Source organism: Deinococcus aquaticus, assembly GCF_028622095.1.
Classification (GTDB): Bacteria; Deinococcota; Deinococci; order Deinococcales; family Deinococcaceae; genus Deinococcus; species Deinococcus aquaticus.
Genome location: NZ_CP115165.1, coordinates 223,318 through 445,091 on the forward strand (window position 1 = coordinate 223,318; position 221,774 = coordinate 445,091).

Annotated in this window: 221 protein-coding genes, 4 tRNA genes, 1 pseudogene and 1 riboswitch (1 of these 227 running past the window's edge); of the genes and pseudogenes, 87 read left to right on the forward strand and 139 right to left on the reverse strand. The window is 68.4% G+C overall.

What is annotated here, in order from left to right; all coding sequences use genetic code 11:
- Nucleotides 1-289: 289 nt before the first annotated feature.
- The 3 genes from M8445_RS01095 to M8445_RS01105 are packed head-to-tail and all read right to left on the reverse strand — an operon-like array spanning nt 290 to nt 1,593.
- Nucleotides 290-541, reverse strand: a complete 252-nt coding sequence (locus M8445_RS01095; RefSeq protein WP_273989076.1) for a hypothetical protein — start codon at nt 539-541, stop codon at nt 290-292.
- On the reverse strand, nt 478-948 hold the full coding sequence (locus tag M8445_RS01100) for a hypothetical protein (protein ID WP_273989078.1): 471 nt from the start codon (nt 946-948) through the stop codon (nt 478-480). The genes M8445_RS01095 and M8445_RS01100 overlap by 64 nt, the downstream gene beginning before the upstream one ends.
- A gap of 54 nt (nt 949-1,002) precedes the next feature.
- Nucleotides 1,003-1,593, reverse strand: coding sequence for a flavin reductase family protein (locus M8445_RS01105; RefSeq protein WP_273989079.1), 591 nt, complete (start codon nt 1,591-1,593; stop codon nt 1,003-1,005).
- Nucleotides 1,594-1,684: 91 nt separating this feature from the next.
- Here M8445_RS01105 and gltX point away from each other — a divergent pair, with 91 nt between their 5' ends.
- Together gltX and M8445_RS01115 are read left to right on the forward strand one after the other, a co-directional pair.
- On the forward strand, nt 1,685-3,106 hold the full coding sequence (gene gltX / locus M8445_RS01110) for a glutamate--tRNA ligase (RefSeq protein WP_273989080.1): 1,422 nt from the start codon (nt 1,685-1,687) through the stop codon (nt 3,104-3,106).
- Complete coding sequence (locus M8445_RS01115) at nt 3,103-3,456, forward strand: DUF1304 domain-containing protein (protein ID WP_273989081.1); 354 nt, start codon at nt 3,103-3,105, stop codon at nt 3,454-3,456. Before gltX ends, M8445_RS01115 begins: the two co-directional genes overlap by 4 nt.
- Nucleotides 3,457-3,527: 71 nt before the next feature.
- On the opposite strand, the gene M8445_RS01120 is transcribed toward M8445_RS01115, so the two are convergent.
- Nucleotides 3,528-4,763, reverse strand: coding sequence for an META domain-containing protein (locus M8445_RS01120; RefSeq protein WP_273989082.1), 1,236 nt, complete (start codon nt 4,761-4,763; stop codon nt 3,528-3,530).
- A gap of 213 nt (nt 4,764-4,976) precedes the next feature.
- Here M8445_RS01120 and M8445_RS01125 point away from each other — a divergent pair, with 213 nt between their 5' ends.
- The gene (locus M8445_RS01125) at nt 4,977-5,402 is read left to right on the forward strand and encodes a cobalamin B12-binding domain-containing protein (protein ID WP_078300392.1); all 426 of its coding nucleotides are present in this window, start codon (nt 4,977-4,979) and stop codon (nt 5,400-5,402) included.
- A 48-nt stretch (nt 5,403-5,450) separates the two neighbouring features.
- Nucleotides 5,451-6,632, forward strand: a complete 1,182-nt coding sequence (locus tag M8445_RS01130; RefSeq protein ID WP_273989083.1) for an MFS transporter — start codon at nt 5,451-5,453, stop codon at nt 6,630-6,632.
- Between the two features lie 98 nt (nt 6,633-6,730).
- On the opposite strand, the gene M8445_RS01135 is transcribed toward M8445_RS01130, so the two are convergent.
- From M8445_RS01135 to M8445_RS01145, 3 genes are all read right to left on the reverse strand, one after another.
- Nucleotides 6,731-8,032, reverse strand: coding sequence for a hypothetical protein (locus M8445_RS01135; protein WP_273989085.1), 1,302 nt, complete (start codon nt 8,030-8,032; stop codon nt 6,731-6,733).
- A gap of 204 nt (nt 8,033-8,236) precedes the next feature.
- On the reverse strand, nt 8,237-9,076 hold the full coding sequence (locus tag M8445_RS01140) for an IS5 family transposase (protein ID WP_273989086.1): 840 nt from the start codon (nt 9,074-9,076) through the stop codon (nt 8,237-8,239).
- A gap of 106 nt (nt 9,077-9,182) precedes the next feature.
- A tRNA-Ser gene (locus M8445_RS01145) sits at nt 9,183-9,272 on the reverse strand.
- 171 nt (nt 9,273-9,443) lie between these two features.
- Here M8445_RS01145 and M8445_RS01150 point away from each other — a divergent pair.
- Nucleotides 9,444-10,328, forward strand: coding sequence for a tyrosine-type recombinase/integrase (locus M8445_RS01150; RefSeq protein WP_273989088.1), 885 nt, complete (start codon nt 9,444-9,446; stop codon nt 10,326-10,328).
- Between the two features lie 361 nt (nt 10,329-10,689).
- Here M8445_RS01150 and M8445_RS01155 read toward each other — a convergent pair whose 3' ends face one another.
- On the reverse strand, nt 10,690-12,177 hold the full coding sequence (locus M8445_RS01155) for a hypothetical protein (RefSeq protein WP_273989090.1): 1,488 nt from the start codon (nt 12,175-12,177) through the stop codon (nt 10,690-10,692).
- Between the two features lie 497 nt (nt 12,178-12,674).
- Complete coding sequence (locus M8445_RS01160) at nt 12,675-13,373, reverse strand: recombinase family protein (protein ID WP_273989091.1); 699 nt, start codon at nt 13,371-13,373, stop codon at nt 12,675-12,677.
- An 89-nt stretch (nt 13,374-13,462) separates the two neighbouring features.
- Here M8445_RS01160 and M8445_RS01165 point away from each other — a divergent pair, with 89 nt between their 5' ends.
- The 5 genes from M8445_RS01165 to M8445_RS01185 all read left to right on the forward strand — a co-directional run bounded on the left by M8445_RS01165 (nt 13,463) and on the right by M8445_RS01185 (nt 18,737).
- Nucleotides 13,463-15,265, forward strand: coding sequence for an AAA family ATPase (locus M8445_RS01165; RefSeq protein WP_273989092.1), 1,803 nt, complete (start codon nt 13,463-13,465; stop codon nt 15,263-15,265).
- Between the two features lie 492 nt (nt 15,266-15,757).
- Nucleotides 15,758-16,357 carry a glycerol-3-phosphate 1-O-acyltransferase PlsY gene (gene plsY, locus M8445_RS01170; protein WP_273989095.1) on the forward strand — a complete coding sequence of 200 codons (600 nt, stop codon included), beginning with the start codon at nt 15,758-15,760 and terminating at the stop codon, nt 16,355-16,357.
- Nucleotides 16,358-16,669: 312 nt separating this feature from the next.
- Complete coding sequence (locus tag M8445_RS01175) at nt 16,670-16,969, forward strand: hypothetical protein (protein WP_273989096.1); 300 nt, start codon at nt 16,670-16,672, stop codon at nt 16,967-16,969.
- Between the two features lie 36 nt (nt 16,970-17,005).
- On the forward strand, nt 17,006-17,530 hold the full coding sequence (locus M8445_RS01180; protein ID WP_273989098.1) for a hypothetical protein: 525 nt from the start codon (nt 17,006-17,008) through the stop codon (nt 17,528-17,530).
- Nucleotides 17,531-17,717: 187 nt separating this feature from the next.
- Nucleotides 17,718-18,737: an aspartate-semialdehyde dehydrogenase gene (locus M8445_RS01185; protein WP_273989099.1), complete on the forward strand. Its 1,020-nt coding sequence runs from the start codon at nt 17,718-17,720 to the stop codon at nt 18,735-18,737.
- A gap of 130 nt (nt 18,738-18,867) precedes the next feature.
- Here the strand turns inward: M8445_RS01185 and M8445_RS01190 are convergent, their stop codons facing one another.
- A complete protein-coding gene (locus tag M8445_RS01190) occupies nt 18,868-19,848 on the reverse strand; it encodes an aldo/keto reductase (RefSeq protein WP_273989100.1) in 981 nt (326 codons plus the stop codon).
- Between the two features lie 95 nt (nt 19,849-19,943).
- On the opposite strand from M8445_RS01190, the gene M8445_RS01195 reads away from it, so the two are divergent.
- A complete protein-coding gene (locus tag M8445_RS01195) occupies nt 19,944-20,579 on the forward strand; it encodes a rhomboid family intramembrane serine protease (RefSeq protein ID WP_273989102.1) in 636 nt (211 codons plus the stop codon).
- Here the strand turns inward: M8445_RS01195 and M8445_RS01200 are convergent.
- The 6 genes from M8445_RS01200 to M8445_RS01225 form a co-directional block, all read right to left on the reverse strand.
- Nucleotides 20,555-21,076 (reverse strand): NUDIX domain-containing protein, encoded by a 522-nt coding sequence (locus M8445_RS01200; RefSeq protein ID WP_273989104.1) that lies wholly within the window; start codon nt 21,074-21,076, stop codon nt 20,555-20,557. The genes M8445_RS01195 and M8445_RS01200 overlap by 25 nt on opposite strands.
- On the reverse strand, nt 21,073-21,708 hold the full coding sequence (locus M8445_RS01205) for a VOC family protein (protein ID WP_273989105.1): 636 nt from the start codon (nt 21,706-21,708) through the stop codon (nt 21,073-21,075). The genes M8445_RS01200 and M8445_RS01205 overlap by 4 nt, the downstream gene beginning before the upstream one ends.
- On the reverse strand, nt 21,705-22,967 hold the full coding sequence (locus tag M8445_RS01210; RefSeq protein WP_273989107.1) for an NAD(P)/FAD-dependent oxidoreductase: 1,263 nt from the start codon (nt 22,965-22,967) through the stop codon (nt 21,705-21,707). Before M8445_RS01210 ends, M8445_RS01205 begins: the two co-directional genes overlap by 4 nt.
- Before the next feature lie 51 nt (nt 22,968-23,018).
- A complete protein-coding gene (locus M8445_RS01215; RefSeq protein WP_273989108.1) occupies nt 23,019-23,915 on the reverse strand; it encodes a cytochrome c oxidase assembly protein in 897 nt (298 codons plus the stop codon).
- On the reverse strand, nt 23,912-24,595 hold the full coding sequence (locus tag M8445_RS01220; protein ID WP_273989109.1) for an SCO family protein: 684 nt from the start codon (nt 24,593-24,595) through the stop codon (nt 23,912-23,914). The genes M8445_RS01215 and M8445_RS01220 overlap by 4 nt, the downstream gene beginning before the upstream one ends.
- Nucleotides 24,596-24,762: 167 nt before the next feature.
- Nucleotides 24,763-25,419: a copper chaperone PCu(A)C gene (locus M8445_RS01225; protein WP_273989110.1), complete on the reverse strand. Its 657-nt coding sequence runs from the start codon at nt 25,417-25,419 to the stop codon at nt 24,763-24,765.
- A gap of 182 nt (nt 25,420-25,601) precedes the next feature.
- On the opposite strand from M8445_RS01225, the gene M8445_RS01230 reads away from it, so the two are divergent.
- Complete coding sequence (locus M8445_RS01230; RefSeq protein WP_273989111.1) at nt 25,602-26,603, forward strand: LacI family DNA-binding transcriptional regulator; 1,002 nt, start codon at nt 25,602-25,604, stop codon at nt 26,601-26,603.
- 67 nt (nt 26,604-26,670) lie between these two features.
- Here the strand turns inward: M8445_RS01230 and M8445_RS01235 are convergent, their stop codons facing one another.
- Nucleotides 26,671-27,045: an FUN14 domain-containing protein gene (locus M8445_RS01235; protein WP_273989112.1), complete on the reverse strand. Its 375-nt coding sequence runs from the start codon at nt 27,043-27,045 to the stop codon at nt 26,671-26,673.
- Between the two features lie 150 nt (nt 27,046-27,195).
- On the opposite strand from M8445_RS01235, the gene M8445_RS01240 reads away from it, so the two are divergent.
- Nucleotides 27,196-27,801 carry an RNA polymerase sigma factor gene (locus M8445_RS01240; protein ID WP_273989113.1) on the forward strand — a complete coding sequence of 202 codons (606 nt, stop codon included), beginning with the start codon at nt 27,196-27,198 and terminating at the stop codon, nt 27,799-27,801.
- Between the two features lie 55 nt (nt 27,802-27,856).
- Here the strand turns inward: M8445_RS01240 and M8445_RS01245 are convergent, their stop codons facing one another.
- From M8445_RS01245 to M8445_RS01255, 3 genes are read right to left on the reverse strand one after another with little or no spacing between them, the layout of a single operon-like run.
- Nucleotides 27,857-28,897 carry a CAP domain-containing protein gene (locus M8445_RS01245; protein WP_273989114.1) on the reverse strand — a complete coding sequence of 347 codons (1,041 nt, stop codon included), beginning with the start codon at nt 28,895-28,897 and terminating at the stop codon, nt 27,857-27,859.
- A 55-nt stretch (nt 28,898-28,952) separates the two neighbouring features.
- Nucleotides 28,953-30,278 (reverse strand): sensor histidine kinase, encoded by a 1,326-nt coding sequence (locus M8445_RS01250; RefSeq protein WP_273989115.1) that lies wholly within the window; start codon nt 30,276-30,278, stop codon nt 28,953-28,955.
- Nucleotides 30,279-30,327: 49 nt separating this feature from the next.
- Entirely contained in the window at nt 30,328-30,912 is a 585-nt protein-coding gene (locus M8445_RS01255) for a putative pterin-binding protein (protein WP_273989117.1), read from the reverse strand.
- A gap of 218 nt (nt 30,913-31,130) precedes the next feature.
- On the opposite strand from M8445_RS01255, the gene M8445_RS01260 reads away from it, so the two are divergent.
- From M8445_RS01260 to M8445_RS01280, 5 genes are all read left to right on the forward strand, one after another.
- Nucleotides 31,131-32,009 (forward strand): DUF4384 domain-containing protein, encoded by an 879-nt coding sequence (locus tag M8445_RS01260; protein ID WP_273989119.1) that lies wholly within the window; start codon nt 31,131-31,133, stop codon nt 32,007-32,009.
- Between the two features lie 190 nt (nt 32,010-32,199).
- Entirely contained in the window at nt 32,200-34,200 is a 2,001-nt protein-coding gene (locus M8445_RS01265) for an alpha-amylase family glycosyl hydrolase (RefSeq protein WP_273989120.1), read from the forward strand.
- Between the two features lie 517 nt (nt 34,201-34,717).
- Nucleotides 34,718-35,788: a pyruvate dehydrogenase (acetyl-transferring) E1 component subunit alpha gene (gene pdhA / locus M8445_RS01270; protein WP_380091537.1), complete on the forward strand. Its 1,071-nt coding sequence runs from the start codon at nt 34,718-34,720 to the stop codon at nt 35,786-35,788.
- Nucleotides 35,785-36,804: an alpha-ketoacid dehydrogenase subunit beta gene (locus tag M8445_RS01275; protein WP_273989122.1), complete on the forward strand. Its 1,020-nt coding sequence runs from the start codon at nt 35,785-35,787 to the stop codon at nt 36,802-36,804. The genes pdhA and M8445_RS01275 overlap by 4 nt, the downstream gene beginning before the upstream one ends.
- A gap of 374 nt (nt 36,805-37,178) precedes the next feature.
- Nucleotides 37,179-38,435 (forward strand): C39 family peptidase, encoded by a 1,257-nt coding sequence (locus tag M8445_RS01280; protein ID WP_273989124.1) that lies wholly within the window; start codon nt 37,179-37,181, stop codon nt 38,433-38,435.
- A gap of 66 nt (nt 38,436-38,501) precedes the next feature.
- Here the strand turns inward: M8445_RS01280 and yidC are convergent, their stop codons facing one another.
- From yidC to rpmH, 4 genes and pseudogenes are all read right to left on the reverse strand, one after another.
- Nucleotides 38,502-40,136, reverse strand: a complete 1,635-nt coding sequence (gene yidC, locus M8445_RS01285) for a membrane protein insertase YidC (protein ID WP_273989126.1) — start codon at nt 40,134-40,136, stop codon at nt 38,502-38,504.
- A complete protein-coding gene (gene yidD, locus M8445_RS01290) occupies nt 40,133-40,414 on the reverse strand; it encodes a membrane protein insertion efficiency factor YidD (RefSeq protein WP_273989127.1) in 282 nt (93 codons plus the stop codon). Before yidD ends, yidC begins: the two co-directional genes overlap by 4 nt.
- A gap of 191 nt (nt 40,415-40,605) precedes the next feature.
- Nucleotides 40,606-40,977: pseudogene (rnpA, locus tag M8445_RS01295) on the reverse strand (ribonuclease P protein component); the annotation flags it as partial.
- 91 nt (nt 40,978-41,068) lie between these two features.
- A complete protein-coding gene (gene rpmH, locus M8445_RS01300; RefSeq protein ID WP_273989128.1) occupies nt 41,069-41,212 on the reverse strand; it encodes a 50S ribosomal protein L34 in 144 nt (47 codons plus the stop codon).
- A gap of 201 nt (nt 41,213-41,413) precedes the next feature.
- On the opposite strand from rpmH, the gene M8445_RS01305 reads away from it, so the two are divergent.
- Together M8445_RS01305 and M8445_RS01310 are read left to right on the forward strand one after the other, a co-directional pair.
- Entirely contained in the window at nt 41,414-41,809 is a 396-nt protein-coding gene (locus M8445_RS01305) for a ComEA family DNA-binding protein (protein ID WP_273989130.1), read from the forward strand.
- A 220-nt stretch (nt 41,810-42,029) separates the two neighbouring features.
- Nucleotides 42,030-44,255 (forward strand): DNA internalization-related competence protein ComEC/Rec2, encoded by a 2,226-nt coding sequence (locus M8445_RS01310; protein WP_273990959.1) that lies wholly within the window; start codon nt 42,030-42,032, stop codon nt 44,253-44,255.
- Nucleotides 44,256-44,316: 61 nt separating this feature from the next.
- Here M8445_RS01310 and M8445_RS01315 read toward each other — a convergent pair whose 3' ends face one another.
- From M8445_RS01315 to M8445_RS01330, 4 genes are all read right to left on the reverse strand, one after another.
- Nucleotides 44,317-45,966 carry an MDR family MFS transporter gene (locus M8445_RS01315; protein WP_273989131.1) on the reverse strand — a complete coding sequence of 550 codons (1,650 nt, stop codon included), beginning with the start codon at nt 45,964-45,966 and terminating at the stop codon, nt 44,317-44,319.
- Nucleotides 45,963-46,463 carry a MarR family winged helix-turn-helix transcriptional regulator gene (locus M8445_RS01320; RefSeq protein ID WP_273989133.1) on the reverse strand — a complete coding sequence of 167 codons (501 nt, stop codon included), beginning with the start codon at nt 46,461-46,463 and terminating at the stop codon, nt 45,963-45,965. Before M8445_RS01320 ends, M8445_RS01315 begins: the two co-directional genes overlap by 4 nt.
- 85 nt (nt 46,464-46,548) lie before the next feature.
- Entirely contained in the window at nt 46,549-47,022 is a 474-nt protein-coding gene (locus M8445_RS01325) for an NUDIX domain-containing protein (RefSeq protein ID WP_273989134.1), read from the reverse strand.
- The gene (locus M8445_RS01330; protein ID WP_273989135.1) at nt 47,019-47,465 is read right to left on the reverse strand and encodes an NUDIX domain-containing protein; all 447 of its coding nucleotides are present in this window, start codon (nt 47,463-47,465) and stop codon (nt 47,019-47,021) included. Before M8445_RS01330 ends, M8445_RS01325 begins: the two co-directional genes overlap by 4 nt.
- A gap of 86 nt (nt 47,466-47,551) precedes the next feature.
- Nucleotides 47,552-47,651: riboswitch (TPP riboswitch) on the forward strand.
- A gap of 56 nt (nt 47,652-47,707) precedes the next feature.
- Here M8445_RS01330 and M8445_RS01335 point away from each other — a divergent pair.
- The 4 genes from M8445_RS01335 (at nt 47,708) to M8445_RS01350 (ending at nt 52,512) form a co-directional block, all read left to right on the forward strand.
- Nucleotides 47,708-48,742, forward strand: a complete 1,035-nt coding sequence (locus M8445_RS01335) for a thiamine ABC transporter substrate-binding protein (protein ID WP_273989136.1) — start codon at nt 47,708-47,710, stop codon at nt 48,740-48,742.
- Between the two features lie 468 nt (nt 48,743-49,210).
- Nucleotides 49,211-50,758 carry an ABC transporter permease gene (locus M8445_RS01340; RefSeq protein WP_273989137.1) on the forward strand — a complete coding sequence of 516 codons (1,548 nt, stop codon included), beginning with the start codon at nt 49,211-49,213 and terminating at the stop codon, nt 50,756-50,758.
- A 105-nt stretch (nt 50,759-50,863) separates the two neighbouring features.
- The gene (locus M8445_RS01345) at nt 50,864-51,841 is read left to right on the forward strand and encodes an ABC transporter ATP-binding protein (RefSeq protein WP_420704098.1); all 978 of its coding nucleotides are present in this window, start codon (nt 50,864-50,866) and stop codon (nt 51,839-51,841) included.
- Nucleotides 51,838-52,512, forward strand: coding sequence for a thiamine diphosphokinase (locus tag M8445_RS01350; RefSeq protein ID WP_273989141.1), 675 nt, complete (start codon nt 51,838-51,840; stop codon nt 52,510-52,512). Before M8445_RS01345 ends, M8445_RS01350 begins: the two co-directional genes overlap by 4 nt.
- A 106-nt stretch (nt 52,513-52,618) precedes the next feature.
- Here M8445_RS01350 and M8445_RS01355 read toward each other — a convergent pair whose 3' ends face one another.
- Nucleotides 52,619-53,995 carry an alpha/beta hydrolase gene (locus M8445_RS01355; protein ID WP_273989142.1) on the reverse strand — a complete coding sequence of 459 codons (1,377 nt, stop codon included), beginning with the start codon at nt 53,993-53,995 and terminating at the stop codon, nt 52,619-52,621.
- A 282-nt stretch (nt 53,996-54,277) separates the two neighbouring features.
- Here M8445_RS01355 and M8445_RS01360 point away from each other — a divergent pair, with 282 nt between their 5' ends.
- The 5 genes from M8445_RS01360 to M8445_RS01380 all read left to right on the forward strand — a co-directional run bounded on the left by M8445_RS01360 (nt 54,278) and on the right by M8445_RS01380 (nt 58,631).
- Complete coding sequence (locus M8445_RS01360; RefSeq protein ID WP_273989144.1) at nt 54,278-54,955, forward strand: hypothetical protein; 678 nt, start codon at nt 54,278-54,280, stop codon at nt 54,953-54,955.
- A gap of 197 nt (nt 54,956-55,152) precedes the next feature.
- A complete protein-coding gene (gene hemL / locus M8445_RS01365) occupies nt 55,153-56,535 on the forward strand; it encodes a glutamate-1-semialdehyde 2,1-aminomutase (protein WP_273989145.1) in 1,383 nt (460 codons plus the stop codon).
- Nucleotides 56,532-56,960, forward strand: a complete 429-nt coding sequence (locus M8445_RS01370; protein WP_273989146.1) for a CoA-binding protein — start codon at nt 56,532-56,534, stop codon at nt 56,958-56,960. The genes hemL and M8445_RS01370 overlap by 4 nt, the downstream gene beginning before the upstream one ends.
- Nucleotides 56,957-58,021, forward strand: a complete 1,065-nt coding sequence (locus M8445_RS01375) for an NAD(P)/FAD-dependent oxidoreductase (RefSeq protein WP_273989147.1) — start codon at nt 56,957-56,959, stop codon at nt 58,019-58,021. The genes M8445_RS01370 and M8445_RS01375 overlap by 4 nt, the downstream gene beginning before the upstream one ends.
- Before the next feature lie 163 nt (nt 58,022-58,184).
- The gene (locus tag M8445_RS01380; protein WP_273989148.1) at nt 58,185-58,631 is read left to right on the forward strand and encodes a tellurite resistance TerB family protein; all 447 of its coding nucleotides are present in this window, start codon (nt 58,185-58,187) and stop codon (nt 58,629-58,631) included.
- 58 nt (nt 58,632-58,689) lie between these two features.
- Here M8445_RS01380 and recJ read toward each other — a convergent pair whose 3' ends face one another.
- From recJ to M8445_RS01395, 3 genes are all read right to left on the reverse strand, one after another.
- On the reverse strand, nt 58,690-60,723 hold the full coding sequence (gene recJ / locus M8445_RS01385; protein WP_273990797.1) for a single-stranded-DNA-specific exonuclease RecJ: 2,034 nt from the start codon (nt 60,721-60,723) through the stop codon (nt 58,690-58,692).
- 71 nt (nt 60,724-60,794) lie between these two features.
- A complete protein-coding gene (locus tag M8445_RS01390) occupies nt 60,795-61,202 on the reverse strand; it encodes a hypothetical protein (protein WP_273989149.1) in 408 nt (135 codons plus the stop codon).
- A 204-nt stretch (nt 61,203-61,406) separates the two neighbouring features.
- Nucleotides 61,407-62,594: an S-layer homology domain-containing protein gene (locus M8445_RS01395; protein WP_273989151.1), complete on the reverse strand. Its 1,188-nt coding sequence runs from the start codon at nt 62,592-62,594 to the stop codon at nt 61,407-61,409.
- Between the two features lie 347 nt (nt 62,595-62,941).
- Here M8445_RS01395 and M8445_RS01400 point away from each other — a divergent pair, with 347 nt between their 5' ends.
- From M8445_RS01400 to M8445_RS01410, 3 genes are all read left to right on the forward strand, one after another.
- A complete protein-coding gene (locus M8445_RS01400; protein ID WP_273989152.1) occupies nt 62,942-63,667 on the forward strand; it encodes a phosphorylase family protein in 726 nt (241 codons plus the stop codon).
- A 247-nt stretch (nt 63,668-63,914) separates the two neighbouring features.
- On the forward strand, nt 63,915-64,712 hold the full coding sequence (locus M8445_RS01405; RefSeq protein WP_273989154.1) for an enoyl-CoA hydratase/isomerase family protein: 798 nt from the start codon (nt 63,915-63,917) through the stop codon (nt 64,710-64,712).
- Nucleotides 64,705-65,799, forward strand: coding sequence for a phosphohydrolase (locus tag M8445_RS01410; RefSeq protein WP_273989155.1), 1,095 nt, complete (start codon nt 64,705-64,707; stop codon nt 65,797-65,799). Before M8445_RS01405 ends, M8445_RS01410 begins: the two co-directional genes overlap by 8 nt.
- Before the next feature lie 62 nt (nt 65,800-65,861).
- On the opposite strand, the gene M8445_RS01415 is transcribed toward M8445_RS01410, so the two are convergent.
- Nucleotides 65,862-66,188, reverse strand: a complete 327-nt coding sequence (locus M8445_RS01415) for a hypothetical protein (protein WP_273989156.1) — start codon at nt 66,186-66,188, stop codon at nt 65,862-65,864.
- Nucleotides 66,189-66,393: 205 nt separating this feature from the next.
- Here M8445_RS01415 and greA point away from each other — a divergent pair, with 205 nt between their 5' ends.
- A complete protein-coding gene (gene greA, locus M8445_RS01420) occupies nt 66,394-66,864 on the forward strand; it encodes a transcription elongation factor GreA (protein WP_273989157.1) in 471 nt (156 codons plus the stop codon).
- Between the two features lie 131 nt (nt 66,865-66,995).
- Here greA and M8445_RS01425 read toward each other — a convergent pair whose 3' ends face one another.
- Together M8445_RS01425 and prfA are read right to left on the reverse strand one after the other, a co-directional pair.
- A complete protein-coding gene (locus tag M8445_RS01425) occupies nt 66,996-67,490 on the reverse strand; it encodes an NUDIX hydrolase (protein ID WP_273989158.1) in 495 nt (164 codons plus the stop codon).
- Complete coding sequence (gene prfA, locus M8445_RS01430) at nt 67,477-68,595, reverse strand: peptide chain release factor 1 (protein WP_273989159.1); 1,119 nt, start codon at nt 68,593-68,595, stop codon at nt 67,477-67,479. The genes M8445_RS01425 and prfA overlap by 14 nt, the downstream gene beginning before the upstream one ends.
- Nucleotides 68,596-68,855: 260 nt before the next feature.
- Between prfA and M8445_RS01435 the strand changes: the two genes are divergently transcribed.
- Nucleotides 68,856-69,818, forward strand: coding sequence for a homoserine dehydrogenase (locus M8445_RS01435; protein ID WP_273989161.1), 963 nt, complete (start codon nt 68,856-68,858; stop codon nt 69,816-69,818).
- An 89-nt stretch (nt 69,819-69,907) separates the two neighbouring features.
- On the opposite strand, the gene M8445_RS01440 is transcribed toward M8445_RS01435, so the two are convergent.
- Both M8445_RS01440 and M8445_RS01445 read right to left on the reverse strand, forming a co-directional pair.
- Nucleotides 69,908-70,909 carry an SIS domain-containing protein gene (locus M8445_RS01440; RefSeq protein WP_273989162.1) on the reverse strand — a complete coding sequence of 334 codons (1,002 nt, stop codon included), beginning with the start codon at nt 70,907-70,909 and terminating at the stop codon, nt 69,908-69,910.
- Between the two features lie 248 nt (nt 70,910-71,157).
- Nucleotides 71,158-71,234, reverse strand: a tRNA-Arg gene (locus tag M8445_RS01445).
- Nucleotides 71,235-71,274: 40 nt separating this feature from the next.
- Between M8445_RS01445 and M8445_RS01450 the strand changes: the two genes are divergently transcribed.
- The 3 genes from M8445_RS01450 (at nt 71,275) to M8445_RS01460 (ending at nt 75,241) form a co-directional block, all read left to right on the forward strand.
- Entirely contained in the window at nt 71,275-73,176 is a 1,902-nt protein-coding gene (locus tag M8445_RS01450) for a peptidylprolyl isomerase (protein ID WP_273989163.1), read from the forward strand.
- Between the two features lie 248 nt (nt 73,177-73,424).
- On the forward strand, nt 73,425-74,423 hold the full coding sequence (gene trpS, locus M8445_RS01455) for a tryptophan--tRNA ligase (RefSeq protein ID WP_273989165.1): 999 nt from the start codon (nt 73,425-73,427) through the stop codon (nt 74,421-74,423).
- A gap of 59 nt (nt 74,424-74,482) precedes the next feature.
- Entirely contained in the window at nt 74,483-75,241 is a 759-nt protein-coding gene (locus M8445_RS01460) for a segregation and condensation protein A (RefSeq protein ID WP_273990798.1), read from the forward strand.
- Nucleotides 75,242-75,262: 21 nt separating this feature from the next.
- Here M8445_RS01460 and M8445_RS01465 read toward each other — a convergent pair whose 3' ends face one another.
- The 7 genes from M8445_RS01465 to M8445_RS01495 form a co-directional block, all read right to left on the reverse strand.
- Complete coding sequence (locus tag M8445_RS01465) at nt 75,263-75,814, reverse strand: hypothetical protein (RefSeq protein WP_273989166.1); 552 nt, start codon at nt 75,812-75,814, stop codon at nt 75,263-75,265.
- A gap of 118 nt (nt 75,815-75,932) precedes the next feature.
- On the reverse strand, nt 75,933-76,769 hold the full coding sequence (locus M8445_RS01470; RefSeq protein WP_273989168.1) for a shikimate 5-dehydrogenase: 837 nt from the start codon (nt 76,767-76,769) through the stop codon (nt 75,933-75,935).
- A 1-nt stretch (nt 76,770) separates the two neighbouring features.
- Nucleotides 76,771-77,694: an N-acetyl-gamma-glutamyl-phosphate reductase gene (gene argC, locus M8445_RS01475; protein WP_273989169.1), complete on the reverse strand. Its 924-nt coding sequence runs from the start codon at nt 77,692-77,694 to the stop codon at nt 76,771-76,773.
- A 103-nt stretch (nt 77,695-77,797) separates the two neighbouring features.
- The gene (locus tag M8445_RS01480) at nt 77,798-78,319 is read right to left on the reverse strand and encodes an NUDIX hydrolase (RefSeq protein ID WP_273989170.1); all 522 of its coding nucleotides are present in this window, start codon (nt 78,317-78,319) and stop codon (nt 77,798-77,800) included.
- Nucleotides 78,316-78,834, reverse strand: coding sequence for a GNAT family N-acetyltransferase (locus tag M8445_RS01485; protein ID WP_273989172.1), 519 nt, complete (start codon nt 78,832-78,834; stop codon nt 78,316-78,318). Before M8445_RS01485 ends, M8445_RS01480 begins: the two co-directional genes overlap by 4 nt.
- A complete protein-coding gene (gene argF / locus M8445_RS01490; protein ID WP_273990799.1) occupies nt 78,834-79,757 on the reverse strand; it encodes an ornithine carbamoyltransferase in 924 nt (307 codons plus the stop codon). Before argF ends, M8445_RS01485 begins: the two co-directional genes overlap by 1 nt.
- Nucleotides 79,758-80,215: 458 nt before the next feature.
- Entirely contained in the window at nt 80,216-82,231 is a 2,016-nt protein-coding gene (locus M8445_RS01495; RefSeq protein ID WP_273989173.1) for a M14 family zinc carboxypeptidase, read from the reverse strand.
- Between the two features lie 261 nt (nt 82,232-82,492).
- On the opposite strand from M8445_RS01495, the gene M8445_RS01500 reads away from it, so the two are divergent.
- The 3 genes from M8445_RS01500 to M8445_RS01510 all read left to right on the forward strand — a co-directional run bounded on the left by M8445_RS01500 (nt 82,493) and on the right by M8445_RS01510 (nt 85,253).
- Nucleotides 82,493-83,383: an EamA family transporter gene (locus M8445_RS01500; protein WP_417323645.1), complete on the forward strand. Its 891-nt coding sequence runs from the start codon at nt 82,493-82,495 to the stop codon at nt 83,381-83,383.
- A 63-nt stretch (nt 83,384-83,446) separates the two neighbouring features.
- On the forward strand, nt 83,447-84,436 hold the full coding sequence (locus M8445_RS01505) for an MBL fold metallo-hydrolase (RefSeq protein ID WP_273989175.1): 990 nt from the start codon (nt 83,447-83,449) through the stop codon (nt 84,434-84,436).
- Nucleotides 84,437-84,467: 31 nt separating this feature from the next.
- Nucleotides 84,468-85,253 (forward strand): histidinol-phosphatase, encoded by a 786-nt coding sequence (locus M8445_RS01510; RefSeq protein ID WP_273989177.1) that lies wholly within the window; start codon nt 84,468-84,470, stop codon nt 85,251-85,253.
- A 77-nt stretch (nt 85,254-85,330) separates the two neighbouring features.
- On the opposite strand, the gene M8445_RS01515 is transcribed toward M8445_RS01510, so the two are convergent.
- Nucleotides 85,331-88,693: a type ISP restriction/modification enzyme gene (locus M8445_RS01515; RefSeq protein WP_273989178.1), complete on the reverse strand. Its 3,363-nt coding sequence runs from the start codon at nt 88,691-88,693 to the stop codon at nt 85,331-85,333.
- Nucleotides 88,694-88,888: 195 nt separating this feature from the next.
- On the opposite strand from M8445_RS01515, the gene M8445_RS01520 reads away from it, so the two are divergent.
- Nucleotides 88,889-90,592: a helix-hairpin-helix domain-containing protein gene (locus tag M8445_RS01520; RefSeq protein WP_273989179.1), complete on the forward strand. Its 1,704-nt coding sequence runs from the start codon at nt 88,889-88,891 to the stop codon at nt 90,590-90,592.
- Between the two features lie 188 nt (nt 90,593-90,780).
- On the opposite strand, the gene M8445_RS01525 is transcribed toward M8445_RS01520, so the two are convergent.
- Nucleotides 90,781-91,761, reverse strand: coding sequence for a FadR/GntR family transcriptional regulator (locus M8445_RS01525; protein ID WP_273989180.1), 981 nt, complete (start codon nt 91,759-91,761; stop codon nt 90,781-90,783).
- On the reverse strand, nt 91,758-92,708 hold the full coding sequence (locus M8445_RS01530; RefSeq protein WP_273989181.1) for a hypothetical protein: 951 nt from the start codon (nt 92,706-92,708) through the stop codon (nt 91,758-91,760). The genes M8445_RS01525 and M8445_RS01530 overlap by 4 nt, the downstream gene beginning before the upstream one ends.
- Nucleotides 92,709-93,019: 311 nt before the next feature.
- Between M8445_RS01530 and M8445_RS01535 the strand changes: the two genes are divergently transcribed.
- The 5 genes from M8445_RS01535 (at nt 93,020) to M8445_RS01555 (ending at nt 97,850) form a co-directional block, all read left to right on the forward strand.
- Nucleotides 93,020-94,219, forward strand: a complete 1,200-nt coding sequence (locus M8445_RS01535) for an ABC transporter substrate-binding protein (protein WP_273989182.1) — start codon at nt 93,020-93,022, stop codon at nt 94,217-94,219.
- 99 nt (nt 94,220-94,318) lie between these two features.
- Nucleotides 94,319-95,293: a branched-chain amino acid ABC transporter permease gene (locus M8445_RS01540; protein WP_273989183.1), complete on the forward strand. Its 975-nt coding sequence runs from the start codon at nt 94,319-94,321 to the stop codon at nt 95,291-95,293.
- 2 nt (nt 95,294-95,295) lie between these two features.
- Complete coding sequence (locus M8445_RS01545) at nt 95,296-96,225, forward strand: branched-chain amino acid ABC transporter permease (RefSeq protein ID WP_273989185.1); 930 nt, start codon at nt 95,296-95,298, stop codon at nt 96,223-96,225.
- Nucleotides 96,222-97,001: an ABC transporter ATP-binding protein gene (locus M8445_RS01550; RefSeq protein ID WP_273989186.1), complete on the forward strand. Its 780-nt coding sequence runs from the start codon at nt 96,222-96,224 to the stop codon at nt 96,999-97,001. The genes M8445_RS01545 and M8445_RS01550 overlap by 4 nt, the downstream gene beginning before the upstream one ends.
- 141 nt (nt 97,002-97,142) lie before the next feature.
- Nucleotides 97,143-97,850, forward strand: a complete 708-nt coding sequence (locus M8445_RS01555; protein WP_273989188.1) for an ABC transporter ATP-binding protein — start codon at nt 97,143-97,145, stop codon at nt 97,848-97,850.
- A gap of 55 nt (nt 97,851-97,905) precedes the next feature.
- Here M8445_RS01555 and M8445_RS01560 read toward each other — a convergent pair whose 3' ends face one another.
- The 3 genes from M8445_RS01560 to M8445_RS01570 all read right to left on the reverse strand — a co-directional run bounded on the left by M8445_RS01560 (nt 97,906) and on the right by M8445_RS01570 (nt 100,040).
- Nucleotides 97,906-98,667, reverse strand: coding sequence for a DUF4388 domain-containing protein (locus tag M8445_RS01560; protein ID WP_273989190.1), 762 nt, complete (start codon nt 98,665-98,667; stop codon nt 97,906-97,908).
- Nucleotides 98,668-98,859: 192 nt separating this feature from the next.
- Entirely contained in the window at nt 98,860-99,414 is a 555-nt protein-coding gene (scpB, locus tag M8445_RS01565) for an SMC-Scp complex subunit ScpB (RefSeq protein ID WP_273989191.1), read from the reverse strand.
- Entirely contained in the window at nt 99,411-100,040 is a 630-nt protein-coding gene (locus M8445_RS01570; protein ID WP_273989192.1) for an L-threonylcarbamoyladenylate synthase, read from the reverse strand. The genes scpB and M8445_RS01570 overlap by 4 nt, the downstream gene beginning before the upstream one ends.
- 105 nt (nt 100,041-100,145) lie before the next feature.
- Between M8445_RS01570 and pilC the strand changes: the two genes are divergently transcribed.
- Nucleotides 100,146-101,366: a type IV pilus assembly protein PilC gene (gene pilC / locus M8445_RS01575; protein WP_273989193.1), complete on the forward strand. Its 1,221-nt coding sequence runs from the start codon at nt 100,146-100,148 to the stop codon at nt 101,364-101,366.
- A gap of 58 nt (nt 101,367-101,424) precedes the next feature.
- Here the strand turns inward: pilC and M8445_RS01580 are convergent, their stop codons facing one another.
- A complete protein-coding gene (locus M8445_RS01580) occupies nt 101,425-102,639 on the reverse strand; it encodes a S8 family serine peptidase (RefSeq protein ID WP_273989194.1) in 1,215 nt (404 codons plus the stop codon).
- A 299-nt stretch (nt 102,640-102,938) separates the two neighbouring features.
- Complete coding sequence (locus M8445_RS01585; protein WP_291431046.1) at nt 102,939-103,178, reverse strand: HNH endonuclease; 240 nt, start codon at nt 103,176-103,178, stop codon at nt 102,939-102,941.
- A 293-nt stretch (nt 103,179-103,471) separates the two neighbouring features.
- Here M8445_RS01585 and M8445_RS01590 point away from each other — a divergent pair.
- Nucleotides 103,472-103,595, forward strand: a tRNA-OTHER gene (locus tag M8445_RS01590).
- Between the two features lie 108 nt (nt 103,596-103,703).
- Here M8445_RS01590 and acnA read toward each other — a convergent pair.
- The gene (gene acnA / locus M8445_RS01595; protein ID WP_273989196.1) at nt 103,704-106,415 is read right to left on the reverse strand and encodes an aconitate hydratase AcnA; all 2,712 of its coding nucleotides are present in this window, start codon (nt 106,413-106,415) and stop codon (nt 103,704-103,706) included.
- Nucleotides 106,416-106,614: 199 nt separating this feature from the next.
- On the opposite strand from acnA, the gene M8445_RS01600 reads away from it, so the two are divergent.
- From M8445_RS01600 to M8445_RS01615, 4 genes are all read left to right on the forward strand, one after another.
- Nucleotides 106,615-107,469, forward strand: coding sequence for a hypothetical protein (locus M8445_RS01600; RefSeq protein ID WP_273989197.1), 855 nt, complete (start codon nt 106,615-106,617; stop codon nt 107,467-107,469).
- 434 nt (nt 107,470-107,903) lie between these two features.
- Complete coding sequence (locus tag M8445_RS01605) at nt 107,904-109,835, forward strand: heavy metal translocating P-type ATPase (RefSeq protein WP_273989198.1); 1,932 nt, start codon at nt 107,904-107,906, stop codon at nt 109,833-109,835.
- 180 nt (nt 109,836-110,015) lie between these two features.
- On the forward strand, nt 110,016-110,510 hold the full coding sequence (locus M8445_RS01610) for a heme-binding domain-containing protein (protein ID WP_273989200.1): 495 nt from the start codon (nt 110,016-110,018) through the stop codon (nt 110,508-110,510).
- 153 nt (nt 110,511-110,663) lie between these two features.
- Nucleotides 110,664-110,993, forward strand: coding sequence for a hypothetical protein (locus M8445_RS01615; protein ID WP_273989202.1), 330 nt, complete (start codon nt 110,664-110,666; stop codon nt 110,991-110,993).
- A 75-nt stretch (nt 110,994-111,068) separates the two neighbouring features.
- Here M8445_RS01615 and M8445_RS01620 read toward each other — a convergent pair whose 3' ends face one another.
- From M8445_RS01620 to M8445_RS01635, 4 genes are all read right to left on the reverse strand, one after another.
- Nucleotides 111,069-112,133 (reverse strand): type III polyketide synthase, encoded by a 1,065-nt coding sequence (locus M8445_RS01620; RefSeq protein WP_273989203.1) that lies wholly within the window; start codon nt 112,131-112,133, stop codon nt 111,069-111,071.
- Nucleotides 112,134-112,318: 185 nt separating this feature from the next.
- On the reverse strand, nt 112,319-113,215 hold the full coding sequence (locus M8445_RS01625; protein WP_273989205.1) for an aldo/keto reductase: 897 nt from the start codon (nt 113,213-113,215) through the stop codon (nt 112,319-112,321).
- Nucleotides 113,216-113,296: 81 nt separating this feature from the next.
- Nucleotides 113,297-114,100: a nitroreductase family protein gene (locus M8445_RS01630; RefSeq protein ID WP_273990800.1), complete on the reverse strand. Its 804-nt coding sequence runs from the start codon at nt 114,098-114,100 to the stop codon at nt 113,297-113,299.
- A 125-nt stretch (nt 114,101-114,225) separates the two neighbouring features.
- Nucleotides 114,226-114,558 (reverse strand): hypothetical protein, encoded by a 333-nt coding sequence (locus M8445_RS01635; protein WP_273989206.1) that lies wholly within the window; start codon nt 114,556-114,558, stop codon nt 114,226-114,228.
- 77 nt (nt 114,559-114,635) lie between these two features.
- Here M8445_RS01635 and M8445_RS01640 point away from each other — a divergent pair, with 77 nt between their 5' ends.
- Complete coding sequence (locus M8445_RS01640; protein ID WP_273989207.1) at nt 114,636-115,181, forward strand: hypothetical protein; 546 nt, start codon at nt 114,636-114,638, stop codon at nt 115,179-115,181.
- A gap of 25 nt (nt 115,182-115,206) precedes the next feature.
- Here M8445_RS01640 and M8445_RS01645 read toward each other — a convergent pair whose 3' ends face one another.
- Both M8445_RS01645 and ndk read right to left on the reverse strand, forming a co-directional pair.
- Nucleotides 115,207-116,277: a GGDEF domain-containing protein gene (locus M8445_RS01645; RefSeq protein WP_273989208.1), complete on the reverse strand. Its 1,071-nt coding sequence runs from the start codon at nt 116,275-116,277 to the stop codon at nt 115,207-115,209.
- Nucleotides 116,278-116,480: 203 nt separating this feature from the next.
- Nucleotides 116,481-116,897, reverse strand: coding sequence for a nucleoside-diphosphate kinase (gene ndk, locus M8445_RS01650; RefSeq protein WP_273989209.1), 417 nt, complete (start codon nt 116,895-116,897; stop codon nt 116,481-116,483).
- A 227-nt stretch (nt 116,898-117,124) separates the two neighbouring features.
- Here ndk and M8445_RS01655 point away from each other — a divergent pair, with 227 nt between their 5' ends.
- From M8445_RS01655 to M8445_RS01670, 4 genes are all read left to right on the forward strand, one after another.
- Entirely contained in the window at nt 117,125-119,104 is a 1,980-nt protein-coding gene (locus M8445_RS01655; RefSeq protein WP_273989210.1) for an ABC transporter permease, read from the forward strand.
- Nucleotides 119,104-120,018: an ABC transporter permease gene (locus M8445_RS01660; protein WP_273989212.1), complete on the forward strand. Its 915-nt coding sequence runs from the start codon at nt 119,104-119,106 to the stop codon at nt 120,016-120,018. Before M8445_RS01655 ends, M8445_RS01660 begins: the two co-directional genes overlap by 1 nt.
- Nucleotides 120,019-120,072: 54 nt before the next feature.
- Nucleotides 120,073-121,176, forward strand: a complete 1,104-nt coding sequence (locus tag M8445_RS01665) for a helix-turn-helix domain-containing protein (protein ID WP_273989213.1) — start codon at nt 120,073-120,075, stop codon at nt 121,174-121,176.
- 167 nt (nt 121,177-121,343) lie between these two features.
- Nucleotides 121,344-122,480 (forward strand): AI-2E family transporter, encoded by a 1,137-nt coding sequence (locus M8445_RS01670; protein ID WP_273989214.1) that lies wholly within the window; start codon nt 121,344-121,346, stop codon nt 122,478-122,480.
- Between the two features lie 315 nt (nt 122,481-122,795).
- On the opposite strand, the gene rplQ is transcribed toward M8445_RS01670, so the two are convergent.
- The 8 genes from rplQ to M8445_RS01710 all read right to left on the reverse strand — a co-directional run bounded on the left by rplQ (nt 122,796) and on the right by M8445_RS01710 (nt 126,934).
- Complete coding sequence (rplQ, locus tag M8445_RS01675) at nt 122,796-123,146, reverse strand: 50S ribosomal protein L17 (RefSeq protein WP_273989215.1); 351 nt, start codon at nt 123,144-123,146, stop codon at nt 122,796-122,798.
- Nucleotides 123,147-123,173: 27 nt separating this feature from the next.
- The gene (locus M8445_RS01680) at nt 123,174-124,175 is read right to left on the reverse strand and encodes a DNA-directed RNA polymerase subunit alpha (protein WP_273989216.1); all 1,002 of its coding nucleotides are present in this window, start codon (nt 124,173-124,175) and stop codon (nt 123,174-123,176) included.
- Between the two features lie 14 nt (nt 124,176-124,189).
- Nucleotides 124,190-124,810 carry a 30S ribosomal protein S4 gene (rpsD, locus tag M8445_RS01685; RefSeq protein WP_273989217.1) on the reverse strand — a complete coding sequence of 207 codons (621 nt, stop codon included), beginning with the start codon at nt 124,808-124,810 and terminating at the stop codon, nt 124,190-124,192.
- 144 nt (nt 124,811-124,954) lie between these two features.
- The gene (gene rpsK, locus M8445_RS01690) at nt 124,955-125,350 is read right to left on the reverse strand and encodes a 30S ribosomal protein S11 (RefSeq protein WP_046843186.1); all 396 of its coding nucleotides are present in this window, start codon (nt 125,348-125,350) and stop codon (nt 124,955-124,957) included.
- A 3-nt stretch (nt 125,351-125,353) separates the two neighbouring features.
- The gene (gene rpsM / locus M8445_RS01695) at nt 125,354-125,734 is read right to left on the reverse strand and encodes a 30S ribosomal protein S13 (protein ID WP_189065911.1); all 381 of its coding nucleotides are present in this window, start codon (nt 125,732-125,734) and stop codon (nt 125,354-125,356) included.
- A gap of 2 nt (nt 125,735-125,736) precedes the next feature.
- Entirely contained in the window at nt 125,737-125,850 is a 114-nt protein-coding gene (gene rpmJ, locus M8445_RS01700) for a 50S ribosomal protein L36 (RefSeq protein WP_273989220.1), read from the reverse strand.
- Nucleotides 125,851-125,962: 112 nt separating this feature from the next.
- Nucleotides 125,963-126,205, reverse strand: a complete 243-nt coding sequence (gene infA / locus M8445_RS01705) for a translation initiation factor IF-1 (RefSeq protein ID WP_019012076.1) — start codon at nt 126,203-126,205, stop codon at nt 125,963-125,965.
- 129 nt (nt 126,206-126,334) lie between these two features.
- On the reverse strand, nt 126,335-126,934 hold the full coding sequence (locus M8445_RS01710) for a PadR family transcriptional regulator (protein ID WP_273989221.1): 600 nt from the start codon (nt 126,932-126,934) through the stop codon (nt 126,335-126,337).
- Between the two features lie 69 nt (nt 126,935-127,003).
- On the opposite strand from M8445_RS01710, the gene M8445_RS01715 reads away from it, so the two are divergent.
- Complete coding sequence (locus M8445_RS01715) at nt 127,004-127,492, forward strand: DUF4188 domain-containing protein (RefSeq protein WP_273989223.1); 489 nt, start codon at nt 127,004-127,006, stop codon at nt 127,490-127,492.
- A gap of 70 nt (nt 127,493-127,562) precedes the next feature.
- Nucleotides 127,563-128,765, forward strand: a complete 1,203-nt coding sequence (locus tag M8445_RS01720; RefSeq protein WP_273989224.1) for a hypothetical protein — start codon at nt 127,563-127,565, stop codon at nt 128,763-128,765.
- Nucleotides 128,766-128,908: 143 nt separating this feature from the next.
- Here M8445_RS01720 and M8445_RS01725 read toward each other — a convergent pair whose 3' ends face one another.
- From M8445_RS01725 to rpsL, 36 genes are all read right to left on the reverse strand, one after another.
- Nucleotides 128,909-129,901, reverse strand: coding sequence for an epimerase (locus tag M8445_RS01725; RefSeq protein ID WP_273989225.1), 993 nt, complete (start codon nt 129,899-129,901; stop codon nt 128,909-128,911).
- A gap of 4 nt (nt 129,902-129,905) precedes the next feature.
- The gene (locus tag M8445_RS01730) at nt 129,906-131,093 is read right to left on the reverse strand and encodes a VWA domain-containing protein (RefSeq protein WP_273989226.1); all 1,188 of its coding nucleotides are present in this window, start codon (nt 131,091-131,093) and stop codon (nt 129,906-129,908) included.
- Complete coding sequence (locus M8445_RS01735) at nt 131,090-133,282, reverse strand: DUF5682 family protein (RefSeq protein ID WP_273989228.1); 2,193 nt, start codon at nt 133,280-133,282, stop codon at nt 131,090-131,092. Before M8445_RS01735 ends, M8445_RS01730 begins: the two co-directional genes overlap by 4 nt.
- On the reverse strand, nt 133,283-134,188 hold the full coding sequence (locus M8445_RS01740) for an AlbA family DNA-binding domain-containing protein (RefSeq protein WP_273989229.1): 906 nt from the start codon (nt 134,186-134,188) through the stop codon (nt 133,283-133,285).
- A gap of 2 nt (nt 134,189-134,190) precedes the next feature.
- Nucleotides 134,191-135,282, reverse strand: coding sequence for an ATP-binding protein (locus M8445_RS01745; RefSeq protein WP_273989231.1), 1,092 nt, complete (start codon nt 135,280-135,282; stop codon nt 134,191-134,193).
- A complete protein-coding gene (locus tag M8445_RS01750; protein ID WP_273989232.1) occupies nt 135,269-135,928 on the reverse strand; it encodes a hypothetical protein in 660 nt (219 codons plus the stop codon). The genes M8445_RS01745 and M8445_RS01750 overlap by 14 nt, the downstream gene beginning before the upstream one ends.
- Nucleotides 135,925-137,409: a DUF5691 domain-containing protein gene (locus tag M8445_RS01755; protein WP_273989235.1), complete on the reverse strand. Its 1,485-nt coding sequence runs from the start codon at nt 137,407-137,409 to the stop codon at nt 135,925-135,927. The genes M8445_RS01750 and M8445_RS01755 overlap by 4 nt, the downstream gene beginning before the upstream one ends.
- A complete protein-coding gene (locus M8445_RS01760; RefSeq protein WP_273989236.1) occupies nt 137,406-138,743 on the reverse strand; it encodes an SWIM zinc finger family protein in 1,338 nt (445 codons plus the stop codon). Before M8445_RS01760 ends, M8445_RS01755 begins: the two co-directional genes overlap by 4 nt.
- A 221-nt stretch (nt 138,744-138,964) precedes the next feature.
- Nucleotides 138,965-139,558: an adenylate kinase gene (locus M8445_RS01765; RefSeq protein ID WP_273989237.1), complete on the reverse strand. Its 594-nt coding sequence runs from the start codon at nt 139,556-139,558 to the stop codon at nt 138,965-138,967.
- Between the two features lie 194 nt (nt 139,559-139,752).
- A complete protein-coding gene (gene secY / locus M8445_RS01770; protein WP_273989239.1) occupies nt 139,753-141,072 on the reverse strand; it encodes a preprotein translocase subunit SecY in 1,320 nt (439 codons plus the stop codon).
- The gene (rplO, locus tag M8445_RS01775) at nt 141,073-141,537 is read right to left on the reverse strand and encodes a 50S ribosomal protein L15 (protein WP_273989240.1); all 465 of its coding nucleotides are present in this window, start codon (nt 141,535-141,537) and stop codon (nt 141,073-141,075) included.
- Nucleotides 141,534-141,701 carry a 50S ribosomal protein L30 gene (gene rpmD, locus M8445_RS01780; protein ID WP_273989241.1) on the reverse strand — a complete coding sequence of 56 codons (168 nt, stop codon included), beginning with the start codon at nt 141,699-141,701 and terminating at the stop codon, nt 141,534-141,536. Before rpmD ends, rplO begins: the two co-directional genes overlap by 4 nt.
- Nucleotides 141,698-142,222 carry a 30S ribosomal protein S5 gene (gene rpsE, locus M8445_RS01785; RefSeq protein WP_273989242.1) on the reverse strand — a complete coding sequence of 175 codons (525 nt, stop codon included), beginning with the start codon at nt 142,220-142,222 and terminating at the stop codon, nt 141,698-141,700. Before rpsE ends, rpmD begins: the two co-directional genes overlap by 4 nt.
- On the reverse strand, nt 142,212-142,550 hold the full coding sequence (gene rplR / locus M8445_RS01790) for a 50S ribosomal protein L18 (RefSeq protein WP_273989243.1): 339 nt from the start codon (nt 142,548-142,550) through the stop codon (nt 142,212-142,214). The genes rpsE and rplR overlap by 11 nt, the downstream gene beginning before the upstream one ends.
- Complete coding sequence (rplF, locus tag M8445_RS01795) at nt 142,550-143,107, reverse strand: 50S ribosomal protein L6 (protein WP_273989245.1); 558 nt, start codon at nt 143,105-143,107, stop codon at nt 142,550-142,552. Before rplF ends, rplR begins: the two co-directional genes overlap by 1 nt.
- A gap of 95 nt (nt 143,108-143,202) precedes the next feature.
- Nucleotides 143,203-143,604, reverse strand: coding sequence for a 30S ribosomal protein S8 (gene rpsH, locus M8445_RS01800; protein WP_273989246.1), 402 nt, complete (start codon nt 143,602-143,604; stop codon nt 143,203-143,205).
- A 343-nt stretch (nt 143,605-143,947) separates the two neighbouring features.
- Nucleotides 143,948-144,133, reverse strand: a complete 186-nt coding sequence (locus tag M8445_RS01805) for a type Z 30S ribosomal protein S14 (protein WP_012693992.1) — start codon at nt 144,131-144,133, stop codon at nt 143,948-143,950.
- A 9-nt stretch (nt 144,134-144,142) separates the two neighbouring features.
- The gene (gene rplE, locus M8445_RS01810) at nt 144,143-144,682 is read right to left on the reverse strand and encodes a 50S ribosomal protein L5 (RefSeq protein ID WP_273989247.1); all 540 of its coding nucleotides are present in this window, start codon (nt 144,680-144,682) and stop codon (nt 144,143-144,145) included.
- A gap of 58 nt (nt 144,683-144,740) precedes the next feature.
- Nucleotides 144,741-145,088 (reverse strand): 50S ribosomal protein L24, encoded by a 348-nt coding sequence (gene rplX, locus M8445_RS01815; RefSeq protein WP_345385053.1) that lies wholly within the window; start codon nt 145,086-145,088, stop codon nt 144,741-144,743.
- On the reverse strand, nt 145,088-145,492 hold the full coding sequence (gene rplN, locus M8445_RS01820; protein ID WP_022800312.1) for a 50S ribosomal protein L14: 405 nt from the start codon (nt 145,490-145,492) through the stop codon (nt 145,088-145,090). Before rplN ends, rplX begins: the two co-directional genes overlap by 1 nt.
- Nucleotides 145,489-145,773: a 30S ribosomal protein S17 gene (rpsQ, locus tag M8445_RS01825; RefSeq protein ID WP_012693996.1), complete on the reverse strand. Its 285-nt coding sequence runs from the start codon at nt 145,771-145,773 to the stop codon at nt 145,489-145,491. The genes rplN and rpsQ overlap by 4 nt, the downstream gene beginning before the upstream one ends.
- The gene (gene rpmC / locus M8445_RS01830) at nt 145,770-145,973 is read right to left on the reverse strand and encodes a 50S ribosomal protein L29 (protein WP_273989249.1); all 204 of its coding nucleotides are present in this window, start codon (nt 145,971-145,973) and stop codon (nt 145,770-145,772) included. Before rpmC ends, rpsQ begins: the two co-directional genes overlap by 4 nt.
- Entirely contained in the window at nt 145,960-146,385 is a 426-nt protein-coding gene (rplP, locus tag M8445_RS01835) for a 50S ribosomal protein L16 (RefSeq protein WP_273989250.1), read from the reverse strand. The genes rpmC and rplP overlap by 14 nt, the downstream gene beginning before the upstream one ends.
- On the reverse strand, nt 146,385-147,128 hold the full coding sequence (gene rpsC / locus M8445_RS01840; protein ID WP_055362775.1) for a 30S ribosomal protein S3: 744 nt from the start codon (nt 147,126-147,128) through the stop codon (nt 146,385-146,387). The genes rplP and rpsC overlap by 1 nt, the downstream gene beginning before the upstream one ends.
- Entirely contained in the window at nt 147,128-147,532 is a 405-nt protein-coding gene (gene rplV / locus M8445_RS01845; RefSeq protein WP_273989252.1) for a 50S ribosomal protein L22, read from the reverse strand. Before rplV ends, rpsC begins: the two co-directional genes overlap by 1 nt.
- The gene (gene rpsS, locus M8445_RS01850; protein WP_273989254.1) at nt 147,529-147,816 is read right to left on the reverse strand and encodes a 30S ribosomal protein S19; all 288 of its coding nucleotides are present in this window, start codon (nt 147,814-147,816) and stop codon (nt 147,529-147,531) included. Before rpsS ends, rplV begins: the two co-directional genes overlap by 4 nt.
- A 12-nt stretch (nt 147,817-147,828) precedes the next feature.
- Nucleotides 147,829-148,662, reverse strand: coding sequence for a 50S ribosomal protein L2 (gene rplB, locus M8445_RS01855; RefSeq protein ID WP_273989255.1), 834 nt, complete (start codon nt 148,660-148,662; stop codon nt 147,829-147,831).
- Between the two features lie 13 nt (nt 148,663-148,675).
- The gene (locus M8445_RS01860; RefSeq protein ID WP_055362773.1) at nt 148,676-148,963 is read right to left on the reverse strand and encodes a 50S ribosomal protein L23; all 288 of its coding nucleotides are present in this window, start codon (nt 148,961-148,963) and stop codon (nt 148,676-148,678) included.
- Nucleotides 148,960-149,565 carry a 50S ribosomal protein L4 gene (gene rplD / locus M8445_RS01865; RefSeq protein ID WP_273989257.1) on the reverse strand — a complete coding sequence of 202 codons (606 nt, stop codon included), beginning with the start codon at nt 149,563-149,565 and terminating at the stop codon, nt 148,960-148,962. The genes M8445_RS01860 and rplD overlap by 4 nt, the downstream gene beginning before the upstream one ends.
- Nucleotides 149,566-149,568: 3 nt before the next feature.
- Nucleotides 149,569-150,189 (reverse strand): 50S ribosomal protein L3, encoded by a 621-nt coding sequence (rplC, locus tag M8445_RS01870; protein WP_273989259.1) that lies wholly within the window; start codon nt 150,187-150,189, stop codon nt 149,569-149,571.
- Complete coding sequence (gene rpsJ, locus M8445_RS01875; protein WP_014685998.1) at nt 150,186-150,509, reverse strand: 30S ribosomal protein S10; 324 nt, start codon at nt 150,507-150,509, stop codon at nt 150,186-150,188. The genes rplC and rpsJ overlap by 4 nt, the downstream gene beginning before the upstream one ends.
- Before the next feature lie 5 nt (nt 150,510-150,514).
- Nucleotides 150,515-151,732: an elongation factor Tu gene (tuf, locus tag M8445_RS01880; RefSeq protein ID WP_273987408.1), complete on the reverse strand. Its 1,218-nt coding sequence runs from the start codon at nt 151,730-151,732 to the stop codon at nt 150,515-150,517.
- A 513-nt stretch (nt 151,733-152,245) separates the two neighbouring features.
- The gene (locus tag M8445_RS01885) at nt 152,246-152,686 is read right to left on the reverse strand and encodes a hypothetical protein (RefSeq protein WP_273989263.1); all 441 of its coding nucleotides are present in this window, start codon (nt 152,684-152,686) and stop codon (nt 152,246-152,248) included.
- Between the two features lie 172 nt (nt 152,687-152,858).
- Nucleotides 152,859-154,952, reverse strand: a complete 2,094-nt coding sequence (fusA, locus tag M8445_RS01890) for an elongation factor G (RefSeq protein WP_273989264.1) — start codon at nt 154,950-154,952, stop codon at nt 152,859-152,861.
- Between the two features lie 167 nt (nt 154,953-155,119).
- Nucleotides 155,120-155,590 (reverse strand): 30S ribosomal protein S7, encoded by a 471-nt coding sequence (rpsG, locus tag M8445_RS01895; protein WP_055363464.1) that lies wholly within the window; start codon nt 155,588-155,590, stop codon nt 155,120-155,122.
- 170 nt (nt 155,591-155,760) lie between these two features.
- Complete coding sequence (gene rpsL / locus M8445_RS01900; RefSeq protein ID WP_055363465.1) at nt 155,761-156,165, reverse strand: 30S ribosomal protein S12; 405 nt, start codon at nt 156,163-156,165, stop codon at nt 155,761-155,763.
- Between the two features lie 379 nt (nt 156,166-156,544).
- On the opposite strand from rpsL, the gene M8445_RS01905 reads away from it, so the two are divergent.
- Nucleotides 156,545-156,634 (forward strand) — tRNA-Ser (locus M8445_RS01905).
- A 47-nt stretch (nt 156,635-156,681) separates the two neighbouring features.
- Here M8445_RS01905 and M8445_RS01910 read toward each other — a convergent pair.
- Complete coding sequence (locus M8445_RS01910) at nt 156,682-157,146, reverse strand: hypothetical protein (RefSeq protein WP_273989268.1); 465 nt, start codon at nt 157,144-157,146, stop codon at nt 156,682-156,684.
- A 278-nt stretch (nt 157,147-157,424) separates the two neighbouring features.
- On the opposite strand from M8445_RS01910, the gene hflX reads away from it, so the two are divergent.
- Together hflX and M8445_RS01920 are read left to right on the forward strand one after the other, a co-directional pair.
- On the forward strand, nt 157,425-159,146 hold the full coding sequence (gene hflX / locus M8445_RS01915) for a GTPase HflX (RefSeq protein WP_273990805.1): 1,722 nt from the start codon (nt 157,425-157,427) through the stop codon (nt 159,144-159,146).
- 122 nt (nt 159,147-159,268) lie between these two features.
- Entirely contained in the window at nt 159,269-160,207 is a 939-nt protein-coding gene (locus tag M8445_RS01920) for an endonuclease/exonuclease/phosphatase family protein (RefSeq protein WP_273989270.1), read from the forward strand.
- 6 nt (nt 160,208-160,213) lie between these two features.
- Here the strand turns inward: M8445_RS01920 and M8445_RS01925 are convergent, their stop codons facing one another.
- Nucleotides 160,214-160,741 carry a P-loop NTPase family protein gene (locus tag M8445_RS01925; protein ID WP_273989273.1) on the reverse strand — a complete coding sequence of 176 codons (528 nt, stop codon included), beginning with the start codon at nt 160,739-160,741 and terminating at the stop codon, nt 160,214-160,216.
- 30 nt (nt 160,742-160,771) lie between these two features.
- Nucleotides 160,772-161,908 carry a PQQ-dependent sugar dehydrogenase gene (locus M8445_RS01930; RefSeq protein ID WP_273989275.1) on the reverse strand — a complete coding sequence of 379 codons (1,137 nt, stop codon included), beginning with the start codon at nt 161,906-161,908 and terminating at the stop codon, nt 160,772-160,774.
- A gap of 125 nt (nt 161,909-162,033) precedes the next feature.
- On the opposite strand from M8445_RS01930, the gene M8445_RS01935 reads away from it, so the two are divergent.
- A complete protein-coding gene (locus M8445_RS01935; protein ID WP_273989277.1) occupies nt 162,034-162,246 on the forward strand; it encodes a hypothetical protein in 213 nt (70 codons plus the stop codon).
- Nucleotides 162,247-162,307: 61 nt separating this feature from the next.
- Here the strand turns inward: M8445_RS01935 and M8445_RS01940 are convergent, their stop codons facing one another.
- The 6 genes from M8445_RS01940 to M8445_RS01965 all read right to left on the reverse strand — a co-directional run bounded on the left by M8445_RS01940 (nt 162,308) and on the right by M8445_RS01965 (nt 169,210).
- Complete coding sequence (locus tag M8445_RS01940) at nt 162,308-163,000, reverse strand: M48 family metallopeptidase (protein WP_273989278.1); 693 nt, start codon at nt 162,998-163,000, stop codon at nt 162,308-162,310.
- 88 nt (nt 163,001-163,088) lie between these two features.
- A complete protein-coding gene (gene ypfJ, locus M8445_RS01945) occupies nt 163,089-163,955 on the reverse strand; it encodes a KPN_02809 family neutral zinc metallopeptidase (protein WP_273989279.1) in 867 nt (288 codons plus the stop codon).
- A 178-nt stretch (nt 163,956-164,133) separates the two neighbouring features.
- On the reverse strand, nt 164,134-165,231 hold the full coding sequence (locus M8445_RS01950) for an ABC transporter ATP-binding protein (RefSeq protein WP_273989280.1): 1,098 nt from the start codon (nt 165,229-165,231) through the stop codon (nt 164,134-164,136).
- Nucleotides 165,228-166,883 (reverse strand): ABC transporter permease, encoded by a 1,656-nt coding sequence (locus M8445_RS01955; RefSeq protein WP_273989282.1) that lies wholly within the window; start codon nt 166,881-166,883, stop codon nt 165,228-165,230. The genes M8445_RS01950 and M8445_RS01955 overlap by 4 nt, the downstream gene beginning before the upstream one ends.
- A gap of 218 nt (nt 166,884-167,101) precedes the next feature.
- The gene (locus tag M8445_RS01960; RefSeq protein ID WP_273989283.1) at nt 167,102-168,097 is read right to left on the reverse strand and encodes an extracellular solute-binding protein; all 996 of its coding nucleotides are present in this window, start codon (nt 168,095-168,097) and stop codon (nt 167,102-167,104) included.
- Between the two features lie 93 nt (nt 168,098-168,190).
- Complete coding sequence (locus tag M8445_RS01965) at nt 168,191-169,210, reverse strand: D-alanine--D-alanine ligase family protein (protein WP_273989284.1); 1,020 nt, start codon at nt 169,208-169,210, stop codon at nt 168,191-168,193.
- A 267-nt stretch (nt 169,211-169,477) separates the two neighbouring features.
- Between M8445_RS01965 and M8445_RS01970 the strand changes: the two genes are divergently transcribed.
- The 3 genes from M8445_RS01970 to M8445_RS01980 all read left to right on the forward strand — a co-directional run bounded on the left by M8445_RS01970 (nt 169,478) and on the right by M8445_RS01980 (nt 173,576).
- Nucleotides 169,478-171,199 carry an ABC transporter substrate-binding protein gene (locus M8445_RS01970; RefSeq protein ID WP_273989285.1) on the forward strand — a complete coding sequence of 574 codons (1,722 nt, stop codon included), beginning with the start codon at nt 169,478-169,480 and terminating at the stop codon, nt 171,197-171,199.
- 288 nt (nt 171,200-171,487) lie between these two features.
- Nucleotides 171,488-172,510, forward strand: a complete 1,023-nt coding sequence (locus M8445_RS01975) for an ABC transporter permease (protein ID WP_273989287.1) — start codon at nt 171,488-171,490, stop codon at nt 172,508-172,510.
- Nucleotides 172,511-172,556: 46 nt separating this feature from the next.
- Nucleotides 172,557-173,576: an ABC transporter permease gene (locus M8445_RS01980; RefSeq protein ID WP_273989288.1), complete on the forward strand. Its 1,020-nt coding sequence runs from the start codon at nt 172,557-172,559 to the stop codon at nt 173,574-173,576.
- An 85-nt stretch (nt 173,577-173,661) separates the two neighbouring features.
- Here M8445_RS01980 and M8445_RS01985 read toward each other — a convergent pair whose 3' ends face one another.
- The 6 genes from M8445_RS01985 to M8445_RS02010 all read right to left on the reverse strand — a co-directional run bounded on the left by M8445_RS01985 (nt 173,662) and on the right by M8445_RS02010 (nt 178,799).
- The gene (locus tag M8445_RS01985; protein ID WP_273989289.1) at nt 173,662-174,108 is read right to left on the reverse strand and encodes a hypothetical protein; all 447 of its coding nucleotides are present in this window, start codon (nt 174,106-174,108) and stop codon (nt 173,662-173,664) included.
- 6 nt (nt 174,109-174,114) lie between these two features.
- The gene (gene ygfZ / locus M8445_RS01990; RefSeq protein ID WP_273989291.1) at nt 174,115-174,990 is read right to left on the reverse strand and encodes a CAF17-like 4Fe-4S cluster assembly/insertion protein YgfZ; all 876 of its coding nucleotides are present in this window, start codon (nt 174,988-174,990) and stop codon (nt 174,115-174,117) included.
- 158 nt (nt 174,991-175,148) lie between these two features.
- The gene (gene hemA, locus M8445_RS01995; protein ID WP_273989292.1) at nt 175,149-176,246 is read right to left on the reverse strand and encodes a glutamyl-tRNA reductase; all 1,098 of its coding nucleotides are present in this window, start codon (nt 176,244-176,246) and stop codon (nt 175,149-175,151) included.
- Nucleotides 176,243-176,803 carry a precorrin-2 dehydrogenase/sirohydrochlorin ferrochelatase family protein gene (locus M8445_RS02000; protein WP_273989294.1) on the reverse strand — a complete coding sequence of 187 codons (561 nt, stop codon included), beginning with the start codon at nt 176,801-176,803 and terminating at the stop codon, nt 176,243-176,245. The genes hemA and M8445_RS02000 overlap by 4 nt, the downstream gene beginning before the upstream one ends.
- Before the next feature lie 85 nt (nt 176,804-176,888).
- A complete protein-coding gene (cobA, locus tag M8445_RS02005) occupies nt 176,889-178,403 on the reverse strand; it encodes a uroporphyrinogen-III C-methyltransferase (protein WP_273989295.1) in 1,515 nt (504 codons plus the stop codon).
- Nucleotides 178,404-178,496: 93 nt separating this feature from the next.
- A complete protein-coding gene (locus M8445_RS02010; RefSeq protein ID WP_273989296.1) occupies nt 178,497-178,799 on the reverse strand; it encodes a hypothetical protein in 303 nt (100 codons plus the stop codon).
- Nucleotides 178,800-178,864: 65 nt separating this feature from the next.
- On the opposite strand from M8445_RS02010, the gene M8445_RS02015 reads away from it, so the two are divergent.
- Both M8445_RS02015 and M8445_RS02020 read left to right on the forward strand, forming a co-directional pair.
- On the forward strand, nt 178,865-179,689 hold the full coding sequence (locus M8445_RS02015) for a GNAT family N-acetyltransferase (RefSeq protein ID WP_273989297.1): 825 nt from the start codon (nt 178,865-178,867) through the stop codon (nt 179,687-179,689).
- Nucleotides 179,690-179,720: 31 nt separating this feature from the next.
- Complete coding sequence (locus M8445_RS02020; protein ID WP_273989298.1) at nt 179,721-180,443, forward strand: dienelactone hydrolase family protein; 723 nt, start codon at nt 179,721-179,723, stop codon at nt 180,441-180,443.
- Between the two features lie 36 nt (nt 180,444-180,479).
- Here the strand turns inward: M8445_RS02020 and M8445_RS02025 are convergent, their stop codons facing one another.
- The 4 genes from M8445_RS02025 to M8445_RS02040 all read right to left on the reverse strand — a co-directional run bounded on the left by M8445_RS02025 (nt 180,480) and on the right by M8445_RS02040 (nt 184,070).
- Nucleotides 180,480-181,376 (reverse strand): P1 family peptidase, encoded by an 897-nt coding sequence (locus M8445_RS02025; RefSeq protein ID WP_273989299.1) that lies wholly within the window; start codon nt 181,374-181,376, stop codon nt 180,480-180,482.
- A gap of 120 nt (nt 181,377-181,496) precedes the next feature.
- Complete coding sequence (locus M8445_RS02030) at nt 181,497-182,513, reverse strand: TerC family protein (RefSeq protein ID WP_273989300.1); 1,017 nt, start codon at nt 182,511-182,513, stop codon at nt 181,497-181,499.
- Between the two features lie 349 nt (nt 182,514-182,862).
- Complete coding sequence (locus M8445_RS02035) at nt 182,863-183,531, reverse strand: response regulator transcription factor (protein ID WP_055363171.1); 669 nt, start codon at nt 183,529-183,531, stop codon at nt 182,863-182,865.
- A 260-nt stretch (nt 183,532-183,791) separates the two neighbouring features.
- Nucleotides 183,792-184,070, reverse strand: a complete 279-nt coding sequence (locus M8445_RS02040; protein WP_273989301.1) for a hypothetical protein — start codon at nt 184,068-184,070, stop codon at nt 183,792-183,794.
- 268 nt (nt 184,071-184,338) lie between these two features.
- Here M8445_RS02040 and M8445_RS02045 point away from each other — a divergent pair, with 268 nt between their 5' ends.
- The 4 genes from M8445_RS02045 (at nt 184,339) to M8445_RS02060 (ending at nt 187,505) form a co-directional block, all read left to right on the forward strand.
- Complete coding sequence (locus tag M8445_RS02045; RefSeq protein ID WP_273990806.1) at nt 184,339-185,184, forward strand: alpha/beta fold hydrolase; 846 nt, start codon at nt 184,339-184,341, stop codon at nt 185,182-185,184.
- Nucleotides 185,185-185,271: 87 nt separating this feature from the next.
- The gene (locus M8445_RS02050; RefSeq protein WP_273989302.1) at nt 185,272-186,309 is read left to right on the forward strand and encodes a sugar phosphate nucleotidyltransferase; all 1,038 of its coding nucleotides are present in this window, start codon (nt 185,272-185,274) and stop codon (nt 186,307-186,309) included.
- Nucleotides 186,310-186,440: 131 nt separating this feature from the next.
- The gene (locus tag M8445_RS02055; RefSeq protein ID WP_273989303.1) at nt 186,441-186,653 is read left to right on the forward strand and encodes a hypothetical protein; all 213 of its coding nucleotides are present in this window, start codon (nt 186,441-186,443) and stop codon (nt 186,651-186,653) included.
- Nucleotides 186,654-186,773: 120 nt separating this feature from the next.
- The gene (locus M8445_RS02060) at nt 186,774-187,505 is read left to right on the forward strand and encodes a YebC/PmpR family DNA-binding transcriptional regulator (protein WP_273989305.1); all 732 of its coding nucleotides are present in this window, start codon (nt 186,774-186,776) and stop codon (nt 187,503-187,505) included.
- 74 nt (nt 187,506-187,579) lie between these two features.
- Here the strand turns inward: M8445_RS02060 and M8445_RS02065 are convergent, their stop codons facing one another.
- A complete protein-coding gene (locus M8445_RS02065; RefSeq protein WP_273989306.1) occupies nt 187,580-189,079 on the reverse strand; it encodes an amidohydrolase in 1,500 nt (499 codons plus the stop codon).
- Between the two features lie 153 nt (nt 189,080-189,232).
- On the opposite strand from M8445_RS02065, the gene M8445_RS02070 reads away from it, so the two are divergent.
- From M8445_RS02070 to M8445_RS02090, 5 genes are all read left to right on the forward strand, one after another.
- Nucleotides 189,233-190,267 carry an AfsR/SARP family transcriptional regulator gene (locus M8445_RS02070; RefSeq protein ID WP_273989307.1) on the forward strand — a complete coding sequence of 345 codons (1,035 nt, stop codon included), beginning with the start codon at nt 189,233-189,235 and terminating at the stop codon, nt 190,265-190,267.
- A 104-nt stretch (nt 190,268-190,371) separates the two neighbouring features.
- Nucleotides 190,372-192,219 carry a CHAP domain-containing protein gene (locus M8445_RS02075; RefSeq protein ID WP_273989308.1) on the forward strand — a complete coding sequence of 616 codons (1,848 nt, stop codon included), beginning with the start codon at nt 190,372-190,374 and terminating at the stop codon, nt 192,217-192,219.
- A gap of 182 nt (nt 192,220-192,401) precedes the next feature.
- On the forward strand, nt 192,402-192,734 hold the full coding sequence (locus M8445_RS02080; protein WP_273989311.1) for a hypothetical protein: 333 nt from the start codon (nt 192,402-192,404) through the stop codon (nt 192,732-192,734).
- Between the two features lie 177 nt (nt 192,735-192,911).
- Nucleotides 192,912-195,602 (forward strand): alanine--tRNA ligase, encoded by a 2,691-nt coding sequence (alaS, locus tag M8445_RS02085; RefSeq protein WP_273989312.1) that lies wholly within the window; start codon nt 192,912-192,914, stop codon nt 195,600-195,602.
- 257 nt (nt 195,603-195,859) lie between these two features.
- Nucleotides 195,860-197,254, forward strand: a complete 1,395-nt coding sequence (locus M8445_RS02090; RefSeq protein ID WP_273989313.1) for a serine hydrolase domain-containing protein — start codon at nt 195,860-195,862, stop codon at nt 197,252-197,254.
- Nucleotides 197,255-197,269: 15 nt separating this feature from the next.
- Here M8445_RS02090 and M8445_RS02095 read toward each other — a convergent pair whose 3' ends face one another.
- From M8445_RS02095 to M8445_RS02110, 4 genes are read right to left on the reverse strand one after another with little or no spacing between them, the layout of a single operon-like run.
- The gene (locus tag M8445_RS02095) at nt 197,270-197,842 is read right to left on the reverse strand and encodes a hypothetical protein (RefSeq protein ID WP_273989314.1); all 573 of its coding nucleotides are present in this window, start codon (nt 197,840-197,842) and stop codon (nt 197,270-197,272) included.
- Nucleotides 197,839-198,405 carry a class I SAM-dependent methyltransferase gene (locus M8445_RS02100; protein WP_273989316.1) on the reverse strand — a complete coding sequence of 189 codons (567 nt, stop codon included), beginning with the start codon at nt 198,403-198,405 and terminating at the stop codon, nt 197,839-197,841. Before M8445_RS02100 ends, M8445_RS02095 begins: the two co-directional genes overlap by 4 nt.
- Nucleotides 198,402-198,767, reverse strand: coding sequence for an MmcQ/YjbR family DNA-binding protein (locus tag M8445_RS02105; protein ID WP_273989317.1), 366 nt, complete (start codon nt 198,765-198,767; stop codon nt 198,402-198,404). Before M8445_RS02105 ends, M8445_RS02100 begins: the two co-directional genes overlap by 4 nt.
- Before the next feature lie 16 nt (nt 198,768-198,783).
- Nucleotides 198,784-199,038 (reverse strand): hypothetical protein, encoded by a 255-nt coding sequence (locus M8445_RS02110; protein ID WP_273989318.1) that lies wholly within the window; start codon nt 199,036-199,038, stop codon nt 198,784-198,786.
- 71 nt (nt 199,039-199,109) lie between these two features.
- Between M8445_RS02110 and M8445_RS02115 the strand changes: the two genes are divergently transcribed.
- A complete protein-coding gene (locus M8445_RS02115) occupies nt 199,110-200,123 on the forward strand; it encodes a metallophosphoesterase family protein (protein ID WP_273989320.1) in 1,014 nt (337 codons plus the stop codon).
- Nucleotides 200,124-200,185: 62 nt separating this feature from the next.
- On the opposite strand, the gene M8445_RS02120 is transcribed toward M8445_RS02115, so the two are convergent.
- Both M8445_RS02120 and M8445_RS02125 read right to left on the reverse strand, forming a co-directional pair.
- Nucleotides 200,186-201,556 carry an alpha/beta hydrolase family protein gene (locus tag M8445_RS02120; protein ID WP_273989321.1) on the reverse strand — a complete coding sequence of 457 codons (1,371 nt, stop codon included), beginning with the start codon at nt 201,554-201,556 and terminating at the stop codon, nt 200,186-200,188.
- A 212-nt stretch (nt 201,557-201,768) separates the two neighbouring features.
- Nucleotides 201,769-202,629: a sulfurtransferase gene (locus M8445_RS02125; protein WP_273989322.1), complete on the reverse strand. Its 861-nt coding sequence runs from the start codon at nt 202,627-202,629 to the stop codon at nt 201,769-201,771.
- Between the two features lie 161 nt (nt 202,630-202,790).
- Between M8445_RS02125 and M8445_RS02130 the strand changes: the two genes are divergently transcribed.
- Nucleotides 202,791-203,240, forward strand: a complete 450-nt coding sequence (locus tag M8445_RS02130; protein ID WP_273989323.1) for a SufE family protein — start codon at nt 202,791-202,793, stop codon at nt 203,238-203,240.
- Between the two features lie 213 nt (nt 203,241-203,453).
- Here M8445_RS02130 and M8445_RS02135 read toward each other — a convergent pair whose 3' ends face one another.
- The 8 genes from M8445_RS02135 to M8445_RS02170 all read right to left on the reverse strand — a co-directional run bounded on the left by M8445_RS02135 (nt 203,454) and on the right by M8445_RS02170 (nt 210,488).
- Nucleotides 203,454-204,020, reverse strand: a complete 567-nt coding sequence (locus M8445_RS02135) for a hypothetical protein (protein WP_273989326.1) — start codon at nt 204,018-204,020, stop codon at nt 203,454-203,456.
- Between the two features lie 96 nt (nt 204,021-204,116).
- Nucleotides 204,117-204,716: an RdgB/HAM1 family non-canonical purine NTP pyrophosphatase gene (gene rdgB / locus M8445_RS02140; RefSeq protein WP_380091527.1), complete on the reverse strand. Its 600-nt coding sequence runs from the start codon at nt 204,714-204,716 to the stop codon at nt 204,117-204,119.
- A gap of 85 nt (nt 204,717-204,801) precedes the next feature.
- Nucleotides 204,802-206,241, reverse strand: a complete 1,440-nt coding sequence (locus tag M8445_RS02145) for a D-alanyl-D-alanine carboxypeptidase/D-alanyl-D-alanine-endopeptidase (protein WP_273989330.1) — start codon at nt 206,239-206,241, stop codon at nt 204,802-204,804.
- 76 nt (nt 206,242-206,317) lie between these two features.
- Entirely contained in the window at nt 206,318-207,331 is a 1,014-nt protein-coding gene (locus M8445_RS02150) for a 4Fe-4S binding protein (RefSeq protein ID WP_273989332.1), read from the reverse strand.
- A gap of 9 nt (nt 207,332-207,340) precedes the next feature.
- On the reverse strand, nt 207,341-208,306 hold the full coding sequence (locus M8445_RS02155) for an alpha/beta fold hydrolase (protein WP_273989333.1): 966 nt from the start codon (nt 208,304-208,306) through the stop codon (nt 207,341-207,343).
- Nucleotides 208,303-208,692 (reverse strand): YbaN family protein, encoded by a 390-nt coding sequence (locus M8445_RS02160; protein ID WP_273989335.1) that lies wholly within the window; start codon nt 208,690-208,692, stop codon nt 208,303-208,305. Before M8445_RS02160 ends, M8445_RS02155 begins: the two co-directional genes overlap by 4 nt.
- Before the next feature lie 41 nt (nt 208,693-208,733).
- Nucleotides 208,734-209,255 carry a ribonuclease E activity regulator RraA gene (rraA, locus tag M8445_RS02165; protein WP_273989336.1) on the reverse strand — a complete coding sequence of 174 codons (522 nt, stop codon included), beginning with the start codon at nt 209,253-209,255 and terminating at the stop codon, nt 208,734-208,736.
- 93 nt (nt 209,256-209,348) lie between these two features.
- A complete protein-coding gene (locus M8445_RS02170) occupies nt 209,349-210,488 on the reverse strand; it encodes an XdhC family protein (RefSeq protein WP_273989337.1) in 1,140 nt (379 codons plus the stop codon).
- Nucleotides 210,489-210,617: 129 nt separating this feature from the next.
- Here M8445_RS02170 and M8445_RS02175 point away from each other — a divergent pair, with 129 nt between their 5' ends.
- Nucleotides 210,618-211,235, forward strand: coding sequence for a hypothetical protein (locus M8445_RS02175; RefSeq protein WP_273989338.1), 618 nt, complete (start codon nt 210,618-210,620; stop codon nt 211,233-211,235).
- Between the two features lie 69 nt (nt 211,236-211,304).
- Here the strand turns inward: M8445_RS02175 and M8445_RS02180 are convergent, their stop codons facing one another.
- Entirely contained in the window at nt 211,305-212,093 is a 789-nt protein-coding gene (locus tag M8445_RS02180; protein WP_273989339.1) for an enoyl-CoA hydratase-related protein, read from the reverse strand.
- Between the two features lie 46 nt (nt 212,094-212,139).
- Between M8445_RS02180 and ruvX the strand changes: the two genes are divergently transcribed.
- From ruvX to M8445_RS02215, 7 genes are all read left to right on the forward strand, one after another.
- Complete coding sequence (ruvX, locus tag M8445_RS02185) at nt 212,140-212,577, forward strand: Holliday junction resolvase RuvX (protein WP_380091148.1); 438 nt, start codon at nt 212,140-212,142, stop codon at nt 212,575-212,577.
- 161 nt (nt 212,578-212,738) lie between these two features.
- Complete coding sequence (locus tag M8445_RS02190; RefSeq protein ID WP_273989341.1) at nt 212,739-214,442, forward strand: long-chain fatty acid--CoA ligase; 1,704 nt, start codon at nt 212,739-212,741, stop codon at nt 214,440-214,442.
- Between the two features lie 148 nt (nt 214,443-214,590).
- Nucleotides 214,591-215,598 carry an alpha/beta hydrolase gene (locus tag M8445_RS02195; protein ID WP_273989342.1) on the forward strand — a complete coding sequence of 336 codons (1,008 nt, stop codon included), beginning with the start codon at nt 214,591-214,593 and terminating at the stop codon, nt 215,596-215,598.
- A 151-nt stretch (nt 215,599-215,749) separates the two neighbouring features.
- Nucleotides 215,750-216,763 carry a peptidase C39 family protein gene (locus M8445_RS02200; protein ID WP_273990810.1) on the forward strand — a complete coding sequence of 338 codons (1,014 nt, stop codon included), beginning with the start codon at nt 215,750-215,752 and terminating at the stop codon, nt 216,761-216,763.
- Between the two features lie 220 nt (nt 216,764-216,983).
- Nucleotides 216,984-217,844, forward strand: coding sequence for a hypothetical protein (locus M8445_RS02205; RefSeq protein ID WP_273989344.1), 861 nt, complete (start codon nt 216,984-216,986; stop codon nt 217,842-217,844).
- 52 nt (nt 217,845-217,896) lie between these two features.
- Complete coding sequence (locus tag M8445_RS02210; RefSeq protein ID WP_273989346.1) at nt 217,897-219,573, forward strand: adenine deaminase; 1,677 nt, start codon at nt 217,897-217,899, stop codon at nt 219,571-219,573.
- A gap of 256 nt (nt 219,574-219,829) precedes the next feature.
- Nucleotides 219,830-221,392 (forward strand): sensor domain-containing diguanylate cyclase, encoded by a 1,563-nt coding sequence (locus tag M8445_RS02215; RefSeq protein ID WP_273989348.1) that lies wholly within the window; start codon nt 219,830-219,832, stop codon nt 221,390-221,392.
- Nucleotides 221,393-221,496: 104 nt separating this feature from the next.
- Here M8445_RS02215 and xpt read toward each other — a convergent pair whose 3' ends face one another.
- Nucleotides 221,497-221,774, reverse strand: partial view of a xanthine phosphoribosyltransferase gene (gene xpt, locus M8445_RS02220; protein WP_273989349.1) — the end only. It continues 304 nt past the right edge of the window; the window shows 278 of its 582 coding nt (coding positions 305-582); its start codon lies beyond the right edge, outside the window — the gene reads right to left on this strand; it ends in the stop codon at nt 221,497-221,499.

The window sequence follows — 221,774 nt, forward strand, 5'->3', positions numbered from 1 at the left end:
ATGAATAAAATGATTGTACGCCCCGTCGCCCCACTTCTGAACGTTCACGGATCACCCGCTCTGTTTCGTGGCGGTCCGGCGGCGTCTCATACGGACTCCGATTGAGTGGTTTTCGAAAACCATTCAATCGGAGCGAGTGGGAGCAAAACGGATTTCGGGCGTGGAGTTGGCAACCGGGTGCATTGGCGGGTTGTTAACGAGACAGACGGAATCCGTCTCAGTTCAGTCGAGGTCGTCTCGGTTCAGGCTGACCTCGGGCGCATCACGGCAGCATCCCCGAACGCTGCTGTCAGCGGTTGAAGGCGTTGCGCTGTCCGCTGAACAGGGCCGGGAAGGTCTGGCGGGCGGCGGTGCTCAGGACCGGCTGCACCCAGTACGGCAGGTTGCGGCGGGCGTTGCGGATCTCGAAGCGGCCGTCGGCGCTCTCGGTGGTCACGCCGGTCCAGCCGCTGCGGAGCGTCAGGTCGTAGTGGGTGTTCAGGCCCGCGCAGCGGCCGCGCAGCGGCCGCGCAGGGTGACGGTGCGGTCGCTGTAGATCCACTGGCCGCGCTCGGCGGGGTCGGTGGGCGCGTCGGCCTGCACGAGCGTGGCGACCGTGTTCGTGGCGGCGTTGAAGACCAGCAGGGTCTCGGCGGTGTACGTACGCGCTCCGGCGGGCGTGACGCGCACGCCGGGGCAGACGTCCAGGGGCTGCACGGGCGGCCGGAAGGTGCCGGGCACCACGACGTTGAAGCGCGTGCCGGTCAGGGGGCCCATGCCCAGCAGCCAGCCGCCGCTCAGGTTGGTCATCAGGACCCGCAGGTCGCCACTGCCCAGGGGGCGGGTCGCGGTGGGGTTGCGGATCTCGCCGCCCACGCTGAACGAGGTGGCGTGCGCGGCGCCGGTCAGCAGCAGTGTCAGCAGGGCGCGGCGTAGGGTGGTGGTACGTGGGACAGCAGAGCGGTTCACGCCCCCGACCATCGGGGAGGCGCGTCAGGGCGGTGTCGGCGGGTGTGAGGTTCGTTACAGCCCGTCTGGGCGGGCGTCCAGCCGGTCAGCGCCCAGGGTGGCATACACGCTGCGGCCCAGGTACAGGGCGGGCGGGGCCGCGAGCAGGCCACGCGCGTCGAAGGCGTCCGGGTCGAAGTGGATCTGCTGCACGTGCCCGACGATCAGGTCGTGGTCCCCGACCGGGATGACCTGCGTGACGCGGCAGGTGTAGTGCAGGTACGCGCCGCTCAGGGCCAGCGGCTGCTCGCTCAGGGTGGGCAGGTTCAGCAGGGCGTGCTTGTCGGTGCCGTCGTGGGCGCTGTGCAGGCCGCTGCCGTGAATGGCGCCCGCGCGGTCCAGCGGCAGGAAGTTCACGCCGAACGTGCCGGACGCCCGGATCAGCGGGTACGTGGCGCGCTCGCGGCCCAGCGAGACGCCGTACAGGGGCGGCGTCTCGCTCAGGGCGGTGTGCCAGCCGGCGGCCATGACGTTGCGCGTGCCGGCGTGCGCGGCCGTGACCAGCGCGACCGTGCCGGGGTAGTACCCGAAGAGGCGGGTGGTGGTCTGCGTCAGCCGCGTGGCGGGGGCCGTGGGGTGAGGGGACTGGTCGGGGTGCAGGGACATGCCCTGGCAGCATAGGGCAGGGCGTGCCGCGCGGGTATCGCGGGACGGGCGGGAAGGCAGGAAGGCCCCGGAGGCTCGTATGCTGTGCGGCATGTCTGTCGTGACCCGCATTGCTCCGAGTCCCACGGGTGATCCCCATGTGGGCACCGCGTACATTGGCCTGTTCAACCACACCCTGGCCCGTCAGGGGGGCGGGAAGTTCATCCTGCGCGTCGAGGATACGGACCGCAACCGCTACGTGCCGGACAGCGAGAAGCGCATCTTCCAGATGATGGCGTGGCTGGGCCTGACGCCCGACGAGTCGCCGCTTCAGGGCGGCCCGAACGGCCCTTACCGTCAGAGTGAGCGCTTCGACCTGTACGGCGATTACGCGCGTGGGCTGGTTGCCAGCGGGCACGCTTATTACGCCTTCGAGACGTCCGATGAACTCACGGCGCTGCGCGAGGCGGCGCAGGCGGCCGGGCACGTGATTGCCGTGCCCAGCCGTGACCTGGACCTGGCGGCGGCGCAGGCGCGGGTGGACGCGGGCGAGGCGGCCGTGATCCGCCTGCGCGTGCCGGCGGAGGGCGAGACGGTCGTGAACGACCTGCTGCGCGACCCGATTCACTTCCAGAACCGCGAGATCGACGACAAGGTGCTCCTGAAGGCCGACGGGTTCCCCACGTACCACCTGGCGAACGTCGTGGACGATCACCTGATGGGCGTCACGCACGTCGTCCGGGCCGAGGAGTGGATCACCAGCACGCCCATTCACGTGCTGCTGTACCGCGCCTTCGGCTGGAATGAGCCGGTGTTCGCGCACATGCCTCTGCTGCGCAACGCGGATAAATCGAAGATCAGCAAGCGCAAGAACCCCACGAGCGTCGAGTGGTACCAGCAGCAGGGCTTCCTGCCCGAGGCGATGCTGAACTTCCTGGCGACGATGGGCTGGACGCACCCGGACGGCCTGGAGGTGTTCGACCTGGAGGAATTCGGGCGGGTGTTCCGCCTTCAGGACGTGACGCTGGGCGGCCCGGTGTTTGATCAGGCGAAGCTGCGCTGGTACAACGGCAAGTACCTGCGCGAGGTACTGGGCGCAGACGAGGTGGCCCGCCGCCTGCACGCCTTCCTGGCCGGGCAGAAGACCGAGTTGCCGCACGACGATTACTTCCGGGCGGTGGTACGCCTGATGACGCCCCGCATCGAGGTGTTCAGCGAGTTCCTGGAGAAAACCCCGTACTTCTGGTCCGAGGAGTACCCGGTGACCGAGAAGGCGCAGGCCGCGATTGACGGCGCGCGCGAGCTGCTGCCGGAACTGGCCGCCACCCTGAAGAACGTGCCGACCTTCGACGCGGCAGGCATCAAGGCGGCCTTCGCGGCGTTTGCCGAGGAGAGGGGGCTGAAGCTCGGGAAGGTCATGCCGCCCGTGCGCGCAGCGGTAGCAGGCACCATGGAGAGCCCGGACCTGCCGGACCTGCTGGCCACCCTGGGCCGTGACCGTGTGGTGTCCCGCATTGTTAAGATGAGTTCATGAACCTGATCGCCGCGATTCTGGTGGGCCTGATCGCCCTGCTGCACGTGTACATTCTGGTGCTGGAGATGTTCCTGTGGACCACCCCGCGCGCCATGAAGGCCTTCGGCACCACCCCGGAATTCGCGGCGCAGACGCGGGCGCTGGCAGCCAACCAGGGCCTGTACAACGGCTTCCTGGCGGCCGGGCTGATCTGGGGCCTGATCACGGGTTCGGCGGCCATTCAGCTGTTCTTCCTGGCGTGCGTGGGCGTGGCCGGCCTGTACGGCGCGGCCACCGCGAACCGCCGCATCCTGTTCATTCAGACGGTCCCAGCCGTGCTGGCGGCGCTGTCGGTCCTGCTGGCCCGCTGAACGCCGCACAACCTGAAGGGCGGCGCTTCCAGATGTGGAGTGCCGCCCTTCCGTCTGCGTCAGGCTTGCCTTCAGCGGGCCTGGAATTCCCAGCGTTCGGCGGGAGCGTCGGCCGTGGCGGGCACCGTCAGGGTCAGGGTCTGTCCCCGCCCTGCGGCGCCCTGCACGATCATGGTGGGCGCGCGGTCCAGCAGGCCGATCAGGTTCACGCCGGCTTCCGGGCAGGCCATGCGGGTCGTGAAGGCCGGGCCGGTCAGGCTCAGCACGGCACCGTCCGACACAGTGCCGCGCAGGGCGTAGGGCGCGCCGACGTTGTTGCAGCCGTCCACGCCGCCCACCCGGCCGTCCTGGAAGGTCAGGCTGACGGGCCGGGTGGTGGCCGGGGCCGGCGCGCCGTTCACGCGGGTCAGGGTGTACGTGGCGGCCAGGTCCGGAGCGGTGGGCGTGGGAGTCGGGGTCGCGGCGGGCTGGGGGCCGCGCGTCAGGGTCAGGGTGCCGGCCGCGCCGCTCAGGGTCAGGGTGCTGCCCGCCTGCGTGACGGTCAGGGGTGCGCGCAGCAGGCTGAGCAGGGCCGTTTCCGCCTTCGCCTGGGCGGGCGGGCAGGCCATGCGGGTCGAACTGACCGGCCCGAAGGTCACGCGGGCCGGGCTGCCCAGCAGCGCGCCGGTACCGCGCAGGGCGTTGCAGCCGACCGATCCACCCAGCGTGACCTTCGGGCCGTCGAAGGTCACGCTCATCAGGCCGCTGGTGGGCACGTCGCGGCCCGCGGCACTCAGGCGCAGGGCGGTCCAGGCGCCGTTCAGGCTGGTGTTCATGCTCGCTCCGGTGTTCATGGGTGCCGGGGCGCTGGCTCCCGGTGCGCGGAAGGTCAGGCGGCCCTTGCCGGCGATCAGGGTCAGGGTGTCGCCGCTCAGGTCGTAGCGGGTGGTGGCGCGCAGCAGCGTCAGGTAATCCTCGCGCAGGCTCAGGGCCGCGTCCGGGCAGTTCTGGCTGCTGCCGCCCTGCACGCCGCGCAGCAGCAGCGTGGCCGTCTTCAGCGGGCCGGTGGTGCCCAGGCGGGCCGCGCCGCTTAGGGGGCTGCAGCCAGTGCTGCCGCCCAGCGTCAGGTCCGCGCCGCTACCGGTCAGGGTCAGGGTGGGGCGCGTCAGGCGCGCGCCGGGCGTGATGGGCGCGCTCCCGGCAGGCTGCACGGTCTGGAGGGTCCAGGTGGTGCCGCCCAGGGTGGGGGTGGCCAGTGCAGGGGCGGCCGGGGTGGGGGCGGGCAGGGAGGTCAGCGCGGCCAGGGTCAGGGTCAGCAGGGCACTCATGAGAAGGGTTGTACACCGCGTTCCTGATGGGCGCGTGACGGCCACTCACGATGGGCGGTCAGGACGGCAGGGCGGGACAGTTGGGCGCGGCGGTGCGTAGAATAGCAACCAAACGCCCGTTAGGGTCCGGGAGGTGCGGCGCGAACCGCCCTCCGGCCCCTCTGAATTCAAGTGTGCGCCGCCCGGTCAGCCGGGACGGGCAGGAGGAACGACATGACACAGGACCGCCGAATTAGAGTACTGATCGCCAAACCCGGCATGGACGGCCACGACCGTGGCGCGAAGGTCGTGGCGCGCGCGCTGCGTGACGCGGGCATGGAGGTCATCTACACCGGCCTGCGCCAGACCGCCGAGATGATCGTGAACGCCGCCGTGCAGGAGGACGTGGACGCCATCGGCCTGAGCGTCCTGTCCGGCGCGCACATGCACTACTTCCGGGAGGTCATGACCCTGCTGCGCGAACAGGACGCGCAGGACATCATCGTGTTCGGGGGCGGCATCATCCCGGATCAGGACCTGCCCACCCTGGCGGAACTGGGCGTGGGGCGCGTGTTCACGCCCGGTGCCAGTACCGAGGACGCCGCCACGTACCTGCGCGGCGCGGTGCAGGCCCGCTGGCAGGCGCAGGGCGAGGCGTGATCCCACCGGAGCGAGGCGTCTGCGGCGCGGGGCTGTCATCATGCCGGCATGAGTGACGCCGCGCTGCCCCGCCCCGCCCTGAACGTGGGGCAGTTGGCCCCGCTGTACTCCGCGCAGGCACTGGCGACCGGCGCGACCACCGTCAGCACCGTGCTGGCCAGCCTGATCATGAGCGGCCTGCACTTCGAGACGCTGGTGGGCCTGCCCAGCACCCTGATCAGCACGTCGGCGGCGCTGTCCGCCGGGGCGTTCGGGGCGCTGATGCTCCGCCGGGGCCGCCGCACCGGCCTGAGCGCCGCGTTCACGCTGGGCGCACTCGGGGCCGGCGTGGGCTTCGTGGGCGCCCGCTTTGCGCTGCTGCCGGTATTCCTGCTGGGCGCGTGCCTGATGGGCGCGGCGCAGGGCGGCTACCAGCAGGCCCGCTACGCCGCCGCCGAGAGCGTCCCCGACGACCGGCGCGGCACGGCGCTGGGCGCACTGATGCTCATGAGCGTGCTCGGGTCGTTCCTGATGACCGGCGCGTCCCGGCCCATCGAGACCCTCGGCGCGGCGCTGGGCAGCACCCCGGAAGTCGCCGGATGGCTGGTCGGCGGCGTGCTGCTGGGCGCGGCGGCCCTGCTGATCCGCCTGTGGCGCCCCGCCGCACCGGCCGCGCTACCCGCCCAGACCACGGCCGCACCCGCGAAACTGACGGTCCGGGAGGCCTTCGCCATTCCCGGCGTGCGCAGCACCGCGCTGGCCCTGGCAACCGCGCAGGGCCTGATGGTCACCCTGATGAGCCTCACGCCGCTGCGGGCGCACCACATGGGCATGGATCACGGCGCAGTCGCCGCGCTGATCAGCGGGCACATCCTGGGCATGTTCGGCTTCGGCTGGCTGACCGGACCCCTGATCGACCGGCTGGGCCTGCGTTTCGGGTACGTCAGCGGCGCGCTGCTGCTGGCCGCCGCCGCCCTGAGCGCCCCCCTGAGCGGCGCGGCGTGGCTGGCCGTCAGCATGTTCCTGCTGGGCCTCAGCTGGAACCTCGCGTTCGTGGCGGGCAGCAAGTCCCTGACCCGCTTCCCGGCCGCACAGGGCGTCACGGACGGCCTGGGGTACGTCGCGGCGGGCGTGGGCACCGCGCTGGGCGGCGTGATCATCGCCCGCGCCGGCTTCCCCGTGCTGGCCGGGGCCTGCGCCGTCCTGGCGCTGCTGCCGCTGATCAGCGCGTGGCGGGTCCGGGCTGCCTGACCCGTGCCCGGCCCCCTCACCCGCCCCTTCGGGGCACCCTCTCCCGCAGGGGGCGAGGGTCAACTCCCTCTTCCCCACTGGTCACGTTTCTGGAGTGGTCAGGGGTTGGGGGCGCTGACGAAGGTATCGTCGCCGGGTGTGGCGCTGCTCTTGCCACTGCTCTGATCGTAGCGGACACCGCTGTTCATGCGGGTCACGGCGACCGACTGGGTGTTCGCGGCGCTGACGGCCCCGTTCGCGGCGAACGAGCGGCTCCAGAGGTACCAGCGGGGCGCGACGCCGTGCTTGCGGGCCAGTCCGCTGGCGGGGTTCAGGTCGAACACGTAGTCCGGGAAGACCTCGGTGCGGCTGACGGACTTCGCCATGTTCAGGTTGTTGTCGCCGCCCAGATCGAGCAGGCGGCTGGATTTGATCCACTCGACGGCCACGCCGCTGCTTTTCAGCGCCTGCGCGATACGGGCGCTGCGGGCGGCGGGGTTCGTGTCGGGGCTCAGGAACGCGTACGAGTGACCATAGTCGGCGGTGGCGGGCGACCAGAACGGGTCGGCCAGGATCACGCGCCTGGGGCGTTTCGCGGCGCTCAGGCCAGCGTCGGCGTAGGCTTTCTCAGTCATAGCGAGGGCCATCTGCGCGCCCAGCGAGTGCCCCATGACGCGCACGCCCTCGGCGCCGCTGTACGTCCACTGGCTCAGGGCACTGCGGTAGGCGTTGTAGAACAGCTGCCCGGCACTGACGGTGGGGGCGCCCGTCACCGAGTACGCGCCGGTCGGGGTGCGGTAGCGCATGCCGATGTTCTGCGTGCGGCCCAGCGTGTCGCGGTACGAGTACCCGGCCGTCCAGATCTTCGCCTGCGAGTGGTACGGGACGCTCACGGTGCCCTCGTCGTCCGCCAGTTGCGTCCAGTGGAACAGCGCCACATTCCACCCGGCGTTAATCCAGGCGTCCGCGACGTTCAGTTTGCCGTCACTGAAGTAGAAGTTGTCGCGCACGCCCGCCACCGTGCTGCCGTCCTGCCAGCCGTGCACGAACAGCATCACGGGCTTTGCCGGGTCGTAGTAGCCGCTGATCGCCGCGCCGTCCGCGCGGGCCTTGCAGCCCACCCCGCCGGGGCTGCCGCTCTCGCCCCTGGCGTACCAGTACACGCCGGTATCCAGGCCGCTCTGACCGAACGGCAGGGCCAGCGCCGTGGGGCACGCGGCCGCCTGGGCGCTCAGGGCACCGCCCCGGCCGCTTCCCTCGGCCAGCAGGGCCGTCTGCGCCTCACTGAACCCCGCCGGGAGGCCAGCGGTGGCCGCTCCCTGCGGCTGCGGGGCAGACGAACAGGCACTCAGCACAGCGCTCAGGACGATGGCGGCGGACAGGGCCACACGACGGGTGGACGACAGGAACGATCTGGGCATACGGGACTTCCTCCGGGCAGAGCGGGACGCGGCGGGCAGGGCCGGGCAACGGCGCGCCGGCCGGAAACTGAAGTTGTAGGTGCAAGCGGCACCATACGTCACCCCGCTGGCCTGAAAACAGTCCTCGCAGTTCAACAATTCCGGCGAATGAAAAACCCCCCAGCGTGGGGGGCAGCAGTGCAGGCAATAGACCTCCTGCGAAAGTCACGCCACACCGGCAACGCTGCGGTTGCACACCGCTGCAATGAGATTGACGCGTAAAGAGAAGCGCCGCCTCCGGTGACGGTAAATGTCCTTCAGCACGCGGAAAATCTTCAGACACCGGATGACATGCTCGACCCGCAGGCGGGTCGACGCCAGTTCCCGGTTCTGTTGACGCTGTTCAGGGGTCAGCGGCGCTTTCTTTGTCGCTTTGTGCGGTGTCACCGAGTGACCGTGATGCTGCCGAATGCCCTGGTAGCCGGCATCCCCGATCAGCGCCGTTTCTGGATGGATCTGGACGCCTGACTGCCGAAACAGGGTGAGGTCATGCATGGACCCGAAGGCGGTGGCAACGCACAGGATCATGCGTGTGGACACGTCGATCACGACCTGCGTTTTGAGGGTGTGCCGTTTCTTCTTGCCGCTGTACCAGCGGCGTTGTTGGCTGGTCGGTCGTTCACACGGGGTTTCAGCGGCATCTACGGCGATGATCTGGAAGACGTTCTCTTCCTGTTTGAGGCTCTTGCGGCCAGGAAGTCGGAACTCTCCGCTCTGGATCAGGGCGGTTTCGACGCGCTCCACCGTGCGCTGCACGGTGGTTTCGTGAATGTTCCAGTCATGGCCGAGGTGAGCGAAAGTGCGGTATTCACGCCAGAATTCAAGGGTGAGGAGGAGCTGTTCACTCGCGTTGAGGGCGGGAGGTCGACCGGACTTTTTCTTGGAGCGTTCTCGCTGGTCCAGGACGATTTCCATCTCGGCGAAGGTTTCGGGGTAGATCCCGGTGTGCCGTTTGAAGCGTGTGCGGTTTAGCTGTCGGAGGCGTTCCAGACGGTCGTGGCTCACTCACGCAGCGTAGCTGGGGACTTTCGCAGGAGGTCTAATGCAAGGAGAGTTCAATGAAAAGAGCGCCGAGCAGGCCTGGGGCCGACTGCGACGCTCTGTTTCTGGCTGGCGGAACGGGAGAGATTCGAACTCTCGGTACGGTTGCCCGTACACACGCTTTCCAGGCGTGCTCCTTCAACCACTCGGACACCGTTCCAGCGCACAGCAGAGTAGCGGAGGATTACAGGAAATGCAACTGGAAAGCAGCGATATGGACGGCAAAATCGCAGGAGAGCCGACTGAGTCGCATTTTCTCACCTGATGCACCCCGACTCATCAAATTCAAATAATCGATGTAGTCGTGTTTACGGGGCGTGCCGGGAGTTCCATGTCCATCTCACTTGAGACCATCACACAGGAGTATGAGTTCGACTGCACCGCCAGGGGTCATGCCATCAATACGCTCAAGGCTTACCGGACAGCGCTGCGTCAGTTCATCGCGTTTGTGAATCAACACGATGTCAACACCGTGGATGACCTTCGCACCCCCATCGTGAGGGCGTTCGCGGCTCACTGTATGCGAGAACTTTCGCCAGGGGGCGCTCACGCTCGCCTGCGTGTTGTGCGTTCATTCCTTCGCTGGGCTACGCAGGAGGGTTACTTCGCGCAGTCTCCTATGGACCGTGTGCCTATGCCCCGGCTATCACAAAAAATTCTGGATGCCGTTCCACCGCAGGACATGCGCAAGATGATGAATGCAGCCCATGCCAGCGACACTCCGCTTAAGTATCAAGCACTTTTGGCAGTTCTTTACGATACGGGCATACGAGTTTCAGAACTACACAAACTTCAGCTTAAAGACCTTCTCCCTAGCCAGTGCCTTTTCATCAGAGAGGCTAAAGGCGGAAAAGATAGAGTTGTACCAATTTCCAGACCAACTTTTAAACTTTTGAATAACTATATCCGAAACGAGCGTCCAGATAGCGCTCTTCCAGAAATTTTCCTAGTTGACGAAATAAGTCAGTATTCCAACATCAGTATTTACAAACTGCTTGAGAGACTTTGCCGAAGAGCAGGCACAAAGCGATATAGCCCACATACCTTTAGAAGAGGCTTTGCCGTCAATTATCTGCGTAATGGCGGGGATGTTTTTACTCTACAGAGGATTATGGGACATTCTACGCTAACCATGACCAACCGCTACGCAGCTATGGGAACTGACGATATTCAGGACGTTCACCGCCGCGCAAGTCCCATGCAAGCACTGCGGTAGTCAAGAGACTCGAACAATAGCCCTCTACGCCTCTGAGAACCCCGTAGACCCCCCTCCTAACCCAATTACGCCTCTTCCCCCAGCCTGCTTATCGCAGGCTGTTTCACGGGGCTTACAGGAAATAGTAATTCAAATCACTCCGCCATGCGGAGTATTAACATCATTTCTATATATTATCTTCTATGGGCCGATTATACATCAACCCTCCGCGCCGTCTGAGACAACAGAAAATGCCTGTTTAGTGCGCTCCGATTTTGGAAAATTTTTTCCTCTTTTTTGGAAAATTTTTTCCCAGTTTGCCAAATTTCGCCATCCTAGACAGCATTTTTTGCGCTTGGCGATTTGGCTTTCAAAATCAACATTATGCATCTAATGTATAACAAGCCGGATTACTACCTTTATCCTCCCATTCCAATCTTGATTCGACACCCAATTCATCCGCCGCAGCGTTGACTTCGGCAATGATTTTTCGTTCCCATCTCTCCATTTGACTCCTATCGGAATACCGAATAGTGACTCCATCATGAAGCCACAATACACACTGAGCCTTCTTATTGCCGTCCAGCACGCGAATAATCGATGACATGATTTTAAACTCATAGGAAGATATTTCACGCGAGAGCAGAGTGCGAATGCTCTTCTCAACATGATTCGGGTCTACATAATATTTTCGTCCATAGGCATCTTCCACATACCCCAGCTCTCGCTTTTGATTCATTCGATAGTCGCGGGATGTAAGCAAGGTCTGACCGAACTCGCTTTCCATAAATCTTTCAGTGACATCCCGGCCTAAGCTCCGAGTGATGAGCCCTTTCAATGACGATTCAGGCATCCCATACACTGTTGCGTATATCACTCGTTTCAGTGCTGGCTTCTGCTGCTCGTTGAGCTCCAACAGGTTAAGGAGGTACGGCCAGATGGTCTTCTGCTCTTTCAGCAGGCGACGGAGGTCGTGCAAGCCCCAGAGCGTAGCTGTGATGGCAAGGTGAGCGTTGCTGAGGTCGTAGGTTCGGCACCCCTGAAAAATCAACTTCCGAACCGGGGACGAGAGCTGGCTTACAGAAGCTCCGACGGTGTAGAGCCGTTCGGTGTTCTCAACCTGTTGATAATGGGGGTGGAAGAACGTATTCAGATGGCGAAGAATTCTCAACTGCTGTTCTTGTTTAGGTCCACTGTACTCGTTAATGACGTATACCCGAGCAGTTTTTATGTTCCTCTGGAATTGGCGATACACATTTGACTTAATAGAGTTTAGGTAATCCAGTACGCCAATATTTACCCTACTCCGGTCAGGGTTTTTAGCCCTTGCCGCTGCTAAAGCAAGCTTTTTGTCATGCTGCTTTTGTCTAATGGAACATGGTTTACCCGAAACGAGATAGATTTCTTGTTTATCGCACTCTAATTCTTGTTGATATTGCTGCTGCAATTCGGCATCAAGTTCAAGTCGGGCCTGCGTGGCTCTGCCATGGGAATGCTTATAGGGAACTACATTCAGCCTAATGCTCGTAAATTCTTGAAAATCATCGAGTATCTTTGCAACTCTGAATTTTCCCTGTTGAACCAGCTTAAACTCGTCTCTTAGAGAGGCAAGAACTTCACGCGATACGATGGGATAATGAGTGTCAGCATCAAGAAAAGACGTAAATAGTAGGTATGCAAAAAGACGAAGATGCTGTTGATTTTGACAGAGATTTGGATATTTTACAGAAATTATATTACGAAACGAACGAGAAACACCTATATCAAAGCTTCTTAAGCTAGATTGGAAGCTATAAAGATAATTGCTTTCATCAAGGGGGAGTACATATGGATATTCAGATAATTCATTCAGGTTCATAGGAGTATTCATCCCATAGGTGAGTATAGGGAAGAATATTATAGTGAGCCATGAGCAGTCAGTCAAGTTTATTGATATTTACAGTGTATCAAAATCCCTCGCCGCTAGATTGAAAAATCAACTGAATATTCACTGCTTTTGCATTACTTATCTGCTCTTTTGGGATATGCCCTCGCATGAAAATCAACAGCAGAACCGCAAGCATCATCGACATAAACTGAAACAGCTTTATAGTGTGTTGATTTCATCTTTCAATATAATGCTTATAGCATATTTTAAATCAAAGGGGGGTTGCGCTTAAAGAAAAATAGGAGTATCATCCCATCGAGGTGCAGAGATGGGAAGATTAAAGGATATAATTATTGGATTGCATGAAGAGGAAAGCAAAGGCAGTGTCGTTGACTGGAAAACCTACACGGTGATTGCTTCACCCTCCGAAGCCCACCTTTACCCCGGATATCCGAATTATCAACAGTCACTTGAGGAAGATTCGCTCGCAGACAAGAACACTAGTGATAGTGAATAGTGGCATTCACTTCTGGCAACGTAGCGTGTGCGCGGCTTAAGACACGCGACACCTGAACGGCATTCCATTCTTTGCCTGTTCTGGTCTTAAACCCACTCTCCGTCAGCTTCCGGGCAATGGCCCGGAGGCTCATTTCTTTGTCGCGCATCAGGGCGATGTAATCCGACACATTGGTGTACGCGTCACGAGCGGCTTCCTGCTGCGTCGCTCGTCCCAAGGCGCGAACCTCTTCCGTCATCGGCTGAGGGCTGCCCAGACGCACCCCTCTCCGCTTGGCAGCGGCCAACGCCTCTTTCGTCCGGGCGCTGGTCGCTCTGGCTTCGTGCTCCGCAAGAACCGCCATCAGTTGGATGGTGAGCCTGTTCGCTTCTGGAATATCTACGGCGATGAAGTCAACCTGCGATTCCAGGAGCCCGGTGACGAAGTGCAGGTTGCGGCTCAGACGGTCGAGCTTGGCAATGAGGAGCACGGCACCCTCCGCTTTAGCCTGAGCGATGGCGCGGTAAATCTCCGTGCGGCGACGCTTCCCAGTTCCAGACTCAAGCTCGGTGTATCTCGCCACGATGTCGAGTCCACGGCTCTGAGCGTATTGGGTAACCGAGTGCTCCTGAGCTTCCAGGCCAAGCCCGGAGTAACCCTGCTTCTGCGTCGAGACTCGGAAGTACGCCACGGCTTTTTCCATGCCTCACTGTAACAGCTTAGAAATGCTCCTATTTCAGCTGTTATGGAAAATAGCCGTACGTCCAGCATCACCCAGGATATATTGACAACATGCCAATAGAATTTTATCTAGATTCACCAGAAGGATATTTAAAACAATTTACTATTAAACTTGATGCTGACTTGATTTTCTTAACAGGATTAAACGGCTCAGGAAAAAGCCAAATTATTGATGGTATTGCCAGCGGAAAAATAAGATGCACTCTAGATAACAAAATTATACCACCCAGTCGGATATTGAAATTCGAAACCCAAGCATTTATGGCATATCAGCCCTATTCGATTCACCAATCACATCACCATGAATATAAAGATTACACCCCTATTAATAATCCCGCTTTTCAAGATATGATTTTGAATTATCGATTCAATAAAGAGAATGTTGATGAAATATTGCTCAGTACAGTGGGGCTGCGGTCCGAAGAATTTAGCGATGATATTACAACAGCACTAGAAAGAGGAGACTTGTCGCAGTTCTATCAATTGATTAGCAACATAAAAGTAAAAAAATACAATAACTCGATATCCAAGGCTCTTAAAAACTATTACGAGGCAAAAGCAAATGCGGAAATTACTGCCATGGTACGCGATAGAGGCCATTCGGCAAATCCACCTGAATCAATATTTAACGTAGAGGAACTCATAAACTCAATACTTTATCTTCTAAAATTAGATTATCGAGTTTATGGTGGCCAAGATTATACAAATTATATTTTTAACAATAAGATGAGGTCGCTGGGGGCGTCGATTCCCATCACGCCAGACGAACAAAGGTATAGTCCAGAATCATTTAATATTAGATTCATCAATACAAACAATAACAATATCGTCGGAGCTGAGTTTCTAAGTTCTGGCGAGAAAACTCTATTGAATATTGGCTCCATTATCGCCAATGATACGCAATATAGTCCCTCCGACATACAACCGTTAATATTGATGTTTGATGAGCCTGACGCACACCTACATCCAGAGTATTCACAAGTATTACTTCAACTGCTAAACAATGAATTTATAAATAAGCACAAATTCAAAATACTAATTTCAACCCATTCACCAATCACAATTTCACTTTCAAACTCAAAAGAGGCGATTCTAGTAAAAAATGGAATGCCGGAAGTTGTTAGCAAATCCGTCGCACTATCCAATTTGATGTCAGGGATTGTGCATATTGACGTTCTGAGCAGAGATAATGCATATGTGTTTGTAGAAAGCCACAACGATGTTAACATTTATAGCCATTTATACAACATAGTATCAAAAGATACTGCATATCTTTATAAGCCAATATTTATTCCCTCATCTCATGGAGAAGGAGGCAACTGCCATTTAGTACAGCATTTATTAAATAATTTACCAGACGAAAAAATATTTCATGGAATAATTGATTGGGACACAGAAAATGTCTCCAACGGAAGACTTCATGTGCTAGCAGAAGGAAGTCGATACTCTATCGAGAACATCCTGTTCGACCCGCTGATTATGGTCGCATTCTGTATAATAAACGGCATTTCTCCTACTTTTATCGATACGGCAATATCGGACGTATCACTATCAGAGTTTATCAGTAGTGATGAATTAAAGCATAAATACACATCGCAATGGACTAAAGGCATATTAGGCTCACCCGCGCTAGGCAACACCGAATACAAATATAGAGATGGGACGGTTTTAGATATTGATTCAAGATATATGCTCCAACAGGGACATGATTTAGAGGGGAAAATACGAAAATCCGTTCCGCAAATAGGAGGATACAATCAAAGATTACATGCTAGCATATTACGACTTTTAAGAGACTATCCAGGCTTAATTCCAGTGGAAGTTATGCAATTATTCCGAGATGTTTTGTCATAGTGTGGTATTCAAGACAAAAAGACGAATCATAAGCTATCTTATTCCCTATCTTTGCAATTGTGTACCCACAAGCTTTCCAAATCTCGGTCAGAATCTATTGATAACGGCATAAGTCCGCATCAGCGTAAGGTCACGCTTGGTCATTCGGTAGTCCTCTGCCGCACGGCCAATAGTCACTTCACCGACTCGTGCTTACGCCGTTTTCAATAAGATATATCAATGTTAAGAATTGATTAACACGATGGCCTAATAGAATAAATGCACGCCCTGTTAGGCGTGCATACGGGTAATCAGAAAATTGTGTCCTGGCGCGAACCCTCGATAAGCTTGCACCTATACCTGCTTTCCAGGCGTGCCCCTTCAACCACTCGGGCACCGTTCCAGCGCACAGCAGATTAGCGGGTCAGGGCTGGAAAATCAAATCTGGGGGCCGACCCGTGTGCTGTCCGGTCCGGACGGATGCGCGGCGCGCGGATGCCCTAGAATGCAACTGTGACCTTTCTTGCCGTGCTGGCGGTGCTGATTTCTTATGTGGTCGGAGCGATTCCGGCGGCGGCCTGGGTGGCCCGCACGCGGGGCGTGGACATCCTGAAGGTCGGAAGTGGCAACAGCGGTTCCACGAACGTCCTGCGCACCCTGGGCAAGGGACCGGCGACGGTCGTGGCGATCTTCGACATCCTGAAGGGCGCGCTGGCAATCTGGCTGGCGCGCGCCCTGGGCCTGGACGCCCCGATGCAGGCGGCGTGCGGCGTGGCGGCCGTGATCGGGCATAACTTCAGTCCGTTCCTGAACTTCAAGGGTGGCAAGGGCGTGGCGACCACCTTCGGAACGATCTGCGCGCTGCTGCCCGTGGCGGGCCTGGGCTTCTTCCTGATGGGCATCACGACCGTGTGGCTCACGCGCTTTGTGTCGGCGGGCAGCATCCTGGGCGCGCTGACGGGCGCGTTCACGGCGTACCTGCTGGGCGCGCCGCTGTGGCTGTCGCTGACCGTGACCGCCCTGGTCGCCCTGATCGTGTGGCAGCACCGCGAGAACATCCGCAAACTGCACGCCGGGAACGAACGCCGCTTCGGCGAGAAGGTGCAGACCTGAGACAGCCTCTGGTTGAATGGCCTGTAACGCCGTTCAATCCGGGCGGCTGCCAGTAGAAGCAGAGGCAGGTTCCGGGAGTGGAGTTGGCCACACGGCCCCCTGCGAGTTGTGAACGAACCGGACGGCGGCCCGGATGAAGCCCGCCCCCCACCCGCCTCACCCACTACCGGTCCATTCCTGGGTGGGGGGCGGCTGCGCTATGCTGGGGGCCAGTCACGACAATTGACGCACGGCCCCGTGGTCGGCAGAACGAGCATCGGGGCCGTGCATTGAAACAGGATGTTGGGACAGGGCATTTTCAGCGGGGTGTGCATGTCGGCCAGGATTCGCGTTTACGGTAAGGAAGCGGTGTTCGCGCAGGGCGCGTGGCAGTGCGACGATGAGAGCCTCCAGGCGATGCTGCAGGCGCTGGCCGACCCACGCGCCATGACCGCCGAGCAGGAGCGGACGCACGCGCTGTACGCCGCCGGGCGGTTCGGGGGCCTGATCGCCACCGAGTACGGCTGGGAGGCCGCGCCGCACCCGGAAGCGGAGATCAAGATGGAGGACTTCGCCCCGGCCCGGCAACCCGAACGCGCCGGGTGGCTGAGTTTCCTGCGCCGCCGCAAGTAGGGCAACTCCGGTCCGTCCTGCCGCGTACCGTGAGGTATGCTCCGCCATCTGCTTCTGGCTGCCCTGCTAACTCTCACTGCCGCCGAGGCGCAGACCGTTCCCGCCCCGAGTAGTGCCGCGCCGACCACGCTGGCGCAGATTGCCGTGACCGGCACGGTGATCCGGAAGACCGGACACGACGGCTTCATCCTGCGCAGCCTGACCGAACCGGACTTCCTCTTCGCGTTCACCACGAGCGCCGCGCCGAAACAGCCCATCCGCGACCTGAAGATCATGGTGCCCAGGCACGCCCTCAGCGGGACGCAACTGAGTCTGATGCAGGAGTTCCTGGGCCGCGCCGGACGCACCTGCCTGAACCTGAGCGGCCCCCAGGTCCGCGACCTGACGGGCTGGCTCGCCACCCAGAGCCTCGAACCCCGGACGTTCGGCACGCTGACCGTCCGGCGGAACGGGGCGCTCGACATGAACTCGTTCACCTATCAGACGACCATCACCCTGACCGTCCCCACCGCCGGGTCCTGCATCCACCAGGGAGTGGGCGACGCCCCTGGGCGCGTCTGATCCCCCTTACGTCTATTCCCCACAGTCCCTTCACGCTAGGCAGGCAGCCTTGACCCCCGGAGGGGCAGCGCCTACGCTGGGAGGCATGAACGCCGTCATGACCACCATTACCCCGTGAGGGCGGTGTCTTGATGGCAGCCGCCCCGCGAGACACGCCGGGCGGTTTTTTTGTGGGAAGGAGACGAGCATGCGCGTAGCGATTGTCGGGGCGACCGGAGCGGTGGGGCACGAACTTCTCAAGGTGCTGGAGGGCAGCAGCCTGCAATTCGACGAGTTGCTGCTGTTTGCCAGTCCGCGCAGCGCGGGCACGCAACTGACCTTCAAGGGCCAATCCCTGACGGTGCAGGTCACGCCGGAAGGAGCGATCGACGCGGACGTGATCCTGGCGTCGGCGGGCGGCAGCATCAGCAAGGCGCTGGCGCCCAGGTGGGTGGAGGGCGGCGCGGTCGTGATCGACAACTCCAGCGCCTTCCGCTACGACGTTGACGTGCCGCTGGTCGTGCCCGAGGTGAACGGGGACGCGGCCCTGGGCCACAAGGGCATCATCGCCAACCCGAACTGCACGACTGCCATCGCCGTGGTCGCCGTGGCGCCCATTCACCGCGCGTACGGTGTGAAACGCATGATCGTCAGCACGTATCAGGCCACCAGCGGCGCCGGGGCCAAGGGCATGGAGGAACTGCTGGAGCAGACTCGCGCCGAACTGAACGGTGTTTCTGCGCAGGCCAGCGTGTTCGCGCACCCGATCCCCTTCAACGTGATTCCGCACATCGATTCCTTCCAGGACAACGGGTACACCAAGGAAGAGATGAAGGTGGCCTGGGAGACCCGCAAGATCATCGGGGACGACAGCCTGAAGATCAGTTGCACCGCCGTGCGCATCCCCACCCTGCGCACCCACAGCGAGGCCATCACGCTGGAACTCGAACGCCCCGCCACGCCTGAGGCCGTGCGCGAACTCCTGGCCGGGGCCGCCGGGGTCGAGGTGCGCGACAACCCGGAAGGCAAGCTGTACCCCATGCCCCTGACCGCCAGCGGCAAGTACGACGTCGAGGTGGGCCGCATCCGCGAATCGCTGGTGTTCGACGGCGGCATCGACCTGTTCGTGGCGGGCGACCAGCTCCTGAAAGGCGCGGCCCTGAACGCCGTACAGATCGCCGAGTACCTTCAGCAGAAAGGCGCGCTGAAAGCCAAGCAGCGGGCGTAAGGGGGCACTGGGGCCAGGTTGCTCCTCGACCCAGGCCCAGAAAAGCCGGAGCGTCATGCCCCGGCTTTTCTGCTGGCGTCCAGTCAACGCAGGCTCAGCTCTCCCCCACCCATGTCCTACTCCCTACTGCCTAGCCGCGCGTGATGCGGTCCACCTCGGCCCGTTCGTCGGCGCTCAGGGTCCAGGTGGCAGCGGCGACGTTAGCGTCGATCTGTTCGGGTCTGGTCGCTCCGGCGATGACGCTGCTGGTTTCGGGGAAGGACAGCAGCCAGCTGAACGCCAGTTCCAGCAGGGTGTGCCCCTGGGCCTGCGCGAAGGCCCGGAGGTTCTCGACGACCGTCCAGTTCTGCGGGGTCAGGTAGCGGTCCTGCGCGCCCTGGCTGCCCGTGATGCGCGCGCCGTCCGGGAGGGGTTGCCCGGCGTGGTACTTGCCGGTCAGGAGGCCGCTGGCGAGCGGGAAGTACGGCAGCAGGCCCAGGTTCAGATCGTGGGCGGCGGGGATCAGGTCGGTTTCGATGTCGCGGACCAGCAGGCTGTGCTCGTCCTGGCAGGACGTGAAGCGCGACCAGCCGTGCTGGCGGGCCAGGGCGTCGGCGGCGCGCACGTCGGCGGCGGGCATGTTGCTCACGCCGATGGCCCGCACGAGCCCCTGCTGCACGAGGTCGTTCAGGGTCCCCAGGGTGTCCTCAATGGGCGTCTGCGGGTCCGGGCGGTGCAACTGGTACAGGTCCAGGTGGTCGGTGCCCAGGCGGCGCAGGCTGGCCTCCAGCGCCCGGCGAATGTACTCAGGGCGTGCGCCCTGGTGGCCGTCTCCCATGTCCAGACCGAACTTGCTGGCCAGGATGATGTTCTGGCGTTCCGGGCCGAGGGCGCGGCCCAGCATCTCCTCGCTGCCGCCCCGGTTGCCGTAGATGTCGGCCGTGTCGAACAGGGTGATGCCCGCATCGAGTGCGCGGCGCACGACGGCGGTGGTGGCGGTCTGGTCGAGGCGACCGCCGAAGTTGTTGCAGCCCAGCCCGACCGCCGAGACGCTCAGTCCGCTGTGCCCGAGGGTCCTGTGTGCGGGGGTGCTGCTGCCTGCCGCGTGGGTGCCTGCTTCCGGGTTGTTCATGCGGGCAGGGTAACGCACCCGCCTGCGCCGATCGTGAACGTCCCTGCACCCTCCGGTGGACGCCACGCCCGGCCCACATGCGGCACACTGAACACATGAGCCGACCGGACCGTTTCCGCCCTGCGCGCCCTCCTTCCCGCGTGGGTCAGCTGGGACCGGCGGCGGGCCTCACGGCGGCGCTCGTGGCGGGCATCTGGGGGCAGGAGGTGGCCGATCAGCTGCTGTTCGGCGGGTCGCTGGACCGCTACGGCATCCTCCCGCGCGATGGGGGGTCGTTCTGGAACATCCTGAGCGCACCGTTCCTGCACGCGGGCTTCGGGCACCTGATGGCGAACACGGTACCGCTGGCGGTGCTGGCGTTCATGGGAGCCGTGCGCGGCGCGGGGCGCTTCGTGGCGGCCACGCTGATCATCGTGCTGGTGGGGGGCGCGCTGGTGTGGCTGTTCGGGCGGGGCGGCAGCGTGCACCTGGGGGCCAGCGAACTGGTGTTCGGGTTCCTGGCGTACCTGCTGGGCGTGGGCTGGTGGGAGCGCACGCCGGTCGCCATCGGCGTGGCGGTCGCGGCGTTCGCGCTGTACGGGGGCATCCTGTGGGGCGTGCTGCCCGGCAACCCCTACGTGTCGTGGGAGGCGCACCTGTTCGGGTTCCTGGCGGGCCTGCTGGCGGCGGCGCTGCTGCACGGGCGGCGGCCCCGCCGGGCGGCAGGTCAGAACGGCGTGCCGTTCCGTTGAAGCTGGCGGGCCACCTGCCGCAGTAACCGCGTCTGCTCGGGCCAGAACAGGTCCGGCACCTGCCCGCTGCGGCCCGACAGGGGGTGCCATTCCAGCCGGTAGCCCGGCTCCAGCGGGGGCAGAGCCTCCTGCTGTGTGGTGGTGCCCAGGTAGTAGCGGGTGACCTGCCACTTCGTGCGGGCGTAGTTCAGGCGTTCCAGGGTCGCCAGCTCGCGGAGGATCTGCACGCCCTCCAGGCCGGTTTCCTCGCGCAGTTCGCGGTGCAGGGCGTCCCGGTGGGTTTCGCCGGCTTCCAGGCCACCCTTGGGCAGTTGCGGGTAGGGGCCGGGTTCCACGACGACCGCGACCTGCCAGCCGTCGGACGTGCCTGCCAGCGTGGCGGTATCCAGCGCGACGGGGCGCAGGATGACCCCGCCCACGCTGGGGCGCGGTAGCACGCCATCCGGGCGGGTGTAGTGGTTGGCGTCCGGGGGCGGCAGTGGCCCTTGAGGGCTCACAATTCGACCGGGCCGCCGGGGGTGGTCAGGACCGCGCGCAGTTCGGGCTGCGGGGCCTCTTGAACCTCGACCTCGCCCATAAAGTTCAGGGTGTTCAGCGCGGCCCGCAGCGGGTCAGGGTCGGGCGTACCCAGGTGCAGGGTGCCCAGGCGCACGCCCCGGTCGGGCAGGCGGGTGGGGGGCGGCGGGGTTTCCCAGCAGATCAGGGACGGGTGGGGGCCGCCGCCGGGCAGGTGGCCGTCAGCGGGGACGGTCAGGGTCCAGCGGTTCGCGCCGCGTGACAGGGCCAGCACGCCGGGACCGGCCGGCAGGTGCGGCACGCCCGCCACCCAGTGGATCAGGGCCGGGCCGTGCGACAGCCGCCGCTGCATGTCCGGGGTGTCCAGGCCGAACCAGCGGGGGCGCCCTGGGGCGGGTGCCTGCGGGTTCACGGCGATCACTTCCAGGTAGGCGTCGGGGCCCAGGGACAGCAGGGCGTTGTGCGTGCCGAACAGCTCGTGCTCCCCGCCCGGTTCCAGCGGGCAGTGCAGGCGGCCTTCGAGCCACGCGCGGCCTTCCTCCAGGGTGCGGGCGGCGATGACCAGATGATCCAGGCGGGCACCCGGTCGGGGCGGGGCGGGGCGGGCGGTCATGCGCCCCTGGGGCGGCTCATGCCGGCCGGGTCGTTCAGGACGATGGCGGCGGCCTTCTCGCCGCTTTCCATGGCGCCCTGAATGCCGCTCATGGAGGTCGCCTCGCCCGCCAGGATCACGCCGGGCAGGGGCGTGGCGTGACCGGCCAGGGTGGCGGCGTACCCGGCGGGCTGCGGGTACTGCGCGTGCCGGATGCGTTCGACCAGCAGGGTCCGTAGCGCGGCGGCCTGCGGGCCGTACCAGCGGTCCAGTTCGCCGCGCACGCGGGCGTCCAGCGCGTCGTCGTCGAGGTCTGGGAGGCCCAGGACGGTCACGGTCAGCAGCGACTGGCCCTGCGGGGCGCGCTGCGGGATCACGTTCGACAGCCAGTGCGCGTTGTTGATGAAGCCCGCCTCGGCATTCAGCAGCAGCCTCGTTTCGCGGTCCAGGCCGTGCGGCGCGGCGTAGTGCAGGTACGTGCTGCCCAGGCTGCCGCGCCCGGTCGGCTGGCCGGTCAGGGCAGCGGCGCCGTCCGGGTCGGTCGCGACGATCACCTGCCGCGCGTCCAGTTCCCCGGCGCTGGTGGTCACGGTCACGTGCGCCGCGTGGGATTTCAGGTGCGTGGCGCGCACGCCAGTCACCACGTCCAGCCCACGTGCCAGTTGCGCCGGGATCTCGCTCATGCCCGCGCGGGGCAGGGCCGCGCCGCCGTCCATCAACATGCGGAAGTAGTAGCGGAACAGGCGGGCGCTGGTGTCCAGTTCGCGCCGCAGGAAGATCCCGCCGAAAAAAGGCCGGAAGAAGCGGTCCAGCGCGCCCTCACTGAACCCGAACTCCCGCAGGAACGCCTCGGTGGACTGGTCCTCGCCACGCAGCAGCGTGTGCGGCGCCGGGGCGCGCAGCTTCAGGGCCAGCGCCGCCACGCGCGCCTTGTCGGGCACGCTCAGCACGCCGCTCAGCAGGGTTGAGGGCAGCGCCGCCGGATCGCTCAGGGGACTGCCCAGCGTGTCGGTCCGCGCGCCGCGCCGCACGACCGCCGCCGACGGCACGGGCACGAGGTCCAGCGCGCCCAGGTCCAGCTGCCGCCGCACAGCCGGGTACGCCGGGAACAGCACCTGATACCCAGCGTCCAGCGTGAAGCCGTCCACGGCGCGCGAGTGCACGCGGCCCCCCACGAACGGCGCGGCCTCCAGCACCCGCACCCGCTGCCCGGCGCGCTCCAGAACCCGCGCCGCCGTGAGTCCTGCCAGCCCACTGCCGATCACCACTGCGTCATGCATGCGTGCAGGCTAGCGCAGAGGGCGTGAGGGTTGCAGGCCGTGAGAATGGAATCAGGGACGGGCCGGGGGCTGTGTTGGCGGCTGGGTGGGAGGTTGGGGCGGCATCCCCTGCCCCTCGGAGAGTTTGACCAGCCACGCGAACAGCTGGATGAACGCCAGGGCCAGGGCGGGCAGTCCGGCGAGCATCATGATCCAGCCGCTCAGCTGCTGGTTCTGCATGGGCGTGTAGTTCCACAGGCACAGGGCGCTCACGTACGGCGTGTACAGCACGTTCGGGGAGTACAGCCAGACGCTGGCGACGGCCATCATGGGCAGCGCGCTGATCAGCCCGAACCAGCCGCGCGAGCCGATCCCGGCGGGTTGCACGCTGGGCAGTGGTCGCAGGATGACGCTCCAGACCATCAGGCTGCTCAGCAGGTACAGCGCGGGCAGCAGCGCCCCGGCGGTGTTCGAGACGACGCTGGCGTTGAACCCGGCGGGGACGTTCCAGAACACGATCACGGCTGTCCAGACGGCCAGTGCCACCCAGGGGTCCAGGATGACGTTCAGGGCGCGGCCCAGGCCCTGGCGGGCGTTCAGATGCAGGCTGCGTGGCAGGCCCAGCACCAGCAGTGGGGGCACCAGTTCCGCCAGGATCATCAGGCGGCCCATGTACAGCGCCATGCTGCTCTGCGTCAGGGTCGCGGCGCGGCTCTGGGTGGTGATCAGCAGCAGCAGGATGCCCAGCGCGAACAGTGCGGCCCGCCAGACTGGCCAGCCCGCCCGGCCTGAGTGCGTGCCGCGTGAGGCGCTGAACCGCCACAGGTACACTCCGGCAGCCAGCAGGGTGGGAATCAGCAGCCACAGGTCCGGGGCGGGGGCCAGCAGGTCCGCCAGGGTGGGGTTCAGGTTCCCGGCGGTGTTCACGGCAGCGGTGACGGGGGCTGTCAGGGGGGCCGGGGCGCTCACGAGGCCTCCAGAACGTGTTCCAGGTCGGCCTGCACGCGCCGCACGTCGGTCAGCTGGGTGTAATCCCAGACCAGGACCAGGTCGCCGCTCGCACTGATCAGGTACGTGGCGGTCGTGTGGTTGATCTGGTAGTCGTCAGGGCCTTTCACGTCGGCTTTCTGGTAGCCCACGCCGTAATCGCGGGCCACGGCGGCCAGCGCCGGTTCGGGAATGCGCACGCCCGTGCTGCCTTTCCCGAAGAACGACACGTACTCGTTCAGGCGCTCCGGGGTGTCGCGGTCGGGGTCCACGCTGACCAGCACGATCTGGAAACGGGCCTGCTGTTCGGGGGTCAGGGCGCCGCGCACCCTGTTCAGGTACGTCAGGCTCAGCGGGCAGATGTTCGGGCAGTGCGTGAACCCGAAGAACACCGCCGTGACCTGCCCGGCGTCGGCGCCCGCGCCGGGCGTGAACGTGAACGGCTGGCCGCGCTGATCGGTGCCGCTGAAGGGCCGGGCGGCCGTCCCGGCCGGGTAACTGGTGCCGTAGTACGGGTAGGGGCTGCGCAGGCGGGCGTAGCCCCAGGCGGCCAGCAGCAGCAGCGTCACGGCCGCCACGGCCAGCAGCGCCGAGGCGTACCAGGGGCGCGCGGCCGGGCTGGAGTCAGCTGGGGTGGATTCAGGTGGGGTGGGTGCGGTCACGGTGACCTCCGGCAGTGGGTGATACGGACTCCGATTGAATGGGCTGCAAAGACCGTTCAATCCGAGCGGATGCGAGCAGGAGAGAAATGGGTTCCGGACGTGGAGCTGGCAATCCGGTGAAATTCCGGATTGTCGGCGAAACAAACGGAATCCGTATGAGGGGGCCGTCAGGGTTTACGGACGGGCACGGTCAGGGTCAGGCTGCGGCCCTGCGTGTCGGTCAGGGTGACCGGCAGTGTCCCGCCGTCCCGGATGGGCGCGGTCAGGCCCGTCAGCATCACGTGATCGCCGGTGTCACTGAGGGTCAGGCGGCCCCCGGCGGGTACGGTCAGGGTGCCGGTCATGCTCATGCCGGTCAGGCCCTGCGCGTCGGTGTGCGTGACCATCAGCATGCCGCTCCGGGCGCCGCTGCTGCCCGCGCCGTTCAGGATCACGTCCTCGGTGCCGGTGTTGTCCAGCACCCCGAACACGCTGGTTTCCCGGATGCCGGGCGGTACCGCGACCACGTACGCGTCCCGGACGGTCAGGGGGAGCGTGCCGCCACCATCGGCCGGTGAGGCGGCCTGCACGCCCGCCGCGCCGCTGGCTGCGCTGCCTACCGTACTGCCGGGGGTGTGGCCGGACATGGTGGTGTGGTCCATGTCGCTGCTCATGATCTGACTGTCAGGCTGGGCAGGTGCAGGTTGCCCGGTCGTGGGCGGCCCGGGCATGGTCCGGGGGTCCGGCGCGGGACTCAGGTACAGGTAGGTACCCAGCAGGATCAGCGCGCCCAGGACGGCCATCAGGACGGTCCGCATCCGGCGCGGGTTGGAGGTTGAAGTCATGACGCTCCTTTCAGGTCTCTCGGGTGGGGGCCGTGAGGCGGGACCGGTGGGTCCGGCGGTGTTCACCGGCAGTCTAGGCCGCGCGGGGGGCCGCATTGTCCCCGCCGGGCGCACGGGAGCGGACGCCAGGAAACGCGTCTGTGGAACCCGTTCCAAAAACAGGGTATGGTGGAGCAGAGACCATGCGTAAACCCACCATTCAGGATGTTGCCCGGCACGCCGGGGTCGGCGTCGGCACCGTATCCCGCGTGCTGAACAATCACGTGGCCGTGAAGGGCGCCACCCGCGAAACCGTCCTCAAGGCGATCGCCGACCTCGAGTACACGCCGAATCCGCACGCGCGCCGTATCGCCGGCGGCAAGAGCTACACCATCAGCGTGCTGCTGCCCGTCCTGACCACCGAATTCTACGTGCGCCTCCTTGACGGCCTGGAAAGCGCGTTCCAGGAAGCGCGGTACGACGTGGCGATCTTCCCGCTGCTGGACCGCTCGCGGCTGGAACGGTACCTGGGGTCGCACACCCTGGCGTACCAGGCGGACGGACTGGTCATGGCCACGTACAACCTCACGCAGATGTTCCACGAGCGCCGCCTGCGCACCCAGCAGCCCACGGTGCTGGTCGACGCGTACTCGGACGCCGTGGATTCCTCGTTCATGGATAACGTCAGCGGCGGCCGCCTGGCCGGAGAGTACGCCGTGAGCCTGCCGGGGCAGCTGTACGCCGTGTGGGTCGAGACGGAACTGGATCACCTGTTCACCACCCGTGTGTTCGAGGACCGCCGCAGCGGCTTCCTGACGGCCGTGCAGAGCGCCGGCCGGACCGTGCACCGCGAGTTCACGTCCAGTTTCGATTCCCTGGCCGCCCGCAATACCGCCGCGACCCTGCTGGACGACGCGCAGGCCGCCGGGCTGCCCTGCACGGTCTTCGCGTCCGCCGACATGCTGGCCGGCGCGCTGCTGGACGAGGTGCGCCTGCGTAGCCTGAAGATCGGGCAGGACGTCCGCGTGATCGGCTTCGACGATCAACCCTGGGCCGCCGAGCGCGAACTGACCACCCTGCACCAGCCGGTCGAGAGCATGGGCTACGAGGCCGCGCAACTGCTGCTGTCGCGCCTGAACGGGTACAAGGGCCCGCCCCGCGCCCGCCGCTTCGAGCCGCGCCTGATCGTCCGGGGCAGCGCCTGAAGCGGTGATGGTTGAAAGTTGATGGCTGATGGAAGTACTCCTCTATCAACCATCAACTGTTCACTGTCTACACCCGGATGCGCAGGCCCAGCAGCAGTCCGGCGGTGAACGCCCCGGCGAAGGGCAGGTTGGCGGTCAGGAGGCGGGTCAGCCACGCGCCGCCCTGCTCGGTGCCCTGCCGTAGCCACGGTTCGGTGATCGCCTGAACGCGCAGCCAGTTCACGCTGATCAGCTCGAAGTACGCCAGCAGTTGCAACGTGATGAACAGCACGCCCAGCCCGATCAGGGCCACTCGTCCCACGTAGCGGATCGCCACGCCGGTCGCGAATCCCAGCAGGGCGCCCACGCTCAGGTCCGGCAGCAGGGCGGACAGGGCGTCGCCCAGCGGATGGCCGGCGGGGTCCAGGGGCGGGGGGTCGGGAACGGGGGTGGGGGTGATCATCAGGTCCGGGGGACGGGCGGCCCGCAGGCGCTCTGGGCGCGCGGGCGTGGTCGGGTGCGCGCATGGTAGCGCAGTTGCGGGGGCCGTGCGGGCCGCCTGACGCGGAAGAGAGCGGCGGGGTAGGCCGGGGGGCGCTATGGTAGGAGCACCGTGGACCTTCCGACCGAGCCTGCCTCTCCTGAACCCGTTCCCGCTGATCTGGTCTCGCCGGAACTGCTGACGCGCCTCGTGGCGGGCGAGGAGGCCGCTTGGTTCGAGTTCGTGCAGGAGTACGAGGGCCGCATGTACGGGTACCTGTACCGCCTGGAGGGGAACAGTGAGGACGCCCTGGACCTGACGCAGGAGGTGTTCTACCGCGCGTGGCGCAGCATCCGCACGTTCCGGCCCGGCGAGCGGGTGCTGCCGTGGCTGTATCAGGTGGCGCGCAACACGCAGATCGAATCTCACCGCCGCAAGCAGTTGCAGCGGTTCTCGCTGGAGCAGGCGCGTGAGGACGTGGGATTCGAGGTCACCAGCGAGAAACGCTCGCCAGTGCAGGCGGCCGAGAGTGCGGACGCTCAGGACCGCGTGCAGCGCGCCCTGCTGCGCCTGCCGACCGAGTACCGCGAGGCGGTCGTGCTGCGCTTTGTAGAGGACCTCAGTTACGACGAGATCGCGCAGATTCAGGGCGTGGCCCTCGGCACCGCCAAGAGCCGCGTGTTCCGCGCCAAGGAGCAACTGGCCGAACTGCTGGCCGGCGTTTCAGACGTGAACTGAGCGTGGGGTATCGGTCGCGGATTGCAGGAATGGCCTACACCCCACAGCCCTCCGTTCAGGGCCGCGCGAACACCTGGGTCCAGTAGCGGCCGTAGGGACTGCCGGGGCGGTTCACGTACGACAGGCCGATCAGGGTGAAGTTCCCCATGATGCTGCGGCAGTGGCCGGGGCTGCGCAGCCAGCCGTTCACGACCTCGGCGGGTGTTTCCTGTCCGGCGGCGATGTTCTCGGCGGAACTGGTGGGGGTCATGCCGGCGGCTTTCAGGCGGCGGGCGGGCATGCTCCCGTCCAGGGCGCTGGTGTGATCGAAGTACCCGTACACGGCCATGGCGACCGACTGGGCCTGCGCGGCGAGGTCCAGGGTGGGGTGCTGTTTCAGGGGCGGCAGGGCAGGGCCGCCCGCGCGCAGGGTGGCGCAGTTCCAGCCCTGCGCGCGGGCCTGATTGGTCAGGCGCAGTACCTCGCTGTCGAACGGCAGGCTGGTCTGCCACGGCTGGGCGGGCACCGTGAAGGTCACGCGGCGGTCCACGGTCTGCCCGCCGCTGCTGCTGGCCTGCGTGACGGCCGTGTGCAGGCCGGGCGTGACGGGCACCGGGCCGCTGCCGATCTCGCGGCCGTCCAGGAACACGCGGGGCGTGGCGGGCGTGTACAGCACGCTGTCGGCGGCGCTGATGCGCACGCTGCCGGGCGTGAGCAGGACGGTCAGTTCCGTGCGTTCCGGGCCGCCGCTGAGCACCTGGATCTGCGCCTCGGCCCGCCCGACCTCGCGGCCCCGGTCGTCCAGGAAAGCGGCGCTCAGGGCGTACGTGCCGGGACGGTAGTAGGTGTGCGTGACCTGCGCGCCGCGCGCCGATCCGCCGTCCCCGAACGCCCACTGCGCCGAGTACCCGGCGGGGTAGGTGGCCGTGAAGGTGACCTCGTAGGGCGCGCGGCGCTGCGAGTCCCCGCTGTACCCGATGCGGAAGGAGCCGCCCGGCCCCTGCGCGCTGGCGGGGGCGCTCAGGGCCGTCAGGGTCAGGGCCGTCAGGGTCAGGAGGGAGGCGGCCCACAGGCGGCGCAGGTGGGAACGCAGGGGCAGGCGGGTGCGGGCGGTCACGTTCCCCAGGGTAGGGCGCGGCGGGGCGCGGCGCTGTACGAATCCGAACCGCGCGTCAGCTGGTGGGCTGCGCGGCGGGCCGGGCGGGGCTGGACAGGTGCGTTTCGGGCTCGCCGAAGGTGATGGTCATGATCAGGCCGCCGTCCGGGGCGTGGCTCACGCTCACGTCACCGCCGTGCGCGCGGGCGTAGCGGCGGACCAGCGGCAGCCCCAGCCCCTGCCCTCCGACCAGACTGGCGGGGCCGCGCTCGTAGGGCAGGAACACGCGGGCCTGCAATTCGGCGCTCAGGCCGGGACCGAAGTCACGGACCTGCACCTGCGGGCGGCCCCGCACGGAGGACAGCGTCACCTCGACCAGTCCGTCCGTGTACTTCAGGGCGTTCTCGGTCAGGTTCTCGATCATCTGCCGGGCGCGGTCGGGATCGGCGGGCCACAGCAGCGGGCCGGGCGGCGTGATGACGTGCACCCGCCCGGACGAGAAGCGCCGCAGCAGGGCGCTGAGGTCGGTGCGCTGCACGTTCAGCGTGACGTCCAGGTACAGGTCGTTCAGGCGGGTCAGGTCGGCGCGGCTGGAGATCTGCGCGGCGCTGTCCTCGATCATGGACAGCAGGCGGTGGCGCTGGTCGGGATCGTCGGCCTGACGCAGCAGGTCACTGGCCAGCAGCAGCGTCTGGAGGGGACGGCGCATCTCGTGACTGGCGAGGTTCAGGGCTTCAAGCTGGCGTTTCTCGCGGCGCAGGGCGCGCTGCGTCTCGCCGCGCCACATCAGCAGGGCGCGCACGATCAGCAGGGCGCTGAGCGTTCCGAGCAGCAGGGCGCTGCCGATCAGCGTGAACCGTAGCCGTTTCAGTTCGGTCTGGTAGCGGATGCCCAGGTTCTTGGCGTACTCGGTGGCCTGGGAGTTCAGGCCCAGCACCTCCTGAGCGGCGCGGGCGACCGAGAGGTCGGTATCCTGGCGCAGGTTGCGTTCCACGACGGACAGTCGCCGCTCGCCAATCCGTTCCACGTCGTCCAGCAGCCCGAACTGCCCGCGGTTGAGGGCACTGGACAGGGCCCTGTCCCGCGAGTCGCGCCGCTCGTCGGCGCTGAGGCCGGGTTGCAGGCGGGCCACCTGGTACTGCAGCACGTCCTGAGCCAGCCCCTGGTAGGCGTAGGGGGTCCAGCCGGTCCCTGTGTTTTTCAGGGCGTTGTAGGCCGGCAGGGTCCCCAGCAGCAGCAGCAGGGCCGTCAGCAGGGCGGGCAGGGCGGCCAGCGCGATCTCCCGGAACAGCAGCAGCAGGCGCGCCCCGGGCCAGTTCCGTCTGCCTTCCCGCAGGTCAGGCCCGGCATGGACGGGGCCGTCACCGGCTGCCGGGCCGGGCAGCGGCGAGGGCCGGCTCATTCCGGCACGCTCCGGCGCAGGGCAGGGGGAACGGGCGGCGCGTGGGCGGTCATTTCACGGGGGCGATGCGTTCCACGAACCACACCCAGGCGCTGGAGTAATCCGCAGTATGAAAACGGTCGGGGGTCTGCGGGAGCACGACGGTCAGCGGCCCTTTTTGCAGGACGGGAATGGGGGCGCCGTCGGCCTGGTACGCCAGCATGACCGGCCAGTTCATGTAATCGTCGGCACGGATGGTGCTGGCAAACCCGTTGGCGGCGGAGAGGCGCAGGTCCTTGCCGGCGAAGCCGCCGCGCGCAGCGAGGTCGCGGAGCGTGACGCCCTCGTACGTGATGGTTTTTTTGAGTTGCATGTGTGCCGTGGTGTAGCGCACGGCGGGCATGGCGCGCAGCTGCGAGAGCGTGAGGTTCAGTTCGGCCCGGCCGGTGCTGATGGTCAGTGCGGTTCTCTCGCCAGGGCGGGCGCGGGGGGTGGGCTGCGCGGCGCGCACGTACTGGAACGCAGGGGAGCGCGGCTTGAACTGCAGTGGGGCGGGCGTGGCCTGCGCGCCGACCAGTGCGGCGCCGAGCAGGGCAGCCACGATCAGGCGCAGCCAGCTGTTGCGGCGGTCGTGGTGTGGGTTGCGGGGGGACACGCAGAGCAGTTTAGCGGTAACATGAATCAATCTCAATGTTCTTATGAACAAAATGAACACTGCCGGGTGTAGAGAACTGGCCGTAGTTGCGCACTTCCCTGGCCGCCGCCGCATGCCCGAGCCTGTGGCCCCTGCGTGAGGGTCCGCTGAGCCAGGGGTAGGCAGTTGATGACGGCGCAGGTCAGGCGGGCGTCACACGCGGGGCGCACACTCGGGGCATGAAAAGCCTCGTGAACCTCAGCACCATGACCCTGACCGCCGCCCTGGCCGCCGTGACGGCCCTGAGCGCCGCGCACGCCGCGCCCACCATCAGCGCGCAGAGCATCATCGTGAATCCCGTGCAGGCCAGCCTGGACGTGAAGGTCTGGACGGACCGTGACAGCAGCGGCACCGGCACGCCGGCCTACGCCCCGGGCGAGAAGATCCGCCTGTACACCAGCGTGACGCAGGACGCCTACGTGTACCTGTTCAACGTGGACCCGCAGGGGCAGGTGGACCTGATTCTGCCCAACCGCTACCAGGGCGGCGCGAACTTCCTGAAGGCGAACGCCGTGAAGGTCTTCCCGGCGGCCGGCGACCCCTTCAGCTTCGACATTGCCGCGCCGTACGGCGTGAACAAGGTGCTGGCCGTGGCCAGCCGCACGCCCCTTAACCTCGATCAGATCGCCACGTTCAAGTCCGGGCAGAACAGCTTCGCGAGTGTGAAGGTCACGGGGCAGCAGGGGCTGGCGCAGGCGCTGAGCATCGTGGTGACGCCGTTGCCGCAGAACACCTGGGTGACGGCCACCGCGTTCTACAACGTGGCGGGCCGGGCGGTCAGCATGCCGCGCCCCGTGACGCCGGCCCCCGCGCCGGTCGTGGTGAACCCCTGGGGCACGCAGCGCGAGTGGCGGATCACCATCGACAACCGCTCGGACCTGCGCGCCCAGCATGACGCGTACGCCGCGAAACTGCGCAGCGAGGGGTACGTTCTGGTGGGGACCAGCGTGAAGAACAACGAGATTCAGAGTGAATTCCGCCGCGCGGACGGCAGCAAGGCCGAACTGAAGGTCAAGCGCAAGGGGAACCGCACCGAGATCACGGTCGAACGCCGCTGATACGGGGATTGGCGGGCGCTGGCGAGCGAATCTGAGCATCATCTAACCAAGTTGTCTAGAGGGGTCAGTCTGTTTGGACTGGCCCCTCCCCTTGCGTGGTGACGGGGTCAGCCGATTATGATGAGCGCGCGCCAAAATTCAATCTGATCGGTTCCACGCTGTTGTGGAGCGCTGTTCTGGAGGTTTCATCATGAAACGTTCTACCCTGCCTGCTGTCCGTACCGGAATCTGGGGTGCGCTGTCGGCGGCCCTGCTGCTGTCCGCCTGCTCTCAGACGCCCGGCCCGACCCAGTTTTCGTCCGCCCAGCCTGGAACCGTTTCCAAAGTGGGTGCGGTGCAGCCGCAGGCCATCAGCGGCACGAACATCGACGCCTGGAGGCAGCAGGTGATCTACCTCGTCATGCCAGACCGTTTCTCGAATGGAAACACTTCCAACGACGGGCTGGGGCAACCGAACTGCCTCGACACCGCCAACCCCACCAAGTTCCACGGCGGCGACCTCCAGGGCCTGCGCAACAAACTCGGGTACATCCGCGACCTGGGCGCCACGGCCGTCTGGACCACCCCCGTCTACAAACAGGTCGGGATCGTGAACGGCACCCAGTGCGGCTACCACGGCTACTGGCCCGACTACACCAACCCCAACGACACCGCCATCGAACCCAGGTTCGGCACCTCCGCCGACCTGACCGGCCTGATCAGCGACCTGAAGGCCGGCGGGCAGAAGTACATGATGGACATGGTCGTCAACCACGCCGGGTACGGCGCGCGCATCGTCAGCCAGAACCCCTCCTGGTTCCACAGCAACTGCACCGGCGACGACATCGTCTGCCCCCTGGCCGGCCTGCCCGACTTCCGGCAGGAGGACAGCGCCGTCGCCACGTACCTGACCAACCTCAGCAAGACCTGGGTCACGAACTACGCCATCGACGCCATCCGCATGGACACCGTCAAACACGCCCCGAACTCCTACTGGCAGAACTCCTGGGTGCCCGGCGTGCTCGCCGCGCGGCCGGGCACCTTCCTGCTGGGCGAGGCCTTCCTGAGCGGCAGCGCCTCGCAACTCAAGCCGTTCCTAGACGCCGGCTTCGACTCGACGTTCAACTTCCCGCTGCGGCAGGCGCTGGTGGACTCGGTCGGGAAGGGCGGCAGCCTCGACCGCGTGGCCGGCAGCATGCAGGACACGGTCGGCACCCTGGGCCTGGACCGCACGCTGCTGCAGGTGAACCTGCTCGACAACCACGACGTACCGCGCTTCGTGAATGAGCCCGGCAGCGGCGTCGCCGAGACCGAGATCCGCGCCCGCTACGGCAACGCCCTGGGCCTGCTGATGACCCTGCCCGGCATCCCGCAGCTGTACTACGGCAACGAACTGGGCATGTACGGCGCGAACGACCCCGACAACCGCCGCGACATGCCCGCCTGGGCCTGGACCGACACCGGACGCGGCGCGGCGCAGGCGAACTTCATGGCGGGCGGCGGCACCCCCAAGAACACCTACGACCTGACCCGCAAACTCACGGGCATCCGCAAGGCGAACGCGGCCCTGTGGAAAGGCAACTACGCCGAACTGTGGCGGCCCAACGGCGGGCAGAACGTGTACGCCTTCTACCGTGGCAGCGGCACCAACCGCGTCGTGGTGGTCGTGAACACCTCGGCCAGCGCCGCGACCGTGAACCTGGACCTTCAGGGGAACACCGGCATCAGCGCCGCCGACAGGAGCGCCCTGAGTAACGGCACGGTCTTCAACGACCTGCTGGCCGAGGGCGCACCCGCCAGCGCGACCGTCACGGCCGGGAAACTCCCGGTGACCATCGGGGCCGGCAGGATGGGCATCTACCGGGCCGGCGCGACCGGTACCGGCGGCACGGGCGGCACGGCCGTCAGCGTGACGTTCCAGGTGTCGGCCAGCACCTTCTTCGGGCAGGACGTGTACCTCGTCGGGGACCGCCCGGAACTGGGCGCGTGGAACACGGCCTCGGCGCTGGCCATGACGCCGGGCGGCTGCGTGGGCAGCACCTGCACCTGGAAGACCACCGTGAGCCTGCCACCCAGCGTGGCCGCGCAGTTCAAGTTCATCAAGAAACCCGGCGACAGCGGGACCAGCCTGACCTGGGAAGGCGGCAGCAACCGCGCCTACACCGCGCCCGCCTCGGGCAGCGCCACTTACAACGGCGGCAACTGGCAGTAATACGGATCCCGGACGTGGACTTGACGGATCGGTGTCGTTCCGATCCGTCAACGAAACAAACGGAATCTGCATAAGGCTCGGCCGGCTGTCCGGCCCAGCCGCGCAGACCGTGAGTTAAAAACGAACGCCCGTTTGGAACAGGTGCCTCCCGGCTGCTACGCTGGGAGGCACTTCAACATGTCCGGAAGCGCCCCTTCCCCTCTCCTGCCGATGTCCGATGCCCCTCCCTGTCCCGCTTCCGGCCTGCCCCTGCGCAGCGCCCGGCTGCTGAACCAGCGCCGCGCCCCCTGAAGCGGGCCTGACCAGCAGACCTGCCCGGCGGCCCCGGCCCCCCGGCCACCTCGCGCCCGTTCCCTCTCCCGGCCCCTCAGGAGTCCCCATGAGTCCCGACACCACCCCGCAAGACCCCCGTCCCGAATCCAGCCACCGCCCCGAATCCAGCCCCCGTCCTGAGTCCAGCGAGGTCGCCTACGCCGCTGCCGAGGCCGCCTACGACGCCGGCCAGCAGTCCGGCACCATGCTTCAGGTCATCGCGCCGGACGGCGCGGTCATCCGCCCGGACCTGCTGCCCGACCCCGCCACGCGCCTGCACCTGTACCGCCAGATGCGCCGCGCCCGCCACTTCGACGAGCGCGGCTGGGTCCTGTACCGCCAGGGCCGCCTGGGCGTGTTCCCGCCGTTCGGGGGCATGGAGGCCAGTCAGGTCGGCACGGCCGCCGCGCTGACCAAGGACGACTGGCTGTTCCCCACGTACCGCGATACCGGCGCGGCCCTCACGCTGGGCCTGCCCATCGCGCGGACCCTGGCGTACTGGCGGACCAGTCCGCACGGGTGGCACATGCCGGCCGACCTGAAGGTCCTGCCGTTCTACATTCCGATTGCCACGCAGTACCCGCAGGCGGTGGGCGCGGCCCTGGCCGAGCAGCGCCGGGGTACACGGAACGTCGCCATGGCCTTCATCGGGGACGGCGGCAGCAGCGAGGGGGACTTTCACGAGGCCCTGAATTTCGCCGGGGCCCTGAACGCCCCGTGCGTGTTCATCCTCCAGAACAACGGCTGGGCGATCAGCGTGCCCACCCGCCACCAGACCAGGGCCACGGACCTGAGCCGCCGCGCCGACGGGTACGGCATTCCTGGCGTACGCGTGGACGGCAACGACGCCCTGGCCACCTACCACGTGACCCGCGAGGCCGTGGAACGCGCCCGCAGCGGCGGCGGCCCTACCCTGATCGAGACCGTCACGTACCGCATCAAGCCGCACACCGTCGCGGACGACCCCACCCGCTACCGCACGGACGCCGACAACGCCGGCTGGGACGCCAAGGACCCCGTCACGCGCCTGCGCGTCCACCTGCTGGCCGAAGGGCTGATGACCGAGGCGAGCGAGGCGGACCTGCTGGCCGACATTGCCGCCGAGTTCGAGGCGGCGCTGGCCGAGGCCGACAGTTACCCCGAGCCCACCCCCGCCGAGATTCTGGATCACGTGTTCGCGGAACCCACCCCGCAACTGAAAAAGCAGCGCGAGGAGATCCTCGCCGAGCACGTCGCACAGACGCAAGCCGCACAAGGCCACAAGGAGCAGGCATGAGCGCCCCCACCACCCCCGCCCCGCACCCCACCACCCACCGCACCATGACGATGGTCGCCGCCATCAACGACGCGCTGGACGTCGCGCTGGGCGCAGACAACACCGTGCATATCTTCGGGGAGGACGTGGGCGTGATGGGCGGCGTGTTCCGCGCCACCGACGGCCTCCAGGCCAAGTACGGCGAGGCGCGCGTGTTCGACACGCCGCTGGCCGAGGCGGGCATCGTGGGCATGGGCATCGGCATGGGACTGGCCGGCCTGAAACCCATCGCGGAAATTCAGTTCGCGGGGTTCCTGTACCCGGCCCTGGATCAGATCCTCTCGCACCTGGGCCGCTTCCGGCACCGCACCCGCAGCCGTTACCACCTGCCCATGGTGATCCGCGCGCCGTACGGCGGGGGCGTCCACACGCCCGAACAGCACGCCGACAGCCCCGAGGCGATCCTGGCACACACGCCCGGCGTGAAAGTCGTGATTCCCAGCACCCCCACCGACGCCAAGGGCCTGCTGCTCTCGGCCATCAACGACCCGGACCCCGTGTTCTTCTTCGAACCGATCAAACTGTACCGCTCGACCAAAGAAGACGTCCCAGTCGGGGATTACCGCATCCCCATCGGCAAAGCCCGCCTAGTCACCCAGGGCGACGACGTGACCGTCATCTGCTACGGCGGCATGGTCGAAGTCGCGCAGAAAGCCGCCGCCGCCGCGCAGGCCGCCGGAATCGGCGTGGAAGTCATCGACCTGCGCACCCTCGTCCCCATGGACACCGACACCGTGCTGGCCAGCGTCGCAAAGACCGGCCGCGCCGTGATCGTCACGGAAGCGCCCCGCACCGCCGGATTCCACAGCGAAATTGCCGCCGTGATCGCCGAGGAAGCCATCGAGCACCTGCGCGCGCCCATCGTGCGCGTCACCGGCTACGACGCGCCCTACCCGCCATTCACCGCCGTCGAGGACGTGTACCGCCCCAACCCCGTGCGTGTCGCGAAAGCGATCCGGCAGGTTATGAACTACTGAATCTGGTTGGGGGGCGCCTGCGGCGGGCTTCCCCACCCCCCAGCCCCCTACCCCAGGGGGGCAGGGGGAGCAGCGTTGCACTGGGCAGGTATTTCTCTGGCGTTGTTGGTGGTTGTCGGCGGGTTCGGCCACTGATGGGGCTGCCTGCCTCCGGTGTCGCTGCTTGCGCCCCGCGCGCTCCGCGCACGACGGGCCGCGTTGCCACGACGACTGTGCGGCCAGACAACTGGGTGCGTGCCGGAAGGTCCTACTTTTTCTCGCTTCAGCAGCAGCGTGGTTCTCTCAACTGTCGCGGAGCAATCGCACCAACAGCGTGACCTGAGCGACCTTCTTGCCTCAGGGGCAGATCATGAAGGGCAGGGACGATGGAGGGAATGCGCTCCCCTGCCCTGCTGCTGACGGCTGCCCTGCTGGTGGGGGCCGCTGCGTTCGGTGTCACTCGCCTCCAGTCGGGCGCGAACGCCCAGACGGCCGCCGTCCAGCAGGTGGCGGTGCCCGCGCTGCCGCCTGCCGCCGAGCCTGCGCCCAGCACGCCAGGGCCAGTCGAGTCGGAGCCTGCCCCCGAGCCATCTCCCGAACCTGAACCGGTGGCGCCCACCCCAGTGCCGGTGCCGCCCACACCGGAGGTCACGCCTGCGCCTCCTCCGACTGCGCCTACCAGGGTGCTGCCCGCGCGGGCCAGCGTTCCCGGCGTGCGGCACGAGTACCAGCGGCTGAACAACTGCGGGCCGGTCACGATCGGCATGGCCCTGAGCCGCTGGGGCGGCAGCCTGAATCAGTACGACATAGCCCCGAAGCTCAAGCCGTCGGGGGGGGACGTGAACGTCTCGCCGGACGAACTCGCGGCGTTCGCGCGGGCGCAGGGGATGGACGTGCACCTCGCGCGTGGCGGGGACCGGACGCTGCTGCGCTCGCTGCTGGCCTCGGGCTTCCCGGTGATCGTGGAAACGTGGTTCGTCACGCCGGACTCGGGCGGCATGGGCCACTACCGCCTGCTGACCGGGTACGACGACGCCGCCGGGCAGTTCAGCGCGCTGGACTCGTACCTGGGGCCGCTGCGCATGGAGTACGCGAAGTTCGACGAACTGTGGCGGTCGTTCGGGCGGACGTTCCTGATCGTCACGCCGCCCTCCAAACGCGCTGCCCTGGCGGCCGTGCTGGACTGGCGGGCCGACCGCACGCAGGAGCAGGCCGGGGTGCTGCGGGTTGCCGAGCGCGAGGCGGCGCGCAGGAACGACGCAGTGGGATTCCTGACGCTGGGGCAGGCGCAACTGGACGCCGGGGACGCCCGCGCCGCCGCCCGCACCTTCGACCGGGCGTTCGCCGCTGCCCCCGACCGCACCCTGGACCCCACCCGGCCCGCGTGGGTGCAGGGCGGCCTGCCGTGGCGCGCCCTGTGGTACTCGTTCGGGCCGCTGGAAGCGTACACCCGCACCGGACAGTACGCGCGGGTGCTGACGCTGACCGGCGCGGTCTTACGCTCGGTGCCCACACATGAGGAAGCGCACTACTGGCGTGCCCGCGCCCTGACTGGCCTGGGCCGCACTGCCGAAGCGCAGGCCGCGTACCGCGAGGCGCTGCGGCTGCGCCCCGGCTTCGAGGAAGCCCGCACGCGACTCTCAGCGCTGTAACCCTCCGCGCCAGACGAGGCAGGCCCCGACGATTGAACGTCGGGGCCTGCCTCGTCTGGCGCGCGCTTACTTCTTGGGCGCGTCGATGGTCTTGCTGGGCTTGCTCTTGCCGGCAGGTCGGGTGGGGGCCTTCTCGACCTTCTGGCCGATGGTGGCGGTTTCCTTCTCGACCTGCTTGTTGATCAGGATCTGCTGCCCGATGCCGATCAGGGTGGACAGGATGATGTAGATGGTCACGCCTGCCGGGAAGGTCAGCGCGAAGTACAGGAAGATCAGGTAGATGAACGCCTGCTGACGGAACATGTCCGGGTTCTTGCGGGTCATGACGTACAGCTGCCCGATGTTCACGATCAGGTACACGACGGCCAGCAGGTACAGCGGGTCGGGAATGGCGAGGTCCGGCAGCCACAGGAAGCCGCTGTCGAACTCGAAGTTCCGGATGGTGGACCACAGCGCGATCAGCACCGGGAACGGAATGAACGTGGAGAAGCACCCGGCCGGGTTGAAGTTGTAATCGCGGTACAGCTGGGCCATCTCGGCCTGCATGGCCTTCTGCGAGTCGGCGTCCTTGCGGTCCTTGTACTTGTCCTGCAGTTCCTTGATCTTGGGCTGCATGACCTGCATGCGGGCGGTGGTGCGGCCCTGCGCCTGCATCAGGGGCCACATGACGGCGCGCAGCAGCACGGTCAGGACCATCAGCACCAGTCCCCAGTTCCCGATGACCTTGTACAGGGCTTCCATCAGTTTCACGATGTACAGGCTGATCTGACCGAAGAAGTTCGGCTGGAACAGGCCGGGCAGCGTGGTGTAGCCGCTCTGGTACAGGTGGATCAGTTCGTTCTTGCCGCCGTAGATTTCCAGGTTGCTGCTGGCAGGGACGGACGCGCTGATCAGGCCCTGCGCGCCGCCGGTCAGGGTGGCGTTCACGGGCGCGGCGGGTTCATTGCCGGGCGCGGCCGCGTTGGCGCTGGCGGTCGTCTGCGGCTGGATGATCAGGGCGTGCGCGACCTGACTGGGGTTTTCCTGCAGCGCGGCGTAGCGGATGTTCTTGACGTTCAGCGAGCCGTTGCCCTGCACGGCGGCCGGTTGCGGCGCGCCCTGCGAGAGGCCCTGCACGCGGGGGTTGTCGGCCTTGCCGAGGCCGGGGAACAGGATGTTCACGCGCTCGGGGCCGCCCGTGACCTCGGTCTTCAGGTCGATCTTGAAGTTGCGGGGGTGCAGGGTGACGGTCTTGGTGACGGTCACGCCGCCCTGCTCGTAGCGGAACACGGCATCCTGGCGGTTGGCGGTCACGTCGGTGGTCAGGCCGGTGGGGGCGGTCACCTGGGCGTCGGCGGCCGGGTCGAGCGTGCCTGCGGCCTGAACGGCCAGCGCCTTGCGCTCCCCGACCATGTTCACGATGCCCTTCTGATCTTTCAGGGCGCTGAAGTCACGGGTGCCGTCGGCGCGCTGCTTGATGTACGGCGTGCCGGCGTAGCTCTTGATGTACCAGCCGATGATCTCGCCGCGCGCGTTGAACACCACGTCCTGCAGGTTGCTGGTCGCGATGAACTCGTCGCCGGGCCGACCGTCGAAGTCGGCGGTGATCCATTCGGACGTGATGGCCTTACCGAAGGTGGGGAGGGGGCCGGTCTGACTGCAGCTGCTCAGGAGCAGCGCGCCGCCGATGGCCACGAGGGGAAGCAGGTGTCTTGTCTTCATGGGGTGTGGGGTCGCCTTTTGGGGAAGTGCTCGGGCACCGGGTCGAACCCGCCCGGCACCAGGGGATTGCAGCGCAACACGCGCCAGGAGGCCAGCCACGCGCCACGCGCCGCGCCGTGCCGTTCGATGGCCTGCGCCGCGTACTCCGAGCAGGTGGGGGTAAAGCGGCAGGTGGGCACGGGCTTGCGCGGGGACAGCGCCGATTGATAGTACCGGACGGCGCGCAGCAGACCGCGGGCCGCGAGCCCCCCGGCGGGACGCGGATCCGGACCCGTCACGCCCCACCGTCCGGGGTGGGTGTCACGTCGGCCACGGTGGGGACAGAGACGGAGGAAGGCACGGAAGCAGATACGTCCCGCGCCGGACGGACGTTCCCGCCGGTCCGGTCCTGCGCCGGGGTGCCCGGCCCCTGGCTGCTCTGGCCGGCCCTGTCCTGACCCGCACTGTTCTGGGTGCCATTGTTCTGGCCGGCCTTGTTCTGGCCGCCGCCCGGCCCGCCGCGTTTCACGCGTCCCGGCGCGCGGGAGAGCGCGCGGACCAGGGCGGCCTGCAACTCCGGGAACGGCACGGTCAGCACCGCCGGGTTGGGCAGCAGAATCGCGCGGCAGGGGGGCAGGCCGCCGGGCAGCGTGCGCAGCGCCTCGCGCATGCGGCGGCGGGCGCGGTTGCGGTCCACGGCGCGCTTGAGGGTCTTCTTGCTGACCACGATGCCCACGATCGCGCGGGGCCGCCACGTCTCGCCGTGCCGGGGGCGGTACTCGGTGACGCGCAGCGTGAACAGCGGGTCGCGCACGGGCACGCCGTGACTGCGGACCTTACGGAATTCCCGGTCACCACGCAACGAATCCAGCGCCACCGGACGGCGGGGCCGTTCCTGCGTGGCGCTGGACTGAACTGCACGGGCGATAGGAGTCGCTCCTGAAGGCAGGGGCTTACTCGTCGGCGACGGTGAGCTGCTGACGGCCCTTCGCACGGCGACGCGCGAGGATGTTACGGCCGGACTTGGTCTTCATGCGGGCGCGGAAGCCGTGGGTCTTGGCGCGCTTGCGGACGTTGGGTTGGTAGGTACGCTTCATGGTGCTCTCCTTGCTCGCGCCGTGGCCCTGCACCCTGGGGGCCGGGCCAGCCTGACGCGATAGCGCCCCCCTACGGAGGGCAAACTCCGGGAGTGTATCACGGAAGGCGGACACCATCCAAGAGGCCCGCGCCGGTCGCCGGTCGGTGCGGGCAGGTCAACTTCGCATGACAGCCGGCGACCCGCCGCTTAAGCTGACCGCATGATCAGCACTGACCGGGGCTGGACGGCCCTGCTGGCGGCGGGCACGCTGCTGTGCGCCGCGCTGAGCCTGGGGCCGGCGCTGCTGCCGCGCCCGCAGGTGCCGGTGGTGACGCGCGTGCCGCTCCCACCTCCCTCGCCCACGGCGGCCCCGTCCGGGAGCGGGCAGGAGCCGCCGGTCTACCCGGCGACAGCCAGCGTGCAGCCGCTGATCTCGGGCCGCGTGAACCTGAACACCGCCACGCCAGAGCAACTGGAGGCCCTGCCGAAGGTGGGTCCGTCGCTGGCGGCGAAGCTGATCGCGGGCCGTCCGTACCGCTCGCTGGCCGACCTGGACCGCGTGAAGGGCGTGGGGCCGTCGACCCTGAAGACCCTGTCGCCGCTGGTGTCGTTCTGAAACGGATTCCGTTTGTTTCGCTGACAATCCGGAACTTCACCGGATTGCCAGCTCCACGTCCGGAACCCGTTTCTCTCCCACTCGCATCCGCTCGGATTGAATGGTCTTTGCAGCCCATTCAATCGGAGTCCGTATGAGCGGACGGCACGCGCCGGGGGTGGGATCAACGCCGCCCCGCACGGCGCCGGGTGCCGTGACCGCTGCCATGCCAGTCGCGGTGATGGGGGCCGCGCCGGTTGGAGTGGCGGCGCGCACGGCGTGGTCGGTTCCGGGGGCGCTGGGGGTGATCGCCGGCATCCTGCTGGCGCTGGGAGTCACGCTGGGCTTCGGCGGGAACGGCGCGCTGTCCCTGGCGGGGCTGGGCGCGCTGCTGGGGGCACTGACGTGGCGTGAACCCCGGCGGGCGCTGCTGCTGGGGCTGGCCGTGGCGGGTGTGGGGGCGGGGTTCCTGTCGGCCCGCACGGTCCTGGCCCGCCCGGACCCCATGACGCCGTGGCTGGGCGCGCAGGTGACGCTGCGGGGCGAGTGGGACGGACAGTTCCTGACGCTGGCCGAGCCGCGCGCGCGGGTGGTGGTCGCGCCGAAACCCACGCAGGGACCGGGGGCGCTGGTGGTGGCGGGCCGGCTGGTCCCGCCGGAAGGACGGCGCACGCCCGGCGGCTTCGATCAGGCAGGGTGGCTGCGCTCGCAGGGCGGGCTGTTCGTACCGGCCCCCGGCGCGGTGCTGGTCGCGGCGCAGGTCCGGGCGCACGAGCCGGAGCGTGGGCTGCGCGGCTGGTTCCGGCGGGGCCTGAGTGCCGGGCTGGACGAACGGCGCGCGGCGCTGATGCAGGCCATCGAACTCGGGGACCGCAGCGACATCACCCGTGAAGAGTTCGCCGCAGGGTACTCGGTGCGGGACGCCTTCACCCGCGCCGGACTGGCGCACCTGATGGCGCTGTCCGGGCAGAACGTCGCGCTGATCACGGGCGTGCTGGTGTGGCTAATGATCCGCGCCGGGGCCTCGCCCGCCTGGCGGTTCGGGGTCCCGGCCGCGCTGCTGCTGCCTTACCTGCTGATGCTGGTGCAGCCCTCGCCGAGTATCACGCGGGCGGTGATCATGGGCGGCGTGGTGCTGGTCGCGCTGGCAGTGGGGCGCGGGCGGCCCGACCCGCTGGGCCTGATCGCGCTGGCGGCGCTGCTGTGCCTGCTGCTGTTCCCACTGTGGCTGCTGGACCTGGGTTTCGGGCTGTCGTTCCTGGCGGTGCTGGCCCTGACCGGCTCGGCGCGGCTGGCCGGGCGGCTGCCCGCGCGCTGGCCACACACCCTGCGGCTGGCGGTCGCGGCGACCGTGCTGGCGGAACTGGGCACCCTGCCGGTCATCGCGGGGACGTTCGGGCAGGTGCCGCTGGTGGGCCTGCCCGCCAACCTCGTGGCGGGCGTGATCATGGCGGCGCTGGTGCCGCTGGGGTTCCTGGCGGGACTGCTGGGACCAGTGGCCGCGCCGCTGAACCTGATCAACGGGCCGCTGGCGTCGGCGCTGCTGCTGGTCGCGCAGACCTTCGGGCAGGCACCGGTCCTGACCTGGGGCGTGATCGGGCCGGGCGGGACGCTGGCCTTCGTCACGGCAGCCGGGGCGGGCTGGCTGTGGCTGATGGGGCGCGTGCCGGGCCGGGCAGTGCTGGGGGCGGTGCTGGCCGGCACGCTGCTCACGGCGCTGCCCGGCTGGGTGCGGCCCGCGCAGGACATCGTGTTCCTGGACGTGGGCCAGGGCGACTGCACGCTGCTGCGGCTGCCGGGCCTGACCGTTCTGATCGACGCGGGCGGCTCGGTCGGCAGTGACTACGACGTGGGCGGGCGCACGGTCGTCCCGGCCCTGCGGGCGCTGGGCGTGCGGAAACTGGACGTGGTGATCGCCACGCACGCCGACACGGACCACATCGAGGGAGTCAGCGGCGTGCTGCGGGCCCTACCGGTCGGGGAACTGTGGATCGGGCAACGAAAGACGGACGATCCGGTCCTGACGGCCGTGTTGAACGAGGCGCAGGTGCGCGGCGTCCCGGTGCGCGAGGTGCGGCGCGGCGACCGCGTGCAGGCGGGCCGCGCGGCCCTGACGGTCCTGTGGCCCCCCGGCAACGTGTGGAGTACCGAGGACAACGACAACAGCGTCGCCGTTCGACTGGACGTGGGTGGCTGGCACGCCGCGTTCCTGGGCGACCTGCCCGCCCCCGCCGAGGCCGCGCTGAACACCGGCCCGCTGAACCTGCTGAAAGCCGCGCACCACGGCAGCCGTTACAGTACCGGCGAGGCCCTACTGGCGCAGGCGCGCCCCACCGACGCCGTGATCAGCGTGGGCCGCAACACCTACGGCCACCCCCACCCGGACGTGCTGGGCAGGCTGGCCGCATCGAACACCCGGACGTGGCGCACCGATCAGAACGGCACGATCACCTGGCCGCTGCCATAAGTGATGTGGGCTGTGGGAACCTCCTCCCTACATCCCACACCCCACGTCCCACAACCCCGCTTCAGTCGGTGGCGCTGGCTTTCAGGTCCTCGGCTCTGGGGGCCAGTCCGGCGCGGCCGGTCAGGGGGCGTTCCGGGAGGATCAGGGTGGCGAGGAACGCGAGGCCCACCAGGACGGCAGACACCAGGAACACCTGGTCGATGGCACCGGCCATCACGCCGCGCAGGGCGTCCAGGATGGGCTGGAGCAGGTTGCCGTCTCCGAGCTTGCTGAGGCCCGCGCCGAGTTGCGCGGTGGCCTGCGGGCTGGTCAGCAGGTTGGGGTTGGCAATGGCGTCCTGCACGGGGGTGGGCAGGTCGCGGGCCTGGGCAGGGAGGCTGGCGGCGAGGTGGCTGTTCAGGTGGGTGTTCACAAGTGCGCCGAACAGGCTGACGGCCAGCGTGCCGCCGATCTGGCGGAAGAACTGGTTGCCGCCGGTGGCGCTGCCGAGTTGCTCGCGCGGCGCGGCATTCTGCACGGCCAGGGTCAACTGGCTGTTCACGGGGCCCAGGCCCAGGCCCAGCAGGACCATGATGCCGACGGCCAGCAGCAGCGGGGTGTCGGTGCCGAGGGTGGTGGCCAGCAGCAGCGCGGCGGTGGCGATCAGGCCGCCCATCAGGATCAGGTTCTTGTAACGGCCGGTGCGGCTGACGACCTGGCCGGACAGGGTGCTGGTGAGGATCATGCCGAACATCAGAGGGGCCAGGGCCAGGCCGCTGCCGCTGGCGCTGCTGCCGCGCACGCCCTGCATGTACAGCGGGAGGTACAGGATCGCGGCGTACATGCCGGCGCTGGTCAGGAAGCCCGCGAAGGACGCGACAGCAATGCCGCGGTCTTTCAGGAGGCGCAGGTTCAGGATGGGGCGTTCCTGGCGGGCACTGTGCAGCGCGTACCCGGTGAACAGCATGAGGGTGCCGAGCAGGAGGCCGATGATGGTGAGGCTGGTCCAGGGGTACGTGCCGCCGCCCCACGAGAGGGCCAGCGTGAGGGTGGTGACGGACGCGCCCAGCAGAAACGCGCCGGGGGTGTCGAAGCGGGCGTGCGCGGCGGGGCTGTGCGCGCTGGGGGCAGGCAGGCGGAAGAAGCGCCAGATGAAGTACGCGGCGAGCAGCGCGAAGGGCAGGTTCACGAAGAACACGCTGCGCCAGCCCAGGTGGTCGGTCAGGAAGCCCCCGACGAGCGGCCCGACCACCGAGCTGACGCCCCAGACGGCCCCGGTGTAGCCCTGGTAGCGGCCGCGTTCGATGGGCGTGAACAGGTCGGCAATGGCGGTGAAGCTCATGGCCATCAGGGTGCCGCCGCCGATGCCCTGCACGGCGCGCAGGATGATCAGGCCTTCCATGTTCTGCACGAAGCCCAGGCCCACGCTGCCCAGGGTGAACACGGCGATGCCGAGCAGGATCAGAGGGCGGCGGCCGTAGCGGTCGCTGATGGTGCCCACGATGGGAATGGTGATGGTGGTGGCCAGCGAGTACGCCGTGAACGCCCAGGCGTACAGGTGGAAGCCGCCCAGGTCGCTGATGACGCGCGGCATGGCGCTGCCGACCACGGTCAGGTTGAGGCTCGACAGGAACAGCACGGTCAGGATGCCCACGAACGCCAGGATCTTCTCGCGTTCGTTCAGGCCGCTGTGCGTGGGGGCCGGGGCGGCAGGGGTGAGTGGTGTGGTCATGCGGTCTCTCCGGTGGGGGCGGGTGGGGCGGCGTTCAGCGCGTCGTCCAGGGCGTTCAGGGCGGCCAGGGCGGCCTGAACTTTTTCCGGGGGCAGGTGCCCGAAGTGGGCCTGCACGATGTCCTGCCCGGTGGCGCGGGTGCGGGCGCGGGTGGCCTGGCCCTGCGGGGTGAGTTGCAGGCGTTGCAGGCGCAGGTCGGCGGGGTCCGTGACGCGCTGCACGAGGCCCGCACCGACCAGTTTGGTGACGATGCGGGTCACGGTGGGGGCGGGCAGGTTCTGGCGGGCAGCGACCGCGCCGGGCGTGTCGTGGCCGTCCATGATGCTGGCCAGGACCAGCAGTTCCTTGGTGTTGAGGCCCAGCGCGCGTTCCAGCGGTTCGTCGAGCGCCTGCTTGAAGCGCCGCGAGAAGCGCAGCGTAGTGCGGACGAGCAGGTACAGGTCGTCGTCCGTGGCGCTGGCGGCGGGTGGGGGTTGGAGGGAAGTCGCCGTATTCATTTCAAGTGGAAGTATTCCAGATGGAAGGACACCTGACTGCGGTGTCCGTCACAGAGCCGCGCACCCGGTCGCCCGCAGGACACCCTTAGTCGGGCCGGCCCACCACCGCCATCGGCAACGCCCGCACCTGCGCCATGCCATCCACCTGCTCGGCCAACCGCACGCCGCCCCGCAGGTGCAGGTCCAGCGCCGCGCCCAGCCACGGCAGCGCGTCTTCTGGTAGGGCGCCGGGCGCGAACCACCCCACCTCCGAGGTCTTGTCCAGTGGGCGCGGCGTTCCCACCCAGGCACGCGCCTCGAAGAACACGTCCAGCCCCTGCGTGCCGTCCAGGTCGTACCGGGCCACGCCCAGGCAGGCCAGTGCCACCGGGTCCAGCGTCACGCCCACCTCCTCGGCCACCTCGCGCGCCGCCGCGCCCGCCAGGGTCTCCCCCGTCTCCACATGCCCGCCCGGCAGCCCCCACAGACCGTCCGCGTACGACGCGCCGCTGCGCCGCCCCAGCAGCACCCGCCCCTGATCGTCCAGCAGCACCGCCCACGCCACCAGATGAAAGGTCACGTCAGCTCCCGCGCCGCGCGCACGTCGGACAGCTGCTCGGTCACGAACACACCCCGGTTCAGGTGCGCGTCCAGCAGCGGCGCCAGCCAGGGCAGCGCGTCGTCCGGCAGGTCGCCCGGCGCGAACCACGCCACCTCCGAGGTCTTGTGCAGCGCCTGCGGCACACCCGCCCAGTCCGGCGCGCGGAACAGGAAGTCGGTGCCCTGCGCGCCGTCCACCTCGTAACGCCGCACGCCCAGCACCCGCAGGCCGGGCGGGTCCAGACTCAGGCCCACCTCCTCGCGCACCTCGCGCGCCGCCGCTTCTGGCAGACCCTCGCCGGGCTCCACCTGACCGCCCGGCAGGCCCCACAGCCCGTGCCCGTACGCCGAGCCGTCCCGGCGGCCCAGCAGCACCCGGCCCCGCTCATCCTGCACGACCACCCACACCAGCAGATTCCGCATGGCCCAGCGTGGCACGCGCCGCGCCCTGCAACCGCAACAGGTGACGCAGGACACCCCCCGCGCGGCGGCCTGCGCTATCCTGCCGGATGCGTCACCGGGGGTGCCTGCCAAGAGCGGCGGGCTGAGACTTACCCCAGGAACCTGATCCGGGTCATACCGGCGGAGGGAGCGTGACCGGCAGCCCACACCCCACGTGTGGCGACTGCCCACCGCTTCCCCTCGTGACGCGAGGGGACTTTCTTATGCAAACCAGACTGACCATACTTGCCGCACTTGCCCTTGCCAGCGCCGCCAGCGCCCAGGCCACGCTGACCGTCATCACGCACGACTCCTTCGACGTGGACAAGAAGCTGATCGCCGCGTTCGAGACGCAGAACAAGGCAAAGGTGCGCTTCATCAAGGGCGGCGACGCCGGGGAACTCCTGAACCGCCTGATCCTCACCCGCCGCGCCCCCATTGCCGACGTGGTGTACGGCCTGGACAACAGCCTGCTGCCCCGCGCCCGGCAGGCCGACCTCCTCCAGCCCTACAGGAGCCCCGCGCTCTCCCGCGTGCCCGCCGCGTACCGCCTGGGCGAGGACGGCCTGCTGAACACCGTCGACTACGGCTTCGTCGCCCTGAACTACGACCGCGCGTGGTTCGAGAAGAACAAGGTCGCCCTGCCCAGAAGCCTCGACGACCTGAAAACCCCCACCTACGCACGGCTGACCGTCGTGCAGAGCCCCGCCACCAGCAGCCCTGGCCTCGCGTTCCTGCTCGCCACCGTCAACCACTACGGCGAGGCGGGCGCCTGGAACTGGTGGCGCGCCGCCCGCGCCGGAGGCATGAAAGTCACGCGCGGCTGGAGCGACGCTTACTACAAGGACTTCACCCGCAACGGCGGCCGGTACCCCATCGTCCTCAGTTACGCCAGCAGCCCCGCCGCCGAAGTGTTCTACGCCGACGGCTTCAACCCCGCCAAACTCCCCGCGCAGGCCCCGACCGCCAACCTCTTCCTGCCCGGCAGCACCTACACCCAACTTGAGGGCGTGGGCATCCTGAAAGGGAGCAAGCAGACTGCCCTGGCCCGCAAATTCGTGGACTTCATGCTGAGCGCACCCGTCCAGACCGACATCCCCACCCGCATGTGGATCTACCCCGCCGTGAAAGGCACGCCCCTGAACCCCGTCTACACATTCGCGCAGGAACCCACCCCCACCCCCATCAAAGCCGACATCGCCGCCAACCCCCAACGCCTCGTGGACGCCTGGGTCACGCAGGTCCTCAGGGCACGGTGAGGGAAGTGGGACGCGGGAAGCAGGCAGTGGGAAGGGAAGCTGCTTCGCAGCGGAACAGAAACCTATCTGCTTCGCAGGACCCCTCAGTCAGCTGCGCTGACAGCTCCCCTCAAGGGGAGCCTACACACACGCGGCTACCTGAGCTGAAAAAGTAGAACCTGCCCACATGCACCCAGACACCCTGCCAACCAACCGAAGCAGCCACCGGGCCCGTCGCCACTGGCCCTCATCGCTCGGGGGCGGCCCCTCGCTCATCTTGATTCGCTGGCCTAGGCGCACTCGCTCATGGGCGCGAAGCGCGCGGGGCGAACGCAGCGTGACTGAAGGATGGCGTCCGAGCAGGAACCATCCCCGCCAATTGCTACCGGCCGAATCAGAGAAATCCCTGCCCAGTGCCAACGCAGGCTCCCCCGTCCCCCCTGGGGATGGGGGCTGGGGGGTGGGGCAGCCTGCCACAGGCGCCCACCCATGACCCCGCCCAGGCTGACAGGTTGGCTCCTCGCCCTGCCGGGCCTGATCTTCGTGGCCGTATTCCTGGTGCTGCCTCTGGCCAGGACGTTATCGGAGGGCGGCGTGAACCTGTCGGTGTGGGCGGACCCGTACTTTCAGGGTCGGTTGTGGTGGACGCTGGCGCAGGCGGGCGTGACGACGCTGGCGGCGCTGCTGGTAGGGGTGCCGCTGGCGTTTCTGCTGTCGCGGTTCGAGGTGCGGGGGAAGGCGTTGTTCCTGCGGCTGTTGCTGTTGCCGTTCGTGACGCCGACGCTGGTGGCGGTGCTGGGTTTGAGTGCGCTGCTGGGCCCGCAGGGGTGGATCACGAAGCTGACGGGCGTGGATCTGAGTGACACGCCGGCGCTGCTGCTGCTGGGGAACCTGTTTTTTAACCTGCCGGTGATGGTGCGGCTGGGGTACGCGGGGTTCGCGCGGGTGCCGGTGAACGCGGTGGGGGCGGCGCGGTCGCTGGGCGCCTCGGCGTGGCGGGCGGCGCTGGGCGTGGCGTTGCCGCTGGCGTTGCCGGGCGTGCTGGCGGGGGCGGTGCTGGTGTTCCTGTACTCGGCGCTGAGTTTCGGCCTTCCGCTGGCGCTGGGCGGCGAGCGGTACGGGACGCTGGAGGTGGAGATCTACACGCTGACGGCTCTGCAACTGCGCCTGTCGGAGGCGAGTGCGCTGATCGTGGGGCAGCTGCTGTTGACGCTGGTGGCGACGGCCGCGTACGTGCGCTTATCAGCGGGCGGGGTGGGCGTGGCGGCGGGCGGCCTGCCGGGAGCGCGGGGTGGGGCGCGGGCGGCGCTGCTGGGCCTGGGGGCGCTGGTGGTGCTGGTGTGCTTCGCGCCGCTGCTGGCGGTCGTGGTGCGGGGCCTGCTGGGGTCCGGCGGCCCGACCCTTGCCTACTGGCAGGCGATCCTGGCCGACCCGGACACGCCGCTGCTGGCGTGGAACACCGTACGCTTCGGGCTGCTGGCGCTGCTGGGCGCGGGCGTGCTGGGCGGCCTGTACGCGCTGGGCGCGTGGCGGGCGCGGTCGCGGGTGCTGGACCTGATCTCGCTGCTGCCGCTGATGGTCTCGCCGGTCAGTCTGGCGGTCGGGTACCTGCTGGCGTTCCCGGCGCTGGCGGCCACGCTGCCCATGCTGATCGCGGCGTACACGCTGCTGGCGCTGCCGCTGGTGGTCCGCTCGGTCCTCCCGGCGCTGCGGGCCATTCCGCCCCGCCTGCACGAGGCGGCGCGGTCCCTGGGAGCCTCTCGCGGCGCGGCATTCCGTTCCGTGACGTTCCCGCTGGCATTTCCGGCCCTGCGGGGCGGCGGGGCGCTGGCCCTGGCGACCGTGCTGGGCGAGTTCGGCGCGACCCTGGTCCTCTCCCGGCCCGAGTGGGCGACCCTGAGCACTGGCCTGTACGAGCGGCTGGGCCGCCCCGGCGAACGCAACCTGGGCGAAGCGTGCGCGCTGGCAACCGCGCTGCTGCTGCTGTCCACCCTGGCCTTCACGCTGCTGGACGGCGGCGAGGGCGAGGTCACGTGAAGGACGGCCGGTGTGTTCCCTCTCCCGTGGGGAGAGGGCCTCGCGGAGCGAGGGGTGAGGGGTGTCGTGCGGGGCGGCGAGGAATCCCGTGCCATGCTGGGCCCCGTGAGTGAGCCGCTGCCCCCTGCCCTATCCCTCCGCGACATCCAGAAATCGTTTGGTGGGGTGGCGGCGGTGCGGGGCGTGTCGCTGGACGTGGCGGCGGGTGAGACGGTGGCGCTGCTGGGCCCGAGCGGCTGCGGCAAGAGCACGGTGCTGCGGGTGGTGGCGGGCCTGGAACGGCCCGACAGTGGGACGGTTACGGTGGCGGGCCGGGACGTGACGGCCCTGCCGCCGGAGGCGCGGCACGTGGGGTTGGTGTTTCAGGATTACGCGTTGTTTCCGCATCTGAGTGTGCTGGGGAACGTGGCGTACGGGCCGCGCGTGCGGGGCGCGGGGCGTGGGGTGGCGGAGGCGCGGGCGCGGGAGGCGCTGGCGCTGGTGGATCTGCCGGGGTTGGAGGCGCGTCGTCCGGCGCAGTTGTCGGGGGGGCAGGCGCAGCGGGTAGCGCTGGCGCGGGCGCTGGCGACGGGTTCGCCGCTGTTGCTGCTGGATGAGCCGATGTCGAACCTGGATGAGCGGCTGCGCGCGGAGTTGCGGGAGGGGCTGCGCGCGCTGTTCGCACGGGTGGGGGCGGGGGTGCTGCTGGTCACGCATGATCAGCGGGAGGCGCGGTCCCTGGCGGGGCGGGTGGCGGTCATGCGGGCGGGGGCGCTGGTGCAGGTGGGAACGACCGAAGAGGTGTTCGCGCGGCCTGCGTCGGCGTGGGTGGCGGCGTTTCTGGGCGAGTCGAACCTGTTGCCGGACGGGCTGGGCTGGGTGCGGTTCGTGCCGGAGGGGACGCTGCGGCCCGGTGTGGGTGAGGCGTGGCCGGTGACGGCGCGCCATTCGGTGGACGGGGGCGTGCAGGTGACGGTCGCGCACGCCTGGGGGCCGCTGTCGCTGACACTGAGTGCGCGGGAGGCGGCCGCGCTGGACGGTGACTGCCTGCGCCTGAGCGTGGAGGAGTCGGGTGTGCGGCGCCTGCCGGAGGACCGCGCGTGATCGGGTGGGTGCTGGTGGGGGGGCGGCTGGTGGATTCGCCGCTGCTGGCGGCGCTGCCCCGCCCGGACGTGGTAGTCGCGGCGGATGGCGGGGCGCGGCACGCGGCGCTGCTGGGCATGTGGGGAGTGGGCCACCGGGGAGCGGGTGAGTCGGGGCAGGGCGTGCGGGTGGACGTGTGGGTGGGTGATTTCGATTCGTCGGCGGGGGTGTTCGTGGACGCGCCGCGTGAGGTGCACCCGGCGGCGAAGGATGAGACGGACGCGGAACTGGCGATCCGGGTGGCGCGGGAGCGCGGCGCGACTGAACTGGTGCTGCTGGGCGCGTTCGGGGGCCGCTTCGATCACGCGCTGACGCTGGCGCTGGGCGCACTCCGGCTGGCCGAGCGCGACGGGCTGCGCGTGACCCTGACCAGCGGGGACGAGTGGGGCTGGCCGCTGACGCCCGCCTCTCCCCTGTCGCTGGAGGTGCCGCCGGGCGCGACCCTGAGCGTGCTGGCCGTCTCGGACCTGCGGGGCCTGAGCCTGGGCGGGGTGCGCTGGCCGCTCGTGAACGCCGATATTCCGCTGGGGAGCGGCTGGACCGTCAGCAACGAGGTGCAGGGGGGGCCGGTGACCGCCTCACTGCGGGAGGGCCGCGCGCTCGTGACGGTCCTGCCCACCCTGCCGGACTGACCCCCAGATACTGAATCCACAGACCCTGAACCCACAGCGGCGGGGGCACTCCACGCTGGAATGCCCCCGCCGCTGCTCTGTTTCTACTTCCTACAACCTACGCCCCTCAGTTGGCGGGGCAGGCGTCCACGCCGGCGCGGGTGCCACGGGTGAATTTGCAGCCGTAGTTAGGGTCGGCGATGACGGCGGGGGTGGTCACGTCGTCCCCGGCGGGTTTCGCGCCGCCAGCTTCCCATTTCACGAGGTCGTTGAAGCCCTCGACGAGTTCGGCGGCCGTGAAGTCGCAGTGGCCGGGGGCGCGGACGGCGCGCTGCACGAGGCGGTCGCCGTTCCCGGCGGCGGTCATGGCGGCGCGGTACAGCTGCTGGTGCTTGAAGGGCACGTAGAAGTCCCCGGTGGTGTGCAGGGTCAGGACGGGCACGCTGACCTCGCCGTTCACGCGGGGCAGGTAGCGGACGCGGCCATTGACGGCCGGGTTGGGGTTCTGGGCGGGCGTGACGCGCAGGATGCTGGCGTTGAAGGCGACCTCGGCGGCGGTGGGGGTCGCGCCGTTCGTCCAGCGGTAGGTGGTGTTCGCGTTGCCGTAGATGTTGCGGGGCAGGATGCCGGTCACGGTGCCGTCCGAGCCGCCGGTGCTGAACACGGCGCCCTGGAGGGCCGCCACGCGGAAGCCGAGGTTGAACACGGGGCGGTCGCCGCCCGTGAGGTTGCGGGCGACCTCGCGGAGTTTGGCGCCCTGGGTGGCGTTCTCCTGCCAGAGTGCGCCGCTGTACGAGCTGAAGCTGGCGTTCAGGATGTCGGGCAGCAGGGCCTTGTACGTGTCGGTGCCCTGCGGGAAGGTCTTGGATCCCAGGCCCGCGAGGTGCGCGGCGACCAGGGTGTAGTCGCCCAGCCACTGGAATTCGTATTCCTCGTCCATGACGCCGCAGGCGGGCATCGCGGCGGCGTAGGTGGTTCTGTTTTTCGCGGTCTGCGCGGTTTCCTTCTCGACGGCGGCGGCGGCGACGTGGCCGCCCATGCTGAAGCCCATGATGATGTTCTTGCTGGGCTGGGCGTACTTGCCGCCGGTCAGGGTGCTGAAGCTGTTGGCCAGGGCGTTGGTGTCTTCCACGCCGGCCTGCACGTCGTAGTAGTTAGAGGAGTACGAGCTGGCAGCCCAGGCGTACCCGAGGCTCAGCCAGTAGGCGCGCAGGCTTGGGGTCTGCACGCGCAGTTCCGGGCCGTCTCCGGCGTACCCGTGGGTGTACATGATCAGCTGCTTGTTCCAGTTGGCGGGCACCTCGATGGCGTAGGCGGCCTTGCCGCGAATGCCGTCCATGGTGCCCTGGTACAGGTCCGCGCCGGCCGTGGCGGTCAGGGTGGGCGTGATGGCCGTGAAGGTGCGGGTATCCTGCGCGCGGGTTTCGGCGGCGGGGACGGGCGTGCGGGAGCACGCGGCGAGGGCGAGGGCAGCGAGCAGACTGGCGGTCAGGGAACGCATCATGAGAAACCTCCGGGGGCGGGTCGAGGTGAGCTGAGTTGTGTGAGTGCGGCCGTGATGATAGCGCCTGCCGGGGCCAGGGCATCTGTACGGAAGATCACGCCGCAGGCAGCCTGATACGGACTCCGGTTGAAAGGTTTGCAAAAACTTTCAACCCGAGCAGAGCGAGCAGGAGAGAAACGGGTTCCGGAACTATCTGCGGGACAGGTGCGTACCTGAACGCATGAGACAGAGCGGCGCAGGTGAGCGGGCAGGCAGGGAACGCTGGAACGTGTGGGGGCGCGCGTGAGGGCCAGGCGTGGGCCGGGGTGCGGCTGCCTGGGCTGCGGCGGGGGCCTGCTGGTGCTGGCGCTGCTGGGCGCGCTGGCGTGGTTCCTGGTGATTCAGCCGGCCCGGTCGTTCCTGGCGAACTGGCAGACGCCCGGCGCGACCTCGCAGGGCCAGCAGACGAGCACGCAGACTCAGTCGCCGCAGGGTCAGACCGGCGGGACACAGACGGATAGCGCCAGTGCAGGAACGCAGGCCGCGCCTTTCACGCGGGCGGAGGTGCAGCAGTTCGTGCGGGTGCGCCGGACGGTGAGTGCCGCGATGGGCAGTTCCTTTACCGGGGTGCAGCAGGTCTGGACCGACATTCAGAATGGCCAGAACCCGAATCTGTTCCAGGTGATGACGGTCCTGCGCGACGCGGGCAGCAGTGTGGGCGCGGCCCGGCAAGCGCAGGCGGCGGCGCTGACAGCCGAGGGGATGACACCGGAACGCTACGCGCAGGTGCGGGCCGGAGTGAACCGCGCGCTGGGCGTGCCGAACATCGATTTCGCGCAGGCGGCGCAGTCGCTTCAGAGTGGGCAGCTACCAGACCTGAACCGTGACGTGCAGACCGGCACCGCGCAGGAGCGGGCGCTGGTGCAGCCCTTCCAGAAGGAACTGACGGACACGGCCGCGCTGGGCCTGCTGGGCCTGTAGTTCAGGCGGCCAGTGGCAGGCGGCGGGGGGCGACGGGTTCGCTTCCCGCCGTCTGTTGTTGCGCTCCCTGGCCTCCTTCTCCCTCCCGCAGCCGGTCTTCATGATTCGTTGAAGTTCGCGGCGCGGCGCGGTGCGGGCGGGCAGTGTGTGTGCGCGCTGCCGCACTTGCCTCATGGGGCTCCGATAAGGTGAGCGTCATGAAGACTGAGCTTAGTTCTGCCGTCCTGCCCGCGCCGACCGCGCAGTCCGAGGCGCTGTTCGCGCGGGCGCGCGCCGTCACGCCCGGCGGGGTGAACAGCCCGGTGCGGGCCTTTCGCAGCGTGGGCGGCACGCCGCGCTTTATTGCCAGCGCGCAGGGCGCGTACCTGACGGACGCGGACGGCACTCGCTACCTGGATTACATCGGGTCGTGGGGGCCGATGATCCTGGGCCACAACCTCCCGGCGGTGCGTGAGGCGGTCGCGGACGCCCTGCAGTTCGGCACGAGTTTCGGCGCGCCCGGCGAACGTGAGGTGCTGCTGGCCGAGCAGGTCACGCGCCTGACCGGCGTGGACCGCGTGCGTTTCGTCAGCAGCGGCACCGAGGCGACCATGAGCGCGCTGCGGCTGGCGCGCGGCGCGACGGGCCGCAAGTTCATCCTGAAATTCCGCGGGAACTACCACGGGCACGCGGACGGCCTGCTCGTCGAGGCCGGGAGCGGCCTGATGACGAACGAGGGGCACCTGGGCGCAGCGGCCCCCAGCAGCGCGGGCGTGCCCGAGGAGTACGCGCGCCTGACGCTGGTCAGCGAGTACAACGACCCGCAGGCGCTGGACGCCCTGCTGGCCGAGCGGGGGCACGAGCTGGCGGCCGTGATCTTCGAGCCGGTCGTGGGGAACGCCGGGGTGCTGGTGCCCACGCCGGAATTCCTGGCGGCGCTGCACCGCGTGAAGGAGCACGGGGCGCTGCTGATCGCCGATGAGGTCATGACCGGGTTCCGCCTGTCCCTGAACGGCGCGACCGGGCTGCTGGGCCTGCAACCGGACCTGATCTGCTGGGGCAAGATCATCGGCGGGGGCCTGCCGGTCGGCGCTTATGGCGGCCGGGCCGACGTGATGGACTTCGTGTCGCCGCAGGGGCCGGTGTACCAGGCGGGCACGCTCAGCGGGAACCCGCTGGCGATGGCGGCGGGCCTGGCGACCCTGACGGCCCTGGAGAACGACCCGGGCCTGTACGCGCGGCTGGACGCCTACACGGCGCAGCTGGCCTCGGGCCTGAAGGAGGCGGCGCAGGCGGCGGGCGTGCCGGTCAGCGTGAACCGGGTGGGCAGCATGCTCACGGCGTTCCATCAGGACGTCCCGGACGGCCATGTGCGCACGTACACCGACGCGGCCCGCAGCGACACGGCCGCCTTCGCCCGCTGGTTCCAGGGGATGCTGGCGCGCGGCGTGTACTGGGCGCCCAGCCAGTTCGAGAGCATCTTCGTGAGCGGCGCGCACGGCGACACGGAACTGAACGCCACGCTGGAGGCCGCGCAGGCCGCGTACCGGGATCTTGGGGGCCGTGACCTGGGGACGCATGAGCTGGGAGCCGGCGCATGACCCTCCTGACGCAGACGGCGCAGATCGTGAACGTCCTGAGCACCCACAAGGTCATCGCGGTGGTCGGCTTTCACCATGACAGTGTGAAACCCGCGTATTACGTTCCGGAGTACATGCACCGCCAGGGGTACACCATCATTCCCGTGAATCCGGCGCTGGCCGCGCGCGGCGAGAGTTACTTCGGGCACCGCGCGGTGTCCACGCTGGCCGAGATCGGGGTGCCGGTGGATATCGTGGACATCTTCCGCCGCAGCGACAAGGTGAGGTTGCACGTGCCGGACATCCTGGCGATGGCGCCGCCCCCGAAGGTCGTGTGGATGCAACTGGGCATCCGGGACGACGCCGTGGCCGCCGAGCTGAGCAAGTGCGGGATGGACGTGGTGCAGGACCGCTGCCTGCTCGCGGATCACCGCGCGCTGCTGTGACACGCGCGGACGTACTGGTGGTCGGCGCGGGCCTGGGCGGGCTGGCATTCGCGCAGGACGCCGCCCGCGCGGGCCTGCGCGTGGCCCTGCTGGACAAGGCGCGCGGCGTGTCCGGCCGGGCCGCGACACGCCGCGTGACCCTCCCGGACGGGCAGGAGGTGCGCCTGGATCACGGGGCGCGCTTCTTCACGGCCCGCAGCGACCGCGCCCGCACCCTGGCCGAGGGTGGCGTGCGGGACGGCTGGAACGCCGTGTGGACGCGCGGGGTGGCCCACTGGCAGGCCGGGCAGATCACCCTGCCCCAGGACGGTCACCCCCGCTACGCGCCCCCGGCGGGCATGAGCGTGCTGGGCCGCACCCTGGCACGCGGCCTGGACGTGAAAACGGGCGTGACCGTCACCAGCCTGGAACGCCTGAACGCCACCCAGGGCGGCGGCTGGCGCGTGCACTCGCGTGAGGGTCAGCACTGGGACGCCGCGAAGCTGATCCTGAACGTCCCGGCCCCGCAACTCCTGGCGCTGCTGGCCACCCTGGACCCCGGCAGCCCCGACGTCATTCCGGCCGTCCTGCACGGCCATGATTCCGGGGAAGCGGCGCGGCAGGCCGGACTGGTCACGTACGACCCCTGCTGGGCGGCCGGCGTGATCCTGCGCCAAGACCTGCCTGCCGACTGGCGCGCCCTGCGGCCCGAGCATCCGGTTCTGGAATGGATCGCGCGCGAGCATACCAAACGCCCGGACGGCGCGCCCCCCTCGCTGACACTGCACGCCACGCCCGCATGGAGCCGCGCGAACCTGGAACGCACGCCCGAACAGGTGCTGCCGGACCTGCTGGCCGCCGCGCAGGACATCCTCGGGCCGCTGGATGTTGCGCAGGCCTTCGCGCACCGCTGGCGGTACTCCATCCCGGCCGTCACCGCCCCTGGCCCCTGCCACTGGGACGCCGCGCTGGACCTGGGCTGGTGCGGCGACTGGTTCACGCCCGACCCGCACGGCCCGCGCGTGGAGAGTGCGCTGCTCAGCGGCTGGGCGCTGGCGCGCCGCGTGACCGGCACGGACTGACCACGCCCCTCAGGGCCACCGGGGCACGACCTGCTGGCCTCTTCCCTGCGACTCACCGGGGCCGGGCACGCAACCTCGCACGCATCTCAGTGTCCCGCGCCCTAGGATGCCAGCAGGCAGGACCTCCCGGCACGCGCCGGGAAAGGAGCACATCATGGGATTCATGAAGAACCTGAAAGACCGCGCCCAGCAGGGCCTCGACGCCGCCCAGAAGGGCTGGGGGCAGTACAACAACGCCAAGTTCGCGGACGCCGCCATGGCCGCCAGCGCCCTGATCAGCGCCGCCGACGGCCGCATCGACCCCGAGGAGAGGCGCAAGACGGCCGCGTTCATCATGAGTTCCGACAAGCTCAAGGCCTTCGACGTGAGCGTGCTGGCCGCCAAGTACGACGCGCACTGCGACACCATGACCCGCGACCCGGACTTCGGGAAGATCAACCTGCTTCAGGCGGTCGGGAAGGTCGCCAAGGACGCCGTGGAGGCCCGCACGGTCGCCCAGGTGGCCCTGCTGATCGCCACCGCCGACGGCAACTTCGACGAGAGCGAGCAGAAGATGGCGCGTGACATCATCCACGCCCTGAAACTCCAGCCCAGCGAATTCGGGCTGTAACCACAGCCGCCAGGGTGGAACGCGCCATCATGCAGGCGCGTCCCCCTTCCTGTGACGTTCAGTCCGCGCTGACCGCTTCGCGTGCCGGCACGGCTGGCAGGCCCAGCATGGCGTGCACGCTGGCGCTCCAGCCCTCGTCGTCCAGGGTGCGCCAGTGGTGCGCCCACTGCCAGCGGCGGTAGGCGTCGGCGGCGGCCTCCAGGCCGTCCTCGGCGCCCAGCAGGGGATTGGCGGGCGGGGTGCCCAGGTGGTGGCGGGTCAGGCTGCCTTCCAGGTCCGCGAGGGTCCTGGGTCCAAACGCGAACGACACGTGGCCCTGCCCGGTCCAGCGGCGCAGGTCGTCCTCGGGCGGCAGGGCGTACAGGATCAGTTCGCCGCCGGGGTGCGCGTCCCCCGGCCCGGTCAGGGTGAGGCCCGGCACGTTGTCACGCAGGTACGCGGCGATGGGGCCTGTGGCATGCGCGGCGGCCCCGGCGCGCAGGTGGTCCATGGCGGCTTTCGGGTTCAGGCGCGGATAGGGTTGCGGGGCGGGCGGCGCGTCGAGGCGCAGAGTGGCGGGGGCGCGCAGGGCCTGCCCGTGGAATTCCAGGCGGGTCTGGCCGCGCCACTCGCTGCTCACCAGTTGCGCGGCGAGGTCGCGTTCCCCGCCGGTGTCGTCGGTCTCGTCGAACTTGATGCCGCGCAGGCCCGCCACCTTGAACTGCAGGCTGTTGCCTTTCTTGCCGACCAGTCGGGTGTCGGTCAGGGTGTCGCGCAGGTGCCACAGCGGCAGCGGGTGGCCCTCGCCGAACGGTTCGAACGTGGCGGCCTCGGCCAGCAGGTCCAGCGAGGCCCCCAGGCCCGGCAGCGGCGCGTCCAGGCGCACGCGGGGGTGCGGCGCGGGGAACTGCCGGGCGTACTCGTGAATGCGCTCCTGGAACGCGCCGATGTTGGCGGGGTCGATGGAGAACCCGGCCGCGCCGGGGTGCCCGCCGTAGCGTTTGAGCAGGTCGTGACTCAGGCGCAGGCCCTGCACGGCGCTGATGCCGGGCGTGCTGCGGACCGAGCCCTTGCCCTGCGCGATGATGTACACGGGTTTGTGGTATGTCTCGAGCAGTTTGCTGGCCACGATGCCCATCACCCCGGCGTGCCAGTCGGGGTGCGTGACGACCAGGGCCGGGTCGGCGGGGTCGGCGATGGTCAGGGCCTGCGCGAACATGTCGTCCTGCAACTTGCGGCGTTCCAGGTTCCGGATTTCCAGGTACTCGGCGAGGCGGCTGGCCTCGTGCGGGCTGCGCTGCGTGAGCAGGTCCAGGGCGACGTCGGCCTCACCCATGCGCCCGGCGGCGTTGATGCGCGGCGCGAGAATGAACGCCACGTCCCGCGCGGTGGGCCGGCGGACCCGTCCAGAGTCCAGCAGGGCGCGCAGGCCCGGCAGTTCGGTTGCGGCCAGGGCGTCCAGTCCGGCGCGGACCAGGGCGCGGTTCTCCCCGATCAGGGGGGCCACGTCGGCCACGGTGCCCAGGGTCGCCAGGGCCGCGTAGGCTCGGGGTTCCGGCAGGCCGAGCAGGTCGTTCACGGCCCACAGCAGGTGGTACGCCACGCCCGCGCCGGTCAGATTGTGCAGGTCGTGGTCGAAGTCAGTGGTCAGGTGCGGGTGCACGACCAGCGCGTCCGGGAATTCGTCGCCGGGCGCGTGGTGGTCGGTCACGATGACCTGCGTGCCGTGGTCCAGCAGCGCGCGGATCTCGGCGTGGTTGGTCACGCCGCAGTCCACCGTGACGAGCAGGTCACAGGCGGCGGCGTGCTCCTCGACCCTGTCCGGATGAACGCCGTACCCCTCGTTCAGGCGGTGCGGAATGAAGCCGTGCACGTCGGCGCCCAGGTCCCGCAGGCCCAGGACCAGGGTGGCGGTGGCGCTCACGCCGTCCGCGTCGTAATCCCCGTGAATGCGGATGCGTTTGTGCTCGCGGATGGCCTGCACGATCCGCCCGGCCGCTTCCCGCAGGGCCGGGTTGGGCGTCAGGGTCAGGGGTGGGTCCAGCAGCGCGGCGCTCAGGCCACGCCCACTCAGGACCTGCGCCAGCGGAGGCGACACCCGCCACAGGCGCATGGCGTCCAGCAGTTGCTCACGGCTGGCGGGCGGGGCCAGCAGCCACTCCAGGTCCGGGCGCTGGCGGACACTCACGGGGCGCTCCCGGCCACGCCGGCGTCCGTTCCCGGCAGCGTCGGCGTGACGGTGGGCGCGGCAGCGGGCGGCGGCATGGCTGGTGGTTGCGTGGCTGGCGGTTGCATGGCTGCCAGTCTCGCCTGCAGGGTCGCGGTCAGGCGGTCCTCGGTATCGCGGCGTAACCGGGCTTCACTCTGGCGGCGCAGCCTCTCACGGACCAGACCCGGCAGCAGCAGTAGCGCCATGAACAGCGCCCCCACCAGCAGGAACAGGCTGACACTCACCCCGACTGACACGCTCACCTCTCCCCGGCCGGTAGGCAGGGGTAGGCGGACCAGTTCAGGGTTCTCCAGAGCGAACAGGGCCAGGTAAGCGGCGATGCCCAGCAGCAGCAGCACCTGAAGGAAAGAAACGAGGCGCATACCCCCTCAGTCTACCCCTCTGCACCGACCGGGTCCGGAAGGTGTCTCACCGCCGCGTGGGAACAGCAAGAGGGCCAGGAGGTCCAGAGACACTTCCACGATAGCCCGGCCAGACGGGGTACCCAGTGTTGAGGCAACAGGAAACGGCCCCCCAGATGGGAGGCCGTCTGCTCGTGACCCGGCGTGCGGGTCAGAGAGTGGGGATCAGAAGTAGAACTTGACGCCGGCTTTCGCGCCGAAGTTGAAGCCGCCGGTCTTGGCGTCGCTCGCCGCCAGACCCGTGCCGTATCCGTTGTTGCTCAGGTAGTACTTGCCGTTGCCTTCCACGAATGCGGAGATGCTGTCGGTGATGCGGTAGTCCACACCCAGCAGGGCGTTGGCGTAGATGTCCGTGCCGCTCTGCGTGGTGTTGCCACGCTTCTGGCTGCTGGTCAGGCCGAGGCCCGCACCAACGTAGGGGGTCAGGTTGCTGCCGGTATTCAGGTCGTAGGTAGCGCTGACGTCGCCGCTGATGGCGTTCCAGCCGGGCTGGTAGTCGGCCGCGACGCGCACGCCGACCGGGCCGATCACGTTGCTGGAGCCGACGACGACGCCGCCGGTCACGCAGTAGTTGACCTTGCCCTTGTTCTTGTCAAGCGTGTTCAGGCACTCGGAGCCGCTCATGGCGGACTTGGCACCCAGCGCGACGCCGGCATACAGGCCACGGCCGGTGTTCATCATGCCGTCGTCGGTGGCGACGGGCTCACCGATCACGACGGTGCCGGTGGTGGGGGCAGGCGTGACGGGTTCGGTCACGGTGCCGGTGGTGGTGGTGCCGGCAGCGCCAGCAGGACCGGCGGGGCCCTGGGGACCGACGGGGCCTGCGGGACCCTGGGGGCCAGCGGGGATGTTACGGACGGCCGCTTCGAGGGCGTCGATGCGGGCAGTCAGGGCGGCGGTGTCGGCGGTGGCGGCGCCGTCACCCATGCCGTTGATCTTGGCTTCGAGGGCGTCGATGCGGGCCTGCTGGTCGGCGCTGAGTTTCTCGAGGTCGGTCACGCGGCTGGCGATGGCGGCCAGTTCGGTGCTGACTTCCTGCATGCCGTTGGCGACGGTGGTCATGTCGCCCTGGCTCATACCGCACTCGCTCATGGCGCCGCTCTGGAGCAGGCGGTAGAAGATGAGGGCAGCCTGGTAGCGGGTCAGGTTCTCGTTGCCGCGGAAGGTGCCGTCGGGGAAGCCCTGGATCAGACCGCACTTGACGATCACGTCAACGGCGTCTTTGGCCCAGTGGCCGGCGGGCACGTCACTCAGGGTGACCTGTGCGGGGGCGGCGGTGGTGGTGGTGGTCTGGGCGCTGGCAGCGCCGAGGCTCAGGGCCAGGGTGGACGCGATGATCAGTGATTTGCGCATGTTCGTTCTCCTTGGGTGTTCGGTGCGGGATGTGGGACTTGTCTTCCCGGTTTCCTACTGTTCACCGTAGGCATCAGCAGTGAGGGCTTTGTGAATTTCTCTACGGTTAGCCTTCGGGTCAGGCGGCCAGAAAGGGCGAAATGGCTGCTTTCGGGCCATCATGAGGAATAAATGTCAGATGGGTCATTTTGCATGAGTCGCCTGGAAGCGCTTCACGATGGGGTTTTTCAACTTCACATGAGAAGCCTGTCGAAACGTACACGTCGCCTCCTCATGAGAGAAGATTCAGGGGCGGCGTGGCCCTCAGACGACCGGACTGACCAGTCTGCGCCCCTTATACTCGCCAGATGAGTCAGATTCATGTTCGCGCCCAGCCCGGAGACGTGGCTTCGTACGTTCTGCTGCCCGGCGATCCCAACCGCGCCCGCCACATCGCCAGCGCCTACCTGGAAAATGCCCGCGAGTACACCAGTCACCGGCAACTGCTGGGCTTCACCGGCACCTACCAGGGCGTGCCGGTCAGCGTGCAGACCACCGGCATGGGCTGCCCCAGCGCCGCCATCGTGACCGAGGAACTCGCGCGGCTAGGCGCCCGCACCCTGATCCGCGTGGGCACGCTGGGCGGCGCGACCCCCAGCGTCGCGCCCGGCGACCTGGTGATCGCCACGGCGGCCGTCCCGAACGACGGCACCACCCGCCAGATGCTGGGCGGCGCGCCGTACGCCCCGGCCGCCAGTTTCGAGGTCGTGGAGGCCAGCGTGAAGGCCGCCCGCCAGCACGGCGCGCCGCACCACGTGGGCCTGGTCATGACCGAGGACGCCTTCTACGCCAGCACCCCCGAGCACGCGCGCCTGTGGGCAGGCCGGGGCGTGCTGGGCTTCGAGATGGAAGCCAGCGCCATCTTCCTGGTCGCGGCGCAGCGGGGCCTGCGGGCCGCGTGCCTGACCGCGTGCAGCAACGACATCGGCGACCCGCAACTGGTGCCCGACGAGGTGCTGGCCGCCGGGGTGGACCGCATGGTGCGCGTGGCGCTGGACGCCATCGTGACGCTGGCCGCCGCCGACACCCAGTAAGGGACAACCCGGAACGCCCGGCGCGCGCAGGCGTCCCGGACAGACCCGGGGGCCACGGCATTGTTGTTCGCCGTGGCCCCCGGGTCTGCCAGTCCACTGGGCAGTCTGCCCCCCGGCAGGCAGCACGGCGTGACCGCACCGGTTCAGCAGTGTGGGTTCAGGAGTGCAGGTTCAGGAGTGCCCTTCGTGGGGCGCTGTTCGTGAGGTGCGTTCTGCGTGGCGGCGCGGGCTGTGGCAGGATAAACCCATGACGCAACTCGACGAACTGGAATTCGATAACGTGCAGATCGACCAGCATGGCCCCATCGCCGTGCTGACCATCAACCGCCCCCGGGCGCTGAACGCCCTGAACGCCGATACCCTCTCGGAGATCGCGCAGGCCGTGAACATGATCATCGAGGACGCCGAGGTGGGCGTACTGATCATCACGGGCGCGGGCGAGAAGGCCTTCGTGGCGGGCGCGGACATCAGCGAGTTCGGCGACCTGGAAGGCGTGTACGACGGCCGTGAACTGGCGCTGGCCGGGCAGGACGTCATGCATCAGATCAGCAGCCTGCCCATTCCCGTGATTGCGGCCGTGAACGGGTACGCGCTGGGCGGCGGACTGGAACTCGCGCTGGCCTGCGACGTGCGCGTGGCCGCCACGACCGCCCGCCTTGGCCTGCCGGAAACCAGCCTGGGCCTGATTCCCGGGTTCGGCGGCACGCAGCGCCTGCCGCGCCTGATCGGCACGGGCCGCGCGCTGGACATGATCCTCACGGGCCGTCAGGTGAAGGCCGACGAGGCGCTGAGTATGGGCCTCGTGAACTACGTGGCCGACAACGCCCTGACCAGGGCCCGCGAGGTCGCCGAGGCCATGCTGAAAAACGCGCCCATCGCCATCTCGCTGGTCAAGGAAGCTGTGCGGCGCGGCATGGACACCACGCTGGAAGGCGGCCTGGAAATCGAGGCGGACCTGTTCGGCATGACGGTCGCCACCAAGGACTTCCGCGAGGGCGTGGACGCCTTCCTGAACAAACGCCCGGCGGAGTTCCAGGGTGAGTGAGAAGGGCGGCCCCTCCGACGGGAAGGGCAACCCCCAGAAGTTCCGCCTGAGCGTGCAGAGCGGCGTCGTCAGCGATGTCGAGGGCCGCGCGCAGCCTGCGCCGGGCCGTGAGGGCAGCGCCACCCCGAACGGCCAGCGCGTCGTGGAGTTCACCACGCCCCGCGCCAAGCTGATCGAGGAGGCCGACGGCGCCATCCGCGCCGACCTGGCCTCGTACCCGCGTGCGCTGGCGGCGTACGAGGCGCTGCGGGGCGACCCGGAAGCCCTGGCGCACTGGGACATGGCGAACTACATCACCATGCGCAAGCTGGGGTACAACGATCACGGGCGCGTGCACGCGTTCATCACGGGCGCGGCGGGCATGGCGATCACGGAACTGCTGCTGGAGGGCGGCGTGAAACCCGACCTGATGGACAGCGGCGTGGGCGACCCCGACGACGTGTTCCTGACCGTGATCCTGGGCACCATGCTGCACGACATCGGCAACCAGATTCACCGGGCGGGGCACGAGGCGCACGGCGTGGCGCTGGCCCTGCCGATCCTGGACCGCATCATGGGGCCGCTGTACCCGGACCCGTTCAAGCGCACCAAGGTCCGCTCGTTCATTCTGGGCGGCATCAATTGCCACGACCTGAATCCCGCCCCGCTGACCATCGAGGGCGGCATCGTGGCCGTCGCGGACGGCACGGACATCACCAAGGGCCGGGGCCGCAAGGCGTTCAGCCTGGGCAGCGTGGACATCCACTCGATCAGTGCGCTGGCCGTGGATCAGGTGGTCATCGAGAGGGGCCGCGACAAGCCGGTGCTGATCAGCGTGACCATGAACAACTCCGGCGGCATCTTTCAGGTCGAGGAGATCCTGGCGCCCAAGGTCATCCGCACGCCGCTGCGCCGGTTCGTGGAACTGCGCGCCACGACCCGCCCGCAGGGTGACGAGCAGATCCTCTCGCGGGTCCGCCTGGACGGCGATCACTTCGTGATGGACCTCGAAAGCGGCGAGCAGGTCGAGGTGGAGGTCATGGATTCGCAGAAGCAGGCGCAGCAGGCCGTGGCCGAGAAACTGGGCCTGAGCAGCGACAGCCGCTGACCTCACGCCACACAGGGGCGCCCCGACCAGATCACCGGTCGGGGCGTTCCTGCATCCGTGGGTTACTTCTCAGTGCCGGGCAGTGGGGTGGTGCGGGCAGGGCCGCCGTCCACGCCGCCACTGCGGTGCGCACCGTCGCCGCCCTGCGCGCGGCCTTCGAGGTCGCTGTCACCGTCGTTGTTGGGGGTGCCCTGGCGGTCCTCGAAGTCGTGGCCGCCCAGCACGCCGTCATTGAATCCCGGCTGGTCGTTGGGGTTGGTGCCGTCGGCGTCGGCCGCGCCGCGCAGCAGGCTCTCGGCGGCCATCTTGTCCTGCAACAGTTCGCCGGTGGTGCCGTCGTCTCGCACTTCGCCCTCCGGGGCGTACTCGGAATCGTTCTTGCGGGTCATGGTGCCCAGCGTACCCGCCGGTCCGCCGGGGTGGGTGGGGAGCCACTGAGGGCGTCCTTCATCAACACCGCTTCAGCAACACCCGCTGCACCGACGCACGCAGCCCCGACACCCGGGCCGGGGCCGCGCGTGTTGACCAGCCGATCAGCGGGAGGCGGCCCTTCACAGACACGCTTACCGCCCGAGCCTCTATACTTGACTGTCTATGACGAAAGAACGCATCACCATGACCCAGCGCGGGTATGAAAAACTGCTCGAAACCCTTCACTTCCTGAAAACCACCAAGCGTGAGGAAATCTCCGAGAACATGGGCCGCGCCATTGCCGACGGCGACCTGCGGGAAAGCGCTGCCTACGACGAGGCCCGCATGCAGCAGTCCGAGAACGAGGCCCGCATCTCGGAACTGGAAAGCCAGCTGGAACGCTCGGTGATCATCGAGGAAGACAGCAGCGGCGGCGCCGGCCTGGGCGCCAAAATCACCGTGAAAGACGCCAAGGGCAAGGAGCACAAGTTCGAACTGGTCGGCACCTACGAGGTGGACGTACTGAAGGGCAAGATCAGCGACGCCAGCCCCATCGGGAAGGCCCTGGCAGGCCGCAAGGCCGGCGAGAAGGTCACGGTGCAGCTACCCAAGGGCACCGCCGATTTCGAAGTGCTGGCCGTCGACTACGTGTAACCGGCGCTGACGGGGGCCAGGGCTGATGGAGAGCGGGTCTCCCCCGCCGCACACTGACCCGCAGCAGCAGAGCAGGCTCCCTTTCACACGGACAGGGAGCCTGCTCTGCTGCGTTGAACCTGCCGCAACGCTTACGGGCGGGGTTTCAGCGCCGGTATGCGCAGTCCTCCCCGCCCGTCCCAGCCTTTGAAGGCGTAGAAGCGCCCGGGTTCGCCGGTTTTCAGGAAGTCGCTCAGGGGCTCACGCATGGGCGGGGATTCGATCAGGTCCAGCGCCTCTTCCAGGGTGCAGAAGCGCGCCTCGACAATGAAGCCGTCCGGGTCGGCGGGGTTCAGCAGGCCGTCCCAGGTGGCCTCGAACGCCACGGCGATGGCGCGCTCGCCGCGCCGCTCGTCCTCGATATGCACGGTGTAGGCCATGTGCTTGATGCCTGTGAGTTTCAGGCCGGTTTCCTCGAAGATCTCGCGGTACAGCGCTTCCGGGAGGGTCTCGCCGGGTTCCACGACCCCGCCGGGCAGGGTGTGGCGCACGCGCCCGTGGCCCTGCCAGTCGTTCCCGACCAGCAGCACCCGCCCGAAGCGGTCGCGCAGGATCCCGGCGGCGACCAGCAGGTCACGCCGCGCCATGCGGGGTCTCCTGGGCGTCGCGGGCGGCCATGTCCATGAGTTGCAGTTCACGCTGCGCGCGGGCCAGGGCCGCCACGACGGGCGCGACGTTCCCGGCGATCACGCTGTCGAGCGGGTAGTTCTTGTCGTCGCCTTCGAGGCGGTGATCGGTCACACGGTTCTGTGGGTAGTTGTACGTGCGAATCTTCTCGCTGCGGTCGCCACTGCCGACCTGCGAGGCCCGCTGCGAGCGTTCGCGTTCCTCGCGGGCGGCGCGTTCGCGCTCGGCGAGGCGCGAGGCGAGGACCACCAGGGCCTTCTCGCGGTTCTTGATCTGCGAGCGGCCGTCCTGGCAGACGACCATGATCTCGTCGGGCGTGCCGGCGCGGTACACGGCGCGCACGGCCGAGTCGGTGGTGTTCACGCCCTGCCCGCCCGCACCCTGCGAGCGGAACACGTCGATGCGGACCTCGGACAGGTCGAGTTGCACCTCGTCCTCCTCGACTTCGGGCAGCACGGCGACCGTGACGGTACTCGTGTGGATGCGGCCCTGGCTCTCGGTGGCGGGCACGCGCTGCACGCGGTGAACGCCGCGTTCCCAGCGCAGTGCCCGGAAGGCTCCCTGCGCGCCGGGGCCGCCCGTGACTTCCGCCACGACCCGGCTGGCCCCACCCAGGTCGCTCTCGTTGGCGTCCAGGACGTTCAGGCGCAGGCCCGCGCCTTCCACGTAGCGGGTGTACATGCGCAGCAGGTCCATGACGAACAGGCCTGCCTCGGCCCCGCCCGCCCCGGCGCGCAGTTCCAGGATCACGTCCCGGCTGTCGTCGGGGTCGGTGGGCAGCAGCAGCACCACCAGTTCCGCCTCGATGTCCGTCAGGCGGGTTTCCAGGGGCGGAATCTCGCTGGCGGCCAGTTCGCGCATGTCCGGATCGGTCAGCAGTTCGCGCGCGCCGTCCAGGTCGGCCTGTACGCTGTCACGTTCGCGCAGCAGCGTGACCAGGGGCAGCAGTTCGCGGTGGCGGCGGGTCAGGCGGGCGTACTCGCGGGTGTCGGCCAGCGCGGCCGGGTCACCCAGGGCGCGCTCGACCATGCCGAACTCGGAGGCCAGTTCCGTCAGGCGGCTCATGGAGTGGGGGTCCGGGCCGCCCCGCAGGCGTGCCCGCGCGGGCGTGCCCCTGGGGGACCGTGAAGGTCAGGGCGGAGGGTGGTCACAGGAAACATGAACGCAGTCTAGCGTCCCACCCTGAACGGGACCGGAACGCTGCACGCGGCACCTTGGGGGTTTCAACGAAAAGGCTTCACATTCAGGCAACCTGAGAGGCCGGGGCCGTCCACACCTATCCCGACCCCCCGGCGCGGCGCGGACCGGGCGCTACAGTCGGGCGCATGAGAACCGTGACTGTGGGCATGCTCGGCTGTGGCACCGTGGGCCAGGACGTCCTGAACCTGATCGAACGCCGTGAAGCGATCTTCGCGGACCTGGGCGTGCGCATCGAGGTCGTGGGCGTCCTCGTGCGCGACACGGCCCGCGAACGCCGCATTCCGGCCGGGACGCCCCTGACCACCGACCCCGCCTTCCTGCAGGAGTGCGAGGTCGTGATCGAGGCGATGGGCGGCGTGGAACTTCCCATGACCATGCTGCGCCCCTACCTGCGCTCCGGACGGCCCGTCATCACGGCCAACAAGGCGCTGCTGGCCGAATGCTGGGACGAACTGCGCGACTACGCCCTGAACGGCAAACTGTACTACGAGGCGTCCGTGATGGCCGGCACGCCCGTCATCGGGCCCATGAGCACCGTGCTGCGCGCCAGCACCTTCACACGCCTGCAGGCCGTGCTGAACGGCACCTGCCTGTACATCCTGACGCAGATGGAACAGGGCCGGGACTACGCGCAGGCCCTCGCGGAAGCTCAGGCGCTCGGGTACGCCGAGGACCCACCCACCCTGGACGTCGGCGGCTTCGACACCGCGCACAAACTCACGGTCCTGGCCCGCTTCTGCGCCGACGGGAACTTCCGCTACGACCGCGTGCAGGTGCAGGGCATTGAGCACATCACGCAGGCCGACATCCAGGCCGCCCGCGAGCGCGGCGAACGCATCAAACTCGTCGCGGAACTCGAATCCGTGAACGGCGAGTGGCAGGCCCGCGTCGCCCCGCAGTCCCTGCCCGAAACTCACCCGCTGTGCACCGCCGGAGCCAGCCGCAACGCCATGGTCTACGAGGGGGAGGAGTGCGGCACCCTGATCTTCGCCGGGGGCGGCGCGGGCGGCATGGTCACCGCCAGCGCCATGGTCGGCGACCTGCTCGACCTGCTCATTGGCTTCCCCGGACACGTTCCTCTCCATTGAACTGGCCCCTGCACTGATGGGGGCGGGGCGGGGGAGGCAGGGCACGGTGGAGAACCACTGCGTCCCGCCTCCCGCGCCCCGCAAACGGATTACTCGTCGTCGAAGTCGTCCTCGTCGAGTTCCACGTCGCCCACGTCCTGATCGTCGGCCCAGTCTTTCAGGACGTTGGTGCGTCGCAGGTCGTCGCGGGGCGCGGCGAGGCGGGCGTTCTCGCGGTCCTCGCCGCTCATGACGCCCTGCGCGCGGCCCAGGACGGGCAGGTCGCCGGGTTCGACCTCGTAACGTTCGGCAAGGTACGCAGCGACCCACGCGCCGAAGTACCACAGGGCCAGCGCGGCGGGGTAGCCGCTGCTGCCGTCCGGGTAGGGCACGTGGATGATCTCGTCGATGCGGCTTTCGAGGATCTCGCGGGCCAGCATCAGGGTGTCGTCGGCGTCCCCGAGGATCAGGGCGACCCGGGCGTCGCCTTTCTCGTGCTGCGCCTCGAACGCACCCGTCACGAAGGGCAGCGGGTCGCCCAGCACCGGGATGCTCAGGGTCTTGCCGGTGCGGGCCAGCAGGTGCTGCCACGCGTGCGGGAGGGCCTCGGCTTCGGGCGCGGCAAGCAGCAGGGGCGTGCGGCCCCACAGGCTCCAGGCGAGGTCGCGGGCGGGGTTGTTCTCGGTGACGTGCGGGGCGCAGCGCCCGGCGAGGTCGCCCAGCAGGGCGTCGGCGGCGGCGGCCTCATCGCTGTGGCCGCTGGCGTGCGCGACGAACTGCGCGAAGTGGTACGTGGCGAGCGGGCCGCCGGGCACCAGCACGTCGATCTCCTCGGGGGTGCCGCCGGTGGCGACGCGGCGGGCGTTCGCGCCGGCCACGACGGCCAGATCGGCGTAATCGGTGGCCAGGGCGCTGGCGTCGGGGCTGCCGAGCACGAACTGCGTGCCGCCGCGCGTGAGGCTGCTGGCGATCAGGGTCTGGGCGATGGCGGCGGCCAGGGCGCCCTCGCCCACGCCGACCAGGCCGTAGGGAGCCTCGTCGGGGCGGGCGGGGCCAGCGTACGAGCCGGGCAGCGTTTCAAGCAGGGTCAGGAGGTTGATCGGGGCACTCATGCGTGACAGCGTACAGGGCGCGGGGGCGGCAGGTGGAGAGGCGCGCCGCAATCGCCCTGGCCGGGGGCGGGTGTCCCGGACGGCGAAAAAGGATGTTACAGACGCCGTTTCCTGCTTCACGCCCGCTTAATCTTGCGTGCTAGAATCCGGCGCGTGCGACTCCAGACAACCCCGTCACGGCCTGCGCCCTGCGGGCGGAACCCTCAACAAAAACACCACCCGCGAGGGTGGCGTTCTGGGACCTTCTGTGGTGCACTCGACTGGACTTGAACCAGTGGCCTTTGGCTTCGGAGGCCAACGCTCTATCCACCTGAGCTACGAGTGCATAGCTCGCGTACCCTAGCACCTTACATGAAGGAGATCAAGTGAAAAACAAGAAACTCGTGAACGGCCTGCTGAGCGTCCTGGCTCTGCTGCTGGTGGTGGGCATGGCCTACCAGTTCACCCCGAACCTGGGCTCGCTGTTCAACCGGCAGACCGGCACGCCCGCCCTGACCGTGAACGGCACGACCGTGACCGTCGAGTCGCTCGAAGCGGCCCGCCGTGCCAACCCCGTGCTGGCCAGCACCGATACCGGCGTGCTGGGCGACGACTTCAAGACCTTCGTGGTCGCGCAGCAGATTCAGCAGACGCTGGTGCAGAACGCCGTGAAGAGCGTCAAGGTCAGCCGCGCCGACGTGGCCGCCAAGGTCAAGGAAGTCCGCGAGGCCAACCAGCTGACCGACAACAAGGCCTGGACGGACGCGCTGCAGGGCGCCGGCCTGACCGACAGCTCGTACCGCGAGCAGGTCCGCCAGAGTCTGGCCGTCGAGCGCCGCGTCGAGGAGATCAAGAAGGCCGTGCCCGCCGCGACCGACGCGGAACTCCAGGCGTACTACGACCTGAACCCCGGCAAGTTCCAGACGGACGCCCGCATTCAGGGCCGTCAGATCGTCGTGGCCGACAAGGCCAAGGCGCAGGCCCTGCTGAAGCAGGCGCAGGGCGGCGCGGACTTTGCCGCGCTCGCCAAGGCCAACAGCACCGAGTTCGGTGACCGCAGCGGCGCGCTGGGCCCCATCGAGAACGGCGCACCGCGCCCCGTGGCGCAGGTGGCGCTGCCCGCCGAGGTGGGCGCGGCCGCGTTCGCCCTGACCGACGGCGGCCTGACCGACGTGATCGAGAGCGGCGGCAAGTTCTACGTCGTGAAGGTCGAGAAGTACCTCGCGCCCGCCGCCAAGCCCTTCGCGGACGCGAAGACCGACATCGCCACGGCCGTGAACGAGCAGAAGAAGAACGCCGCCGTGGAAGCCTGGGTGGCCGGCCTGGAAAAAGACGCCAAGATCGAGTTCAAGGACCTGAACTGGAAGGTCGAGGATCCCACCGTGGCGACCGTGGCCGGGCGGGACATTCCGTACTCCAAGGCCATCGAGCAGGTCGTGAACAACCAGCAGTTCTCGGCGCTGCTTCAGCAGGTGCAGCCCGAGCAGGCCTCGCAGCTCGTGAACTCCATCCTGAAACCCCAGGTGGTGCAGCAGCTGATCCAGGGGTACGCCGCGCCCACCATCGCCGAACGCCTGAAACTGAACCTGACCGGCACGCAGCAGGAAATTGCCGCCGGGATCGCCGCGTACGGCGCGCGCAACGTGAAGGTCACGGACGCCGAGGTGCAGGCCTTCTACATGGAGAACGCCGAGCAGTTCCAGACGCCCGCCAGCGGCACCGTGTTCGAAGTCAGCTTCAAGGACGAAGCCAGGGCGCTGGCGTTCCGGGACAGCTACGACGGCGAGGCCGAGTTCAGCGCCGCCGCCGTGAAGGCCGGCGGGACCCTCAGCGAGCGCGGTCAGGTGACGGCCGGCGACGGCAAACTGGACGAGGCCCTGAACGCCGCCGTGTTCACAGCGAAGGACCTGCGCGACGCGGGCGAGGGCAGCCTGAGCGACCCCGTTAAGGTCGGGGAGCGGTACTCGGTGGCGTACGTGACGGACCTGAAGGCCGCCGCCACCCAGCCCCTCAGCGCCGTGAGCGCGCAGATCAGGTCGCAGGTGCTGGCGCAGAAGCAGGGTGAGGAAGGCCAGAAGTTCCTGGCCGCGCAGGTCGCCACCCTGAAAGCCAAGGACAACCTCAAGACCGTGCTGGCCGCGCAGCAAAAGCGCGTGGACGCCGCCGCGCCCAAGGCCGCCCCCAAGACCGAAGACAGCACCGGTCAGGACAGCGCCGCGCCCGCCACGGACAGCACGACGCCCGCCACGGAAGGCGAAACCCCGGCGACCGCCCCCGCCGACCAGTAACCTTCCCTCCCCTGTTCCGGCCCCGCTCTGCGCGGGGCTTTTTCGTGCCGCCGGGCCGGATGAACGGCTCGCACGCGGGGCCACCTGCTTTTCGTGGGCGGCGCCCGCTAGAGCAGTTCTCCGAATTACGGCATCAGGAAAAAGGACTCCTGACGCCTCCATTCTCCGTCCTGCTCGGTCAAATTCACTCGCTCTGCTCGGCCATAAAGAGACCTTCTTTATGGCAAATGCTGTAGAGTCACGGGGTTATGCCGCGTGTCTTTTCAGGAATCCAGCCAACCGGTGAGCCTCACATCGGAAATTACTTCGGGGCCATGCGTAACTACGTGCGGCTGGGTGAGGAGTTCGGGAAGAACTCCATCTACTGCGTGGTAGACCTGCACGCCATCACGAACCCCGCGTCGTTCGAGCCGGCGCTGCTGGCGCAGCGGACCTTCGAGATGGCGCTGGCGAACTTCGCCGTGGGCCTCGACCCGAGCCGGGTGACGTTCTTCGTGCAGTCGCACGTACCGGAGCATCAGGAACTCGCGTGGATCTTCACGACCCTGACGCCGGTGGGTGAGCTGGAACGCATGACGCAGTACAAGGACAAGTCCGAGCAGCTGGAGAGCATTCCGGCAGGCCTGCTGATGTACCCGGCCCTGATGGCCGCCGACATCCTGCTGTACAAGGCCGATACCGTGCCGGTCGGTGAGGACCAGACGCAGCACATCGAACTGACGCGCGAGATCGCCCGGAAGTTCAACCACGCGTTCGGGGAAACCTTCCCGGAACCGAAAGCCGTGTACGAGAAGCAGGCCCTGCGGATTCCCGGCGTGGACGGCAACGGCAAGATGGGCAAGAGCAAGGGCCCGGGCAGCACCATCGGGATTCTGGAACCGCTGGACGCCATCTGGCAGAAACTGCGGGTCGCGCCGACCGACCCGGCCCGCGTGCGCCGCACCGACCCCGGCAACCCGGACGTGTGCCTGATCTTCGATTACCACAAGCTGTTCAGCGACCTGGATACGTTGCAGACCGTGGACGCCGGGTGCCGCACGGCCGGGATCGGCTGCATCGACTGCAAGAAGACGCTGCTGGCCGGCATGACCGAGCACCTGAGCCCCATCCACGAGCGGGCCGAGGCGCTGAAGGCCGACCCGGACTTCGTGCGTGACGCGCTCGCGCAGGGAGCCAGGGAAGCCCGCGCCACCGCGCAGCCGATCATGGAGGAAGTGCGCGAGAAGGTCGGCTTCCTGAAACTCTGAGTGCCGTCCCCTTGACCGCCGCCCCTGTGACCACCGCCCCCGTGACCGCCGCGCCCACCCTGCCCTCCCCTGCCCCGCCGCTTCCGGCCGGGGCTGGGTTTACCGTGTCGCTCCCGGCGTTCACGGGCAGCCTGACGGACCTCGCGTCGGCCCTCAGGACCGGGCGGGTCGGGCCGGGCGAGGTGCCACTGCTGCGCCTCACGCGGGACGTGCTGGCCTGGGCGCAGGCCGTGACGGGCGGCCCTCTGAGCGCCTCGCCGGACCTGCTGCCCACCCTGGCCGCCGTGATCGCCCTGAAAGCCCGGCTGCTGCTCCCGCAACCTGAGCCGGACGACCCCGAACCGGGCGGCGAGTGGGACGAGTCGCTGGACGACGTGCTGGGGGGCGTGGAGGCCCTGGCGGAACTGGACGCACTGGTGGGCTTCCTGGCGGCCCGCCGCCGCGAACGCGAGGGCCTGATCCCCGCGCAGGCCGCGCCGCTGAACCTGCCGCGCCGCGAACGCCCCCGCAACCCGCAGGGCAGCCTCGCCCGGCTTGTGAAGGCCGCGCAGAACGCCGTGCGTCAGGTCGAGGTGCCCCTGCTGGCCCGCGACCGCCTGACCCTGGCCGACGCGCTGGGCGCCCTGCGCGCCTTCGGCACGCGCCTGCGGACCTTCACGTTCCGGGGCATCCCCACCCAGGACTGGGGCGAACAGACCACCTACTTCGCCGCGCTGCTGGAAGGGGTCAAGGAAGGCAACTTCAGCGTGCAGCAGGCCGAAACCTACGGGGACATTCAGGTGCAGTCCCATCTGCGCGAGGCCAGCGACGCTGACTGAACCAGGGTCGGGGGGCGGAGGTCAGCGGGCCAGTTGCGCCTGCACCGTCCCGGACGCCGGGTCGAGCGTCACGGACGGCCAGGGGTTCGGCGTGCGGTCCGTGCGGATGTCGATGCGGTAGGTCGCGCCGGGTTCCAGCGTGACGGGCGTGACCACCCCACCCCGCAGGACCGGTTGCGCTGGCCCACCCAGCGGCGTGACGGTCACGGTCACGCGCCGCACCTCGTCCAGCAACGCTTCCGGGACCGAGTCGGTCGGATCGGCCGTTACCTGTCCGTCGGTGACGCGCACGCGCAGGTCCGCGTAGTACGTCAGGAACTCTGCGTCCGGCGCGAACGCGGCCAGCGCGGCCGTGAACGTGGGCGCCCAGACGGTCACGGTCCAGCGTTCTGCGGTCACGCGCAGGTCCGGGCAGTTCAGGGCGTAGTCCGGCGGCACGCTCCCGGATGCCGCGCCCGTTCCGTACTCCAAGATGCCCATCGGCCCCACGCGCGGCGACGCGGCGCAGATCGCGGCCTGCTGCGCGTCACTGAAGTCCGTGAAGGCGCTGGGAATCACGGACGAGGTCGGCACGCACCCGACCAGCCCCAGGACGCCCGGACCTGCCCGCCGCGCACCACGCGACCGGCCGGACCTGAGCAGACTTCACCCTATCCGGCCGGTCATTTCAAGGGGGCAAGAGGAGTCCAGATCAGGTGCGCGCGAATGCGACCGCCGCCTGCACCTGCTCGTCTGACGGGCGCACACCGGTGTACAGCACGAACTGCTCCAGCGCCTGGAGCGCCACGACCTCCAGACCGGTCACGACGGGTCTCCCCTGCCGCCGCGCCTCCACGATCAGGGGCGTCTCGCTGGGCAGGGCGACCACGTCGAACACCGTGCCCGCGCGCGCGATCTGCTCGGGCGTGAAGGCCAGCGTGTGTTCGTCCGCGCCGCCCGCCATGCCCAGCGGCGTGACGTTCACGAGCAGGTCACCGTCCTGAACGTCGGGCGTGGTGGGCTGCCAATCCCAGCCGCACCTCCCGGCGAGTTCACACCCGGCCCTCTCATTGCGGGCGACGATCACGCCGCGCGTGAAGCCCGCGTCCCGCAGGGCGCTCGCTACGGCCTTGCCCATGCCGCCGCTACCGCGCAGCACCACCCGCCTGTCGCGGTTCAGCGCGTGCCGTTCGATCAGGATCTGAATGGCGGTGTAATCCGTGTTGAAGGCTTTCAGGTGCCCGCCCGTGTTCACGATGGTGTTCACGGACCCGATGGCGGCCGCCGAGGCGTCCAGTTCGTCCAGCAGCGGAATCACGGCCTCCTTGAACGGCATGCTGACCGCGCAGCCGCGCACGCCCAGCGCCCGGAGGCCCGCCACGACGCCCGCGATGTCCTGCACGCCGAAGGCCTTGTACACGAAGTTCAGGCCCAGCGCCGCGTACAGGTGATTGTGAAACCGCGTCCCGAAGTTGCTGGGACGGGCCGAGACGCTCATGCACAGCGTCGTCTCGCGGTCGATGTCCAGCTTGCTCGCGCCGGAGCCCATCTCAGCCCTCCAGGCCCAGCATCAGATTGAGGTTCTGCACGGCCGCCCCGCCCGCGCCCTTCCCGAGGTTATCCAGCCGCGCGGCCAGCAGCACCCGCTCGCCGTCCCCCGAGGCGTACACGAACAGTTCCAGGTCGTTCGTGCCGTTCAGGGTCTGCGGGTCCAGCACCTCCGGGTTGTCGGCCATGTCGAACACGCGCACGTACGGCTGCCCGGCGTAATGCGCCGCCAATGCCGCTTGCAGCGCGTCCGGGGTGGTGCCCAGCTCGCGCAGGTGCAGCGGGATGGTCACGGTCATGCCCTGCGCCCACGCGCCCACGTTCGGCGTGAACACCGGCGTGCGGCTCAGGCCCCCGTAGCGCATCGTCTCGGGGATGTGCTTGTGCCCCAGCCCCAGCGCGTAACTCAGAAACTCGCCCTTCATCGCGTGCGGTTCGTTCTTCTCATGCGCGTCCACCAGCGCCCGGCCCCCGCCCGTGTACCCGCTGTACCCCTGGATACTGACCGGGAAATCCGCCGGTATCAGGCCCGCGCCCGTCAGCGGCGCCAGCAGCGAGATCGCGCCCGTGCTGTAACAGCCGGGGTTCGCCACGAACCGCGCCGCGCGGATCGCGTCCGCCTGCCCCGCGTTCAGTTCCGGAAAGCCGAATACCCACGCCGGATTCACCCGGTGCGCCGTACTCGCATCCAGCAGCCGCGCCGCCGGGTTCGTCGTCAGCGTGACCGCCTCGCGCGCCGCGTCGTCATGCAGGCACAGGATCGACACGTCCGCCGCGTTCAGCAACTCCGCCCGCGCCGCGCTGTCCTTCCGCCGCGCCGGGTCGATACTCAGCAACTCGATATCCGCGCGGCCCTCCAGCCGCTGCCGGATCTGCAAGCCGGTCGTTCCGGCCTCACCATCAATAAATACCCTGGGGACTGTCATGATTGATTCTCCATCAGAGACTGCGTGACCTGCGCGTGCAGGCGTTCGAGTGTCATAGCCAGGGACATCCCTGGTTTCAGGTGCGTCTGGCAGAGGCGGCACGTCATGCACGGCCCACCCCGTAGCACAGCTGCACGAGCCGCTTCAGGTCGCCCTTGGCCGGGTCGCCCTGTTCGATGCGCCGGATGAGTTCGGCGGGCGTGAGCCATTCGGCGCTGCTGAAATCGTCGGGGTTGAAGGTGGGCGGGTCGTCGCGGCGCAGTTCGTAGACATGCATGAAAGCACTCAGGCCGTCGCGTGGGCCAAAGCTGGCGATCTGCTGCCAGGGGAGGTCGTCCATGTTCAGGTTCAGTTCCTCCTGCGTCTCGCGCCGGAAGGCCTGTTCGTACGTCTCGCCGCGTTCCACGTGCCCGCCGACGCTCATGTCCAGGCAGCCGGGGAACAGGCGTTTGTGCGCAGTGCGGCGCGGAATCCACAGCTGGCCCGCCCGGTTGACCAGAAACGCGTTGATGACGCGGAAGGTCAGGCCGCGCGCATAGGCGTCCTCGCGGGTGACCGCGCCGATGACCTCGTCGTGGTCATTGACGAGGTCGAGCCATTCCTGCTGTGCCTCCGCTGCCGTCATGCTGTCCATTCTGAGGCCAGGACGGCGTACGCGGCGTCGTCCGTCCATTCGCCCCGGTGCAGGTAACTCTGGAGGCTGGTGCCCTCATGCCGGAAGCCCAGGCGGATCAGCAGCGCCGCGACCGCCGCGTTGCGCGGGTCGATGCTGGCGTGAACGCGGTGCACGCCAAGGTCGGTGAAGGCGTGTGTGATGAGGGCGTGCAGGGCCTCGCGGGCGTACCCGTGCCCCTGGGCGTGGCGGGCGAGGGTCACGCCGACTTCCGCCTGTGATCCCTGGGTGTTCAGGGCGACGTCACCGATGACCTCGCCGCCGGGCAGGGTGACGGCGCGCTGCACGCAGCCGGGCGAACCCAGCGGCGCGCCGGACACGAGGCCCGCCACCGAGTCCAGCGTGGCGGGCAGCGCCCAGCCCTGGTACTGCGCGACCTGCGGGTCGTTGCGGTACGCCAGGACGGAGGGCAGGTCGTCCGGTGTCAGTGGCCGGAGGGTCAGGCGGGGGGTGGTGAGGGTGGTCATTACCAGCGGGGTTTCAGGTCGCCCATGACGTGGTACATCAGGGCTTTCTGGGCGTGCAGGCGGTTCTCAGCCTGATCGAACACGCGGCTCTTGGGGTGTTCGGTGGCTTCGGGAACGGTTTCCTCGCCGTAGTGGGCGGGCAGGCAGTGCAGGAAGATGCCGTGCGGGGCGAGGGTATCCAGCATTTCCGGGGTGACCTGGTAGCCCTGGAAGGCGCGGCGGCGGATGTCGGCCTCGGCTTCCTGGCCCATGCTGATCCACACGTCGGTGTACAGCACGTCGGCTCCGGCGATGGCGGCGAGGTCGTTGGTGAGGGTGATGTTCACGCCGGCGCGCACGGCGTCCATGAGGACTCCGGCGTTCGGTTCGTACCCGACGGGGGTGACGATGGTGACGTCGGTGCCGGTCAGGATGCCCATGTGGATGTGGCTGTTGGCGAGGTTGTTGCCGTCACCGATGTACACGACGCGGCGGCCCGTGAGGTCAGTGCCGAATTCTTCCTCGATGGTCTGGTAGTCCGCCAGCAGTTGCGCGGGGTGCAGCATGTCCGAGAGGCCGTTGATGACGGGGACGCTGGCGTGCTGCGCGAGTTCCTGGAGGGTCTGCTGGAGGTACACGCGGCCCATGACGGCGTCCACCCAGCGCTCCAGGTTACGCGCGACGTCGGACACGCGTTCGCGGGTGCCGAGGCCGATCTCGGTGTTCGAGAGGGTGATGGCGTGCCCGCCGAGCTGGTACATGCCCACGTCGAAGGTGGTGCGGGTGCGCAGGCTGGCCTTCTCGAACACCAGCGCGATGCTCAGGCCCGCCAGAGGTTTCACGGCGCGCCACTCGCCGCGTTTCATGGAGTGCGCGGTGTCCAGTACGGCGCGCAGCTCAGCAGCGGTCATGTCGAGGTTGCTCAGGAAGTCACGCCCGGCCATGACGGGTCTGGGCAGGGTGTCCTGGGTGAGCAGCGCGGGCGCAGCGACTGGCGCGGTGGCCTGCGCTGCGACTGCATCTTTTTTCGTGACAGGTTTGCGCCCCGCCACGGTTTTTTTCGGGGCGGCGCTGGCCTTGGCCTGGGTTTTCTTCGTTGGGGCGACCTTCGTCATAGGCGAGGAGTATACCCGCTTCGCGTCAGCTCAGCCTCACCCCCGGTGCGCAGCGCATGAATATGCATTCTGGATGACTGGACATGCAGACCGGGATGCGGTGCGCGGGAAGCAGGAGGCAGCGAACACCACCTCCCGCACGCCCCTTGCCTGATACGGACTCCGTCCGTTTCGTTCACAACCCGCAAGGGCACCGGGTTGCCAACTCCACTCCCGGAATCCGCTCTGCTCTCACTCGCTCCGCTCGGATTGAATGGTTTTTGCGAACCATTCAATTGGAGTCCGTATTACTTCGTTTCGGTGAGGCTGTAGCTGCCGCTGCCGCTGTAGGCGTACACGCGCCAGCGGTACGTGCCGCTGGTGGCCGCGTAGGTGATCGCCTCGGTGCTGGTGCTGCCCTCGCTGGCCGCCACCTGCGTCCAGGTGCTGCCCGAGAGTTTCTGCAGGTACAGGTCGAAGTCCGTGCCCGCAGCGGCGCTCAGGTTGCCTTTCAGCGTGCCGCCCGCGTAGCTGAAGCCGGCCGTGCCAGGCTGGTAGGAGTTCCCGGCGGCAGCGACCGTGCCGGCGTACGTGGTGCCGGCGGGCGGCGGGGTGGTGCCGCCCACCGTGACGAACACCGCCGAGACCGGCCCGGACGTGCCGCTGTTGTTCCTGGCGCGGACGTAGATGGTGTGCTTCCCGGCGCTCAGGCCGGCAGTGGACACGGTGGCCCGCACCGCCTCGGTGGCGGTGTTGAAGGTGCCGTCGGTGGCGGTCATGGCGGTGGGCGTCCCGCCAGCCCAGGGGGGCGTGTCGATGAAGTACTCGGCGGCGGTGACCGTGCGGGCGGGCTCGGCGCCGTTGCTGGTGTTGAAGCGGGTGTTCGTGGCGCTGGCGCTCAGGGTGAACGTGCCGCCCGTGGCGACGCTGGCGGGCGCGCTGACGCTCACGCTGTCCGGGCCGCTGCCCAGCTGGTAGGGGGCACGGGCCACGCGCAGGGCGTACAGCAGCGCCGCCTGGTTCTGCGGGAGGGTGGTGCCGGTGAAGGTGCTGCATGGCTCGAAGAACGCGGTGCCCAGTTCGATGGTGTACGAGGCGACGCCCAGTTCACCGTACGCGAAGTCGTTCGTGGTGCCGCTGGTGGGGTACAGGCCGATGGACTGCTCGGGGGTGTAGCCGTTGAAGTAGGCGAGTTTGCGGCCCAGGGATTGCAGCGCCGCGCCGTTCGGGGCGACCGTGCTGGTGTCGCCCCAGGGCCACAGGACCAGCTTGGAGTAACTGTGAACGTCGATGTACACGCCGGGCGTGCTGGCGGGCGCAGCGTCCGTGCGGGCGGGGCCACGGCTGTCGGCAAAGGCAGCCTTGATGAGGTTCTGGAGGTTCTGCGTCTCGATCTCGGAGCCGGCGCTGACGCCCTTGTACGTCTCGTTGCAGGGATCGGCGCTGGACCCGCCGGTTCCCCAGGCGTAATTGAAGTTGCGGTTCAGGTCCGTGCCGAACAGGCCGTTCGCGCAGGCCTGCGTGTCGTTCGCGTTCTTCCTCCAGGACGCGCCCGCCTCGGCTTTCTTGCGGCCGTCCGGGTTGCTCTGGAGGACCAGCCAGACTTCCTGCGTGTCGAGCATCCAGGTGACGTCGGCGTCCTGCCCGTAGTTGGCGAGCAGGTACTCCGCGAAGCGGGTGCTGAGCTCGGCGGGCGTGTACTCGCGCGCGTGGATGGACGCCGTGATCAGCAGGCGGGGTTTGGTGCCGGTCACGCTGCGGTTCGTGAGTTTCAGGACGTTCATGTCGTACCCGCCGCGCGCCTTGCTTTTCAGCCACGTGGGCCCGATGCTGCTCCAGGTGGCGAGGTTCGGGTACTGCGCGGCGAGGTTCTGGGCGCTGGTGTACGTCTCCTCGACGGTGCGGTAGCAGGAGTAGCCGCTGATGCTCAGGGCGCCCAGCGGGTTTTTCAGGGAGGCGCTGTGCCGCTGCGTTTCCCTGGCGTCTATCTGCACGGTCCAGCCGCGCGTCAGGCCCGTGACGCGCAGCCGTTCGAAGTCTTCCTTGCCCACGTCCAGCAGTACGAAGCCTTCTTCCAGGCTGCCGCCGACCGGTTCGAAGGTCTTCACGATGTCCAGCCAGTCGCGCTGCGTCCTGAATTCGATGCGGGATACCACGACCGGGTTCTGCGCGAAGGCGCTGCACTCGTCGGCAGTGGCGATCAGGGTGCCGGTCCCGCCGGCCGGTGCGGCCGCCACGGGTTGCGGGGTCTGCGAGCACGCGCCCAGCAGCAGGGACGCACTCAGGATCAGGGACAGGGCCGGGCCGTTCGTGAATCGACGCATGAAACCTCCGGAGAAAGGGGCACGGCACGCTGGGCGCAGCGGTCGGCCGCGTCGGCGGGGTGCAGGTGAATTGACAGGTACCCGCACACTGTAACACCTGCACACTTGACGGGGTCAACGGTGCGCCGCCGCCGGGCCACGCGGCGGGCGGGGCGTCCGGTTCTGCGGGATGCCTCGCCGCACCCGACCGGCCGCGCGGCATGCACGGGCGTACACTCGCGCGCAGTGAGCGACTCCCCCACCCCCACCGTCCTGCCGCCCCTGAACGCCCGCGCGCTGCTGCTGGCGCTGCTGATCACGGGCATCTGGGGCGTGAACTTCGTGGTCATCAAGTGGAGCGTGGCGGACGCCCCGCCGCTACTGGTGGCCGCGCTACGATTTGCGCTCGCGGCCCTGCCTGCCGTGCTGTTCGTGCCGCGCCCGCAGATGCCCGCCCGGCTGCTGTGGGGGTACGGGCTGGCGGTGGGCGTCGTGCAGTTCGGGCTGCTGTACCTCGCCATCGGGCTGGGCATGAGCGCCGGCCTGGGCTCGCTGCTCATGCAGATGCAGGCGTTCTTCACGGCGCTGCTCGCCGCGCGCTTCCTGGGCGAACGCGTGCAGCCGTGGCAGGTGGCGGGCATCACGCTGGCCTTCGCGGGCATGGGCGTGATCGGCGCGCTGTCCGGCGGGGACCTGACCCTGCTGAGCCTGGGCCTCACGCTGGCCGCCGCGCTCGGCTGGGCCGTCAGTAACCTGATCGTGCGGGCGTCCGGCGGCGCGAACATGTTCAGTCTGGTCGTCTGGAGTGCCCTGATCCCGCCCATTCCCCTGACGATCCTGGCGGGCCTCGTGGACGGCTGGGACGCCGTGACCCGCACCCTCACGCAGTCCGGCGCGGGCTTCTGGGCGGCCATCCTGTTCATGGGCCTGGGCAACACGGTGCTGGGTTTTGGCGTGTGGGCCGCGCTGATCCAGCGGCACGGCGCGGCCCGCGTCGCCCCGCTGTCCCTGCTGGTCCCGGTGTTCGGCCTGATCGCCAGCGCCCTGGTGTACCAGGAGGCGTTCCCGCCCGGCAAGGCCATCGGCGCGGCCCTGGTGTTCGCCGGCCTGATCCTGCACGTATTCGGCGGACGCTGGTGGCACCGGGCGGAGCAACGCACTCCAGCGGCGTAGCAAGGCAGCGTAGGCCAGCCGGCGCATGGCACGCCGCACCCTGCGGCCGGTACGCTGCGCGGCATGTTGAGGACACGGGTGCTGGGCCGACCGGCAGAAGACAACGCGCTGTGGGTCGTGGCCGACAGCGGGCAGGGGCAGACGCGCCTGCTGCTGGACTGCGGCGCGCACGTGCTGGACGGCGTACCCTTCGCGGAGGTGCAGGCCACCGACCACCTGCTGTTCTCGCACCTGCACATGGATCACGTGGGCGGCTTCGACGATTTCTTCCGCGCGACCTTCGACCGGCCCGCGCCCACGCACGCCTGGGGGCCGCCCGGCACGGCCCGCATCCTCGGGCACCGCTTTCAGGGGTTCTGGTGGAATCACGCGCCGGAGTTGCGGGGCCAGTGGTTCGTGCATGACGTTCACGACAAGCACGTGCAGTCCTTCCGTTTCGAGGCGCACGAGGCCTTCGCCGTGGCCCACGACGCGGGCAGCCGCGCGCACGACGGCACGGTCCTGACCACCCCGCAAATCAGCGTGCAGGCCGTCCCGCTGGAACACCACGGGCGCAGCCTGGGTTTCATCCTGCGGGAACCCGACCGGGAGCGCGTGAACCCGGCCGCCCTGGCAGGGTTGGGCCTGCGCCCCGGCCCCTGGCTGGCCGCGCTGAAAGGTGGCGCGACCGGAAAGATAGACGTGAACGGTCAGCCGCACGACGCCGCTGCCCTGCGCGCCGCGCTGATGGAACGGGAGACCGGAGAGAGTCTGGCGTACCTCACGGACTTCCTGCTGGACGACGCGCAGCAGGCCCGCCTCGCACCCATCCTGCGCGGCGTGCAGACGCTGTACGCCGAGGCGCAGTACGCCCCCGAAGACCACGCGCTCGCCACGCGGCACCAGCACACCACCGTCACGCAGGTCGCCTCCCTCGCCCACGCGGCGGGCCTGCCCGCGCTGACGCTGCTGCACCTGAGCCGCCGCTACCGACCCGAACAGTGGCCCGAGATGCTGAATGCCGCGCAGGCCATCCACCCCGCCGCGCGCTTCCCGGACGGCTGGCTGGCCTGAAGAACGCACGGGGCTGCCGTACCCTATGGGCATGACTGGACCGCTGTTCGATTCTCATATGCACACACCCCTGTGCGGGCACGCGAGCGGGTCTCCACGCGAGTACGCGCAGGCGGCGCTGGACGCCGGACTGGCGGGCATCTGCTTCACGGATCACATGCCGATGCCCGCGTGGTACGACGCGCCGTGGCGCATGCGCCTGGATCAGCTGGCGCAGTACGTGGAGGACGTGCGGGCCGTGCAGGCCGAGTTCGCCGGGCGGCTGGACGTGCGCCTGGGCCTGGAGGCGGACTTCCACCCCGGCACGGAACGCTTCGTGGAGGAGGTGCTGGGCGCGCACCCCTGGGATTACGTGATCGGCAGCGTGCATTACATCGGCGCATGGGGCTTCGACAACCCGGAGTTCACCGCGGAGTACGACAGCCGCGACCTTGCGGGCCTGTACCGCGACTACTACGCCCTGGCCGAGGGCGCCGCGAAATCCGGCCTATTCGACAGTATCGGGCACCTGGACCTGCCCAAGAAATTCGGGCACCGCGACCCGGACGGGTACGCCGCGCTGCACGCCCTGGACGTGATCGCCGAACGCGGCCTGAGCCTGGACTTCAACACGGCCGGGTGGCGCAAACCGGTCGCCGAGGCCTACCCCGCCCCAGACCTGACCCGGCAGGCCGCCGAACGCGGCATCCCCTTCGTGCTGGGCAGCGACGCCCACAAGCCCGGCGAGGTCGGCCACCGCTTCACCGACGCCATCAAACAGATTCACGACGTCGGCGGACGGATCGTGACGTACCAGGGACGCGTCCGGCACGGGTAGCACCTGGACCCCTGGCTCCCCCTGGGGGGAGCTGGCCGCGCAGCGGACTGAGGGGTCGCCCACCAGCGCAGGTCTACTCAGCGCTCAGCACCCCACGCCCACACGTCACCCTGTACCCGCGCGTAACTCGCGTCCAGGTCCGGTCCCAGCAGCACCAGTTCCGCCAGACGCCGCGCCATGCGACTCACCTCCCGCGCCTCATCCAGCGTCAGGGCGCGGCCCAGCACGCCGAACTCGCGGTAACTGAGCCACTTCTTCATCACCTGATACCCGCCAATCGTGTACTCCCACACGGGCACTGGCACGTTCTCCCACACCCACGCGTCATTCAGCGCCACGTCCAGCACCCGGTCCCCCAGCCCCGGCGGCAGCCCGTCCGCCGCCCGCTCGGTCGTCCGGCCCCGCCCGGGCATCACCACGTTCCCCCGCTGCACCGCACCCCACCCGGCCCGCACCTCGTACCCATGCACGTCCTCGCCCACGCGCTTCAGGCGACCCACCGCACCCAACTCCGCACGGGTCGGCACCTGCGGATCATCCAGCAGCGCCGCCACCCGCGCCCCCAGCGCCGCCGATTCCGTCAGGGCCGACAGTGAACCCGGCAGCGGAATGCGCGGCCAGTCGCCCGCGATGCCGCCCGCGTGTTCACTCAGGTACGCGCCGCTGAAACCCACCGCCAGCGCGTGATGCCACAGCAGCGCCGCCCCGGCAGGCGAGGCGTCCGGGTCGGGCGCACCGAGAGCGGCGAGGTAAGCGCGTGCCTGCGCCGAGAGATTCGCCCGGAGAGTCGGTTCAGAAGAGGCGAACAGACCGTCAGAAGCGGGAGCCTCGGAACGCCACAGGACGGGTATGTAGTAGGCGTGTCCCCTCAGCGCGTCGTTATCACCCAGATTGGACGTGAAATAGAACGGAGTGCCCTCATCCGAGGCTGCCGCCGCCGGACGGGTTACGAAAAAGGAGTTACCCGGTAGCTGCGCCCAAAGCGTCGGGCGTGAGCGATTCCAGAGTGTCGAATGGTCTGAAAAGTACGCTTGCCTGACCTCAAATGCACGAAGTAGATAGGGGACGATGTTCCTTGCCTGAAATCGAGTCTGAGTTCGAACTCTGCCTCGGGTCGCCTCAGCGTCATACCCGGATGCGTCTTTCGACAGCTCTGGATTGATGATTTGGTAATTCTCCCAAGTCACGTTGGAGTCGAAGTAGGGGCGCATCTTCGCTTCAACAGCGGCACGGTCAAACCCCACCAGTCCGCCGCCCCGCTTTTCCATCAGTCCGTTGATCGGTGCTTCTCCGGCCAGTTCCACCACTTTCGGCCAGCTCTGGTAGTCGGCGCTGCTGTCTTCGGGGCGGAAGGTGTAGCGGTTGGCGGGTGTGGGCGCGGCGGGGTAGTACGCGGGGCCGCCGTCTTGCAGGGCGGTCAGCAGTTGGGTGCCTTTGCCTGCGCCCCAGAATTCGCGGTACTGCACGGCGGGTTCGCCGCCCAGTCCGGTTTTCACGAGCAGGGATACGGCGGTGCCGCTGCGGATGCCGGCGCGGTTGCTGGGGGTGCTGAAGATGCTGGGGTCGGGCTGGCCGTCGGGGGTGCGTTTGCCGGTTTCGCGGCTGTCGCCGTTCAGGTTGTCGAAGGTCAGGTGGTTGAATTCGTTCAGCAGGGCGCTGCGCATGACCACGAAGCTGGGGTCGCTCAGGTACGAGGAGGGGCTGATGAAGGACACGATGCCGCGCCCGCCCTGCGCGACCTTGCGTTCGGCGATGCGGAAGAAGCGGACGTACAGGTCGTCCAGGTTGAATTTGCGGATGCCCCACTCGGTGACGAGGCCGCGCTTGTAGTGGGCGATCAGGTCGCCTTCCTCGGTCTGGCTGGTGCCGTTGAAGGCGCTGTAGGGGGGGTTGCCCAGGATGACCAGGATGGGGGCGCTTTTCTTGACGTGTTGCGCGGCGTCCTGTTCTGCCTGGAGTTCCGGCATGGACAGCGGTTCGGGGATGGTGTGCCAGTTGGTCAGGGCGTTGGTGAGGTACACGGCGGCGCGTTCGGGCTTTGCGGGGTGGGCGGGGTCGCTGGGGCGCAGGGTGACGCCGTACCGGGCGAGTTGCTGGCTGAGGCGCAGGTGCGCGATGACGTACGGGGCGGGCATGATCTCGAAGCCGATCAGGCGTTCCTTGACGGCGGCGCGCAGGTCGTCCAGGGTGGCGTCGTCGAAGTCGGGCTGGGCCTTTAAGGTGCGCCAGATGCGGTCGAGGGTGGCGGTCAGGTAGCTGCCGGTGCCGGTGGCGGGATCCAGGACGTACACGCTGGGGTCGGCGAGGCCGAGGGGTAGGTTCAGTTGCTCGCGCAGGGCGGTGTCCACGCGTTCGACCATGTACTGCACGACTTCGGGTGGGGTGTACCACACGCCGAACTGTTTTCTCAGTTCCGGGTCGTACGCGGCGAGGAACGGTTCGTAGAAGTACTGCACGGCGTCGCCCTGGAATTTCTGCGTGAAGGTGGTCACGTCCACGCGGGCCAGGGTGGCGGCGGTCCGGTCGAGCAGGTCGGTGAGGTTCAGGCTGTGCTGCGCGGAGGGGTTGGCGAGTTCCCCGAACAGGCGTTGCATGACGGGCAGGTGCAGTTCCCACGCGGCGGCCCGCCAGTTGAACGGCAGCTGGGGCTGCTGGGCACTGTGCAGCACCCACGCGCTGAACAGGCCGTACCAGAGGGTCTGGATGAGGGTGGAGCGGAAGAAGCGTTCGCCCTGTTCGTCCTGGAATTGCAGGTCGAGCGCTTCGCTCAGGGCGCGTTTCAGCGGGGCGAGGGCTTCCAGCGGGGTGTGGCTCAGGCGGTGTTTGGCTTCGCGGGCGTAGCTGGCGAGGAACCACGCGACGCTTTCAGGGGTGCTCAGGGGCGCACCGGTCTGGAGGGCGCGGGTCAGGAATTCCGCGAGGGGCGCGGCGTGTGCCGACTGGGCGTCCGGGTCGCGCAGCAATGTCCAGAACGCGGCGGCGTTCGGGGCGAGTTCCATGTGTTCCAGCAGTTTCGGCTGGCCGTTCTCGCGGGTGTACAGCGCGAAGGCGCGCAGGTTCGTGACGAGCACCAGTCCGTACAGGTCGAGGTATTTGGCGACCTGCGTGCCGGTAGCGATATCCGCGACCTGCTCGGCGGGGGATTTGACTTCCAGCGCGCCCCGGCTGGGCAGCTGGCCGCGCAGGACGTCCTGTTCCTGCCCGCGCTGAAGCTGCCCTGCATCGAAGAATCCGCCGTCGGGGATTCCGGCGCCCAGGTTGCTCAGGTGATTCACGGCGTGCACGCGGGGTTTCAGGGTGGCGCCAATACTGCCCAGCAGGCCGAACAGCGCCGGGTAGTAACTGGTCTCGGCGACGCCTGCGCCGGTGGCGTGCACGGCCCGCACTTCATGGAAGTACGTCTGGACGGCGGTTTCGGCGTTGGGCGTGCTGGCGGGCATGCCGTCACCGTATCAACTGACCGCGCCCCTGGGGTGCCGGGTTGCGCGCCTATCACGGACAACGGGTGTCCTCCTGGCTCCCCCTGGGGGGAGCTGGCCGCGCAGCGGACTGAGGGGTCATCTACCGGCCCGGCTGCTCATGGCACGCGGCGCACCTGATGGTCTTCCAGTCACCATCCCCCTTACTCTGGGTGCATGGATGTCACGAAGAAGTCCCTGGTGGGCGCACTGAAGACCACGGCGGATCTGCTGGATCTGCTGGGGGTGGGGGATGATCCGTTCCGGGCGCAGGCGTTCCGGAGTGCGGCGCGCAGCCTGGAGGGCGTGCAGGATGAGGTGGATGTACTCGCCGCGCGGGCGTTCGCGGGTATCCCGAAGGTCGGGAAGGCCATTGCGGCGGACCTGCTGGAGTACGTGCGGACGGGGGTGTTCGGTCCGTTGGAGGACGCCGCGAGTCTGATTCCGGCGGGCGTGCTGAGTCTGTTCCGGGTGCGGGGGCTGGGGCCGAAGAAGATCCGGGCGTTGTGGGACGCGGGGATCGATTCGCTGGAGGGGCTGCGGGAGGCGTGCCGGGATGGGCGCGTGGCGGGTCTGAAGGGGTTCGGGGCGAAGAGTGCGGCGTCGTTCCTGGAGGCGGTGGAGTTCGCGCTGGGCGCACAGGAACGGCAGCACCTGAGCACGGCGCTGGAGGTCGCGGAGGGCCTGTGCCGGGTGCTGGACGGCCTGGAGCCGCAGGTGTCGGGGGATGTGCGCCGGGGTCTGGACACGGTGCGGGTGGCGCGCGTGACCGTGACTGCCTCGCCGGAGCAGGTGCAGGAGCGGCTGGCCGGGGTGGTCGAGGGGCTTGAACCGGTCGAGAAGAAACCGCTGTTCGCGGGCCGCGTGGATGGCGTGCCGGTCGAGGTGGCGTACGCGCCCACGCCGGGCGTCCGGGGAGCGCTGGACCTGATGATGGGCGGGGGCACCGCGTACCGCGAGTCGCTGCGCGAGGAGGCGAAGGTGCGGGGCTTCGACCTGAGCGGGCGGGGCCTGATCCGGTCAGGCGCGGTGCTGGACACGCCTACCGAGGCCGACGTCATGAAGACCCTGGACCTGCCGCTGCGTCCCGCCGAGTACCGCGACCCCGAGCATGACGCCGTGTGGGAAGCCCTCCCCCACCCGGACCAGCTCGTGACGGTGGGCGACCTGCGCGGCATGCTGCACACGCACTCCACGTGGTCGGACGGCGCGAGCAGCATTGCCGACATGGCCGCCGAGACCGTCCGCCTGGGCCACGGCTTCCTGGGCACCGGCGACCACTCGCGCGCCGCGCACTACGCGAACGGCCTCAGCATCGAACGCCTCCAGGCGCAACTGAAGGAGATCCGCGAGTTGCAATCAGCGGGCTTGCCCCTGGTGGCGGGCGCCGAGGTGGACATCCTCGACGACGGCACCCTGGACTACCCGGACGACGTGCTGGCCGAACTGGATTACGTGGTCGCCAGCGTCCACAGCCTCTTCACGCTGAGCGCCGAGCGGCAGACCGAACGCCTGATCCGCGCCGCCAGTCACCCCCTCGTCACCATCCTGGGGCACCCCACGGGCCGCCTGCTGCTGCGCCGCCCCGGCTACGCCCTCGACATGGACGCCGTCATGGCCGCCTGCGCCGAGCGCGGCACGGTCGTCGAGATCAACGCGAACGCCTACCGCCTGGACATCGACTGGCGGATCGCCCTGACGTGGCGTGACCGCGTGACGTTCGCCATCAACACCGACGCCCACGTGCCGGGCGGCCTGAAAGACGCGAAATACGGCGTGATGATCGCCCGCAAGGCCGGCCTGACACCCGCCCACGTCATCAACACCCTGGACCGGGAAGCGTTCCTGGCGTTCGTCCGGGAGCAGCGGGCGGGAAGGTAATGCGGTGGGCGAACCCCTCAGTCCGCTGTGCGGCCAGCTCCCCTCTCCTGCGGAGCTTTGCAAGTCAAGGGGAGCCAACAAGCAGCTCATTGCCTCCCCTTGAGGGGACTCGCAGAGCTGCGCAGCAGAGGTGCCCTGGAGGGGCGGAGGGGTTCGTACGGCGCGCCGACTTCCCAGTTCCCCCTACCTCACCCGTACCGTTTTTCCAGTAGTCCGCTCAGGGCGGCCCATTCGGCCTGTTTGCCGTCGGGGAGTTGCCGGGCGAGGTTGCCGAGGTAGCGGGGCAGGTGGGTGCGGGTCAGCGCGTCGGGGTCGAGGCCGAGTTCGCTGGCGGCTTCGGGGATCAGGATGTCGGCCATGGGGCCGATGAGGCGGGTGAGGTTCCAGTGCAGGTCTTCCAGGAAGGGGGGGCCGAGGGGGGGTTCGGGCCGTTCGGGGTGGCCGAGGGCGCGTTCCAGGGTGCCGCCTTCGGTGGTCTGGTCGAGCATGTGGTCGAACGCCTGCGTGGCGGCGTGGGGGTCGCGGCGGATGATGCCGTGGATGATCTGTTCGTGCGTGGTGTACAGGGCGGGGAAGCGGCCGGCGAGCATCAGGTCGGTGCTGATGGCGCGCAGCAGGTTCGCCAGGGGCATGTGGATAGCGCGCAGGAGGCGCAGCACGACGGGGTTCCCGGCGGCCTGGGCGATGGCCATGTGCAGGGCGAGGTCGGCCTGGATGAACGCTTCGGGTTCGCCCTGCGCGTCGCGCATGCGGTGCAGGTGCTCCAGCAGGTCGGCGTGCTGTTCGGGCGTGGCGTGCCGGGCGGCGCGGGCAATCGTGTAGTGTTCGAGGGCCTGCCGGGTATCGAGGAAGGCGTGCGCTTCGGTCTCGTCGTGCACGGCGCCCAGCCAGAGGTTGATGCTGGGGGCCTGCTGCGTGACGGGCAGGATGACGGTGCCCCGGCCGGGGCGGGCGTCGAGGACGCCGCTGGCGGAGAGGATGGAGATCGCTTCGCGGACGGCGGCGACGCTGGTGCCGTACTGCTGCGCGAGTTCCCGCTGGCTGGGGAGGGTGTCGCCGGGTTTCAGGCGGCCGTCGAGCAGGAGTTCTTGCAGGTGCGCGGCAATGTGTTCGCCCAGGGAGCGTTTTTCGAGGGTGTCGGCGGTGAAGGTGGGGGCCGGGTCGCTCATGGGCGGTTTCCGGGGCGCAGGCGGGTCAGGGCGAGGTGCAGGCTGACGCGCAGGCGTTCGATGGCGGTGATCAGGTCCGTGAGTTCGTCGGGTCGGCCGCCGGGGGTGACGGTGATGGGGTCGCCCAGGTGCCCGAGGCTGGCGTGCTGCGCGGCGTCCGTGATGGCCAGGATGACGCGCAGGGGGCGGCGCATGGCGCGCCACGCGGCGTACGCGGCGATCAGGGCGGTGACGGCGCAGGCGAGCAGCACGAGGTGCAGTTGCCGTTGCAGGGCGAGGTTCATGTCGTTCAGGGTGACGCCGATGCCCAGGCGGAACAGCAGCTGCCCGGGGGGGGCGGGGTCGCCGGGGAGGCGCAGGGTGCGGGTGCCGAACGGCGTTTCGTACACGTCCAGGGTGGTCAGTTCGTAGGTGGTGGGGTGTCCGCCGGCGGCTTGCAGGGTGCCGAGGCGGGCCTGCAGGTGGTCGCGGACGCTGGGGGGCGTGCCGGGTTGCAGGGCGTTCAGGGCGCTCTGGTAGGCGTCGGCACGGGTGTCGGGGAGGGTCAGGTGGGTCTGGCCAGGGTGGGCGCGCTGGTGGGTGTCGAGCTGGGCGCGCAGGTGCCAGTCGGTGTCGGGGGTGTCACTGGTGAAGAAGCGGGGGGTGTTCCCGGCAGGTTGTACGTCCACGAAGGCCACGTCGGGTGCGGAGACGGCGGCGCGTAGTTGCGTGGCGACAAGGTTCAGGTCCTGCACGTCCAGGGTGGAGGCGAGCAGGCTGGCGGCGGTGTGGCTGACGGCGCGGGAGATGGTGTCCAGTTCCGCGCGGCGTTGCAGGGTGAGGATCAGGGTGATGAGCAGTCCCAGGGTCAGGACGGGCAGGACCGTGATCAGCAGGGCCTTGGTGCGCAGGCTGGGCCGGCGGGGGGCGGGGGGGGCAGCGTGGGTGGCGGGGCGGGTGGCGGTCATGCGCGCTCCGGGAGGCTGAAGGCGGGGAGTGGACTGCGGCAACTGCGGCGGGAACTGGGTCGGTGAATCAGGGTGAGTCTGGCAGAGAGGCGGCCGGTTGGGGGCAGGTCCACACGGATCCACAAAGAATGAACCGGGTTCATTGATCTGAACATTCGAACAGTTGACTTGAAAGGTGAGGCCAGCCTACACTCGCCGTGTCCCACAACACAAGCCCGCTGCGCCCGGCACCGACGCCGCGCCCCCGCAGCGGACCGCGTTTCAGCGTGGCCCGGAGACACCGGCCTGCCGCGCCTGCACAAGGAGTCGCCATGCGTCACCCTGCTCAACGCCGTTCCCAGTTGCCGTCATTCGCCCATCCCGCCCTGGGGGCCACGCTGGCCCTGAGCCTGAGCCTCGGCGCTCAGGCGCAGAAGGTCGAGACCATCAGTATCGGGGTGGCGGTCGCGCAGACCAGCAACACCGCCCTGCTGGGCCAGGAGCAGGTGATCGGCGCGAAATTCGCCGAGAAGTTCCTGAACGGCCGGGGCGGCATCAACGGCACGCCCTTCAAACTGGTCTTCCAGGACACCGGCGGGGACGAGGCCGGCGCCATCAACGCCTTCCAGAACCTGATCACCAAGGACCGCGTGCTGGGCATCGTCGGGCCGACCCTGTCGCAGCAGGCTTTCGCGTCTGATCCCATCGCCGAGCGCGCCAAAGTACCGGTCCTGGGGCCCAGCAACACCGCCAAGGGCATCCCGCAGATCGGGAACTTCATCGCGCGGGTGTCGGCGCCGGTGGCCGTCGTCGCGCCGAACGCCGTGCGGCAGGCCCTGAAACTCGACCCCAAGATCAAGGAAGTTGCCGTGCTGTACGCGCAGAACGACGCCTTCTCGACCAGCGAGACCGGCACCTTCCAGCAGACCGCCAAGGACCAGGGCCTGACCGTCGCCACCGTGCAGAAGTTCCAGACGACCGACACGGACTTCACCACGCAGGTCACGGCCGTCCTGAACGCCAAGGTGGACCTCGTGATCATCTCCGGCCTCGCGGCGGACGGCGGGAACCTCGTCAAGCAGCTCAGGCAGCTGGGGTACAAGGGCCTGATCATCGGCGGGAACGGCCTGAACACCAGCAACATGTTCCCCGTCTGCCAGAAACTCTGCGACGGCGTGATCATCGCGCAGGCGTACAGCCCCGCGCAGCCCAGCGCCGCCAATCAGGTGTTCGTCAAGGAGTACACCGCACAGTACAAGAAAGCCCCGCCGCAGTTCGCCGCGCAGGCCTACGCAGGTGTGCAGGTCATGGTCGAGGCCCTGAAAGTCATCGACCGGAAGAAGAAGCTGAACACCTGGGACCTGGACGACCTGCGCGCGGAACTGAACAAGCAGATCCTGCTCGGGAAGTACAGCACGCCGCTGGGCCCCATCGCGTTCGATAAGGAAGGCGAGGTCATCCAGAAGGAGTTCTACGTCGCGCAGATCAGGATGAAGGACGCCAAGACCGGCTCGTTCGTGTACCTGAAGTAAGCCGCAGCCTCAGGCCCGGCCGGCCCCCTGCCGCCGGGTCACGTCCTTCCCCGCCGTCAGCCCCTGGACGCTGACGGCGTTCTCCTGAAAGGAGCTTTCATGGAGCTGAGTCAGTTCATTCAGAACCTCATGAACGGCCTGGCGATCGGGAGCGTGTACGCCATCTTCGCGCTGGGGTACACGCTGGTGTTCTCGATTCTGGGCATCATCAACTTCGCGCACGGGGCGGTGTTCACGCTGGGCGCGTACTTCACGTACACGCTGGTCGTGGGGCAGTTCGAGAACAACGGGCTGCTCAAGGGCGTGAACCTGTTCCCGGACGGTTCGCCCTTCTCGGGGCAGCCGCTGACCTTCGCGCTGGCCACGCTGCTGGGCGCCACCCTGGCGGGGCTGGTCGCCGTGCTGATCGAGCGGCTGGCGTTCCGGCCCATGCGCTCGCGCGGCGCCGATCCGCTGCTGGCGCTGGTCAGTTCGCTGGGCGTGGCGCTGGTCATCGTGAACCTTATCCAGCTTCTTGTGGGCGCGGAAATCTACAACTTCCCGTCGGACGCGTACGGGGACACGCCGCCCGCGCTGTCGTTCACGCTGGGCGGCAAGATCGTCATCATCCGCACCGTGCAGGTCATCATCTTCGCGGTCAGTCTGGTCATGCTGGCCGTGCTGGGGTACGTGATCGGCCGCACGAAAATCGGCAAGGCGCTGCGGGCCGTGGCGGAAAGCCCCACGACCGCCAGCCTGCTGGGCATCAGCGTGGACCGCTTCATCCTGATCACGTTCTTCCTGTCCGGCTTCCTGGGCGGACTGGCGGGCACGCTGGTCGGCACGGCGTTCGGCGTGGCCGGCCCGTACTTCGGGGTGGTGTACGGCCTCAAGGGCCTCGCCGTGATCGTGCTGGGCGGCCTGGGCAGCATTCCCGGCGCGGTGCTAGGCGGACTGGTGATCGGGCTGGCCGAGGCCTTCGTGCCCTCCGAGTACTCGGCGTACAAGGACGCCGTGGCGTTCGCGCTGCTGTTCGTCATCCTGCTCGTGCGGCCCCAGGGGCTGCTGGGCCGCAGCGCCATCCAGAAGGTGTAAGCATGACTGATTTCCTCTCGACGTACGGGTTCCTGATCGTGACCATGTTGCAGGCAGGCCTGCTGGGCCTGAGTCTGTACTTCCCGTTGCAGGCAGGGCAACTGAGCCTCGCCAGTCCCGGGTTCTACTCGCTGGGCGGGTACGTGGCCGCCATCCTGCTGACCAACCCGGCCTTCGCGGGCCTGCGCGACACGCTGGGGAACGCCATGTTCCCGCTGACGTGGCTGGTCGCGGCAGTCCTGGCGGGCCTGCTGGGGCTGCTGGTGGGCGTCCCGGCGCTGCGGCTGCGCGGTATCTATCTGGCGCTGGCGACCATCGCGTTCGTGGAGATCCTGCGTGTCATCAGCCTGAACCTGAGCGTCACGGGCGGGGCCATCGGACTGTTCGGAATTCCGCAGCCGTTCGGGATCGTCGACCGCTGGCAGTACGTGTTCATCTTCGGGCCGCTGCTGATCCTGACCCTGCTGTTCGCGCGGCAGATGGAACGCTCGCGCGTGGGCCGCGCCCTGCGCGCCATCCGCGAGGACGAACTGGCCGCCGACGCCATGGGCGTGCCGCCCACGCGGTACAAGGTACTGGCCTTCGTGACCGGCGCGGTCCTGGCAGGCATCGTGGGCTCCATGAGCGCGCCGCTGCTCAGCTCGTGGAACGCCCGGCAGGGCACCTTCGACGCCAGCATCGCCATCCTGGCCTTCGTGCTGATCGGCGGGAGCCGCAACATCTGGGGCCCGGTGGTAGGCGGCGCGCTGCTGACCGCCGTGCCGGAAGTGCTGCGCTTCCTCGCGGACTGGCGACTGGTGATCAACGGGCTGGTGCTGGTCGTGGCGAGCCTGTACCTGCCGCAGGGCATCGTGGGCGCACTGGAGAAACTGGGCCGTCCCCGACCGCCGCAGCGGCCCACACCAGTCAAGCCCGCCGAGGTGACGCCATGACCGCCGCCACTTCTTCAGGGGGCGTGGTGCTCGAGGCCCGTAACATGACCCGCCGGTTCGGTGGCCTGATCGCCGTGAACGACGTGTCCTTCGACGTCCGCGAGGGCGAGATCTTCGGGCTGATCGGCCCGAACGGCGCCGGCAAGACCACGCTGTTCAACCTGATGACCGGCCTGACCCCGCCTTCAAGCGGCACCCTGACGTACCGGGGCACGACCGTCACGGGCCTGCAACCCAACCGCGTGGCGGCGCTGGGCCTGAGCCGCACCTTCCAGAACATCCGCCTGTTCAAGGGCCTGACCGCGCTGGAGAACGTGAAGATCGCGCAGCACGTCCGCACGGACGCCGGGCTGTGGCGCGGCGTCTTCGGCGGCGCGAAGGCCGAGGAGGCCCGCGTGGAAGCCCGCGCGTGGGAACTGCTGGATCTGGTCGGCATGGCCGACCGCGCCGGGGAACTGGCCGCGAACTTCAGTTACGGCGACCAGCGAAGATTGGAGATCGCCCGCGCCCTGGCGACCGAACCGCGCGTGCTGCTGCTCGACGAACCGGCCGCCGGCATGAATACCAGCGAGAAGGGTCAGCTGACCGGCTTCATCCGGCAGGTGCGCGACCAGTTCGACCTGACCGTGCTGGTCATCGAGCACCACGTGCCGCTGGTCATGAACCTGTGCGACCGCGTGGCCGTCCTGAACTTCGGGCAGCTGATCGCCATGGGCAACCCGGCCGAGGTGCAGCGCGACCCGAAAGTCATCGAAGCGTACCTGGGAGGCGAATGATGCAGAGCACGTCCATTCCCCGGATTCAGGGAACCCCGCCCCGAACCCGCTCCACTTCCGCGCCCCGCCTTCTGTTCCTGCTCGCATCCGCTCGGAGGGCCGCCGCACAAACGCGTCAGCCCCCGGAAGGAGGCGAGTGAGATGGCACTCCTTGAAATCGAGAACCTGAGCGTGAACTACGGCGCCATCCAGGCCGTGCGGGGCCTGTCCCTGACCGTCGAGGAGGGCGAGGTCGTCACCCTGATCGGCGCGAACGGCGCGGGCAAGACCACCACGCTGCGCGCCGTCTCGCGGCTCATGAAGCCCCTGTCGGGCACCATCCGCTTCGGGGGGCGCGACATCACGCGCCTGCCCGCCGACGAGGCCGTGAAACTCGGCATCGCGCAGAGCCCCGAGGGACGGCAGGTGCTGGCCCGGCAGAGCATCCAGGACAACCTGGAACTCGGCGCGTACACCCGCCGCGGCCCCAGCGTGAAGGCCGACATGTACGAGATGTACGAACGGTTCCCGCGACTGGGCGAACGCAGGGACCAGCTGGCAGGCACGCTGTCCGGCGGCGAGCAGCAGATGCTGGCCATCGCCCGCGCCCTGATGAGCCGCCCTAAGCTGCTGCTGCTGGACGAACCGTCGCTGGGCCTCGCCCCGATCATCGTGCGCGAGATCTTCAGCATCATCCGCGACCTGAACGCGCAGGGCACCACCATCCTGCTGGTCGAGCAGAACGCCAAACTCGCCATGAACGCCTCGCACCGCACGTACGTGCTGGAAGCCGGGCAGATGACCTTCACGGGCGACAGCGCCCAGCTCGTCAACGACGAGCGCGTGCTACACGCCTACCTGGGCGGGTAGAGGCGGCCGCCAGGGGCGGGCCGGACCGTATGGCGCTCCGGCCCGTTCCCACTCGTCAGACGGGTTTGGCCAGGACGCTGTCGCCGGCGCGCAGGGTGGTGCGGACGAGCAGGTCGGCAGGAATCATGATCTGGTTGGTCAGGTTGGCAGACATGCGGACGGGCAGGGTGTATACCTGTCCGTCGTCGGCTTTCAGGGCCACGAGTTGGGGGTGGCGCACGATGTCTTCCTTCCAGCGTTTGAAGATCAGTTCGTCCACGAGGGCCACGCCCTGCACCTGCCGCGTGATGGTGATGGTCAGGCGGGCCACGCGGGTCTTGCGGGGCACGATCAGGCCGATGCGGAACAGTTTGAGCAGCATGCGTTTCGCTTCGGGGTCCTGCGTGAGTTCCGAGACGGGTTTCTGCGCGTCGATCTGCTTGAGGACGTCCAGTTCCTTGAGGCTCCAGCGCATGCGGCCCACCCGCTGCGGCGACGTGACGCGCGCCGGGCCGTCGAACGGCAGGTCCTGAAACGGCAGCGCTTCCAGCGCCTCCAGGGTCACCTCGTCCAGGGTGTTGTCCAGGCGGGGGTTGCCATGCGTGACGCCCTCATCGAAGTGAAAGCGGCCCTTGGGGTCCAGCATCAGGCGGACGAGTGCCTGCACGCCCTCGTCCGGCCCGAATTGCAGGTGCCGGACCCGCCCGGCTTCCAGCCACGCCTGAAACTGCCCGTCCGTCCGGAAGACGTACAGCACGCCCGTCCGGCCCTGCTCGGTCAGCAGGTACAGCAGTTCCAGAAAATCGAAGGTATCGAGGCTGGAGGTGGATCTGGTCATGCGTGCGTGGCGTTCAGCGTGATCACGTCCTCCCGTCGTGGCGGCGAGCGCCCCTGCCCTCATGTTCGCTCATCCGGGAGCGCCGGGCAAGTGCAGGTCCCCCCACCCCGCTGGCCGCCCCCAGGCAGGCCCTCTCCTGCGCCGCCCGGTCCCGTCCATCAACGGCCGACCCGCTGTACTCAGGTGCGGCGCTCAGCTGCGCAGCAGGTGCGAGAAGTTCGCGTTCTCCAGCGGCGGCAGGTCATCCACGCTGCGCAGACCGAATTCCAGCAGGAACCGCTCCGTGGTGCCGTACAACAGCGGCCCACCGACGGCCTCCGAGCGGCCCACGACCTTCACCAGTTCACGTTCCTGCAACGTGACGACCGTACCCGCGCTGCCGCCGCGCATGGCCTCAATCTCGGCGCGCGTCACGGGCTGCCGGTACGCGATGACGGCCAGCACCTCCAGCGCCGCGCTACTCAGGGCCGGCAGGGGCGGCGGGGCCAGCAGCGGGGCCAGCTGACCGGACAGGGTGGCCGGCACGACCAGCCGGTACCCGCCAGCGACCGCCTCGACGGTGAAGCCCAGGTTCGCGGCGTCCAGCCGCACGGCGAAAGCCTGCACCTGCCGCAGCGCCGCGTCCTCCGGGATGCCCAGCACGCCCGCCAGTTCCCGCACCTGCACGGGCCGCCCGGCCGCCATCAGGGCCGCGCCGATCAGGGCGTCCGGACCCGCGCCGGTTGGTGGCCGCTCCGGGCCGCTCACGCCGGTCCACGCAGCAGGGCCACAATCTGCTCTTCACTGACCGCCCCGGCCCGCAGGACCCGGCCCTCGGGAAGCAGGACGACGGTGCTCGGCAGGCCCAGCGTGCCCTGCCCGCCGTCCGGCAGGGTCAGGTCGCCCAGTCCCATCGCCAGCGCCTGCGCGTGCGTCACGGCCGCCTCCTGGCCGCTCGGGTTGCAACTGGTCGTCGCCAGCGTGCCTCCCACCAGGGCCAGGAGCGCCCGCGCGACCGGGTGGTCCGGCAGGCGCACCCCCACCCGTCCGCCGGGGGCCAGCTCGTCCGGACAGGCGGGCGACGCCGGGGTCACCAGCGTCAGCGGGCCCGGCCACAACGGGGCCAGCCGCTCGAACGCCGCACTTGGCCGGATCAGGGCGCGGGCGGCCGTCACGTCCACGCACGACACCTGCACGGGTTTATCCGCCGCGCGCCCCTTCAGGTCATACAGCCGCCGCACAGCGTCCGGCCGGTCCGGATGCGCCGCCAGTCCCCAGACGGTCTCGCTGGGGTACGCGATCACACCGCCGCCGCGCAGGACCCGCGCCGCCTCCGCCACCGCCGCCCACCACGCAGGCCTGCCGCCCGGACCATTCTGCTGCTGTTCATTCATGATCGGATCTCCGCGCCGCCGCCCCCACCGGGAACGCCCCATGCAACGGGCGCACCCCCGGACCTGTAAGGTCAGCGAAAGACTCACAGACTATACTGATCAGATATGCCCGTCTTCGAATACCGAGTGCGTGACCGCTCCGGAAAGGTGCTGAAATCCCAGATGGAAGCCGAGACGGCCAACCAGGTCCGGGACGCCCTGCGCGCCAAGAACCTGATGATCGTCGAGATCAAGGCCCCCAAAACGGGCATGAACGCCGATATCAGCATTCCCTTCCTGGACAACAGACCGCCAAGCCTCAAGCAGGTGGCCATTTTCAGTAAACAACTTGCCACGCTGATCAACGCCGGGGTTCCCTTGGTGCAGTCCTTGGCGATCCTGCAAAAACAGATCGAGCACAAGGGATTCCAGAAAGTCGTGAAGAACATGCGCACCGATGTGGAATCCGGCACGCCACTGAGTGAAGCCATCGTCAAGTACCCCAGGATCTTCAACCGACTGTACGTGAACCTCGTCCGAGCCGGCGAGACCAGCGGCACGCTCGACTCGGTGCTGGAACGCATTGCAGACTTCCAAGAAAAGGAACTGGCGCTACGCGGCAAGATCAAGAGCGCACTGACCTACCCGGTCGTGGTACTTGTCTTCGCCATTCTAATCACTTACTTCCTGCTGACCACTATCGTGCCGCAGTTCGCTGGAATCCTGGCTCAGATGAACGCACCCCTGCCTTTCATCACGCGCATGCTGGTTGCTATTTCCGATTTTTTGCAAAATTCCATGCTGTTTCTCATAGCAGCCAACATCGTTATCGTTTTTGCCTATCGCGCCTATTATAAGACAACTAAAGGCCGCTTCGTTATTGATGATATCAAGTTGCGCCTACCGGTTTTCGGAAACCTAACGCAGAAAAGTGCCATTGCCTCATTTGCTCGCACTTTTGGTCTACTTATCAGCAGTGGCGTTAATATAATTGAGAGTCTTGAAATAACTAAGGGCACAGCTGGTAATGCGCAAGTCGAGGAAAGCATCGAGAACGCCAAGAACGTCGTGATGGTCGGTGAGCAGATGAGTTCCAGTCTCGCGACCAGCAAGGTCTTCCCGCCCATGGTGGTCAGCATGATCTCCATCGGCGAGGAAACCGGGTCGCTGGACAACATGCTCGGTAAGGTCGGTGATTTCTACGACCGCGAAGTGGATGAGGCGGTGGACAGCATGACGGCCGCCATCGAGCCGCTGATGATCGTGTTCCTGGGCGGCATCGTGGGCACCATCGTGGCCGGGATGTTCCTCCCGATGTTCGCCATCATCGGCCAGCTCAGTCAGTAAATTCAGCTGATGCTCCGAGGGGCGCGCTGCACTGTTCGTAGCGCGTCCCTTTCTGCTGTCAGCGGGTGGCGGCGCGGATGGCGGCGTTTGCGTCCAGCAGGGGTTGCCCGGCAGCACTGTTGACGTTGCCCAGCAGGCGGGCCTTCGTTTCAGCAGCGCTCAGGGCGGGGTTTGCGGCGCGCATCAGGGCGGCGACTCCGCTGACGAGTGGCGCGGCGAAACTGGTTCCTGCGCCCAGGGTGTACCCGCCGCCGGGCGCGAGGATCAGTATCTGCGTGGCGTTCGTGGCCCCGGTGCAGTTGCCGGCGCCGCCCGGCGCGACGATGTTCAGCGCGCGGGGCCGGGCGGCGCTGGGGCGGGCGCTGTAACAGGCGAGTTGCCCGTCGTTCTGCGCGACGGCCCCCACGGCGATCACGTCCGGGTGGCTGGCCGGGTAGTACACGCCGTCCCCGGCCGTGTTCCCGGCGGCGGCGACCAGTACGGCGCTCTTCGCGGCGCTCGTGAGGGCCTGAGCCAGCGCAGCGTCTCCGGGATCACCGGGCAGACCCAGGCTCATGTTGATGACCTTCACACCCTGCCGCACCGATTCGTTCAGGCCGCGCGCCAGGTCGCTGGTGCTGCCACCCGCCGCCCCCAGCACTTCCACGGCCAGCAGTGGGCCGCTCCAGGTGACACCCGCCACGCCCCGTCCGTTGTTCGTGGCAGCACCCACCAGTCCCGCCGACGCCGTTCCGTGCCCGGTGCTGGTATCCGACCCACCCGACTCCGCGCTGAGGAACGACGCACTGCCGGCCACGCGACCCGTCAGGTCCGGGTGACCCGCCTCTACTTTCGAGTCCAGGATGGCAGTCTTCGCCGCGACCGGCGTTTTTCCGCAGCCCTGCAGGAACGTCCAGGCCTGCGGGGCGCGCACGCGCGTCAGGTACGACTGCGTGAACGACCCCACCTCCGCGACCGGCACGCCCGCGTTCCCCGGCACGCCCGGATCGTTCGGGTTCGCCAGTGGCGCGTACAGGAAGTCCGGCTGGGCGCGCAGGCCGGCCCGCTCCAGTTTCACGGCAAACGTACGGTCATCCGTACCCGCCGGGGTGAAGGCCAGCCGCACGCCGTCCGTGACCGCCTGCGTCACCACGCCCGACAGGGTCGTCACGGACTGCGCCGCCAGGGAGTCCGTGCCCAGCAGCAGCACCCGCCCCGGCACGTGCGGCGCACTCCAGTCCGGCGCGCCCACGCTGGCCGTCAGACCAGCCGCACCACCCTGAATTCCCTGCACACTGGCCCCCTCACCGCCGACCGACTGCGCGCAGATCGGGACCGGAGTCGGTGCGGGCGGAGTCGGTGCGGGCGGAGTTGGGGCCGGCGGGGTGGGTGTCGGCGCTGGCACCGGCACCGGGGTGGGCGTGATCGTTCCACCGCCCCCTCCTCCGCAGGCCGACAGCAGCAGCGAGGCGGTTACAGCACACAGCACGGGCACAGGCAGACGCATGCCCCAGCGTATAAACCCTTACCCTGACGCGGGTCTGAACCGCCTCCATCAACCCTGAACGTCACCCCGGCAGCCACCCCGCCGGATCAGTGAACGCGCACGCCTTTCGTCAGCGGTTGCTTCTGCACCCACTTCACGAACTTCTGCACCTCGTCACGCGCCAGAATGGCCTCCACGGTGTTCAACTCGTTCGCGAGCTGCGCGTTACTGAACGTCTTACTCAGGAAGCCCTGGCACGCGGCGCACATCTTCACGGTCGGGATCTCGCCCAGTTTCACGCCCTGCCGCCGCCCCTGCGATTTCGGCACGAGGTGATGATCCGTCATGCTCGGAGCTTCACGCCCGCACAGCACGCACTCCTCCAGTTTCTGCACCTGGGTGTCTTCAACCCAACTCGCCTGCTCCCGATCCTTACGACCCATATCCGCACACCATAGCGCGCGCGACCGAAGCCTGATCCTTCCTGCCTCCCTTTTAAGGGGACTCGCAGAGCTGCGGAGCAGAGGTGCCCCGAAGGGGCGGAGGGGTGTACGCAGCGTTGCGGCCCAACTCACCCCTCAAGCCCTACACAGCCGCAGGTTTGGAAACGGTGGTTGTCCTCGTCTGGCATGATGGTGATGGGCGTTGACTGAGCGGTTGAAGGTGGATGTCCCTGTGAAACCACTGGCGGCGCGAACACAGGGTCAGTGGTGGAGGACATCCAGTCCGTCAAGGGCTCAAGGGTTCGAATCCCTTACGTCCTGGAGCGGTGCGCCTTGTTCGGGGGGCACTGATTTTTCTTCCAGATCACATCATTGAACGAGCCCCGCCCAGTTTCCCGGGCGGGGCTCGTTCACGTCAGAAGGTCAGGCTTAGGCTTTGACTTCGTTGCCTTTGGCGAGGATGCCGCGCAGCACGGTCTGGAGGATGCCGCCGTTCTTGTAGTAGTCGATTTCGACGGGGGTGTCGATGCGGCACTGGACGGTGATGGTGCGGGTGCTGCCGTCCTTGGCGGTGATCTTCACGTTGACGTCCTGGCGGGGTTTGAGGTCGCCGGGGAGGATGACGTCGAAGGTTTCTTCGCCGGTGATGCCAAGGCTGTCGGCGCTTTCGCCGTTCTTGTACTGGAGGGGCAGGACGCCCATGCCGACCAGGTTGGAACGGTGGATGCGCTCGAAGCTCTCGGCGATGACGGCCTTGACGCCGAGCAGGAAGGTGCCTTTGGCGGCCCAGTCGCGGCTGCTGCCCATGCCGTAGTCTTTGCCGGCGAAGATGACCAGGGGGATGTTGCTGGCCTTGTAGTTGACCGAGGCGTCGTAGATGCTGCTGACCTGTCCGGTGGTGTAGTCGGTGGTGAAGCCGCCTTCGGTGCCGGGGGCGAGCTGGTTCTTGAGGCGGATGTTGGCGAACGTGCCGCGCGTCATGATGCGGTCGTTGCCGCGGCGGCTGCCGTAGCTGTTGAAGTCTTTGGGGAGGATGCCGCGGTCGGTGAGGAACTTACCGGCGGGCGTGTCGCTCTTGAAGCTGCCGGCGGGGCTGATGTGGTCGGTGGTGACGCTGTCGCCGACTTTCACGAGGGCGCGGGCGCCTTCGATGCTGACGATGTCGCTGGGGCCGCCGGCGAGGTTGTCGAAGAAGGGGGGGTTCTGGATGTAGGTGCTGTCTTCCTTCCAGTCGTACAGCGCGCCTTCGGCGACGGGGATGGCGTTCCAGTCCTGGTTGCTCTTCTCGATGCCGTCGTAGACCTTGCGGAACATTTCGGCGTTGATGGCGCTGTCCATGACGGTCTGGATTTCGCTGGTGGTGGGCCAGATGTCGCGCAGGTAGACGCTCTGGCCGTCCTTGCCGGTGCCGATGGGGTCGTTCACGATGTCGTTGACGACCGTGCCGGCCAGGGCGTACGCGACGACCAGGGGCGGGCTGGCGAGGTAGTTGGCCTTGATGTGCGGGTTGACGCGGCCTTCGAAGTTGCGGTTGCCGCTCAGGACGCTGGCGACGACGAGGTCGGCTTCGTTGATGGCGTCCACGGTGGGTTCGGGCAGCGGGCCGCTGTTGCCGATGCAGGTCATGCAGCCGTAGCCGACGGTGTTGAAGCCGATCTGGTCGAGGTACGTCTGGAGGCCGGCGGCTTCGAGGTACTCGGTGACCACGCGGCTGCCGGGGGCGAGGCTGGTCTTGACCCAGGGTTTGCTGTCCAGGCCCAGTTCGACGGCTTTCTTGGCGACGAGGCCGGCGGCGATCAGGACGCTGGGGTTGCTGGTGTTGGTGCAGCTGGTGATGCTGGCGAGCGTGACAGCGCCGTGCCCGATCTTGAGGTCGGTGCCGGTGATGGTGCCCTGGGCATCCAGTTTATCTGCGGGCAATTCGAAGCCACGGGCCTTGACGGGCGCGGTGAGGGCTTCGTTGAACACGCTGTGCATGCCGGACAGGTCCACGCGGTCCTGGGGGCGTTTGGGGCCGGCCAGGGACGGGACGATGGTGCCCAGGTCGAGTTCGATGGTGTCGGTGAAGACGGGATCGGGCGTGGCGTCGGTGCGGTACATGCCCTGGGCCCTGTAGTACGCCTCGACGAGTTCGATCTCGGTTTCCAGGCGGCCGGTGCGGCGCAGGTAGCGCAGCGCCTCGTCGTCCACGGGGAAGAAGCCCATGGTGGCGCCGTATTCGGGGGCCATGTTAGCGATGGTGGCGCGGTCGGGCAGGGTCATGTTGCTGAGGCCCGCACCGTAGAACTCGACGAACTTGCCGACCACACCTTTGGCGCGCAGCATCTCGGTGACGCGCAGCGCGAGGTCGGTGGCGGTGGCGCCTTCGGGCATGGCGCCCGTGATCTTGAAGCCGATGACTTCGGGCATCAGCATGTAGATGGGCTGGCCGAGCATGACGGCTTCGGCCTCGATGCCGCCGACGCCCCAGCCGACGATGCCCAGGCCGTTGATCATGGTGGTGTGGCTGTCGGTGCCGACGAGGCTGTCGGGGTACACGACGACGCCGTCATCCTCGGGGCGGCTCTGGACGCCCTTGGCGAGGTACTCCAGGTTGACCTGGTGCACGATCCCCGAGGCGGGGGGCACGACGCCAAAGTTGTCGAAGGCCTGCTGGCCCCAGCGGAGGAACTCGTAGCGTTCGCGGTTGCGTTCGAATTCGAGGGCCATGTTGTTGGCGAGGGCGAAGTCGGTGCCGAACTCGTCGACCTGCACGGAGTGGTCGATGACGAGGTCCACGGGGATCAGCGGGTTGATCTTGCTGGGGTCGCCGCCGAGTTTGACCATGGCGCTGCGCATGGCGGCCAGGTCGACGACGGCAGGCACGCCGGTGAAGTCCTGGAGGATCACGCGGGCGGGCTTGAAGGGAATCTCGACTTCCTCGTTGACGGGTTTCCACCCGGCGACGGTGGCGACGTCCTCTCGGCGCACGTCGTAGTCGTTCGCTTCGCGCAGCACGCTTTCGAGCAGCACCTTGATGCTGACCGGGAGTTTGCTGATATCAAAGCCCTGTTCCTGGAGTTTGTTGAGGTTGTAGTAGTAGAGCTTCTGGCCGCTTTGCGTGGTGAGCGTATCGCGCGCGCCGAACAGGTTCATCGCCATGTGTGTTCCTCCTTGCCCGTTTCCGGGCGGTGCTTTCATCATACGGGAAGGGTGTCTGAGTGGGCGTTACCGGGGCAGGCACGCACAGCCACGCAGCCGTTACCCCCATGGGGACAACAGCTTGCGCGGGGAGTCGCCTGCCCGGCAGACGGCTCTGGTATCGTTCACGGGCATTCTCTTCCCTGCGAGGTTCCCCTGCATGAGCGACCCCAACCAACCGTCCACCCAACTCCAACCGCACCAGCGCGCCCGCCTGACCTCCCTGGAACAGACCGTCCGCGACGGCCTGCGCGACTTCCGCCGCACCGGGCAGGCCCTGTCCGAAATCCGCGACAACGAATTCTTCCTCGCCACGCACGAGTCCTTCGAGGCGTACCTGCAAGACCGCTGGGGGTTCACCGCCCCGCAGGCCGGTCGCCTGATCGACGCGGCGGACGTGGCCAGGGTGCTGGAACCGCTGGGCATCCAGCCGAAAAACGAGGCGCAGGCCCGCGCCTTCCGGGCCGCCGCGAAGATCGTCACGGACCTCGAACCCGAGCAGCAGCGCGTGGTCGCCCGGCTGGTCGAGCAGGCCGCGCCCGCCCCGGCACAGACGGCAGCAGGGACGGAAAGCGACCTGCCGTGGGAAGTGCCGGACGCCGCCGAGGTCCGCATCATGGCCAGCGTCGTGAAGAAACTGAACGAGGACGCCACCGTGCACCACCCGGACAGCGGCGACGAGGTCTCCATGGGCTCGCTGAGCACCCCGGAACGCTTCGAGGTGATCCGCACGCACGTCGACCAGAAAACCCAGGCGTACCGCGAGAAGCAGGAAGCCAGGGCCAACGCCCCGCAACCCGAGAAGATCAACTGGGCCGACTGGGTCCTGAACCACGCCGCGCAGAACCTGGGGCCCGGCCAGCGGCTGGAACTGGTCGTGGAACCCGACGGCAGCGGGGCCGTGCGCGCCGTTGCACGTGTGGTCGACGGCCACACCGGGGAAGTCCTGGCCGCCGGGGCCGGAGCCGTGACCCTGAAGAAAGCCGCGTTGAATCTGGCCGCCGAAGTCCGGTAACCGGACGGCTGCACCTGCGCCGCCTGCCCCTTCTGTGGGCAGGCGGTTTCGTGTGCACCCCTGTCTGTAGTTCTCGCGTGTGTGCCGGTCTCATACGGATTCCGTCTGTTTCGTTGACAACTTGGAAAGGCGCCAAGTTGCCAACTCCACGCCCGGAACCCGCTTTGCTCCCACTCGCTCCGCTCTGGTTGAACGGTTTGTGCAAACCATTCAACCAGAGTCCGTATCGCGTGTGCGCCGGGCTGGCCGGGCCGGAACGTGGCGGCCGTCCGTGGGCGCGCAGGGTGTGGCGTGCGGGGCGATACCCGAGCATTCCGGTGGGTGTTCTGCGTTGAGTTGTGGATGGCGGCGGGATAGAATGACGCTTATTGAGAATCATTCCTGTTAAGGTTCTCGCGCTGTCATCCTCTCCCCCACTCCCCGGAGGCCCCGCCGTGACCACCCAGACCCTGAACACCACCCCCCAGCGCGCCGCGCCGCGCTTCACCCTGACGCCCCAACTGCGCCTCGCCGTGACCCTGACCGCCCTGACCCTCGCCGGCCTGCTGACCGGCGCGGCCGGGGAATTCCTGCTGCGCGTCCCGGCCATCATGTGGGCCGGGTACATCCTGGCGTTCCTGGCAGGCGGCATTCCCGCCGGGCGCGAGGCGCTGCGCAGCCTGTTCGTGGAACGCAAACTGGACGTGGACCTGCTGATGGTCCTCGCCGCCCTGGGCGCGGCCAGCATCGGGCAGGCGGCGGACGGCGCGATCCTCCTCTTTCTGTTCTCGCTGAGTAACACCCTGCAGGACTGGGCGATGGGCCGCACGTCCAGCGCCATCCAGGCCCTGATGAACCTGAATCCCGAGGGCGCGACCGTGCTGCGCGGCGGGCAGGAGAAATGGTGCGAACTGGGCGACATCCGCATCGGGGACATTCTGGTCGTGCGGCCCGGCGAGCGCGTGGCCGCCGACGCCCGCGTGACGCGCGGCCAGACCAGCGTGGACGAGAGCCCCATCACGGGCGAGAGCGTCCCGGTGGACAAGGCGCCGGGCGCGGAACTCGCCTCGGGCACCGTGAACCTGAACGGCAGCGTGCAGGCTGAAGTGATCCGCCCGGCCGGCGAGAGCACCCTGGCGCGGCTGGTGGGCCTGATGGAACAGGCGCAGACGCAGAAGAGCCGCACCGAGAGCCTCGCGGAACGCTGGGAGAGCCCCTACGCCCTGACGGTTCTGCTGGCCGTGCCGGCCGTGTACGCCCTGCTGCGCTACGGCTTTGGCCTGAGCCTGGACACCGCGTGGTACCGCGCCATGACTTTCATGGTGGTCGCCAGTCCTTGCGCGGTCGTGATCAGCACCCCGGCCGTGATGCTCTCGGCCATGGCCGCCGCCGCGCGCGGAGGCGTGCTGTTCAAGAGCAGCGCCGCGCTGGACGCCCTGGCCGACGTGCGTACCGTCGCCTTCGACAAGACCGGCACGCTGACCCAGGCGAAGATGACCCTCACGCGGGTTGTGGCGGACGACGAGGGGGCCGCGCTGGCCCTGGCCGCCGGACTGGAAGCGCACAGCGAACACCCCATCGCGCAGGCCGTCGTGACGGCTGCCCGTGAGCGTGGCGTGACCCCCGAGCACGTGCAGGACGCGCAGGCCATTCCCGGTCACGGTATCGAGGCGCGCGGCGCGGACGGCGCGGTCGTGTGGGCCGGAAACACCCGCCTCGCCGGGCGGAACGGCGCGGCCCTGAACGCCGCGCAGCACGCCGCCCTGACCGAACTGGGCAGCCAGGGCAGCAGCAGCGTGATCGTCGGGCGCGGCCCGCAGGTGCTGGGCGTGATGGGCGTGGCCGACGCCCTGCGCCCCGGCATTGCGCAGGCCCTGACCGAACTGCGCGCCAGCGGCATCACGCACCCCGTCATGCTGACCGGGGACCGCCAGGAGGTCGCGCAGACCGTGGCCGCCGAACTGGGCCTGAACGAGTACCGCGCCGAACTGCTCCCCGAGGACAAACTGCGCATCATCGGCGAACTGGGCGCGCAGCCCGGCGCGGGCCGGGTCGCCATGGTCGGGGACGGCGTGAACGACGCGCCCGCCCTGGCCCGCGCCGACCTGGGCATCGCGGTCGCGTCGGGCACCGACGTCGCCATCGAGAGCGCCGACATGGTCCTGATGCGCAGCGACCTGGGCAAACTGGCCGGGGCCGTCCGCCTCGCCCGGGACGCGCGGCGCACCGTCATCACCAATCTGGTCTTCGCGTTCGGCGTGATCCTGATCGTCGCGCCGCTGGCCGTGGCGGGCAAAGTGCCGCTGCCGCTGGGCGTCATCGCCCATGAGGGCGGCACGGTGTTCGTGGTGTTCATGGGCCTGCGCCTGCTGCGCCACCGGCTGTAAGGAGGAAGTGGGCAGCAGGAAGCAGGGAGTGGATGGGTCACCCCCTACGAACCGGAAGCCAGGGCGCACCTCACAGACCCGTAGCGCACGCGCCCGCCCCTCCCAACAATCCCGCAAGTCGCGCCACATCCGCGCCCGCCCCGCAACGCGGAGGCTGAGGCACATTCACCGGAGGATGCCATGAGACTCAACCCCGCCCGCCGCTCCCTGCTGCCCCGCCTTCTGCTGGGCCTGCTGGCCCTGTTCGTCCTGATTCAGCTGGTCCCGTACGGCCGGGCGCACAGCAACCCGCCCGTGCAGGCCACGCCCAGATGGGACAGCCCCCAGACCGAGGCGCTGTTCACGCGTGCCTGCGCCGACTGCCACAGTCACGCGACCGTGTGGCCCTGGTACAGCAACGTGGCCCCGGTGTCCTGGCTGGTGCAGCGGCACGTGGACGAGGGCCGCAGCCGGTTCGACATCAACGTGACGGGCTTCGGTGAAGATGCCGGGCGTGCCGGGCAGGAGGTCGAGGAGGGCAGCATGCCCGAGCCCACCTACCCGCCCCTGCACCCGAACGCCCGCCTGACGGACACGGAACGCCAGCAGCTGGCCAGCGGCCTGAACGCCACCTTCGGCCGTGAGCAGGAGGGCGAGCAGGAAGGCAGCCAGGACGGCGACGGCGAAACCCGCTGACCGGTTGGGCACCCCGCTCCGGTCACAAGAAGCGGGGCCGGTCACAAGAAGAGGTGAACGCCGCGCCCACCCGGCGGCGACCCACGGGGGCCTAGGCTGGGCGGCGACACATTCAGTTCAGTCGCTCCGCTCGGGCGGGGCAGGAGGCATGACATGGGAGAAGGCAAACCGAACGGTCAGGCGCACGCGAACGTCTCGCAGGACACCATCAACGACGCGGCGCAGTGGAATACCGGCACCCCCAAGAACCCCGGTGACGCCATCACCGAGGGGCAGTACACGGGCGTCAGTGACGCCAACGCGGACGCCGGAGCGGACGCGTCTATCGCGCAGCAGGTGAGCAGCACCACCGACCCGCGCGCCGCCGACAACACCGGCCAGGACGCCAACCCCAGCACCTACGGCGGCATGAAGGACGGCCTGCCCGCCAGCGGCGCCGCCACACACCCCGAGAAAACCGTGGACGGCAACGAGGGCAGCTGACACGAACGCTCACAGGGGGGCCGGATCACCGCGATCCGGCCTCCCTTCTGTGTGAATGGCTGGGGCCTCCGGGCGTTACGCGGGGAATTCCAGCAGGACGTGTTCGGCGCTGAAGCCGGGGCCCATGGCACTCAGCAGGGCGCGGCCCCGTGGCGCGGCGCGCAGGACTTCGGCCAGCACGAACAGCACGGTCACGCTGCTCATGTTGCCGTACTGCCGCAGAACGCGGCGACTGCTGTCGAGCGCCCCGGCGGACAGCGAGAGCGCTTCCTCGTAGGCGGCCAGGACCTTCACGCCTCCCGGATGCACCACGAACGTGCTCACGTCCTCACGCGGCCAGCCGTGGGCGGCCAGGGCTTCTCTGACGTTGCCTCGCATCATGCCGCGCACCAGGGCGGGAATATCGCGGCTGAACCGGACTTTCAGGCCGTCGTCGACCACGTCCCAGCCCATGATGTCCTCGCTGTTCTCGATCAGGGTGGAGTACGCGCCGTGCAGGTGCGCCAGCGCGGGCGGGCCGGGCACGTCCGTCGCGGTCAGCACCAGGGCCGCGCCACCGTCGGCGAACAGGGCGGTGCCCACGAAGTTGCTGCTGGACTCGTCACCCTTGACCAGCGTCAGGCTGCACAGTTCCACCGCCACGAACAGCACCCGCCGGAAGCCCGCGCGGATCAGGTCGGCCGCGCGGGCCAGTCCGGCCGCGCCGCCCGCGCAGCCCAGGCCCCAGATGGGCATGCGGGCCGCGTGGCGGTTCAGGCCGAGTGCGCCGATCAGGTCGGCGTCCAGGCTGGGGGTGCTCAGGCCGCTGGTGTTCACGACAATCACGGCGTCCACGTCCTTCGGGTCCACCTGCGCCTCTGCGAGTGCCTGCGCGGCCAGCCGGCGGGTCAGGGTGCGGGCCTCCTCGATGAAGACGGCGTTCTTCTCCGCGAATCCGCGCGGACTCAGGTACCACTCCAGGGGCCGCGCCAGCGCCCGCGACTCGATCTGCGCGTTCCCGAACACGTCCAGCAGCGAGGGCCGGGCCGCCATGCGCGGAAACAGCGTGCGGGCCGCCTCCTGCACCGCCGACTGCGGGGTGAGGTGGGGTGGCGTGCCGGTCACCAGGGAACGGAGGGCCGGAAGGGCAGGAACGGACATGCGGGCATTCTGCCGTTCCGGCGCGCTTTGTGAACGTGCCGGGCCGCCCATGTGGCGTGGCGCGACCCTGGCCTGTGCTTCAGAAAAGGAGCCGGGTTCAGGAACGCGCCGCGCGGCGGACGGTGAGGCGCGTCACAACAACGCCGCCCCACTCGCACAGGAGGGGGCGGCGCGTGCGGCGGCGTTCAGTCCTGCTTCGCCTGACTAGCCCACTCCTGCTGGCCGACCTCGTCGAGGGCGCGGAAGTCCTCGTCGGTCAGGGTCAGGGCGGCGGCGGCCACGTTCTCCTCGAGGTGCGCGACCTTGCCGGTGCCGGGAATGGGCAGCATGACGGGGCTGCGGCGCAGCACCCAGGCCAGCGCGACCTGCGAGGGGCTGGCGTTCAAGCGGGCGGCCACGTCGGCCAGCACGCTGCCGTCGCGGGCGAGGTTCCCGGCGGCCAGCGGGAACCAGGGCATGAAGCCGATGTTCTCACGCTCGCAGTAGTCCAGCACGTCCTCGCTCTTGCGGTTCACGAGGTTGTACAGGTTCTGCACGGTGGACACGGGGAACACGCGGCGGGCCGCCTCGATCTCCTCGACGGTCACCTCGGACAGCCCGGCGTGGCGGATGACGCCCTCGTCCATCAGTTCCCTGATCGCGCCGAACTGCTCGTCGCGGGGCACTTTCGGGTCGATGCGGTGCAGTTGCCACAGGTCGATGACGTCCACGCCCAGGCGGCGGCGCGACAGGTGCGCCTGCTGCTTGAGGTACTCGGGGCGGCCCACGGGCGGCCAGACGTTCGGGCCGGTGCGGGTCAGGCCGCCCTTGGTGGCGACGATCACGCGGTCGTAGGGGTGCAGGGCCTCGCGGATCAGTTCCTCACTGACGGCCGGGCCGTAACTGTCAGCGGTGTCGATGAGGTTCACGCCGAGTTCCGGCAGGCGGCGCAGCGTGGCCAGCGCGCCCTCGCGGTCGGTCGGGTCGCCCCAGATGCCGTCGCCCGTGACGCGCATCGCGCCGAAGCCCAGGCGGTTGACGCTGAGATCCCCGCCGATCTTGAAGGTGCCGCTCTGCGCGGCGTTGGGTGTGGTGTCGGTCATGGTCTTGCCCTCCAGGGAGGCATTCTGCGCCGCGTACCCACGCGCCGTGTGGCAGTTGCGATAAGGGAACATGAAGGGCCGTTACGGGGTGGTCTCTCCTGCCGACTGGTCCTGCCCGGCGCTGTCGGCCTCGGGCACGTCGCAGGTGTCGCGTGACACGAACTGCGACAGGCGCTTGCGGTGGCGGCTGCTCCAGTCGATGCTGGGCCGCGCCTGCTCGGGCGGCAGGTACCCCAGGCGGTACACGGCCATCAGTTCCAGGTCGGGTGGCACGCGCAGCAATTCCCCGATGGCCTGCCACTGCCGGGGGATCTCCATTGGCGTACTGACGAACTGGATGCCCATGCCCAGCGCGCCCACGGCGTTCCAGATGTTCTCGACGGCCGCGCCCAACCCGAACACGCTGTAGAAGCCGCTGAGTTCACCGGGGCGGTACTCCCCCTTGTCCAGCAGCGCGGCCAGCAGCAGCGGGCTGCCCGCCACGAGCCGGCGGTTGTCCTCGCCGAGTTTTTTCGGCACGCCGAGTTGCCGCATGAGTTTCAGGCCCGCGTCACTGAAGATCTGGCGCGTGAAGGGCCGCAGCGGGCCGGGCAGGTGATCGATGTGAATGCCGTCGCGCCGCTCGTTCATCTCGGCCTCGCTGAACCGGAAGTACCGCCGGTAGCGTTCGAAGAACACCCCGGCCTCGATCAGTTCCGTCATGCTCTCGCCGCTGATCTGCGCGATGCGGGCGATGGTCTGCGGGTTCTCGATCAGCACGAACCGCCACGGCTGAGAGTTGAAGTGACTGGGCGCGGCCTGCGCGGCGCGCATCAGCACGTGCTGATGCTCGCGGCTGACCGGGTCCGGGCGGAACGGGCCGTTGGTGGTGCGGCGGTTAAGCATGCCGCGAATCAGCGCGGCGTCCGGCGCGGCCATCTGTTGCAGGGCCGCCTGCACGGCACTCTCGGGGGTGGAATCGGCAGAACTCATGCTCGCAGCTTAGAACACCCGGCATCAGCCAACCGGCCTCAGCGACCCGGTACGCCCCACGCGATCAGCGCGCCGGTCAGGAACGCGGCGGCGCAGGCCAGCGCCCGCTGCCAGTGGTCGGCGCGGCCGGGCCGGGTGCGGGGCATGCTCAGCAGCAGGATCAGGGCGGGCAGCAGCGCCCAGGCGGCCGCGCCTGCCTGCCACGCCAGCCACGCGCTGATGGTCACGCCCGCGCACACCAGGAAGAACAGGACGTGATGGGGCGCGCGGCCCACACCCGCCCACCAGCGGCGTTGCAGGGACAGGCCCAGGCTCAGCAGGGCGGCCAGCAGCGCGCCGGTCAGCAGCAGCACAACCTGATGCGGGGCCATACCCGGCCACCATACCGGGTGCGCGGGGGCGGCGGGGCGGGCAGATGCCCCGTGCGTGCGGGTGTAGCTTCAGTCGTATGAACGCCCCTGTCTGCCGCCCGCCCGCTTCCCGAATCGCGGCCCACATGCCGGCCCTGCTGCCCGCGCTGCTGGCGTTGACGCTGCTGGTGGCCTGCAAGCCGGGCGTACAGGCCGGCAGCGGCGCGGCGGGCGGTCAGGGCGCGGGCGGCGAGGATCTGGTGGCGCGGGTCCTGTTCACCGCAACCGGGTCGTTCGACGCACAGTCGCAGGACAAGGCGCGCGTGCCGGGCGGGCTGCGCCGCGCTGTCTGGCAGAAGAAGGTGCCGTTCGACGCGCGGCGCGTCACGATCCAGTACGACAGTGACGCTCGCCCCATGACCTGGATGCTGGAAATTCAGGGTCCGGGCTTCACGGCGCAGGACCTGGCCGGGCCGGACGCCACGGCCGTGAAGACCGAACAGGGGCCGGGGCTGCGTCCGGCGGCAGCTTCACGCCTGCGGGACACCGTGATCATCACGCGCCGCAGCGACCTGAAGATCCTGACCCGGTCATACGCGACGCAGGTGGAACCGGCGCTGCTGGGCGCGTTCTCGCAGCCCTGAGGGCCAGGGTTCAACGCGCGGCGGGTCAGCGCACGGCGTTGCGGCCCGAGCGTTTGGCGTCGTACAGGGCGCTGTCGGCGCGGTTGAAGATGCTGGTGGTCGTGTCGGCGTCCCGCTGGCTGGACACGCCGAAACTGGCGGTGATGGTCAGGCCCGCCACGGGTTCCGCGCTGATCTCGCCGCGCAGGCGCTCGGCGATGGCGTGCGCGTCGGTTCGGGCCACGCCGGGCAACAACACGATGAATTCCTCTCCGCCCCAGCGTCCGACCAGGCCGCCTCCGCTGCTGACGCTGCGGCGCAGGCGTTTGCCGAAGGCGCGCAGCACGTCGTCCCCGGCGACGTGGCCGTGCTCGTCGTTCACGCGTTTGAAGTGGTCGATGTCGGTCACGATGACGCTCAGGGGCGTGCCGCTGCGGCGCGCGGCGTCCAGCGCCCGCTCGAATTCCTCCTCGATCGCGCCGCGTCCGTACACCTCGGTCAGGGCGTCCAGGCGGGCGGCGCGCAGGCGTTCGCTGTCCATGTGGTGCTGGTCGAGGTTCTTCTCGATGAAGGCCGTCAGGGTGTAGGCCAGCAGGCCCGCCGTGCCGATGGCGATACTGGCGGTGGTCCAGTCGACCATGTTGGGCGGGTCGATGGGGCCGTTCAGCAGGACGCTGGCCATCATGACGGCCACGCTGAGGATGTTCACGGCCGTGCCGTACCGCGATCCGAACACCAGGTACGACACGATGACGTTCAGCATCAGCCACAGCGTCAGGTGCATGGGCATCTCGCCCCAGCCGATGGCGCGCGGAATCTCGCTGGTCGACACGATCAGGTACCCGACGCTGGTGACGGCGTAGATGGCCTGCACGCGGTGCGGGAAGATCAGCGTGGCCAGCGCGGTGGTCAGTGAGACCAGTACCGCCCAGTACTTGGGAATCTGGTACCCGACCGGGAATCCGTCGGGCGGCGGGTCGATCATGGCGGTCAGGCCCGCGTACAGCACGTACGCGAAACTGGCGATGTACACGGCGACGAGGCGGCTGCGGTGCAGTCGTTGCGTCAGGGTGGAGGTGGGTGGGGCGGCCTGGGCGGGGGTGGCGCGGGGCGTCATGCGTCGGTTCCAGTCATGCGGGATCACTCATGGGCAGTGAAGTCCAGTCGGCCCGGTGGCAACGCAGAAGAAAACGGGGACGGCAGAGGCAGAGGCGAGGGGGCCGGGAAACAAGGGGAAGCGGGCGGGGGGGGGTTCGGCGTGATGATACAGCGGCGCCCCGGCCAGTCATGCCAGCCGGGGCGCGTGCGGGGCAGGACTGCTCAGGCGAGCAGTTCACCCTCGGCGAAGAACAGGCCCAGTTCGCGCGCGGCGCTCTCGCTGCTGTCGCTGCCGTGCGTGACGTTCTCGCCCATGGTGGTGGCGAAGTCGGCGCGGATGGTGCCGGGCGCGGCGCTCGCGGGGTTGGTGGCGCCCATCATGCCGCGCCAGCCGGCGATGGCGTTCTCGCCCTCAAGGGCGATGGCGACCACGGGCCCGCCCGTGATGAAGTCCACCAGTTCACCGAAGAAGGGGCGCTCGCTGTGCTCGCCGTAGTGCGCTTCGGCGGTTTCGCGGGCAATGACCATCTGCTTGAGGCCCACCACGCGGTAGCCCTTGCGCTGGATGCGGGCGAGAATTTCGGGGGTCAGGCCACGGCGGACGCCGTCGGGTTTGATCATGGCAAAAGTGCGTTCCATACTGCCCCGGAGCATAGCAGGCGGCGGCAGTCCTGTGGGGGCGCGCGTCCCGGCCGCTGCGGGTGTGGGCAGCGGGGGGGTGGACGTGCGGCCCGCCGGTGATTGCGCGGCGACCCTGGTGCGCGGCCCCGGGACGCGGGTGGGACCGCCGCTTCCCCCGCAACGCTCCCCCACCACAGTGGGAGCGCCGGTGTCCTGAAGTTGTCTGAACCACGTACAATGCTCCGGTGACCCACGTTTCTCACTCACGCCCCTCCGGGGACGCGGCCCGGATCGCGCTGATTGCCTGCGCGGTGGCCATTGCCGGGATGCTGCTCGCTCCGCTGGCCACCCTGGGCCGCGGATTCAGCGCCGACGCCATTCTGCTGCATATCAGCGGTTCCGTCATGAACCTGTCGTCCAGTCAGGACGCTCCTCTTCCCCCCACGGCCACCGTGGTGGCGCTGGCCTGGGCCACGCTCGCCTCGCTGGTGGCCACGCTGGCCGGGGCCGTGACCCGGCAGCGCTGGTTCTGGCTCACGGGCCTGCTGGCCTTCGCGCTGGCCGTGGCCGCCGTGTTCACGCTGGGCGGCGCACTGAACGACGAGATCAACCGCATCTCGGCCGACACGGCCCTGCGTCCCGGTGCCAAGCGGCAGCTGCGGAACTTCTACAGCAGCGGCGGCATGAACCTGGGCCTGTTCCTCCCGGCCCTGGCGGGCCTGATCGCGGCCGGTGCGGGCCTCAGCCAGTCCAGTCGCGCGTGGGCTGTGCTCAACCGCCTGCGCGGCCTGCTGGTGCCGGCAGCCGCCATCGGGCTGGCCGTGCTGGTCGGGGCGGTCGTGGTGCTGATCGTGCAGCCCGCCGTGAACGAGAGTGGCCTGCCCCTGACCCTCTGGAACGGCTGGATGGCGAAAGCCGACCTGGTGTACTTTGTGTACTCCACGCTGTTCGCGCCGGTCACGGCGTTCGGGCCGCTGCTGGACAGTCTGAAGATCGCCACGCCCCTGATCTTCACGGGCCTGAGCGTGGCGTTCGCGTTCCGCACGGGTCTGTTCAACATCGGCGCGCCGGGTCAGCTGACCATGGGTGCCATCGGCGCGATGCTGGTCGGCGTGTACGGCCCGGCCAGCCTGGGCTGGGGCCTGCTGCCCCTGTCGGTGCTGGCCGCCGCGGCCGGGGGCGCGCTGTGGGGGGCCATTCCGGGCCTGCTCAAGGCGCGTTTCGGGTCCAGCGAGGTCATCAACACCATCATGCTGAACTACGTCGCGTCGTCGATTTTCGTGTTCATGATCGGCAGCGAGTCGTTCCCGTTCCTGGGCCGCACGTACACCCAGCCGTTCAAGGCTGAGGGCTCGAACCCACAGAGCGAACTGCTGCAGGAAGGGTCGCGCCTGCCGCCCCTGCTGGACCTACTGAACGTGGGCGGCAGTGGGCAGACGGCCGTCAGTATCGGCCTGCTGGTCGCGGCCGTGGTGTTCTTCGCGGGACGCGTGCTGCTGCGGGGCCGCGTGAAAAACGGCACCCTGATCGCCGGGGTCGCCGCCGCCGTGCTGGCCGCCGTGACGTGGCGGATCGGCATTCCGGTCGACGTGACCGGCAGCCGCCTGAACGGATCGTTCCTGATCGCCCTGGCCTGCGTGGCGCTGTTCGGCACGCTGATGTGGCGCACCGCGACCGGGTACGCCCTGCGCGCCGTGGGCCTGTCCCCCCGCGCCGCCGAGTACGGCGGGATCAGCGTGGCGCGCGGGACCATCCTGGCCATGACCATCGCCGGGGCGTTCGCGGGTCTGGCCGGCACGCACTACGTGAACGGCGGGGCGCTCAACGAGTACCGCCTGACCCTGAACACCCCGGTCAACGTGGGCTTCGACGGGATCGCGGTCGCGCTGATGGGTCAGAGCACCCCGGCCGGCGTGGTGGCGTCCAGCGTGCTGTTCGGCACCATCGACACCGGCAGCATCAACGTGCAGCAGAAACTCGACAAGGTCAGTAACGACATCGTGACCATCCTCAAGGCCCTGATCGTGCTGTTCATCGCGGCCGGCGGCTTCCTGAGCCGGCGCGTGACCGACCCCCCACCCCCTCAACTGGTCGCGGAAGCGGACCGAACCGGCAAGACCGCGCAGGCCAGCCTGGACGCCTCGGCCGCCCACCTGGAACGCGGCACGCCGCTGCCGAACGTGGCTCAGAGCAGTGAACAGATCAAACGGGAAGGTGACAAGTAATGGACGGTGTGTTCGATCAACTTCTGACCACGGCCTTCCTGGCCACCTTTATTCGCAGCACGGTGCCGCTGCTGCTGACCGCGCTGGGCGGCCTGTTCAGTGAGCGCAGCGGCGTGGTGAACATCGCCCTGGACGGCCTGATCATCTTCGGCGCGCTGGCCGGGGCGGTCAGCACCAAACTGCTGGAACCCTCGCTGGGCGCCGCCGCCCCCTGGGCAGGCTGGCTGTTCGGGATGCTGGTCGGCGGCCTGATCGCCTGGATTCACGCGGTCCTGAGCATCAAGTACCGCGCCAACCAGGTGATCAGCGGCACGGCCATCAACCTGCTGGCCAGCGGCGTGCCCGCCGTTCTGCTGACCGCCCTGTACGGCGTGTCGAACGAGAGCCCCAAGGTCGAGCAGGCCCTGCCGCTGTGGGGCGTGGGAGAACTGCGCTTCTCGCCGCCCGTCTACTTCGCGTTCCTGGCGGTGGCCGTCACGTGGTACGTGATGTACCGCACGCCGTTCGGGCTGCGGCTGCGCGCCACGGGCGAGCAGCCGGGCGCGGCGGCCAGCATGGGCGTGAACGTGCGCCGCATGCGCTACAGCGCCGTGATTCTCTCCGGCGTGCTGGCCGGGACGGCCGGGGTGTTCCTGAGCATCGGGAACCTCGACTCATACGTGCGCAACATCAGTGCCGGTGGGGGCTTCATTGCGCTGGCCGCGCTGATCTTCGGGCAGTGGAAACCGCTGGGCGTGCTGGCCGCCACCCTGCTGTTCGGTCTGCTTCAGGCCCTGAGCATCGTGCTGGGCGGAGAGGACATCCTACCTCCCACGCTGGTGCAGGCACTGCCGTACCTGATTACCATCCTCGCGCTGATCTTCACGGGCCGCAGCCGCGCGCCCAAGGCCCTGGGAACCCCGTATGAAGGCTGAGGCCGTGCAGACCGGACGTCACGCCGCCGCCCGGAAGCGTGTAGGGTAACGGATATGAGCTTTGGCGCCGCGCTGAAACAGGCCCGTGAAACCCAGGGGCTCACCACGCAGGACGTGGCCCTGCGAACCAAGATTCGCGGGGATTACCTGAAGGCCCTGGAGGAAGGCAACACCAGTCTCCTGCCGGAACGGACCTTCGCCCGCTCGTACCTGCAACGGTACGCGCGGGAACTGAGCCTCGACCCGGCCCCGCTGCTGGCCGAATTCGACCGGAGCGTCCCGGCCGACGCCTCGCAGACCCTGCGTGGCCCGGCCTTCAAGGGCGCTACCGGGGCGGCCACGACCACCGGGGGCAGCGCCTCTTCCCGTGGGGCGCGTACCGGCAATCCTGCGATGCTGACAGCGGCCGTGACGGCCCTGATCGTGCTCGGGGCCGGTGGGTACTACGCGTACAGCGCGTTCCTGAAACCCTCGCCGGTCAGTGCGGCCCCGGCAGTGCCGGTCGCAGCTGAGCCGACCCCAGCCCCGGTGGTGACGGTCCGCCTGAGTGTCAGCAGCGTGCCCAGTGGCGCGCAGGTGTACCTGGATAACCGCGACCTGGGCGTCACGCCCGTCAAGTCCTTCCCGGTCGACGCCCGCACGAACGCGCAACTGCGCGTGGAATTCACGGGCCGCGCCCCCCTGAAGCAGACAGTGGACCTGAGCCGCAGCCGCAACCTGCGCGCGCAACTGAACCCGGCCAGCAGCACCCTGACGGACCTGGTGGCCAAACGGGCCGCCGATCAGGCAGCGGCCGCCCGAGCCGCCGCGAAACCGGCCGCCAGGCCAGCAGCCGGCACCACCAACGGCACGACACCTGCCGGAACCGATCCCACCACCCAGCCCTCCGCCACGCCTCCCGCCGCAGCGGCGAAACCGGCGGCCACCCCGGCAGCTCAGGCGGTCAACGTCACCTTCACCGGCGCCGCCTGGACCCGCGTGACCGACGGCTCGGGCCGCGTGCTGTTCGAGGGCACCCCGCCCGCCGGGAGCGTCAAGGGCTTCCCGAAAGGCGTGACGATCCGCACCGGGAACGCCGGGGTCGTGAAGGTCAGCGTGAACGGCGCGGCCGCCGCCAGCCTCGGTCAGGCCGGGCAGGTCGTGACCCGCCAGTTCTGATCCATCCGAGCGGATGAACAGACGCAGTCCGCATCAGGGGGCGCCCCACGGGAACGGGTGCGCCCCCGCTGCTGTCCAGGCCCGGGGTACGACCCGGCGCGCGGCCTGAACAGGCAACCCCTCCAGGCCGCTCCGGCTGCCGGCGCATGGCGTAGATTGTGAGGACTGTGACTCCCTCTCCCCTGCCGCCGGCGACCTCCTCACCCAACGCTTTCCAGTACGCCTGGCGGAGTCCCTGGGTGCGCCTGATCGTCTTCCTGACGACCGCCTACCTGATGTACGCCCTGAGCGGGCAGATCCGCTCGGTGCTGGTCGATTTCGCGGTGGCCTTCCTGATCGCCTACCTGGCCAATCCGCTACTGAACTGGCTGGAGCGCGGGCGGGTCAAACGCGGCCTGGGCGTGTTCTTCGTGGTGCTGGTCTTCACGGCCCTGCTGAGCCTGGCGGGCGTCCTGCTGGCGACGGTATCCGGGCAACTCGTGACGCTCCTGCAGAAACTCCCGGAGCAGATTGGCACGCTGGGCGACACCCTGGACCGCATGACCCGCTGGCTGACGGGCCTGGGCGTGCCGGGCCTGGGCGACACGCGCGCGCAACTGATCGACGCGGCGCAGAAGTACGTGCAGAACCTCGGGGAGAACCTCATGCCGATCCTGCAACGCGGCCTGAGTTCCACCGGGTCGCTGCTCAGCGGCCTGCTGTCCATCGGGGGCGTGGTGGGGCAGGTACTGCTGATCCTGCTGCTGAGCATCTACCTGATGCTCGATTACAGCCGCGTGAACGCCACCCTGCTGGGCCTGTTCCCGCGACCCTGGCAGCCGCGCGTGCTGGAGGTCAGTGACCTGATCGGCACAGCAGTCGGCGGGTACGTGCGCGGGCAACTGGTGATCGCCACGTTCATCGGGGTGTTCGTATGGCTGGGGCTCACGATCATCGGCATTCCCAGCGCGGCGGCCATCGGGTTCCTGGCGGGTGCGTTCAACATCGTGCCGTACCTGGGGCCGATCATCGGGGCGCTCCCGGCCATCCTGCTGGCGCTGACCCTGCCCGGCGCGCTGCTGAAAATCCTGCTGGTGGTGGGCATCTTCGTGCTGGCCAACCAGATCGAAGGCAACTTCCTGAGCCCCTACATTCTCTCCAAGACGACCGACCTGCACCCGGTCACGGTCCTGGTCGCCATTCTGGTGGGAGTCAGTCTGCTGGGCTTCGTGGGGGCGCTGCTGGCCGTGCCGACCGTGGCACTGGGCAAACTGCTGATGCAGAAGTACTACTACACCAGCCGCATCTACAACGAAGGGCCATAGAGAGGACCGGCCTGCCGCACAGCAGCAGGGCCAGGAGATGCATGTCCTGGCCCTGCAGCCATTCCCACCTACCGCAAGCAACCGGCTCGGGAGCCTAGCCCTCACGCCGCCGGGCAGCCTGGGCTGATACGGATTCCGTCTGTTTCGTTGGCAACTCGGTGCTGTGCCGAGTTGCCAACTCCACGTCCGGAACCCGCTTTACTCCCACTCGCATCCGCTCGGATGGAACGGTTTTTGCAAACCATTCCATCGGAGTCCGTATGACAACACAAAACCCCGCCACTGGGGCGGGGTTTCGCTCGAATCGTCCGTGGATCAGACGAGTTCGATCAGGGCCATGGTGACGCCGTCACCGCGGCGGGTGCCGACGCGCAGGATGCGGGTGTAGCCACCGGGACGCTCGGCGTACTTGGGGGCCACTTCGTCCATGACTTTACGCAGAACGTCGTTGTCGTGGATGTCGCGGGCGACCAGACGGCGGGCGTGCAGGTCGCCGCCCTTGGCGGTGGTGATCAGTTTCTCGACGTAGGGGCGAAGCTCCTTGGCCTTGGTGAGGGTCGTCTGGATGCGACCTTCACGCAGCAGTGCCGTCGCCTGGGCGCGGGCCAGGGCGGTGCGGCTACTGCTGTTGCGGTTGAGCTTGCGACCGGATTTACCGTGACGCATGGTGTATCTCCTTTGGGGTCAGTCGGCTCAGTCGCGCAGGGCGAGGCCGAACTGGGCGAGTTGCTGCTTGATTTCGTCCAGGCTGCGCTCGCCGATACCGGGGACCTTTTTCAGGTCGCGGTCGGAGAGGGCGCACAGGGCGTCCACGCTGTCGATGCCTTCTTCCTTGAGGGAGTGCAGCACGCGGGTGGTGAGACCCAGACCTTCGAGGGTCACGCGGGGTGACTCCATCTCGGCGGGGTAATCGCCGGGGTTCAGGTTCAGCGAGGAGGTCTGGGGGGGCAGGTCGTACACGTTGGGCGCTGCGGGAGCGGGCGTGTAGACGGGCTGCTGGTACTCGGGCGTCACGGCCGGGAGGGCCTCGACGTTGCCGAACACCGTGAGTTCGTCACGGAGGATTTCCACGGCCTTGTCCAGCGTGTCCTGGGGTCCGACGCTACCGTCGGTCCAGACGCGCAGAATCAGGCGGTCCAGGTCGGTCTGCTGACCGACGCGGGTGTTTTCCACGTGGTACGCCACGCGGCGCACCGGGGAGAACACGGCGTCCACCGGGATCGAGTTGATGCGGTCCTTGGTGGCGTGCTTGTCGGCGGGAACGTAACCTTCGCCTTCCTCGACGCGCACTTCCATGACCAGTTTGCCGTCCTCTGCGAGGTTGGCAATCACCAGGTCAGGGTTGACGATTTCAGCGTCGCTGGGGACCTCGAAGGCGCTGGCCCGCACGACCCCTTCGCCCTGCGCACGCAGGGTGAGGGTCTTGGGGCCGCTCGCGTGGAATTTCACGACGAGCTCCTTGAGGTTCAGGATCATCTGAATCACGTCTTCCTTAACGCCAGGAATCGTGGAGAACTCGTGCAGGACGTCCTCGATGTACACGCTGGTGACAGCGGTACCGGGGATCGAGGACATCAGGATGCGCCGGATGGGGTTCCCGATGGTGACGCCGTAACCGCGCGTGAGCGGTTCCAGGACGAACTCGCCGTAATCGCCGTCCACGCGGGCCTTGAGTTGAGGGCGCTTTTGATCCACTGGGGCCTCCTGATTTAGCGCGAGTAGTACTCGATGATGAAGTTCTCGTTGATCGGCAGGGCGAGGTCTTCACGCGCGGGGAGGCGGGAGAAGGTGCCCTTGAAGTTCTCGGCGTCCAGTTCGACCCAGGGGCTCACGCGGCGGCGCTTCTGCGCTTCCATGTTTTCCTGGATGAAGCCGATCTTGCGGCCGAGTTCGGAGACGGTGATCTCGTCACCGATCTTGACGCGGTAGCTGGCGATGTCGACCTTCTTGCCGTTGACCATGATGTGACCGTGGCCGACGAACTGACGGGCCTGCCGGCGGGTGCTGGCGAAGCCCATACGGAAGACGACGTTGTCCAGGCGGCGTTCGAGCAGCTGCAGGAACACGGTGCCGGTCACGCCGGGAACGTTGGCCGCTTCCTCGAAGAGGTTACGGAACTGTTTCTCGCCCATGCCGTACAGGCGGGCGAGTTTCTGCTTTTCACGCAGTCGGACGCTGTAGTCGCTGGGGCGACCACGGCCACGGCGCTGGCCGTGCTGGCCGGGCGCGTAGGGACGGCGGTCCAGATACTTCTGGACTTTTTCAGTCTCCGCGAGGTTGATGCCTTCGCGGCGGCTCTGTTTGGTGATGGAACCACGGAAACGACCCATGTCTTAACTCTCCTTGCGGCGCTACTTCTGTGAAGTGCAGCCGGGTCTGCGGCCCTCTGTTGCCCGCCTCCGTTGCCTGTGGTGAGGCTTACGTCACCGTGAGGTGAGCGGTGGAAGCGGGGCAGGTGGGCGCGCGCGTGCGCTTTAGGCGCGGAACTTCTTCTTGGGGCGGCAGCCGTTGTGGGGCACGGGGGTGTCATCCATGATGGACTTCACTTCGATCCCGCTGGCCTGGATGGCGCGGATAGCCTGCTCGCGGCCGGAGCCGCTGCCGCGCACGATCACGTCGACGATGTTCATGCCGAAGGTCTGCTGCGCTTTCTTCACCGCGTCGGCGGCGGCCAGCTGGGCAGCGTAGGGCGTGCCCTTCTTGCTGCCTTTGTAGCCGATCGTGCCGCCACTGCTCCAGGCAACGCTGTTGCCGTCAAGGTCAGTGATGGTGACGATGGTGTTGTTGTAGCTGGCGTGCACGTACGCGCGGCCAGCGCTGATGTTGCGCCGGGCGCGGCGCGGGGTCTTGCCTTTGGTGGATTTCGCCATGGCTTACTTCCTCGTCGCTTTCTTCTTACCGGCGACGGTCTTGCGCGGCCCCTTGCGGGTACGGGCGTTCGTCTTGGTGCGCTGGCCGCGCACGGGCAGGCCGCGGCGGTGACGCAGGCCACGGTAGGCACCGATGTCCATCAGACGCTTGATGTTCTGACCGACTTCGTTGCGGAGGTCACCTTCGACCTTGTAGGTCTTCTCGATGGCTTCACGCAGGGTGCTCTGCTCCGCTTCGCTGAGGGTCTTGACGCGGGTGTCCGGGTTGATGCCGGTGGTCGCCAGGATTTCCTTGGAGCGGGTCAGGCCAATGCCGTAGATGTAGGTGAGCGCGATTTCGACGCGCTTTTCGCGGGGCAGGTCAACGCCAGCAATACGTGCCATGCTTAACCCTGCCTCTGCTTGTGCTTGACGTTGGTGCAGATGATCAGAACGCGCCCGTGGCGGCGGATCACCTTGCAGTTGTCGCACATCTTTTTGACACTGCTACGAACTTTCATGCTTCCTCCTCGCGCCGCCGCGCCCGCACCCCATCGTGGGTGCCTGACTGGCAGCGCTCGACCCCCCTCCCACCTGGGCGGGTGGGGAATCTGTGGGTACTTCGGCCCTGAGTTACTTGCGGTAGACGATCCGTCCGCGCGACGTGTCGTACGGACTGATTTCCAGAACCACACGGTCACCGGGCAGGATGCGGATGTAGTGAATGCGCATCTTGCCGCTGATGTAAGCCAGGAGATCGTGTCCTGTATCGAGCTTCACTCGGAAGGTCGTGTTCGGAAGTGCTTCCTCCACGACGCCCTCGGCCCGCACGGTATCGGACTCTTCCTTCTTACGCTTTTCCCGCTGTTCCGGCATTTTTCGTCTCGCCACGCAACCTCCAGGCTTGATACAAGCCAAACGTAAAGGTATCACGCCTCCTGCCGGATCGGCAAGCGCTCCTGGGCTGATCCCCGCCGGTGGCCGGGCAGGGAGCCCGGCGACCCCCTACAAACGTTCGGTTATACCGGACAGCATATGGCCCGGTGTGGTCCCGCCACCCGCCTGCACCTCTGACCAGAAGGCCAGACTGGCCCGTTCGTACAGCAGACCCATCTGCAGAGTCTGAAGCGGTACGCCCTCCGGCGCCTCCGGCTGGGGGCAGGCTGTCAGGGTCTCGTACACGCTCAGGCGCTCGCGGTGCAGCGCCCACTGCTCGGCCGCCAGTGCACCCAGCGCATCCGGATCGCCCTGCGACATAAAGAACAGTTTCAGCAGGCCCAGATCCCGCAGTTCCGGAACGCCCGCCGGGGCGGACAGCCACTCACGCAGGGCCGCGCGCCCCGCCGCCGTCACGGCAAACGTGCGTCGCCGCCGCCCCCCGGCCTCCTGCCGCTCGGCCAGCAGGCCCAGCGTCACCAGCCGCTGCGGCTCGGCGTACAGCTGCGAGCGCGGGAAGGTCCAGAAGAAACCCACGGAACTGTCGGCCCAGCGCTTGAGGTCGTAGGAGGTGCCGGAACCGAACTGCGCCAGCAGCCCCAGCACGATGAACGCCGACGGTCCCAGGGACGGCGGTGCGGGCGAAGGGGGGGACGTTGCGTCACTCACTCCCACAGTGTACAGTCATACCAGACCGTCCAGAATAGACCATCCATTTAAGCTGGTTAGGAGGAAGCCATGACCACCTCACCCCTGCCGCGCGCTCCCCGCCTGCCCGCCCGCCTCACCGCCGAGATTGAAGGACCCTTCGCCGTGTTCCTGATCGGCGCACGCATCAACCAGCCCTGGAACGTTCCCGCGTGGCTCCCGGTATTCCGCGCCATGCCCCGCATGCTGCGCGAACTCGCCGCGCACCCCGAACTGGGCCTGCTGGGCGGCCAGTTTCACGGCTCCACGCTGATCCAGTACTGGCGCAGCGCCGACCACCTGCACGCCTACGCCCACGCCCGCAGCAACGAGCACCTGCCCGCATGGCACGCCTTCAACCAGGCGGCCCGGCAACACCCCGGCGCCGTCGGCATCTGGCACGAAACGTACCTGGTGCAACCCGGCGCGTACGAGACCATGTACGTCGACATGCCCGCCTTCGGCCTGGGCCGCGCCGGCACCCTGACCCCCGCCCGCCGCGAAAGCGCGCAGGGGCGACTGGCCCGCACCTCCGGCTGACACTGGCCCCCGCAACCGTGAAACTGGGTCCATGGTCCCACCCCCAGTCCTGACGGAAGCAATCCGGCTCATGCGGACCGCCACCACGCTGTGGCCCGGCTTTACGCCCGCGACCATCCCCGCGCTCGTGTTCGACGGCGGAGTGACGTGGCTGGACGGCGCTGCACCGCAGGACGACGGCTGGGAGGAAGTTGGAGACCGGTGGCGCTTCCCCGGCTGTCATCCGGCACTGAACGCGAACACGGCCGTCACGCTGCCGGGCGGGGCGCTCGCGGCGGGCGTGCTGCTACCGTCGCTGGGTGAAGCTGATGCCGTCACCGTCGCCTCGATCCTCTTGCATGAAGCGTTCCACGTCTACCAGCGCGCACACCCGCGCCCCGCGTGGCAGGCCGACGAACTCGCTGCCCTGACCTACCCGGCCACCGATCCGGAGGTGCTGCACGCGCGGGCCGAGGAGACGCAGGCCCTGGCCGACGCACTGAGCGCAGCGGACTGGGTACCCCACGCCCGCCGCGCCCTGCACTGGAGGCAGGTTCGTTCGGATCGCCTGACTCCGGAGCACCGGACCTTCGAGGCCCGTATGGAGACGGCGGAAGGGCTGGCCGAATACGTCGAAACGCGCTTCCTGGGCACCTTTCCCCCGATGGACGCCACAGACGCGGCCCGGATGAACGCCCGTCAGTGGGCCTACCACACCGGCGCGGCGCTGGCCCACCTGCTGCGCCGCAGTGGCGCGGACTGGATGGAGGCGGTGGAGGGTGGCACCCCGCTTCACGCTCAGCTGGGCAAACTGGTCGGCCCGCCGGCAACCCCGCTCCAACCAACCCCGCCCCAGCCAACGCCGGCCCTGCGGCACGCAGCAGAGGTCGCCGCCCACACGCACACTGAATCGCTGAGAAGGCTGGAGGCGACCTTCGCCGCCCAACCGGGGGAACGCCTGACCGTGACATCGGCAGCCGGTTTCCCCGTCACTGCGCTTGACCCCATGAACGTGACCCGGCTTGACGGCACCCACTTCCCGCATGCCTGCTTCCTGCACACCCGCTTCCTGAGCCTGAACCTCGGTGCGGACGGCACCTTCCGGCTCAGCGGCGCATCCGCACTGACCCACGGCCCCGGACTGTGGCGGCCGACCGCCGTGGAGGTTCGCGGCCTGCCGTTGCCAGAAACCTCCGGTGGACGGTGGGTTGTGCAGGACGACCGCTGGACCATCCAGCTGCCCGCCGACCGGGTGCAATCCACGCCGGACGGCTGGCGGTGCAGGCTGGACTGATACGGATTCCGTCTGTTGCGTTGACACCACGGAAACAGCACCGGGTTGCCAACTCCACGCCCGGAACCCGCTTTGCTCCTCCTCGCGTCCGCCCGGATTGAATGGTTGGCAAACCCTTCAACCAGAGTCCGTATGAGGAACCGCTACCGCCCCGCGTGACCCTCGCGCCGGGCCTGGGCCACGAGATCACGGATCGCCTCTGGCCAGGTGGGGAACTCGAAGGCAAAGCCCGCGTCGAGCAGCCGCCCCGGCACCACCCAGCGGCTCTTGAGCAGCAGTTCCGCCTCGGACTTCATGACGGCCGCGCCCAGCCCGATCAGCGAGGCGGTGGACGGCACGCCGAGCGGCACGCCCCACGCCTGCCGGTAGGCGCGCAGGAACCCGGCGTTCGGCAGGGGCTGCGGGGCGCAGACGTTGACCGGGCCGGACAGGTCGCCCCCGATCAGCAACTGGGTAGCGCGGCAGAAGTCCCGCTCGTGAATCCACGACACGTACTGCCCGCCCCCGGCCATCGGCCCGGCCCCACCCAGCCGCACGACCCGGTCCGTGGTTTCCATGACGCTGCCCGCACCGACGCCGTACACCATGGCGGTGCGCAGGGCCACGCGGCGCGTGTGAGGCAGGTTCAGTTCGTTCAGGGCGGACTCCCAGCGGGTGGCGACGTCCACGCTGAAGCCCTTGCCGCGCTCTCCTGAAGCCTCGTCCTGCGGGCGGTCGCGGGCGTCGCGGTAGAGGGTCGCGGTGGAACTGTTCAGCCACACAGCCGGGGGCCTCTCCACGGCCGCCATGGCGCGCCCCAGCGCCCGCGTGCTGTCCAGGCGCGAGGTGTAGATGTCCAGCATGTTCTGCGCGGTGTACCGGCAGTTGACGGTGCGGCCCGCGAGGTTCAGGACGGCCGCCGCGCCGTCGATCTCGCGCGCCCACTCGCCCTGCCTCAGCGCGTCCCAGGGCACCCAGCGCCCCGGCGTGGGCACCGGCGGGCGCGACCGCGACACGATGACCACGTCCCAGTCCTGCGCCGCGAAATGCCGCGCCACGGCCCGGCCCAGGAATCCACTGCCCCCGGGGATCACGAGGCGGGGCGCAGCGTCGGATCGGACCGGTTCGAGTCGGTTCAGGTCGGGTCGGGTCGTCATGCGCTCAGCCTACGCCGCCCCCGCGCACCACAAGTCCCTGTTCGCCCGCCCAGGTGCCCACGTCGTCCCCACGGATGGCGGCGGCCATCAGGCCCGGAAAGTGATCGGGCGTGCACGCGAAGGCCGGGATGCCCATGCCCGCAAACGCGCGGGCAACGCCGTGATCGTACCCGGGCGCGCCGTCGTCCGACAGGGCCAGCAGGGCGATGACATTCACGCCGCTGTCTTTCAGGGTGCGGGCGCGGGCCAGCATCTCGCGCTCGTTACCGCCCTCGTACAGGTCGCTGATCAGCACCAGGATGGTCTGCTCGGGCTTCTGGATGACCCCCTGGCAGTACGCGAGCGCCCGGTTGATGTCCGTGCCGCCGCCCAGCTGAATGCCGTACAGGACGTCGACCGGGTCGCCCAGGTGTTCCGAGAGATCCGCGACTTCGGTGTCGAACACCACGACGCGCGTACTGACGGCCGGAAGGCTGGCGAGGACCGCGCCGAACACGCCCGCGTACACGACGCTGCTGGCCATGCTGCCCGACTGATCCAGGCACAGGACAAGGTCGCGCAGGCTGCGGCGCCGGCGGCCCATGCCGACCAGCCGCTCGGGGATGATGGTGTTCTTCCCCGGCTGGTAGGTCTTGAGGTTCGCGCGGATGGTGCGGTCCCAGTCGATCTCGGCCGGGCGGGGACGGAAGTTGCGCTGCGCGCGGTTCAGGCTGCCAGTCACGGCGGCGCGGGTGGGTTCCTCTAGGCGCCGCGTCAGGTCATCCACCACGCGGCGCACCACGGCGCGGGCCGCGTCCCTGGCCCTCTCCGGCATCACGCCCTTCAGGGTCAGGAGGGTGCCCACGAGGTTCACGTCCGGCTCCACACCATCCAGCATTTCGGGCTCGAACAGCAGTTGCTGCAGGTCCAGGCGTTCGATGGCGTCACCCTGTAAGACCCGCACCACGTCCACCGGGAAGAACTCGCGCAGGTCCGCCAGCCAGCGCGCGACCTTCGGGGCGCTGGAGCCCAGGCCAGCCTTACGGGAACCGTCCTGCGCGTCGTACAGGCCGGACAGGGCGTCGTCCATCCGGCGATCCAGGGTACCCAGACTGACCTGCGCGCCCTCACCCGGCCCGCTGGCCAGCCCGTCCGCGTCTCCCCCACCCAGCACCAGCCGCCAGCGGCGCAGGCGTTCCGTGTCATCCGTCATGCGTTCACCCCCAGCAGGTTCAGGACCACGGGCACGGCCCGCAGCGCCCGCTCTGCGTTCACCTCGCGCCGGGGCCCACGGGCTGCGGGATTCCCGCCGCGCAGCGCCTCGCCAATCGCACGGCGTTCCGGCCGCTCGAAGCGCGAGAACACCCGGCGCAGCAGCGGAAGCGTCTGGGTGAAGACGGGGCCGTCCAGCCCGACCAGCCAGTCGTCCAGCAGGGTCAGCAGAACCGGATCGTGCATGAGGAGCGCGCCGCTGTCGCCCAGGAAGCCGTCCAGCCACGCCGTGACCTCCAGCGGCACGCCGCTACTGAGCGCCAGCCCCAGCCGGCGCTCCACCTCCGCGCTGTCCAGCACGGACGCGTCCCGCAGGCGGCGCACCGCGTCCCCGTTCAGCAGCGGGTGCGTGTCGTCCCGGTCGGCGAGTCGGTTCAGGGCCGCCTGCCACCCGGTCAGTGCGTCCGGGTCGTCCAGCAGGCGCACGGCCGCGTCTGCACCCTGCACATGCCCGCGCAAGGTGGCCGCCGCGTCATCCGCGAGGCCCACCCCGGCCAGCGGCAGGCCCACGCCCGCCCGCGTGAGCAGCGTCCGGAAGGTCGCCCCGGCAAGCACGTTCGACTCACCGTCCCGGCCCCGCACATCCCCGTAGCGCGCCAGCCGGGCCAGGGGCGGCAGAGCCTCCAGCAGATCGCTCACGTCCGCGTTCCCCGCCGCCCGCGCGTCCAGCGCCGCCAGGGCCACCGGCAGCGCGCCGCTCAGGTCGGCGTAGCGCACCGCCTCCAGCAGGATCGTCAGTTCCGCCAGCGTGCCCGCGTTCCGGGCGGCGTCCACCGCCACCGCCGTCGCCGCGTCCTGCACGGTCTGCCCGGAGCGGCTCGCCTCGACCAGCCGCACACTGAACTCCGGCTTCCACGCCAGCGCCCACGCCTCCTTGAAGGTGCCGCGCCCCCCCGCAGAGCGCTCCCGCGCCCACGGCACGCCCAGCAGGTTCAGGCGGTGGAACAGCACGCTGCGCGCCAGATCGTTGTCGGCGCGCAGGTCCAGCGTCAGGTCAATCTGCTCGGGCTGCACCTTCAATCGCAGGCTCTTCTGGATGCGGGCCAGATCCTGCGCCAGCGGCACGGTCGGCACGCCGTCCGGCACCTCGCCCAGCGCCTCGCCCACCACCAGTTGCCGCTCGATCAGCCGCAGGGGCAGGTCGCTGTCCCAGCCGAACACGCTCAGGGCCGCCTCGTTCAATTCATCCAGGCCCGGCAACGCCCGGCCGCGCAGGGCCGCCAGGGTGTTCGCCAGCCGCGTCGCCTCGATCACCGACGCGCTGCTCGCCTCCAGCCGCTCCTCGCGCAGCAGCCGCGCCACCCGCGCGAACCAGCGTTCCGTCACGTCCCGCCGCGTCGTGAACAGGTGATGGTAGTACCCCGGCGACCGCACGCCCGCCCCGTAGCCGCTGCCCGTGCTGAGGCGGCCGTGCGTCCAGGGCACCCACGTCAGCGTGACCTTCGCTTTCGGCAGGCCCTTCAGGAGCGCCGCATCGTCCTTCACCCTGAACGACGCCACGTCCAGCGCCGGAGCGTGCCACGCGCCGCACACCACCGCCACCCGTTGCGCCCCGCCCTTCAGCGCCGCGCGGATCGCCTGCCGCATCCACGCCTCGCGCTGCGCCTCACGGCCCACCGGGGTAGGAGCGTCCGCCCGCACCGCGCGCATCGCCTCGTTGATCGCGTCAAAAACCTCAAAATCATCGCCGCGCGCCTCGACCAGCGTCTCCCACCACCGCTCGAAATCCACGTACCCGGCCGCCTCCGCCAGCACCCGCAGCGGATCGCTGTGCAGATCATCCGCATCGTCGTCCCCACGTTCGCCCGCCAGGGTCACCGACGCCGGAAGATCCATGAACCGCGCCGCCGCCCCCGCCCGCGCTGCCCAGCGGAACGCCACGAACTCCGGACTGAACGCCGCAAACGGCCAGAACGACGCTTTAGCAGGATCGTCGTTCACGTAGCCCAGCAGCGCCACAGGCGGCTTCATGTCCGCCTGTGCCAGGAACGGCAGCACGGAATCCGCATCCGACGGCCCCTCGACCAGCACCACATCCGGATTGAGCTGCGACAGCGCGTGCTCCAGCGACCGGGCACTGCCGGGGCCGTGATGACGGATGGGGAAAATGGAGATTGAGGAAGATACCATCTAATGAACCGTAATTCCAACAGAATCCAACAATCCATCAAGTGTCCCACCAGTAAATCTGAAGGATTTGTTGATTAAAGAGGCGGTTTTGTATTTTATTGATTGCCGCATTATAAAATAATTATCCGTGTTTATATCAATATCGGGAATGGGTATTGTGTATCTTCCGCCATCACAAACAACAAATCCTAATGCTGATATCAATGTTCCGAAATATCTTAATTCAATATACCTGCTATAAGCATACCTATCGGGAAATTTATCCGTCCAGCTTTCTTGATAAGGGTCATTAATTTTTTCTGCCAATCTGATATGAAATTCAGGAAAGTCGCTGTTGTACAATTCCCGGTCGTCCTTAGGATAAATCCATTTTTCATGGTCATCTAACAGTTTATGAAATCTTTCCAGCGGCGGCTTGCCTATTCCGAACCGTTCACGCCACATTAACTCCATTCGATCCTCGGGGGCCGATTCGGAAAGCGGCGTGTTTGTGTCGCCTAATCTAGTATAAACTACCCCCGATCTCATTGTTGATCCTCGCTCACTTCTATCGCGAGTGAGAAAAAAGGGCTTGTCGGGCCTATTCAAGATTTCAATAACATCGTATTGATGAATTTCATCCGAATAGACAATTAGACTTAAATCTGGGATCCTATTTAGGCCAGAGGATCGCAGCATGTCTTGCAGATTAGCCTCATTTTTTCGATTTATATCTGATTCAACACCTTCCAAAGCGCCACTGTTGTCTATACCTATGACGATACATCTATTATCGTCGGAGTAAGCATTTGAAAGACAAATTATGTCGTGGAGAAGTTTTATATTATTGTCATGCCATTCTCGCTTAAAATCCAATACAGAAGACTCTTTACGGGAAATCAACTCTAGAAACTCACTACTATTCACGTTCAGCTCACCGCCCGGCAGGCTTTATAGAAGTCTTTCCAGTCGTCGCGTTTCTTGGCGACGGTTTCGAGGTATTCGCGCCAGATGACGGCGTCCTGCACGGGGTCTTTCACGACGGCTCCGACGAGGCTGGCGGCGACGTCGTGGGCGGTCAGGTGGCCGTTCCCGAAGTGCGCGGCGAGGCTGAGGCCGTGGTTGACGACGCTGATGGCTTCGGCGGTGCTGAGGCTGCCGCTGGGGCTCTTGAGTTTCGTCTTGCCGTCCTCGGTGGCTCCGGCGCGCAATTCACGGAAGACGGTGACGATCCGGCGGACTTCCTCCAGCGCGGGGGGCTGGGCGGGAATGTGGAGGTTGGTGGCGAGTTGCGCGACGCGGCTGGTGACGATCCGCACCTCGTCGTCGAGGCTGTCGGGGACGGGCAGGATGACGGTGTTGAAGCGGCGTTTCAGGGCGCTGCTCAGGTCGTTGACGCCCTTGTCGCGGTTGTTCGCGGTGGCGATCAGGTTGAAGCCCTGCACGGCCTGCACCTCGGCGTTCAGTTCCGGGATGGGCAGCGTCTTCTCGCTCAGTATGGTGATGAGGGTGTCCTGCACGTCGCTCTGTACGCGCGTCAGTTCCTCCAGGCGAGCGATCTTGCCGGTGCGCATGGCACGCACGATGGGGCTCTCGACCAAGGCGGCCTCGCTGGGGCCTTCTGCGAGGAGGCGGGCGTAGTTCCAACCGTAGCGGACGCTTTCCTCGCTGGTGCCGGCGGTGCCCTGCACGAGCAGGGTGCTGGTGCCGCTGATCGCGGCGGCGAGGTGTTCGCTGACCCAGCTCTTGGCGGTGCCGGGCACGCCGATCAGGAGCAGGGCGCGGTCCGTGGCGAGCGTAGCGACGGCGATCTCCATCAGGCGGCGCTCCCCGACGTACTTGGGCGTGATCTCGGTGCCGTCTTTCAGTGTGCCGCCCATCAGGTACGTCAGCACGGCGTGCGGCGACAGGTTCCAGCGGGGCGGGCGGGGCCGGTCGTCGTGCGCGGCCAGGGCAGAAAGCTCATGCGCGTACGCCTGCTCGGCGTGCTGACGGAGGACGGTAGGGTCAGTGGTGGTCATGGGTGGGCTCCTTACTGAGTAAGCGCTGTCTGATTTCGTTCCGGACGGAAAGGGCAACTTTATCGATGTTTTTAAGCAAGCCGAACTGTATATCCGGGTCAGAACATTCAGAGAGTCGGGCAGCGGCTTCTGCCGGAATCAGATCGGTGAGGGCCATGGCCCTTACAAGTTTTTCAGCGGGAACATCTTTCGCCTTGCCATAGAGGTCCAAGAGGCCCATGTTGCGAAGCAGTAAATGATCACTGACCGCCGAGTTCGGATCATCACGCAAAATCAGAAGGACATGAAGCGGAGTGGAAGGATTGAAAGAGACCGCCTCTCTAATTTGATCGCTCTGACTCTTTCCAAGGCGCTCCAGTGTCGCCTCTGGAGTGGACTTGTTATGAGCAACTTTTTTGGCGAGTGCTGTGTTTTTTAGGGATAAGGCTTCCAGTGTTTGAGGCGGTGTGTGTGGATTGGCTACAGCCTCAACAGTAAGAGTGTCAGGGTGAGACGCAAGCGCCTGCAATAGTTGGGGTGGGGTATGTTGCCCTCTCGCTACTTCCCGGGATAATTCCGGCCCCAGCGCGGCCAGTTGCAGCAGCCTTACGGCAGAAGTGCCTTGTTTTCGCGCCTCCCGCTTCAGCGCCTTCCAGTCCTGTGTCATCCTCTCCCCTTCCCGAAGTCGTTCCACATCTGCTTCCTCAGTTCCAGGGTGCCCAGCAGTTCGGTCAGGGTGCGGTGGGCGTAGTCGGTGGCGTCGGCGGGGAGCGGGTCGGGGTGTGGGGTGTGCGGGTGGGCGTGCGTGGCGGCCAGTTCTGCGAGTTGTGCCCAGCGGTAGCCCCAGGCGGCGGCGTAGTGGGCGGGCCCGATGGTGTCGCGCAGGGCGGTCAGGAGGGCGGCGCTGGGTTCTGGGGGCCACGGGCCGGGGTGTGGGCCGAGGAGGGCGACGAGGCGTTCGGGGTCGCGGTCACGTAACGCCTGCTTCAGCGCGCTGGATAGAGTTTCGGGCGGCCCGATCTGGAGCAGGAAGGGGTGGGTGGGCAGGTCGTGCAGGAGGGCGGCGGCCAGCGTGGTGTGTTCGGTGCTGACCGTGTTTTCCGCCAGCGCGGGCAGGTGCTCGTGCTGCCGGGCGATGTTCACGAGCGTGGCGGGCGGGATGTTCAGTGCGGCCAGCAGGGCGTCGGGGTGGGTGTGTTCCAGCAGGTGTTCCAGGAGAGCAGTGGCGCTCAGGCAGTCCTTGCTGGTCGGGTCGGGCAGGCCGTCGCGGGTGGCGTGCTCGTCGGGGGCGGTGGGCGGGGTCAGGGTGCTGGGTGTCTGCCCGGTCAGGCGGCCGAGCAGGCCGGGTTTGTCTAGGCTCACGAGGGCGGCGAACCGGGCGGCGTGGCGGGCGTTCTGGGCGCTGCTGCTCAGGCGGTGCAGGGCGGTGCGGGCCAGGGTGCGCACGTCGTCGCTGCGGTCGGTGGTCAGGGTGTCCAGCAGGGGTTCAAGGGTGTGGTCGTCCAGGGTGAGGGTATCGAGCAGGGCGTTCAGGAGGCGTTTGCGGCTGCCTGCGCGTTCGCTGCTCAGGTGCTCGCGCAGGAGGTCGCGGGCGGCGTGCGGGTCGCGTTCCCGCACGCTGCGCCACAGGGCCTCGCGGCCGGCCTCGGTGGCGTTGGCCCAGGCGTCCTCGCCGGGGGTGGGGGGGGTGAAGGCCCAGGCCGGGTTGAAGCGTGCGAGCCACCGGCCCCGCTCACCCAGCACGGGGGTCAACAACGGGCGGAGGCGACCATCGTTGCTGGCGTGGTCCAGGAGTTCCGGCAGCCGGGCGGGGGGCACGCGCCATCCGGCCTGCGCGCAGAGGGTCAGCCATTCGCTCAGGTGGGGCGTGCCGATCACCAGTGGGAGGTGCCGCGCGGCGCGTTCCGGGACTTCCGGGAGGGTCTCGGCGGGTGCGGGAGTGGGGAGGGAGTCGCTGGCGGGGTCGGGCAGGCGTCCGGCGGCGTGCGCGAGGGCGTGCAGGGCCGCGCGGGCCAGCAGGGTGCCCTCGGCGTCCGGGCGGGTGATCTGCGCGGTGGCCTGCCCCAGAGGGTCGGGGCCGGGGGTGGGCAGGGTGCCGCGCGTGGCGCCGACCAGGGCCAGGGCCAGGAGTGCGTCGTGGTCGCTCATGGGGTCTCCAGCTGGCGCAGGGACAGCAGCGCGCCGCCACTCTGGACGCTCAGGGGCGTCAGGGCCGCGCCGTTCCACTCGGCGTACACCGTCAGGGCTTCCCCGCCGCTCAGGGCGAGCAGGGTGTGCAGGCTGCGCTCGCTGCCCGTCATGGGGAGGCGGCCTGTGCTGTCCTGGGCGTACCAGGGATCTCCGGGCAGCAGGTGCAGCGGCCCGGTCAGGTGCGCGGTGCGTTCCAGCCAGGGGTTCAGGGCGAGGGCCGCGCCGTGCCGGTCGAGCAGGGCGTCCAGCGTGAGGCTCTGCGCGTGGGGCGGCGCGGCCGCAGCGGTCGCCTCGCCGCGCAGCAGGGCGCGTTGCGGGTACGTGCCGGGCGCGTGGCACACCTCGGCCTGCACCGCCCCGCCGGGTGGCAGGGCGGGCGGGAAGGGCCGACCCCACGCGGAGAAGTCGAGCAGCACGGCAGTGTGGTCGCCGCTGACCAGCCAGGTCCGCCGGGTGGTGATCATGTCCTCCTCGGTCAGGCTCTGGCCCATGACCTGCCACTGGGCGCGGATGCCGCCGCCGTCCAGCACGGCGGCCGAGTCGATGAGGAATCCCAGTGCGGCGCGCAGGTCTGCCTGCCCGTCTGGGCTCAGGGTGGTCTCTCTGGGCCACGCTTCGGTCAGCAGGTACAGGCGGGACAGGTGCGCCAGCAGCGCAGCGGGGTCTGACAGGTGCTCGGGAATCTGCCGGACCAGCCGCGCCGCGCCGGGAGCCTGGGCGTCCACAAGGCGGGCGGCCTGGGTGTCCCAGTCGCTGTACGGGCGGGCGGGCGCGTGTGCCAGTCCGTCGCGGATCAGGTCTTTCAGGAAGGTCTGGAGGGCGTCCAGGCCTGCGGTGACTTTCTTCTCGCGGGCGGCGCGGCGCCTGGCCTGCGCAGCCGGGTCGGGCGCGGCCTTTCCAGCGGGAGTGGCCGGGTTGCCGTCTGCGGCCGGGCGTTCTGCCGTTGCCCGCGCGGCCCGGCCGTCCAGCCAGCTCTGGAGGGTGCCGGGGGGCGTCGCCGATCCGAACTGGCCGGTGTGCGTGGCGTGCAGCAGGAGCAGGGCCAGGGCGTGCTTGCAGGGGAACTTGCGGCTGGGGCATGAGCACCTGAAGGCCGGGCCGCTCAGGTCCACGCCGGTCAGGTAGGGTGTCTGGCCGCTGCCCTGGCACTCGCCCCACAGGCTGCCCGGGGGGGCGTTCAGGTTCTGCCATTTGCCGGGCGTGGCGAGCTTGCGGCCGGACTGGGCGCTGGCGGGGTCGGGTGCCAGGGCCAGGACGGTATCGGGGGCGAGCGGTGTGGGGGCGGGGGTCATGGGTTTTCCTTTCGGGTCTGGCACACAGAAGAGCCAGAAGTTCACAGATGTATTACGCTACCGACATAATGTAATGCATTCACCCTTGGCAGGCAAGCGGTTCTGCGGCGGTACAGCCCACCTGCGCTCCAGCGCCCACCGCCAGCACTAGAGCCGCCACAGGGAAAGGCCGGAAGCGACGGCACTCCTGCACGTCACTCCCGGCCCCCCTGGCACGGCCCTTACTTCAGGCCAGCCACGATCCGGTCGTAGACCTCGTCCATGCCGCCCACACCGTCCACGCGGTACAGGTGCCCGCGCGCGGAGTAGTAATCGATCAGCGGCTGCGTCTGCTCGCGGTACACCTGCTGACGGTGGCGCGCCACTTCCTCGGTGTCGTCGCTGCGCACGGCCTCGCCACGCTCGGCCGCCTGACGGCCACGCTCCACGATCCGCGACACCAGCGCCTCGTCCGGCACTTCCAGCAGGGGCACGGCGTTCACGGGCGCACCCAGTTCCTCCAGCAGCACGTCCAGCCCCTGCGCCTGCGCGGTCGTGCGCGGGAACCCGTCGAAGATCACGCGCACGCTGTCCATGTCGGCCAGCCGGTCGCGGATCAGCGCGATCAGGATCTCGTCCGGGACCAGTTTCCCGGCGTCCAGAATGGGCTTCACCTGCTGCCCCAGTTCGGTGTCACGTTTCACGTGATCCCGCAGGATATCCCCGGTGCTGATCTTCACGAGGCTCCGGTCCTGCGCCAGTCGTTCCGCCTGGGTTCCTTTCCCTGCACCGGGAGGCCCGAGGAAGATCACGACGTTGTTCTTCTGTCCAGTCACACTTTCCCTCCGTTAGACTCCCAGCATATCGGCTCCGGCGCTTCAGGGGGCGGCCCTGCTCAGTCCGGGCCTGTACCCCGGCAGGTAACGAGTCTGCCGCGACGGCCACCCCCGCCAACTGGCCCGCCAACCGGGGCACGCACGAAAAAACCGCCTGCGTGGGTGGCAGGCGGTTCCGGAAAAGGCCGTGAGGGTCAGTTGTTCAGGCGGCCACGGATGCGGCCCTTACTGATGAACCCGTCGTACCGGCGCACCGTGAGTTGCGCTTCAAGCTGCTTGAGGGTCTCGAGAGCGACGCCCACGATGATCAGCAGCCCCGTTCCGGAGAACTGGAAGGTGGTGATACCCGTGGCACTCTGCACCAGCTGAGGCATGACCGTCAGAATCACCAGGAAGGTCGCTCCCCACAGGCTCAGGCGACCACTGATGGTCCCCAGGAACTCGGCGGTCGGCGTTCCCGGACGGACGCCAGGAATGAAGCCGCCCGCCTCGCGCAGCTGCTCGGCAATGCGCTTGGGATCAAACTGCACGCTGTTGTACAGGTACGTGAACCCGAAGATCAGGGCCGCTTCCAGCAGCAGGTACAGCGGCTGCCCAAAGGTCAGGTTCGTCTGAATCCAGGCGTTCACAGCCGGCGCGCGGGTCACGGTCGCCGTGGCGATCAGGTTCGGCAGGATCAGCATCGCCGAGGCGAAAATCACCGGAATCACGCCCGCCTGGTTCACCTTGATAGGCAGCCAAGTGGCCTGACCAGCCCCACGGGCCTGACCGGCCGTGCCAGCACGCGCGCGGGCGTACGTGACGGGCACGCGGCGCTCGGCCTGGTACACGTACACGATGCCCGCGATGGTCAGCAGGATTACGGCCACGAAGGCCACCAGCGACAGAATCTGCACCTGATCGGTCGAGATCAGCTGCGCGGTCGCCGCGATTTCACGTGGGTACACCGCAATGATGCCCGCCGTGATGATCAGGCTGATGCCGTTGCCGACGCCCACGTCCGTGATGCGCTCGCCGATCCACATGGTGAAGGCGATACCCGCCACCTGCGTCAGCACCATCACGACCAGCGTAAAGATCCCAGGGTCCCATCCGGGAGCCAGGAACGAGGGATTGCTGGTGATGTACAGCGAGAAGAACAGCGCCTGCACGGCTCCCAGTCCAACGGCCGCGTAGCGGGTGAACTGGTTGATCTTCTTGCGTCCTTCCTCGCCCTCCTTGGAGAGTTTCTCCAGGGCGGGGATGGTGGTGGTCATCAGCTGAATCACGATGCTGGCCGTGATGTACGGCAGCACGCCCAGCGCGAAGATCGAGAACTGCGAAAGATTGCCGCCCGAGAGCATGCTGATCAACCCGAAAAGGCCACCTGAGGTGGCCTGTTCGAGTGCGGCGGTGTTGACGCCGGGAGTGGGAATAGCACTCCCGAGTCGGTACACCGCGAGGAGCAGCAGGGTGAAGACAATCTTCCGCTGAAGGTCCGGAATCCGGAACGCGTCGCGGAAGGCGCGCAGCATTTACTCCGCCTTCTCGGCGCTTTCCGTCTTCGCGGCGGGCAGGATGACCTGACCACCGGCGGCTTCCACGGCCTTGACGGCGCTTTCGCTGGCCGCGTCGACATGGATGGTCAGGGCGCGGGTCACTTCACCGTTGCCGAGCAGCTTCACGGGGCGGTTCTTGCGGCGCACGAGGCCCGCGAGTTCCAGCGTGTTGCGGTCGATGGTGGTGTCCTCGACGCCTTCGAGTCTGCCCAGGTTCACAACTTCGAAGGTGATGCCGACGTTGTTGAAACCGCGCTTGGGCAGGCGGCTGATCAGGGTGCTGCGGCCGCCCTCGAAGTAGCTGCCCTTACCGGCGCCACTGCGTGACTTCTGGCCCTTGTGACCGCGACCGGCGGTCTTGTCGGTGCCGCCGGGGCCGCGACCGACGCGCTTGCGGTCCTTGCGGCTGCCAGCGTGGGGTTTGAGTTCGTGGAGCTTCACGCTTCCACCTCCAGGAGGTGCTTGACGGTGTTGACCATGCCGCGGACGGCAGGACTGTCGCTGACTTCACGGCTGTCGCCGATCTTCTTGAGGCCCAGCGCGTGAAGGGTCTTCACCTGGTAACCAGGGCGACCGATGACGCTGCGCTTGAGGGTGATTTTCACTGCGCGCCTCCGGTGGGCTGCGCCTCGCCGCGCAGAGCACGGACCTGCTTGGCGGTGCGGAGGTTCTTCAGGCCGTCGAACACGGCGTACGCCACGTTCACCTTGTTGCGGCTGCCGAGTTCCTTGCTGAGCATGTTGGTGATGCCAGCCAATTCGGCAATGCTGCGGGGCACGGTGCCGGCGATCACACCGGTACCAGGGCCGGCGGGCTTGAGCAGCACGCGGCTGGTGCTGTTCACGCCGACGATGTCGTGCGGGATGGTGCCGTTCTCGACGGGCACGTTGATCATGTTCTTGCGGGCGATGCTCTTGGCCTTCTCGATGGCCACGGGCACTTCTTTCGCCTTGCCGATTCCCATGCCCACGCGGCCGTTACGGTCGCCCAGGATCACCAGTGCGGAGAAGCGGAAGCGGCGTCCACCCTGGTAGGTTTTGCTGGTGCGGTTGACGAACAGCATCTTCTCTTCGAATTCGCTGCTCTCGCGGTCCGCATTGCGGTCGTTGCGTCGGTTAAAAGTCAAGGCCACCCTCCCGCGCCGCGTCTGCGAGCGCTTTCACGCGTCCGTGGTAGCGGTACTGTCCACGGTCGAAAACCACCTTGGTCACACCCTTGGCGGCGGCGGCTTCGGCCAGTGCCTTCCCAACGGCGGCGGCGGTGTCAGTCTTGGTCCCGGTCTTGACGGCGGCGCTGCTGGCAGCGGCGAGCGTAACGCCCTTGCTGTCGTCAATGATCTGGGCGTAGATGTGCTTGCTGGAGCGGTACACGCTGAGGCGCAGGCGCTCTCCGGCGGCCTGACGCACTTTGCGGCGGGCGCGGAGTTTGCGGCGCACGGTAGTCTGGGCAGCCATTATTTCTTCCCTTTCCCGCCGGTGGCGCCAGCCTTACCGGCCTTGAGGCTGATTTTCTCACCGGCGAAGCGCACACCCTTGCCGTGGTAGGCATCGGGTTTACGAACTTTGCGAACGTTGGCGGCCACCTGTCCGACGAGCTGCTTGTCGATGCCGCTGACGTCGATCTTGGTGGGTTCCGGAACAGTGAAGGTCACGCCGGCCGGGGGCTCGATCACGACGGGGTGGCTGTAACCGATGGTCATTTCCAGCGCTTTCCCGGCGAGCTTGGCGCGGAAACCGACGCCTTTGAGCTCCAGGTTGATGACGTAGCCATCGCTGACGCCCTTGACGGCGTTGGCCACCAGGGTGCGGGTCAGGCCGTGCAGGGCGCGGTGGCGCTGCTGGTCACTGGGACGCTCGACCAGCAGCTGGTCGCCGTCCTGCTTGACGGTCAGTTCCTGGTTGTAGGGAACGGTCAGTTCGCCTTTAGGGCCTTTGACCTTGAACACGCCGCCGGCGACGCTCGTGGTCACGCCGTTCGGAACGGCGATGGGCTGTTTACCAATTCGGGACATGTGCTGTCCTCCTTCCTTAAGTTCGGAGTTCCCGGTCTGGGGTCCGAGGGGTCAGGTGAGATCGTGTGCTCGCTGGTGGTTTCCCGGTGAGGGGATTACCAGAGAACGCAGATGACTTCGCCGCCGACACCCTGTTTGCGGGCGTCGTGGTCGGCCAGCAGGCCCTTGCTCGTGGAGACCACGGCAACGCCCAGGCCACGCTGAACGCGGGGCAGGTTGTCAGCACTGACGTACGCGCGGCGGCCGGGGCGGCTGATGCGCTCGATGTGCTTGATGACCTGCTCGCGCTTGGCACCGTATTTCAGGGTCAGGCGCAGCACGTCGAATTTCTGCCCTTCGGGCAGCAGGCGCTCGTAGGATGCAACGTAGCCTTCCTGCACGAGCAGTTTGGCCAGTTCTTCCTTGAACTTGGAGGCCGGGACGTCCACGGTCTCCTTAAAGGTGCGCGTCGCGTTGCGGATGCGCGTGAGCATGTCGGCGATGGGATCACTCAGCATGTATCTCCTCCAGGGGTCGGCGTGACAGGCACGCAGCCCCGGCGGGTGGTCCGGGCACCTGTCTGGTACCGGACGCAAGTCTCCCCTTGTGAATCTGTGACGGTGAAAATACCGCCGCTTCCTCTGTTGGGTTGGGAATCCACCTCTGGACGATCACCTCTCCGTAACGGGGGGTTCGTATCCAGGGGGCACAGCACGAACACCGCACGTGGTGCGGCAAGAAACCAGTGTATCAGACCGGCAGGCCTGCTGGCAATGCCTGACCGGGACGCCCGGGCCAGGAATGAAAAAACCCCCGTTGCCGGGGGAATTATTCTGAGGTACTGCTCTGAGGGGCTGGAACTTACCAGCTGCTTTTCTTCACGCCGGGCAGTTCGCCCTTGTGCGCCATCTCGCGGATGCAGATGCGGCACATGCCGAAGAAACGGTAGTAACCGCGGGCGCGGCCACAGCGGGAGCAGCGGCTGTAGTTCTGCACGGCAAATTTGTGGCCGCGGGCTGCCTTGACAACTTTCGAGGTGTTCGCCATATCAGTTCCTTATTTCCGGAAGGGCAGGCCCAGACCCTGCAGGAGGGCGCGGGCTTCTTCGTCGGTCTTGGCGGTGGTCACGATGGTGATGTCCATGCCACGCACCTTGTCGACCATGTCGTACGTGATTTCCGGGAAGATCAGCTGCTCTTTGATGCCCAGGTTGTAGTTACCACGGCCATCGAAAGCATTGGGGTTCACGCCACGGAAGTCACGAATGCGGGGAAGGCCGATGTTGATCAGCTTCTCGAGGAACACGTACATGCGCTCGCCGCGCAGCGTGACCTTGATGCCGACCGGCATGCCCTGACGAAGTTTGAAGTTGCTGATGCTCTTCTTCGCCTTGGTGATGATGGGCTTCTGAAGGGTGATCAGGCCCAGTTCTTTGGCGGCCTTGTCGATGGCTTTGCTGTCTTCCTTGGCGGAACCCAGGCCTTCGTTGATCACGATCTTCTCGATGCGGGGCGCGGCCATGACGCTGGAGTAGCTGAACTGCTCCACCAGTGCCGGGCGCACCTGCTCGTTGTACTTGGTCTTCAGGGTCTGCATGTTGCCTCTCTTCGGGCGGACGGGTCGCCCAGGTCACGCTGGCGCGTGACCCTGGAATTCAGTCGATGTTCTTGCCGCTGGCGACAGCGACACGGACTTTCTTGCCGTCCACGACCGTCTTGCGGATGCGGGTGGCCTTGCCGGTCTCGGGGTCCACGATGGACACCTTGCTGGCGTGCAGGGCCAGCTCGCGCTGTTCCTGGCCGCCCTGGGGGCTGGCGGGGCTGGGCTTGACGTTCTTGGTGACCATGTTCACGCCTTCCACGACGACCTTCTGGTCGCGGGGCAGCGCGAGCAGGACCTTACCGGTCTTGCCTTTGTGCTTGCCGTTCAGAACGATGACGGTGTCACCCTTCTTGATGTGCAGCTTGTCGTTGTGGTGGCTACCAGCGCTGGGACGGGGCATTACAGCACCTCCGGTGCCAGGGAGACGATCTTCATGAAGCGGCGGTCGCGCAGCTCGCGGGCCACCGGCCCGAAGACACGGGTACCACGGGGTTCGCCCTGGTTGTTGATGATGACGGCGGCGTTCTTGTCGAAGCGGATGGTGCTGCCATCGGCACGCTTGATGGCGTGGCTGGTGCGCACGACCACGGCCTTGACGACGTCACCGGCTTTGACGGTACCGCGGGGGGCGGCGTCCTTGACGGAAGCGACGATGATGTCACCGACGTGGGCGTAGCGTTTGTTACCGCCGCCGCCGGTCGTCAGACCCTTGCCGCCGATGCCGCTGTTCAGCACGCGGATGCACATGATCTCGCGGGCGCCGCTGTTGTCCGCCACGTCGAGGCGGGATTGGGGCATGATCATGCGTTACCGCCTTCAGTTTCCACGGCGGTGGTTTCGATGCCACGGGGGCGCTCGATCAGCTTGGTGACCTTCCAGGTCTTGGTCTTGCTGATGGGGCGCACGGCGAGGATCTCGACGCGGTCACCGATCTTGAATTCGTTGTTCTCGTCGTGGGCAGCGTATTTGTGGCTGCGGGTCACGACCTTGCCGTACAGCGGGTGAGCAAAGCGGCGCTCGACCTTCACGCTGACCGTCTTGTCGGCCTTGTCGCTCACGACGACGCCGGTAAAGGTCTTTTTCATGCCTGCTCTCCCTGCTGGCTCAGCTCACCACGGATGGTGTTGAGCTGAGCGACTTCGCGGCGCAGCTGCGTCACGCGGTGGGGCTGGGCCAGGTTGCCGGTGGCGGCCTGGAAGCGCAGCTCCATCAGTTCTTTCTTGCGGGCGTCGATTTCACGGGCGAAATCGTCGGCCTTCAGGTTACGCATCTCACTGGGCTTCATCGTAGACCTCGCGCTTGACCATCTTGGTCTGGATGGGCAGCTTGTGACCGGCCAGGCGGAAGGCTTCCTTGGCCTGCACCTCGGTCACGCCGGACACTTCGAACATCACGCGGCCGGGCTTGACGACGCTGACCCAGTACTCCACGGCGCCCTTACCTTTACCCATTCGGGTTTCGGCGGGCTTCTTGGTCACGGGCTTGTCGGGGAAGATCCGGATGTAGATCTTACCGCCGCGGCGGAAGTGACGGCTCATGACGATACGGCAGGCCTCGATCTGGTTGCTGCGGATCCAGGCGGGTTCCAGGGCGATCAGGCCGTAGTCGCCGAACGCGACGTAGTCGCCGCCCTTGGCGTCACCGGTCATCCGGCCGCGGTGCTGTTTACGGAACTTGGTGCGCTTGGGAAGAAGCATCACTCACCTCCGGGGCGGCGCCGCGCGGTCGGGCGGCGGCGGTTGGGACGGTCGCCTTCGGGACGACGTTCGTCGTTGCGGCGCTGGGGACGGGCGAAGGTTTCGGTGCGGCCACCGATGACTTCACCGGTGAAGACCATGACCTTGATACCCAGGATGCCGTAGGTGGTGCGGGCCAGGGCGGTGCCGTAGTCGATGTCGGCGCGCAGGGTGTGCAGGGGCACGCGGCCTTCGCGGACCATCTCGGTGCGGGCCTGCTCGGCTCCGCCGAGGCGGCCGGACAGGATGATCTTGACGCCACGGGCGCCGGATTCCATCACGCGCTGGGCGGCCTGCTTCATGGCGCGGCGGAACGCGAAGCGGCGTTCGATCTGCTCGGCGATGCGCAGGGCGACCAGGGGCGCGCTGATGTTGGGGTTGGGGATCTCGGCGACGTTCACCGCGACCGTGCCGGCGGACACGAGTTTCTCGATGTCCTGGCGGAGTTCCTTGATGGACTCGCCGCCCTTGCCGATCACGATGCCGGGTTTCGCGGCGCTGATGATCACGTTGACCTGCTGGCCGGCGCGCTCGATCTCGATGCGGGCGATGCCTGCAGCGTTGAGCTTCTTGCCGACGAGGTTACGGATCTTCTCGTCCTCTTTCAGCAGACCGGCGTACTGCTTCTTGCCGGCGTACCAGCGGCTGTTCCAGCCACGGGTGATGCCCAGGCGGAAGCCGTTCGGGTTGATCTTGTTACCCATTACTTGTTCCCCTTCTCGCCCACGATGATGGTGATGTGGCTGGTGCGCTTTTTGATGATGTTCGCGCTGCCACGGGCGCGGGGAATCAGGCGCTTGAGGGTCGGTCCGGCGTCCACGTAGGCGGCCGTGATGACCAGGCGGTCTTCGAGCATCTCGTCGTTGTGCAGCGCGTTGTGCTTGGCGCTGTTCAGCACCTTGGCGACGGGTTCGCTGGCAGCGCGGGGGATGAAGCGCAGCAGGTCTTCGGCGTCACGGACGCTCTTGCCGCGGATCACGTCGACCACGAGGCGGACCTTGCGGGGGCTGATACGCACGTACTTGGCGATGGCCTTGCCGGGCGTACGCAGCTTCTGCTGCTGCTTGCGCTGCTTCTTGTTGCGGAATTCAGTGACTGGAGCGGTCATTTCTTCTTGCTCCCCTTGGCGTTCTTGTCAGCGCCGTGGCCGCGGTAGCTGCGGGTCGGGCTGAATTCGCCGAGTTTGTGGCCGATCATCTGCTCGTTCACGAAGACGGGCACGTGCTGCTTACCGTTGTGCACGGCAATGGTGTGACCGATCATTTCGGGAACGATGGTGGAGCGGCGGCTCCAGGTTTTGATGACGCGCTTGTCTTTCTTGTCGTTCTGGACGTCGACCTTCTTCAGGAGGTGGTCATCCACGAACGGGCCTTTCTTGAGGCTACGGGGCATGTCCTACCCTCCTTACTTCCCGCCGCGGCGGGTGATGATGAAGCGGTCGCTGTTCTTGCGCTTCTTACGGGTCTTGAGACCCTTCGCAGGCTGGCCCCAGGGGGACACAGGCACGCGGCCGGCACCGGTGCGGCCTTCACCGCCGCCGTGGGGGTGATCCACGGGGTTCATGGAGCTACCACGCTGGTGGGGCTTGCGGCCGAGCCAGCGGCTACGGCCGGCCTTACCGAGGTTGATGTTCTTGTGCTCGGCGTTGCCGACCGTACCGATGGTGGCGTAGCACTCGCTGTGCACGCGGCGGAGTTCGCCGCTGGGCAGTCGCAGGATCACGTAGTCGCTTTCCTTACCCTGCACCTGAATGCTGGTACCGGCGCTGCGGGCGAGCTGGGCGCCCTTACCGGGGACCAGTTCGACGCTGTGCACGACGGCACCGACGGGCACGAAGCGCAGCGGCAGGGCGTTGCCCAGCTTGGGTTCGGCTTCGGGTCCGGCGTTCACGGTCGCGCCGACCATCAGGCCTTCGGGGGCCAGAATGTAACGCTTGGCGCCGTCGGCGTAGTGCAGCAGGGCGATGCGGGCGCTGCGGTTGGGATCGTACTCGATCGCGGCGACCTTGGCGGTCACGCCGGCCTTGTCGCGGCGCTTGAAGTCGATGATGCGGTACAGGCGCTTGTGGCCACCGCCGATGAATCGGCTGGTGATGCGGCCACGGTTGTTACGTCCGCCGGTCTTGGGGAGGGCAGTGGTGAGCGCCTTTTCGGGGCGCTTCTTGGTCAGTCCGCTGAAGTCCGCAGTCGTCATCTGGCGACGGCTGGGGGTGTACGGACGGTATTTCTTGACGGCCATGTTCAATCTCTCCTTAGGCCTGGCCTTCGAGGGCCTCGATCTTCTGGCCTTCGGCGAGACGCACGATGGCCTTCTTGCGGTCGGCACGGTGCCCGATGAAACGGCCGACCCGCTTACGCTTGCCGGGGACGTTCATGGTGCTGATGCCGATCACGGTCACGCCGAACGCTTTCTGAACAGCGCTCTTGATGTCGGTCTTGGTGGCCTTGGGGCTCACCCAGAAGGTGTACACGCCGCGTTCCATGCCGGCGTAGGCCTTCTCGCTGATCACGGGCTGCTGAAGGATGTCGTAGTGGCTCATGCCTCTTCCCCTTCCTGGGCGGGTTCCAGCGCGATCGCGTCGATCACCAGGCGCTCGTGGCGCAGGATGTCGTAGGCGTTCAGACCGGCGACGGGCATCACGGTGGCCCAGATGACGTTGCGGGCAGCCTGACGGGTCTGCGCGTCGTCGGTGACGATCAGGACGCGTTCACTGCCGTCCATGCCGTTCTGAGCGGCCCATGACACGAAGTTCTTGGTCTTGCCGTCGACGTCGAAGCCGTCCACTGCAACCAGTTTGCCTTCGTCCTGGCGGGCAGCCAGGGCCATGGCCAGACCCAGCTGGCGGACCTTGCGGGGCAGGGTGTAGCCGTAGCTGCGGGGTTTGGGGCCGAAGGCCACACCGCCACCCACGAAGCTGGGGACGCTGCGGTCGCCGTGACGGGCGTTACCGGTGCCTTTCTGGCTGAACATCTTCTTACCGGTCGCGCTCACCTGAGCGCGGGTCTTGGTGCTGGCCGTGCCGCGGCGGCGGCTGGCGAGCTGCCAGGTGACGACGTCGTGCAGGACGCCGCTGTTCACTTCCGGCAGTTCGAGGTCGATGGTGCGGCCCCCGTTCTTGCCGATGACGTTGATCTGCGCCATGTCTTACTTGCCTCCCTTGGCAGCCTGGCGCAGCACGACGAGTCCACCGTTGGCGCCGGGGATTGCACCCTTGACCAGGATGATGTTCTCGTCAGCGCGGATCTCGACCACTTCCAGGTTCTGGACGGTGATGCGCTCCATGCCCATGTGGCCGGCCATGCGTTTACCCTTGTACACGCGGCCGGGCGTTTTACGCTGGCCGATGGAACCGGGACGACGGTGCCATTTCTTGGAACCGTGGCTCGCGGGACCACCCTTGAAGTTCCAGCGCTTCATGACGCCCTGGAAGCCCTTACCCTTGCTGGTGCCGGTCGCGTCGATCTTCTCGCCTTCGGCGAAGATGTCGATGCTGACGGTGTCACCTTCGGGGGTGAAGTTACGGAATTCACGCAGGAAGCGCACAGGGCTGACCCCGGCCTTCTTGAAGTGACCCGCGGCGGGACGGTTGACGCTCTTTTCACGCTTGGGGGCGTAACCGATCTGCACGGCCTCGTAGCCGTCGGTCTGCGCGGTCTTGCGCTGAACGACGGGGCACGGGCCGGCCAGCACGACGGTCACGGGAACGGCACGGTCGCCTTTCCAGATCTGGGTCATGCCGATCTTGGTGCCGAGGATGCCCTTCATGCGCGGCCCCCCACGGTCTTGATCTCGATGTCGACGCCGGTGGGCAGGTCGAGGGTCATCAGGCTGTCAATCGTCTTCTTGGTGGGGTTCATGATGTCCACCAGACGGTTGTGCGTGCGGATCTCGAAGTGCTCGCGGCTGTCCTTGTTCACGAAGGGGGAACGCAGGACGCAGAAGCGGCGGATGCGGGTGGGGAGGGGCACGGGGCCGCTCACGTCCGCGCCGGTGCGGCGCACGGTGTCCACGATCTTGCTGGCGGACTGGTCGAGCGCCTTGTGGTCAAAGCCACGCAGTTTGATGCGAATCTTCGGGGCAACCATTGCTATTACTCCAGGACCTTGGCGACGACGCCGGCGCCGACGGTACGGCCGCCCTCGCGGATCGCGAAGCGCAGGCCTTCTTCCATCGCGATCGGCTTGATCAGCTCAACCACGAACGTGATGTTATCGCCGGGCATGACCATCTCCACGCCCTCGGGCAGTTCCACCACGCCTGTCACGTCCGTCGTGCGGAAGTAGAACTGGGGACGGTACCCGCCGAAGAACGCGCTGTGACGCCCGCCTTCGTCCTTGCTCAGCACGTACACGCTCGCTTCGAACTTCGTGTGCGGCTTGATGCTACCGGGCTTCGCCAGCACCTGACCGCGCTCCACGTCGTCACGCGCCACGCCACGCAGCAGCACGCCCACGTTGTCGCCCGCCATGCCGCTGTCCAGCAGCTTGCGGTGCATTTCGATCCCGGTCACCGTGGTCTTCTTCGTGTCGCGCAGACCGATGATTTCCACTTCGTCCTGAACCTTCACCACGCCACGCTCGACACGGCCGGTGGCGACGGTGCCGCGCCCGGTGATCGTGAAGACGTCTTCGACGGGCATCAGGAAGGTCTTGTCCGTGGCGCGCTCGGGGGTGGGGATGTAGCTGTCGACGGCGTCGAGCAGTTCCCAGATGCGGTCAACCCAGTTGTTCTCGCCGCGGCCGGTCTTGGGGTTGGCCTGCAGGGCTTCGAGGGCCTGCAGGGCGCTGCCCTTGATGACGGGGAGGTCGTCGCCGGGGAACTCGTACTTGCTGAGGAGTTCACGGACTTCCATTTCGACGAGCTCGAGGAGTTCTTCGTCGTCGACCATGTCGACCTTGTTCATGAAGACGACGATGTAGGGCACGCCGACCTGACGGGCGAGCAGGATGTGCTCGCGGGTCTGGGGCATGGGGCCGTCAGCGCTGGACACGACCAGGATGGCGCCGTCCATCTGGGCGGCTCCGGTGATCATGTTCTTGACGTAGTCGGCGTGGCCGGGGCAGTCAACGTGGCTGTAGTGGCGGCTGGGGGTGTTGTACTCGACGTGGGCGGTGTTGATGGTGATACCGCGGGCTTTTTCCTCGGGGGCCTTGTCGATCTGGTCGTAGGCCAGTTTTTCGATGGTGGGGTCCGAGGCGGCGGCGGTGAAAGTGATGGCCGCAGTCAGGGTGGTCTTGCCGTGGTCGACGTGACCGATGGTGCCCACGTTCACGTGGGGCTTGGTGCGTTCAAACGTTCCCTTAGCCATGTTCTTACTCCCTCCAAGAGGTGGACACACGCAAAACCGGCCCTTTGATCGGGTTCCCCCCGCGCATTCCGCAGGGTTCTGGTGGCGTGACCCACATTGGGTTGAATCTCGCCAGGGCAGTGTCCCGCCAAGCTGGCACGCTGCGCCGGAATCATTCCGTTCCTTCGCTGCGGGGGTGGCCCCGCAACTGGACCCGTGAATAACACGGCGCACCGAAGAGTTAGGGTACAGGTTTTCTGGCCTGAGTACAAGTGGCAGCCGGCAGGATATGCAGAGAGAAGGTCAGAGCCAGGGGAGCTACAGGTGGCGCAGGACAGTCTGGACGGCCGTTCTCGGAGCGGGTCATCGTTTGGCCGGCATGAATCGCCATCCTGTCGGCGTCCAACTTTTCAGGACGGTGTCCGCGCCCCATTCGGCTCTCTGGGGACCACACAGACAGAGGAGGAAAGCGCCGCAGCACTTCCCTCCCCCGTCCCGCTGCCACGCAGCCTGAATGCCGAACAGCCCAGGCGTCTAGCGAATGGTGAAGGCCTGCACCTGCCGGTCGAACGCGCCGATCAACATGATGATCCCCAGAATCGGACCGAAGGGCAGGGCCAGTAGACTCAGGACCGCAATCACGATGGTAGACACCCGCCCCCACGCGCGACCTTCCAGTACCGCGCGGCGCGTGAAGTAGAGCCACAGAATCAACGCGGCCGTCAACGCGAACGAAATCCACAGCACCAGCGAGATCTGTGCCTCGTCCAGTCGCACCGGGGTTCCCCCCTGCCCCAGCATGTCCAGCATGTCGTTCAGGGTGGGCGCCGCAAACGGCAGGGTCAGCAGCGAGAAAGCGTTGTAGAACAGCGCGATCAGCAAGGGCACCGTGATGAACGCCAGCCGGGGCGGGGGCGGCGGCAGGGGCTTGTCGGTCCGGGCTTCAGAAGGCTGGGAATCAGGAGGCACAGTCATCACCTCTCAGAGTAACGCCCCGCCCTGCCCATCCGCTCTCGCGGCGGGCACCCCGACAGACGGGAGGGGGGCAGACCCTTTCGAGCCTGCCCCCCTCCTGCCAAATTCCGTACCGCTGCTGCCTGGGCCCGGCCGCCCCCCGCCAAGGGAGGGAACCGGTCATGGCCTCAGGTTACTTCTTGATGAGCGCCTGGGCGATGTTGTTCGGCACCTGGGTGTAGTGGTCGAAGAACATGCTGTAGCTGGCGCGGCCCTGGGTCTTGGAGCGCATGTCGGTCGCGTAACCGAACATCTCGCTCAGGGGCACGAAGGCCTTGACGATCTGCGCGTTCCCGCGGGCTTCCATACCCTGGATCTGGCCGCGGCGGCTGTTCAGGTCGCCGATAATGTCGCCCATGAAGTCGTCGGGCACGGTGACCTCGACGCGCATGACAGGTTCCAGGATGGCGGGGCTGCCCTTCTGGACGGCTTCCTTGAGGCCCATGGAGCCCGCGATCTTGAAGGCCATTTCCGAGGAGTCCACTTCGTGGTAGCTGCCGTCGTAGATGGTGACTTTCACGTCGACCACGGGGAAGCCCAGCATGGGGCCGCTCTGCATGGCTTCTTCAACACCCTTCTGGGCTGGCCCGATGTATTCCTTGGGCACGGTGCCGCCGACGACGGCGTTCTCGAAGATGAAGCCAGCGCCGGGTTCCAGGGGTTCCACGCGCAGTTTCACGTGACCGTACTGACCGCGACCACCGGACTGACGGGCGAACTTGCTGTCCACCTCGACCTGCTTGGTGATGGTTTCGCGGTAGGCGACCTGGGGGGCGCCGACGTTCGCTTCGACCTTGTACTCGCGGCGCAGGCGGTCCACCAGGATTTCCAGGTGCAGTTCGCCCATGCCGGCGATGGTGGTCTGACCGCTTTCCTGGTCGGACTCCACGCGGAAGGTGGGATCCTCTTCGGCCAGTTTCTGCAGGCCGATGCCCATTTTTTCCTGGTCGGCTTTCGTCTTGGGCTCGATGGCGAGCTTGATGACGGGCTCGGGCACGTCGATGCTTTCCAGCAGGACCTTGTCGTCGCCGTCGCCGATCAGGGTGTTGCCGGTGCCGGCGTCTTTCAGGCCGATCACGGCGCCGAGTTCCCCGGCCTTCAGTTCGGTGACTTCCTCGCGGCTGTTGGCGTGCATGCGCAGCAGGCGGCCCACGCGTTCACGCTTCTCTTTGGTCGCGTTGTACACGTAGCTGCCGGACTGCAGGGTGCCCGAGTAGATGCGCACGAAGGTCAGGCGGCCCACGTAGGGGTCGGCCATGATCTTGAAGGCCAGCGCGGCCAGTTTGCCCTCGGGGTCCGCGGGGAACTCCTGGGTTTCTTCGCTGTCTTCGATCTTGCCCTTGATCGCCGGAACTTCCAGCGGGCTGGGCAGGTAGTCGATGACGGCGTCGAGCAGCAGCTGCACGCCCTTGTTCTTCAGCGCGCTTCCGCACAGGACGGGGAAGATGCGCTTCTCGATGGTGCCCTTGCGGATGGCGGCCACGAGTTCCTCGACGGTGGGTTCCTCGCCTTCGAGGTACTTCATCATCAGGTCCTCGTCGACTTCAGCGGCGGCTTCGATCAGCTGCGCGCGGATCTCGACGACCTTGTCGGCGTACTCGGCCGGGATGTCGGTTTCCTCGATGTCGGTGCCCAGGTCGTTGGTGTAGAAGTGGGCGCGCTGACGCACGATGTCGATGATGCCCTTGAACTCGTTCTCGGCACCCATGGGGTACTGGATGGGCGCGGCGACGGCACCGAGGCGCTCTTTGATGTCGTTCAGCACCAGTTCGAAGCTGGCGCCGGTCTTGTCCATCTTGTTGCTGAACGCGATGCGGGGCACGCCGTAACGGTCGGCCTGACGCCACACGGTCTCACTCTGGGGCTCGACGCCCTGGCTGGAGTCGAACACCGCGACGGCACCGTCGAGCACGCGCATGCTGCGTTCGACTTCAATGGTGAAGTCCACGTGGCCGGGCGTGTCGATGATGTTGACGGTGTACTCTTCGCCGGTCGCGGAGTGCTTCCACTTGGCGGTGGTGGCGGCGGCGGTGATGGTGATGCCGCGCTCGCGCTCCTGCTCCATCCAGTCCATGGTGGCGGCGCCGTCGTGCACTTCGCCGATGTTGTGGGTGCGTCCGGTGTAGTACAGGATGCGCTCGGTGGTGGTGGTCTTACCGGCGTCGATGTGCGCGGCAATCCCGATGTTGCGGAAGTGGGTCAGATAGCTCTGGGCTTTGGTGGTCATAAGACTCCCTGATTCTGTCGGGTGACGTGTCTCGTCACCGTCAGCTCGGCACGTATTCGGCGTGAGGTTCGCGGCGAGGCCTGAGCCTCATGCGAAATGGACGGCGGGCGGGCCGCCGTCCGTCTCGCTCCCTTCAGCCCCCCGCAGAGGGGGGACGTGAAGTGAGATTACCAGCGGTAGTGCGCGTAGGCGCGGTTGGCTTCCGCCATGCGCTCGATGTCGTCTTTCTTCTTGATGGCGCCGCCACGGCCCTGCGCGGCGTCCATGATTTCACCGGCGAGGCGCTCGATGGCGGTGCGCTCGGGGCGGCTCTCGACGGCGGCCATCATCCAGCGCAGCGTGAGGCTCTGCTGACGGCGGGCGCTGACCTCGACGGGCACCTGGTAGGTGCTGCCGCCGACGCGGCGGCTACGGACTTCGACGCGGGGTTTGACGTTGTCGAAGGCCTGCTTGAAGATCTTCAGGGACTCCTGGCCGGTGCGTTCCTGCACGAGCTTCATGGCTCCGTAGAAGATGCGGCTGGCGAGGTTCTTCTTGCCATCCTGCATGATGCGGTTGATGGTCGCGCTCACCAGCACGTCCTGGTAGACCAGGTCGGGCTGAATGACGCGCACTTCTGCTTGGCGGCGACGTGCCATGTTGACTCCCTTTGGCCCCGTCCGGTCCACTGTTGACCGGGCGAGGATTGCGCGCTCAGGCGCGAATAACTTGCTTCACTGGCTGTCACCCCTGTGGGGGACGGAGCCGGCTCACGGCGAAGGTCACGCGGACCCGGGCGTGGGGCGGGGCCCCAGCGCCGGAGAAGCGGTTACTTCTTCTTCGCGCCCGCAGCGGCGGCGCCGGCCTTGGGCTTCTTGGTGCCGTACTTGGAGCGGCTCTTGTTACGGTCCTTGACGCCCTGGGTGTCGAGGCTACCGCGCACGATGTGGTAACGCACACCGGGAAGGTCCTTCACACGGCCGCCGCGGATCAGCACGACGCTGTGCTCCTGCAGGTTGTGGCCTTCACCGGGGATGTACGCGGTGACTTCGAAGGCGCTGGACAGACGCACGCGGGCGATCTTACGCAGAGCCGAGTTCGGCTTCTTGGGGGTGGTGGTCTTGACGACCGTGCACACGCCGCGGCGGAAGGGGCTGCCTTTGAGGGCAGGGACCTTGCTCTTCTTCTGGATCGTCTTGCGACCCTTACGGAGCAGTTGCTGGGTGGTAGGCAGGGTGAATCACTCCTAGGTTCTTAAGCAGTTGCTTGCGGGAGGGCGGGTCCGCCCACGCGTACGGGGCGGCGCTGGGTTGCGGGATCTGTCTGGAGGTGATCACTCACCGCCGGTACCCGGGGCGCACGGCCTGCCTGATGTTCCGGAGGAAATCCGGGAAGATCGGCGGTGGCGGGCACGGGGTTGGGGTGGCATGCCGAAAAACCCCCCTGGTGCAACCCGGAAGCCGGGGCAGTTTTCAACCTTGGCAGCATACTCTGCGTGGCCCCTGCGCGCAAGGGTGCCGGGGGCGCGGCGGGAGAACCGGGGCGGGGCTGTTGCGCGGGCCGGCGGCTGTGCTACACTCCCGGACGCCCGTTCAGGCGATCATCACAGGTGCGGAGAGGTGCCAGAGTGGTTGAATGGGTCAGTCTCGAAAACTGAAGTACGGGCAACTGTACCGTGGGTTCGAATCCCACCCTCTTCGCCAACCACGAGCGCCGGATATCCCCTTTCAGGGTGTCCGGCGCTCGCTTTTCAGCCCCGTGACGACCCGGCCGGCAGGGTGTCCCGGATGAAGCGCAGCACGGCCGCCTCGCGCGCCGCCTGCACGACCGCGCCGTGTGCCTCTCGCAGCCCTTCGGCGCTGAGGGGCCGGTACAGGGCGTCGTAGAGCGCCTGCCCGGCACCGGCCAGCGCCACGAGCTCTGCGCGCCACGCGGCGTCGTCGGCAGGTGCCCAGGTGTGAGGGTCGGTGGGGTCGATCAGCAGGGCGTGCGGGTCGGTCAGGGTCGCGGCCGTCAGTTGCAGGGCGTGGCGCAGGGTCATCACGCGCGCCGCCACGCTGGGCTGACCGGAGTGCGGCGCGCGGGCCTGAGCGGCCGTGAAGGCGTGAGCGGCGTGCAGCAGGCCCTCACCGGGCTCGCTGAACAGGCCGCACAGGCCGCCGGGACCGTACAGCACTTCACGCAGGGTGTCACGCAGGAGTTCACGGTGAGGCATCACAGCGATGGTACGTCAGGTGGCGGATGCATTCCGGCCGTGCCCTCCCCTACCGTGGGGGCACGATGATCAAGACCTTGCGGTGAATGCACACGTTCCGCCCTGACCCCCTGCCGTAAACTGGGGTCAATGCCGGAACCCACGTCTCTCTCGCCACGCGGACGATGTCCGGGTGGCCTGAAAGTGCGTCTGTCCCATCCCGACCAGCACCTCTCTCCCGTCCAGTGGACGCCGGCCCGGCGCCCGCCCCACGGGACCCCACAAGGAAGTGACCGAAGATAGATAAAGTACACGGCAACACCTCGGGCCTGAGGCCCGCACAGCTGAAGTCCCTGGGGAACCTGTACCGCCGCCGGATCGATCCGGGCCGCGTGGGCTCGCCGGAACTGGCGCGGAATCTCGCGGAACTGTCGAACGACATCCGCCGTGAGGTGAGTGTGCTGATCGACCGGCGTGGCCGCGTGATCAGCGTCAGCGTGGCCGACGCCAAGGGCACCGAATTCCCGGACCTGCGCATGGGCGAGAACCGCCTGAGCGGCTTTCACCTGCTGCACACCCACCCGCGCGGCGGCGGCCTGAGCAAGGGCGACCTGTCCACGCTGTTCCTGCGCCGCCTGGACGCCGTGACGGCCGTCGAGGTGCGGAACGAGGGCCAGCCGGGACTGGTGCACACCGCGCACCTGACGCCCCCCGGCACGGTCGGCGAGGAAGAGGACTGGCGCATCCTGCCGCCCGTCCCGACCTTCCAGATCGACGAGTTCGACCTGGGCGCGCAGGTGCAGGCGCTGGAGGAGGAAATCGCCCGCGCCGCCCGCACCCGCGAGTCGAAGAAGGACCACGAGCGCGCCATTCTGGTGCAGATCGACCAGGGGGAATTCGACGCCGAGGAACGCCTGGACGAACTGGCCGAACTGGCCCGCACCGCCGGGGCGGAGGTCGTGCACAAGGAACTGGTGTACCGCAAGAACCTGAAGGCCGGCACCCTGGTCGGGGCGGGCAAGCTGGAAGAACTCACCAGCCGCGCCTACCACCTGGACGCGGACCTGCTGATCTTCGGCCAGGAACTCGGCCCGGCCCAGGCGCGTGAGATCGAGGCCGCCACGGGCCTGAAGATCATCGACCGCACGCAGCTGATCCTGGATATCTTCGCGCTGCACGCGCAGGGCGTGGAATCGCGCCTGCAGGTGGAGCTCGCGCAGCTGCGCTACATGAAACCCCGCCTGCTGGGCGCGGGCGCGGCCCTGTCCCGCATCGGCGGGGGCGGCGGCAGCGCGGCCGGCGGAGCGATCGGCACGCGCGGCCCCGGCGAGACGAAACTGGAGCTGGACCGCCGCCGCATCAACGACCGGCTGTCCTTCCTCGAGAAGCAGCTTGAAGGGGTCGCGCAGCGCCGCGAGGAACGCCGCAAGACCCGCGAACGCAACGCCGTGCCCGTGATCTCCATCGTGGGGTACACCAACGCGGGCAAGAGCACCCTGCTGAACACCTTCACGCACGCCGCCGAGGAGCCCCGGCGCGTGCTGGCCGAGAACAAACTGTTCGCCACGCTGCGCCCCACCAGCCGCCAGGGCTACCTGGAAGGCATCGGGCCGGTCGTACTGACCGACACCGTGGGCTTCATCCGTGACCTGCCCAAGGACCTCACGCGCGCGTTCCGGTCCACCCTGGAGGAGATCGGGGACGCGGACGTGCTGCTGCACGTGGTCGACGCCGCCAGCCCCGGCGCGGACACCCGCCTGGACGCCGTGAACCGCATTCTGGAAGACCTGGGCTTCCGGGACCTGCCGACCGTGGTGGCGCTGAACAAGGCCGACGCCGCCGACCCAGAAGCGCTGGAACGCCAGATCGACCGCACGGACGGCGGCATTCCCGTCAGCGCGCTGCGGAACGTGGGCCTTGGCGACCTCAAGGACGCCCTGACCGACGCGGTTGCCCTGGTGCAACGCCAGGAACTCGCCGCGCGGGAAGAGGCGCGGGATCTGGCCGCCCAGTACCGCTGAGCGCAGCACCGCCAAATAGCCAGTCATGACGGGGGGAGGGGCGAGGCAGCCTCTCCCCCTTTCCTTGGGTGGCTTTCTTTGGGTGGACGGCGCGCCCTGCCCGATACGGCAGACTGCGCCCCATGAAGTTCGCCTGGATGACGCTGCTGCTGGTGTGCCTGACCTGGGCGCTGGGGGAGTGGCCGGCCGAGCGGACGTTGCCCACGCTGCTGCTGGCGTACGCGCCGCCGCTGCTGTGGGTGCTGGCGACCCTGCCGGCCCTGGCGTGGGCGCTGTGGCGGCACCAGGGGCGGCGAGTGGCCCTAGCGGCCCTGCTGCTGGCTGCCTCGGGCGCGGGATTGCTGCACTGGCGGGCCCACGCAACGGGGACCCAGCCAACGCTGCGGGTCGTGACCTTCAACGTGCTGGGCGGCGCGCGCACCACGCCGGACGAACTGGCGGGCCACCTGCGGTCCCTGAACCCGGACGTACTGCTGCTTCAGGAGTCGCGGTTCGTGCAGCCGGACTTCCGGGCGGCGTTCCTGAATGCCCTGCCGGGGTACGCGGTCGCGGAGGCAGGTGAGGTCATGACCCTGACGCGCCTGCCGCTGCTGGGCAGCCGGTCGGAGGCGCTGCCGGGCAACCGCCGCGAACTGCTGGTCACGCGCCTGGAGTGGCGGGGCGAGCCGCTGACGGTCGTGAATGCGCACCTGGGGACCGTGCAGGTCAGTTCGGTCCTGAGCGGTGATCTGGCGCGGGTGCGGCGCACGCGGGACGCCCGCGCCGGGCAGGTGGAGCTGCTGCGGTCGGTCGCGGCCACGATGCCGGGGCGGATGCTGCTGGGCGGCGACCTGAACACCCCACCGCGCGGGCAGGTGTACCGCGAACTGCGGGCCGCGTTCGGGCCGGACACGCATGACCTCGCGGGGCGCGGGCCGGGCTGGACCTTTCCCGCGCTGCACCTGCGGATTGATCACCTGATGGCCCGGGACCTGACGCCCACACGGATTCAGGTGTTGCCCTGGGCGCTCAGTGACCATCGGCCCCTGCTGGCCGAGTACCGCCCAGAACAAACCGACTGACCCCCTTCAGTCCACCGTGTCTCCCTGCGCCCGCAGCCACGCAGCAGCCTGGGCGGGGGTCCGCAGGCGGATCAGGGTCAGGTGCGGGTGGGCGGCGGCCTGCGCGGGGGTGTCGCGGCGGCGCTGCCAGTGGGTGCGGAAGAACCATCGGACCGGGCCGTCGGGTTGCAGGGCACTGCGCAGCGTCTCACGGTTGCCGTTCCAGAGTTCCTCTCGGGTCACCACGCGGCGCACCGTGCGGGTCAGGACGCGCCAGAACACGACGGGCGCCGTGTAGTCCAGCCACACGAGCGTGTCGGCACGCGCCCAGCCCAGGTCGCGGGCCTTGCTGTAGTTGCCGTCCATGACCCAGGTGTCGGCGGCGGTGAAGGCGGCAACCTGCGCCCGGAACAGCGGCAGCGGCGTTTCCTGCCAGTCCGGCCCATGGTTCCAGGCGTCCTGCTCGCCGTGCGGGACGCCCAGCCGGGAGGCGAGGGCGCGGGCGAAGGTAGTCTTGCCGCTGCCGGTCGTGCCGATCACGATGATTCTGCGCATCCCTTCAGTACAGCAGACCGGGGCAGGCCATCAGCGGCCGGGCGCGAGTTTCAGCAAGCGGCCGCTGGAGTACTCGGCTACGTACAGTTCACCGCGTTCGTCCTCGCCGAAGGTGCTGGGGTTGTCCACGCGGCCCAGGGTGCGTTTCGTCCAGGCCTGACCCCGGGCGGGCGCGGCCCACACGGTGCCGCTGGCGAAGTCCGCGAACACGTACTGGCCTTTCAGGGCGGGAATGGCTGCGCCCCGGTACACGAAGCCGCCCGTGACGCTCTGCCCTTCCTGGCGGCCGTACACCAGCACCGGGTCCACGAAACCCTGCGCGGAGCAGTTCGGCTCGAAGCACTGCCGGCCCTCGCGGGGACGCCAGCCGTAGTTCTCGCCGCCCCGGCTGGCGCGCGGCTGGAAGTCGATCTCCTCGAAGGCGTTCTGGCCGACGTCCGCGATGATCAGGTCGCCGGTCTGCCGGTCGAAGGAGAACCGCCAGGGGTTGCGCAGGCCGTACGCCCAGATGTTCGGGTTCGCGCCCGTGCGGGTCAGGAAGGGGTTGCCGGGCGCGGGTCGGGCGGCCTCGCCGCGCACATCGAAGCGCAGCAGTTTCCCCAGCGGCGAGGAGAGGTTCTGCGCGAGGTTCTGCGGGTCGCCGCCGGACCCGCCGTCCCCCAGGCCCAGGTACAGGAACCCGTCTGGGCCGAAGGCGAGCTGACCGCCGTTGTGGTTCGAGTACGGCTGACGGGCCGTGAACAGCGTCTTCGCGCTGGCCGGGTCGGCGGTCGTGCCGCTGGCAGCCGCCACATAGCGGGCCAGGACGGTGTTTCCGGAGCGGTCGGTGTAATGCACGTACAGGCGGCGGTTGGTCTGGAAGGCCGGGTCGAAGGCCAGCCCCAGCAGGCCGCGTTCGCCGCCCGCGCGGGTCAGGGCACGCAGGTCCAGGAACACCTGCGGCTGCACGCGCCCACCCGTGACGACCCGCACCCGGCCGTCCTGCTGCGTGACGAACAGCCGCCCGGAGCCGTCCCCAGCATGCGTGAGGGCCGTGACCTGCGTCAGGCCGCTCACGAACGGCTGGAAGGTCACGGACGGCGCGGCTGTCTGGGCCGCCGCCCCGGGGCCGGCCAGCAGGACACCGGACAGGAGCAGGCAGGCGCGGGCCGGGAAACGCAGGGTCATGCCCCAGTGTGCCGGGCCGGGCCGCGCCGCAGGGGCCAGAGCGCATGAAGCGCCCTTCATGCCGCTGTGCGCTGCCGCCCACCGGGACGCGCCAGACTGACCCATCCACACCCAGGAGGTACACCATGACTGGACCGTATGACCGTCCGCCCGCTCCCGCGACCGAACCCACCGACCTGCCAGGACCCACCCCCGAGCAGATGCCCGGACGCGGCGACATCGGCGAGATCAGCGACCCGCCCGTGAACCCGGACACGCCGGGGATGCCGGAACCCACCCCCACCGATAACCCCGACACCCCGGGCCTGCCGACACCGTCGCCCATGCCCGCGATGTAAACCCGTCACAGCTTGAAGGGTCAGGAGTCCGCAGTGGATTCCTGACCCTCTGTGCTGTCGTTCAGAGCGTGTGCCCGTGCGCCCGCAGCCACGCGCGGTGGGTCTGCCAGTCGGGCATGAGGCGGGCCACGTGCGCCCAGTAGCGCGGCGAGTGGTTCAGTTCGAGCAGGTGCGCGGCCTCATGCAACGCGACATAGTGCAGGACCGGCAGTGGTGCGCGGCTCAGGCGCCAGTGCAGCCGGATGTCGCCATTCGAGGTGCAACTGCCCCAGCGGCCCCGGGCGCCGGCCACCACCACGCGCCGCAGCCGGCCCTGTGCGCCCAGCTGGGCGGCATACCCGGCCACCAGGGCGCGGTACGGTTCGTGCGCGGCGTGGCGCGTCCAGGCTTCCAGGGCGGCGTCCGGGTGATGGGTGGGCAGGTTCAGCGTGTCGCCGTGCCGGGCGGGGCGGGTCACGCCTTCCGAGAGGCGCAGGGTCAGGGTGTCGCCCAGGAACGCGAGCGACTGGCCGTCCGTCAGTGCCGGAGGCGCCGACGGAATCATCCGGGCGTACTGCGCGAGGTGCCCGGCCACCCAGTCGCGCCGGGCGTCCAGGATCTCCAGCAGTTTCGTGTCGGGCACGCGGGTGGGGGCGTACAGCGTGACCTCGCCGGGTTTCACCTGCAGAGCCACGGTGCGGCGTCTGGCGCTGCGTTTCACGAGCACGGGAATTCCGGCCACCTGCCAGTCGTTCGTGCCTGCCGCGCCGTTCATGCCTGTCAGGAAAGCGCAGTTCGGGCCAGGGCGCCGTGATTCACATCACGCACCCCGGCCCGCTCACTGGCTGGATTTCCGGTCTGGTCTACAGCTGGTTGTAGTTGACGGCGAAGGTGTCGCAGCCGTTGGCGTCTCCGCTCTTGAAGCCCTTGGTGAACCAGTTGATGCGCTGCTGGGCGCTGCCGTGCGTGAACGAGTCCGGCACGACGCGGCTGCCCGACTGGCGCTGCAGGTTGTCGTCCCCGATGGCCTGCGCGGTGTTGATGGCCTCGCGGATGTCCTGCTGGGTCAGTTTCGCCTGGGTCTGCACCTTGTTGCCCCACACGCCGGCGAAGCAGTCGGCCTGGAGTTCCAGGCGCACGCTGTAGCTGTTCGCTTCGGCCTCGGTGCGCGCGCTGCGCTGCTTGCGCTCGACCTGATCGGCGATGCCGAGTTCGTTCTGCACGTGGTGGCCGACCTCGTGGGCAATCACGTACGAATAGGCGAAGTCGCCACCGCCGCCGAGCTGCCGGTCCATCTGCGTGAAGAAACTGGTGTCCAGGTAGATTCTCTGGTCGGCCGGGCAGTAGAAGGGGCCGACGGCCGAATTGGCAGCTCCGCAGGCGCTCTGGGTGCCCTGGGTGTACAGGGTCAGGCGGGGCTCGTTGTACGTGCGGCCCGCCTGCGTGAAGATGCCGTCCCACACCTGATTGGTGCTGCGATAGGTGCTGTTCACGAACTGGTACGCCTCGTCGTCTGCCTGTGGCTGCGCCGACTGCGACTGACTCTGGGTCTGCGTGGTGCCCGTGTCGCCGCCCAGGATCGCGCCGGGGTCGATCCCGAAGAACATGGCGATCAGGGCGATGATCAGGCCCCCGACGCCCCCGACGGCAATGCCGCCGCCGGGCAGGCCGCCCCTGCCGCGCCGGTCCTCGACGTTGCCTCCGCTACCGGGAAGATTTTTCCAGTCCATACAGGCTCGTGTCTCCTTTTCATGGCCGCCCCCCGGCTGCCGGTCCATGCGGCGGGCGGGGTTGCGGGTGGCCCGGGACACAGTGTATGGGGCGCGCGGCCGGTGCTGGCTGACCGCGCCTTTATGGATTCTGGGGGGAGGTGCCCCGCGCCGGGGTCGGGCGGCACCCAGGGCGGGGTCAAACGGATGACGGAACGGCGCGGGCGGGGTGCGTGACGCTCACGCGGGCCGCGCTGCCTTCGGGTCGGACGGTGTCGCTGGGCACGTGCACCAGCAGTTCCTGGCTGTTGTCGAGGCGGACGGTGTACGTGACGTCGTGGCCCTTGAATTCACGGGCGACGATGGTGACGGGCGTGCCCTGCGGGTCGTCCGTGAAGGTCAGGTGCTCCGGGCGGACGCTGACCAGCACCGGGCCGCTGGCCGCCTCGGAGAGCGGCAGGACACCCAGCGCCGTGCGGGCCATGAAGCGGTCGGCGGTGCCGCCCAGCAGGTTGCTGCGGCCCAGGAAGTTCGCCACGAACGCCGTGCCGGGCCGGGCGTACACCTCGTGCGGGGGGCCGCTCTGCTCGACGCGGCCGCCGCGCATGACGACCAGCCGGTCGCTGAACGCCAGCGCCTCCTCCTGGTCGTGCGTGACCAGGATGGCGGTCGTGCCGGCGCGGCGCAGGATGGCCCGCACCTCCTGGCGGGTCGAGTGGCGCAGCTGCGCGTCGAGGTTACTGAAGGGTTCGTCCAGCAGCAGCAGGCTGGGGCGGGGGGCCAGCGCGCGGGCCAGGGCGACGCGCTGCTGCTGCCCGCCACTCAGCTGGTCCGGGCGGCGCGTCTCGAAGACGGTCAGGCCCACCAGGGACAGGGTCTCGCGGGCGCGGGGCAGGCGTTCGTGGCGCGGCAGGTGCCGCAGGCCGAACAGCACGTTCCCCAGCACGTTCAGGTGCGGGAACAGCGCGTAATCCTGAAAGACCAGACCCACGCCGCGCCGTTCGGGGGGCGTGAAGGGCGCGGTGACGATGCGGCCGTCAATGCGGATCTCGCCGCTGTCCGGGCGTTCCAGGCCGGCGATCAGGCGCAGGGTGGTGGTCTTGCCGCACCCGCTGGGGCCCAGCAGGGTCAGCAGTTCGCCGCTCTCCACCCGGAGGTTCAGGTCGTCCACGACGGGCGGCAGGCCCGGCGCGTAGCGTTTACCCAGGCCTACCAGTTCCAGGGTGGCTGGGCGGGTGAGGGGATCGGTCGCGGGGTCGCCCGTCCGGGAGGGTCTGTGGGGGAGTGTGTGGGTCATGCGGGGCCTTCCTGGGTGGGGACCGGCGGCGTGGCCAGTGGCAGGGCTGGTGGGGTGGCCGGTGGGGTGGGGACGGGCGGGCGGGAAGCGCGCGGCGCGCGGCGGTCCTCGCGGCGCAGGATCAGCAGGGTCAGCAGCGCGCCGCTGAGGGCCAGCGCCAGCGCGTAGGGCGCGGCCGAGGCGTACTGCGCCTCCTCGGTGTATGCCCAGACGTTGCGGGAGAGCGTCTCGAAGCCGATGGGTGAGAGCAGCAGCGTGAGCGGCAGTTCCTTGAGCACGCTCAGGAACACGAACGCCGCGCTGACCAGCAGGCCCGGCCGGACGAGCGGGATGGTCACGCGCCGCAGCGTCTGCGCGGCGCTCAGGCCCAGCAGCCGCCCGGCTTCCTCCAGGCGGGGCGTGGCCGTCTGGAGGCTGGTGCGGACCGGGCCGACCGCCTCGGCCAGGAAGTGCAGGGTGTACGCGGCGATCAGCAGCGTGAACGTCTGGTACAGGGACGGCACGACCCGCAGCGTGAAGAACACCAGCGCCAGCGCGAACGCCAGGGGTGGCGTGGCGTACCCCAGGTACGCGGCCCGTTCGGTCAGCCGGGCCAGCGGGCCGCTGTGGCGGCTGCCGATGTACGCCAGCGGGAACGCCAGGGCGGTGGTGGTCACGGCGGCGATGGCGGCGGCCCCCAGCGCGCTCCTGAGGGCTTCCCACAGGCCGCTCCAGGCGAACGGGTTGGTTTCCAGCCGCAGCCAGTACCCGATGGTGCCCAGCGGCACGATCAGGGCCGCGCCGGCCAGCACGGCCAGGAAAGCCCAGGCCAGCGGCGTGGCCCGGCCCAGTGGGACGGTGCGGGGCGGGCGGGTACCGCCGGGGGACACGCGTGACAGGCGCACGCCGCGCATCAGGCGGGCTTCGAGCAGCAGCGCGGCGGCCGTGACCAGCAGCAGCGCCAGCGCCAGCCACGCCGAGTACACCCGGTCGTACGCGGCGGTGTACTGCTGGTAGATGGCGGCGCTAAAGGTGGGAAAGCGCATCAGGCTGACCACGCTGAAGTCCCCCAGCACGTGCAGGGCGATCAGCAGCGCGCCGGACAGCCACGCGGGGCGCAGGTACGGCAGCGTGACCTCGCGGAAGGTCTGCGCGGGCGTGCGGCCCAGCAGCCGGGCGGCGTCCTCCAGGGCGGGGTCCTGGGCGCGCAACGCGGCGTGCAGATTCAGGAACAGGTACGGGAACGTGAACAGCGTCAGGACGCCCAGCGCGCCCCAGTACCCGCCCGGGCCGGGCCAGCGGATGCCGGTCAGGGCGTCGATGGTACCGCCCGCGCCACTCGCGGCGATCATGGCGTACGCGCCCACGTACCCGGGAATGGCCAGTGGCAGCACGCCCAGCAGCATCAGCAGGCGGCGGGGGCGCAGGGTGGTGCGCGCGGCCAGGTATGCCAGCGGCAGCGCGATCAGGGTGGTGCCGGCCAGGACGCCCAGCGTAAGCAGCAGCGTGTTGGCCAGCAGTTCCAGGTTGCGGGCGCGGAACACGATCTCGCGCAGTTCGCTGCTCTCGGCTCCCAGGGCGCGCAGCACCAGGTAGACCAGCGGCAGCAGGACGCCCAGCACGGCCAGCAGGGCCGGGAGCAGCAGCAGGGGGTGGGGTCGGCGTGCGTTCATGGCAGGGGGACAGGCGGGCGGGGCCGCGCAGCCGGGTCACCATAGCAGACCGGATTGGTCGGGATTAGGGCGGGCGTCCCGGCGATTCCCACGCCCGGCCCCGTCAATGCAGGCCGCCGCCCCCCCACGGATCGTGGGTCGGGGCGGCGGTCAGGACTGTAGTCGCGGCTGGGAGATCAGGACTGGGGGATCAGCACTGGGGGATCAGCACTGGGGGATCAGAGCAGGCCGGCGTCGCGCAGCAGTTTCTGGGCCTTGTCGATGTTCTTGGGCAGCACGGTGGGGTCGATGCGGGGGCTGCGTTTGCTCACGTCGCTGTAGGGCAGCATGGTCGTGGGCTGCAGGATGTTCCCGATAACCGGGTACTCGAAGTTCACGCTCAGGAAGAAGGTCTGGGCGTCCTTGGCGACCAGGGCGCTCAGGAAGCGGGCGGCGCTGGCGCTGTTCTTGCTGGTCTTCAGGATGGCCGCGCCCGTGGCGTTGCCCAGGTTGCCGATGTCGCCGTTCTTGAAGAAGTACGTGTCGATGGGGTAGCTCAGGCGGTTCACGCGCTGGATGTAGTAGTGGTTGGTGAGCGCCACGTCGATCTCACCGGCGCGCATGGCCTCAAGCATGCCCACGTTGCTGGTCTTGTAGTCCTTGGGCTGCAGGGCCTTCATGCCCTCGATCCACTGGCGGGTGGTGGCCTCGCCGTACTTGCTGATCATGGCGGCCAGGAAGTCCTGGAAGCTGGGGTAGCTGACGGTCCAGCCGATGCGGCCCTTGAGGCTGGTCATCTTGGGCAGGTCCAGGATGGAGTCGGGCAGAGATTCGGGCTTGATCTTGCCCGTGTTGTACGCCAGGGTGCGGAAGCGGACGGTGGTGGGCAGCCAGGTGCGGTCGTCGGGCAGGTAGTCGCTGCTGACGTTGCGGGTCAGGGCGGTGCCCAGCTTGGTGAACTTGCCTTCCTCGGCCAGTTCGCCGAGCGCGCCGACCGAGTTGCCCCAGTACACGTCGGCGGGGCTCTTGCTGCCTTCCTCGCGCAGGGCGGCGACCAGCTGGGCGTCGGTGCCGTAGCGGACGTTGACCTTGATGCCGGTCTGACGCTCAAACTGCTGCACGACCGGGTCCACGAAGGTCTTGGCGCGGCCGGAGTACACGGTTAGGGTCTTGGCCTGCGCGAGGCTGGTGCCGGCGAGCAGCAGGGCGGTCACGGCAAGGAGGGTACGCTTCATACTCGAAATCCTAAGTAATCAGGTCGGATTAATAAGGTACAAACGTCCCAGGGTAGAGGGGAGCGGAGATACAGCCTCTCCTCTGCCCGGGCCTCAGCGCTCCTCAAGGGCCAGTTCCACCAGACGGGTCACCAGTTCGCTGTACCCGACACCCGCCGCCTCGAACAGCTTGGGGTACATGCTGGTCGTCGTGAAGCCCGGCATGGTGTTCACCTCGTTCAGCAGCAGCTCGCCGGTCTCCTCGACATAGAAGAAGTCCACGCGCGCCAGACCCGCGCAGTCCAGCGCCCGGAACGCCGCCAGGGCCTCCGTACGCACCCGCGCCGCCACCTCGGGCGGCAGCGGGGCCGGAATGTGCATGGTCGCGCGGCCCTCGGTGTACTTCGTCTCGTAATCGTAGAAGTCCGCGTCGAAGCGCAGTTCACCCACCGGACTGGCGATGGGCGCGTCGTTCCCCAGGATGCCCACCTCGACCTCGCGGGGCTTGTGGCTGGTCATGGCTTCCAAGATCACGCGGCGGTCCAGACCGAACGCCAGATTCAGCGCGCCGTCCAGTTCGTCCGGCGTCCCCACCTTGCTGATGCCCACGCTGGAACCCAGGTTCGCGGGTTTCACGAACAGCGGGAAGCCCAGTTCGGCCGCGCGGTCCCGCACGCCCTGCGGGTCCTGCTGCCACTCGCGGCGCACGGCCAGCCGCCACGCCACCTGCGGAATCCCGGCCGATTCCAGCACCTGCTTGGTCATGACCTTGTCCATGCTGACCGCCGACCCCAGCACGCCGCTTCCCACGAACGGAATGCCCGCCAGGGTCAGCAGGCCCTGCACGGTGCCGTCCTCGCCCATCGGGCCGTGCAGCAGCGGGAACACGGCGTCGTACCCCTCGGCGCTCGCCACGCGGTGCAGCACGAGGTCCCCGCCGGTCGCGGCCTCGCCACTCTCGAGCGCACGCTGCGTTTCGGTCGGGGGCAGCCAGCGTCCCTGTTTGCTGATCACCACGGGGGTCACGTCGAACTGGTCCCTGGGCAGGGCGCTGAGGACGCTACGGGCACTCATGAGGCTGACCTCGTGTTCACCGGACTGGCCGCCGGCCAGCAGCAGAATGCGCTTCTTCACGCGGCGCAGTATGCCACGCGCCCCATGCCACGCGCCCAACGCCGCGCGCCGCCGCCCGCCCGGTCTGCTCACAGATGCCAGGAGACAGAGCGCCCCGGACTGGCGAATGCCAGGAAGCCGGACGGACACAGCGCAAAGGGGGACATCCTCACACCACACCCTGCCCGGCTGCGTTATGATGCCCCGCGATAACCCCCAGACAGCCCCGGCACGAGTCAAGCAGACGCTTTACCCGTGCCCTCTGTCGAATCATACCCAGGAGTTCGAATGAAGAAAATCGCTGCCCTCAGCACCCTGCTCATCCTCACCTCCGCGCTCGCCGTCTCCCCCAAGGACACCCTGGTCGTCCAGGAAGCCAGCGACATCCCCACCATGGACCCCGGCGTCACCTACGACACCGCGTCCGGCGCCATCACCGAGAACCTCTACGAGACCCTGCTGACCTACAGCGGCGCGAGCCTCACCAAGCTCGAGCCCCTGCTGGCCACCAAGTGGACCATCAGCAACGGCGGCAAGACCTACACCTTCGACCTGCGCAAGAACGTGAAGTTCCACAGCGGCGGCGCCATGACCTGCGCTGACGCCGAGTACTCCTTCGAGCGTAACCTCGTGACCAACAGCGCCGAGTCCGGCAACTGGTTCATCGCCGAGAGCCTGCTGGGCACCGGCGCCAACGCCAACGACGACAAGACCATCACCTGGGCCCGCATCGACAAGGCCGTCGAGTGCAACGCGGCCGGCCAGCTGGTCTTCAACCTGCCCGCCGTGGACCCCGCCTTCCTGGCGAAACTGGCCTACACCGGCCAGAGCGTCGTGGACAGCAAGTACGCCGCCAAGCTCGGCGAGTGGAGCGGCAAGGAAGCCGACTGGAAGACCTGGGTCGGCAAGGACCTGACCAACAGCAAGCTGAGCCAGGCGCCCAGCGGCACCGGCGCGTACAAGTTCGTCCGTAAGGACGCCAACGCCTTCCTGGCCACCGCCTTCGACGGCTACTGGGGCAAGAAACCCGCCATCAAGAACATCGTGATCCAGAAGGTTCCTGAACTGGCCGCCCGCCAGCAGGCCTTCCTGCGCGGCGACGCCGACATCATCGAAGGCGGCGGCCGCGCCGTGGACGAAGAGCAGATCAAGGGCAAGGCCGGCGTTCTGTGGATCGACAACCTGCCCAACACCGTGTCCACCGCGTTCTTCATGAACGAGAACATCAAGAGCACCGGCCTGCTGGGCAGCGGCAAACTGGACGGCAAGGGCATCCCCGCGACCTTCTTCAAGGACAGCAACGTCCGCCGCGCCTTCAGCTACGCCTTCAACTACCAGCAGTACATCACCGACGTGCAGAACGGCAAGGGCAAACAGCGCACCATGCTGCTGCCCGACACCTTCCCCGGCTACGACGCCAAGATCGGCACGTACAGCTACGACGCCGCCAAGGCCAAGCAGTACTTCCAGCGCGCCTGGGGCGGCCAGGTCTGGAAGAACGGCTTCGTCATGACCGCCAACTACCGCGCCGGCAGCGTGCCCGCGCAGACGGCCATGGAAATCCTGAAGAAGAACGTCGAAGCGCTGAACCCCAAGTTCCGCGTGAACATCCAGGCCAAGCCCTGGAGCGAGATGCTCGCCGACTCCAAGAGCGGCAAGGAAGCCATGATCGTCATCGGCTGGGCACCTGACTACGCCGACCCTGACAACTTCATGTACACCTTCTACTCCAGCAACGGGTACTACTTCCCCCGCAACAACTGGAAAGACGCCCAGGTCGACAAGTGGCTCGAGCAGGCCCGCAACACGGTCAACACCGCCGAGCGTAACCGCCTGTACAGCCTCGTGGGCAAGAAAGCCTACGAGCAGGCCCCGTACATCCTGATGCCCGCCGGCATCGCCTACACCTTCGTGCGCGACAGCCTGACCGGCGTCAGCGCCGCGAACTACAACCCCATGACCTCCTTCAGCAGCACCGGGACCCTCTGGAAGGACCTCGGCAAGAAGTAAGCTGAACCCGGCGTAGGAAACTGCGCGGTGAGGGCGGGGCGGCCCCCAACAGGGTTGCCCCGCCCTCATCATTGTGTTCGGGTCGCGGGTCCTGCGCGGCGTGCTACACGCAGGGTTCCCCTGAGCGGGACATCAGCCCGCTTGACTTTGCGCGCCGGGTCTGTTTTGGTCTAGGCTGATTGATGGTCTAACCCACGTCCATACAACACGCCCGTTTACTGCGTTCCAGCTTCTCTCCCTCCACCGACCCGTGTAAGGTCCGGCCGGAGGCTTCATACCGAGGCCCACATGCTTAATTTCATTGTGCGGCGAGTGCTCCAGATTCCCGTGGTGATGCTCGTCCTTTCCCTGATGATCGTCGGACTGACGCAACTGCTCACGCCTGAGCAGCGCGCCGCGCCGTACATCAAAAGCGAACAGGCGGCCGCCCGCCTGGAACAGATCATCGAACAACGCGGCCTGCGTGACCCCTTCCCGGTCCAGTACGGCCGCTGGCTGTCTTCCACCCTGAAAGGCGACCTGGGCTACTCGAAGGCCAGCAGTCAGGACGTGATCACCACCATCGGTGAGCGCCTGCCCCGCACCCTCGAGCTGACCATCGTGACGGCCATCCCGATCCTGCTGCTCAGCATCTGGCTGGGCACCCTGAGCGCCCTGCACAAGGACAAGTTGATCGATCAGGTCCTACGCGTGCTGGTGGTGCTGGGGTACTCCCTGCCCAGTTTCGTGGTGGGGATCCTGATGCTGGCGGTGTTCTACGCGTACCTGGGCTGGCTGCCGGGCGCCGGGCAGGTCAGCGTGCTGAACACCTTTGCGCTGGGCGACCTGCAACGCTACACCGGCCTGCTGAGCCTGGACGCCGCCCTGAACGGCCGCTGGGACATCGCCTGGGACGTCATTCAGCACCTGATCCTGCCCGCCGCGACCCTGGTGATCGTCCTGAGCGCCAGCATCATCAAGGTCATGCGCAACAACATGCTTGAGGCCCTGACCAGCGATTACGTGCGCACTGCGCGCGCCAAGGGCCTGTCGAGCCGCGTGGTGAACAACAAGCACGCCCGCCGCAACGCCCTGCTGAGCATCGTGACGCTGGGCGGCTTCCTGATCATCGGCCTGCTCAGCGGGTCCCTGATCACGGAAACGATCTTCGCGTACCCCGGCGTGGGCCAGTGGGTCGTGCAGGCCGCCATCGGCGTGGACCTCGCGGCCGTGCTGGGCTTCGCCATGCTGTCGGCCGTGATCGTGGTCGTCGTGAGCACCATCGTGGACATCCTGTACGGCGTGATCGACCCCCGCGTGAGGTTCGACTGATGCCCGCCCAGCCCCACGCCCGCCACGCCACCCGGAGGGACACCCGATGACGACCGCCCCCGCCAAGATCAATCAGCGCAGCTCCTGGCAGCTGTTCTGGACCAGTCCCGCCATGCGCAAGATGCGCCGCAACCCCCTGGCCATCACCGGCCTGATCATCACCCTGCTGTTCGGGCTGGTGGCGCTGTTCGCGCCGCTGATCGCCAAGCCCAGCGGCAACTGCATCCGCGACCTGAACATCACCGAGGCCAGTCAGGTCTACAACCCCCTGAGTGCCCCGTTCTGGCAGGCGACGCTGGCCCCGCCCAAGAGCTGCTACCTGATCGAGCGCCTGAGCTTCCAGCAGCAGCCCAGCCTGCCGAGCGCCGAGGCGCCCTTTGGGACCGTGAACGGCTACAACATCTTCTACGGCCTGATCTGGGGCACCCGCACCGCCCTGAAACTGTCGTTCATCATCGTGGGCATCACCCTGGTGATCGGCGTGATCGTCGGCGCGATCAGCGGCTACTACGGCGGCTGGATCGACAACCTGATCCAGCGGTTCATTGACGTGCTGTTCTCGCTGCCGCCCCTGATCCTGACCGTGGTGATCCTGACGATCCTGCGCGCCCGCCTGATGGGCGGCGGGGCCGATTACGACCCAACGGTGCCGATGGTCGTGGCGTTCTGCGTGACCGGCTGGGCCGGCTACGCCCGCCTGATCCGCGGTGAGGTGCTGCGCACCCGCCAGCTGGAGTACGTGGACGCCGCCCGCAGCCTCGGCGCGCGCGACATGCGCCTGATCCTCAAGCACGTGGTGCCCAACAGCGTGGCTGCCGTGTTCACGACCGCCGTGCTGGACCTCGCGACCGTGCCCCTGAGTATCGCGGGCCTGTCGTTCCTGGGCCTGGGTTTCGAACCCGGTTACTCCGAGTGGGGTCAGCTGGTCGACTTTGCCCGCGCGTGGCTGAAACCCGAGTACTGGTACGTGCTGGTGTACCCGGCCGTGTTCATCGTGCTGTTCAGCCTTGCGTTCAACCTGTTCGGTGACGGCCTGCGCGACGCGCTGGACCCCAAGTCCCGCTGACCCAGCCCCTCCCAGAGACGGACAGGAGAATCCCCCACCGCGCTGTGCAGGTGGGGGATTCTCCTGTCCGTGGAGGACACTGGGTTCAGGTAGCCGGGGACCGCTCCGGGCGCAGCCAGCCGGGCAGTTGCCACCACATCAGCGCGTGCGCCAGCAGGGCCACGCCCCACAGGGCCAGCAGGGCCGCGCCGGAACCCAGGAACGCACAGCCGATCAGGAACGGCACGCCGGGCGCAGTGGCCGCCTGAATCGCGCCGGTCAGGGCCGCCTGCCGCGCGCTCAGGTCCGGGGCCTGCGCCGAGCGGCGGGCCAGGTACGCCGCCACGCCCGCCAGCGCAGCGGCCAGCAGCGCCGCTCCCAGCACCCCGCCCAGGCTGCCCAGTGTCAGGGGGCGCACGGCGGCCAGCAGCAGCCCCAGCGGCAGCCCCGGCAGGGCCAGGGTCGCCAGGGCCAGCAGGTACGCGCGGCGGCAGGCGCGCAGCAGGCCCGCCCGGTCACCCGAGTGCAGGTCGCGGGTCAGGGAGTCCAGCACGCCCACTCAGGTCACCGGGGCGGCCAGCGCAACGTGGGCAGGCACGCCGCCCACCAGCACGGCCGCGCCGTCCACGAGTTCCTTACGCAGCCGCGCCACGCTGCCATCACCGGCGTACAGGCCCGCCTGCCCCACGACCTTCCCATCCAGAATGATCTCCGCCCCCGCTGGCCAGGGCTGCGGCCCCAGCAGACGCGCCAGCCCGTGCCGGGCGTTCCCGCGCGCCTCCAGCCGCGCCATGATCTCCTGACCCACGTAACAGCCCTTGCGGTAACTGATGGCGGGCAGCGGGCCACCCACGTCCAGCCCGATCTCGGGCGGCAGCGTGCCGGTCAGGGCGTCCCGGATGACATCCGGAATCCCGGCCCGGACCCGCGCGGCGTCCAGGTCGGCCAGCGGCACCTCCGGGCCAGTCAGGGCCGAGATGACAGCCTCCTCGTGCCGCGCGAGGTAATGCAGGTCCACGCCCGGCGTGCCCGTCCGGTTCACGCGGCCTGCCAGGACCGCCCCGCCGCCCAGCTCGAACGTCTGCGCCGCGCCGCCGGCCACGTCCCAGCCGGGTAGCGTCTCCGCGTGCCAGACGTGCACGGTCCGCAACTGATCGCTGACATCCTGAATCTCCACCTGATCGAAGATCACGTACCGTTTCAGGCGGGCCTCCAGCGCCGGTGCCTGCCCGGCATCCAGGTGCAGGTACACGTCGTCGGCGCGGCGGTACGCGCGGGCGAACTGCTCGATCTGCCCGCGCACGTTCAGGAACGCACAGACCACCACGCCCGGCGTCGGCGCGCCCCGCAGGTCGTTGGTCATCTGCCCATGCACGAAATCAACGCGGTCCGCGCCGATCACGCGCAGACTGCTCGAAGGAATCCGGGTCCACATGCCGCCCAGCGTACGGGAAAGCAGGGAAGGCATGTGGAACGCGGATCGCCAAGCAGACGGGAAGGCCGACGCAGGCCATTCAGACGGCGTCGTTGTTGAGAACCGGAGCGGACACCAACGTCACGCGCGGGGCCCACCCGGTCTGGTCGGCGTCCGGGTCAGTCGCTGGCGAGGGCCAGTTCGCGTTCGCGTTGCCGGGCCTGCCGGGTCAGGTGCCAGCGGCTCAGGTCGGCGGCGGCGTCGCGGATGATCGCGCCGGCCTGCGGGAGTGCGGCGCGGCGGCTTTCCATGTTGCGGGCGACGATGCCGGTCAGGTCGTCAAGGTTCCGCAGGTGCGCGCCGGGCACGCTGGCGATGTCAGGGTCGAGGATGCGGGGCACGCTGATGTCGATCAGGAACATCGGGCGGCCCGGACGCTGCCGCAGGGCCTCGGCAACGCCCTCGCCGTGCAGGACGTAGTGGGGCGCGCCGCTGCTGGCGATCAGCACGTCCGCCTCGGGCAGCACCTCGTGCAGGTACTCGGCGGCGCAGGCGCGGCCTCCGACCTTGTCGGCCAGCTGGCGGGCGCGTTCGGCGGTGCGGTTGACAACGATCACGTCCTGCACCCCTGCGGCCCGCAGGTGCGTGAGGGTCAGTTCGGCAGTCTCCCCTGCCCCGAGAATCAGGGCGGTGCGTCCGGCGAGGCCCCCCAGGGCGGCCTGCGCGAGTTCGACGGCGGCGCTGGAGACGGACACGATCTTGTCGCTCATGCCGGTCTCGAAGCGCACGCGTTTCCCGGCGGCCAGGGCGCCCTGCGCGACCTTGTTCAGCAGGGTGCCGGTCAGGCCGCGTTCGCGGGCGTCCATCCAGGCGCGCTTGACCTGCCCCTGGATCTGCGTCTCGCCGATGACGAGGCTGTCCAGGCCCGCCGCAACGCGGTACAGGTGCGTGACGGCCGCCTCGCCCTGGTGGCAGTACAGGTGCCCGCCCAGCGAGTGACCCCAGGCGCCCTCGAAGGCGGCGAGGGGGTCGCCGGTCAGGCCCGCCATGTACACCTCGGTGCGGTTGCAGGTGGAGAGCAGCATGACTTCCTGCGCGTGGCGGGACAGGTGGGCCAGCAGCGCGCCCTCCTCGCCGGCACGCACGGCGGCGCGTTCACGGATCTCGACGGGGGCCGTCTGGTGGTTCAGGCCCACGACGGCCACGTCGAGCAGGCCGGGCATGGGCGCGCCGGGCCGGGCGAGGAAGGCCTGGGCGGTGGGGCAGGCGAGGGTCATGCGGGTACTCCTACGGCGCGGCGGATGTCCTGGCGCAGGGCGCTGAGGGCCGCCTGTCTCTGCGGTTCGGGAAGAGTGAGGGCCGCCTCGCGCCGCTCGGTCCAGGCGGCGAGTTGCTCGGGGGTGGGCAGCAGGTCGCGGGTGCGTTCAGTCAGCGCCTGCGCCAGCATGGGCAGTTCCCTGCCGGTGCTGACGGCGACCTGCACGCCCGCGCGGGCAGCCACGGCCGGGAAGCGCAGGTTGCCGCGTGTAGCGTCGCTGGCGTCGTTGACGAGCAGGCCCAGGTCCTGTGCGTCGCGGACGACCTGGGCGTTCACGCTGGCGTGACTGGTGGCGGCCACGACGAGGGCCGCACCGCGCAGGTCACCGCTGCGGTAGGGGCGCGGCTGCCAGTCGGTGGTCAGGGCAGCCAGTTCGTCGCAGCGGTCCGGGGCGATGACCTGCACGTGCAGTCCGGCGTCCAGCAGGGTGCGGGTGCGGCGCAGGGCGACGGCGCCTCCGCCGACCACGACGGCGCGCGCACCGTGCAGGTCGAGGAAGGCGGGAAGCAGACTCATGGGGCGCAGCATAGCGCGGGCCGGGCGGGGCAGCCGTCCCCGACCGATCGGTCGGGAAGGCGGCTGGGACGACCTGTAACGTGCCTCAGCCGGTAACAGCGGCGACGGCCTGCTCGGCCGCCTCGGCCAGGGCGTCCAGACTGGCGGTGTGGGCCAGGGTGATGTCCGTGAAGCCCGCCTCGCGCGCCGCGTCCCCGGTCTGGGGGCCCATGACGGCCACGCGCAGGTCCGTGCCGACCAGCGCCGCGAGGTGCCGCGCGGCGCTGCCGGACGCCAGGGTCACGACCGCCGCGCCGCGCAGGCGGTCCATGGACAGGCTGTCGGGACGGGCGGGTTCCGTGCGGTACAGCTCGGCGCGGTCGTAGGTCAGGCCGCGCGCTTCCAGGGCGCGTTGCAGGTCGTCTTCGGCCAGTTGCGAGGTCAGGTGCAGCAGTGTGTCGCCGGGCATGGCGGGCAGTTCGGCGCCCAGGTGGCGCGCGCCGGGCGTGGCGGGCACGAAGTCGGCGCGCAGGCCCAGCGCTTCGAGGCTGCGGGCGGTGCTGGGGCCGACAGCAGCCAGTTTCACGCCGGCCAGGTGGCGGGTGTCCAGGCCCAGGGCGTGCAGGTGCCCGATCAGGGTGGTGACGGCGTGGTTGCTGGTCAGCAGCAGCCAGCGCACGCCGCTCAGGTCGCGGAGGCGCTCGTGCAGGACACCGGGCTGCGCGGTGGGCGCGAATTCGATCAGCGGGACTTCCAGCACGCTGGCGCCGCGCGCACGCAGCAGGTCGCCCAGGCCGCTGGCACCACCGCGCGTGCGGGTCACGGCGACCGTCTGCCCGGTCAGCGGGCCGCCGAAGCCGGGGCGGGTGTCGAACCAGCGCAGGCTGTCACGCAGGCGCACGACCTCGCCCACGACCGTGACGGCCGGGGCTTCCAGTCCGGCCTCGCGGACCACGTCGGCAATGGTGGCCAGGGTGCCGGTCACGGTCCGCTGGCGGGGCGTGCTGCCCCACTGGATGGTCGCGGCGGGCGTCTGCGGGTCGCGCCCGGCAGCGATCAGGTCGGCGGCGATCTGGTGCAGGTTGCGTACGCCCATCAGCAGGACCAGGGTGTCCACGCCGGACAGACGCTCGTAGTGCGCGCCGCCCTCCTGCGTGTTGCCGGTCAGGACCGCGAACGACCGGGCGACCTCGCGGTGCGTGACGGGAATCCCGGCGTAGGCGGGCGCGGCGATGGCGCTGCTCACGCCGGGCACGATCTCGAACGGCACGCCGGCCAGAGCGCAGGCCTCGGCTTCCTCGCCGCCGCGCCCGAACACGAACACGTCACCGCCCTTCAGGCGCGCCACGCGCTGCCCGCCGTTCGCCTGCGCCTGCTCCACGATCAGCGCGTTGATCTGCTCCTGACTGATGTACTCCGAAAAGCCCTTCTTGCCCACGTAGATGGTGTGCGCGTCCGGCGCGTAGCGCAGCAGGTCCGGGTTGGCGAGGTAATCGAACAGCACCACGTCCGCCTCCATGAGCGCCTGCATGCCGCGCACGGTCAGCAGGCCCGGGTCGCCGGGGCCCGCCCCGATCAGGGACACGAAGGCGCGCGGGCTGGCAGAGGAAACGTCGGTCATCCCTACAGGCTAGCGGGCGGCGGGCGGGACATATGCGGGTGCGTGGGTGCGGCGGCCCCTCTTCTGGCAGCGGCCCTGATGCCCACAGGTGGATCAGGACACCGTTTCCGGCTCGCACGGGGCGGGCAGTGACGGGTGGTCGGGCAGCGGCAGGTGGTGCGCGGCCGTGTCGTGCAAGCCTGCGAACCGCAGGTGCCGCTGACTGATGAACCACAGTTCCTCGCGGTCGTTCGGCAGGATGAAGTACGCCTCGGAGGTCTCGGACGGGCTGAACACACCCAGCACCCGGTAGGCGCAGCCCCCGTTAAATCCGTTACTGAGCGGCAGGGGTTGAGGCGCGCGCGGTCCGGTCAGTTCCTGAACCCGGACGAACAGATGCGGATGGAAGGCGATCATGGATGCCGTCATTCTGAACCGCGCCGTTCGGGGCCGTGGGCGGGGCGCGGGCTTATGATTCCTTCATGCTGCCCCATACCGGAGTGACCCAGGCCGCAGCGACACAGGCCCCAGTAACCCAGGCCGATCTGCCCCGGCTGGCGCTGGCAGAGGCCGCCGCGCACGCCCGCTACGGTCAGCCGCAGGGTGCGCTGGCGGTCTTCGGCCCGCTGGTGGCCGTGCACGACCAGCCGGACTCACCGCTGAATAGCGCGTGGCACGACGGCACCCGTCCCCCCACGCCGCAGGAACTGGCGGACTTCCGGGCCTTCTGCGCCGCTCACGGGCAGCGGCCCACCCTGCACCTGCTGTCTCACGCCGCGCCGACCCTGATCCCGCTGCTGGGCGAGCATGGATACACGCTGACGTACGTGCTGCACGCCTACCTGCACGACCTGACCAGCCTGCCACCCGCCCCGGCCCTGCCCGTGCAGGAAACCACCGACGCCCACGCCTGGGCCGCCGTGTGCGCCCGGGGTTTCGGGCCTGGCAGTGAGGCCATCATGGAGCGGGTCGCGCGGACGCCCGGCACCCGACTGTTCCTGGCAGGCGGGCCTGACGTACACACAGCAGAAGAAGCCATGGGGGCCGCCGCCCTCTCCGTGACCGGGTTCAGCACGGGCAATGGCACCGGCAGCGGTGTGGCCGCCGCGCTGCACGGCACCTCCACCCGCCCGGAACACCGGGGCCAGGGCGCGCAGACGGCGCTGCTGGCCGCCCGCCTGCACGCTGCCGCGCAGGCCGGGGCGGACCTGACCAGCGTGTTCGTGACGCCCGGCACGCCCAGCGAACGCAACATCGGCCGCGCCGGGTTCCGGCTGGCGGGCCTGCGCCTGACCTTCAGCGCCTGAGCGTTCCGGCGGCGCGGGCGTAGGCTGGAGCATGACCACGCCCCCTGTACCCAAGCCCGATCAGAGCCTGTCGTTCCAGTCGGGTGGCCGCGCCCTGCACGCCGAGGTCTTCCGGCCCGCCGGATCACACCCGGAGCGGCCGGTGCCGGGCGTGCTGGTCATTCACGAGGCGTTCGGACTGACCGACGACATCCGCGCCATTGCCGCCCGCTTCGCCGGGGCCGGGTACGCGGCGCTGGCCGTGGACCTGTTCAGCGGCCGGCCCGCTGCCGTCTGCATGACCCGGTTGCTGGGCGGCATCTTCCTGAACTCGCTGGAACACCAGGGCGTGCAGGACACCCGCGCGGCGCTGGGCGTGCTGGGAGACCTGCCCGGCGTGGACGGCGCGCGGCTGGGCGCCGTCGGCTTCTGCCTGGGCGGCAGTCTGGCCGTGGCGATGGCCTGCACCGACGACCGCCTGCGGGCCGTGGCCCCGTACTACGGGTTCAACCCGCGCCCCGCCGGGGCCCTGGCGCGCGCCTGCCCGGTCGTGGGCAGCTTTCCGGGCCGCGACATCACCCGCCAGCAGGGCGAGCGGCTGCGCGGCGCGCTGGAGCAGGCGCAGGTGCCGCACGACGTGAAGATCTACCCGGACGCCCGGCACTCCTTCGCGAACCGGGGGCCGAACTTCGACGCGGTCGCCAGCGAGGACGCCTGGACGCGCGTTCTGGAGTTCTTCGCGCAGCACGTCACGCACGGCCCCGCAGGACACTGAGGGCCGCCGTGTCGCGCAAGCTGTGTCTCCCGCTCCTCAGGGACCTGTGGCGGCGCGCACGGCGTCCCGGACGGCGGCGCACACGGCCTCCTGCACCAGTGCCACCAGCAGCAGCGGATCGGCCGGGGGCAGGGTCGCGGCGCTCAGGACGAAGGCGCTGTCACCGTCCCAGGGGGTGTGGCTGGGGTGAATCACGCGGGCCAGCGCGGTCTGCGCGGCGTCCGCGAGGCGGCGGCACTCGTTCTTGCTCAGGGTGTGCTCGGTGACCACGGCGATCAGGGTGGTGTTCTCCACGTCGCCGGGCGTGAAGGCCGTGGCCCCCGGCCCCACACCTGGACCGGCCAGCACGCCGCCCCGTTCGTCCAGCACGTCCCCGATGGGGTTCACGACGGCCAGTGCGCCCACGCGGACGCCGTGCCGTTCGATCAGGACGCTGCCCAGGCCGCCCGGCACGGCCCCGCTGCCCAGGTACTTGCCGGCGGTCGCGCCCGTTCCGGCGCCCACCAGACCGCGCGCCACCGGGTCGGCACTGGCGGCGCGGGCGGCCAGTTCGCCCTCGCGCTCGCCGGGGCGGATGTCGGCGCGGCCCACGCCCAAGTCGTAGATCACGGCGGCCGGGACCAGCGGCACGCGCGCCCAGGGCGTCTCGTGCCCGACGCCGCGTTCCTCCAGCACCCGGACCACGCCGCCCGCCGCACTCAGGCCGAAGGCACTGCCGCCGGTCAGGAGCAGCGCGTGCACCCGCTCGACCTTCTTGTCGGGCGAGAGCAGCACGCCCTCACGCGTACCGGGGCTGGGTCCCAGGAACGACGCGGACGCCACCGCGCCCTCCGGGGGGCACAGGATCACGGTGCAGCCGGTGCGCGCCTGGGCGTGGGTCCAGTGGCCCACCAGGAAGCCCGGAACGCCGGTCAGGGTACGGTTCTCGCTCATGCGCTCCAGCAGAGCACAGGACTTCCAGAAACGACAGACCAGAAACGACCCGCCAGAAATGACAGGGAGGCGCGCCGTGACTCTGGTTCACGGCGCGCCTCCTGGGGGAGTGGGTTGTGGTCAGCTTGCGTCGGGGGTGGGGTCGTTACGGGTGCGCCACAGGCTCAGCAGCACGCCGCCCGCAAGGATGCCCAGCGTGACCGTCAGGCTGATGGCGGGGTCGACCTTGCCGTAGAACTGCGCGTAGAAGATCTTGGCGCCGATGAACACCAGCACCAGCGCCAGCGCGGGTTTGAGGGCCTCGAAGCGGTGGACCATGGCGGCCAGCGCGAAGTACAGGGCGCGCAGACCCAGGATGGCGAAGATGTTGCTGGTGTACACGATGAACGGGTCCTGCGTGATGGCGAAGATGGCGGGAATGCTGTCCACGGCGAAGATCACGTCGGCGAATTCCACGACCAGCAGGGCCAGCAGCAGCGGCGTGGCGTGCAGGCGCAGGCGGCCCCGGGCGTCGGGCAGGCGAGTCAGGAACTTCTGGCCGTCCAGGGTGGGGCTGACGGGCACGAAGCGCCGCAGGAGGCGCACGGCGGGGTGGGCCTGCATGTCGGGGGTTTCCTCGTCGCCGCCGCGCAGGAGTTTGACACCGGTCAGCAGCAGGAACGCGCCGAAGATCCACATGATCCAGTCGAACTGCGTGACGAGCGCGGTGCCCAGGCCGATCATCAGGCCGCGCAGGATGATCACGCCCAGAATCCCCCAGAACAGCACGCGGTGTTGCAGGTGGCGGGGAATGGCGAACGACGCGAAGATCACGCTGATCACGAACACGTTATCCAGTGCCAGGGCCTTTTCCAGCGCGAAGCCGGTCAGGTACGCCATGCCGCTCTCGGCGCCCAGCGTGAACCACACCCACCCGCCGAAGGCCAGCGCGACCGCGATGTAGAAGGCACTCAGTTTAAGGCTGCTGCCGATGCCGATCACCTGATCCTCGGCGGCCACGCCGGCCGCGTCGGCGCGGCGGCGGCGCAGACGGTCCAGCACGCCGAGGTCAAAGGCCAGGAGCGCGCCGACGAGGGTAATGAAAACCAGCCACATCCAGGTGGGTTGGCCGAGCCAGGGGGTCATGAGGGCGTCCACGGTGTTCCTCCGGTGGGCGCAGCGCGAGATGGTCGGTCACTGACGGGAAGTGTCGTGCCGCAAGACACGAAAACGCCCGGCAGGAGCCGCGGTTCGCGCCGCGTTCCTGCCGGGTCTCTGCCTTTGCTGCTCCTGACCGGGAAACCGTTGGTTTCCGTATTGACGATCAGGTGCTCCCTGCCGAGAGGCAGGGCGGCTTACTCCCCCGGATTGGCCTTCAGTATCCCCGAAGCGGACGCCGCACGGATGAGAGATTGGTAAAGTCCAGTCGAAGGGTTGGCAACCCTATGCAGCACAACACCCGCCCAGAGCGCGGTGGCTTCCGGGCGGGTGCCGATGGACCCTCGGATCAGGGCGTCTTGAGGGCGTACCCGATGCCGCGCACGGTGCGGATGATGCCGTACCCGTCGAGGTCGCGCAGCTTGGCGCGCATGTTCGCCATGTGCACGTCCACCACGTTGCTGTTGCTGGGGAGTTCACCGTTCCAGACCTCGCGCTCGATCTCCTGGCGGGAGTACACGCGGCCCGGCTGGCGGGCCAGGAAGGTCAGCAGGTCAAATTCCTTGGGCGACAGCCGGACCTCGTGCCCGTTGTAGTGACACAGACGCTTCTGCGGGTGAATTTCCAGCGGCCCGATGCTGATGACCTCGCCGTGCTGCTGGTGGCGGAGCTGCACCTTCACGCGCGCCACGAGTTCCTCCGGGTGGAAGGGTTTGGTCATATAGTCGTCCGCGCCGGCTTCCAGCAGGTTCACTTTGCGGTCCACGGCGTCCATGGCGGTCAGGATGATGATCGGCACGCTGCTGGTCTTGCGCAGGCGGCGGGCGATCTCGGCGCCGTCGAAATCGGGCAGGCCCAGGTCCAGGATGACCAGATCGGGGTTGCTCTCGCGGGCGCTGGTCAGGCCAGTCACGCCGTCAGGCGCGGCCAGGACCTTGTACCCGGCCTGTTCCAGCTCGTACTGCACGACGCGGGTGATGTCCGGGTTGTCTTCAATAAGTAGGATGCGTTGCTCCATAGCTGCCTTTTCGTCTCCTCATCCCTGGGATGTTCAGTGGCCCGGCTGGGCGCTGCCCTGGCAGGCCAGGGAGGCACGCAACCGTGGGTGTGTCCGCTTCGGATGCCGGTGCACCTGTTTCCGGCCCATCGTAGGGGCCCGGAAGGTCCCGGGGGACTCAGGTACGGTTTAGGGTCCCTTAACAGCCGTCAAATCCTGCCGTTCAGGGGCACGGAATCTGCGCGGCGTTCAGGTGGAATCCGGCGCGCCGACCAGGGCGGTCAGGCCGGGCCGGGCACGATCACGTCGTCCACCTGCACCTCGTGGCGCAGCAGCAGCGTTTTCAGGCGTTGCGTGGCGGCGGCGGCCAGCGCCTGATCGCGCGGGTGGAACACCAGGGTCAGGCGGGCCGCCGCGCCGGGCCGGGGCTCCTGCACCTGCACCTGAAGCGGGCGGCGGAAGGCCGGGTCGCGCATCAGGTCGCGCAGGATGCGGGTAAAGGTCAGCTCGTCCACGCCGGCCAGCGTGAACGCGATCCCCAGCGGCGCCTGATCGGTCATGCGCGGCAGCGTAGCGCACCGGCCCCCGCACGGGCACCCGCCCCGGCCCCGCACCCGGCCGCAGCGGTGGATGAACCGTGCTGCCCGCCGCTGCGGGGCGCGGTCAGCGCCGACTAGAATGCCCGGCATGAGTGACCTGCCGCCATCCGACGCCGCACCTGATGACTTTGCCTTCCCGGACGACGACCACCTCGACCGGAGTTTCACGGACGGCGAGGATCAAGCGTACCTGGAGCACCTGAACGGCGCGGACCTGTACTTCGAGGTGATGGGCGACCCGGCCGGCGGTGAAGCCCCGCTGGTGTTCCTGCACGGCGGCCCCGGCTACAACAGTTACTCGTTCCAGGCGGCGTTCGGGGACCGCATGCCGCGCGCGGCCGTGTTCCTAGATCAGCGCGGCTCGGGACGCAGCGGGCCGCTGGAGGACACCGAGCAGGGCGCCGACACCCTGGACCTCGACACGCTGGTCGGCGACCTGGACGCCGTGCGCGACTTCCTGGGCGCCGCGCAGATCGTGCCGCTCGGGCACGGCTTCGGGGCGCTGGTGGCGCTGGAGTACGCCCGCCGCCACCCCACCCGCACGGCCCGCGTGATCGTCGTGAATCCCTGGGTGCATTACCCGGACCTGGCGCGTACCCTGCTGGAAGAGGCCAGCGCCCGGCGCGGTACGCCCCTGGAAGACCCGGCAGAGCGCGTGCGGGCCGACACGCCCGACGGGCAGCACGCCCCGGTGGGCGCGGCGCGGATCGAGGCGGCCTTCGAACTACTGAACGCCCGCGACCTGCTGAACGCCCTGCAGTTCCGGGACGCGCCCACCCGCATGCGACTGGAATTCATGGACGCCGAGGGGCAACTCGTGGGCGGCGGCGAGGTGCAGGAAGCGCTGGTTAACCAGGGCCTGTGGGAGTTCGAGTACCCGCCGTTCCTGGCCGAGATTCGCCGCCCGGTGTTCGTGATCTCGGGCGCGCACGACCGCACCAGTTACCCCGAGCAGGTGCAGTGGGTCGCGGACCTCGCGGACGGCGACGTGACCGTGCTGGACGCCGCGCACTACCCCTGGCTGGACGACGAGGACGCCTTCGCGCAGGCGCTGGACGACGCCCTGAACCGCTGAGGCCAGCGCGCAGGGGCCGCGCTAGCCTGTTGTCAGCATGTTCTCAGACGCACTCACGGCGCGGCCCGTATACTCCTGTGTGATCTCATGAAAGGCCTGATTCTTGCCGCCGGGCGCGGCAGTCGCCTGCTTCCCATCAGCGCGACCCGCGCCAAGCACGCCGTTCCCGTGGCGGGCCAGCCCATCATTGCCCACGCCGTGCAGTCCCTGCGGGACGCGGGCATCACGGACATCGGCATCGTGTGCAGCCCGTCCAGCGAGACGGACCTGCGGGACGCCACGCACAGCAGCGGCCACCTGACCTTCATCCGGCAGCGTGAAGCTCTGGGGACCGGCCACGCCGTCCTGAGTGCCCGCGCCTTCCTGGAAAACCAGCCCACCCTGCTGTACCTGGGCGACAACCTCTTCCAGGATCGCCTGACGCCCATGCTCAGCACCCTGCGCGACGCGGACGCCGTGATCGGCGTGAAACAGGTGCCCAACCCGCAGGCGTACGGCGTGGCCATCGTGAAAAACGGCCGCCTGCTGCGACTCGTCGAGAAACCCCGCAAGCCCGAGAGTAACCTCGCGGCGTGCGGCGTGTTCAGCTTCGGCCCGGCCCTGCTGGAGTACGTGCAGGACCTGCTGCCCAGCGACCGGGGCGAGATCGAGTTCCCGCAGGCCCTGAGCGCCCTGATGGCCGCCGGAGGGCAGGTACGCGCCGTGGAATTCAGCGGATTCTGGAGTGACGCCGGCACGCCCGACGACCTGCTGAACGCCAACACCTTCTTCCTGTCGCGCCTGCAGCCCCGCATTGAGGGCCGTGTGGACCGCAGCGTCGTGACCGGCCCGGTCGTGATCGAGGCGGGCGCGGCCGTCGAGGACAGTGTCATCACGGGACCCGTCTGGATCGGACCGCACGCCCTGGTGCGCGGCGCGACCATCGGGCCGGGCGTGAGCATCGGCGCGCACGCCCGCGTGGACAGCGCCCGCGTGCACGCCAGCCTGATCGACGATTTCGCCCGCGTACTGCACCCCACCCTGCCGCTGTACCGCAGCCTGATCGGCCGTCACGCGCTGGTCACCGCGCCCAGCGACACCGGCCTGCAGATGGTCATCGGGGACCGCAGCATCATGCGCATGTGACGCTGGCCGATGGCTGATGGCGCAGGCCAGACCGCAGCGCGCAGAGAACACAGGCGGCCCGTGCCGACCCTCAACCCTCCCCCATCCGGCACACACCCGCCCGCGCCCGGCCCCGGCGTACGCTGGGCGGCATGACACAACGCGATGGACAGGGCGACGGACCGCAGGCGGACACCGCAGCTTCCGGGGGCGACCTGCCGGTCAATGCCAGGGGCGAGGTGCTGATCAGCGGCCTGGATACCGGACCGCTGACGCAGGAGCGCGAGAACGTCTCGCCGACCGATCAGCTCGCCCGGTTCCAGCCGGCGCACCCCAACCGCGAACCCACCGACGAGGACGGCTGAACCGACGCCAGCACCGGCCCTTCCCCCGGCCGGACGCCCCGCTGCGCTAGAATGCTCCCTGCACGCGCCCCCGACCCCCAGGGACCCGGTGGGCGCAGTTTCACGTAAGGAGTGTTCAACATGGCCGGTCACAGCAAATGGTCGCAGATCAAGCGCAAAAAAGGCGCGAACGACAAGAAACGCAGCGCGATGTACTCCAAGCACATCCGCGCCATTCAGGCGGCCGTCCGTTCCGGCGGCACCGGTGACCCCAGCGGGAACCTCAGCCTGAAAAACGCCATCGCCGCCGCCAAGAGCGACACGGTCCCGGTCGACAACATCGAGAACGCCATCAAACGCGCCGTCGGGGCCGGTGAAGGCGCCGCCGAATTCAAGGAAGTCACGTACGAGGGGTACGGCCCCGGCGGAACGGCCCTGCTGATCGAGGCGCTGACCGACAACGTGAACCGCACCGTCGCCGACATCCGCGCCGTGTTCAACAAGCGCGGCGGCAGTCTGGGCACCAGCGGCAGCGTCGCGTGGCAGTTCGAGAAGAAAGGCGTGATCCTCCTGACCGACACCAGCGAACAGGCGCAGGAAACCGCCATCGAGCACGGCGCCGAAGACATCCAGGAATCCGAGGAAGGTCTGGCCATCAGCACCGGCCCCAACGACCTGTACGCCGTGCAGGACGCCCTGAGCGCCGCCGGGTTCAGCATCGAGAACGCCCAGGTGGACATGATCCCCAGCAACACTGTCGCCGTCGCCGGTGACGACGCCCGCAAACTGCTCGTCCTGATCGACGTCCTCGAAGAACTCGACGACGTGCAGAACGTCTACAGCAACGCCGACCTCCCCGACGACGAGGAATAAAGGTCGACAGTAGAAGGTTGATGGGTGATGGAGGGTATGACCTCCATCACCCATCAACTGTTAACCATCAACCCTCACAGCACCAGGGCCTGTGCGTTCCCGCCGAGGCGGTCCCAGAGGGTGAAGGCAGCGCGTGCGCCGGGGCGGATGATGCCCTCGTCGTTCCAGCCGGCGGCCAGAGCGGGGCCGCGCGTGTGGGCGTGCAGGACGTCGTGTTCGGTCAGGGCCTCACTGGGCGCGACGCGGACGCCGCTGTCGTCCACGCGGGTGATGGCGGCGGCGAAGTTCGCGCGGTACTCGGGTGGCGCGACCGGGGCGTCGCTGCCGAACGCGAGGACCGCCCCGGCGTCCCGTAGTGACCGGAAGGCGTAACTGAGGTGTTCGAGGTGCGGCATGAGTTCGCGGATCATGGGGCCGTCTGCCTGGAGGTGGATGGGCTGCACGCTGGCGGTCAGGCCCCGGAAGCGCGGGACGTCCTCGGCGCGCAGGTGCTGGGCGTGCTCAACGCGCAGGCGGATGCCGCGCGCCTCGGCGTGGGGGCGCAGGCGGTCGTAGGCGTTCAGGACCTCGGTGTTCGCGCGGTCCCCGATAGCGTGCGTGACGGGGGTCAGGCCCAGTTCGATGGCCTCGCGGCCCAGGTCCGCGATGAGTTCCGGCGGGTCCAGCGGCATGCCGGTGCCCGAGCCGTCTGCGAAACCGGGCGCGTGCAGCCACGCGGTGCGGCTGCCGAGCGCGCCGTCCGCGAAGAACTTAACGCCTCCCCACTGGAACAGTCCGCCGGGCGTGCGGTTCAGGCCCAGGGCGCGGGCGTGCCCGAGGCGGTCGTGCGGCAGGCACGCCCACACCCGCAATGGCAGTTCGTCCTGCTGCGCGAGGGTCTGGAGGGCGCGGGGCGCCTCGACCGGCTCGAAAGCCATGGTGTGCGCGCTCACGTAACCGCGCGCGGCCAGATCGTCCGCTCCGGCGCGGGCCGCCGCGAGGTACTGCGCGTCACTGGGGGCCGGAATGGCGCGGGCCACGAGGTCAGACGCGCTTTCCAGCAGGCAACCCAGCGGCCGCACGATCCGTCCACCCTGCGGGTCTGGCGTGTCGTCCGTAACGCCCGCCAGTCTCAGCGCGGCGCTGTTCGCCCAGCTCAGGTGCAGGTCCCGCGAGTACAGCATGACCGGATGGTGCGGGCTGACCTCGTCCAGCAGCGCCGCCGACGGGTACCCGCTCAGGCCCAGTTCCGAGAGCAGGAACCCCCCGCCGCGAATCCAGGTGCCGGGCGGCGTGTTCATCACGCGCTGCGCCACGCGGGCCTGCACCTCCGCGACACTCCGCGCGCCGTGCAGTGGCACCTCCGAGAGCGAGAACCCGTACGTGACCAGATGAATGTGCGCCTCCGCCAGCCCCGGCGTGAGCAGCAGGTCCCGGTGATCGAGCACCTGCGCGCCCGGCGCCAGCGCCGCCAGTTCCTCGCGCGACCCGGCCGCCAGAACCCGCCCGCCCCCCACCAGCACGGCCTGCACCTCCGGCCGGGCGTCATCGAGCGTCAGGGTCCGGGCGTGAATCACGGTCAGCGGGTGCGTCATGCCCGACAGCCTACGGCACACGCCCCTGCACCCGCCCCGCACGCACGGAACGCCGCGCCAGCGCGTCCAGCCAGTCAAAACACCCACCCTGCCGGGTGTACCGCGCCGCGCCTGCGCCCCCAGTTGGCCCGCCGTCCTGTTAAACTGAGCGGCATGCCCCGCATCCTCGTGGTGGACGACGACTCTGCCATCCTCAAACTCGTCAGCGTGATCCTCTCCCGCGCCGGGCATGAGGTTCGCACCAGCACCCATCCCGTCGAAGCCCTCGACCTGCTGAAAGTCTTCACGCCGGACCTCGTGATCAGCGACGTCGTCATGCCCTACATGACCGGCCTGGAATTCCTGGAGAAACTCCGCGCGCACGAGCAACTGTCCGCCATTCCGTTCATGCTGCTCTCCAGCCACGCCGAACGCGGCGACGTGCGGCGCGGCATGAACCTCGGCGCGGACGACTACCTGCCCAAACCCTTCACGCCCCAGGACCTGACCACCGCCATCGACGCAAGGCTGCGCCGCGCCGGACTGACCCTGCAAGGCGAAAGCGGCATGCAGGCCAAGGGCCTCGGCACCGCGCAGGTCATGTGGCAGGGCAGCGCCGTCTCCTGGGTCAGCCGCAAGGCCCTCGAACTGTTCTTCTACCTGCTGGAACACAAGGAAGTCACCAGCTGGGAAGCCGCCGAGGCCCTGTGGCCCGAAAAGGACGAGGCGCGCGCCAGCAGCCTGTTCCACACCACCCTGCACCGCCTGCGCCGCAGCCTGAGCAACGAAGCCGTCGTCAGCGCCAACCGCCGCTACGCGCTGGCCAGCGACCTGAACCCCGAATACGACGTGCAACGCTTCGAACTGCTCGCCGCGCAGGCCGAACAGGGCAGCCTCGGCCTTGAGGAACTCCGGGAACTCGTCACGCAGTACGGACACTTCCTGCCCGGCACCGACAGCCCCTGGGCCGACGACGTCCGCTCCCGCCTCGAACAGAAACAACTCAGCCTGCTCGGCGTGGCCGCCCGCGCCGCCACCGAAGCCGGACGCGACCGCGACGCCGCCCAGTTCCACCAGCGCGCCCTGGCCCTCGACCCCATGAGCGAACTCGACTGGCAAGGCCTCGCCCGCGCCCTCGACACCATCGGCGACCCCCGCGCCCGCCTCGCCGCGCAACGCGAAGCATGGTGGGCCGTCGACCTCGACTGAACCAGCCCCCAGAGAACAGGCCCGGCCGCCCACGCGCCGGGCCTGCCTCATTTGCGCCGCGCGACACCCAGACCACCCGGTACGCTAGGTGAACCGGAGGTCACATGTTCGATACCAGAGAGCCAAAGACCGGCAAAGCGCCCCAATCCAAAACCCCCGCCCCGGCACCCGCACCACGCCCACTCAAGACAGGCACCCAGACCTGGCAACGCACCTTCCGCGGCACCGGCAACGGCATCACCTTCCAACTACGTATCATCCGCAAACCCAACGGCCACCTCACCGCCCGTTACCAGGCCACCCCTGGCCAGGGCAGCGGGTGGCACCTTGAAGGACAACTCCGCGACGACAACACCTTCACCCTGAAAGGCACCCAGAACAAAGCCGAATTTCAGGGAAAAATCAGCCCCGACGGCAAAGCTGTCACCAGTAGCTTCACAAACACCACGACCAAAGACACATTCACAGTCTCAGAAATGACGTTACGCATGGCTGCTTGGGTAAAGCCAGCCCAAAATCAACAAAGCAACAGCGCATCTTCGGACATAAGTTCCGAACAGGCCAACAGCAGTGCGATAGATTGGGAGCAAACACTGACCCCAGCGATGCGCAAGAAGCTCCCAGCCCTATCCGAGCCCAAATTTTTAGATCAATTAGATGAAATGTGCAAAAGAATCGGAATTCCAAGCGATCTATTATTAGCAGTTATGACTTTTGAATCAGCAGACCATAATCATGGCACACGAGGACTAGACTCAAAGGCCGATAATGGGCTGGGCTATTATGGCCTGATTCAGTTTGGCCCAGAGGCGGCCAAAGATTTTGGCCTTGTGTCCGCCAAAGACTTCCAAAAAATGAGCGCTACCGAGCAATTGCCTTATGTAGAAAAATTTTTGAAAACCCACGGGGTACCTCAGGCCGTTGCAAAAGCCAAGGCAGAAAACAGAAATATCACTCTTGAAGAAATATATATGAGCATCTTGGGCGGCAATGCGAATAAAGCCTATAGTTCCGTATGGAAAACTAAAGCTTCAAGCCCTAAGGGCTACAAGAACAATAGCGGACTAGATTCAAACGGCGATTTTGCCATAACTCCCACAGAAGCCGCAGATGCCGTGCGGCTTCACTGGAGAGAGGTTTACGGAAACAATATAGACGAACGGAGCAGACACCTCGAAAGACAATGGTACACCGCCCGCCATCCAGATACAAACAGAGACGAGAGGAGATGGAGGGCAGCATACCATTCTGAAATTTTCTCAGATAAGCTGAACAATACATTCAACAACCAGCAGTCAGGCCAGCAGGATCAGAATTCGAATACATCTGGAAACCAGCAAAATCAGATTCAAAATTCCCAGCAATCCGGCATAGTCAAAGACACCAGCGCCGAAAGAAAAAGAACCATACGCGCTAACAAGGATTGGGGAGCCGAAATCGGTTCGCTTGATGGAGTCAAGGCATATTACAATGACGGAGTGCAATCGCCAGAGGAAAGCGCGTCCGGGAATCGAAATTATTCAAAGGATGGCTATAAGTATGAGTATGGCCTGAAATGGCAATGTGTAGAATTTGTCAGGCGCTACTACTACGATAGACTAGGTGTTGAATTTGTCCCCAGATCGGGCAATGCAGAAGATTATTTTGATAAGAATACTCCGAATGGCAACGTTAATACCCGAAGAAAACTAAACCAGTTTAAGATAGGATCCACAGAAAAGCCAAAATATCAGGATTTGATCATCTTCGGCCCTAATCCATTTTCTTCCGTTGGGCATGTAGCGATCGTATCAAGTGCCTCTGAAGACAATTTCACCATAGCGCAACAGAATGTAGGCGCGAAGTTTACAGATACAATAGGCCTGGAGCATAATTCAGTTGCCGGCAAGAAAATCTACAAGATATCTCAATCTTATAGTTCTCTGAATGTAATGGGATGGCTAAGGAAATGAAACGCACTATACTGCTAGCTTTTTTAATAATTTCTTGCTCAAGCTCTGGGTCTTCAACAGATAAGTCCATAGCCTCAAGCGCATTTTGCGCAAACTATAAATGTATACTCACGGGCAGCACAGACGGGATATACAGGTATAGAATGGACAATCAGGGTATCACAAAAAATACGCAGCTATTTATGAATTCCAACAAAAACTATCCCAATAGATACAGCATCCTTCTTGGCGAAGGGAGTCTATTGTATGGCCCAAGTCCGAATGACTGTAAAATGATCGACCTATTTTATAAATTCTATGGCCTGAGTAATCTGAAAATTAAGAGTGATCTTTTTGCCGCGAACGCATTAGTAGAGAATAGAGTCGTAGATTATGCAAAAATAAGAGATTTTAAATCCGGCGGAATTCAGCTGGTGGCATACATTCGAAGCTCACCAGACCCAAGTATGAAGCCGGAAAAAGGCCGTTTAGAGTTCGGCATTATACCAAAAACGCAATATCCCCCATCGAAATAAGATCTAAACTTAAAGGGCGCAATGTCAAATATTCACATGCTGCGCGCCTGAACTCCTCTTGCTTGCGCCTGGGCGTTCTGCCTGGGCGCTTTTGTCTGCCTGGGGGGGCCAGTCGGCAGGTCCGGCAGCCGGTTGCGCGGGGTGTCCGTGCTGGGTGGGCGCGCTAGACTTTGCGGTATGACTGGTCCGCTTTCTACCGCACAGATTCGCGAGAAGTACCTGCAGTTCTTCCAGAGTAAGGGGCACCTGCACCTGCCGAGTTACAGCACGGTCGCGCCGGATCCGACGACGCTGTTCACGGTGGCGGGCATGCAGCCGTTCAAGGAGCAGTTCATGGGTGCGCCGGCCGTGTTTGATGGCGTGGCGAGTAAGCGCGTGACGACGGCGCAGAAGTGCGTGCGGGTGGGCGATATCGAGAACGTGGGGCGCACGCGGCGGCACCTGAGCCTGTTCGAGATGATGGGGAACTTCAGTTTCGGGGATTACTTCAAGCGGGACGCGATTCACTGGGCGTGGGAGTTCCTGACGGGCGCCGAGTGGATGGGCATGGACGGCAGCAAGCTGTACGTGACGATCTACGAGGATGACGATGAGGCGTTCATGTACTGGACGCAGGAGATCGGGATTGATCCGGGTCACGTGCACCGCTTCGGGGCGGATGAGAACTTCTGGCCGGCGGACGCGCCGAAGGAAGGGCCGAACGGGCCGTGCGGGCCGTGCAGCGAGATCTTCTACGACCGTGGCCCGAAGTACGGGGATGACAGCTGGGCGGATTACGCGGTGACGCGTGAGAGCGCGCGTTTCCTGGAGATCTGGAATCTGGTGTTCCCGCAGTTCGACCGGCAGGAGCCGCTGGCGGACGGGACGCCCGTGCTGCGGGACCTGCCGTTCAAGAACATCGATACCGGCATGGGGCTGGAGCGCGTGGCGAGCGTGGTGCAGGATGTGCCGGACTTCTACAGTAACGACGTGTTCCTGCCGATCGTGACGCGCGTGGCGGAACTGAGCGGGCAGCCGTACGAGGGTGAGGTGAGTGTGTCTCACCGCGTGGTGGCCGAGCATATCCGCTCGGTGAGCATGGTGATCGCGGACGGCAGCGTGCCCAGCAACACGGGGCGCGGGTACGTGGTCCGCAAGATCCTGCGCCGCGCGTGCCGTCACGCGTACCTGCTGGGCCTGCGTGAGCCGAGCCTATTCCGGCTGGTGCCGCTGGTGGCGGACGCAATGGGCGGCGCGTACCCGGAACTGCGGGAGAACCTCGCGAAGATCGAGGCGACCGTGAAGGCCGAGGAGGAGAGCTTCCTGCGGACGCTGGAGGGCGGCATTCAGCGCCTGGGTAAGCTGATGAGCGGTATGGAGAAGGGCGCGACGCTGTCCGGTAACGACGCGTTCATCCTGTACGACACCTACGGGTTCCCGGTGGACCTGACCAAGGAGATCGCCGAGGAGTACGGGATCAGCGTGGATGAGGCCGGGTACGCGGAGAGCCTGGAGAACGCGCAGAACCTTGCGCGGGCGGGCAGCAAGTACGGCAAGAGCGAGCTGTTCGGCGGGAATATGGAGGCGCTGGACGGCCTCTCCCCCACCGTGTTCGTCGGGTATGACGACCTTCAGGCCGACGGTGAGGTCGTGGCGCTGGTCGGTGCGGGCGAGCGCCTGACTCACCTGAGCGCCGGGAGCGAGGCGACGGTGGTGCTGTCGCGCACGCCGTTCTACGCCGAGGGTGGCGGCGAGGTGGGCGACACCGGGCGCATCGAGTGGGACGGGGGCAGCGCTGGCAAGGGCTGGGGCATCGTGCGCGACACCCGCAAGACGCCGCAGGGTGTGTTCCTGCACGACGTGCTGGTCGAGTCCGGCGAACTGAAGGAAGGCGTGAGCGTGCGCGCCGTCGTGTCGGGCGAGCGGCAGGCCATCCAGCGGCACCACACGGCCACGCACCTGTTGCAGTCGGCGCTGCGGGCCGTGCTGGGGAGCGGCGTGCAGCAGAAAGGCTCGCTGGTCGCCGCTGACCGTCTGCGCTTCGACTTCTCGCACGGCGCGGCACTGAGTGCCGACGAGATCGCGGCCGTGGAAACCCTGGTGAGCCGCTGGGTGAGCGCGAACTTCGCTGTCACGTGGCAGGAGATGCCGATTGCGGACGCGAAGGCGGCGGGCGCGACCGCGCTGTTCGGCGAGAAGTACGGTGAGACGGTGCGCGTGGTCCGCGTGGGCGGCAGCGTGGAGTACGCCGGGCAGACGGTCAGCTCCATGGAACTGTGCGGCGGCGCGCACGTGACCCGCACCGGCGACATCGGCGCGTTCGTGATCCTGGGTGACGAGAACGTGGCCGCCGGGGTGCGCCGCGTGGAAGCCCTAGCGGGCGAGCAGGCCACCGCGTGGGTGCGTGACCGCCTCAACGCCACGGCGAGGGCTGCCGCGCTGCTGAACACCAGCCCCGACGGCCTGGAAGCCCGCGTGACCGGCCTCCAGACGCAGCTGAAGGCGGCCGAGAAGGAAACCGTGACCGTCCGCCGTCAACTGGCCGAGGCGCAGATGGGCGGCGGCGCCGGCGGGGCCGCGCAGACCCGCGAGCTGGGCGGCTTCAAGGTCGCCGCGCTGAAACTCGCCGGCATTGAGGGCAACGAGCTGCGTGGCGCGGCCGACAAACTGCTCGACCAGAGCGGCGCGGACATGGTCGTCCTGGCGGGCGACAAGGGACTGGTCGTGAAGGCCACCAAGGAAGCCGTGACGCGCGGTGCCCACGCCGGGCAACTGATCGGCAAGCTCGCCGCGGCAGGCGGTGGCAAGGGTGGCGGCCGCCCCGACATGGCCCAGGCGGGCATCACGGACGCCGAGGCGGCGCTGGCGGCACTCGACACGGCGTTCTGACAGCAGAATTCAGAGGTATTGAGCACTCCCCTCAAGACCTCTTCATCGAGCGGAGCGAGCACCTGAGAAAGACAGCGGTTGGAAGTGGAGCCCTGGGGCGTGCCGTTGGCCCTTCAACGGAACTGGAAACCGCTGTAAACCCGTCCTTCTGAACCTGTGGTGGTGGGGGCGTCCTGAGCTGACCGGGACGCCCCCTGCCCTGTCTACTCCCGCTGAACGGCTCTGCGGACCGGGCCAGGGCGCGCTACCCTCCCCTCATGCCTCTTCTTGATGCGGTGCGCGCCCTGGCCCCCTACCTGTCGTCCTGGCTGGAGTACCAGCGGGATCTGGCGCGGGTGCCGGGCGTGCAGGTAGCGGTGCGGGTGGGTGGGGAGCTGGCGGCGTCGTTCGCGCTGGGCATGGCGAACGAGGCGACCGGCGAGGCGCTGACGCCGGGGCACCTGTTCCGCATCGCGTCTCATTCGAAGACGTTCACGGCGACGGCTGTCTTTCAGCTGGTGGAGGCCGGGATCGTGCGCCTGGACGACCCGGCGGGGCACTGGCTGCCGGAACTGGAAGGGTCGCCGGCGGCCGCCATGACGGTGCGGGAGTTGCTGGGGCACCAGTCGGGCATCAACCGGGACGGGGCGGACAGCGATTACTGGCAGCAGCTTCACGCCTTCCCGGACCGGGCGGCGCTGCTGGACCTGTGCCGCGCGCCGGAGGTGTTCATGCCGAACACGCACTTCAAGTACTCGAACATGGGGTACTCGCTGCTAGGACTGATCATCGAGGCGGCCAGCCGGGAGTCGTACGGGGACTTCGTCGCGGCGCACATCACGGGGCCGCTGGGGTTGCGGAACCTGGGGCCGGAACTCCCGGCGGCGCGCGAGGCGGAACTGGCGTCGGGGCACAGCGGGCGATTGGCGGGGAACGACGCGCGGCGGGTGCTGCCATCCAGTGATACGCGGGCGATGGCAGCCGCCACGGGCTTCTACGGCACGGCGGAGGACGTGACGGCGTACCTGTCGGCGCACGCGCCGGGCCGCCCGGAACTGCTGTTGGACCGGTCGAAACGGCTGATGCAGAGGAAGGAGTCGGAGGTCACGCGCCCGTCGCGGCGCTGGTACGGGCTGGGCTTCATCCTCGACGAGGTCGGCGGGCGGACGCTGGTGGGGCACTCGGGCGGGTTTCCGGGGCACATCACGCAGTCGTGGCTGGACCCGCACTCGGGCCTGTCGGTGTCGGTGCTGACGAACTGCCTGGGCGGCCCGGCGACCGAGTGGGCCATGAACCTCGTGCGGCTGATCGACCTGGCCGTGAAGACGCCCACGAAGGCAGAGGCGGACGCGCCGGACACCGACCTCGACAGCTTCACGGGCCGCTTTGCCACCGACTGGGGCGTGTTCGACGTGGTGAATCTGGGGGGCCGCCTCGTATCCCTGGTGCCGCAGGGCGACCCGGCCCTGAGCGTCACAGAACTGACCGTGGTGGACGCCGATACCCTGAAGCCCGCGCCGGAAGCGGGATTCGGCGCGGGGGGCGAGGCGTACCACTACCAGCGGGACGGGGTCGGTCAGGTCGAGTGGGTCCGGCAGGGCGGCGGGCGGGCGTGGCCGGTCGCGGCGTACCGGGCGCGGGTGGGCCTGCCGCCCCTCCCCTCCCTGGGCTGACCGCCGGGGGTCGCGTCAGGGTTGCCGATCCGGCCGGGCGTCCCCCACCAGCCGGATCAGGGCCACCTGCCCGGCCGCGAACCACACGCACAGCAGCGTCACGAGCACGCCCAGGGCCACGCCCAGCCCCGTCAGGCGGCGTTGCAGGGTCTGCACGCGCGCCTGCCACTCGGTCAGGCTGCGGCGCGCGTCGGTCAGGGTGGGCAGGGGCGGGCGGTCCCGCAGGTCCGTTTCCCACTGGCGGGCCAGTGTCACGCCGGCGTCCAGCGTGGCGGGCGGAATGAACACGTCCAGCAGCGGCGTGCTCTGAGCGGCCTCGGCCAGGGTGCGCAGGGTGCGGGCGGCGTCCTGCGTTTCCGGGCGGCCCAGCAGGTCCAGCGGGGCCAGGGTCGCCTGCGCGTCGGCCAGTTGCCGGTCCAGCGTTCCCAGCGACTGCGCCGCACCGTTCAGGGCTGCGCGGGCTGGGGCCAGCGCCAGGAACACACCCAGCCACGCCCCGACCGTCAGGACGGCCGCCAGCCACAGACCAGTAACGCCCAGTCGTCGCAGCGCGCGGCGTCGGCGGACCCGGCCGCCCGGCGCGGTCATGCCATGCCAGTGGGCTTCCAGCCGTCGAGGATCAGGCTGGTAAACCCCGGCGCGCCCACACCCGCCCGGAACGCGGCGTTGCGGTGATCCAGCTGGCGGCTACGGTAGACCGGGCCATCCCGCACGTCCCAGTCGGCGTGGTGGAAGGTGCCGTCCGCGTCCCACCATTCCAGGGGCTGCACGCCAAAGCCTGCCTGCGTGAACACGGGCGTCAGGGTGTCCAGCGTGTACAGCACCTGATGGTCGTGCGCGGGGCCGGGGCCGTTCACAGCGACCACCGCCTGATACGCCGGGTCCGGGTGATTCCCGTCCGGGACGGCGACGCGCAGCAGCCCGCCGGGCTTCAGGTACCGGAACACCAGCCGGGCAGCGCGCTCGCCTTCCTCCACGCTCAGGTGCTCCCAGACGTGCTCGCACAGGAAATCGTCGGCCTGTCGGTCTCCGAAGTACGCGGCAAAACTGGCAGGTTCCAGCAGGTTCAGGTCGGCCTGCTGCGTGGGCGTCCAGCCGTCCCAGCGCTGCTCTCCGGCGCCGATCATGACCCGCAGTGGCGTGGGCGTCACAGATTCAGCTCTGTGCGCTGCGCCCGCGTCATGCCCCGCACGACGAGCGCGTGGCTGCCCACGATCAGTTCGCGCAGCAGCTCATCCGGTACGCGGCCGTCCAGGGTGACGGTGATCCAGTGGCGTTTGTTCAGGTGGTAGCCGGGTGTGATCGCCGGGAACGCGGCGCGCAGTTCCTCGCCACGTTCCGGCGTGACCTTCAGCGACACCGTGACCGGGTCGCCCTGCACGTCGGTCAGGGCGTACATCTTCGCGTCCGCCCCGCCCACCTTGAACACCAGGGTGGTCATGTCGAACGGGAAGGTCTCGTGCGAGTGCGGCAGCGCAGCGCACGCCGCCCGGAGTTCCGTGATGGACTGCATGACGGCAGGATACCCGTCAGCTTTCCGTGTCCGGGTCGATCCCCTCGGCGGTGTCCAGCGCCATGTTCGCCTCGGTCATGCTGGCGTCCGCGCCGCCCATCAGCGCCTCGACCTCACGGGCGCTCAGGGCGTCCCCGGACGGTGCGGGAACGGCCGGGGCGGACGGCAGGTCCGCCGGAGCCGGCCCCTGTTCGGCAGAGCGGTGTTCCGGGGTGGGGGTCGTGTGGGGGGCCAGGGTGGGGTTCAGGCTGAGGGTGTCGTCGGGGGTCATGCCCCAGGGTGCGCCCTGAGCGTCCGGGGCGGCTGATGATTTCCTCAAGGAACCGTGATGAACTGCCGGGCGTGCGCTCCTCTGTCCCCCTGCTGCTGCTCCCGCTTCTGCTCTCGGCCGCGCCAGCACCAGTTTTGCCGGCCCCAGTGTCACCAGCCCTGCCCGGCCCCGTGCGCGTGGCGATCCTGAGCGACTTCAACGGGCCGTACGGCAGCACCAGCTACCCGCCCGCGCTGGGCCGCAGCGTGGCGCACATCGTGAACGACTGGAAACCGGACGCGGTCCTTTCGGCCGGTGACCTGATCGCCGGGCAGAAGGCGTCCCTGACGGACGCGCAGGTGCGGGCCATGTGGGCCGCGTTCGACCGGGACGTGCGCGGCCCGCTGAACCGCGCCGGGATTCCGTTCGCGTTCACGCCCGGCAACCACGACGCCTCGCTGCCCCGCGACCGCCGCGAGGCGCGCACGTACTGGCAGGCCCACCCGCCCGCACTGGCCTTCGTGGACCGCGCGGACTTCCCGTTTCGCAGCAGTTTCACGCTGGGCGGCGGGACGGTGTTCGTGGCGACCCTGGACGCCAGCGGTCCCGTCGTGAACGCCGGGCAGCGCACGTGGCTGGCCGCGCAGCTCGCCTCGGCACCCGCCCGCGCCGCCGGAATCCGGCTGGTCCTGGGGCACCTGCCGCTCGCGGGCGTCAGCGAGGGCAAGAACCGCGTGGGCGAGGTCATCCGGGACGCCGGGCCGCTGCGGCAGGTCATGCAGGCCGGGCGCGTGCTGGCGTACATCAGCGGGCATCACGCCGCGTACTACCCCGGACGGCTGGGCACCCCTGGACAGGTGGCCTCTCCCGGACAGCCGGGCGGCCTGAACGTCCTCGCCAGCGGCGGCATCGGCGGGCGCGACTACGTGGGGCACCCGGGCACGGCCCGCAGCACCCTCACCCTGCTGACCCTGCACCCCGCCACTGGCCGCGCCACCTTCCAGACCGTGGACGCAGACACCGGCCAGCCCATTCAGACAGACAGCCTACCCGCTCGGATCGTGGGCCTGGGCGGCACGATGAACCGCGTGAGCGACTTCCGGTAAGGCAGGGAGCATGAGAAAACCGCCCGCCTCCACCCGGTCAGGGCAGGGGCGGTCGGGCCTGCTTACTGTTTGGGCATCAGGTGGTACAGCTCCAGGCCGCGCGCGGTGCGGTCCTTGAAGCCTTTCCAGTAGGTGTCGTCGGCCTTGGGGGTGCCGTCGGCGTTGCGGCTGTACTTCGCGTTGTTGGAGACGGGGACCGGCACGTTCAGGTAGTCGGCGGCGCTCTGGTCGCCCTTGAGTTTCAGGTTCAGGAACGCCGTCACGAAGTGCTGGTTGATGTTGTTCAGGCGGGCGCTGTCCCAGGCGGGTTCGGCGTAGTGCATGTAATCACCGAAGGAGGCGAAGGATTCGGCGGGCGCGGGGTTCGGCGCGACGTTGTGCAGGGCGTTCTGGTACACCAGCATGTAGCGTTCGGTGTTCACGGCGTTCTCGAACAGGGGTTTGACGCCGCCCTCGTACCAGGACACGTCGTCGCGGTCGCCCACGACGAACAGGGTGGGCACCTTGAGGTTCTGCAGGCCGGCATCTTCCCAGAAGCCGTACTTGCCGCCGAAGTTCACGCCGATGCCTTTCACGGCGGCGGCTCCACCCCAGGGGGCGAGGGCCACGACGGCCTTGATGCGCGGGTCAGGCGTGTAGTTGCCGGCCTGACGCGCGGCGAAGCCGGTGCCGGGGATCAGGGGGGCCATCTGCGGGCCGTACCCGGCGCCAGCGGCGTTCAGGGCGCCGTAACCGCCCATGGAGTACCCGACGATGGCAGTCTGGTCGGCGTTCACGACGCCGCTGAGGGGCGAGCCGCTGCCCGCTGCGCCCAGGCGGGCCATCTCGCTGATCACGAAGTTATCGTCCAGCGCGCGGTTCAGCAGGGTGCTGGCGAAGGCGGCGCGGTTGCCGTGGGTGCTGTCGGTGTGGTCGATGGCGGCCACGACGTAGCCCTTGCTGGCGAGGTTCTCCGCGAGGTAGGTCATCAGGACGCGGCTGCCGGCGTACCCGTGCGAGAGGATCACGAGCGGGAAGGCTTCTCCCTTGAGGGCGGGGGCGGAGCGGTTGGCGCGGCCGCGCGTCAGGAAGGGTTTGTCGGGGGCGCTGCCCAGCACGTCGCTGTAGGTGGTCAGGCCGCTGCCGCTGCGGCCGGCGGTGGGGTACCAGACTTCGACGGTCAGGGGGCGGTCGTAGGTGGGCACGACGCCGTCCTTGGCTTTCACGATGTCCAGCTGGCCGGGGTTGACGAGGTCCAGGGTGCGCACGCCCACGGCGTACTGGCCGCGCGCGGCGAGTTCGGGTGCGTCGGGGCGCAGGTCGCCGGGAACGGTCAGGGAGGTGCTGAGCGGCGCGGGCAGGGGCGAGGTGGTCTGGGGCGCGGTGGTCTGGGCGTGCGCGGCGGGCGCGGTCAGCAGCAGGGCAAGGGACAGGAACAGATGGGATGATTTCATGATGTAGCCTCCACGTGCAGACCGGACCGCTCAGGCAGGTGCCCCGAGACGGCCCGGACCGTCAACTGGTTTGTGATTCAAAGCGCAGCATACTCTGTTCCTGATTCGTCAGGGGTCAGTCAGCGTGCCCGCCGGTTCAGGCACGTCCAGACAACAGAAAAACCCCCGCGCAGGGCGGGGGCTGTGGGCAGAAGTCAGGGCAGAAGCGGCATTCAGCTTTCGCTGTAGCTTTTCTCGATGGGCATGCCCACGGCGTTGCCCCACTCGGTCCAGCTGCCGTCGTAGTTGCGCACGTTCGGGTAGCCCAGCAGTTCGCGCAGCACGAACCAGCTGTGGCTGCTGCGCTCGGCGATGCGGCAGTACGCGATGACTTCCTTGTCAGCCGTGACGCCCTCACCCTCGTACAGGGCCTTGAGTTCGTCGGCGGACTTGAAGGTGCCGTCCTCGTTGGTGGCTTTCGCCCAGGGAATGGAGCGCGCGCCGGGAATGTGGCCGCCGCGCAGCACGCCTTCCTGCGGGTAGTTGGCCATGTGCGTGACCTTGCCGCTGAACTCGTCGGGGCTGCGCACGTCGACCAGGGCGCCCTTGCCGTCCTGCACGGCTTTCAGGTGGGCCTTGACCTCGTCGCGGTAGGCGCGGAGGCTGTCGTCGCGGGTCAGGGCGGGGTACTCGCTGGCCTGCACGGGGGTGGCGTCGGTGGTGGTCTCGCGGCCCTCGGCCATCCACTTCTGGCGGCCGCCGTTCATGAGTTTCAGGTTCTTCACGCCGCTGTAGCTCAGGAACCAGTAGGCGTAGCTGGCCCACCAGTTGCTCTTGTCGCCGTACAGGATGATCTGGTCGTCGGCCCCGATGCCCAGGCTGCCCAGCAGCGCCGTGACCTTGTCGGGCGTGATGAAGTCACGTTCGACGGGGTGCCACAGGTCGGTCTGCCAGTCGAGTTTCACGGCGCCAGGGATGTGGCCGGTGTCGTACAGCAGGATGTCCTCGTCGACCTCGATCAGGCGGACGCCGGGGGTGTTCAGGTTCTGGGCGACCCAGTCGGTGCTGACCAGTACGTCTTTTACGTATTCCATGTGTGTTGCCTCCTGTGGCTGGTGTGCGCCCGGCGGGGCCGGGGGATGAGACTTCGGGATGACCTCCGGGATTGTACTCTGAGACGCCACTAATTGACAAAAGAGGTCAACTGGACAGGGTCACCCAATCCCGCCCCCCCACCCGGCGCTACAGTACCCGCATGAGCGACAGCGCCCCCGCCCCCCTGCCCGAGAAACTCCAGAGCATCGTCACTATGTTCCGCAGCGCCCCCAAGGCCCTGCGCCTCCAGGCCCTGCTGGAATACAGCAAGAAACTGCCCGGCCTGCCCGAGAAGTACGTCGAGCACCCGGAATTCCTGCAACCCGTCCCGGAATGCACCAGCCCCTTCTTCCTGGTCACCGAGCGCGACGACGCGGGCGGCGTGAACATGTACTTCAAGGTGCCCGAGGAAGCCCCCACCGTGCGCGGCTACGCCGGCATCCTGCACGAGGCCCTCAGCGGCGCCACGGCCGACGAGATCCTCAGTGTCCCCGACCAGTTCTACATGGACATGGGCCTGACCGAACTGATCACCCCCATGCGCCTGCGCGGCATGGGCGCCATCCTGATGCGCCTGAAGAACGACGTGCGCGAACACGCCCAGGCGTAAACCAGGACCCACCCCGCAGGCCGCCCAGTGCAAACCCGGCGGCCTGACAGCGGTTTCCAGTTCCATTGAGGGGCCAACAGCATGCCCCTCAACTCCACTTCCAACCGCTGTCTTTCTCAGGTGCTCGCTCCGCTCGATTCAGAGGTATTGAGGAATCCCAATACCTCTGAATTCTGCTGTGACGGCTACCAGCCGGTGCTCCAGCAGGGCCGTTCAGTCTTCGGGCAACACGGCGTCCAGAAGGAGGACGGTCAGGCTCAGGCCCAGGCCGTAGGCGACGTGCGCGCCCAGTCGGTTGGCGTGCCCGCGCGCGGGACTGCCGGCCGGGCCGTCCTGTAATCCCAGCAGCGGCACGAAACCCTCATCGACCAGCGCCCACAGGCCCACGCCGAACGCCGCGCCCTTGACCGGGTTGCCGCGCCCGGCGAGCGCGCCGTACAGGCCGCCGCTGACGGCTCCCATGCCCCAGTGGACGGCCTCGCTGAGGGCCGCGCGGGTCTGCTTACCCGGGGCGTGCCCGGCCACACCCTCGTAGGCGAGGCGGCCCAGGGCGGCGGTGCTGCTCTCGCCGGGTTCATGCACCTGCCCGAGCGGGGCGATGGAGTGCGCGTCGGGTTTCGGTTTCTGATCCTGGCCGCCCCCGTCGCTGTCAGCCCCTCCGCTGCTGCCCTCGACGAGCGGCGCGGCGCGGGTCCAGTACTGCCCCATGGCGAGGGTGCCGGCCGCGCCGCCGACGAGGCCGATCAGGATGCTGCGGTAGGTGCTGTGACGGTGACTCATGCGGCCCACCGTACGGGGCTGGGAGCCGCACGACTCCCGCGCGGCCCCCAGAGTGAAGGTTTCCCTACCGTTGTCCCAGGGCTCCCTGAACGCGGGTCAGCCGAGCTGACTGACTTCCCGTTCCGGCAGTCCGGCGCGGTGCGCGGCCCGCAGCGCCGCGAGCGCCTGCCCACGGTGGCTGATGGCGCGTTTCTCGGCGACGGTCATCTCGGCCAGGGTGCGGGTGTCGCCGTCCGGGACGAACAGCGGGTCGTACCCGAAGCCGTTCTCGCCGCGCGGCCCTTCGAGGAGCGTGCCGGGCAGTTCGCCCCGGTACGTCTCGAGGTGCCCGTCCGGGTACGCCAGGATGATCACGGACACGAATTTCGCGCGGCGGTTCTTCTGCCCGCGCAGGCGCTCGAGCAGGAACACGTTGCGTTCCGTGTCGTTCTCGGCGTTGCCGTAGCGGGCGCTGTACACGCCGGGCTCCCCGCCGAGCGCCTCGACCTCGATGCCGCTGTCGTCGGCCAGGGCCGGCAGGTTCAGCATGTGCGCGGCGGCGCAGGCTTTCAGGGCGGCGTTCTCCTCGTAGGTCGAGCCGGTCTCCTCGGGCAGCGGCAGGCCGTCCAGGCCGCGCAGTGTCCAGCCGAGATCACCCAGCGCCTCCTCGATCTCTCGGACCTTGCCGCTGTTCCCGGTCGCCACGACCACCATCATGCCTGCCCCTGCTGCCCCGTCACTCATCACACCCGCAAGTCTAGACGATAGGGCCGCGCAGCGAGTGAAAATCCCGACAGGAACGTCAGTGAGCCTGCGCCATGGCCTGCACCACGCGGTCCTGCACGGCCCGCAGGGTGAGGATGGGCGTGTCCTCGGGGCCGTTCATCAGGACGGCGAAGGCCAGGGTGCGGCCGCTGCGGCCCGTCACGTACCCGGCCAGGGCACTCACGCCGGGCAGCGTACCGGTCTTGGCACGCACGTCGAGGTTCAGGCCGCGCATCCGCAGGGCCAGCGTGCCGCCGCGCCCGTCGTGGGCGGGTACGTTTTCGCCCGTCCCGGCCTGCGGGAGCGCCTCGATGAACGCGTTGCCCCGGCTGCGGTACAGCGCGGCGGGCAGCAGCCGCGCGGGCTGAGCGGCCCTCAGGGCGGCGGCCTGCGCGGCGGGCGTGGGGTACGGCAGGTCGTGCATGACGGTCAGCAGGGTGCCCAGCGCGCGGGGGCTCAGGCGGGAGTCGCGGCTCAGGCCGCTGCCGTCGGCGAGTTTCAGGCCGCTCAGGTCCACGCCGATCTGCCGCAGGAACGCCCGTTCGCGGGCCAGTGCGCCGCGCAGGGTGCCGTTCCCGCCGGGCGGATGCGCCAGTGTGGCCAGCAGACTCTCGGCCAGCAGGTTGTCACTGGGCCGCAAAGTGCGGGCCAGCACGGCCTGCGGCGACTCGCTGCGCACCACGGCCACGCCCTGCTCGGGCCGCCGGGCGACCGGCACGAACACCTCCGGTTCGGCGGGCTTCTCCCCCGCCCCGGCCGGAGGGGTGGGCGGCAGGTACGGGGTGAACGGCGCGGCCCGCCCCGGCGTGTCAGAGGCCACCTGCACGCCCGCCCGGCGCAGTTCGGCGGTCAGAGCCGCGCCCAGCCGCGCGTGGGCCTGCGCGGCGCCCGGCGGCGGCTCGTCACGCCAGCCCTCCAGTCGCAGACCGGTCAGGGGCACCCCGACGATCAGCGAGGCGAAACTCGCGGTGTCCAGGGTCTCGTCCAGCCGGACCTCGCCCACCTCGCGCAGCCCGCGTGCGTACGCCTGCCGCGCCAGCGAGCGCAGGCTGTACCCGCCGCCGCTCACGCTGAGGGTGGGGTCGCCGCTGCCGCGCAGGGTCACGGCCTTCACGCGCGCCTGCACGCCGCCCGCGCCCACCTGCGCGGCCGGGACGGTCAGCTGCGCCGTCCACGCGCCCCCCGCGCCGCCCACGCCGTGCAGGACCGAGGCGGCCGTGACCAGTTTGGTCGTGCTGGCCGGAATGAACGCCCCGTCCGGCTCCTGCGCTTCCAGGACCGGGCCGCCCCCCACCTCGCGCAGCAGGATGCCCACGCGCACGCCGCGCGGCAGGTCCGCCAGGGCCGCCTGCACGCCTGCACTCAGGCCCGGTTCGCGCGTCAGGTGAAAGGCGCCCGCAGAGGCCGGGAGGGGCGCCGGGGCCACGGCCGCGCCGCCGGGCAGCAGAAGCAGCGAGAGCAGCAGAAGACGGCGCATCCCCCGCAGGATAGCGGCAAGCGCCGGGACGAACGTGCGGGCAGGCCCGGCGGCGCGGCCTGAAGTCAGGGCAGGGTCACATCACGCTGTCACTTTCACGCAGCAGGATGGGCGCCTGGAACGCGGCGGGCAGCCACTGGTCCTGCGCGTGAATCGCCTGGGGCGGGCAGGAGTGCAGGCAGGCCATGCAGCCCGTGCAGGCCGTGAGGTTCAGCAGCAGGCGCACGCCGCCGTCGGGTTGCAGGTCGCGGGTGATGGCGTCGGTGGGGCACACGTTCGTGCACACGGGGCAGTCGATGCAGGTGTCGTCGATCAGCGGGGCAGGCCAGTACAGGCCCACTCCCTCGGGTGGCGCGGGTTTCAGGGTGCGGGCGCGCCACTGCCATTCCTGCGGGGTGCGGTCCTCGGGCACGCTCCAGTCCACGAACGGCAGCGGGCTTTCCGGGAGGCTCTGCGCGACCTGCTGCCCGGCCGCGCGGAACATCGCGCCAAACGCGCCGCGCCGCGAGACTTTCAGGGCGCGGCCAGCGTCTTCCGGCGTGACCGCACGGACCGTGACCGGCGCGGGGCGGCCGGTCGGGGCGCGCAGACGCTGCGTTTCTTCCAGCACACGCTCCAGGCGGGCGGGCACGTCGGGCGCGCCGACCGCGCAGGTGTCGCAGGCCCCGTGAATCAGGGTCAGCGGGGTGTTCCACGCGCCGGCCGCCGACAGCAGCGCGGGTGTCACGCGGCCCAGGCAGGGCAGACTGGGGCCGCCCGCGCCGCTCTGCGAGCAGGTCAGGCTGGCGTCCTGCGCCGGAGCGCCCGGCTGGGACTGCTGGTCTTTCACGCTCTGCAGGGCGGGCAGCAGGTTGTACTCCAGCGCGCCGGTCGGGCAGACCTGCACGCACAGGCCACAGCCGGTGCACAGGTCCGCGTCGATCTGAATGCTGGCCCCGACCATGCCGACGTTGATGGCGTCGTGCGGGCAGGTGGCGTGGCAGGCGTCACACCCGCCGACCGCCTGCCGTTCCAGCAGGCAGCGGGGCGGCGTGAACCTCGGAACGTGATTCCCGGAGTCATCCAGGCGGGCCAGAACACCTTGCAGCATGAGCGGAGTCTACGCGCCCGGCGGCCCGGAAGCCCGTGAGGCCACGCCAAGTGCGGCGCGCACGGCGCTGGCCACCTCGTGCGGGTGGGTCCAGTGCAGCTGGTGGCCGCCGCCGGGCAGGTCGAGCTGCGCCGCGTTCGGCAGCAGGGGCGTCAGGAGGTCGGCGTGCTGCGCGGGCGGCGACAGCCGGTCCTGCCGCCCCGCCAGCACCGTGACGGGCACCGTCAGCGCCGGGTAGTGGGGTTGCAGGGCCGCGAGCTCCCGGCTCAGGGTGCGGTTCTCGCCGGCCAGGGCGTGCACCTGCGCGCGGCGGCGCGAGAAGGCCAGCATCAGCGTATGCCACAGCGGCGGGACCGGGTACGGGTGGAAGGCGCGGCGGCCCTCGATGCGCGCCACGATCCGCCCGACCGGCAGCAGCAGCGCGCGGGTCAGCAGGGCCTCCAGGCCCGGCACAAGCGGCACGAACGCCAGCGGGCGGGTCAGGCCGCGCGCCGGGTGCGACAGCGGCGCAATCAGCACCAGCGCCGAGACCCGCTCGGGGTGCCGGGCGGCCAGGGCCAGCGCGACCGCCGCGCCGTACGAGTGCCCCAGCACCGTCACCTGCGGGACGTTCAGGTAGTCGAGCAGTTGCGTCAGGCGGCGCACGTTCAACTCCAGCGTGACGGGCGTGCCGGGCCGCGCGGGCGTGTACCCGTGACCGGGGCGGTCCGGGGCGATCAGGTACGCGCCGTCCAGCAGCGGCCACAGCGGGCACAGCGGCCAGTCCAGGGTGACGCCGTCGCTGCCGTGGATCAGCAGCAGGGGCGGCGCAGTCGGGGGGCCGCTCAGCAGCGTGTGGGTGGGGCCGTCCGGGAGGGGCAGGACCGGGCCGGGCGGCGGAATGCGGCGCGGCAGGCGGCGGGCGTGCCGGGACGTGACCGCCACGCCCAGCGCCAGCAGCGGCAGCGCCGCCCAGGACCAGCGGGCGCGCGTCACGGCGTGTCCCGCCGGGTGGGAACGCGCAGCGTGATGAACAGCACCCCGGCCAGCCCCACCAGTACCCACGCGACCTGCCCGGCCAGCACCGGGATGCGCGGCACGCTCAGGCCCACGGCCAGCGCGATGGAGGCGCAGGCGATCCACTTGGCGCGCAGCGGCATGCCCCGCCCGGCCCGGTAATCCGCGACCAGCGGCCCCACCACCGGGCGCGACAGCAGCCACGCCTCCCAGCGAGGGTCGCCGCGTGAGAAGGCGGCGGCCGCCAGGATGAACCACACGGTGCCGGGAAACGCCGGCAGGATCAGGCCCAGCAGCCCGAAGGCGCACAGCACGAACCCCAGCGCCACCCACAGCGACCGGAAGCGGGAGGGGGGGCGGGTCATGCCTGTCAGAGTAGCGCCTGTCCCGGCGTGCGTGCCGCCGCTCAGGCCGGATCGTGCGCGTGGGGCGGTAGGATCAGGATGCCGTCCTCGTCGGCACTGATCAGGTCGCCGGGGCGTACGGTCACCCCGGCGAAGGTGACGGGCACGTCGCGCTCGCCGGTCGTCGCCTTGCCGCTGCGGCGTGGGTGCACGGCCAGCGCGCGAATTCCGACGTTCAGGCCGCGCAGTTCGGTGGTGTCGCGCACGCAGCCGTTCACGATCACGCCCGCCCAGCCCCCCTGCTCGGCCAGTTCGCCCAGTTGCCCGCCCAGCAGCGCGCAGTTCAGGCTGCCGCCGCCGTCCACGACCAGCACGCGGCCCTCGCCGGGCGTGCCCAGCACCTCGCGCACCAGCGGGTTGTTCTCGTGAACGCGCAGCGTGACGGCCCGCCCTGTGAAGCGCGGGCGACCCCCGAACTCCTGAAAGACCGGCGCGAACACCGGCGCGTCCGGGTACAGGTCGCTCAGGTCGGTGGTGGGCAGGTCGGTCAGCGGCAGGTCCTGTTCCGGCAGGTCGTGGGTCATGCTCCAGTCAAGCAGTCGCCCGGCGCGCGGGGCCGGTACCCGACCGGGAACGCCCCTGCAACCCGCGCGGGAACGCCCCGCCCGCCGGTGGGTTCAGGTGGAGGGCGCGGCCGGGTGGGTGGGCGCGTGGTGGATGCGGCCCGCGTGCCCGCTCAGGAACGATCCGTCGTACCCGCGCCGCCACGCCATCAGTTCCGCCAGGATACTCAGCGCGACCTCCTCGGGCGCCTCGGCCCCCAGGCGCAGGCCGATGGGCGAACGCAGGCGCGAGAGTTGCGCGTCCGTGAAGGTCACGCCCTCGCCTTCCAGCGTGGCGAGCAGGTCCAGCGCGCGGCTGCGGGGGCCGAGCACGCCCACGTACTCCGCGCCGGATTCCAGCGCGTGCCGCAGACAGATCCGGTCCCGGTCCACGTGGTGGTTCATGACGATCAGGTGCGCGCGCGGCGAGGGCGTGAACGCCCCCAGGTCCTCGGGGCTCAGGTCGTGCAGGGTCGCGCCGGGGAAGCGGCCGGGCGTCAGGTACGCGCCGCGCGGGTCGATCACGTGCACGTCGTAGCCCAGCGCGTGCGCCTGCGCCGAGAGCGGCATGGCGTCGTGCCCGGCGCCGTACAGCACCAGTTGCGGCGGCGGGCTGCTCAGGTCGATGAAAACCGGCGTGCCCTCCGCGCCGTCCGCTCCCGGCAGGGTCAGGGTCGCGGCGCGCGGTTCGCGGCTACCCAGGCGTTCCAGCGCCGCCGCGACCGCCGGGGCGTGCAGGTCGGCGCTCAGCGCGCCCAGTACATCAGCACCGGGCACCTCTCCGCCGGGCATGACCAGCGCGCGGCCCTCGCCGTACAGGGGCACGATCAGCGCAGCCGCCCGCCCCGCCTCCAGCGCCGAGAGCCACGCGGCCGTGACCGGATCGTGGGCGTCCACGCGTTCCACGCGCACGTCCACGCTGCCGCCGCAGCCGATGCCCAGACCCCAGGTGGCGTCCTCGGACAGGTCATAGTGAGTGACGGTTGGCGCGCCCGTGCGGATCACGTCCAGCGCCACCTCGACCACCTCGGCCTCCAGGCAGCCGCCGGAGAGCATGCACACCTGCGCGCCGTCATCCAGGACCAGCATGCGGGTGCCCTCGCGGCGGTACGCGCTGCCGTGCACGCCCACGACGGTCGCAATGGCCGCCTGTTGCCCCCGGCCCAGGGCGTCACGCAGGGCGCCCAGCAGGGCGCGGGTCTCAGCAGCATTCATTGCCGCTCACTGTAGCGCCGCCAGGGTTGGCGCAAGGTGGCCCCTCTCCCGACTCTGGCGCGGTTGCCCCAAGGTTTCCTGGGCGGCCCCTCACGCGCCCGCACCCGCGCGTGCTTCACACTGGGAAGCATGCTGGACAACATCCTGAATACCGTCAAACGAGGGGCCGAGCGGGTGCAGCGGCGCGGCGAGGAAGTCGCGCACGCCACGCGCCTGCGCATGGAAGTCTTCCAGCTGTCGCGGGAACTGGACGCCCTGTACGCCCGCCTGGGCCGCTCGTACCACGCCGGGGCCGACGTGGAGGTCCTGAGCGGCGTGCGCGAGGACATCCGCCGCGTCGAGGAAGAAATCCGCGCCCGTGAACGCCTGATCACCGAACTCGGCGCGGACGCCGAGCCCGACATGCCCGCCCCAGGACCGGCCACCGACACCGGACTGGTCAGCGCGGCCACCCCTGGGAGCACGCCCGCGCCCCGGACCGAGCCGACCGTCCCCGCCCCCGTTCCCCACCCGACCCAGCACCCCACTCCGCACCCGACCCCGGAGGTCCGCATGACGAAAGACACCGATACCCCCATCCCCACCACGCCCGACCCGACCGTGCAGCACAGCGACGAGAAACTCCCGCTGGGCGATCAGACCGCCAGCATGGGCAACGAGGCCGCCCGCGACGACATGGCCCGCCACCAGAACACCATCGAGGAAGGCAAGGCCGCCAGCCGCAACCCCGACCCGCTGGACAAGTAAGGAAAGCAGGAGGCGGGGAGCGGTGCGCGGGAGTCAGGAACACTGACCGCGCACCGCCTCCCGCTTCGCTTACTCGGCGTCCCGTACGAACTGTGCGGGGCGTTTTTCCTTGAAGGCCGTGACGCCTTCCTCGTGTTCCCAGTGGTCCCCGGCGAGTTGTTGCAGGGCGGCTTCCTGATCCAGCGCCTCGTCGAGGGTGCCGGTCATGGCGGCGTTCAGGGCCTGCTTGGTGAGTTTCAGGGCGTTGGCGGGGCGCGCAGCGAGGCGTTCGGCGTAGGCCTGCACGGCCTGCTCGAAGGTGTCGTCCGGGAAGACCTGTTCGCACAGGCCCAGGCGCAGGGCGTCGTCGGCCCTGACGCGGTCGGCAAGGGCCATCATCTCGAAGGCGCGGTGGTAGCCCACGAGGCGCGGCAGGAACCACGTGCTGCCGGAATCCGGGACGAGCGCGATGTTGCTGAACACCTCGATCAGGCTGGCAGACTGCGCCCACAGGCGGATGTCGCCGCTTAGGGCAAGGCTCGCTCCGGCCCCGGCCGCCACGCCGTTCACGGCGGTGATCACGGGTTTGCCCAGGCCGCGAATGGTGCGGATCAGGGGGTTGTACGTGGCGTTCAGGTGCTCGGTGAAGGTCATGCCGCGCCCGGACACGTCCCCGAGGTCCTGCCCGGCGCAGAAGCCGCGCCCGGCCCCGGTGATCACGACGACACGCACGGCGCTGTCGGCGTCGGCGGCGCGCAGTTCGGCGGTCAGGGCGAGCAGCAGCTCGTCGTTGGCGGCGTTCAGGCGGTCCGGGCGGTTCAGGGTCAGGGTCCGCACGCCTGCGCTGGTGTGCGCGGCAATAACGCTCGTTTGGGTCATGCCCGTCAGGGTACCGCCTGCCGGGGCGCGCGGTACACTCGCCCGCGTGAGCGACCCCCACCCAGAGTCCCTGAACGCCGACCAGACCGGCACCCCGAATGCGGCCGGGCTGCCCGTGATCCTGGCGCTGGATGTCAGCAAGAACCGCATCGGGTTTGCGGTGAACGCGGGCACGCTGGCGTTCGGGCGGGGCAGCGTGGACCGCAAGCGGCTGCCGCTGGACCTGAAGGCCGTGCGCCTGAAGGTCGCCGAGACCGGCGCGACCCTGCTGCTGCTGGGGTTGCCGCTGCGCACCGACGGCGCGCACAGCCCGGCCGCCGACCGCGTGCGGGCCTTCGGGAAGATCCTGACCGAGAAGGGCTACGTGATCGCCTACCAGGACGAGCGGTTCACGACCCGCCGCGCCCGCGACCTGGGCGCCGCCGACGAGGACGAGGCGGCGGCCGTGCAGATCCTGGAACTGTACCTGCTGGGCCGCTCCTGAGCGCGGGCCGGGGGCGGGGTGTGCCTCACGCAGAAACGCCCTGAACATGGTGCCGGTACAGAACAACGCGCCCACGCCCGTATAATCGCGGTATTCAAAGGATCAGGTGCACCTGCCGGGCCGCCCGTGGCCCGCATGGCAGCGCACCCGCGGAGGTTTCGATGCAAGGCAACATGATGGACGTTCAACTGACCGTACCGACCATTCTCGAACGCATCCGCACGCAGTACGCCGCCCGCGAGGTCGTCAGCCTGCTGGTCGCCGGACGTGACGAGCAGGGCAACCCGGTGGCCCACAAGCATCGCACCACCTACGGACAGGTCGCGGACCGCGCGCTGCGCCTCGCCGCCGGCCTGCTGGGCCTGGGCCTGCAACCGGGCGACCGGGTGGCGACGCTGGCCGTGAACTCGTTCCGGCACCTGGAGGCGTACCTGGGCGTGCCCAGCGCCGGGCTGGTGCTGCACACCGTGAACATCCGCCTGCACCCCGAGCAGATCGCCTGGATCCTGAACCACGCCGAGGACCGCGTGCTGCTGATCGAGAACGTGTTCGCCGCGATGATCCCCGCCCTGAAGGCCGCCTGCCCGAAACTGGAGCACATCTTCGTGCTGGGGCCGACGCCGCAGCCCATCCCGCTGCCCGGCGTGGCCGACTACGACACGTTCGTGGGCGACAGCGCCCCCCTGGCCCGCTACCCGCAGATCCAGGAGACCGACGCGGCCGCCATGTGTTACACCAGCGGCACCACCGGCAACCCCAAGGGCGTGGTGTACACGCACCGCTCCACGCTGCTGCACTCGATGGTCAGCGCGCCCAAGGACGCCCTGAACGTCGGTGAGGCCGACAGCGTGCTGCCCATCGTGCCCATGTTCCACGTGAACGCCTGGGGTCTGCCGTACACCTGCGCCATGTACGGCGCCAAGCAGGTGTACGCCGGGGTGTTCGCGGACGGCCGCAGCGTCGCCAGCCTCCTGCGTGACGAGCAGGTGACCATCACGGCGGGCGTGCCCACCATCTGGATGGGCCTGCTGGGCGAACTCGACCGCGCCGCCGCCGACGGGCAACCCTACGACCTGAGCCGCGTGGAACGCATGATCGTGGGCGGCAGCGCCGCGCCCGAAAGCATGATCCGCGCCTTCTCGGACCGCCACGGCCTGAGCCTGCTGCAGGCCTGGGGCATGACCGAAACGCACCCGCTGGGTACCGCCAGCGGCGTCCCGGCCGGCGTGGACCCCACCAGCGACGAGGGCTTCGCCCTGCGCGCCAAGCAGGGCCGCACCGTGCCCCTGATCGAACTGGAGATCCTCAGCGACGACGGTCAGCGCCTCCCGCACGACGGGAAAACCATGGGCCGCCTGATCACGCGCGGCCCGTGGGTGGCGAACAGCTACTTCAAAGGCGAGGGCCAGAGCAACTTCTTCGACCTCGACGGGCAACTCTGGTTCGACACGGGCGACATCGCCACCCTGGACGAACGCGGCTACATGCACATCCAGGACCGCGCCAAGGACCTGATCAAGAGCGGCGGCGAATGGATCGGCAGCGTCGACCTGGAAAACGCCATCATGGCCCACCCGGCCGTCGCCATGTGCGCCGTGATCGCCATGGACGACCCCAAGTGGGACGAGCGTCCCCTGGCCATCGTCGTGCCCCGCCCCGGCCAGACGGTCACGCACGACGCCCTGACCGAATTCATCGCGCCCAAATTCGCCAAGTGGTGGCTGCCCGACGCGACCGTCGTCACCGATCAGCTGCCCATCGGCGCGACCGGCAAGATCCTGAAACGCGAACTGCGCGACCAGTACCGCGGGTACAGCAGCAACCCCGGCCTGGTGCCGCCCGCCAACCCCGACCGCAGCGAGTAACGGGAAGCAAGCAGGGCCCTGGAGGCGGGAAGCGGTGAAGGACTGACCGCTTCCCGCCTCCCGTTTCCTTGACCCGTTTCCCTGACCCATTTCTCTGACTGGGCGCCGCGCACTGCGTCCCGCGCACCGCTCCCTTACACTTGCGGGCATGGCTGTTTCGGTGGATGGGCAGTGGGTGACGTTCTCGCCTCCGGCGGGTGCCGTGGGCCTGATCGGGGACATGACGGACTGGCGCAAGCGCGCGCCGCTGCCGGTGGTGGATGGCGGGCCGCTGCGCCTGCGACTGCCGCGTGGGGCGTGGGTGGAGTACGCGTGGGTGGACGCGGCCGGCGAGGCGTTCGCGGACCCGGACAACGCGCAGAAGTCCCTGAATCCGTGGTGGCCGTACCCGCGTGCGGCGGTGGTAGGTGAGTACACCCGCCACCCGCTGTGGCAGGCGCCGGACGCGACCCTGAAGGGCACGGCGCACCGCCTGACCTGGGAAGGCACGGTGTTTCCGGGAACGCGCCGGGCGATCGTGTACACGCCGCACGGGTACGCGGGGGGGCCGCTGCCGGTGTACTACGTGCAGGACGGCGTGGCGTTCTACCGCACCGGGAAACTGGGCGACGTGATGGACCGCGCGGTGCAGGCCGGGCTGACGGAGGGCGCGGGCCTGGTGTTCGTGGAACCGGGCGACCGGAACGAGGAGTACTACCTGAACCCCCGCTACCTGGACTTCCTGACGCAGGAGGTGATGCCGCGCGTGGAGGGTGAACTGGTGCAGGCGTCCGTGCGGGGCCTGTGGGGCGCCAGTCTGGGCGGGCTGATCAGCCTGTTCCTGGGGTCCAGGCACCCGGAGTTGTTCAGCCGGGTGGCGGCGCACAGCGGGGCGTTCATCGCGCGGCCCGGCGCCACCCGTGACGGCGTGATCGACACCACCACCGCTGGCGAGTGGCTGCTGGAACAACTGCGCGCCGCGCCCCCCACGCACTTGACGACCAGCCTGGATACCGGCACGCTGGAATGGCTGACCGGCCCGAACCGCCGTATGGCGGGCCTGTTCGCGGACCTGGGTCTGAACCACCAGTACCGCGAGTACCCCAGCGGGCACAACTGGGTCACGTGGCGCGAGGCGCTGCCCGAGGCGTTCCTGTACCTGCAAGGCGGCGCGTAAGGGGTACTCCTCACCACCGGGGCGGCGCGGCGCGGCATAGTTCGGGTCACACATGCGACTTCCTTCCCTCGTTCTTTCCGCCGCCCTGGGCCTGTCTCTGGCCGTCTCCGGGGGCCTGCTGCCGGGACTGGGCGGCGCTGGAGCCGTCACGATGACCTACCCGAACAGCACGACCATCCTTCATGAGCAGCCCGGCGACTGGGCGGGCGCGCAGGCCAGCGGCGTGACCGTGGGCGCGGGCGGCCTGAGCCTGAACGCCGGCGCGGCGAGCGGCACGCTGACCTCGGCCACATTACGCGCCCCGGCCTTCGATGAACTGGTGCCGTCCTGGAACGCCGTGACCCCGGCAGGCGGCAGCGTGAGCGTGGAGGTCCGGGCGGAACTGACGGGCGGCCGGTGGTCCCGGTGGTTCAGCTTCGGATCGTGGAGCGGCGGCCCCGAGCGGGCCAGTCTGGACGGGCAGAAGGACGCCTCGGGGCAGATGCTGACCGACACGCTGCGCCTGAACGCGAAGGCGGCGGCGTTCCAGTACCGCGTGACCCTGCGCGGCGCGGGCACCCGCGTGAACCTGCTGGCCTTCAACACCTCGGACCGGGCGCGGCGCGCGGCGGGCCTGGGCACGCCCGGCGACCGCGCTGCGTGGGGCCGCGAGGTGCGCGTGCCCATGCGCTCGCAGATGCTGTACCCGGACGGCGGCGAGGTCTGGTGCAGCCCCACCAGCGTCAGCATGATCCTCGCGCACTGGGGCCGCGCCGTGACCGTACCGGACGCCGCGCGCGGCACCTTCGACCGTGTGTACGACGGCACCGGCAACTGGCCGTTCAATGCCGCGTACGCCGCCACGCAGGGCATGCGGGCCTTCATCACGCGCCTGCCCAGTCTGGCGCAGGCCGAGCGGTTCACGGCGGCCGGGATTCCGCTGGCGGTCAGTCTCGGCTGGAAGGTCGGGGAGTTGCCAGGCGCGGCCATTCCCAGCAGCAGCGGGCACCTGATGGTCCTGACCGGCTTTGACGCGCAGGGCAACCCGGTCCTGAACGACCCGGCCGCCCCCAGCGACGCGGGCGTGCGGCGCACGTACCCCCGCGCCGCCTTCGAGAAACTCTGGCTGACCCACAGCGGCGGCCTGAGCTACGTGATCGCCCCCCCCGGCACGCGCCTGCCCTGACAGGGGCAACTCACGTCGGGATTTCAGATTCCAAATGACAACCTGAAGCCAAGGATGCAAGAGAAATCCCTGCGATTTCTGGATGTCGCCGCCTACCTCCTCATCGATCTGAGCTTGCGTTTGAGAACTTCTGCTCTCGTTTTTGGGCGACGTGAGTTGCCCCTGCCTGCCCTGATGACCGCTGCCCTGCTGGCGGGGGCGCGCGGGTAGACTCGCGGGTATGGAGTTCCCGACCGTCTGCCCAGCCTGCGCCCGTGAGAACCGTGCGGAGTTCACGGACAGTTCCGTGCATGACCTGACCTGCGCGCACTGCGGGGCGCGGTACTGCGTGTTCCTGCGCAAGCAGCGCTTCGAGGTGCTGTTCGATCTGGGTACGCGGGCGTTGATGGACGGGTACGCGCGTGAGGCGGTGGCGAGTTTCGCGGCGGCGCTGGAGCGTTTTTTCGAGTTCTACGTGTGGGCGTTCACGCTGGAGCGCGCCGCGAACGCCGAGCAGGAGTTCGGGGCGGCGCTCGCGGGTCTGGAGGGGACGTGGCGGCACGTGTCCAGTCAGTCCGAGCGGCAGCTGGGGATGTTCGCGCTGGCGTACCTGCTGCGTGAGGGCCGCGAGCCGGATTTCCTGACGGCGCGGGGCCTGGGCACGGATTTCCGCAACCGTGTGATTCACCGGGGTGCGCTGCCCACGCGCGCGGAGGTGGAGGCGTACGCGGCGCTGGTGTTCGCGCTGATCGACCGGCTGCTGACCGAGTTGGGACCGGGCGCGGCGCACGCCGAACTGGCGCAGGAGCAGGGGTTCGCGGCGCATCTGGCAGGCCTGCCGGACGGGGTGACGGCGGTGTTCGAAGAGCATCCGGGCATGTTCCGCGCGCGGCGGTTCGGGGGGCTGGCGCCCACGCCGAAACATTCGCCCCAGCCTGGGCTGGTGCCAGGTCAGGTGCCGGGGCAGGCGCGCAAGCCCGGCAAGGCCGTGAACGACGCGCGGGCGTACCAGCAGGCGCTGTTCCGGCAGGCGCTGGAGGAACGCGGGGCGCTGCTGCGGTCGTTCAAGGGGCCGCCGCCGGGCGGGCCGGGTCCGGAGTAGCGCGTCTGGGCAGGCGCTGGGCGCGGGGCGGCCTTCTCCCCTACACTGCGTCATGTCTGGTGTGTCTGCGGGTGTGTCTGAAGGAGTGCGTGGGGTGGATCGCCGCCGTCTGGTGCGGGTGGCGCGTGGTGAGGAACCGGGGGACCTGCTGGTGCGGGGCGCGCAGGTGGTGCAGCCGGCCACGCGCGAGGTGTTCGCGGCGGACGTGCTCGTCGCGGACGGGCGGATCGCGGCGCTGGGGTCCGGCTTCCAGGCGGCGCGGGTGATCGAGGCGCGCGGGGCGTTCCTCGCGCCGGGGTTCATCGACGGGCACGTGCATATCGAGTCGAGTCTGTTGACCCCGGCGGGCTTCGCGGGCGCGGTGCTGGGGCGCGGCACGACGGGCGTGGTGGCCGAACCGCACGAACTGGTGAACGTGCTGGGCGCGGCGGGCCTGGAGTGGATGCTCGCGGCGGGCCGTTCGTCGGGGCTGCGGGTGTGGGCGTCGGCGCCGTCGTGCGTGCCGGCCAGTCCGTTCGAGTCGGGCGGCGCGGTCGTGGACGCGGAGGGCGTGGCGGGCATGTTGCGCCTGCCGGGCGTGCTGGGTCTGGCCGAGATGATGAACTATCCGGGCGTGCTGGGCGGCAGCGGGGACGTGTGGGACGTGCTGGAGGCCGGGCGTGGCTCGGGTCTGCGGCTGGACGGGCACGCGTCGGGCGTGCGGGGCCGGGACCTGATGGGGTACGCGGCGGCGGGCCTGCACTCGGATCACGAGGCGACCACGCCCGACGAGGCCCGCGAGCGGCTGCGGGCGGGCCTGTGGCTGATGGTGCGCGAGGGCTCGGCGGCGCGGAACCTGGAGGCGCTGCTGCCGGTGCTGCTGGACCGTCCCCGGCGGGCGATGCTGGTCAGTGACGACGTGAGCGTGGACGAACTGCTGGAACTGGGGCACCTGGACCGCCTGCTGCGGACCTGCGTGGCGGGTGGCCTGCACCCGGCCGACGCGGTGGCGCTGGTGACCTGCAACCCGGCCGAGTACTGGGGTCTGCACGACTGCGGGCTGGTCGCGCCGGGCTACCTCGCGGATTTCGTGCTGCTGCGGGACCTGTCGGACTTCGGGGTGCTGGAGACCTTCGTGGGCGGGCAGGAGGCGCGCGCCGGGACGGTCACGCCGCCGCTGCCGGGTGGGGGCGTGAACCTGGGGGCCGGGTGGGACGCGGCAACGTTCGGGGTGCCGGCGCACTGGCCGGTCATGCAGGTCAGCGCGTCGCAGATCACGACCGGGGTGGGCGCGCCGGGCAGCGGGGACGCGCGGCTGGTCGTCGCGAACCGTTACGGGCGGGGCGAGTGGTCGGCGTGCCTGACTTCCGGCACCGGCATGGGGGACGGGGGGACGCTGGGCATCAGCGTGCTGCACGACGCGCACAACGCAGCGTTTCTGGGTGGCACCGACGCGGACGTGCGGGCCGCCGGGCGGGCCCTGGAGGCGATGGGGGGCGGCGTGGTGGTCGTGTCGGGCAGCGAGGTGCGGGCCAGCCTGCCGCTACCGTTCGCGGGCCTGATGACCGACCAGCCTCCCGCAGAGGCGGCCGCGCGCCTGGGCGAGGTGACGGCGGCGTGCCGGGCGCTGGGCTGCCGGTTGCCGTACCCGGTCACGACCCTGAGTTTCCTGGGCCTGACCGTGATTCCGGCGCTGAAGCTCACGCCGCGCGGCCTGCTGGACGTGAACGCCTGGACGTACCTGCCCTGAACTCGCCTGACCTGAGCTGACTGGCGCTGAACCAGCCGGCCCTGCACGCCGCCCTGGCCCGCACTGCACCCGGTGAGGGGATATCCGGCCGGCCCGGCAGCCGCTACACTACCGTGAGGTTTTCCCCATTTCTCAATCGTCACCACAGGTCCCAGAGTCCCGTTCACTGACGTCCACGCAGGCCCTGAGGGTCTTCTCGTGGTCGCGGTGGTGGCTGCTGTCGGCCCTGATCGTCACGCAGGCCCTGACGCTGCTCGTGGCCCTGTGGAGCGACCGGCAGAACTCCGAGCAGGCCCTGAAGACGCAGGCGCAGTCGTCGCTGGAGCAACTGGTGCGGGTCACGTCCGACAACGTCCGCAGTTACCTGCAGAGCGCCTCGCAGATCGTGAAGGTCAACCGCGCGAACATGGGCAGCGGCCTGATCAGCGCCGACGACCCCAGCGGGCAACTCCTGAACTTTCAGGCGCTGCTGGACAGCGTGCCGCAACTGAACGGCGTGCTCGTGGGTCACGCGGACGGCCGCTTCGTGTTCGCCCGGCGCGACGGTCCCGGCAACACCGAACGCTTCACCCGCGTGATCGAGGTCCGGCCGGAACGGCGCGTCCTGACCAGTACGTACAACCAGACCGGTACGCTGACCAGTCAGTCCAGCGAAGCGAACGACTACGACCCGCGCGCGCGGCCCTGGTACGTGCTGGCGCAGCAGAAGCCCGGCGAGGTCGTGTGGACCGACCCGTACATCTTCGCGTCGTCCGGGCAGCCCGGCGTGACCGTCGCGTCCTCACTGACCGGGCCGGGCGGGCCGTTCGTGATCGGCGCGGACGTGCAACTGCGGCAACTCGCGGACTTCCTGACCGGCGTGCAGATCAGCGCCAACGGCCGCGCGTTCATCACCGACGGCAGCGGGCACGCCATCGCCACCTCCCGCGCGTGGCCCGGCGAGCCCGGCACCGGCGTCCCGCTCCTCTCGGAAGTCGCGGACCCGGCGCTGCGCGCCCTGCTGGACGACAACGGCCTGCCCGCCACGCGTGAGGGCACGCGCTGGTACACCGTGAACGGCCAGCAGTTCGCGGCCGTCCTGCGGCCCGTCGAGGTGCAGCCCGGCGTGAACTGGATGGTCGGCGTGTACGCCCCCACCACCGACTTCACTGCCGGACTGAACGGCTCGCGCAGTCCGCTGCTGTTCGTGCTGCTGGTCAGCCTGGGCGGCAGCCTGCTCGCGTGGCCCATCGTGCTGCGCGCCACGCGCCCCCTGGCCGAACTGCAACGCCAGGCGACCACCGACTACCTGACCGGGCTGCCCAACCGCGCCAGTTTCATGGCGCAACTGAACGAAACGCTGCGCGACCCGCCCGGCAGCGCAGCGCTGGGCGTCGCCATGTTCGACCTGGACGGCTTCAAGCAGGTGAACGACACCTTCGGCCACCACACCGGGGACGAGGTACTGCACGCGGTGGGCGCGCGCATGCTGGCCGCGCTGCGCGTCGGGGACACCCTGGGCCGCCTGGGCGGGGACGAGTTCGCGCTGCTGATCCAGGCGAACTCCCGCGAGGAAGTCCGCCTGCGCGTCGAGGGCGTACTGGACGCCATCGCCCGCCGGCCCATCATCGTGGACGGCATCTCGCACGCACTGGCCTCCACCGCCGGACTCGCCTTCCACGACACGGACACCCGCACCACCCACCCCACCGAACCCCGCCCCGAGAACAGCGCCCAGCTGATCGCCCGCGCTGACACCGCCCTGATCCGCGGCAAACGCCGCGAGAAAGGCCGCGTGTGGGTCGAAGGTGAGGTCACCATGCCCACCCTGTTCAGGTAAGACGGGCTCCGGCCCAGTGGTAGGCACACACTGCTGGTCCTGAGCGGGCGCACGAAGTGGCCGGCCCTCGCAGGCCCACCCACTCCCTACACCCCACAGTCCCCTTACCGCCCCGCTTCGACCTCGATGCCGTCCGCCTCGCTCATGCGGACGATATTTGCCAGGGTGTGAATGGGGACGTTCAGGTCCGCGAGTTTGGCGCGGCCCTCCTCGAACTGCTTTTCCACGACGCAGCCGATTCCCAGCAGCTGGGCGCCACTGACCTCGATCATGCCCGCCAGCGCCCGCAGCGTGCCGCCGGACGCCAGGAAGTCGTCAATGACGACCACGCGGTCCCCGGCCCCCAGGAACTCGCTGCTGATAAACAGGTCTACCACGCCGC

Bases quoted from the DNA above. Each gene is read 5' to 3' on its own strand.
- M8445_RS01105 (WP_273989079.1), bottom strand. From the start codon at position 1,593: ATGTCCCTGCACCCCGACCAGTCCCCTCACCCCACGGCCCCCGCCACG.
- gltX (WP_273989080.1), top strand. From the start codon at position 1,685: ATGTCTGTCGTGACCCGCATTGCTCCGAGTCCCACGGGTGATCCCCAT.
- M8445_RS01115 (WP_273989081.1), top strand. From the start codon at position 3,103: ATGAACCTGATCGCCGCGATTCTGGTGGGCCTGATCGCCCTGCTGCAC.
- M8445_RS01120 (WP_273989082.1), bottom strand. From the start codon at position 4,763: ATGAGTGCCCTGCTGACCCTGACCCTGGCCGCGCTGACCTCCCTGCCC.
- M8445_RS01125 (WP_078300392.1), top strand. From the start codon at position 4,977: ATGACACAGGACCGCCGAATTAGAGTACTGATCGCCAAACCCGGCATG.
- M8445_RS01130 (WP_273989083.1), top strand. From the start codon at position 5,451: ATGAGTGACGCCGCGCTGCCCCGCCCCGCCCTGAACGTGGGGCAGTTG.
- M8445_RS01135 (WP_273989085.1), bottom strand. From the start codon at position 8,032: ATGCCCAGATCGTTCCTGTCGTCCACCCGTCGTGTGGCCCTGTCCGCC.
- M8445_RS01150 (WP_273989088.1), top strand. From the start codon at position 9,444: ATGTCCATCTCACTTGAGACCATCACACAGGAGTATGAGTTCGACTGC.
- M8445_RS01155 (WP_273989090.1), bottom strand. From the start codon at position 12,177: ATGAATACTCCTATGAACCTGAATGAATTATCTGAATATCCATATGTA.
- M8445_RS01160 (WP_273989091.1), bottom strand. From the start codon at position 13,373: ATGGAAAAAGCCGTGGCGTACTTCCGAGTCTCGACGCAGAAGCAGGGT.
- M8445_RS01165 (WP_273989092.1), top strand. From the start codon at position 13,463: ATGCCAATAGAATTTTATCTAGATTCACCAGAAGGATATTTAAAACAA.
- M8445_RS01175 (WP_273989096.1), top strand. From the start codon at position 16,670: ATGTCGGCCAGGATTCGCGTTTACGGTAAGGAAGCGGTGTTCGCGCAG.
- M8445_RS01180 (WP_273989098.1), top strand. From the start codon at position 17,006: ATGCTCCGCCATCTGCTTCTGGCTGCCCTGCTAACTCTCACTGCCGCC.
- M8445_RS01185 (WP_273989099.1), top strand. From the start codon at position 17,718: ATGCGCGTAGCGATTGTCGGGGCGACCGGAGCGGTGGGGCACGAACTT.
- M8445_RS01190 (WP_273989100.1), bottom strand. From the start codon at position 19,848: ATGAACAACCCGGAAGCAGGCACCCACGCGGCAGGCAGCAGCACCCCC.
- M8445_RS01195 (WP_273989102.1), top strand. From the start codon at position 19,944: ATGAGCCGACCGGACCGTTTCCGCCCTGCGCGCCCTCCTTCCCGCGTG.
- M8445_RS01205 (WP_273989105.1), bottom strand. From the start codon at position 21,708: ATGACCGCCCGCCCCGCCCCGCCCCGACCGGGTGCCCGCCTGGATCAT.
- M8445_RS01210 (WP_273989107.1), bottom strand. From the start codon at position 22,967: ATGCATGACGCAGTGGTGATCGGCAGTGGGCTGGCAGGACTCACGGCG.
- M8445_RS01225 (WP_273989110.1), bottom strand. From the start codon at position 25,419: ATGACTTCAACCTCCAACCCGCGCCGGATGCGGACCGTCCTGATGGCC.
- M8445_RS01230 (WP_273989111.1), top strand. From the start codon at position 25,602: ATGCGTAAACCCACCATTCAGGATGTTGCCCGGCACGCCGGGGTCGGC.
- M8445_RS01235 (WP_273989112.1), bottom strand. From the start codon at position 27,045: ATGATCACCCCCACCCCCGTTCCCGACCCCCCGCCCCTGGACCCCGCC.
- M8445_RS01250 (WP_273989115.1), bottom strand. From the start codon at position 30,278: ATGAGCCGGCCCTCGCCGCTGCCCGGCCCGGCAGCCGGTGACGGCCCC.
- M8445_RS01260 (WP_273989119.1), top strand. From the start codon at position 31,131: ATGAAAAGCCTCGTGAACCTCAGCACCATGACCCTGACCGCCGCCCTG.
- M8445_RS01265 (WP_273989120.1), top strand. From the start codon at position 32,200: ATGAAACGTTCTACCCTGCCTGCTGTCCGTACCGGAATCTGGGGTGCG.
- pdhA (WP_380091537.1), top strand. From the start codon at position 34,718: ATGCTTCAGGTCATCGCGCCGGACGGCGCGGTCATCCGCCCGGACCTG.
- M8445_RS01275 (WP_273989122.1), top strand. From the start codon at position 35,785: ATGAGCGCCCCCACCACCCCCGCCCCGCACCCCACCACCCACCGCACC.
- M8445_RS01280 (WP_273989124.1), top strand. From the start codon at position 37,179: ATGCGCTCCCCTGCCCTGCTGCTGACGGCTGCCCTGCTGGTGGGGGCC.
- yidC (WP_273989126.1), bottom strand. From the start codon at position 40,136: ATGAAGACAAGACACCTGCTTCCCCTCGTGGCCATCGGCGGCGCGCTG.
- rpmH (WP_273989128.1), bottom strand. From the start codon at position 41,212: ATGAAGCGTACCTACCAACCCAACGTCCGCAAGCGCGCCAAGACCCAC.
- M8445_RS01305 (WP_273989130.1), top strand. From the start codon at position 41,414: ATGATCAGCACTGACCGGGGCTGGACGGCCCTGCTGGCGGCGGGCACG.
- M8445_RS01310 (WP_273990959.1), top strand. From the start codon at position 42,030: ATGGGGGCCGCGCCGGTTGGAGTGGCGGCGCGCACGGCGTGGTCGGTT.
- M8445_RS01315 (WP_273989131.1), bottom strand. From the start codon at position 45,966: ATGACCACACCACTCACCCCTGCCGCCCCGGCCCCCACGCACAGCGGC.
- M8445_RS01320 (WP_273989133.1), bottom strand. From the start codon at position 46,463: ATGAATACGGCGACTTCCCTCCAACCCCCACCCGCCGCCAGCGCCACG.
- M8445_RS01330 (WP_273989135.1), bottom strand. From the start codon at position 47,465: ATGCGGAATCTGCTGGTGTGGGTGGTCGTGCAGGATGAGCGGGGCCGG.
- M8445_RS01335 (WP_273989136.1), top strand. From the start codon at position 47,708: ATGCAAACCAGACTGACCATACTTGCCGCACTTGCCCTTGCCAGCGCC.
- M8445_RS01340 (WP_273989137.1), top strand. From the start codon at position 49,211: ATGACCCCGCCCAGGCTGACAGGTTGGCTCCTCGCCCTGCCGGGCCTG.
- M8445_RS01355 (WP_273989142.1), bottom strand. From the start codon at position 53,995: ATGATGCGTTCCCTGACCGCCAGTCTGCTCGCTGCCCTCGCCCTCGCC.
- hemL (WP_273989145.1), top strand. From the start codon at position 55,153: ATGAAGACTGAGCTTAGTTCTGCCGTCCTGCCCGCGCCGACCGCGCAG.
- M8445_RS01370 (WP_273989146.1), top strand. From the start codon at position 56,532: ATGACCCTCCTGACGCAGACGGCGCAGATCGTGAACGTCCTGAGCACC.
- M8445_RS01380 (WP_273989148.1), top strand. From the start codon at position 58,185: ATGAAGAACCTGAAAGACCGCGCCCAGCAGGGCCTCGACGCCGCCCAG.
- recJ (WP_273990797.1), bottom strand. From the start codon at position 60,723: ATGCGCCTGTGGCGGGTGTCGCCTCCGCTGGCGCAGGTCCTGAGTGGG.
- M8445_RS01390 (WP_273989149.1), bottom strand. From the start codon at position 61,202: ATGCGCCTCGTTTCTTTCCTTCAGGTGCTGCTGCTGCTGGGCATCGCC.
- M8445_RS01395 (WP_273989151.1), bottom strand. From the start codon at position 62,594: ATGCGCAAATCACTGATCATCGCGTCCACCCTGGCCCTGAGCCTCGGC.
- M8445_RS01400 (WP_273989152.1), top strand. From the start codon at position 62,942: ATGAGTCAGATTCATGTTCGCGCCCAGCCCGGAGACGTGGCTTCGTAC.
- M8445_RS01405 (WP_273989154.1), top strand. From the start codon at position 63,915: ATGACGCAACTCGACGAACTGGAATTCGATAACGTGCAGATCGACCAG.
- M8445_RS01415 (WP_273989156.1), bottom strand. From the start codon at position 66,188: ATGACCCGCAAGAACGATTCCGAGTACGCCCCGGAGGGCGAAGTGCGA.
- greA (WP_273989157.1), top strand. From the start codon at position 66,394: ATGACGAAAGAACGCATCACCATGACCCAGCGCGGGTATGAAAAACTG.
- M8445_RS01425 (WP_273989158.1), bottom strand. From the start codon at position 67,490: ATGGCGCGGCGTGACCTGCTGGTCGCCGCCGGGATCCTGCGCGACCGC.
- prfA (WP_273989159.1), bottom strand. From the start codon at position 68,595: ATGAGCCGCCTGACGGAACTGGCCTCCGAGTTCGGCATGGTCGAGCGC.
- M8445_RS01435 (WP_273989161.1), top strand. From the start codon at position 68,856: ATGAGAACCGTGACTGTGGGCATGCTCGGCTGTGGCACCGTGGGCCAG.
- M8445_RS01440 (WP_273989162.1), bottom strand. From the start codon at position 70,909: ATGAGTGCCCCGATCAACCTCCTGACCCTGCTTGAAACGCTGCCCGGC.
- trpS (WP_273989165.1), top strand. From the start codon at position 73,425: ATGCCGCGTGTCTTTTCAGGAATCCAGCCAACCGGTGAGCCTCACATC.
- M8445_RS01470 (WP_273989168.1), bottom strand. From the start codon at position 76,769: ATGGGCTCCGGCGCGAGCAAGCTGGACATCGACCGCGAGACGACGCTG.
- argC (WP_273989169.1), bottom strand. From the start codon at position 77,694: ATGACAGTCCCCAGGGTATTTATTGATGGTGAGGCCGGAACGACCGGC.
- M8445_RS01480 (WP_273989170.1), bottom strand. From the start codon at position 78,319: ATGACGGCAGCGGAGGCACAGCAGGAATGGCTCGACCTCGTCAATGAC.
- M8445_RS01485 (WP_273989172.1), bottom strand. From the start codon at position 78,834: ATGACCACCCTCACCACCCCCCGCCTGACCCTCCGGCCACTGACACCG.
- argF (WP_273990799.1), bottom strand. From the start codon at position 79,757: ATGGCCGGGCGTGACTTCCTGAGCAACCTCGACATGACCGCTGCTGAG.
- M8445_RS01495 (WP_273989173.1), bottom strand. From the start codon at position 82,231: ATGCGTCGATTCACGAACGGCCCGGCCCTGTCCCTGATCCTGAGTGCG.
- M8445_RS01505 (WP_273989175.1), top strand. From the start codon at position 83,447: ATGTTGAGGACACGGGTGCTGGGCCGACCGGCAGAAGACAACGCGCTG.
- M8445_RS01510 (WP_273989177.1), top strand. From the start codon at position 84,468: ATGACTGGACCGCTGTTCGATTCTCATATGCACACACCCCTGTGCGGG.
- M8445_RS01515 (WP_273989178.1), bottom strand. From the start codon at position 88,693: ATGCCCGCCAGCACGCCCAACGCCGAAACCGCCGTCCAGACGTACTTC.
- M8445_RS01520 (WP_273989179.1), top strand. From the start codon at position 88,889: ATGGATGTCACGAAGAAGTCCCTGGTGGGCGCACTGAAGACCACGGCG.
- M8445_RS01525 (WP_273989180.1), bottom strand. From the start codon at position 91,761: ATGAGCGACCCGGCCCCCACCTTCACCGCCGACACCCTCGAAAAACGC.
- M8445_RS01530 (WP_273989181.1), bottom strand. From the start codon at position 92,708: ATGACCGCCACCCGCCCCGCCACCCACGCTGCCCCCCCCGCCCCCCGC.
- M8445_RS01535 (WP_273989182.1), top strand. From the start codon at position 93,020: ATGCGTCACCCTGCTCAACGCCGTTCCCAGTTGCCGTCATTCGCCCAT.
- M8445_RS01540 (WP_273989183.1), top strand. From the start codon at position 94,319: ATGGAGCTGAGTCAGTTCATTCAGAACCTCATGAACGGCCTGGCGATC.
- M8445_RS01545 (WP_273989185.1), top strand. From the start codon at position 95,296: ATGACTGATTTCCTCTCGACGTACGGGTTCCTGATCGTGACCATGTTG.
- M8445_RS01550 (WP_273989186.1), top strand. From the start codon at position 96,222: ATGACCGCCGCCACTTCTTCAGGGGGCGTGGTGCTCGAGGCCCGTAAC.
- M8445_RS01555 (WP_273989188.1), top strand. From the start codon at position 97,143: ATGGCACTCCTTGAAATCGAGAACCTGAGCGTGAACTACGGCGCCATC.
- M8445_RS01560 (WP_273989190.1), bottom strand. From the start codon at position 98,667: ATGACCAGATCCACCTCCAGCCTCGATACCTTCGATTTTCTGGAACTG.
- M8445_RS01570 (WP_273989192.1), bottom strand. From the start codon at position 100,040: ATGAATGAACAGCAGCAGAATGGTCCGGGCGGCAGGCCTGCGTGGTGG.
- pilC (WP_273989193.1), top strand. From the start codon at position 100,146: ATGCCCGTCTTCGAATACCGAGTGCGTGACCGCTCCGGAAAGGTGCTG.
- M8445_RS01585 (WP_291431046.1), bottom strand. From the start codon at position 103,178: ATGACGGATCATCACCTCGTGCCGAAATCGCAGGGGCGGCGGCAGGGC.
- acnA (WP_273989196.1), bottom strand. From the start codon at position 106,415: ATGGCGATGAACCTGTTCGGCGCGCGCGATACGCTCACCACGCAAAGC.
- M8445_RS01600 (WP_273989197.1), top strand. From the start codon at position 106,615: ATGAGCGACCCCAACCAACCGTCCACCCAACTCCAACCGCACCAGCGC.
- M8445_RS01610 (WP_273989200.1), top strand. From the start codon at position 110,016: ATGAGACTCAACCCCGCCCGCCGCTCCCTGCTGCCCCGCCTTCTGCTG.
- M8445_RS01615 (WP_273989202.1), top strand. From the start codon at position 110,664: ATGGGAGAAGGCAAACCGAACGGTCAGGCGCACGCGAACGTCTCGCAG.
- M8445_RS01620 (WP_273989203.1), bottom strand. From the start codon at position 112,133: ATGTCCGTTCCTGCCCTTCCGGCCCTCCGTTCCCTGGTGACCGGCACG.
- M8445_RS01625 (WP_273989205.1), bottom strand. From the start codon at position 113,215: ATGACCGACACCACACCCAACGCCGCGCAGAGCGGCACCTTCAAGATC.
- M8445_RS01630 (WP_273990800.1), bottom strand. From the start codon at position 114,100: ATGCTTAACCGCCGCACCACCAACGGCCCGTTCCGCCCGGACCCGGTC.
- M8445_RS01635 (WP_273989206.1), bottom strand. From the start codon at position 114,558: ATGGCCCCGCATCAGGTTGTGCTGCTGCTGACCGGCGCGCTGCTGGCC.
- M8445_RS01640 (WP_273989207.1), top strand. From the start codon at position 114,636: ATGAACGCCCCTGTCTGCCGCCCGCCCGCTTCCCGAATCGCGGCCCAC.
- M8445_RS01645 (WP_273989208.1), bottom strand. From the start codon at position 116,277: ATGACGCCCCGCGCCACCCCCGCCCAGGCCGCCCCACCCACCTCCACC.
- ndk (WP_273989209.1), bottom strand. From the start codon at position 116,897: ATGGAACGCACTTTTGCCATGATCAAACCCGACGGCGTCCGCCGTGGC.
- M8445_RS01660 (WP_273989212.1), top strand. From the start codon at position 119,104: ATGGACGGTGTGTTCGATCAACTTCTGACCACGGCCTTCCTGGCCACC.
- M8445_RS01665 (WP_273989213.1), top strand. From the start codon at position 120,073: ATGAGCTTTGGCGCCGCGCTGAAACAGGCCCGTGAAACCCAGGGGCTC.
- rplQ (WP_273989215.1), bottom strand. From the start codon at position 123,146: ATGCGTCACGGTAAATCCGGTCGCAAGCTCAACCGCAACAGCAGTAGC.
- rpsD (WP_273989217.1), bottom strand. From the start codon at position 124,810: ATGGGTCGTTTCCGTGGTTCCATCACCAAACAGAGCCGCCGCGAAGGC.
- rpsK (WP_046843186.1), bottom strand. From the start codon at position 125,350: ATGGCGAAATCCACCAAAGGCAAGACCCCGCGCCGCGCCCGGCGCAAC.
- rpsM (WP_189065911.1), bottom strand. From the start codon at position 125,734: ATGGCACGTATTGCTGGCGTTGACCTGCCCCGCGAAAAGCGCGTCGAA.
- rpmJ (WP_273989220.1), bottom strand. From the start codon at position 125,850: ATGAAAGTTCGTAGCAGTGTCAAAAAGATGTGCGACAACTGCAAGGTG.
- infA (WP_019012076.1), bottom strand. From the start codon at position 126,205: ATGCCGGAACAGCGGGAAAAGCGTAAGAAGGAAGAGTCCGATACCGTG.
- M8445_RS01715 (WP_273989223.1), top strand. From the start codon at position 127,004: ATGACCACCTCACCCCTGCCGCGCGCTCCCCGCCTGCCCGCCCGCCTC.
- M8445_RS01720 (WP_273989224.1), top strand. From the start codon at position 127,563: ATGCGGACCGCCACCACGCTGTGGCCCGGCTTTACGCCCGCGACCATC.
- M8445_RS01725 (WP_273989225.1), bottom strand. From the start codon at position 129,901: ATGACGACCCGACCCGACCTGAACCGACTCGAACCGGTCCGATCCGAC.
- M8445_RS01730 (WP_273989226.1), bottom strand. From the start codon at position 131,093: ATGACGGATGACACGGAACGCCTGCGCCGCTGGCGGCTGGTGCTGGGT.
- M8445_RS01735 (WP_273989228.1), bottom strand. From the start codon at position 133,282: ATGGTATCTTCCTCAATCTCCATTTTCCCCATCCGTCATCACGGCCCC.
- M8445_RS01745 (WP_273989231.1), bottom strand. From the start codon at position 135,282: ATGACCACCACTGACCCTACCGTCCTCCGTCAGCACGCCGAGCAGGCG.
- M8445_RS01750 (WP_273989232.1), bottom strand. From the start codon at position 135,928: ATGACACAGGACTGGAAGGCGCTGAAGCGGGAGGCGCGAAAACAAGGC.
- M8445_RS01755 (WP_273989235.1), bottom strand. From the start codon at position 137,409: ATGAGCGACCACGACGCACTCCTGGCCCTGGCCCTGGTCGGCGCCACG.
- M8445_RS01760 (WP_273989236.1), bottom strand. From the start codon at position 138,743: ATGACCCCCGCCCCCACACCGCTCGCCCCCGATACCGTCCTGGCCCTG.
- secY (WP_273989239.1), bottom strand. From the start codon at position 141,072: ATGCTGCGCGCCTTCCGCGACGCGTTCCGGATTCCGGACCTTCAGCGG.
- rplR (WP_273989243.1), bottom strand. From the start codon at position 142,550: ATGGCTGCCCAGACTACCGTGCGCCGCAAACTCCGCGCCCGCCGCAAA.
- rplF (WP_273989245.1), bottom strand. From the start codon at position 143,107: ATGTCCCGAATTGGTAAACAGCCCATCGCCGTTCCGAACGGCGTGACC.
- rpsH (WP_273989246.1), bottom strand. From the start codon at position 143,604: ATGCTGAGTGATCCCATCGCCGACATGCTCACGCGCATCCGCAACGCG.
- M8445_RS01805 (WP_012693992.1), bottom strand. From the start codon at position 144,133: ATGGCGAACACCTCGAAAGTTGTCAAGGCAGCCCGCGGCCACAAATTT.
- rplE (WP_273989247.1), bottom strand. From the start codon at position 144,682: ATGCAGACCCTGAAGACCAAGTACAACGAGCAGGTGCGCCCGGCACTG.
- rplX (WP_345385053.1), bottom strand. From the start codon at position 145,088: ATGCCCCGTCCCAGCGCTGGTAGCCACCACAACGACAAGCTGCACATC.
- rplN (WP_022800312.1), bottom strand. From the start codon at position 145,492: ATGATCATGCCCCAATCCCGCCTCGACGTGGCGGACAACAGCGGCGCC.
- rpsQ (WP_012693996.1), bottom strand. From the start codon at position 145,773: ATGAAAAAGACCTTTACCGGCGTCGTCGTGAGCGACAAGGCCGACAAG.
- rpmC (WP_273989249.1), bottom strand. From the start codon at position 145,973: ATGAAGCCCAGTGAGATGCGTAACCTGAAGGCCGACGATTTCGCCCGT.
- rplP (WP_273989250.1), bottom strand. From the start codon at position 146,385: ATGCTTCTTCCCAAGCGCACCAAGTTCCGTAAACAGCACCGCGGCCGG.
- rpsC (WP_055362775.1), bottom strand. From the start codon at position 147,128: ATGGGTAACAAGATCAACCCGAACGGCTTCCGCCTGGGCATCACCCGT.
- rplV (WP_273989252.1), bottom strand. From the start codon at position 147,532: ATGACCGCTCCAGTCACTGAATTCCGCAACAAGAAGCAGCGCAAGCAG.
- rpsS (WP_273989254.1), bottom strand. From the start codon at position 147,816: ATGCCCCGTAGCCTCAAGAAAGGCCCGTTCGTGGATGACCACCTCCTG.
- rplB (WP_273989255.1), bottom strand. From the start codon at position 148,662: ATGGCCGTCAAGAAATACCGTCCGTACACCCCCAGCCGTCGCCAGATG.
- M8445_RS01860 (WP_055362773.1), bottom strand. From the start codon at position 148,963: ATGAGCCACTACGACATCCTTCAGCAGCCCGTGATCAGCGAGAAGGCC.
- rplD (WP_273989257.1), bottom strand. From the start codon at position 149,565: ATGGCGCAGATCAACGTCATCGGCAAGAACGGGGGCCGCACCATCGAC.
- rplC (WP_273989259.1), bottom strand. From the start codon at position 150,189: ATGAAGGGCATCCTCGGCACCAAGATCGGCATGACCCAGATCTGGAAA.
- rpsJ (WP_014685998.1), bottom strand. From the start codon at position 150,509: ATGGTTGCCCCGAAGATTCGCATCAAACTGCGTGGCTTTGACCACAAG.
- tuf (WP_273987408.1), bottom strand. From the start codon at position 151,732: ATGGCTAAGGGAACGTTTGAACGCACCAAGCCCCACGTGAACGTGGGC.
- M8445_RS01885 (WP_273989263.1), bottom strand. From the start codon at position 152,686: ATGACTGTGCCTCCTGATTCCCAGCCTTCTGAAGCCCGGACCGACAAG.
- fusA (WP_273989264.1), bottom strand. From the start codon at position 154,952: ATGACCACCAAAGCCCAGAGCTATCTGACCCACTTCCGCAACATCGGG.
- rpsG (WP_055363464.1), bottom strand. From the start codon at position 155,590: ATGGCACGTCGCCGCCAAGCAGAAGTGCGCGTCATTCAGCCCGACCTG.
- M8445_RS01910 (WP_273989268.1), bottom strand. From the start codon at position 157,146: ATGCCTCACCGTGAACTCCTGCGTGACACCCTGCGTGAAGTGCTGTAC.
- M8445_RS01920 (WP_273989270.1), top strand. From the start codon at position 159,269: ATGAAGTTCGCCTGGATGACGCTGCTGCTGGTGTGCCTGACCTGGGCG.
- M8445_RS01925 (WP_273989273.1), bottom strand. From the start codon at position 160,741: ATGCGCAGAATCATCGTGATCGGCACGACCGGCAGCGGCAAGACTACC.
- M8445_RS01930 (WP_273989275.1), bottom strand. From the start codon at position 161,908: ATGACCCTGCGTTTCCCGGCCCGCGCCTGCCTGCTCCTGTCCGGTGTC.
- M8445_RS01935 (WP_273989277.1), top strand. From the start codon at position 162,034: ATGACTGGACCGTATGACCGTCCGCCCGCTCCCGCGACCGAACCCACC.
- M8445_RS01940 (WP_273989278.1), bottom strand. From the start codon at position 163,000: ATGAACGGCGCGGCAGGCACGAACGACTGGCAGGTGGCCGGAATTCCC.
- ypfJ (WP_273989279.1), bottom strand. From the start codon at position 163,955: ATGGACTGGAAAAATCTTCCCGGTAGCGGAGGCAACGTCGAGGACCGG.
- M8445_RS01950 (WP_273989280.1), bottom strand. From the start codon at position 165,231: ATGACCCACACACTCCCCCACAGACCCTCCCGGACGGGCGACCCCGCG.
- M8445_RS01955 (WP_273989282.1), bottom strand. From the start codon at position 166,883: ATGAACGCACGCCGACCCCACCCCCTGCTGCTGCTCCCGGCCCTGCTG.
- M8445_RS01960 (WP_273989283.1), bottom strand. From the start codon at position 168,097: ATGAAGCGTACCCTCCTTGCCGTGACCGCCCTGCTGCTCGCCGGCACC.
- M8445_RS01970 (WP_273989285.1), top strand. From the start codon at position 169,478: ATGAAGAAAATCGCTGCCCTCAGCACCCTGCTCATCCTCACCTCCGCG.
- M8445_RS01975 (WP_273989287.1), top strand. From the start codon at position 171,488: ATGCTTAATTTCATTGTGCGGCGAGTGCTCCAGATTCCCGTGGTGATG.
- M8445_RS01980 (WP_273989288.1), top strand. From the start codon at position 172,557: ATGACGACCGCCCCCGCCAAGATCAATCAGCGCAGCTCCTGGCAGCTG.
- ygfZ (WP_273989291.1), bottom strand. From the start codon at position 174,990: ATGTGGACCCGGATTCCTTCGAGCAGTCTGCGCGTGATCGGCGCGGAC.
- hemA (WP_273989292.1), bottom strand. From the start codon at position 176,246: ATGACCCTCGCCTGCCCCACCGCCCAGGCCTTCCTCGCCCGGCCCGGC.
- M8445_RS02000 (WP_273989294.1), bottom strand. From the start codon at position 176,803: ATGAGTCTGCTTCCCGCCTTCCTCGACCTGCACGGTGCGCGCGCCGTC.
- cobA (WP_273989295.1), bottom strand. From the start codon at position 178,403: ATGACCGACGTTTCCTCTGCCAGCCCGCGCGCCTTCGTGTCCCTGATC.
- M8445_RS02010 (WP_273989296.1), bottom strand. From the start codon at position 178,799: ATGATCGCCTTCCATCCGCATCTGTTCGTCCGGGTTCAGGAACTGACC.
- M8445_RS02015 (WP_273989297.1), top strand. From the start codon at position 178,865: ATGCTGCCCCATACCGGAGTGACCCAGGCCGCAGCGACACAGGCCCCA.
- M8445_RS02020 (WP_273989298.1), top strand. From the start codon at position 179,721: ATGACCACGCCCCCTGTACCCAAGCCCGATCAGAGCCTGTCGTTCCAG.
- M8445_RS02025 (WP_273989299.1), bottom strand. From the start codon at position 181,376: ATGAGCGAGAACCGTACCCTGACCGGCGTTCCGGGCTTCCTGGTGGGC.
- M8445_RS02035 (WP_055363171.1), bottom strand. From the start codon at position 183,531: ATGGAGCAACGCATCCTACTTATTGAAGACAACCCGGACATCACCCGC.
- M8445_RS02040 (WP_273989301.1), bottom strand. From the start codon at position 184,070: ATGACCGATCAGGCGCCGCTGGGGATCGCGTTCACGCTGGCCGGCGTG.
- M8445_RS02045 (WP_273990806.1), top strand. From the start codon at position 184,339: ATGGGCGACCCGGCCGGCGGTGAAGCCCCGCTGGTGTTCCTGCACGGC.
- M8445_RS02050 (WP_273989302.1), top strand. From the start codon at position 185,272: ATGAAAGGCCTGATTCTTGCCGCCGGGCGCGGCAGTCGCCTGCTTCCC.
- M8445_RS02055 (WP_273989303.1), top strand. From the start codon at position 186,441: ATGACACAACGCGATGGACAGGGCGACGGACCGCAGGCGGACACCGCA.
- M8445_RS02060 (WP_273989305.1), top strand. From the start codon at position 186,774: ATGGCCGGTCACAGCAAATGGTCGCAGATCAAGCGCAAAAAAGGCGCG.
- M8445_RS02065 (WP_273989306.1), bottom strand. From the start codon at position 189,079: ATGACGCACCCGCTGACCGTGATTCACGCCCGGACCCTGACGCTCGAT.
- M8445_RS02070 (WP_273989307.1), top strand. From the start codon at position 189,233: ATGCCCCGCATCCTCGTGGTGGACGACGACTCTGCCATCCTCAAACTC.
- M8445_RS02075 (WP_273989308.1), top strand. From the start codon at position 190,372: ATGTTCGATACCAGAGAGCCAAAGACCGGCAAAGCGCCCCAATCCAAA.
- M8445_RS02080 (WP_273989311.1), top strand. From the start codon at position 192,402: ATGAATTCCAACAAAAACTATCCCAATAGATACAGCATCCTTCTTGGC.
- alaS (WP_273989312.1), top strand. From the start codon at position 192,912: ATGACTGGTCCGCTTTCTACCGCACAGATTCGCGAGAAGTACCTGCAG.
- M8445_RS02090 (WP_273989313.1), top strand. From the start codon at position 195,860: ATGCCTCTTCTTGATGCGGTGCGCGCCCTGGCCCCCTACCTGTCGTCC.
- M8445_RS02095 (WP_273989314.1), bottom strand. From the start codon at position 197,842: ATGACCGCGCCGGGCGGCCGGGTCCGCCGACGCCGCGCGCTGCGACGA.
- M8445_RS02105 (WP_273989317.1), bottom strand. From the start codon at position 198,767: ATGCAGTCCATCACGGAACTCCGGGCGGCGTGCGCTGCGCTGCCGCAC.
- M8445_RS02110 (WP_273989318.1), bottom strand. From the start codon at position 199,038: ATGACCCCCGACGACACCCTCAGCCTGAACCCCACCCTGGCCCCCCAC.
- M8445_RS02120 (WP_273989321.1), bottom strand. From the start codon at position 201,556: ATGAAATCATCCCATCTGTTCCTGTCCCTTGCCCTGCTGCTGACCGCG.
- M8445_RS02125 (WP_273989322.1), bottom strand. From the start codon at position 202,629: ATGGAATACGTAAAAGACGTACTGGTCAGCACCGACTGGGTCGCCCAG.
- M8445_RS02130 (WP_273989323.1), top strand. From the start codon at position 202,791: ATGAGCGACAGCGCCCCCGCCCCCCTGCCCGAGAAACTCCAGAGCATC.
- M8445_RS02135 (WP_273989326.1), bottom strand. From the start codon at position 204,020: ATGAGTCACCGTCACAGCACCTACCGCAGCATCCTGATCGGCCTCGTC.
- rdgB (WP_380091527.1), bottom strand. From the start codon at position 204,716: ATGATGGTGGTCGTGGCGACCGGGAACAGCGGCAAGGTCCGAGAGATC.
- M8445_RS02145 (WP_273989330.1), bottom strand. From the start codon at position 206,241: ATGCGCCGTCTTCTGCTGCTCTCGCTGCTTCTGCTGCCCGGCGGCGCG.
- M8445_RS02150 (WP_273989332.1), bottom strand. From the start codon at position 207,331: ATGCTGCAAGGTGTTCTGGCCCGCCTGGATGACTCCGGGAATCACGTT.
- M8445_RS02160 (WP_273989335.1), bottom strand. From the start codon at position 208,692: ATGACCCGCCCCCCCTCCCGCTTCCGGTCGCTGTGGGTGGCGCTGGGG.
- rraA (WP_273989336.1), bottom strand. From the start codon at position 209,255: ATGACCCACGACCTGCCGGAACAGGACCTGCCGCTGACCGACCTGCCC.
- M8445_RS02170 (WP_273989337.1), bottom strand. From the start codon at position 210,488: ATGAATGCTGCTGAGACCCGCGCCCTGCTGGGCGCCCTGCGTGACGCC.
- M8445_RS02175 (WP_273989338.1), top strand. From the start codon at position 210,618: ATGCTGGACAACATCCTGAATACCGTCAAACGAGGGGCCGAGCGGGTG.
- M8445_RS02180 (WP_273989339.1), bottom strand. From the start codon at position 212,093: ATGACCCAAACGAGCGTTATTGCCGCGCACACCAGCGCAGGCGTGCGG.
- M8445_RS02190 (WP_273989341.1), top strand. From the start codon at position 212,739: ATGCAAGGCAACATGATGGACGTTCAACTGACCGTACCGACCATTCTC.
- M8445_RS02195 (WP_273989342.1), top strand. From the start codon at position 214,591: ATGGCTGTTTCGGTGGATGGGCAGTGGGTGACGTTCTCGCCTCCGGCG.
- M8445_RS02200 (WP_273990810.1), top strand. From the start codon at position 215,750: ATGACCTACCCGAACAGCACGACCATCCTTCATGAGCAGCCCGGCGAC.
- M8445_RS02205 (WP_273989344.1), top strand. From the start codon at position 216,984: ATGGAGTTCCCGACCGTCTGCCCAGCCTGCGCCCGTGAGAACCGTGCG.
- M8445_RS02210 (WP_273989346.1), top strand. From the start codon at position 217,897: ATGTCTGGTGTGTCTGCGGGTGTGTCTGAAGGAGTGCGTGGGGTGGAT.